The sequence below is a fragment of the Lysinibacillus phoenicis genome (assembly GCF_047238325.1).
In the GTDB taxonomy this organism is placed as follows: domain Bacteria; phylum Bacillota; class Bacilli; order Bacillales_A; family Planococcaceae; genus Lysinibacillus; species Lysinibacillus irui.
In genome coordinates this window covers 1,667,346-1,898,031 of the sequence record NZ_JBDFMP010000002.1, presented here as the reverse complement: position 1 = coordinate 1,898,031, position 230,686 = coordinate 1,667,346, and the positions used below count along the sequence as shown (strand labels likewise).

Below are 230,686 nucleotides of genomic sequence, written 5' to 3'. Positions count from 1 at the left end.
ATGGAATAATTTCTCGTTCCAAGTAAGAATGATTTAGTGAGTAGAGGAGTTTATGATAAATGAAACTGGAGTCTATCCAAGTACCTATAAAAAATCATGTGCTAGCAGATTACTGGTCGCCAAATACTGCTATTCATCAGTTTTTTGAATATGATTATAATGATCAAGCTTTTGAGGATCGAGCGAAGCATTTAGCCCAACATGCCCGTGATCAAAAAGAATTAACAGCTATCATCCGACAATTTATGGAGCCGTTTGGGCTATCCCAAAAAGCGAACGAACACTTAGAACAACTAGAGCAAGGAGCTATGGTAGTAGTTGGTGGACAACAAGCAGGTATCTTAACTGGCCCTCTTTACTCCGTTCATAAAGCTATTTCAGTGATAGCATTAGCCAAAGAGCAAAGTGTAAAGCTGCAACAGCCTGTTATCCCTGTTTTTTGGATAGCCGGAGAAGATCATGATTTAGAAGAAATTAATCACACGTATACAGTTCATGGAGAACTTCTGAAAAAGCGTGCATACAGTGAGCGATCTAGACGTAAGACGATGGCGTCTGCAACAACGTTAAACAAAGAAGCGATGACACAATTGATTAACACAATTGTTCGAGATATTGGTGAAACGGAGTTTACGGAAGCGCTAATTAAACAATTGGTGGACGCATTAAATGATAGTGAAACATTTACGGATTTCTTTGTTTGTTTAATGAATCAACTGTTCAAAGAAGAAGGCTTGTTGTTAATTGATGCTGCTGACTTCCATTTCCGCCAATTTGAAAGTAAATATTTTGCACAAATTATTCAAAACAATGAAGAAATTGCTAGAGTAGTAACCGAAAAGGAAGAAGAGCTTGAGCAAGCAGGCTACGGGAAGCCTATTTTGGCAACAGCTGAAGCAGCCAATTTATTCTATGTGGAAGATGGAGAACGTCATCTTTTAGAACGGAAAAATGAGCTGTTTGTTAATTTAGCAGCGAACATCAAGTTTTCACAAAAAGAGCTACTAGATATTGCAGAAAAGCACCCTGAACGTTTAAGTAATAACGTAGTGACTCGTCCTTTGATGCAGGAGATGGCACTGCCTGTCCTAGCATTTGTTGGAGGACCTGGTGAATTGGCCTATTGGGCTACACTGAAAAATGCATTCAAGGTATTAGATTTACAAATGCCAATTTTTGCACCACGTCTTCATATCACAATTGTTACAAGACATGTAGAACAGTTGTTACGTGAGCATCAACTAACGGTTTCAGACGTTTGGGAAGGAAAGGCATTGCAATTGAAAGAACGCTTTATTGCAGATGTTCAGGATAGTGAAGCGAAGCGTCAAATTCATGACATGCAGCAATTATTAACTGAAAAGTATGAGGAGCTAGCATCCTACTTAGAGAAACAACAATTGCATTTAGATAAGATCCTTGAGAAAAATCAAGAAAATCATGCGAAGCAATTTGATTACCTACAGCAAAAAATTGAACAAACTGTACTAAGTAAGCATGAAACGACTATTCGTAAATTCACGACATTGCAAAATGAGTTGTACCCAAATGATGGTTTCCAAGAGAGAACCTATAATCCATACCAATATTTCAATGAGTTTGGACCTATGTTAATAACTGAAATGCTAAAGCAAAATTATAGCATCGGTAAACACCACTATTTACTTTATTTATAAACGTAATATCAGGTGCTTTTTACCTAAGTGATTATTTGATATCATGTGGATATGATGAATGATGTCTGAAAAAGTAGTATTTAAAGAGCTATCCTACTATGGGTAGCTCTTTTTTTATGTCCTTTAGCATATGTCGGATAATTCCCTAAAGGTCTAATTGCATATTAAGCGATAAAATGTCAAGTTTTTTTTAAAAAAAGTGGAGGAAAGTGGGGGGATGTGGTACATTATTTAATAAAGTGGGGTGAGTAGTATGTTCATGGGAGAATATCAACACTCCGTTGATGCGAAAGGGCGATTAATCGTACCGGCAAAATTTCGTGACGCTTTAGGCGAAACGTTTGTTGTTACAAGAGGTCTCGATAACTGTCTATTTGGCTATCCTATGAATGAATGGCGAAAACTCGAAGAAAAATTAAAAGGTTTACCAATGACCAAAAAAGATACACGTGCATTTGCAAGGTTTTTCTTTTCTGGAGCAACAGAGGTAGAAATAGACAAGCAGGGGCGCATCAATATCCCAACAACACTTATGCAACATGCACATCTTGTCAAGGAGTGTGTGGTGTTAGGCGTTTCAAATCGAATTGAGATTTGGGCTAAAGATGCTTGGGAAGTTTACTTTAGTGAGTCTGAACAATCTTTTAATGAAATTGCAGAAAATATGATTGGCTTTGATTTTTAACTTTGATAGGTATTACAACGCAAATGTTGTATGAGGTTAAGGCCTGAAAGGAGCGTGTGGTATGTTCGATCATACAACCGTGTTATTAAAAGAAACTGTTGATGGGTTGAACATCGATCCTGATGGTGTATATGTGGACTGTACGCTAGGCGGTGCAGGACACAGTGAATATTTAGTACAACAATTATCAGATAAAGGCCGTTTAATTTGCTTTGACCAGGATATGACGGCTATTGAAAATGCGAAGGTTCGATTAGCGCCCTATATTGAGCGTGTGACATTTATTCATTCGAATTTCCGTTATTTAAAAGAGGAGCTATTGGCTCATGGTATCGATCAAGTTGACGGTATTTTATATGACTTAGGCGTATCTTCTCCACAATTAGATACACCTGAGCGAGGCTTTAGCTATCACCATGATGCACCACTCGATATGCGTATGGACCAAACGGCAACACTTACAGCATTTGATGTTGTCAATCAATGGGCATACGAAGATCTCGTACGGATATTTTTCCGATATGGGGAAGAAAAATTTTCGAAGCAAGTGGCTCGTAAAATTGAGGAGGCCCGTAAACTAGCACCGATTGAAACTACTGGTCAACTAGTCGAGCTGATTAAAGAGGGTATTCCAGCAGCGGCACGCCGAAAAGGTGGACATCCAGCAAAGCGCATTTTCCAAGCAATACGAATTGCTGTAAATGATGAGCTAGGCGCAGCAGAGGATTCATTAGTCGATGCGATTGATATGATTAACGTAGGGGGGCGCATTAGTGTCATTACGTTCCATTCATTGGAGGACCGCCTATGTAAGACAATCTTTAAGGAAGCGTCATCATTACCGGAATTACCACCAAATTTACCTGTAATTCCTGATGACATGAAACCTACTTTAAAGCTTATTACACGAAAGCCAATCATTCCTTCAGAAGAGGAATTGGCAGTAAATAATCGTGCGCGTTCAGCGAAGCTTAGAGTGGTGGAAAAAATTAACGACAAAGGGCGTGAGTAAATGGCAGCAGTTCGTGTAAGGCAACAGCACCAACATCAACAAGTGCAACAACCGATAACACCACCTAGTCCACAACCCACTATCATACGTCGTAAAAAAACGAACCAGAAGTTTGAAAAAACAATGCTACTAGTTTTAGTTGGCATTATCGCTGTATTAGGAGTGCTAGTATTAAATAACCAAGCAGCTATTCAAACAACAAGTATGGACATTCAAAAGATCGAATCAGAAGCAGAAGAGATTGCGAAACAGAATGTTGACTTAACGGTTCGTGTAAGTGAACTTTCTACATACGAAAATATCTGGAAAAAAGCAAAAGAACTCGGTTTAACTCAAAATGAGAAAAATGTAAAGGTAGTGCCGGGAGAATGAAAAAAAAGAGATTTCGATTCCAATGGGGAGCCTTTCTATTATTAATTTTTTATGGAGGGCTCTTTTTTGTATTATTCACAAGAATGGTAACAATTCAAGCGACAGGAGAAGTAGAAGGACAAGAGCTTGCAGCGAGAGCAGCAGCAAAGTATGGTAAGGAAAGTGTTATTACAGCAAATCGTGGGAAAATTTATGATCAAAGTGGTCAAGTAATTGCGGAAGATACGTTAAGCTATCGCTTGGTTGCTATCGTAAATGAAGCGGCAACCACAGACCCAAAGAAACCAAGACATGTTGTTGATGCTGAAAAAACAGCAAAGGTTTTAGCTAAATATATTCCAGCAATGAAAGAGGAAGAGGTTGTTAAGAAACTAAACAATCGCTATCGAAGTGATGGAAAACCTTTATATCAAGTGGAGTTTGGAAGCGCAGGCCGCGGCATTAGTCACGAGGTTATGAGTAAAATACAGAAAGAAAAACTACCAGGAATTCTATTTGTTAGTGACCTAAAACGTTATTATCCAAATGGAGTGTTTGCCTCACATTTAATAGGCTATGCACTGAAAAAGGATAATAAAGATGGCACGGTGACAACAAAGGGAGAAATGGGACTAGAATATACGTACGATAAAGAACTAACTGGCGTTAATGGCAAGGTTGAATATGAGACGGATGCGTTCCGTTACTTACTACCAAATAGCGAGAAAATGATTACGCCAGCTAAAAATGGGGATGACATCTATTTAACACTCGATAAAACGATCCAAAGCTTTTTAGAAGAGGCGATGACGAAGGTTGAACAGGAGTATAATCCTGAGTCCATGACCGCGGTAGTAGCAGATCCTAAAACTGGGAAAATTTTAGCGATGTCACAGCGTCCCACATTTAACCCAGAAACACGTGAAAGTCAAAATATGAAGTGGCTAAATGAGGTAATTGAAGAAACGATTGAGCCAGGTTCAACGATGAAAACATTCACACTCGCCTCAGCTATTGATACAAATACATGGGCACCGAATGCTCCCTACCAATCAGGTTCATATACTATACTCGACCGTACTATTCGTGACCATAATCAAGTTGGGTGGGGGACAATTTCTTATTTAGAGGGATTCCAGCGTTCATCGAATACGGCCATGGCCAATTTATTAAAATTAATTGGCGATGAAGTTTTCATTGAATATTTAGATCGCTTTGGCTTCGGTCATAAAACAGGCATTGATTTGCCAAACGAAGCAACGGGGACAATTTTATCTAAATATCCAATTCAACGCGTAACAACAACGTACGGACAAGGTTCAACAGTCACGCCAATTCAGCTTATTCAAGCAATGACGGCTATTGCGAATGATGGTAAGATGATGCAGCCGTATGTTATCGACCGTATCGTAGATTCTTCAACAGGAAAGGTTATTCAAAATCATGAACCTGTTGAAAAAGGACAACCAATTAAAGCTGATACGGCAAAACAAGTACGAGAAATTCTTGCCTCCACATTAACATCAAAATATGGGACAGCAAAGGATTTTATACTAGAGGATTACGAAGTTGCTGGGAAGACAGGGACAGCGCAAATTCCTCGAGCAGATGGCTCTTATTCATGGGGTGCTAACCAATTCCTATATTCATTTTTAGGAATGGCTCCTGTTGATGATCCACAGTTAATCATGTACGTTTCAGTGAAAAAACCTAAGTTAAACAATGAGCTTGGCTCAGTACCAGTGTCTAAAGTCTTTAATCCAGTTATGTTAAATAGCTTAAAGCACCTTAACATCAATCCAGATGATATTCAGCATGTGGATAAAGTTGGTATCCAAGATTATACTGGCCAAAGTGCTGAAGCACTTGAAGTAGAGTTAGCGAATGATGGATTACAACCAATCGTTGTGGGTGATGGTGGTAAAGTTATAGATCAATATCCAAAAGATACAAAGAAACTTGTAAAAGGTAGTTTTGTATTTTTAAAGACGGATGGTGATATAACATTGCCAGACTTCACGAATTGGTCCTTACGAAATTTACTTGTTTTTAAATCCATGACAGGGCTAGAGATGGAGATTTTCGGTGAAGGTTTTGTAGCAAGTCAAAGCGTATCAGCTGGAACTGTCATCACAGATAGTTCGCCGATCGTTGTGAAGCTTAAAACACCTGCAGAAAGCTTCGTTCAAGACGTTGAAGCTGCCTCCGAGGGTGAAGTTGAAGAAGTAGATGATGAATAACATTGAATAGAAGTCCACTTTATTTCATACGTTGTAAAAAACAAGGTGTGATGTCGAATGAAGTGGATTTCTATCCATTCTAAAAATCGTTTACGTGTTTTATATGTGTTGTTTATGTGTGTAGCAGTGGCGATTGTGATTAGGTTGTTCTTTTTGCAAGTTTTAGATCAAAAAGAACTGACAACCAAGGCAGAGGAGAATTGGGATCGAGAAATTCCATTTGCAAATGAACGAGGACACATTACAGACCGAGATGGCGAAAGTATTGTAACGAATAAGTTAGCGCCAACATTATATTTCATGCCTTCACAAAGTAAAGATATTGAAGGAGCTGCCGAAAAAATTGCGCAAGTTTTAGAAGTAGATAAAGAGAAGTTATTAGAAAAAATGCAGAAAAAAGCGTACTTAGTGAAGTTAGCGCCTGAAGGTAAAAATATACCATATGAAAAAGCGGTAGAATTACAGGGGATGCAGATAGAAGGATTGTATAGTGGTGTTGACTATTCTAGGGATTATCCTTATGGTACACTATTATCTCGATTTTTAGGCTTTACTGGCTATGATGCACAAGGCTTAGCAGGAATTGAATATGAATATGATAAGTTTTTGCAGGCAAATTCTTCTGCTATCCGTCTATTTACAGATGCAAAAGGGAATAATTTACCGAATGTTTCAAGTGCCTGGAAAGCAGGCGAGGATGGCGCAACGATTGAGTTAACAATTGATGTCGATGTCCAACAGGTCGTTGAGCGTGAATTGTCACAAGCTATGAAGCGCTATGAAGCTGACCAAGCATTAGCTATTGCTATGAATCCAAATAATGGTGAAATTTTGGCATTAGCCTCCTATCCAACTTTTCATCCAGCCGAATATCAATTAGTAGAGCCAGCCATTTATAATCGGAATTTACCTGTATGGATGACATACGAACCAGGTTCAACGTTTAAAATTATTACCCTTAGTGCTGCATTGGAAGAAAATCTAGTTGATTTAGAGAATGAAACTTTTTATGATCCAGGTTATACGATGGTGGCTGGAGCAAGGCTTCGATGCTGGAAACGTGAAGGGCATGGGCATGAAACGTTTTTAGAGGTCGTTGAAAACTCCTGTAACCCCGGCTTTATAGAATTAGGACAGCGCCTAGGTAATGAGCGGTTGTTGCAGTATATTAAAGATTTTGGCTTTGGTCAAAAGACAGGTTCTAATATTGCAGGTGAAGCATCAGGTATTTTATTTTCGAAGGAAGCCTTTGGACCTGTTGAGCAAGCCACAACCTCATTTGGCCAAGGGGTAGCCGTAACACCTATCCAACAGGTTCAAGCGGTAGCCGCGGCGATAAATGGAGGCAAGCTCTTTACGCCATATGTTGTAAAGAAGGTATTTAATCCGAATTCAGGGGAAGTTATTCAAGAGACGGAACCAGTTGTAAAAAAACAAGTAATCCGTGAGGAAACCTCTGCCAAAGTTCGAGGTGCTTTAGAATCGGTAGTCGCGAACGGCTCAGGTCGACAAGCCTTTCGAGATGGATTACGAATTGGCGGTAAAACAGGAACGGCACAAAAGGTTGAAAACGGCCGTTATAAAAGTGGAGAATATATCGTATCTTTTATTGGTTTTGCACCAGCGGACAATCCGCAAATTGTTGTCTATGTGGCTGTTGATAATCCGAAAAAGACGACACAGTTTGGTGGGGTTGTAGCAGCACCTATTGTTGGGCAAATTATTGAGGATGTTGCACCATTTGTAGGTATTGAAAAATCGAAGGAACAGCTTGAAAAAGATTATCGTTATGGTGATCCAATTACTGTGAAGGTACCGAATTTTATCGGTCAAACAAAGGATGATATTGCCAAGCAATTTTATCCATTCCGTATAGAATGGCATGGCGAAGGGACTAAAATTGGTAACCAATTACCTGAGGTGGATAGTGTTATCAAACAAGACGGTACCATCCATTTATATTTGGAGAACTAATATAACTTTACCTTTAAAAAATGGGAAAGAACCACTATTATTATGAAGGGTAGTAATAAATAAATGAAAGTTTATGCTTTTTTCTTAAAGAAGAAAGTGAAACAAGATTTAAAGGAGATTTTTCAATGAAACTCGCAACAACACTTACCATTTTAGCTCTTGCTTTTATAGTAACAGTTATCCTGGCACCAATTAGTATTCCACTTCTTCGTCGTCTCAAGTTTGGGCAAAGTATTCGTGAAGAGGGACCAAAATCACATATGAAAAAAGCTGGTACACCAACAATGGGTGGAATTATTTTCTTGCTTTCTATCCTCCTGACAACTGTTGGTGTAGGTAGCTTTTTAGATTTATTAACAACACAAACCGTAGTACTATTATTAGTCTTAGCAGGGTTTGGCTTAATAGGTTTATTGGATGATGGTTTAAAGGTTGTCTTTAAAAGAAATTTAGGGTTAACCTCTCTACAAAAGTTAATTGGTCAAATTGTCATTGCTATTCTAGCTTATTTCCTACTCCATGTAGGATCGTTTGATACTACGCTTGCCATTCCATTTACAGAGTGGACAATTGATCTTGGTGTATTCTATGTGGCCTTTTTAATATTCTGGTTAGTAGGCTTCTCCAATGCGGTGAATTTAACAGATGGATTAGACGGATTAGTGGCAGGTACTGCTTCAATTGCCTTTGCGGCGTTTGGTGTAATTGCACTATTCCAAAGCCAAGCAGATATCGCTCTCTTTACATTTGCTGTAACAGGTGCTTTATTAGGGTTTTTACTATTTAACGCGAATCCAGCAAAGGTATTTATGGGGGATACAGGGTCATTAGCATTAGGTGGGGCCTTAGCTATGGTATCTGTATTAGTAAAAGAAGAGTTCTTACTTTTGCTTGTCGGCTTAGTGTTTGTAATCGAAACATTATCCGTTATTTTACAGGTAGGTAGCTTCAAACTTCGTAAAAAGCGTATTTTTAAAATGAGTCCTATCCATCATCATTTTGAATTATCAGGTTGGTCAGAATGGAAAGTAGTGCTTGTTTTCTGGTCAACTGCCCTAGCAGTAGCATTGATTGCAGTCTTATCGGAGGCGTTCTAATGAAAAACTATACAGATTTACAACATAAAAAAGTACTTGTGTTAGGTCTAGCAAAAAGTGGTGTGGCCGCTGCTGAAATTTTACATGAGCTTGGCGCCTTTGTAACAGTCAATGATTCCAAACCCTTTGATGAAAGTCCAGATGCACAAGGATTACTACAAAAGGGAATAACAGTGATTTGTGGTCGCCATCCTGAAGATTTACTTGATGAAGGCTTTGAATTAGTAGTCAAAAATCCAGGTATTCCTTATAGCAATCGCATTGTGGCAGATGCTATAAGTCGTGACATTCCTGTTTGGACTGAGATTGAGCTTGCCTATTTAATTAGTGAGGCACCATTCATTGGTATTACAGGCTCAAATGGCAAAACAACGACGACAACTTTAATATTCGACATGTTAAATAACGGCAACAAAAACCCATTGATTGCTGGAAATATCGGGACAGTTGCTTGTGGTGTTGCTAAAGAGGCTAATGAAGATGACATTATTGTAACGGAATTGTCTTCTTTCCAATTGATGGGGACAAAAACATTTAAGCCTAAAGTTGCTATTTTAACGAATCTTTATGATGCACATTTAGATTATCATGGAACATTTGACAAATATGCAGAAGCGAAGTTTGGTGTTACACGAAATCAAGATGATAGTGATTATTTTATTTATAATGCGGATCAGCCGGTTGTCGTTGGATATGCTGCTCAATCAAATGCACAAAAAGTTCCATTCAGCTCAAAAGGACGTACGGCAGACGGCATCAGTGCAGATGAGACAACAATTTATTGGCAAGGTGAACCCTATATGGAGCGAGCAAACATCGCCTTGCCTGGTAAGCATAATTTAGAAAATATACTTGCCGCCGTTGCAGCTTGTATTCTGGTAGGCTGTGATAAAGAGAAGATGGAAGAAGTCTTAGCTACTTTTGGTGGGGTTAGACACCGGACACAATTCGTGCGTGAATGGAATGGTCGAAAGATTTACAATGACTCGAAGGCAACCAATTGTCTAGCAACAAAGAGTGCATTAGATGCTTTCCAAGCACCTATCATTTTACTTGCAGGTGGTTTAGATCGTGGACATTCCTTTGAAGAACTTCGACCTAGTATGAATCATGTAAAAGGTGTTGTTGCATTTGGAGAAACAGGCTTACGATTTGTAGAATTTGCAAAATCGTGTGGTGTTGAACATACAGTCATTGCTCAAAATGTAGAAGACGCTGTACATTATGCAGCTCCGATGTCAGCAGAAGGGGATATTATTTTATTATCTCCAGCTTGTGCAAGTTGGGATCAATATGACAGCTTTGAAATACGCGGAGATGTTTTTATTGATGCTGTAATGAAGCTGTAATGAGCCTGTAACTATTTTAGAATATACTTGACTTGGAAGGATGGCATTACTGAGAGGGAAAGAAAGCTACTTATTGCTCGTCACAACTTTGATGCTATCAATAATCGGCATTATTTTCGTCTATTCTGCAGGTACCTATTGGAGTGCTGTTCATTATAGTGGAAAAATGCCGTTTTATATGAAGCAAAGCGTATACTTTGTGGTAGCCATTGCCGTATTTTTAATCACGATTCGATTAAATATTTTGAGAGAGCAGTCCTTTTGGAAAATGGCCTATATATTTTCGTTAATTTTACTTGTTCTCGTGCTAATCCCAGGAATTGGACTAGTACGAAATGGATCGCAGAGCTGGATTGGGATAGGTCCTTTAACTATCCAACCAGCGGAACTAGCGAAAATAACTGTCATTGTGTACTTAAGCCATATACTAGCGCAACATAAAACAGGAACAATGATTGTGAATTGGCGCCACGGGTTCATCTTGCTATTACCTGTCATTCTTATCATGTTACAACCAGATTTTGGGTCTGTTTTTATTCTTGTTGTATCGGTGTTTTTATTATTTTTTGTCGCTGGGTATCCGTTAAAGCTGTACGCTATGATTATGTTAGCTGGAGTTGCTGGATTAGTAGGGCTAATCGCAACAGCACCATATCGTCTAAAGCGAATAGAAGCATTTCTTGATCCATGGGCTGATCCTTTAGTGAGTGGATTCCAAGCAGTGCAATCCTTAATGGCAATAGGGCCAGCGGGGATTTTTGGCCATGGTTTTGGACAAAGCCGTCAAAAGTTTCTGTACTTACCAGAACCTCAAAATGATTTTATTTACGCTATTATTTTAGAAGAAGTCGGATTGATTGGTGGCCTTGTTATTTTAATGCTTTTTGTACTGACAATCTATGCAGGTTATAAATTTGCTGTCCAGGCTAAAAATCGAACATCCTATTACGCCATTATTGGGCTTGTTACGATGCTAATGGTGCAAGCGTTTTTGAATATAGCTGTTGTGATTGGTTTAGTACCAGTAACGGGTGTTACTTTGCCTTTTATTAGCTACGGAGGAACATCTTTAGTAACAATGTGGTTAATAATAGGTATTATTTATCAATTAGCGAAATAAATATAAAGGAGGAGTACTTTTTGGAGAAAGTAATCGATATAGAAGATCGCATACCTACGCTAAAAAAGCGACGAAAAAAGCGTACAAATCGGAAATTTATAGTGCTAATATTACTTTTCTTTATTGTGTTAGCAGTACTCCTTTATTTTCAATCTCCATACAGTAACATCAAAAAGATAACCGTCAATGGTGCTAAGCTTGCGAATGAGGAATATTATGTGAAGGCGAGTACACTTACGCCTGGTAAATCAATGTGGGGTTTTAAAGTGGAAGATATTGAGAGGATTTTATTAAAGGATAAGTGGGTAAAAGAAGTACATGTTAAACGTAACTGGCTTCAAGGCGTAACGATTGACCTGAAGGAATGGAAAAAAGTTGCGTATTTAGCTGGGGACGGTACTTATTATCCTTTGCTAGAAAACGGCAAACGCTTTGAACAAACGGGAAATGATACGCCCATTGATGCACCAGTTTTTATCGGTATAACCGGTGAAAAAACAATTAATAAACTTGTTGAGCAACTAGCGCAATTAAAGCCAGAAGTTTTAGCTTTAATTTCCCAAGTTAACACGAATAGTAATGATGCAAATCCGAATGCAGTCAAACTTTATATGAATGATGGCTATGAAGTACGTGCTGTTATTCAAACGCTAGCGGAGAAGCTAAATTATTACCCTTCTATAGTAGCGCAAATTGCCAACTTAGAAAAAGGCGTGATTGATTTAGAGGTCGGTTCCTACTATCGTCCTTTTAACGAAGAGTACAACAAGATAGACATTGATATGGAAGCGAATGCAGATGGGGAATTGGTTAACCAGGAAGTGACGGAAGATGAACAACAAGAAGAATAGCAAAGGGAATTTTTTTACTAGAAAACAATTTGAATTACTAATTGTTTGTGTGACAACAGGATTTATTATCGGCTATTCCTACAACCAGGCAAAAGATAACCGGGAAGCAGGAGCGATTGATTCAGAGCTTTTTGAGCAAGAAGATTCCTATCGCGAGGAGTTAATAACACAACAAGAACGCAATAAAGAACTCACTGAAGAATTAAATACTTTACAAGAACAAATTAGAAAGTATGAAAAATCATTTGCTTCAAACGAAAAGGACTATAAAAAGCTTGTTGAGCAAGCAGAAGATTTACGGTTATTACTTGGCGAGTTAAAAAGTGAAGGGAAGGGAATCCGAATAACCCTTCAAGATGGTGACTATGATCCGAAATCTTTAAATCCAAATGACTATATTGTCCATGAAAGCCATGTTTTTAAGTTGATGAATGAACTGAAAATTTCAGGAGCCCAAGCTATTGCTATCAATGGACAACGTGTTATGGCTAATTCCTATATTCGCTGTAATGGTCCAGTTATAACAATTGATGGTACACAACATCCAGCTCCCTTTGTGATAGAGGCAGTAGGTGATTCAGAAACATTAATGGCCTCTTTAAATTTAAGTGGAGGCGTAGTGGATCAGTTATTAAATGACAATATTGTGGTGTCATTAGAGGAAAATCAAAAGCTTACAATGCCTAAAGTAAAAGTTGAAAGTTAGGGACAAGTCCTATATTCATGTTTAAAGTCTAATTTAGCCTCCAGGTATTTGTCGATTGTAGGTTGTATTGACAATTTAACATCGTATTCTGAGAGGCATAATACGATACGTCTAGGAGGGGCTATTTTGCAAAGAAATATGTACACCCGAATAACGTTCGTGCTATTTATTATCGGTTTGATGATAGCGGTACAATACAATACCATACAAAAACCAGCAGAGCGAGATACACGAGATATTTGGGCAATAAGAGAGGAATTAGCACTAGAAAAGCAAAGACATTCCGCATTACTGGCAGAAATTCGCTCACTTCATGAAGTAGTGGATCGCTATGAGCAATCTGAAAAAGTAAATCAGCAGGCAGCCTTAAATGAAACATTAAATCGTTTAAGGCTACAAGCTGGATTAACAGAAATTATGGGGCCCGGAGTCAGATTACGTGTAGAGCCGGCACCTGAATTAATTGAAATGGGTTATGAAATTAAAGAAATATCACCTGATTTGTTAACTCAATTATTAAATGCACTTTTTAAAAACGATGCTACTAGTGTCTCAATTGATGGCAATCGTGTTGTACAGACAACAGCCATTCGGGATATAAATGGTAAAACAACAGTGAACAGTATACCCCTGTCTTCACCGTCCTTTAAAATAGAAGTTGGGACAAGCGATTTTAAAGCAGCGCAAAAATTGTATAATTCACTACAAGCCTCAACGTTTATAGACTCGTTTTATTTAGATAATTTTAACTTAGTAATTGAAGAGCCAACTGAACAGTTACAAATTCCAGCATTTGATCAGCCGTTGACAAATGATTATTTAACAGAGGTAAAAAAAGGAGATTAATATATGTGGCTACCGTTTTTAGGTTTGATATTTGGACTTGCCCTTGGCTTGTTAACAAATATACAAATCCCCTCTATGTATGAAAATTATCTGTCAATAGCTGTTTTAGCAGCTTTAGATACATTATTTGGTGGTATCCGTGCTCAATTACAGCAAGTTTACGACGATAAAGTCTTTGTATCAGGATTCTTTTTTAATATAGTTCTAGCAGCAGGTTTAGCCTTCATAGGTGTGAATTTGGGGATAGATTTGTATTTAGCAGCCATTTTCGCTTTTGGAGTACGATTATTCCAAAATATTGCAATAATTAGGCGTATTCTACTAACTCGTATAGATGAGAAACGTCACAAACGAAAAAAAACTTCCATAGAATGAGAGAAAAATTGATCAAAATACTCGATTTGCTTAGACATTATGGGAAATTTACAATAGAATGAAAATAAGAGCATTTTTCAAGGAGGTGCAGCGAATTGAATCAGCAAGATTTATACATTTCACTTGATATTGGGTCCTCCTCTATCAAGGTATTAATAGGTGAAATGAGTGACGGACAATTACATGTAATTGGCGTCGGAAATGTAAAATCGAATGGAGTTCGAAAAGGTGCAATTGTTGACATTGACGCAACAGTACAATCTATTCGAAAAGCAGTAGAACAAGCCGAACGAATGACAGGTTATCAAATTCATGAAGTCGTTTTAGGCGTTCCAGCTAACCAGACGATGTTACAGCTAGTTAAAGGTGTTGTCGCTGTAAATAGTGAAAACAGAGAAATTACAGATGATGATTTAGACAGAGTGGTAGAATCTGCACAAGTCATGTCAATACCTCCTGAACGTGAATTAGTTAACATCATTCCAAGACAGTTTATTGTGGACAACCTTGATGAAATTAAAGATCCTCGTGGTATGATTGGCATCCGTCTAGAAATGGATGCAACAATGATAACGACATCCAAAACGCTTCTACACAATGTTCTTCGCTGTGTTGAGCGCGCTGGGTTAAGTATACGAGAAATATATTTACAACCATTAGCATCAGGCTATTTTGCATTAACTGAAGATGAAAAAAACCAAGGAACTGCCTTTATAGACTTAGGAGGCGGATCTACAACAATTGCAGTATTTGAAGAAGGTTTGTTAACCCATACAGGTGTCCTACCTGTCGGTGGTGATCATATAACGAAAGATATTTCAATCGTTTTAAAAACACCAACAGAACAAGCCGAACAAATCAAACACCAGTATGGACATGCCTTTTATGATGATGCATCTGATGACGAACTCTTTGAAGTGCCTATTGTTGGCACAGATTCTACAGATCAGTACAGTCAGCGCTATATATCGGAAATTATTGGCGCTCGTTTAGAAGAATTATTGGAGTTAGTTATTGATGAATTAGCGCGTTTAGGTGTACGAGATTTACCGGGTGGCGTTGTTATAACAGGTGGTGTTGCAAAGCTTGAGGGGATAGCCCAATTGGCACGTCAAATTCTACAAACGCGTGTAAGAATCTATACACCCGATTATATTGGCGTTAGAGAGCCTTCATTTGCGACGGCAGTTGGACTTATACGTTACGCCTATTTAGAAGATGATTTTTACGGTAAAAGTTCGAATACGCAACCTATTGAATATGCAGTTGTAGGGGCTCAGCCAACTATAAGTAAAAAGCAAGAGTATTCTGCACCTTCAGAACCAAAAGAAAGCGTAATCGGAAGAGCAAAAAAATTATTTGATAAGTTTTTTGATTAACTAGAATGCGTAATGAATGATACAGAGTCGAGTTACCGTGGGAGGAAAAAAGAGATGTTAGAATTTGATACAAGTGTTGATGAACTTGCAGTAATAAAGGTCATAGGTGTTGGTGGTGGCGGTAACAACGCTGTCAATCGAATGATAGAACATGGTGTGCAAGGTGTTGACTTTATCGCTGTTAACACGGATGCTCAAGCATTAAATTTATCTAAAGCGGAAGTAAAGCTACAAATTGGTGCTAAGTTAACACGTGGATTAGGCGCAGGTGCAAATCCAGAGGTAGGAAAAAAAGCTGCTGAAGAGAGTAGAGAACAACTAGAAGAGGTTCTACGTGGTGCAGATATGGTATTCGTCACTGCTGGTATGGGTGGTGGAACGGGTACTGGTGCAGCACCAGTCATTGCACAGATCGCACGTGAATTGGGAGCTCTTACAGTCGGGGTTGTAACACGTCCATTTACGTTTGAGGGTCGTAAACGCCAAACACAGGCAATCGGTGGTATTGGTGGTATGAAAGAATCTGTGGATACACTGATTGTCATCCCGAACGATAAGCTATTACAAATTGTCGATAAATCAACGCCGATGTTAGAAGCCTTCAGAGAAGCTGATAATGTTCTACGTCAAGGTGTACAAGGTATTTCAGATTTGATTGCCACACCTGGTCTTATTAACTTAGACTTTGCAGACGTGAAAACAATTATGTCTAACAAAGGTTCAGCATTGATGGGGATTGGTATTGCTACAGGCGAAAACAGAGCTTCTGAAGCAGCAAAGAAAGCTATTTCAAGTCCATTGCTTGAATCATCAATCGATGGTGCTAAAGGCGTCCTAATGAACATCACTGGTGGTTCAAATCTTAGCTTATTTGAAGTGCAAGAGGCAGCAGATATCGTTGCCTCTGCGTCAGATGAAGAAGTAAACATGATTTTCGGTTCAGTTATTAATGAAAACCTTAAAGATGAAATTATTGTTACAGTCATTGCTACTGGCTTCTCAGAGGAAGCTTTACAGCAACAACGTAATACAACGAAGCCGTCACTTAACATAAACAGACAATCTGCTCCACAGCAACAAGCACCAATTCGTGAACAACGACAAGAAATGCATGTTCAACAAGAGCAGCCACGTCAAAATCAGCAGCATTATGCACAGGATGACATGCTCGAAGTCCCAGCATTTTTACGTAACCGCAAAAATCGAGGCTAAAACTATGACGTCTCGGCATCATTGGTTCCAGACTTTCGAGTTGGAGAATAGAACTTTTCTTTGTCCTTTGAAAAAGTCTACCTGATGCTTCTCTTTCGGTACAATTGCTGAAAATAAGATAAAACAAATAACTTCTAAAAAGCTCGTATTTTACATATGTAGAATACGAGCTTTTTATTTTGGCTGGCATGATGTTCAAATGTGTAAGGAAACCATGTTTTTTGTCAAAACATTTTTAGGAAATGATGCGATTGTTTGACAATATTTGTGGGAGTAACATGCTAACTTTGTATATAGGAGGCGGCTGTTATGTATGGAGAATGGCTGGTGCTCATTAATACGCTTTTTAATCTAGCGATACTCACGTTTACAGCAAGAGTCACAGGAGTCTTAGTGAAAAATTCAAGATTATTAATGAGTTCAATTTGTAGTAGTTTTGTAGCTGTCATTGGCGGTCAAATGCTGTGGACGACGATTCTTAGTTTTATATTGTTAATTGGTATAGCATTTCGCTTCAAGATTCGTAGCTTTCAAAAGCAAGGACCTATTGTGTTAACAGCAACAATCGTGATTGGTGGATTGTTAACAGCACTACAACCTTTTTTGAAAAATCTTTCTGTTACTCATTTTATTATGATTTGCTTTTTATTGGCAGTTTTAAATCTTATTGCATTTTATAAGCAATGGGGATTTGTCAAGTTAGAGCGCTTAAGTGGTCAGTTTGTATTTGATACAACTTTAAAAATTTTTGGAGCAACAATCCCGCTTTCCGCTTTTGTTGATACAGGCAATCAAGCGATTGAGCCATTATCAGGAAAGCCAGTTCATTTTGTCTCTTATACAGCATTGCGACCACACTTACCTTCAGCGTTTCGAAAATCATTAATAGAATGGCAAGAAACAGACCCATACGATGTATCTATGTTTTCTGAAGATTATCAGCGTTATATACGATTTATTCATGTCAATACGGTACAACAGCAATCAGTTGTCCTTGGTTTTCGCTTTGATGAATGGCATATAAAGGGGGAGCCTTCCCAAGTGAAAACGAATGAATACATCGTTTTAACAAAAAAAGCAAAAAATTTTCCACATAGCACAGCAGCAATTTTACATTTTTCAGCGCTTTCAAATAACTCATAGAGGGGGAGAACTATTGCTTCTTAGGCTACTTGCTAGCTTGAAAAAATTATGGAGTAAGTTTCGGAGTCGTGAAACGTACTATATAGGGGGAAATGATTCATTGCCAGTGCCATTAAGTCGAGAAGAAGAAGTTACAGTCATTGCATCCTTTATGAACGGTGATTTACGAGCTAGAGACACACTAATTGAACGTAATTTACGTCTTGTTGTTTATATAGCTAGACGTTTTGATAATACGGGAACGCCAATTGAAGATTTAATTAGCATTGGTTCCATTGGTTTAATAAAGGCGATCGAGACGTTCAATACAGATAAGAATATCAAACTTGCAACATACGCATCACGCTGCATTGAAAATGAAATTTTAATGCACTTACGAAAAACGAGTCGTATGAAGGGTGAAGTTTCACTAGATGAACCACTAAACTCTGATGCTGATGGAAATGAATTATTACTGTCCGATATTTTAGGAACAGAAGAGCATATTATTCTTGATAATGTAGAGAAGAAAATAGAACGACAGCATATGTTCCATGCCATTAATTTATTGGGTGCGCGAGAGCGTTATATTATGGAGTGTCGTTTTGGTCTCAATGGAAAAGTTGAAATGACACAAAAAGAAGTTGCCGATCATTTAGGCATATCGCAATCATATATTTCCCGTTTAGAAAAGAAAATTATTCAAGATTTACGTGAAAATTTAAATCAACCAATTTCGTAGAGAGGGAAATTTAACCTACCTAAAATTGGTCGCAGCTTTTGTGCATATTCTTGTTTCTCTCGGACAAACTGATGTCACGGTTTAGTCAGAGAATAACATCCGGAGGAATCGAATATGCGAACAAAAGTAGATCTTTGCGGCTTAGATACATCGACTTTGCCAATTTTAAAGCACGAGGAAATGAAGGAACTCTTCATCCGCTTACAAGCTGGAGAAACTGAGATTAGGGAAGAGCTTGTAATGTGCAATTTAAGGTTAGTGCTAAGTATTGTCGGTAGATTTGCCTATCGGGGTGAACAGGCAGATGATTTATTTCAAGTAGGCTGTATTGGCCTCATGAAAGCCATTGATCATTTTGATTTAAAGCATAATGTACGATTTTCGACATATGCTGTACCGATGATCATTGGAGAAATTCGTCGCCATCTGCGTGATCATCATGCATTACGTGTATCTCGCTCTCTAAGAGATATAGCTTATAAGGCAATGCAGGCAAAAGAGCAGTGGATAACCGATAATTTGCGAGAACCAACGATTGAAGAAATTGCTGAGATGATTGACATGAAAAAAGAAGATGTGTTATTTGCTTTAGATGCTATTCAAGATCCTGTTTCCTTGCAAGAGCCTATTTACTCAGACGGTGGAGACGCTGTTTATATGATGGATCAATTACGTGATGATGATGTATCAGAGGATCAATGGGTTGCCTACGTGTCGGTAAAGGAAAGCTTGCAAAAGCTAGATGAACGTCAGCAAATGATCGTTGCAAAACGTTTTTATTATGGGGAGACTCAAACAGAAATTGCTAAGGAACTAGGGATTTCTCAAGCACAAATTTCGCGTCTTGAAAAAAATGCGATTGAAACAATGCAAAAGGATTACAAATAAAAAAATGCGCATCGAATTATTCGGTGCGCATTTTATCTTCATTCAATGAACAAATGATACATAAAATAAGTGACAGCAAAGTTTGATGAAGGACATGAATGGAACGTACAAAAGTAATTGATAGAGGAGGTATGTCATTGCGTTTTTCGATGTTACAGCAAAAAGAAGTCATTGAAGCAGGAAATGGACGATTTATAGGCTTTGTAATAGATGCCGAAGTATCAAAAGAAACGGGCTATGTGACAGCATTTTTAATTGCAGAGCCTCGTAAATATCTTGGTTTTTTTAAAGGGGAAGAGTCTGTTAGAAAAGTGTATATGAAAGATGTGCTTGTTGTTGGCAAGGACGTTATTTTAGTAAAAGCACTTTCCTAAGACATCTGTTTATAAAATTGAGATCATGTACGCTGACATAGGTCAGGCTATTCATTGATAAATCAAGCATTGCTTGTTACAATAAAAGAAACTATTGTTGTAAAGTTGGGAAAAACAGTGACAAAAATCTTAACAAATTTAAACAAACTACAGGATTTAATAGCAGCAGCAGAAAAAAAAGGCAATCGTCAGAGCAATCATGTTCAAATAATTGCGGTGACAAAAGAAGTTTCTGTTGAAAGAACGCAAGAAGCAATTGATGCCGGTCTCACTCATTTAGGAGAAAATAGACCCGAAGGCTTACACCGTAAAATTACCGAGATTCAAGCTGATGTGTGCTGGCATTATATCGGGTCACTTCAAACACGTAAAGTAAAACAAGTGATTAACAGCATTGATTTTTTACATTCATTAGATCGATTGAGCTTGGCGGAAGAAATTGAAAAAAGAGCAGAAAAACCTGTTAAATGCTTTGTACAAGTAAATGTTTCAGGAGAAGAATCTAAACATGGTTTAACCATCGAAGAAGTTTTACCTTTTGTAGAATCATTGAAAGAATTTACAAAGATTCAAGTTGTAGGTTTAATGACAATGGCACCAAATACGGAAGACGAAGAGCTAATTCGCTCCGTTTTCAAGCAATTAAAACAATGTCAACAGCAAATAGCCGAGCAAGGATTCGCACACGCACCTTGTACCGAGTTATCAATGGGCATGTCTAATGACTTTGAAATTGCGGTAGAGGAAGGGGCTACTTTTGTTCGAGTCGGAACGGCTCTTGTTGGAAATGAAAGAGGGGAACAGGATGAGCATGAAAAATAAAATTAAAAACTTCTTTTACCTTGAAGAAGAATTAGAAGAAGAAATCACGCAAGCTCCTATTCAGCAGCAACAACCCATACAACAACAGCAACCGATTCATTCAATAAAGCCTAAAAAAACAATTAAAGAACGGAAGGCATCTATTCATGAAATTGTGCCACAAAGTTCAGCAGCAACTCCTAACAACATTGTCAGTTTACAAGCAGCTATGAGCTCTAAGGGCGCAAAAGTAGTGTTAATAGAGCCTAGAGTTTATGCAGAAGCACAAGATATTGCAGAACATTTAAAAAATAAACGTGCAACAATCGTCAATTTACAACGTATTGAGCGGGAGCAAGGAAAACGCATTATTGATTTTTTAAGTGGAACAGTCTACGCCCTTGCTGGAGATATCCAGCGTATTGGTAAAGATATTTTCCTATGCACGCCAGATAATGTAGAAGTGACTGGTGAAATTACAAACTTTATTTTAGACGATAATTAATAGCGAGGATTGTAGTTTATATGACTTTTTTTATAATACTTGGTTATGTATCGTTAGCATTTAGGATTTATTCATTTATGCTAATTGCCTATATTTTAATGTCTTGGGTGCCTGCCGCTCAAAATTCAGCCATTGGTCGCATGCTTGAAAGAGTGTGTGAACCATATTTAGGGATATTCAGAAAGTTTATTCCGCCACTTGGAATGATAGATATTTCACCAATTGTGGCTATCTTTATGCTGAATTTTATTGAAAGAGGGCTTGTTATAGTCATTCAGAAAATATTTCTTATGTTCGTTTAGAAGTAAATCCTCACGTTTAGGTGGGGATTTTTTATTTATGGGGAATACTAGTTTTACTACGTTCATCCAACAAAGCAAATAGGAACTAGTGAAAGAGGAGACAACAAGATGGAACACTTAATCCAGCATTTTCGAAAAGATGAGCAGCCTTTTATTGAACAAGTGCTAAGCTGGCAGCGTGAGGTAGAGGATCGCTATGCACCCAAGTTGACCGATTTTCTTGACCCAAGGCAACGTTTTATTGTGTCATCGGTTATTGGACAGGACGACACTCTTAAGACAGCTTGTTCAGGGCTATTTGACGGAGCAGAGAGGCAGCGTATGCTCATTTTCCCTGCGTACTATGAAGCTACAGATGAAGACTTTCAACTGACAGCCTTTACTATCCAGTATCCGACTAAATTTATTCAACTGCGTCATCCAGATGTTTTAGGGGCATTGTTATCATTAGGCTTAAACCGTAGTAAATTCGGTGATATTCGTGTCAATGAGCAGCAGGTGCAATTCGTTGTCGCACAGGAGGTAGCGGATTATGTCCGTTTACATTTAACGGGTATTGGTAAAGTAAAGGTACATGTAGAATCCCTAAAGGAAGACGCCCCACTGCTTATCAATGAGGAAGAGTGGTTTGAGGAAGCACATACAGTTTCTTCGATGCGTTTAGATGTGATCATTGCGACGATTTTAAATGTGTCACGCCAAAAGGCACAAGCATTAATTACTGGAAAAAAAGTGCGTGTCAATTGGACGGAGCGGGATACTGTCGCTTTTGAATTACAAGAGGGTGATATTTTATCGATACGTGGAAGCGGTCGTGTCAAAATTATTATGACAGAAGGCCGTACAAAAAAGGATAAAATCCGTCTACAAATCGGTCGATTGGCCCAAAAAAGCTGAAAGTGAAGTAAATTTCATTAATTTTTACTGCTAAGTTGTCGGAACAATTGTATAATAGAAACTACGAATGTACTTGTAAAGGAGAGAAGGATTGTATGCCATTATCACCTATTGATATACATAATAAGGAGTTTACAAAAGCCTTCAGAGGTTATGCTGAAGATGAAGTAAATGAATTTTTAGATCAGATTATTAAAGACTACGAAATTTTGCTTAGGGAAAAAAAGGAAGTCGATAAGCAATTAGAAATGGCATTAGAACAAGCGAGGCATTTTAACTCCTTAGAAGAAACTTTGCAGAAATCTATTGTAGTAGCGCAAGAAGCTGCAGATGAAGTGCGAAGAAATTCACAAAAAGAGGCTAAACTCATTTTGAAAGAAGCAGAGAAAAATGCTGATCGAATTGTCAATGAAGCTTTAACGAAGGCTCGTAAGGTAACGATTGAAATTGATGAGCTAAAAAAACAATCTAAGGTTTTCCGTAATCGTTTTAAGATGCTTGTAGAGGCACAGCTTGACTTACTGAATGCAGATGACTGGGATCATTTGCTACAATACGATATTGATTTAACTGAAATTCAGGCGTCTGTTGAGGAAGCACAGGAGTCCGAAGATATGTAACTTTTCTTTTACAATTGAAACTTGACGCGATTGTATGAATTTCATATACTTTGTAATAGTAATTATTTTGAACAGATACGCATAGAGGCAGAGACGAAGACAGTATTTGTTAGGCGTAGTGAAGCGATTTGGGGACAGTGCGAGCCCAAACATGCAACTAACATTGAACATCACTTCTGAGCTAAATAGCTGAAAAAAGTAAGTTATTTCGTGTTGCACGACGTTAACGTGCTTGAAAGAGGTAGTACAATAATTTTTGTGCTACAAGTAGGGTGGTACCGCGAGTAGAAGCTTCTCGTCCCTTAGTGGGATTGAGGGCTTTTTTTATTTGTTTGCGAATCGTTTTAGCTGAATTTGCCAATAACTGTCCTATGTGAAAAATGTCTATTATGCTTGTGGAAAATAAAGGAGGAATTTTAAATGGTTGAATACAAAGATACATTATTAATGCCAAAAACAGATTTTCCAATGCGCGGAAATCTTCCAGCAAATGAGCCAAAAATGCAAGATAAATGGAATGACATGGATATTAACAAATTACAAATGGAACGTACTGAAGGTCGTCCAGAGTTTGTCCTACATGATGGTCCTCCATATGCAAATGGTGATATCCACATCGGCCATGCATTAAATAAAGTATTGAAAGATATGATTACACGTCACCGCTCCATGACTGGCTACCATGTTAATTATATTCCTGGTTGGGATACGCATGGTTTACCAATTGAGCAAGCATTGACAAACAAAGGTGTAAAGCGTAAAGAAATGTCAGTAGCAGCATTCCGCCAACTTTGTGAAGAATATGCGTATGAACAAATTGACAATCAACGTACGCAATTCCGACGTCTAGGCATTCGCGGTGATTGGGAAAATCCATATATTACATTAAAACCTGAATTTGAAGCACGTCAAATTGAAGTGTTTGGTAAAATGGCGGAAAAAGGTTACATCTATAAAGGGTTAAAACCAGTTTATTGGTCTCCATCTTCTGAATCTGCTTTGGCAGAAGCTGAAATTGAATACAAGGATATCAAATCACCATCGATTTATGTAAGCTTTGCTATTAAGGATGCGAAAGGTGTTGTTCCAGCAGATGCTAAATTTATCATTTGGACAACAACTCCTTGGACATTACCAGCAAACTTAGGGATTTCTTTGAACCCTGAATTTATCTATGTAGTAGTTGCTGTGGCAACTAAAAAATTCATTATCGCTAAAGAATTATTAGAGTCAGTAGCAACTGCTCTTGAATGGGAAAACTATGAGGTTGTTCAAGAAGTAAAAGGGGATGCACTAGATCGTATTGTAGCCCAACATCCATTCTATGATCGAGAATCTCTTGTGATGGTTGGAGATCATGTTACTGCAGATGCGGGTACAGGTTGTGTTCATACAGCGCCAGGACACGGGGAAGATGATTATCATATTAGTAAACAATATGGCTTAGGCATTCTTAGTCCTCTTGATAATAGTGGCTGCTATACAGAAGAAGCACCTGGTTTTGAAGGCGTATTTTATAATGATGCCAATAAACTAGTAACAGAAAAACTTAAAGAAGTGGATGCATTAGAAAGTCTTAGTTTCATTACACACTCTTATCCACATGACTGGCGTACAAAAAAACCAGTTATTTATCGTGCCACACCACAATGGTTTGCATCTGTTGAAGCATTCCGTGGTGAGTTACTTGAGGCTGTTAAAGCAACAACATTCACACCAGCTTGGGGAGAAACACGCCTTTATAATATGATTCGTGACCGTGGAGACTGGGTAATTTCACGTCAACGTGCTTGGGGCGTACCAATTCCAATTTTCTACGCTGAAAATGGTGAACCAATTATTACACCTGAAACAATTAGCCATATTTCTGCTTTATTCCGTGAGCATGGATCAAATATTTGGTTCCAAAAAACAGCGAAAGAATTATTGCCAGAAGGCTTTACACATCCAGGTAGTCCGAACGGCGAATTTACAAAAGAAAATGATATTATGGACGTTTGGTTCGATTCAGGTTCATCTCACCAAGGTGTACTTGTTGAACGAGGCATGAAATATCCAGCTGATTTATATTTAGAAGGCTCTGACCAACACCGTGGTTGGTTTAACTCATCACTAATTACATCTGTAGCTATCAATGGTTACGCACCATACAAAGGACTTTTAACGCATGGTTTCGTTCTTGATGGTGAAGGACGTAAAATGAGTAAATCATTAGGAAATGTCATTATTCCACAAAAAGTAATGGATCAATATGGTGCAGATATTCTACGACTTTGGGTTGCTTCTGTGGACTATACAGCTGATGTGCGTATTTCTATGGATATGTTAAAGCAAGTGTCAGAAGTGTACCGTAAAATTCGTAACACGTTCCGTTTCTTACACGGCAATATTGCTGATTTCGATCCAAAGAAAGATCGTGTAGCTTATGCAGAGCTTCGTGAAATGGATCAATACGTGTATATGCGCTTGCAAGATGTTTTAAAAGCTGTGCGTGCAGCCTATGATCGTTATGATTTCGCTGCTGTTTATCATGTAGTCAATAATTTTGTAGCTGTGGAGTTATCTTCATTCTATTTAGATATTGCGAAAGACGTAGTTTATATTGAAGGTCATGACAACAAAGACCGTCGAGCAATGCAAACAGTCATTTACGATACATTAATGACATTAGTTAAAATTATGACACCAATTATTCCTCATACAACAGACGAGATGTGGTCTTACCTCCACGCTCAAGGGGTTGTAGAGGAAGTGTCGGTTCAATTAACAGACTTCCCAGAGGTAGATGTTCAAGCGAACTTTGACACTCTTCGTGAGAAATGGGAAAAAATTATTGATGTGCGTGACGATATTTTAAAAGCATTAGAGGAAGCGCGTAATGCTAAAACAATTGGTAAATCACTTGAAGCAAAAGTGACTGTCTATGCAAAAGAAGATGTTGTCGCATTATTGAATGATGCGAACATTGATTTTGCACAACTTTCTATCGTTTCAGCATTTGAGGTAGCTGCAATTGAAGAAGCGCCTGCAGAAGCTTTAGCACTTGAGCATGTTTCCATTGTTGTTGAGAAGGCTACAGGTGAGAAATGTGAGCGCTGCTGGTCAATTTCAGAAACAGTTGGAACAAATGAGGCACAACCAACAGTTTGCGCTCGCTGTGCAGAAGTTGTAGAAAAATATTACGCTTAAGTTTTCTTTTAATAACAAGAATCTGCATACAATGTAGATATAGGCAAGTCTCCTTTTAAGGGGGCTTGCTTTTTTTCATGAAGATTTAGCAGATTCTTTTAGCTGGAACTATTTAAATAAAATCTCTTTTGTATTGCGGTAGTCTGTTGGTGAGATCCCTACATATTTTTTAAAGGTTAGACTGTAATAATTAGGTGTGTTAAAGCCACAAGTGGAGGCAATTTTTTCTATGGTATAGTCGTATTTACGTAAAAAGGGTAATGTTTTGATGATGCGAGTAAAGGCAACGTAGTCAACGAAATTTCGACCAGTCTCCTTTTTAAATAGTCTGCTAAAATGTGTGGAGCTAAAGTTTATATAGTTTGCCACATCACGAATGGTTAGTTGCTCGTCATAATGCTCTTCAATATAATGGATGGCTTTTTGAAGCTGCTCATGCTTTGTTAAATCCTCGTAATATCTTATATGAATGTTATCGATAGGTGGTTTTCTTCGTGCTTTTCGCGCTTGGCTATAGGACTCTTTCACTTGCATAGCGTCCTGAAATACACTACCAACCCCCATAAACAAATGAATGCAATAGTCCCTTTTCAGTGTTTCAATAACTTCTAAAAGACAGGCTTCTCCCTCTGACCAATGTTTGAATGAGTTGTACTCACGCGGAATTCGCATGAGAAGTAGTAAATAGCGTTCAAAATGTAAAAAGGACAAAGGTGCTTGATTTACGAAATTTTGACGGAAAATATTGGTGATGATACTGCTTGCATCTGCTTTCTTATCATCTCCATCGATATAGCCTTGAATTAAAAACACAATATTAGGTATACAGTTTGATGATAGAAAGGATGAAGATTGGATAATTTCTTGTTCATTGTCGACTTCACCCCGTATCAAACGCTTTAAAAATGCTTCTCGGAACGGTGAGGTATGATGTTGGGACACTTGTTGTGATAGCTCAAGCAGTGTGAGTGAACTAGCCTTTTTTTCCTGATAGGCTGTATACAGCTTCTTTACAATTCGTAAAAATTTTGATTTTTGTAAAGGTTTTATGAGAAGTGCAGGTAAAACTAATTCAATGGCTATACCAGTTGAGTAGGTAAGGTGTTCTGTAACAACCGGGACAATTATACTGTTAGGATAATTTCTTTTTAATCGATTAATCTTTACCCAATCAAATAACCGATTGACTTCATAGACAATAATGGCCTCATCTTCTGGCTTTGATACTTTACTTTCCTCAAAAGCGTTTGGTAAAACCTCTTGTAACCATTCACTCATTTGTTGCTTGTCAAATGAGCTTTCCATATACCATACCACCTTTAAAATGCTACCATCCCCCTGTGAATTGAAAAGATAGAAATATTTTAACTTAAAATAGCAATTTTTTGTACTAATACAGCAATATTTTATATCTATATTGTAGTTGAAATAGAATAAAATAATTGTAGTGGATAATAATTTGAAATTTCAGATAATTATTTGCTGACAAGAAAAAGGGGGAGTTGGCTTATGGCGGAAGTTGGAAGTCATGATTATGACTACGTGGAGGCAGGAACTATTGATGTGAAAGATTTGCCTCCTCTTGATGCTACAACAAACAAAATTATGAAAGATGAATTTACAACAGGTTTAGGTTTATCGGTATTTTACTTTATTTTGATTTTTAGTATCCCTGTTATGAATTGGTTTGCTCCAGAGTTCGCATTTAAGAAAATTTGGGGTGGAATGACAGTTACATGGTTTGTAACAACGATTGTGATGATGGCGATGGCATTTATTATTGCCTATGTGCATACAGCCTTGTACGAAAAGCGCCTAAAAAAATATGATTTAGCAAATAAGTAGTTGGAACAAAGGGGGAAATGTTGAATGATAGAAGCGCTATTAGAACCAAAGATGTTAATGACCATTGCTTTAATGGGAACGATTGTATACATTACGTATTTAACTAAGAGAAATGCAACAGCATCGGATTTCTTTGTAGGAGGACGAAGCTTTGGATGGTTTACAAATGGTTCTGCGATTGGTGGGGATTATTTAAGTGCAGCAACATTCCTTGGGATCGCTGGTTTAACATTTCAACTAGGCTATGATGGGGCTTATTATGCTTTTTGTTTCTCTATTGGGTTAACATTATTAGCTATTTTTGTAGCCGGTCCGTTAAGACGTTTTGGTGCATTTACAGTTGCTGATTTTTTAGGTTATCGTTTTCATAGTAGACGAGCTCGCCTAGTAGCAGTTGCGGTCGTTTTAGCTATCTCGGGCTTTTATGCAGCTCCCCAATTATTAGGTGCGGCTCAAATTTTAAGTATGTTTTTTGGTACTTCCTATGAATTCGGCATTATCTTTACTTGTATTGTGATGGTTTTTTATGTAGGGATTGGAGGAATGAAAGGAACAACCATCAATCAAGCTTTAGAGCTTTGGATTCGTCTTGGAGCCTTTATTGTCATGTTAATAGCCGCGGTTTATAGTGGCTTACATTATGATAAAATTCTCGCAGCTATTAATTCCTTTAGTGGACCTATCACTGGTACTTCACCGTATGCTTTGGATGGTAGTGATGTCAATTTTGATGGGGGTGCTTGGACAGGCACAGGCTTCTATTTCCCAACGTTTTGGCAAACTATTAGTATGACGATTGGTTTAGCGTTAGGAACGATTGGACTGCCTCATATATTATTGCGTTTTTATACAAATCCTAGTGCGAAAGCAGCACGTAAATCTGCACTGATGGCTATCGGTATTGCCAGCGTATTCTTCTTATTAGCTGTTTATCTAGGTGTTGTAGGTCGCACCATTTTCATTTCTGGGACAGCTAGTGAGGAGGTAATGCGTGATTTAGTATTAGGTGGAAATAATATGGTGATTCCTACTACGGCACTTGCATTAGGAGGAAAATGGTTACTTGGTTTAGTTATTGCAGGTGCGTTTGCAGCCATATTCTCCAACCTTTCAGGGCTGTTTATCACGAGCTCAGGTGCGCTAGCTCATGATTTATATGCCAACATTATGAAAAAGGACATTACACAAAAGCAACGTGTTGTTGCTGGAAAAGTAGCTATATTATTATTAGGCATTTTATATGGAGCACTGGGATTACTTGTGAAAGATGCATCTATTGGACATTTAGTTGCACTTGCCTTTACTGTCGCAGCAAGTACATTCACACCCATATTTATTTTAGGTATTTGGTGGAGAGGCATGACCGAGAAGGGAGCTATTGCGGGTTTACTAATTGGTCTTGCCGTATCCATGTGGATGATCTTTTTACCAGGAACATTACCAAGCTTCTTACAGTTTAAAATTCCAGGTATCGTGACAGTGCCTGTTGGTTTCTTATCAGTTATCATTGTGTCATTATTAGATCGTAAAGTTCCTGCTGATGTGAATGATTTCATGAAGCGGGTACATGCAAAAGAATCGGAAACGGTATAACATACAAAATCATAGCTATTTCTATTGCTTGAAAAAGTGATAGGAATAGCTTTTTATATTCTTGAAGCACATTGGGAATCCGCCATATTTTGATGTGATATTAGTTATTGTCATTGGTGCTGTTATGGTAGAATAGGTAAGATGTTGAGTGAACGGAGGAATGTCTGTGTATAAATATTATGGATTGGCCGCCTTTGTCGTTTTATTGGATCAATGGACAAAATGGCTAATTGTAAAAAATATGGAGTATGGTGAACGTATTGCTGTGTTGGACCCATGGTTTGGCATTTTATCTCATCGTAATAAAGGGGCAGCATGGGGGATGTTAGAAGGGCAAATGTGGTTGTTTAGCATTGTCACAGTTGCTGTTATCTGTGCCATTCTCTATTTTTATCATAAAGAAGCAAAAGGTAAGCCTGTTTTTCAAGTAGGCTTAATGCTCTTACTCGGTGGAGCGGTAGGGAATTTTATTGATCGACTATTTAGGGGTGAAGTGGTCGATTTTGTAGATGTTTTAATACCAATTATAAATTATGATTTCCCTATATTTAATGTAGCGGATGCTGCCTTAACCATAGCAGTTGTCGTACTGATGATTGGTTTGATTATGGAAGATAAAAAAGAGAAGAGACAGGTGAAACAATGACGCAAGTAACTTATACAATCGAAGAACAACAGCAGGGAGAGCGTATTGATAAGGCACTTTCAAGCTTACAAACCGAGTGGTCACGTACACAAATCGGTAATTGGATTAGTGAAGGGATCATTCAAGTGAATGGCGAAGCTGTAAAAGCAAAATATAAGGTTAAAGCTGGTGACATCATTGCTATTGATGTTCCGGAAGTTGAAGAATTGGATGTTGTCGCAGAAAACTTAGATTTGGATATTGTTTATGAGGATGCAGATGTCCTTGTAGTAAATAAACCAAAGGGTATGGTGGTACATCCAGCGCCAGGTCATATGACAGGCACTTTAGTGAATGGGTTAATGTATCATTGTAAGGATTTATCGGGTATTAATGGTGTGCTTCGACCTGGTATTGTCCATCGTATTGATAAAGATACATCAGGCTTATTAATGGTTGCTAAAAATGATACGGCACATGAATCATTAGTCAATCAGTTGGTCAATAAAACGGTTACCCGTAAATATATTGCACTTGTACATGGACATATTGCACATGATAAGGGAACAATTGACGCGCCAATTGGTCGTGATCAAAAGGACCGTCAAAAACAGGCAGTAGTCGATAATGGTAAACACGCTGTTACACACTTCCAAGTTGTGGAGCGTTTTGGTGACTATACACTGGTGGAATGTCGTTTAGAAACAGGACGTACACACCAAATCCGTGTGCATATGAATTATATCGGCTTCCCACTTGTTGGAGATCCGAAATATGGACCAAAAAAGACAATCGACTTTGGTGGACAAGTTTTACATGCAGCAACATTAGGATTCGATCATCCTTCATCAGGTGAATATTTGGAGTTTGAAGTACCACTTCCAGCTGATTATGAGCAATTATTAAAGGATTTACGAAATAGGCATTGACGGATACGAAAAGAAAGTCTATACTAACGACAGTGAATGAACAACTTAACTAAATATTCACCTTTAATAGCAGTCCAGAGAGGCTGAGAAGGTACATGTGATCAAATAGTGTTGTAGAAATTTGTGCTGCAAATTTTTCAACGCGCTTTTTCAACACGTATACAACCCTCTCAGGCTATTCGCCTCGAGAGGTTTTTTTATGGACACATGGCAACACTAAATTGGAGAGAGGAGGAAACGAATATGGCACAAAATGAATTATTAGATAGCCCATCAATGGCTCGAGCATTAACACGTATTGCCCATGAAATTATTGAACGTAACAAAGGAATCGACGAATGTATTTTAGTTGGCATTAAAACACGAGGTGCCTTTCTAGCCAGACGTTTGGCACAACGAATTGAAAAAATTGAAGGGAAACCAATTCGTACAGGGGAACTGGATATTACCCTTTACCGAGATGATTTAACAACAAAACATGAAAATGAACAAGCACATGTAGAACAAGTTGATATCGAGTATGTAGTGAAAAATCAAAAAATCATTTTAGTAGATGATGTACTTTATACAGGACGAACTGTACGTGCTGCACTGGATGCCGTTATGGATTTAGGGAGACCTGCTCAAATTCAACTAGCCGTTCTAGTGGATAGAGGACATCGTGAGTTACCAATAAGAGCAGATTATGTAGGAAAAAATGTTCCAACTTCTGGCTCTGAGCGCATCATCGTCAATTTACAAGAAGTAGATGGAGATGATTGCGTCATTATTTACAAAGAAGACGAACAATAAAGTGAGGAAACATTATGTCAAACGCAGTTTTAGATATAAAGGATAAACCGACCCCACTCCAACTAGTGACATTAAGTTTCCAACATATGTTTGCCATGTTTGGATCAACCATCTTAGTGCCACAGCTAGTAGGTCTTAGCCCAGCAATTGCGCTATTAACGAGCGGGATTGCGACATTATTCTTCTTATTAATTACGAAATTTCAGGTACCAGCCTATTTAGGATCGTCCTTCGCCTTTATTGCGCCAATTTTACTTGCAGCAGGTGGTTTAAATGAGGATGGCTCCAGTGTCAATCCAGGACATGCCATGATTGGTGCAATGGCAGTCGGGATTACTTACGGGATTGTGTCCTTGATCATATGGAAAAGTGGCTATAAGTGGATTATGAAAATTTTGCCGCCAATCGTGGTTGGACCTGTGATTATGGTTATTGGTTTAGGTCTATCGGGTACGGCCGTGAATATGGCTATGAACGTTGACGGTGAGTATAGCTTTTTACACTTCTCAGCAGCTTTAGTCACAGTATTTACAGCCATTATTTTTACGATTTTCTTTAAAGGGATTTTAAGTACAATGCCCATTTTAATGGGTTTAATCGTAGGATACATTTATTCTATGATTGTTGACATAGTAGATTATACACCGATTGCCAATGCAAAATTTTTCGCCATGCCTGATTTTTTAATCCCAGGTGTGCATTATGAATTTGAAATTACATCAAAGATTTTACTTATCATGGTACCAATTGTCATTGTAACAATCTCTGAACATATTGGTCACCAACTAGTGTTAGGAAAAGTAGTAGAGCGAGATTATATTAAAGAGCCAGGGTTACACCGTTCTTTATTAGGCGACGGACTTGGAACATTTGTCAGTGCTTTAATCGGCGGTCCTCCAAAAACAACATACGGCGAAAATATTGGTGTACTAGCCATTACTCGTGTGTACAGTATCTATGTTATTGCAGGTGCAGCTGTGGTTGCCATTTTACTATCATTCTTCGGGAAAGCAATGGCAGTAATTGCAACTATACCAACTGCAGTTCTTGGTGGAGTTTCAATTTTACTCTTCGGTATTATCGCAGCAAGTGGCTTACGCATGCTAGTAGATAATCATATTGATTTTGGTAATAGCCGTAACTTAGTAATTGCTTCAGTAATTTTAGTTATAGGTATTGGCGGTGCAAAATTCGTCATTACAGAATCTTTAAGTATAGAGGGTATGGCACTTGCAGCGATTATCGGTGTGCTGCTGAATGCTATTCTACCAGGAAAGAAAGAAGCAGAAATACCCGTACCTTACAATCAAAATAAAAATTCATAGTAGTACCTTTTAATGAATTGTCCAGAGAGGCAAAGAAAGGGAAGTTGTGGACAGGCTGAAGTAGGATAAATCTCCTGCTGTAGTTTGTCACGCCTCCTTATGCCTCGTTGATGACATCAACGGGGCTTTTTTATCTTCATTCATCCCACATTGAAAGCAGCATGAATGAAAATAAAGCCTTAGGCAGTTGTCACGGAGTTTGTAAGGAATGAATTGTGCAACCCTCATTCAAAATCCGGACGCAATGACGCCAAGGCGAAATTGACTTTAGGAACGTCATACATAGACGTTCATGACACACACCTTATGGAGGTCACATGATGAAGAACTTATTATCGATGGAACATTTAACAACAGAAGAGATTAATCAAATCCTAGATCTTGCACAAGCGTTTGAAAATGGTGAAACATCATCGTTATCTCGCCGGTACAACGTTGCCAACTTATTTTTTGAACCTAGTACACGAACAAAAACAAGCTTCGAAATGGCAGAGTACAAAATTGGCTGCAATATCATCCCTTTCGATGCAGGTTTCTCTAGTGTTACCAAAGGGGAAACAATGTACGATACAGTCAAAACATTAGAAATGATAGGTATAGATGCAGTTGTCATTCGAGCGTCAGAGGATGAATATTACAATGACCTACTAGAAGGCCTGCATGTAGCAGTGATTAATGCAGGGGACGGTGCTGGGCAGCATCCCTCACAATCATTATTAGACCTTTATACAATCAAAAAAGAGTTTGGATATTTTGAGGGATTGACTGTCACGATTGTTGGAGATATTTCACATAGCCGGGTAGCGAAATCAAATGCAACAGCATTACAAAACTTAGGGGCAAATGTTCACTTCCTATGTCCAGAAGAATGGTCTGGTGGTTTTGAAGCACACCATTCATGGGATAATTTAATCGAAATAAGCGATGTCATTATGTTATTACGGGTACAACATGAACGTCATAAGGAGAATTGTAGCTTCTCCAAAGAAAGTTACCATCAAAAGTTTGGTTTAACGATCGAGCGTGAAAGACAAATGAAAGATTCAGCAATTATTATGCATCCAGCACCAGTAAATCGGGATGTTGAAATCGCTTCTGAATTAGTAGAGTGTGAACGATCACGAATATTTGAACAAGTTCGAAACGGCGTTTACACACGAATGGCCATTATGGAAACTATTTTAAAGGGGAGAGAATAATATGACAAAGGTACTTCGAAATGTACAAATGTTAAATGAGCAAGGTGAACTGCATACAGTCAATATTGCGATGGCAGATGGGAAAATTACAGCTGTTGGACAAGATGTAACTGTAGCAGGTGCTGAAATCATTGAAGGGCATGGTTTGATTGTGGCACCGGGCTTTATCGATGTCCATACGCATTTGCGTGAACCAGGATTTGAGCATAAAGAAACGATTGCAACAGGTTCAGCTTCTGCAGCAAAGGGTGGCTTTACAACAATTTGTGCGATGCCTAATACAAAACCAGTACCAGATTCGGTTGAAAATATGCAGCTCATTAATGGACTAATTGAAGACAGTGCTGTTATTCGAGTACTCCCTTATGGATCCCTAACAAAGGATATTTCAGGTGAGGTTCGAACAAATATCGAAGAATTAAAAGCTCAGGGAGCTGTAGCGTTCTCTGATGATGGAGTAGGGATTCAACTTGCCTCTACTATGTATGAGCAAATGAAAGATGCAGCAAAGCACGATATGGTTGTTGTGGCACATTGTGAGGATAACTCCTTAATTTATGATGGAGTCATGCATGATGGAAAACGTAACAAAGAACTTGGTTTACCAGGTATTCCATCCATTTGTGAATCTGTACAAATTGCACGCGATGTTCTACTAGCAGAAGCGGCAGGTGCCCGTTACCATGTTTGTCACGTGTCAACGAAGGAATCTGTTCGTGCGGTAAGAGATGCAAAGGCAGCTGGAATTCGTGTAACCGCAGAGGTTTGTCCACATCACTTGTTACTAGAGGAAATGGATATTCCATCCGATGATGCGAACTGGAAAATGAATCCTCCATTACGTGGAGCAGATGATAAGGATTCACTGCATGCAGCACTATTAGATGGCACAATCGATTGCATCGCAACAGATCATGCACCACATACAGTAGAAGAAAAATGCTGCGGTATGGTAGGAGCACCATTCGGCATTGTAGGCTTTGAAACAGCTTTCCCACTTCTTTATACACAATTTGTGGAAACAGGAAAGTGGACGCTAAAACAATTAATTGATTGGATGACAGTGAAAGCAGCTGAAATTTTTGATTTACCATACGGCACATTAGATGTAGGTTCTTCAGCTGATATGATTCTAATTGATATTCATAAAGAACAAACAATTGATGCAGAAGGCTTTGTATCAAAAGGACGCAACACACCATTTAATGGTTGGGTGGCAAAGGGTTGGCCAGTGCTAACTATTTTTGAAGGCAATATCGTATATCAGGAGGCAGAGTAATGAAAAAACGTTTACTAGTTTTAGAAGATGGCACAGTATTTACAGGTACAGCATTTGGTAGTGAGCGCGCTTCACAAGGTGAAGTTGTATTTACAACAGGAATGACAGGTTATCAGGAAACCATTTCAGATCCTTCGTTCTATGGACAAATTGTAACATTGACTTATCCGTTAGTTGGAAATTACGGCATTAACCGTGATGACTTTGAATCGATTACACCAGCAATTCGCGGATTTGTTGTTCGTGAGCTTGCTAAAACACCTTCAAACTTCCGCTGTGATTTAACATTAGATGACTATTTAACATCAAAAGATATCCCAGGAATTGAAGGGATTGATACACGAAAATTAACACGTATTATTCGCAGTAAAGGATCAGTAAAAGCGATATTGACAGCTGCTGATGAAGAAGTGAATGTGGAAGAAATTGTAGCACAATTACAAGCGACGCCAGCCATTACTCACCATGTTCGTGAAGTATCACCAAAAGCTGCCTATCCATCTCCTGGACGTGGTAAACGAGTTGTCTTAATTGATTATGGAATGAAGCATGGTATTTTAAGAGAATTAAATAAACGTGATTGTGATGTGCTAGTAGTTCCTTACAATACGTCAGCCGAGGACATTTTAGCTTGGCATCCTGATGGCATCATGCTATCAAATGGGCCGGGGAATCCGGAAGACGTCCAAGAAGGTATTGAAACGGTACGCAACTTAATCGGAAAAGTGCCAATGTTCGGTATTTGTTTAGGCCATCAAATCTTTTCTTTAGCTAGTGGCGCAAAAGCTTTCAAATTGCCGTTTGGACACCGTGGGGGGAACCATCCAGTAAAAGATTTACGAACAGGCCGTACAGACTTAACATCGCAGAACCATGGATATGCAATCGATATCGAATCATTAAAAGATACTGATTTGGAATTAACACATATCGCATTAAATGATGGTACATGTGAAGGGGTACGACATAAGAAATATCCAATTTTCACAGTGCAATATCACCCAGAAGCATCACCGGGACCAGAGGATTCAAACCACTTATTTGATGAATTCATTGACATGATGGAAGTAGAAGCAGGGAAGGGGAAACAACATGCCTAAACGTACAGATATCGAAACTATTTTAGTAATCGGCTCAGGCCCAATTGTCATCGGCCAAGCAGCAGAATTTGACTATGCAGGAACACAAGCTTGTCTTTCATTAAAAGAAGAAGGCTACCGAGTTATTTTAATCAACTCTAACCCCGCGACAATCATGACTGATACAGAAATTGCGGACAAGGTTTATATCGAGCCAATTTCTCTTGAATTTGTATCTCGTATTTTACGCAAAGAACGCCCAGATGCTATTTTACCAACGCTTGGTGGTCAAACAGGACTGAACATGGCGATTGAACTAGACCAATCAGGCATTTTAGACGAGCTTGGTATTGAAATTCTAGGAACAAAACTAGACGCTATTCATAAGGCAGAAGACCGTGATTTATTCCGTAACTTAATGTATGAATTAGGTGCTCCAGTACCAGAATCTGATATTATCCATTCATTAGATGAAGCGAAAAACTTTGTAGCGAAAATCGGTTACCCTGTAATCGTTCGTCCAGCCTTTACGCTTGGTGGTACAGGGGGCGGTATTTGCTATAATGATCAAGATTTAGAGGAAATCGTGACATCCGGCCTAAAATATTCTCCAGTTACACAATGCTTATTAGAAAAATCAATTGCTGGCTATAAAGAGATTGAATACGAAGTAATGCGTGATGCGGCCGATAATGCCATTGTCGTATGTAATATGGAAAACGTTGACCCAGTTGGTATTCACACAGGTGACTCGATCGTAGTAGCACCAACGCAAACACTATCAGATCGTGAAAATCAAATGCTACGTAATATTTCTCTAAATATTATTCGTGCACTAAAAATCGAAGGTGGCTGTAACGTACAGCTAGCACTTGACCCATATAGCTTTAATTACTATGTAATTGAAGTAAATCCACGTGTATCTCGTTCATCTGCATTAGCATCAAAAGCAACGGGCTATCCAATTGCCAAGCTAGCAGCAAAAATCGCAGTTGGCTTAACATTAGATGAAATTAAAAATCCTGTAACAGGATCAACATATGCTTGCTTTGAGCCTGCACTTGACTATATCGTAGCTAAAATTCCACGCTGGCCGTTTGATAAATTCGAATCGGCGAAACGTAATCTTGGTACGCAAATGAAAGCCACTGGTGAGGTAATGGCACTAGGTCGCACATTTGAGGAAGCGATGCTTAAAGCGGTTCGTTCACTTGAGACTGGTCAAGTACACTTAGAGTTAAAGCATGCCGAGGACAATTCTGATTCATGGATCGAAAAACGAATCCGCAAGGCGGGAGATGAGCGCCTATTCTTCATCGGAGAAGCCTTACGCCGTGGTGTGACAATTCAACAAATTCATGAATGGTCAGCTATTGATTTATTCTTCTTGAATAAATTTAAAAATATCGTGGATATGGAACAAACACTTGCTGACAATAAAAATGACAAAGAGGTATTGCGAACAGCAAAACGTTTAGGCTTTGCAGATAAGAAAATTGCTGAGCTTTGGGAAACGTCACCAGAAGCCATTTATGCTTATCGTAAAGAGCATGGCATTATTCCAGTTTATAAAATGGTTGATACATGTGCGGCAGAATTTGAATCAGAAACACCATATTTCTATGGCACATATGAAGAAGAAAATGAATCGATTAAGTCAGAAGAACCTTCAGTTGTAGTACTAGGTTCAGGCCCAATCCGTATCGGTCAAGGGGTTGAATTCGACTATGCTACTGTGCATTCAGTATGGGCAATCCAAGAAGCTGGCTATGAAGCTATAATTATCAATTCAAACCCAGAAACAGTGTCAACAGACTTCTCAGTGTCAGATAAATTATACTTCGAGCCATTAACAATTGAGGATGTAATGCATATTATCGACTTAGAGCAACCAATTGGTGTCGTTGTTCAATTCGGTGGTCAAACTGCCATTAACCTTGCTGATAAGCTAGCTGCAAATGGCGTGAAAATCCTAGGTACTTCTTTAGAGGATATCGACCGTGCAGAAAACCGTGATAAATTCGAGCAAGCATTACGTGAATTAAACATTCCACAGCCGCAGGGTGAAACAGCTGTTTCTACAGAGGAAGCTCTTGCAATAAGTGAACGTCTAGGCTTCCCTGTCCTTGTTCGTCCTTCTTATGTACTTGGTGGACGCGCTATGGAAATTGTCTACAACAAGGAAGAATTACAACACTATATGGAGAACGCGGTGGAAGCCTCTCCTGATCATCCTGTTTTAGTAGACCGCTATCTAACAGGTCAGGAAATTGAAGTAGATGCTATCTGTGACGGCGAGAACGTTTTAATTCCAGGTATCATGGAGCATATTGAGCGTGCGGGGGTGCACTCTGGTGACTCAATCTCTGTTTATCCACCACAAAAATTAACAGAAGCTCAAAAAGAGACGTTAGTAGACTATACAACTCGCCTTGCAAAAGGTCTAGGCATCATCGGATTAATGAACATCCAATATGTTATTTCACAAGGAGAAGTATTTGTGATCGAGGTAAATCCACGTTCATCACGTACTGTCCCATTCCTAAGTAAAATTACAAATATTCCAATGGCAAATATTGCAACAAAAGCAATTCTAGGCAAATCCATTGTAGAACAAGGCTATCCAACAGGCTTAGCGGCTGAGCAAAAAGGGGTATTTGTAAAAGTGCCAGTATTCTCATTCGCAAAATTACGTCGAGTAGATATTACATTAGGACCTGAAATGAAATCCACTGGGGAAGTAATGGGTAAAGATGCAACATTAGAAAAAGCACTTTATAAAGGTCTAGTTGCAGCTGGTATGGAAATTCGCACAGAAGGTACAGTATTGTTTACTGTGTCAGATAAAGATAAAGAAGAAGCCATCGCATTAGCAAAACGCTTCTCAACTGTAGGCTATCGCATTGTAGCTACTGAAGGTACAGCAAAAGCCTTTGAAGAAGCTGGGGTACGCACTGATGTTGTTGGTAAGATTGGCGCGAAAGGTCAAACATTAATAGATTTAATTCAAAATGGTGAAGCACAGCTAGTTGTCAACACATTAACAAAAGGGAAACAACCGGCTCGTGATGGCTTCCGAATCCGTCGTGAGTCTGTAGAAAATGGTGTACCTTGCCTAACATCTTTAGATACAGCAGAAGCAATGGTCCGTGTTATTGAATCTATGACATTTACAGCAGAACAAATGCCTAAAGCGGAGGTAGTACACTAATATGATACGTCAAGAGAAAATGACGGTCGTCTCTCAAAAGCAAATTGCGACAAACATTTTCGAACTGACACTTCATGGTGAACTGGTTCAGGAGATGACTCCTGGCCAGTTTGTCCATGTAAAGGTGTCAGATTCATTGGAGCCGCTTTTACGTCGACCAATTAGTATTGCAAATATTGATCAAGACAACAATGAATTTACGATGATATATCGTGCCGAGGGTCGTGGTACGAAAGTGTTAGCGACGAATCGTGAGGGTCAACAGGTCAATGTACTTGGACCAATAGGAAATGGTTTTCCAGTAGGTGTGGTTCAAGAGGGAGGCACTGCGCTATTAGTTGGCGGTGGAATTGGTGTACCTCCACTACATGAACTTTCCAAACAATTAAATGCTCGTGGTGTGAAAACAATCCATGTTTTAGGCTTCCAAACAGAGGATGTCTGCTTTTATGAGGATGAATTCAGTGCTCTTGGTGAAACACATTATGTAACAGTGGATGGCACAAAAGGAACAAAGGGCTTTGTGACAACTGTATTAGAGTCACGTGTCCCAGAATTCGATGTCTTTTATTCTTGTGGTCCATTACCAATGTTAAAAGCATTAGAAGCTTTTTATCCTGAAAAAGAGGGTTATTTATCATTTGAAGAGCGTATGGGCTGTGGTATTGGGGCTTGCTTTGCGTGTGTATGTAAAACAACGGACCAAGTAGATAAAGACTATGTCAAAGTATGCTCTGATGGTCCAGTTTTCCCGAAAGGAACGGTGGCACTATGAGTCGGTTAACAATACAAATTCCAGGCTTAGATTTGAAAAATCCAATTATGCCAGCCTCGGGTTGCTTTGGTTTTGGTCGTGAATATGCACAGCTTTATGATTTATCGAAACTGGGTGCAATAATGATAAAGGCAACGACTGTCGAAACTCGTGCAGGCAACCCAACGCCACGAGTAGCTGAAACAGCGGCGGGAATGTTAAATGCTATTGGTTTACAAAATCCAGGCATTGAAAAAGTGATGAATGAGGAATTAAAATTTTTAGAGGGCTATGATGTACCGATTATTGCCAACGTCGCAGGTACAGAGACAGCGGACTATGTAGAGGTGGCACAACGCATTTCAACTGCACCAAATGTTAAAGCGTTGGAATTGAATATTTCTTGCCCTAACGTGAAATGTGGGGGTATTCAATTTGGCACAGATCCAGATACAGCACGAGAGCTAGTAGAGGCTGTTAAAGCCGTGTCTGAGGTGCCAGTCTATGTGAAACTATCACCAAATGTAACGAACATCGTTGATATTGCATTAGCGGTTGAAGCGGGTGGAGCTGATGGCATTACGATGATTAATACATTGGTGGGTATGCGTTTAGATGAGCGTACAGGTAAACCAGTCATAGCTAATGGTACAGGTGGACTTTCTGGTCCTGCTGTAAAACCTGTAGCAATACGAATGGTGTATGAGGTGTATAAGGCTGTCAAAATTCCCATCATTGGTATGGGCGGTGTAACAGAAGCGCAGGATGTTATTGATTTTATGTCTGCAGGTGCTTCAGCTGTAGCAGTAGGGACTGCTAATTTTGTTGACCACTTTGTCTGTCCAACTATAATAGATGAATTACCAGCAAAGCTAGACGCATTAGGTATTGAACATATAACAGAAATTATCGGAAGGAGCCATCGTTGATGAATACGAAACCTATACTAGCACTAGATTTTCCAGGAGAAGATGAAGTATTTAATTTTCTAACAAAGTTCAATGAGCCCCTTTTCGTGAAAATTGGGATGGAATTATATATGCAAGAAGGGCCAGACATCGTCCGTAAAGTGAAAGATTTAGGCCATGATATTTTCCTAGATTTAAAATTACATGATATTCCGAATACAGTTGGATCTGCTATGAAGGGTCTGGCAAAATTAGGAGTGGATTTAGTCAATGTTCATGCTGCAGGCGGACGTCCAATGATGGAGGCGGCACTGGAAGGACTAGAAGCAGGGACACCTGCTGGTAAAGAAACACCAGCATTAATCGCTGTTACCCAATTAACATCAACGACTGAACAACAAATGCAAGCAGAGCAAAGAATTGCTTTATCTTTACAAGAGTCTGTCTTGCATTATGCAAATCTTACAAAACAAGCTGGTTTACAAGGGGTCGTTTGCTCTGTTCACGAGGCTCAAGCAATAGCAGAGGTATGTGGAGATGATTTTCTACGTGTGACACCAGGTATTCGTCTAGCAGGTGGCGACGCACACGATCAAAAACGTATTGCAACGCCTGATGGTGCTAAGCGTGACGGTTCATCACTCATCGTTGTTGGTCGTGCTGTAACAGGCGCACAGGATCCAGTAGCGGCATATAAAATCGTAAGTGAATTATGGGAGGCATAAATTATGACATTACAAAATGAAATTGCACACGCTATGTTAAACGTAGGCGCTGTAGAATTAAATCCGACAGAATTATTTACATGGGCATCTGGTATTAAATCCCCTATTTACTGTGATACACGTCTAACAATTTCTGACCCAATTATTCGTAAACAATTAGCTAACGGCTTAGCAGCTGTTATTAAAGAAAACTTTGGTGCAACAGAAATCGTAGCAGGAACAGCAACAGCAGGCATCCCACATGCAGCATGGGTAAGCGATATATTAGAACTACCGATGGTGTATGTACGCTCTAAAGCGAAAGAACATGGCCGTGGTAATCAAATTGAAGGAAAATACGCAGCAGGTCAAAAAGTAGTAGTTGTGGAAGATATCGTTTCTACAGGTGGTTCTTCGATTACTGCAGTAGAAGCATTACGTGCAGCTGGCTGTGAAGTACTTGGGGTTGTTTGTGTCTACACATATAATCTGCCACGCGCTGAACAAGCATTTGACGAAGCTGGCATCCAATATGTATCGTTAACAAACTTCGATTATTTAATTGAAGCAGCAAACGAATCAGGTACTATTAAAGAGGAAGATATTCCGTTCTTAAAAGAGTGGCATAGTAAGTTAAAGGCTGGAGAGCTGTAATCAATCAGTTAACTTGTAGCGATAAAAGATAGAGTTACTGGAATATAAAAGAGTGAAAATGCATAAAAAACAACTATTGATATTTTTATTGATAGTTGTTTTTTTGTGTTTTTTCGACTTAGGAAAAAGAAAATTTAGTAGATGAATTGTTAAGAAGTATGGGGCTAAAAATAAAGAAATTGTAAAAATAAATTGTTTTTGTAATGTAATTTAATGCGCATCACTTATCTAACACTTCGACGGGCAAAATTATTTGTTAATAATAATTTAAAATATTTTAAATTATTTTATTAATGAAATAATTTAACGAAACCCTTTTATAATCATGTTTTCCAAATAAAAGTAAATTATATGGTTGTTGGAATAGATATAATTGATATGTTTTTATTATAGTAATAAAATAAAAAAATGATACTTTAGGCAAATGAAGCTAAAAATGAACAAATGTTCAGTGTGAAAAAATGAAAAAGGAATAATTTTATTTGGAATAGTTGTATGGATTATTTTGTATATAAGAGTGTAAGAATTGTAAAATTTCACTTGATTAAATGTATTATTTCCAGATAAAATAGCATTACGCCTAATTGTCAGAATATTATATACCAATCCAGTTATTTTTTTATTTGGAAAATAGGGACTGTGTTATAGTTTAGGAAATCACTAGATTAAATTTTAATGTTTTTTTAGCCGGATATGTTTTTGATATAGGTTTAACATGTTTTGTCTATATTTTTCAGAAAATTGGGTTTTGCGGGAATCTTGTGAGCAAATTTCTTTTTACATCTTTTACTTAAAGAATACATTTTGGACATATGATTCTATTACTTACATAAAGGATGTAGCGATTTTAGTAAAAAAAATAAAGGTGTGATATTAAATGAGCTTAATGTTAGAAGTGAAAAACCTTAAAACTGGTTTTGATATAGATGGAGAGATCTATCATGCAGTTGATGATGTTTCTTTCTCAGTCAAACCAGGTCAAATTCTAGGAGTAGTTGGTGAATCTGGATGTGGAAAAAGTGTTATGTCACTTTCAGTCATGCAACTTCTTCCTAAAGGCATTGGTAAAATTACTGGCGGAGAAATAAAGTTTCAAGGTAAAAACATAGAAAATTATTCTAGTGATGAAATGAATAAAATAAGAGGAAAAGATATCAGTATGATTTTCCAAGAGCCTATGACCTCTTTAAACCCTGTATTTACAATAGGTTCACAAATAGAAGAGATTATTCTAAATCATTCTACTATGTCAAAGGCTGAGGCTAAAAGGAAGTCTATAGAATTATTAAAACAAGTTGGTATACCAAGAGCTGATCAAATTATCGATGAATATCCACACCAATTATCTGGTGGTATGAGACAAAGGGTAATGATTGCGATTGCCATCGCTTGTCAACCTAAGCTATTAATTGCTGATGAGCCAACGACGGCACTTGATGTAACAGTACAGGCGCAAATATTAGAATTATTGAAAAGTATTCAAGCAAAAACTGATATGTCCATTGTTCTAATCACACATGATTTAGGTGTCGTTGCAGAAATGTGTGATGACGTAATTATTATGTATGCGGGGAAAATAGTTGAACGAACAAATGTTGATAATTTGTTCCACAATCCACAGCACCCCTATACAAAGCTTTTAATGGCTTCTATTCCAAGAATCGATGAAGAAGTTGAAAAACTCACAACAATTCAAGGAATCGTTCCGTCTTTAAAAAATATGCCTCAGCTAGGTTGCCGTTTTGTAGACCGATGTCCTTCGGCTATGTCTGAATGTAGCAAGGTAACACCGAAGCTTACCTTTATTGATGAGGGTCATGAAGTTTCATGTTTACTTTACAAGGATTGCAATACTAGAGAGGGTGTGAGCTGACGTCATGAGCGAAACAATAGTGAAACAGGAAAAAGAGAACTTATTGGAAATCATTGATTTGAAAACATATTACCCAATTAAAGGTGGATTTTTTAGACATACCGTTGGATATGTAAAAGCAGTAGATAATATTTCATTTGCTATTAAAAATGGAGAAACATTAGGTTTAGTAGGAGAATCAGGTTGTGGTAAATCTACAACTGGACGTACCATTTTAAGATTACTAGACGCAACTGATGGGAAAATTATCTTTGATGGGGAAGATATAACAAAACTGCGAGGCAAATCTTTAAGAGAGATACGAAAAGATATTCAAATGGTATTTCAGGATCCATACGCATCCTTAAACCCAATGCAAATGGTTGGTAGTATCGTAGCAGAACCAATTATGAATTTCAGTAACAAGTCATTGAAATCATTACAAGGCGAAGTTATGGAGCTATTAAAAAAAGTTGGTTTACCGGAAGATGCTTTTTATAAATATGCACATGAGTTTTCAGGAGGTCAGCGACAGCGTATTGGTATTGCTAGAGCACTCGCACTAAGACCGAAACTGATTATAGCGGATGAGCCAGTTTCAGCTTTAGATGTATCTGTACAATCACAAGTACTTAATCTCTTAAAAGAACTTCAAGATGAATTTGATTTAACATTCTTGTTTATTGCGCATGATTTAAGTGTTGTTAAACATATGAGTGATCGAATCGGTGTCATGTACTTAGGAAATATTGTTGAGATTGCAGATAAGGAACATATTTATGATGAGCCATTACATCCTTATACACAGGCCTTAATCTCAGCTATTCCGGTACCAGATCCGAGGAAAAAAAATCAACGAATTGTTTTAGAAGGGGATATACCTAGTCCAGCTAATCCGCCAAAAGGCTGTCCTTTCCATCCTAGATGCCCAAAGGCAATGGTAGAGTGTTCATTAACTAAACCAGCTTTAAAGGAGGTGAAGCAAGGGCATAGAGTAGCATGCCACCTCTATTAAAAACTAATAAAAACGGAAAAAAGTTATTGACAAAATAAAATTTACGGGGGGAAAAAAATGAAAAAATCAAGATTTTGGTCATTTATGCTTTTGCTAGTTATGGCGCTATTTTTAGCAGCATGTAATAGTGACTCATCAACGACAGAGAAGGAAAGTGAAAAGGATACGAGTGGGGATACATCGACAACAACAGAAGGTTCTTCTGCTGAGGGTGGCGTTGTAACATTTGGTACAGATACGGCACCGGAAGGCGTATATGACCCAGCTTATTCAGGTAGTATTGTAGATAGTTATATTCAAGGGTTCACAATGGAAGGTATTTATGATGTAAATGATAAATTAGAGTACGTTCCTAACTTAGCAACATGGGAAATAAGTGAAGATAAGTTAACTTATACGTTTACATTCCAAAAGGGTGTAAAATGGCATAACGGTGAAGAATTAACAGTTGATGACTGGGTATTTGCATTAGAGACTCTTGCTCACCCAGACTATGATGGACCTCGTTTCAATTATGCGGAAGGCATCAAAGGTGCAAAAGCTAAAAAAGAAGGTAAAGCAGATAAAATTGAAGGGATCGAAGTAGTTGATCCTTATACTGTAAAAATTACGTTCGAAGAAGTAAAAATCAATAACTTAGAAAATCTTTGGTCAAATCCTATGCCGAAGAAACACTATGAAGGTATTGCAGTTAAAGATTTAAGTGAATCAAAACAAGTTCGCGAAAATCCAGTTGGCTTAGGGCCATTTAAAGTGAAAAAGGTTGTAGATGGAGAGTATTCTGAATTAGAGCGTTTTGATGATTACTGGAAGGGCAAGCCACAGCTTGATGGTGTTATTGTAAAAGTAATCGACCCATCATTAGCAGCAGGTGCGTTCCAAAACGGAGAAATTGACATTATGGCTATTAAACCACAGTCAGTAAAAGAATTAGAAGCATTAGATAATGTGCGTATTGAAGAAACTAATGGTGTTAGTTATTCATACATTGGTCTTCGTTTTGGTCACCGCGATAAAGCTACACTAAAAAATGTGGCAGACTTTGATAAATTTAAATCAAAAGAATTACGTCAAGCATTATTATATGCGATTAACCGTCCAGCAATGATCGATGCTTTCTTAGAAGGAAAAGCAACAGTTGCCAACACAGTAATTCCAAGTACATTCTGGACTGCTGCAAAAGAATCGGACTTAAATAAATATGAATACGATCCTGAAAAAGCTAAAGAACTATTAGCATCAGCAGGCTATGTAGACAAAGATGGTGATGGTTTTGTAGAGGATCCGAATGGTCAACCATTTAAAATCTCATTTGGTCACTATGCAGGAAATGCAGCATTTGAAGGTCGTTCACAAGCCATTATCCAATCTTGGAATGATATTGGTGTAAAAACAGAATTAGCTACAGGTAGTTTAATTGAATTTAACTTATATAATGATATGAAAGATAACGATGATGCAGCTTTAGAGGCATTCTTCGGTTCATGGAGCATGGGTGCAGATCCAGATCCATCAGGATTATGGGGCAATGACGCAGAGTGGAACTTCGGTCGTTGGGTAGACGCGAAGAACCAAGAATTATTAAATAAAGGCTTAAGTGAAGAAGCGTTTGATAAAGACAAACGTATGGCAACATATGTTGAATGGCAAAAACACTTCAATGAAGAATTACCAGGTCTTCCATTATGGGAAAACTTAGATTTATATGGTATTAATAATCGATTACAAGGCGTTCATATCAACGCAGTTGGTTTCCAAACAGACGTTTATAAATGGAATATTAAAGAATAAAATTTAGCTTTAAAATGAAAAGGCTATAACCTACTACTAAGTCCTCTTTAGAGGACTTAGTTAGTAAATTTTTAGATAAGGAGACGTTACATGCTTCAATATACACTTCGACGATTACTTAGCATGATCCCATTGTTACTCCTTATTTCGTTGGTGGTATTCTTTTTAGCAAAAATGATGCCAGGAGATGCATTTGCTGGTGAAATTGATCCTTCTAATACGAATCCACAATACATCGAAGAAATGAGAGAAAAATTAGGCTATAACGATCCAATTATCCAACAATATGGAAGATGGGTGGTTAATTTTGTACAAGGGGATTTTGGCAAATCAACTGTTTATAAAAAACCTGCTGCAGAGATTATTGCACAGCGTATTCCTAATACCATATTTTTAGCATTTACATCATTAGTCATTACCTACATATTTGCATTTTTTATGGGCATGTATGCTGGTAGAAAACCTTATACACTTGGGGACAATTTGATTGGAACGTACAATTATTTAGCATTAGCTATTCCATCATTTGTTGCGGGGATTGTGGCTATTTACTTCTTCTCATTTAAATTGGGGTGGTTCCCTTTCAATGGCTCTGTAGGCGTAGGTTTGGAGCCAGGAACTTTAGATTATTATGTGAGTAAATTCCATCATGTTTTATTACCTGCACTTATATTAGGGTTAATGGGAACAGCTTCCTATACGCAATTTTTACGAAATGACATTATCGAAAATAGTAGAAAAGATTTTGTAAGAACTGCAAGAGCAAAGGGAACAAAAGAATCTAAAATTTACAATAAGCATATTTTACGTAATTCCATTATTCCATTAATTACGTTCCTTGGTTTTGATATTGCAACATTAATCAGTGGGGCAGTAATAACAGAAACAATCTTTACGTATCCTGGAATAGGTGCTCTCTTCCTAGAATCTGTAGGAAGAAGAGATTATGCAGTTATGATGTCGATTACTATGATACTTTCGTTTTTAACGCTTTTTGGAAATTTAATAGCGGATTTATTATACGGTATAGTAGATCCACGTATTAGATTGGATTAAGGAGGGGGAATTATGACATTGGTAACTAATCAAGAAGTTTTAACGCCAAAATCACCAAAGAAAAGCCCCTCGCCATGGGTAATAGCGAGACGAAAGTTCTTTAAAAATAAATTAGCGATGATTAGTCTTACTTTTCTACTACTAGTTATCATTTTATCGTTCCTTGCACCATATATTACGACAAAAGATATTGTACGGGTAGATTTTACAAAAATAAGTCAACCACCATCTAGTGAAAATTGGTTGGGAACCGATACGAATGGGCGAGATGTCTTTACAAGAATGCTCTATGCTGGTAGATCATCCTTAACAGTAGGGTTAAGCTGTATGTTCTTTATCGTGTTGATTGGAACGACAGTAGGTGCTATTTCAGGGTACTTTGGCGGTAAAATCGATCAAATTTTAATGAGATTTACTGATTTTGTCTTAATGTTTCCATTTATGATTTTTGTTATTGTTTTAAACACAATTCTTATTGGAAAAATATCCGGTCTTTGGACTCTAATTATTGTTATTTCGCTTCTATTGTGGGGCTCTGTTGCAAGGATTGTACGCAGTAGGGTGCTTGCTGAAAAAGAAAATGAATATATTCTAGCAGCACAATCAATTGGCTGTAAATCCTCGAAGATTATTATTAAGCATTTACTACCAAATGTTGCCTCTACAATTATTGTACAAGCAACACTGTTAATGGCTGTAACAATCGTTGCTGAATCTGGGTTAAGTTTTATTGGGTTAGGTGTACCAGCAGATACGCCAAGCTGGGGGAATATGCTGTTTGAAGCTAGAAACTCAGATGTATTAAAGGATAAGCTTTGGATGTGGGTACCACCTGCCACAGCTATTACATTAGTAATTTTATCTATTAACTTTATTGGAGAAGGCTTGAAAGATGCTTTAAATCCAAAGTCAAGAAGATAATTAGAGTAAAAAAATAGGGCACCTTTAAATGTAATCAGATTACATTTAAAGGTGCCGAATTTTATAAGGACATTCTATTTACTACATATAAATCAGCAAGCTCTAATAAGTATCGTCATTTTAATTGTGATTAAAGAGAGCATTTAGATCTACTGGTTTTGGACGTTTACAGGGTTAGAGGGAGGAGCTAGTACGACAAACGAGTGACAAGCTAACACTATTGAAAAGACCCAGTAGCAATATGTGATCTATCTTCTAGTAGGGGAATAGATAGAATTAAGTATTCATAGGTTTAGAAGACTTTAACGAGGGTATAAAATAAAAAAACTCCTATCACAGCTGTAAACTGCGACAGGAGTGTCAATTTTATCGATTTGCAACCCATGTTTTCACAAGATCGTTCGTACCGTACACGTAATGCTGGTCGCCTACTTCATGGTAGGTTGCTCTTTCGTCAACCTCTGTATGCTTGTATGGAATACGTTGGCGACGCTTCTCTGACATTGGATCAGGAAGAGGGATAGCTGATAATAAAGACTTTGTATACGGATGCACAGGATGATTGTAAATATCATCTGCTTTACCGATTTCCATGATTTTACCACGGTACATTACTGCAATACGATCACTGATGTATTTTACCATAGAAAGGTCATGGGCAATGAAAAGATATGTTAAGCCACGTTCTTTTTGTAGCTGCTTTAGTAAGTTAACAACTTGTGCTTGGATCGATACATCAAGCGCAGAAATTGGCTCATCGGCGATGATGAACTTAGGATCTAAGCTTAGTGCACGTGCAATCCCAATACGCTGACGTTGACCGCCTGAGAATTCGTGTGCGTAACGATTTGCGTGTTCTTTGTTTAGACCAACAGCTTCAAGTAACTCTTGAATTTTCGCACGGCGTTCCTTTTTATCCTTGTAAAGACCATGAATATCAAAGGCTTCACCAATGATTTCACCAGCTGTCATACGAGGATTTAATGAAGCATAAGGGTCTTGGAAAATCATTTGCATTTGGCGGTTAAATTTCTTTAACTCACTTTTTGATTTTTTCCCATGGACATTTTCACCATCGAAAACAATCTCGCCACCTGTAATATCATATAATCGAATGATTGAACGACCAGTTGTTGACTTACCACAACCTGATTCACCCACAAGCCCAAGTGTTTCACCTTCGTAAACATCGAAGCTGATACCATCTACGGCTTTGATAGGATTACTTGGTGAACCAAAATGCTGCTTTAAATTTTTGATTTCAAGAATTTTTTTCGCACCAGTTTTAGTCATTTTCTTGTGCCTCCTTTGCTAAATACCCTTCAATACGTTTAGCAACCGCATCTGGAAGAGGAATCTTCGGTGCATCAGGATGCAATAACCAAGTTTTTGCAAAATGCGTTTCGCTAACTTGGAACATTGGTGGTTCTTGTTCATAATCAATAGCCATCGCAAATTCATTACGAGCTGCAAATGCATCACCTTTAGGTGGATTCGTTAAATCTGGTGGTGAGCCTGGAATTGTACGTAAAAGCTCATCAGTATCATTATCTAAATCAGGCATCGAACCAAGTAGACCCCATGTATATGGGTGCTTTGGATTATAGAAAATATCATTCACAGTACCATATTCGACGATTTGCCCAGCATACATTACTGCTACACGGTCAGCAATATTAGCTACAACACCTAAATCGTGTGTAATGAAAATGATAGATGTTTTCGAACTTTTTTGAATTTCCTTCATTAGCTCTAAAATCTGTGCTTGAATGGTTACGTCTAGTGCTGTTGTTGGCTCATCGGCAATCAGAAGCTTAGGATCTGCTGCAAGAGCGATGGCGATGACAACACGTTGACGCATACCACCTGAAAACTCATGTGGATATTGATTATAGCGTTTTTCAGGGAAGGGGATACCTACCTGTGATAAAAGCTCAATCGCACGTTTTTTTGCATCTGCTTTTGATATCTTTTTATGCTGCAAAATTACTTCAGTTATTTGACGTCCGACCTTCATAGTTGGATTCAAACTTGTCATTGGATCTTGGAAAATCATTGCAATTTCATTTCCGCGTACTTTAGACATTTCTTTATCAGATAACGGAACTAAATCACGGCCATTGAATAAAATTTGTCCTGACTCATAAATACCAGGTGGCTGTGGAATTAATTTCATTAACGCATTACTTGTAACACTTTTACCAGAACCAGATTCACCCACTATAGCGAGTGTTTCACCTTCCTTTAAATCGAAGTTAACACCACGTACAGCATGGACAAGTCCTGCATAAGTTTTAAAGTTAATTTTTAAATCTTTTACTTCTAAAATTGTTTTACTCATCTCGGCCACCTCCTTATTTACGTAGTTTTGGATCTAGAGCATCACGTAAGCCGTCACCAACTGCATTGAATGCAAAGATTGTTAGTGAGATAAATACTGCTGGGAAAATCAAACGCCAAGGAGCATTGGCAATGGCTTTATTTCCTTCAGAGGCCATTGTACCCCATGAAGCTGTTGGAGCAGGAACCCCAAGACCAAGGTAACTTAGGAATGATTCAGTGAAAATAGCAGATGGAATTGTTAACGTCATCGTTACTAAAATTGCACCAAGAGCATTCGGAACTAAGTGTTTAATGATTAAATGGCCTGTACTAGCACCTAATGTACGAGCAGCAAGAACATATTCTTGGTTTTTAATAGATAATACTTCACCACGAACGATACGTGCCATATTAATCCATCCAGTGATAGATAGGGCAATAATCATAGGGATTAAACCAGGTTGCATAACAACTAATAGTACGATTACAACTAATAGATATGGTACTGCTGTTAAAACGTCGGCAATACGCATCATAATGTTATCGACACGACCACCTGCTAAGCCTGAAATACTTCCCCAAATAACACCGATAATTAAGTCAATAATCGCTGCGGCAATACCGATAAATAGGGAAATACGAGCCCCTTCCCAAATACGAACGAAAATGTCACGACCAAGATCATCCGTTCCAAACCAAAATTGTGCAGATGGTGGTGCATTGTAAAAACCTAGCTGATCACTTGCTTTGTATTGAGAAAAAATTGGTACAAATGTAGCCATTAAAATAACAATGATTAAAATAATTATCCCAATGATGGCCATTTTGTTATGAGAGAAACGGAGAAATACTTCTTTCCAAAAGGAGACTGATTTATCAGCTAATTTTTCCGTTGCTTCATGATTTCCACCAACAATTTTAAACTTATCTTTTTCAATTTGTTGCTGTGTCATTATTTTTTCGCTCCTTTCAGTTTAATACGCGGATCAATCACACTATAAAGAATATCAACGATTAATACCGCAAATAAAAGGATGATAGAGTAGAACACTGTCGTACCCATAATGACTGTATAGTCACGGTTTGTAATACTTTGAACGAAGTGTTTACCAAGTCCAGGAATAGCGAAAATTTGTTCAACAATGAAACTACCTGTTACAACACCAGCTGTTAATGGGCCGAGATATGTTACGACTGGTAGAAGGGCATTTCGTAAAGTATGTCGGAATACGATTGTCCATTTCCCAATACCTTTAGCGCGAGCCATTTTTACATAATCACTATTGTTTTGCTCAAGCATACTTGAACGTGTTAATTTTGCGATAAAGCCCATGTGTGAGAAAGCGATTGCAAAGGCAGGTAATATACTATAAACAAAGCCTTTCCATCCACTAATTGGGAACCAACCTAACTTATAGGCTAAGAAATACTGCATTAAACCAGCTAAGATAAATGAAGGTACTGATATAAATAGCACCGCAAAGGACGTTGCCAAATAATCCGGGAACTTATTATGATATAGCGCGGAAACTACGCCAATTAAAATACCCAATCCAACTGCAAGTAGCATAGCTTCAATCCCTAATGTTAAAGAAACAGGGAAACTTTCAGAAATCATATCATTTGTAGAACGCGCTTTATATTTCATTGACTCACCGAAATTGAAAGTGGCCGTATCGATTAAATAATCTTTATATTGTATATACCAAGGGTTATTTAATCCATACGTTTCGTTTAACTTCTCCTCGATTTGAGGTGGGAAATTACGTTCACTCGCGAAAGGACTACCAGGAGCGAGACGCATTAAGAAAAACGTAACAGTTACGATGACGAAAAGCGCGAGAAGTATATACATCAGCCTTTTCAAAATATATTTAATCACATAAAACTCCTCCTTCTATTTGTCAATTTTCAGACAAATAAATGCCTTCGTATTTTAAAAAGAGCTGACCCGCGCCGTAGTGGCTACGAGGCAGCTCTTGCTGTAGAGCTAAAAAAGCAAGATAAAATAATATAAATAATTATTTTTCTTCTACTACAACCTCTTTAAGTGGAATGTTACCAAGAACATCTGCTTGCATGTTTTTCACGTTATCGTGTACTACAGAAAGATTAGTGTAGTAGTAGATAGGTGCAACAGGTAAATCAGTCATGATAACTGACTCTGCTTGTTTTAGAAGCTCAAGACGTTTAGCAGGATCTGTTTCTAGGTTAGATTGATCTAATAACTTTTTATATTCTGGGTTTTCCCAACCAGTATCATTGTTACCATTTTCAGCAGTATCATAGATTTCTAAGAATGTATATGCATCATTATAGTCACCAGTCCAGCCTAGACGTCCAGCTTGGTAGTCTAATTGATTAAGTTTCTCTAGGTAAACTTGCCATTCAGAGTTATCAAGACCTACCTTAATACCAAGGTTTTTCGTCCAGCCCTCTTGAATAAATTGAGCGATCGCAGCATGTGCTTCACTAGTGTTGAACGAAATGTTTACAGTGATTTCAGATGGATCTTTAATACCAAGTTCTTTCATACCAGCTTCAAGTGCAGCTTTTGCACCTTCAATATCGTTATCTTTGAAGTAACCACGGTCCTCTTCAAAACCACTAACAGCGATTGGCACCATACCTAATGCTGGTTTTTGCTCACCTTTAGTAATATTGTCAATTAAACCTTGACGATCGATTGCTAAAGTTAACGCTTTACGAATGTTAGCGTTTCCAGTAAATTTATCTTTTGTATTTAGTTTATAAACATATACTGAAGCCTGGTCAGCAATATTTAATGAACCATCAGCTTTAAATCCTTCGATTGAATCAAGTGCAACAGATTGGTATGGAGCACCAAGATAATCAATTTCGCCAGCTTTAAACATTGTAGCAGCAGTTGTTTCAGATTCAACCATACCGATATTAATTGTCTCTAAAGAAACTTTATCTGCATCCCAATATTCTGGGTTTTTCTTTAATACGATTGCGTCGTTGTGTCTCCATTCACCTAAAGTGAATGGTCCGTTTGTTACATAGTCATCACCAGCATCTGTATACCACTCATCATTACCTTCAACTACTTTTTGGTTTAATGGTGCGTATGTTTTGAATGCTGTTAATTCTAAGAAGTAAGGTGTTGGGTTTTCTAATGTTACGACTAATGTTTTATCATCTTCTGCTTTAACACCTACGTCATCAGCAGAACCTTCACCGTTGTTATACGCGGCAGCACCTTTAATTGGGTAAAAAATTGAAGCATACTCAGAAAGATTATCTGGGTTTAATGCCCATTTCCATGCATATTCAAAGTCCTTTGCCGTTACTGGATCTCCATTTGACCATTTATTATCACGTATTGTGAATGTGTAAGTTTTTTGGTCCTCGCTAATCGTCCAGTCAGAAGCTGCAGCAGCAACTGGTTTAGCATTTTCATCTAATGTTGTTAAATTTTCAAATACATTTGTAAGAATAGCACTAGAAGTTGTATCAGTTGCTAATCCTGGGTGTAATGATGGTGGCTCAGAAGTTACTACTAAGTTTAATTCGCCGCCTGAAGTTGTTTCAGAAGAACCTGAATCTTTTCCATCGTCTTTTGATTTTTCAGACGAATCTCCACCGAAGCCACATGCAGCAAGTACTAAAGAAAATACTGCAAGAACTGTTAGTAATAAAAACTTTTTGTTTTTATTCATGTGAATCCCCCTTATACAATTTTTAAGCCTTTTGTGAAGCTCCTATTTAATATACCAAAAAAATCATTGTGCACAAAATAAAAAAGATTCAAATTTATATAGTATTATCTGACATTTAAGAGTTTAATAAATTTTTCCGATTTATCACACTAAAGAAACAGAGTGTTTATATAATAAAAATTTGATAATTACCTATTCTGAATATCAAAAATAAAATAAAAATAAAAAAATGATTTACTATACGGAAAATTCCTATTTTTTTGATAATATTATCAATATTTAAAAAATGAATCGAAAGTCATAGATGTATAACCTTGAGGGAATTGTATAGATTTGTAGAAAATCTAAGTAAAACTAAGTGAATTAGTTTCTTTTGCAGGTAATTTCTTGCAAAATATGATCTCGAAACATGAATATTTTTATCTATTAATGATATATAAGAAACTTGTTTTGTAATTTTCTAGTATTATCCAATTGTGGATGAAGGCAAGAAAAAATAGAGCAATTGTATGAAAAATGGTACCCAAACTAAGAAAAAAATGGATTTAGTGAGAAGAGAAAATAAGGGATTATGTTTTTTTGAAATAATTTCCGTGCTAGTTATATATACATCCATATATGCAAATGAATATTGTTTTATTCAGCAATTTATCATAAAGGGAAGTCACGGTTTTTGCCAGATGTTTACCAAAGTAATCCACTTTACTAGTTTTGTTTTTTTGAGGATGTCAATTGTCTTGCTGAAGAGGATTCAGCATGCAAATAATTACTAAAAATCTGACTTTTAATCTGCTGAAAACGTTATCAATAACCTTGAGAAATGATTTTCTTTCAAAAGCTAGGAGCTGTCATGTAAAAAAAGTACAAAAAAAGTGCATTCATATATATGAAATGCACTTTTTTTAGTTATAGTTTAAAATTATTGATTTGATTCTGTAAATCTAAGGACTTTTCGCTTAAATCAGAGGCCACCTGATTGACTTGCTGCATCGTTATGGATTGCTCCTTGCTTGCTGTAGCGATAATTTGTGTACTTTCTGAGCTAGTTGAAGCACCTTGGGCAATTTCTGCGACAGAGGCAGCTACCTGTTCTGCGCTGGCTGAAATTTCTTCTGAAGTAGCCGATATATCTTCAATTTGATTTGTCATATTATTTATTGCTTTTTCGATAGCTTCAAATGCTTGTCCTGCATGTCCAATGATTTTCACACCCTCTGTGACAGAGTGCAAACCATCTAAAACAGCTTTTTCTACATTGCTTGTATCTTCTTGAATATCCTGGGTTAATGCAACAATTTGATTAGCTGATTGCTTAGATTCCTCAGCTAATTTGCGTACCTCGTCTGCAACAACGGCAAATCCTTTGCCATGCTCTCCAGCACGTGCAGCTTCTATTGCTGCATTGAGCGCTAATAAGTTTGTTTGATCTGTAATGGCTGTAATGACAGCAGTTATTTGACCTATTTCTTCCGATTGTTTGCTCAATTTTTGGACAAGAGTATTAATTACTTGCGTAGACTCATCAATTACATTCATTTGTTGTTGGGCCTCATCTACTGTAGTGTTTCCGTTTGTTGCCAATTCAGATGCTGAAACAGCATTATGAAGCAGCTGTTGAGTTGCCTCTGCTATACGTTGGACACCTATAGCTGTTTCATCCATTGCATGTGCACTTTCGTTAGCGGCAACTGTAGCAGCTACAGCAGCATTCGCTGTTTCATTTATACGTATTGTGATCTCATCTGCTGAGGCAGTAACTTCTTCAGTTGATGCAGAAAGCTCTTCTACTGAAGCCGTTAAATGCTCTGCATTGTCTTGAATATGAGTTAAAAGATTTTTCAAGTTCCCCTTCATGGCATTAAATGCTGATGAAAGCTGGCCAATCTCATCCTTAGATTGGTAGGTAATGTCTTGATGATACAATTCACCACTAGCAACATGATTAGCTGCTTGAACAACAGCTTTTAAAGGACGAGAAGTCGTTCGTTGTATATAGATCATGAGGAAAATGCCTAGAATAACACCGATAATAATAGCGATAACTGAAATAATTTGAGAATTGAATACTGCTTGCTTAGATTCTTTTGTGACGGCTTCCAGTTGATCTTTTTGGTAACTAACGATTTTATCGGAAACATCTTGTATTCCTTTGTTAGCTTGTTGCACATCACCATTCACTTTTTGCAAAGCGCCTTCAAGATTGCCTGCTTCAAAAAGTGCTAGTGCTTCTGTTGCTGACTCATTAAAACGATCATTATATGTATTTAAGTCTTTTGCATAAGCTTCCATTTCAGCTGAAGTAGATTTTCCGGTCATTTCCTCCACATGCTTGTCTAGCATATTTGCGTATTGTGTAAAGCTTTCTTTATTTGCAGGTTTGTCTTCGATGATAATGGCACGAATGAAGAGCCCTTGCATAGCCATTTCAAATTGAATATTATCTGCTAGTTCTACTAGGGCAACGTGACCTTCCAATGCATTTTCAATCTTCTTTTCTATGTTTGAAAATAACAGAAACATTATCACCAATGAAATAATTAGTGTCAAAATAATTGTAAAGAAACCAAAGCTTAATTTTTTTCCTACAGACATATAGATACGCCCTTTCCGAAATGCTATACAAGTTTTTATACTTTAATTTAGCTTTTAAGAAAGATAGAAGTCAATAAGCATTGAAGGAAACAGTTCAGATTATTCATATGTTTATTTTAAGTCATTATAATAAGGAAGATTGTCTGTGGAAATTTATCAAAATCTGTTCCTGTTTCTCGTTTTATAGTACGGATTACGTGTGTGTATTATAAAAAAGAAACCGATACAAATTGTATCGGTTTCTATCTCTTTATGACTGTTTTTTTAATTGTAAAATGACAGCTTCGTCTGGGTCAATATACAGTGTTTTTTGTTCAAAGTAAATCACAAAACCGGGTTTGGCACCATTTGGTTTTTTAACTTGTCGGATTTCTGTGTAATCTACTGGCACTGAGGAGGATTCTCTAGCCTTAGAAAAATAGGCTGCTAGCGTAGCTGCTTCACGCAATGTTGTTTCATCAGGTTCACTGGAATGGATAACAACATGGGATCCAGGAATATCCTTTGTGTGTAGCCAAATATCTGTACGTTTTGCTATTTTAAATGTTAGCATGTCATTTTGTTTATTGTTTTTTCCAACAGAAATCGTTATACCTGTCGATGATACATAACGCTCTGGCTCAGGTTTCACTTGTTTTTTCTTTTTTTTCGCATGACGTAATTTTAAGTAACCTTGTTCTGCCAATTCTTCACGAATTTCCTCAATATCTCCAGGAGAAGCTTGCTGTACTTGCTGAGCAAGCATTTCAAAATAGGCAATTTCTTCTGTCGTTTTTTCAAGCTGCTCTTGAACCATAATCAAAGCATTTTTTGCCTTTGTATATTTCGTATAATAACTTTGAGCATTTTCAATAGGTGTTTTACGTTCACTTACTGGAATCGTAATCTCTTCGCCCGTTTCACTATAGTAATTTGTAACCGTAACTTCTTTAACACCTTTTTCAAAGGCATAAATATTGGCCATTAAAAGTTCACCATATAGTTGGAATTGATCAAGCTTTGATGCACGCTCATAGTCCTTTGTAAGCTTTTTCGTTTTTAAGGATAGTTTATCAATTTCATTTTGTAGCCAGCGCTCTAAGTCTCCTGCTTGTTGTTTGACACGATCTCGCTCAGCACGTGCAAAGAAAACGCGGTCAAGTAGTTCATGAACATTAGGATAAACGGTTACTTCACCTTGCAAATGAGTCAGATCAATAGGTGAGAAGTATGTTTTATTATTGTAGATGGCATACATTGGCTTCGTGCCACCATTCGCAAAGGAACCCATAAAATCTTTGAAGCATGTTAGTGTATCCGATGCTGTAGTCAAACGGAACAATAATTCTTCAGCGTGAAGAGGTGAAAAACCAGCGAACTGTGTTACAACCTCTTGCGTTGTCCTTGCTTCAGCAAAAAACGATGTTAGCTCATCATCTGTAACCGTTAGAGGATTCCATTTATTTTGTGTAGGCGGTGCAATATAAGGTTGACCAGGTAACACAGTACGGAAACTATTTACGGATGGAGGTAAATGTTTTAAGCTATCAATAATTTTTCCTTGCTCTTGATCGATTAACAATAGATTACTATGTCTACCCATAATTTCAGCATGTATTTCCCTTACAATCGGGTCGCCAATTTCATTTTTGCTTTCAATTTCTACTATTATAATACGATCAAAATCACGCTGTTTAATGGAAGAAATAAAACCGCCCTCTAAATGTTTACGCAAAAGCATACAAAACATAGGGGGCTCTGCTGGGTTATCAATCGTATGCTCAGTTAAATGAACACGTGCATAAGAAGAATGGATTGAAAACAATAATTTATGATTCTTTCCATTTGCACGCACATGTAATACAACCTCTTGCGCATTAGGTTGATGTATTTTCGTAATTCGACCAGTGACAAGCTGTTGTAGGTCGGCGGTCATTGAATAAGTAAATAAACCATCAAATGCCATATGAATTCCTCTTTCCAATGATATCAAGCATCTTGGTACTTTCGTATTTTTTCATCATGCATTTGCTTTTGCAGTCTTTAAGCTCCTACAAATACACTGTTTGTATGTTTATCATAGCATTTTTTAGGTGAATATTAAAATATAGCTTCAATTGTGGTAGAATTAGCTTTTACTCTATCCAATTTTTTTTGGAGAGTCGTCATAATCGACAGAGCTTATGTTATAATAATCCCAGTATGCAAAGAAAGGTGTGACGAACCTTGGTGCGTAGTATGACTGGTTTTGGCAGAGGTGTCACAACAACTAGAGACTTTCAATTAACCGTGGAAATGCGCTCGGTCAACCATCGCTTTTTAGAAATCAATGCAAAATTTCCGAAAGAATGGCTTGAAGCAGAAATTTTTGCTAAAAAACTTATTTCTCAAGCTTTGTCACGCGGCAAAATTGATGTGATGGTATATGTGAAGGACTTAGATAACGTAGAGCAATCTATTGAGATTAATTGGTCATTAATTGAAGCGTATCGTAAGGCAAAGGAGCAATTAGCTAGTAAAGTACCACTTGAAGAAAAATGGACGATGCAAGAGCTTTTATCATTGGAACAGGCACTTGTACAACAAAAGCCACAACTTACACCTGAGGATTTACTTAGTGCTGTTGAACAAGCGATTTTACAAGCGATTGAACAGCTCGTACAAATGCGTGAGCGTGAAGGGCAAGAACTGCAAGAAGTTGTTGTACAATATAAAGAACAGTTAATGGAACAGGTGAATCAGATTCGTTTATGTTCTTCACTTGCTGTTGAAAAATATCGTACACGATTAGTAGAACGAATTTCTGAAATTGCAGATGGCACATTGTTAGAAGATCGTTTACTAGCAGAAGTAGCAATTTTTGCAGAACGTGTAGATATCTCCGAAGAATTAGACAGATTAGATAGTCACTTCAACCAGCTTGAAGAAACATTACTCGAAACGATTTCAGTGGGACGAAAATTAGACTTTTTAATGCAAGAAATACATCGTGAGATCAATACGATCGGTTCAAAGAATCAATCGACAGAAGCAGCTGTTGCTGTTGTTCAGGCGAAAACAATTTTAGAAAAGATGCGTGAGCAGGTTCAAAATATCGAATAACTTGCACGTGTCTGTTATAAATTAAGGGAGATATAGAGAATAAATGATAAAAGAACGTGGATTATTAATTGTTCTGTCTGGCCCATCTGGTGTAGGTAAAGGGACAGTGCGAAAAGAATTATTTTCTCAGCCGAATACGAATTATGAGTATTCCATCTCGATGACAACACGAAATCCTCGCGAAGGTGAAGTAGATGGTGTAGACTATTTTTTCAAGACGCGTGTAGAATTTGAAGCGCTAATTGAACAAGGTGGCTTATTAGAGCACGCTGAATTTGTCGGTAACTATTATGGTACACCACTAGCGTATGTGAATGAAACGCTGGATGCAGGTCGTGATGTATTTTTAGAAATCGAAGTGCAGGGTGCAGCACAAATTCGTAAAAAAGCACCAGATGCCTTGTTTATTTTCTTAGCCCCTCCAAGTTTAACGGAATTAAAAGATCGTTTAGTTGGACGTGGGACAGAAACAGAGGATATCATTGCAAAACGCATTGCTACTGCAAGTGAAGAACTTGAAATGATGAGCTTGTATGACTATGTTGTGGAGAATGATGAAGTGACGAATGCCTGTGATCGTATTAATGCGATTATCAAAGCTGAGCATTGTCGTAGAGAACGTGTTGAAAAAAGATATTTGTCAATGTTGAGAGGAGAATAAACCAATGCTATACCCATCAGTAGATGCTTTAAAAAAAGAAATCGATTCAAAATATTCATTAGTGAGCCTTGCTTCTAAACGCGCTCGCCAAATGCAAGAAGAACAAGACACAGAACGCTTACACAAGTATGTTTCTCATAAATACGTGGGTAAAGCACTTGAAGAAGTAGCGGCAGGTGTACTTACGAAAGTATCACAGGATGAGTCTGCTGTGTACGAAGACGAAATCTAACATCCATGTAAAACACTATGTTTACGTGTATGCTAGTTTGCAGTAGATTTTGATTATACAGAATGCCGTGAGCTCCCAGGGAATCCTTCTTTGGGAGCTTATCATTTGAAAGGAAGACACCTAGCATGAATAAAAATATTTTACTATGTGTTTCAGGCGGGATCGCGGTTTATAAGGCTGTGGCGCTCGTTAGTAAGCTGTCACAGGCGGGGGCAAATGTAAAGGTCGTCATGACTGCTTCTGCTAGACAGTTTGTGAATCCGTTAAGTTTTCAAGTGATGTCCAAAAATGATGTTTATTTTGACACCTTTGATGAAAAAGATTCAAGGGTGATTGCGCATATTGATTTAGCGGATTGGGCTGATTTGATTTTAGTAGCACCAGCGACAGCAAATATAATTGGAAAATTAGCCAATGGTATCGCAGATGATATGATCACAACAACTCTTCTTGCTACTACTGCACCTGTCTGGATTGCGCCAGCAATGAATGTGCACATGTACGACCATCCAGCTGTAAAACGTAATTTGGATAGACTATCTGCTGATGGTTATCAATTTATTGAGCCTTCGGAGGGGTTTTTAGCATGTGGTTATGTCGGAAAAGGACGTCTAGAGGAACCAGAAAAAATTACTGCACTTGTGCAAGATTTCTTTTCAGGGAAAACTAAACCATTAGCAGGTCAAACAGTCCTAGTAATAGCAGGTGCCTTACAAGTGCCAGTGGATGAACAGCATATGATTAGCCCACAGGCAAACGGTCAAATCGGACATGCTTTAGCAGATGAGGCAAAAAGGCTAGGCGCCCATGTAATTGAAATAGAAAATAGCAATTTATATGATGTGATTCAACAACTGGAAGCCTATAAAATTCAATATCCACAAGCATTTTTTATTTATGCAGCGAATGTACCAACCATCGAGAAAACGCCTATAGTTTCTGTAGAAGGAATGAAAGCAGTCACTTTTGGACAGCAAGTTCAAGGCAAACCGATGTTTAACATACTTTCTGATAGCTGGATTGATTTTAGTGACCAAGCGCAGCTTAATGGCCAGTTCTTAGCTACTTCGAATCCTCAGTTTTTTGCACAGACACTTTGGTCTCATATTATAAAGGACGAGGCACAATGAGTATTTTAATCGCGGAGGTCATTGTAGATGTCTCTACCTATCATGTAGACCGTCCATTTGATTATCAAGTACCTCCAGAATGGGAAAGTGTCATTGAATTAGGATGCCGTGTTAAAGTGCCATTTGGTCCAAGGAATGTATTAGGATTTATCGTAGGTTTGAAACATGAAACCGATGTTCCATTGAATAAATTAAAGGGAATCACTCAAATTTTAGATATGGAGCCAGCGCTGACAGAAGAAATGCTTCAAATGGCGAAGTGGTTAAAAAATAACACCATTTGTTATGAAATTGATGCATTACAAGTGATGTTACCATCTGCACTGCGAGCTAAATATGAAAAAATAATTAAGTTACAAAAAAATCAAACTTTGCCAGAAGAAGTGCAGCCTATATTCGGTAAGCGCCAACAAGTTAATTTTAAAGAATTTGAGCGAGAAGGTTTACTTCCTCTATTGAAGCAACTGGTTGCAGAGAACATTGTTACAATCGAAAATGTTGTGAAGCAACAGGGGAATGTGAAAGAGATACGTATGGTTCAAATTACAGCAGACCAACAACTTGTTGAACGTGCTTTGGGACAATCCTCTAGAGCAGTTAAACAACGGTTATTACTGCAATGGATGTGTCAACACCTAGGCGAAATATTGTCGCCCCAGCAGATTTGTGACGAAGCAGGGGTTTCTTTATCAGTATTAGAGGCAGTAATTGATAAAGGAGCTGCTCAATTTATTCAAGAGGAAGTATTTCGTGATCCATTTACGAAAGAAGTTTCACGTACGCAAGCCTTACAATTAACAGATGAGCAGCAGGTTGCTCTACAAGCTATTAATACAGCTATGGAGCAGCAAACAGCTGAAACATTTTTATTACATGGTATAACAGGGAGCGGCAAAACAGAGGTTTATTTACAAGCTATACAGAAGGTATTAAATGATGGAAAAGAAGCTATTATGCTTGTACCTGAAATTTCTTTAACTCCACAAATGACTGAACGATTCCGTAGTCGCTTTGGTGAGATGGTTGCTGTTATGCATAGTGGGTTATCTGTTGGTGAGAAGTATGATGAATGGCGTAAAATTCAACAAGGCAAAGTGAAAGTTGTGGTCGGTGCTCGTTCAGCTATTTTTGCACCCTTTACCAATATAGGTCTTATTATTTTGGATGAGGAACATGAATCAACTTATAAGCAAGAAGATTCGCCTCGTTATCATGCAAGAGATGTAGCCATCTGGCGAAGCGAATTTTATAAATGTCCTATTATTTTAGGTAGTGCGACACCAGCGTTAGAGTCATTCGCCAGAGCTAAGAAGGGTGTTTATACGCTGCTTTCATTAAAACAACGAGCCCTACATCAAGCCCTGCCCACTGTTTATATTGCAGATATGCGTGAAGAGCTTCGACAAGGGAATCGTTCTATGTTTTCACAATCACTTATTGAAGCAATCCGCGTAAGACTTGAGAAAAAAGAGCAGATGGTGCTCTTTTTAAATCGTCGTGGCTATTCGTCATTTGTACTTTGTCGGGATTGTGGCACGGTTGTACAATGTCCAAATTGCGATATCTCTTTAACCTATCATCGGACAACTGAAAAATTAAAATGTCATTATTGTGGTTATGAGGAGCATGTTCCTCAAATATGTCCGCAATGTCAAAGTGATCATATTCGTTATTTTGGTACAGGTACACAAAAAGTAGAGGAAGAAATTTATAAGTTGTTCCCTGAAGCAAGAGTATTACGAATGGATGTTGATACAACAAAGCATAAAGGGGCACATGAAGAAATATTGGAGACATTTGGAGCAGGACAAGCAGATATTTTATTAGGTACTCAAATGATTGCAAAGGGCTTGGACTTTCCGAATATTACACTAGTAGGTGTACTTAGTGCCGATACATCTCTACATTTACCTGATTACCGGGCAGCAGAACGCACATTTCAGCTACTAACACAGGTAAGCGGTAGGGCTGGACGACATGATAAGCCAGGGGAGGTTATTATTCAGACGTATACACCTGAGCATTATGCCATTGAATTAGCTAAAACGCAGGATTATGAACCTTTTTATGAACGGGAGATGTTTTTAAGAAGACGTTCAAGCTATCCACCCTATTATTTTGTAGCTCTTATACAATTATCTCATGAAGATGTCATGATGGCCGCCGAATATGCAGGCCGAGTGGCAGATTGGCTACGTGAAAATTTATCGAATCAAGTAGCAATTATTGGACCAACAACGGCGAGTATTGCTCGCCTCCAAAATAGATATCGTTATCAATGTTTGATAAAATATAAAATTGAACCAAATCTAATTCCAGTGTTACAGCGCCTGCTTGCCATGTATCGAGCAGAATGGATTAAACAGGGAATATTAATGACGGTAGATTTAGATCCGTCTACTATATAGTGAAAACAGCGGCAATATCCGTTTACAAAAATACCTTTCAAGGTTTTTGTAAAGGAAGGCTTTAAAGCAGAAATGAGGAAATAAAGATGGCTATTAAAAAAGTAATTGAAAACCCAGCAAAAGTACTATCAACACCATGTGCTGAAGTGACAGAAATTAATGATGAAATTATTACATTACTGGATGATTTATATGACACAATGGTGGAATATGATGGTGTAGGTATCGCAGCACCACAAATAAATGTTGGCTTGCGAGTTGCCATTGTGGAGCTAGGTGAGGAACGTGATATTTTAGAAATGATTAATCCAACTGTCATTGAAACAGATGGAGCAGAAGTAGATATCGAAGGTTGTTTGAGTTTTCCGGGATTATATGGTGAGGTTGAACGACCTACTTATGTAAAAATTGAAGCATGTGACCGTGAAGGGCGTGTTTATGAATTAGAGGCGGGAGACTTTGATGCCCGCGCGATCTTACATGAAATCGATCATTTAGATGGGGTACTTTTCGATTCAAAAATTAAACGTATTGTAACAGCAGAAGAACTTGAAGAAATGTACGCAGAAGAGGAGGAATAAAATGACGTCTATTATTTTTATGGGGACACCTGACTTCTCTGCGCCTATTTTGCGTATGCTACATGATGAAGGGTACGATATTAAAGCAGTTGTGACACAACCAGATCGTCCAGTTGGACGTAAGCGTATATTAACACCACCACCTGTGAAAGCTGCAGCTTTGGAGCTTGGCTTACCAGTTATTCAACCAGAAAAATTACGCGGCTCTGAGGAGTTACAGCAAATTCTTGCCTTACAGCCTGATTTAGTCATAACAGCAGCATTTGGACAAATACTACCAAAGGAATTATTAGATGCTCCAGCTCTTGGCTGTATTAATGTCCATGCTTCTCTACTACCAAAGTATCGTGGAGGTGCTCCTATTCACCAAGCCATTATAGATGGTGAAAAGGAGACAGGAGTCACAATCATGTATATGGCAGAAAAACTGGATGCTGGAGATATTATTTCCCAAAAAGCTATTCCGATTGAAGAAGATGATCATACCGGTAGACTTTTTGAAAAGTTAAGTATGGTTGGCCGTGAATTATTAAAGGATACACTTCCTTCTATTATTAATGGTACAAATAGTCGTACAGTTCAAGATGAAGCACAGGTTACTTTTGCAAGCAATATTTCCAGAGAGCAGGAGCGCATTGATTGGACAAAGGATGCTGCTACTTTATACAATCAAGTACGTGGTCTTCATCCATGGCCAGTAGCGTATACAACTTTTGAGGATGGTAACTTTAAAATTTGGTGGGCGACTATTGGTAATAGTAAGCATGAGGTGAACCCAGGTTCGGTAGTTGCGATTGCAAAAGATCATTTTGAAGTTGCAGCTGGCAATGGAACAACGTTAGCCTTATATGATATCCAACCTGCTGGTAAAAAGCGCATGACGGCAGAGGAATATTTACGTGGCACAGGTTCTAAATTACAGATTGGGGACCAATTTAAATGAGTAAAAAAAGTGTAGTTATTTGGGATGGAAATGTGCGAGATGCTGCATTATCTATTCTGTTAGCAGTTGATAAAAATCAAGCCTATAGCAATTTATTGCTAAATGAAACCATTAAAAGACATAAAATAGAAGCAAAAGATCGCGCATTATTAACTGAAATTACGTATGGAACATTACAGCATAAAATGACGCTCGATTTTTATTTAGAGCCTTTTATTCGCGGTTCAGTCGATCATTGGGTTCGTTGGTTATTAAGAATATCCTTATATCAAATTCATTATTTAACGCGCATACCACCGCATGCCGCTGTAAACGAGGCAGTAGAAATTGCCAAGCGTCGAGGACATCGTGGAATTGCTTCGATGGTCAATGGTATTTTAAGATCAATATTACGAAGTGGTGTTCCTTCTACAGATAGTATTGAGGATCCGATCGAGCGTCTTGCTATTGAAACTAGTCATCCAGAATGGTTAGTGCAACGATTTGTAGCAAACTACGGTCTAGAAGTAGCAACAGCCATGTTACAGGAAAATAATGTTCCACCTGTGCAAACAGTGCGTGTAAATACTACAAAAGCATCAGTTGAACAAGCTATTGAGGAACTAGAGAATGAAGGATTAACAGCACAGCAAAGTGATATAATGCCTGAATGTTTACATGTAACAAATGGACAACCAGCACGCACAAAAGCATTCAAAGAAGGTCTTATTACTATACAGGATGAAAGTTCAATGATCCCTGCTAAAGTGTTAAATCCATCTCCAGGTATGCGTGTCTTGGATATGTGTGCAGCTCCGGGTGGAAAGACAACACATTTAGCTGAAATAATGAACAATGAAGGCTCCATTTTAGCAACAGATCTTCATCCACATAAATTAGATTTAATTGACCATAATACAGAACGTCTTGGGCTGGATATTGTAGAAACAGCTCCAATAGATGGACGTAAAGCAGCAGAATTTTTACAAGCAGCGTCTTTTGATGCCATTTTAGTTGATGCACCGTGTAGCGGACTAGGAGTTATGCGACGTAAGCCAGATATTAAATATACAAAACGAGAAGAAGATTTAGAAAATCTTCAAAAGATCCAATTGGCCTTACTTGATGCAGCAACAAAAGTATTGAAAATAGATGGGAAGCTTGTGTACAGTACTTGTACAGTAGATACTCAAGAAAATGAAGGCACAGTTAAAGCCTTTTTAACAGCACATCCAGAAATGGAAGCTATACAACTAGAATCTTTACCAACAAAATTAGCGGAAAAGCAAGCTAATGGCATGCTTCAAGTCTTTCCACAAGACTTTGGTAGTGACGGTTTCTTCGTTGCTGCCTTTCGTAAAAAAGGAGAATCCAACTAATGGTGGATCAAGAAAAATTTAATGAACGTATTAACGATTTAGTTGATGAAGCGGAAGACAAGCCCGTACGTCGAGTGAAAAAGGAAAAACCAAATTTAAAAGAGTCTATTTACTCTTTACAGCCACACCAGTTAGAAGAGTGGTTAAAGGAAAATGGCGAAAAGCCTTTCCGTGCTGCTCAAATTTTTGACTGGCTATATAATAAACGAGTGAAAACTTTTGAAGAGATGTCCAATCTTTCAAAGGGATTGCGTGAAAAGTTAACTGCCAATTTTGCTTTATCCACATTATCAACCATTATTAAGCAAGAATCTAAAGATGGTACAATTAAATTTTTATTTCAATTGCAGGATGGCTATTCAATAGAAACGGTGTTAATGCGCCATGATTATGGAAACTCTGTTTGTGTAACAACACAGGTGGGTTGTCGAATTGGCTGTACGTTTTGTGCTTCTACTTTAGGCGGCTTGAAGCGCCATTTATTAGCAGGGGAAATCGTGGAGCAAGTTGTCAAAGTCCAGCAGACTTTAGACGAAGTAGGTGAGCGAGTATCCCATATTGTTATTATGGGTATCGGCGAACCTTTCGATAACTATGATGCAATGATGAACTTCTTAAAAGTAATTAACCATGAAAAAGGATTAAATATTGGCGCACGTCATATAACCGTTTCAACATCAGGTATAGTTCCTAAAATTTATCAATTTGCGGATGAACAATTACAAATTAATTTTGCCGTATCTCTACACGCACCAAACCAAGAAGCACGTCAAAAGTTAATGCCTATTGCACGTGCATATAAATTAGATGAATTAATGGAGGCAGTTCGTTATTATACTAAAAAAACAGGTCGACGTGTGAGCTTTGAATATGGATTGATGTCTGGTGAAAATGATTCAGTAGAAATTGCAGAAGAGTTATCTGCATTAATTAAAGGAATTAAATGTCACGTTAACTTAATTCCTGTTAACTACGTGCCAGAACGTGATTATGTACGTACGTCTCGTAGTCAAATTTTTGCTTTTGAAAAAACTTTAAAGAAAAATGGTATTAACGTAACAATCCGCCGAGAGCAAGGTTCAGATATAGCAGCTGCGTGTGGGCAATTACGTGCACAAGAGAGATCTGAAGAAACGAGGTGACCAGTGTTGGAATACACAGTCGAAAGTGATATTGGTTTAAAACGATCAATTAATGAAGACCGTGCTGCATTCTTTAAACGTCCTGACGGGCTTGCATTAGCACTTGTAGCGGACGGCATGGGTGGTCATAATGCTGGTGATGTGGCAAGTGATATGGCAATTAAACAGATGGAATCCTTTTTTTTACAGGCAGACGCGCATCATTTTGTATCAACAACATCAAAAAAAGAATGGTTATTACAAACAGTTAAGCAAATAAATAAAACAATATATGACTATTCTTTATCACATGAAGACTGTAAAGGAATGGGCACGACGTTTATTGCGGTGTTAATAGAAGAGCATCATTGCTTCATTGCACATGTTGGAGATAGTCGTGTGTATTATTTCTTTGAAGATGGTGCACAACAAATAACAAGAGATCATTCATATGTAAATGTACTGGTTGAAAATGGCGAAATAAGTGAAGAAGAGGCTTTGACACATCCGAAGAAAAATTTCATTTTAAAGGCTGTTGGAACAGAAGAAACAATAGAACCAGACTTTTATGAAGTTGATTTAGCATCAGAATCGTATTTACTCATTTGTTCAGATGGATTAAGTAATAAACTTACTGTATATGAAATGGCATCTATTATTACGTATCCAGATTCCATTGGGGAGAAAGGGCGTAAGCTTGTAGAATTAGCAAATGCCAGCGGGGGAGAAGATAATATCTCCCTCGTGCTACTAACAAAAAAGGATGAGGAGGTGTAAGAATGCTTGTAGGTAAAAGAATTAGTGACCGTTATAAAATTTTAGAACTCATTGGCGGCGGTGGTATGTCGAATGTTTATTTAGCACATGACATGATATTAAACCGTGATGTAGCCATTAAAATATTACGTTACGATTTTTCCAATGAGGATGAATTACATCGACGTTTTCAACGTGAGGCACTGTCTGCTACAAGTCTTACACATCCGAATATTGTTAATATTTATGATGTAGGTGATGATGGAGATCTACATTATATTGTGATGGAATATGTTCAAGGAAAAACGTTAAAGCAGTACATACAAGAATTTGCACCTATTTCACCTGCCAGAAGCGTGCACATTATGAAGCAATTAACATCTGCAATTGCCAATGCACATGAAAATCATATCATTCACCGTGATATTAAACCGCAAAATATTTTAATGGATGCAGAGGGCAATGTTAAAATAACTGATTTTGGTATCGCCATGACGTTAAGTGCTACATCGTTTACACAAACAAATTCAGTGTTGGGTACGGTGCATTATTTATCACCAGAGCAAGCCCGTGGTGGTACGGCAACAAACAAATCCGACATTTATGCACTCGGTATTGTTTTATATGAATTATTAACAGGTGAATTACCATTTTCTGGTGAATCAGCGGTTTCAATTGCACTCAAACATTTGCAGAAAGAAACGCCTTCTGTCCGTGCTTTCGATGCAACTATTCCACAAAGTTTGGAAAATGTGGTGCTTAAGGCAACAGCGAAAGAGGCTTCTCATCGTTATAATACAGTCGAAGAAATGTATGATGATTTAGAAACAGTATTATCACCAAATCGAATAAATGAGCCAAAATTTGTCGTGCCAGTTGATAATGATGTGACAAAAGCCATTCCAATTATTAAAGAGCAGGTTCTGAAAAAGGACGAAGATTTAACCAAAACAAGAGTTATTGAACCGATTGTGGAAGTTAAAGCTCCATCTCAACCAAAACCTAAAAAAAATAGTGAAAAACCAACTCCAGTGAAGTCAAAAAAGAAAAATTGGCCAAAGTATATTGCTGGATTACTTTTAGTAGCTATTGTCATCTTCTTATTCTTTTTATTTGCAACAGATGCATTTAGCCCGAAAAAAGTGGCAGTACCTGATGTAACAAATTTAACCGTAGAGGACGCTACAAAGAAATTAGAAGCTGAGGGATTTGTCGTTGGTGATGAGCCTCAGGAGCGGAATCACGAGGAAATTGAAAAGGGTAAGGTTATCGAAACAGATCCAGCTAAAAATTCAATGCGAGCAAAAGGCTCAGAGATTGACTTAATTGTTAGCTTAGGTGTAGAGATGACGACCGTTGATAATTATGTAGGACAAAATTATAGTCAAGTCGAAGCTTTAATAAAAGGAAAGTATAAAGAGGTTATAAAAGAGGATGTTCCTTCTCGTGAACCAGAAGGCAGGATTATTGAGCAAAGTATTCCCGCAGATACAGAAGTGGTAGCAAAAGAGGAGACTATAACGTTTAAAGTAAGCCAAGGTGTTAGGATGGTAAGGGTTGAAAACGTTGTAAATTATACGAAAGCTGATATGGATGATTATGTGAATAGAGTGGGTCTTAACTGGCGTATATCTCGTGAAGAATATCATGAGTCGATCCCAGCTGGTAGTGTGATTTCACAATTAACAAATGCAGGTACTATGGTGGAGGAAGGTTCTGTTATATCGGTTGTAATGAGTAAAGGACCAGCTAAAAAGCCAGAGAAAACATTAATTATCCCTGTAAATATTGAGTATAAACCTACAGAAGAGGGAATAGAGCAAAAAATTCGTATTGAAATTCAGGATAAAAATCATACATTTTCAGAACCAGTTAAAGAATTTTCGATTGTAGAGGATACGACTTACAATATACAGCTTGTTATTGAAGAGGGCAAAGATGCAAGTTATAGAATTATTCGTGACTCAGAAATAATTTTAGAAGACAAAGTTAATTATAAAGATGTCAATTAAGGAGGAATTGGATGGCGCAAGGCCAAATAAGAAAAGCATTAAGCGGTTATTACTATGTTTATGATGGTCAGCAACTTATACAATGTCGAGGGCGTGGGGTTTTTCGAAATCGTGGAGAATCTCCGCTTGTCGGCGATATGGTAGAATATACAATGGAAACAGAAGGTTCGGATGGCACGATTCAAAAGATATTAGCGCGTCAAAATGAATTGGTTCGTCCGCCAATTGCCAATATTGATCAAGGTATTTTAGTATTTTCCGTAAAAGAGCCAAATTTCAATACCATTTTACTAGATCGCTTTTTAGTGGTGTTAGAATCATTCCATGTACATCCTATTATTTGTTTAACAAAAATGGATTTACTAAATCCTGAAGAGCGTAAGGAATTACAGCAGTATATTGAAGATTATCAAAGCATGGGCTATACAGTTTTACAAACTTATAAAGATGAAGAAGAGTTAATTGGACGTTTACAGCCTATTTTAAAGGGTAAAACGACTGTATTAGCAGGCCAATCTGGCGTTGGTAAATCAACATTGCTTAATACATTAATTCCTGATCTCAATTTAAAAACAGGCATAATCTCGCAAAGTTTAGGACGAGGAAAACATACCACTCGTCATGTTGAGCTTATTGAGGTATGTGATGGTTTACTGGCAGATACTCCTGGATTTAGTTCTTTTGATTTTGATGAAATTGAAAAAGAGGAACTAGGTGCATGTTTTCCGGAAATGGCTAAAATTGCGGATGATTGTAAATTCAGAGGTTGTTTACACTTGAAAGAGCCAAAATGTGCAGTAAAGGCAGCAGTAGAAGCGGGGGATATTCGTGACTACCGCTACAAGCATTACGAACAGTTTATGCAAGAAATTATCGACCGAAAGCCGAGGTATTAATCATGATACAAATAGCACCATCAATTTTAGCAGCGAATTTTGCAAAATTAGGAGAAGAAGTGAAGGAAGTAGAGCAAGCGGGTGCAACACTAATTCATATTGACGTAATGGATGGTCACTTTGTGCCAAATATTTCATTTGGTTCTATCGTATTAGATGCAATCCGTCCTTTAACTGAACTACCTTTAGATGTGCATTTAATGATCGAAAATCCAGATCAATATATTGAACAGTTTGCTAAAGCTGGAGCAGACTATATTACAGTACATGTGGAGGCATGCCGTCATTTACATCGTACTATACAATTAATTCGTTCTTACGGCGTAAAGGCTGGTGTTGTATTAAATCCACATACACCAATAGAATCCATTCAACACATTTTGGAAGATATTGATATGGTATTATTGATGACTGTCAATCCAGGCTTTGGTGGACAAAAATTTATTCATTCTGTTGTGCCTAAAATTGAAGCATTATCGACAATGATTAAAGAGCAAGGTCTTGATATCGCCATTGAAATTGATGGAGGTATTACTGCTGAAACGATTGTTCCATGTGCACAGGCTGGAGCGACTATTTTTGTGGCAGGATCAGCAATTTATAGTAAAGAAGATCGAACAGCTGCACTTCAAGAGATTTTAGCGGCTGGTGAGGCTGCGATTAAAGGATGACGACAGTCGTTGTTTGTGCAGGTGGACCAAAACAAGAACTTTGTTCATTCTCTTCATTTCAACAACAACAGGATGTCGTGTTTATTGGAGCGGATCGTGGAGCTTTATATTTAATTGAGCATGGGATTACCCCTCATGCCATTGTTGGTGACTTTGATTCCTTAACCGACGAGGAGTATCAATTGGTAATGGCACAAACAGATGATCAGCAGCGTTTTCAGGAAGAAAAAAATGAAACAGATACGGATCTAGCTTTGCTGAAAGCCTATACGTATGCGCCTCAAGAAATTATTTTGACGGGTGTTACGGGTGGACGTTTAGATCATTATGAGGCAGCTGTTCGTTCCATTTATAGATTACAAAAAGAGCACCCTCATGTTGAGCTGAAGATTATCAATCATTCAAATATGTTGCAATTTTTACTACCAGGTAACCATACGATTTATGCAGATAGTCGATACCGATACTTGTCCTTTTTTGCTCATGAAGAGCCTATTCAGGAAGTGACATTGCGACAAGTAAAATATGAAACAACGAATGAGGAAATTTCTTTAGGAACAACTCGATTCACAAGTAATGAAATAATAGGAACTTCAGGGTCTATATCTTTCTCACGAGGCATATGTTTAATGATAAGAAGCATAGATTAGCGTAAGGGGGAGAGAGTCCTGAAAGTATATACGTTCCAGCTGCCGAAATTTGTGAGTAGTATCACGCGTACTTGTATTAACCTATTTAAAAAAGATAAGAAAGTAAAAAAATCCGACTGATGTTAGTCGGATTTTTTACTTTACTTCTATTTATATACTAATGAAAGAAAAAAATCGATTTACGCTCAATGCGAAATCGATTTTTTAGAAGCTGCGATTAAACGCGCTCAATTTTACCTGATTTTAATGCACGAGCAGAAACCCATACACGTTTTGGTTTACCGTCAACTAAGATACGAACTTTTTGAAGGTTAGCACCCCAAGTACGTTTGTTAGCGTTCATAGCGTGGGAACGGTTGTTACCAGTACGAGTTTTACGTCCAGTGATTACACATTGTTTTGGCATGTTGTATTCCCTCCTTACTGTTGATGCTGAAAGATTATTATTTCAGTTCGGTATTTCACATACCATAATAATTTAACATACGATGGCGTTCAGTGCAACAGTTTTCACATAACCTTTCAAGAAAAAAACCTTTACAGGCAAAAAAACGTAAAAAAAGTGGTCCTCTATCATTTTCCTCGATAACCAAGTTTCATTGACACACGTTTGCCAGTATCAACTAAACGCTCAATTAATGTATTAATATGGTCTTGAGAGACATTAAAATTCACAAAGCCGATGCTTACTGCCCCAATCACTTCCCCAAAACCATCTATAACAGAAACTGCAATGGAGGACGTACCTGCAGATCGTTCCCCATGACTAATCGCATATCCTTGTTGCCGAATTTGGCAAAGCTGTTCCTCTATTTCAGCTATTTCATCTTGCATTACAAGCTGCTCTAAAATTTCTTTGGATTGTGTGTCGGGCAGAGAGGCAAGAATGGCTTTATTTGCCGCACCGATATGCATAGGTATCCGTATACCTAGCTGGTCATAAATTCGAATAGGATTTGCTGCACTGTCTATTCTTTCAATAATAATAGTATCTAAACCGGCTGGCTTACTTAAATAGACGCTTTCTTCAACCTCTCTTGCCAAGCGCTCTAACTCAGGTCTAATTTTACTAATATAGTCCATTGTGTCATACACTTGTAGTCCAAGCTCCATCCATATTGTCCCAAGACGATAGTGCTTCGATTGCTCATCTTGCTCAATCATACCTTGTTTAATCATGGCCTTTAAAATTCTATGTAAAGTACTTAAGGGTAAATCGCATTTTGTAGAAAGCTCTGAAATGGACAAGCTACTGTCATTTGCTTCAGAAGCTAAAACCTTCGCAATCGTCATAGCTCGCTCTAATAATTGCATTTGTCCCACCTCCCTTCATCCTATTTTATTTTTATTCTTCATCTACGTCTAGTTCCAAAATTTCTAAGTGGTTAATGTTTCTCAGGTCAGGTTCAAATTGATATCTTTCATGATCAGTATAGGTTTTTCTACGGGAATGTAACTACATAACAATAAAAGAAAAATAAAAAGTTTTCTAAATATATTGACAGTATAGCATAAAACGAATATATTCTTCATATAAACTTTCCTCTTAACGGAAACGTTTTCCACTACACGGAAATGAGGTGAAAGGAATGCATTATTGTTCATCAATGTATGCACCTTTGAAACGCGTTATAGTAAAACATCCTAAAGACGCTTTCCGAAACCAAGCACATCTTGCGGATGAATGGAAAACATTTAACTACTTATCAGAGCCTAACTATGAGGAAGCTCTAAGTGAATATGCGGAATTTGTTGGAATTCTTGAAAAGTATGTTGATACGATTGATTATTTGCCGGAAGCAGATGAAGTAGGATTGGATTCCCTTTATGCGCATGACCCCGTCAAATTCACGCCTAGCGGGGCCATTATACTAAAATCAGGTAAAACATTAAGACAGCCAGAAGCAGCGGTGTATAAAAATTTTTTACAAGATAGAGGTATCCCGATCATTGGAGAACTCTCTGGGGAGGCTGTTTCTGACGGAGGAGATATTGTTTGGCTTGATGATCGAACGCTTGTGGTAGGTAGAGGATATAGAACAAATGATGAAGCCATTCGTCAGCTAAAAGAAATGACAGCTGACATTGTAGATGAGTTTATTGTGGTACAGCTACCACATGATTTAGGTGAAGCTGAATGTCTACACTTAATGTCTTTCATTAGTATGGTAGATCATGATCTAGCAGTAGTGCATTCACGTTTAATGCCAGTCTTTTTCCGTCAGCTGCTAATTGAACGTGGTATTCAATTAATAGAAGTACCGAAGGAAGAGTATGACGCACTGGGCTGTAATGTCTTAGCGCTTGCACCTAGAGTTTGTGTTATTCCAGAAGGAAATCCGGCAACAAAGCAACAGCTAATTGATGCCGGTGCGACAGTTTATGAATATAAAGGCAATGAAATTACAGTTAAAGGAACAGGTGGACCAACATGTCTAACTTGTCCAGTTATAAGAGGATAAAGGAGAAGAAGAATATGTTTAAAAATGTTATTGTTAAAAATCCAGGAAATAGCTTTATCAACGGTTTAACGACTAGTGATTTAGGAAAACCCATTTTAGAAAAATTGTTTGAGCAGCATGAAAAATATGTAGAAGCTTTAAAAAAATGTGGTGTTGAGGTAACCCAATTACCAGCAAATGAAGCTTTTCCAGATTCTACATTTGTAGAAGATACTGCTGTTTTAACACCTGAATTTGCTATTATTTCAAACCCAGGAGCAGAGGCTCGAAACCGTGAAATTGAAGAAATTGAGCCTGCTGTTAAGCAATTCTATGAAAAAATTTACTATATTAAAGGCTCTGGAACACTCGATGGTGGAGATGTATTGCAAGCAGAGAAGAAGTTTTATGTAGGAATCTCCGACCGCACAAATGAAGAAGGTGCACAGCAATTTAAAGAAATAGTTGAGCAAGAGGGTTACGAAGCAACTATCATCCCATTAAAGGAATTCTTCCATTTAAAAACAGGTATTGCCTATGTAGGGGAAAATCGTATGGTGGTAGCTGGAGAATTTGTGGATCATCCTGCATTTGAATCTTACGAAAAAGTTGTCATTCCTAAAGAAGATGAATATTCAGCAAACTGTATTCAAGTAAATGATTATATCATTATCCCAGCTGGTTACCCGGAAACAAATCGAAAATTACTAGACCTAGGTTATCAAACAATTGAACTTGAGATGTCTGAATTCAGAAAACATGATGGTGGCTTGAGCTGTTTATCATTACGTTTTTAAGTAATTATCATATGGCCCAATCAATTTAAAAGGGATAAATTGATTGGGTACTTTCATTCTATAAATATCAGAATATTTAATATTTTTACATTATATGGGAAGTAGGGATGGATGTTGAATAAAGGGGATCAGCTTCATACTAATCAATTAAATCGTTCGATGAAAAGTCGTCACTTGTTGATGCTTTCACTTGGTGGAGTTATTGGAACGGGTTTATTTTTAAATGTTGGCTATACCATTAATCAAGCTGGGCCGGGTGGCGCTTTAATCGGCTATTTGTTTGGTGGTTTAATTTTGTTTATGGTTATGAATTGTCTTGGGGAATTAGCTGTTTATATGCCTGTTACGGGCTCTTTCCAAACTTATGCAACACGCTTTATTAGTCCCTCAGCAGGTTTTTCATTAGGTTGGATGTATTTTGTCGGTTCTGCTGCCACAGCGGGCGTTGAATTTACAGCAGCAGGCATTTTAATGCAGCATTGGTTTCCGACAGTGCCAATTTGGATATGGTGTGCTGTATTTATGGTTCTTTTATTTGTCTTAAATGCCTTAACAACAAAGGGCTTTGCTGAAGCGGAATTTTGGTTTGCCAGTATAAAAGTAATTGCAGTCATTGCCTTTATTATTATAGGAGGAGCGGCAATATTTGGTGTAATTCCTCTGGCAGATCGTCCAACTCCACATTTGACAAATTTAGCACCGTCTGGCTTATTCCCAGCAGGTATTTCCATTATTTTTGTCACAATGATGAATGTTATTTTCTCTTATCAGGGATCAGAGCTTGTTGGAATTGCGGCAGGTGAAACAGAAAGTCCTGAAAAAAATATCCCAAGAGCAATTCGTACAATCCTGTTTAGAATTATTGTCTTTTATATTGCCTCTATTATTGTATTATCAGCGATATTCCCAGCATCTGAGCTTGGTCTAATGGAAAGTCCATTTGTAACGTTGATGAATTTAGCTGGTGTTCCTTATGCAGCAGGTATTATGAATTTCGTTATATTAACGGCGATTTTATCTGTCGGGAATTCATGTCTGTATGCCTCTACACGTTTATTATTCTCGATGTCACAAGAGGGGATGGCGCCTAAATTATTTGGCAGACTTACTAAAAATAAAGTGCCTTTAAATGCCCTTATTTTTACTATGGTTTTCTCTCTATTATCGTTATTAACAAGTGTAATGGAAGCCGACGCAGTATTTGTTTTACTCATGTCCGTGGCAGGGATATCGGTTACAATTTCTTGGATGGGAATATGTGCTTCACAATTAATGTTCCGTCATCGTTATATAAAGTCTGGTGGAAAGTTGGATGATTTAAAATTTAAAACGCCACTATATCCGTTAATTCCCGTATTTTGCATTGTCTTTTGTTTTTTAATTTTAGTATTTTTAGCGTTTGATCCTACCCAAAGAATTGGTTTGTTGTATGGGATTGGCTTCTTTATTGCCTGTATGATTTTTTATCAATTGAAACTAAAAAAAGCAAAGACTGCAACGACAGAGAGCAAAACGGAAGAGTCAGTAGAAATTCGTTAAAGTATAAATGAACGAATTTGATTTAAAGGAGAAATTTTATGAATACTTTTATGTGGAATACACCTGAAAAACTACGTGCCCTACTTTGTGAAATTGTTGGCTGGGAAAGTCGAACACTAACAAAGGGCGAAAATGAATTTGCCTATAAATTAAAAGATAAATTGTTAACGCTTCCATATTATAAAAATCATCCTGAGTATATTGAATTACATGATGCCGGTTTAGGAAGAAATGCTGTAACAGCCTTATATAAGCATCCAGCGGCAACGGAAACAGTCGTGTTAATTAGCCACTTTGATACTGTGCATACGGAGGAATATGGAGAGCTAGAGCCATTAGCTTTTTATCCAGAGGAATTAACTAAAAAGTTAATGGAACCGAAATATAAAAAAGATTTGCCAGAGGCAGCTCGAATTGATTTGGAGTCTGGTAATTATTTATTTGGCCGCGGCACAATGGATATGAAAATGGGTCTGGCGTTACATATGCAGTTGATTGAAAAAGCTAGCTTTGAGCAATGGCCGATCAATCTATTATTGACAGCTGTGCCGGATGAGGAAGTGAACTCTGCAGGTATGCGAGCAGCGGTAGTAGAGCTTGTAAGACTACGAGAACAACATGGTTTAACGTATAAATTATTTTTAAATAGTGAACCGTCCTTCTCACAAGGACCATCAGATACGAATGAATATATTTATTCAGGGACCATAGGTAAGATCATGCCCGCTGCCCTGTTTTATGGGAAAGAAACCCATGTTGGTGAGCCATTAAAAGGCATGACTGCTAACTTTATTGCTTCCTATATGACACAGCATATGGAGTGGAATCCACTTTTCCGTGAAAGTGATTTAGGTGAAAGTACACCACTACCCGTCTCGTTACAATTAAAAGATTTAAAAATGGAATATTCTACACAAACGCCCTACCGTGCGGCAGCCCTTTACAATGTCTTTTTGCTAAAACGTACAGCTGCAGAAGTGATGGCTATTTTTGAACAGGTTGCACTAGAAGCTATGGCTGCTTGTAATGACCACTATGAGCAAATTTGCACACGAGAAAATGTACAGGGCGTAGGCAAGGTAAAGGTTTTACGTTACGAAGCTCTATTGGAACATGCCATCGAAAAATTAGGTGCTGAAGAAGTACAAGCAATTAAACAGCAAGTTCTACAGCATAGTGAATGGGATGATCGTGAAAAATCCATTCGCATCGTAGACCAGCTCATGATTCGCTGTCAGGAATTAGCACCAGCGACGGTTCTGTTATATGCACCACCATACTACCCTGCCATTAATTCATCCAATCATCCACTAGTAAAACAGTCGATTGAATTGATGAAAAAGACAGCCCAAACATTTGGTGTTGAAGTAGAACAAATTCATTATTTTAACGGGATTTGTGATTTAAGCTATGTAAACTATTCAGATGCATCCAATGAGTGGCTAGCCTTTGAACGAAATACACCTGTCTGGGGCGAAACATATAGCATTCCATTTAAAGAAATGACAGCCCTCCAAGGCCCTGTCTTAAATGTCGGTCCATTTGGCAAAGATGCACACCAAAAAACAGAACGATTACATGTAGATAGTGCTTTTAAAGAAATGCCCGTTATGATCGATACACTTATAAAAAGCCTTTTTAGATAGATAAATTTTTTCATATGAATATGAATACAATGGTAAAAGTTGATGCTGTAACAGTATCAACTTTTTTATTGTATAAAAGCTTCTGTAATTGAATGATGCATATTAATCTCGCATTTACTAAGATTCATTCCTTTTGATTAGCTCGTAGCCTCACAACAATATTAGTGTTTAGGGGTGCAAGTAAAGTACTATTCTTTAAATAAACAAAATAATTTCATTTTACTTGTATTTTTCATTATTTAGACGATACATATAGGAAAATATAAATATCTGGACACTAGGAGCGAGCATTATGGGAAATCAAGAAAAGATAGCTTTTTCTATTCGCAAAGAAATGGTTCAGTCAAATTTAAAAGGGATGAGGGCGGTAGCGTGGACTCTTATGTATGTATCATTCATTATCACCCTTATTCATTACGGAGAAATCTTTTTTGATAAAACTGAAAGAGCTATGGTCCCTATTTATATTGCCATTCATACCCTCATGTTTTATATAGATGTAGCAGTATTGCTGTTTGTCAGGGAGAAACGAATGACTATAAATTCTTTCAACATTCAAAAGTATGAACATCTAGTTGTTGTTTATATTTACACGATTATCCTATTGATTACTGTTATTTCAGTGATGGATGTTTACTTTTTCCATCACGCAGCTTTATATGAGGTGATTTTAATCATCGTTTGTACTGTTTTTGCATTACCATTACGAAAAATTATCTGGATTATCTTGCTGACAGCACCAGCAATTATAGCCAGTACGTATATGAGCGTTGGGGTATCCAGTGAAAATATTAAAATCATATTACCTATGTCACTTTTAATACCTGTTGGTATCATGATTCAATATCAGACTTATAAGGTTCGAAAGCAATTTAATACACAGCATATTTTATTGGATGAAGAAATGACTAAAACAAAACAATTATCAGAGTTGCTAGCTGCCAAAAATAATGAGTTAAAGGAGCAAGCCTTAAGAGATACCTTAACGAATCTACCAAATCGACGTGCATTTAATATTAAATTGACTAAAATAGGCCATCAGCTGCATAAAACTCAATCCTTAACAGTTATGATGATAGATATTGATTGCTTTAAAAAATTTAACGATTATTATGGGCATTTGAAGGGTGACGAAGCCATCGCCAAAGTAGCATCTATTTTAGAAGAAGTTGCAGAGAAGTATAATGCCTTTGTTGCGCGCTGGGGAGGCGAAGAGTTTGTCATGATTAGTCAGCATACGGAAAAGTTTGCTGAGCCTTTATGTGAAGAAATTTTAGAGGAAGTACGTTACTTAAAAATTCCCCACGAACAATCGGATGTTGATGAATATGTAACGGTTAGTATCGGGATGTGTCATGCTAAAATTACAACAAATGAGCATCTACAGACATGTTGTGAATTAGCTGACCAAGCTTTATATAGAGCGAAGAAAAACGGAAGAAATAACTTTTATCGGAAAAAGGCAATTTTTGATGAAAAAGCAAATGCGTCTATTTGAAGTCAGAAAACGTTGCTACCAAGCCATTCAATACCCCCTTAGGTTGCTTAAATTATAACGAAAGTGTTACAATATAGTTTAGTCAAAAAGAGCCAAGGGGGCATTTCTATGTCAATTGAATTAAACAATGAATTCGGCCAAATTGATATTTCAACAGATGTACTTGCACAAATTGCTGGTGGCGCTGCTGTAGAATGCTACGGTATTGTTGGCATGGCATCTAAACATCAAATTCGTGATGGTCTAACTGATATTTTACGTAAAGAAAACTTCGCAAAAGGTGTTGTTATTCGACAACAGGACGACGATTTACATATAGATATGTACATTATTGTTAGTTACGGGACAAAAATTTCGGAAGTGGCTTACCAAGTACAATCGAAAGTGAAATATACAGTAGATAAAACATTAGGTATGAGCGTAAAATCTGTCAATATCTTTGTACAGGGCGTTCGTGTAGCGAATTAAGAGGAGGAACTAAATCGAATGCAGTCTTTAGACGGTATAAAGTTTGCTGAAATGGTACAAATGGGTGCGCATCACCTTTACCAAAATGCAAATTATGTAGATTCATTAAATGTTTTCCCAGTACCAGATGGTGACACAGGGACAAATATGAACTTATCGATGACATCTGGCGCAAAAGAAACAGAACATGCAGCTTCAGAGCATATTGGTAAAACAGCACAGGCGCTATCAAAAGGGTTATTAATGGGTGCCCGTGGAAATTCAGGTGTTATTCTATCTCAATTATTCCGTGGATTTGGGAAATTTATTGAAAAAGAAGCAACTATAGACGCAAAGGGTTTTGCTGGAGCTTTTCAAGCAGGAGTAGACACAGCATATAAAGCTGTTATGAAACCTGTAGAAGGAACTATTTTAACTGTTGCACGTGAAGCGGCAAAAAAAGGTGTTGAAGTGGCAGAAACTGAAACCGATATCATTGCCGTAATGGAAGCTTTTACAGCAGAAGCAAAGGCATCATTAGATCGCACACCTGAATTACTACCTGTTTTAAAAGAGGTCGGTGTAGTGGATAGCGGTGGCCAAGGCTTGCTATTTGTCTATGAAGGGTTTTTAGCTTCCTTGAAGGGTGAGCCTCTTCCGGAGAAGAACGATGCAACGCTAGATGATTTAATCAACGCCGAGCATCATAGAGCTCAAGATTTCATGAACACCGAAGATATTGAATTTGGCTATTGTACAGAAATCATGGTGCGTTTAGAAGATGGGAAAGAACCTTTTAATGAAGAGCAATTCCGTAATGAATTAAATCCTTTAGGTGACTCATTACTCGTTATTTCTGATGAAGAAATTGCGAAGGTCCATATCCATTCTGAGCAACCGGGTTCAGTTCTATCAATTGGACAAAAATACGGTAGTCTTATAAAAATAAAAGTTGATAATATGCGCGAGCAGCATTCAGCTATTGTTGGTGAGGAGCATAAAGCACCAACGACTGCAAAAAAAGTAGATAAACATCCATATGCCATTGTAACGATTGCTATGGGTGAGGGTGTTGCGGATTTATTGCGCTCTATCGGTGCTTCCTATGTCATCGAAGGTGGTCAAACAATGAATCCTTCAACTGAAGATATCGTCAAAGCTGTACAAGAAATCGGTGCAGAAAAAGTATTAATCTTACCTAATAATAAAAATATAGTGATGGCAGCAGAGCAAGCAGTTGAGCTATTAGATTTAGATGCTGCAGTTGTTCCTACAAAGACAATTCCTCAAGGGATGGCGGCTATTTTAGCATTTAACCCAGAAGCGGCTGTTGATGCAAATAAAAAGACAATGACGGAAGCTTTTGCGAACGTTAAGACTGGCCAAGTAACTTATGCAGTTCGTGATACGTCTATCGATGGTGTTGAAATCCACAAAGATGATTTCATGGCATTAGCAGAAGGGAAAATTGTCCTTTCTACACCAGCATTAAAGGATGCGGCTGAAAAAGTAATCACTGATTTAGTCGATGAGGATGCTGAAATTGTCACAGTAATCTATGGTGAGGATACAACCGAAGAAGCTGCTTCTGAGCTAGTATCTTTCATCGAAGAGAACTATCCAGATGTAGAAGTTGAATTATTTGATGGAAAACAAGGATTATATCCATATATTATTTCAGTAGAATAATTACACGCTACTTTGCTAAATCGTAAAGAAAGCAGTGCACAAAACGTGTACTGCTTTTGTTTATGCTACAAAGAGAATGGAGTATAAAATTAATTAAAAACGTACTAACTATGGAGAGTTCACTGTACGCATCCACAGGATATAAAATATGGAAATGTTGGGATACCAACTGTTTGATTGATGTGTATCTATGGTGCGGACAAAAAAGTGGCCTAATAATTGGCTATAAATTATAGTAGTGGTAATTTTCTGATAGTTGATAAATTAAATGCTTTACTTTTATAGTAATTATCAAGCATGATATAAGTAAAAATAAATATTATTATATAAATAGAATAGAGGGGTGTTTGTATGAAGTTTACTTCAGTATTTGATATTATTGGACCAGTAATGATTGGGCCTTCCTCCTCTCATACGGCAGGTGCAGCTCGCATCGGGCGTGTTGCAAGAGATTTATTTGGTAGACAACCGAAATGGGCGAAAATTCATTTATATGGATCATTTGCAGAAACGTATAGAGGGCACGGTACAGATGTTGCAATAGTGGGAGGCTTGTTAAATTACGATACATTTGATGATCGTATTAAAACGGCGTTTGAAGATGCGAAAAAAGCAGGTTTAGAATATGAATTTATTCCAGAAACGGCTAATACAGAACATCCGAATACGGCACGACTTGTCATTGGAGACGATGATGGAGAAATGTCTGTTGTCGGAATTTCTATTGGTGGCGGTAAAATAGAAGTTAGTGAAGTTAATGGCTTTAAGCTTCGTTTGACAGGTGGTATGCCTGCTATTCTTGTTGTACATGATGACCGTGCTGGCTGTATCGCCAATGTAGCAAATTGTTTAGCTATGCATGAAGTCAATATTGGGCATATGGAGGTTTCACGAATAGAGCGTGGTTTAACGGCTCTAATGGTGATAGAAGTTGACCAAAACATTGAGGATAAAGTGCTACAGCAAATATCTCTAATTCCATATATTACAAAAGTATCTAAGATTAATAACTAAGGAGGTGTCCCATAATGGACGTTTTATTTCATAATGTTCGTGAGCTTGTGGAACGAGCAGAGCAAGAAGGAAAATTAATATCAGAAATTATGATTGAACAGGAAATTTTAATAACTGGTAGAACTCGAGAAGAAATCATCCAACAGATGGATCGAAATCTAACAGTTATGGAAGAAGCAATTGAACGCGGATTACAAGGTGTGCAATCAGTAACAGGTTTAACTGGTGGGGACGCCGTATTGCTGCAAAATTATATTGCGGAAGGGAAATCACTATCAGGTGATTTATTATTAGACGCAGTAAGTAAAGCGGTTGCAACAAATGAAGTGAATGCCGCAATGGGAACAATATGTGCTACACCGACTGCAGGATCTGCTGGTGTGGTGCCAGGGACACTTTTTGCAGTAAAAAATAAACTCAATCCTACTCGTGAGCAAATGATTCGTTATTTATTTACGTCTGGAGCTTTTGGTTTTGTTGTGGCGAACAATGCTTCCATTTCAGGTGCTGCTGGAGGCTGCCAAGCTGAGGTGGGTTCAGCTGCTGGTATGGCTGCTGCTGCCATTGTTGAAATGGCTGGAGGTACACCGCAACAATGTGCGGAAGCGTTTGCTATTACGTTAAAAAATATGTTGGGACTTGTTTGTGATCCAGTAGCAGGTCTAGTTGAAGTACCGTGTGTAAAACGAAATGCTATGGGTGCCTCTAATTCACTTGTAGCAGCAGATATGGCGCTTGCAGGAGTAACAAGCCGCATCCCATGTGATGAAGTAATTGGTGCTATGTATCGTATTGGACAATCGATGAGTCCAAACCTTAAAGAGACGGCACGAGGCGGTCTTGCAGCAACACCAACAGGTAAGGCGATAAGTAAAGCTATTCTTGAAAATGGTGGTTTACAAAGTATTAAAGCTCTTCAATAAACTAGAGAAACATGCTATCTAAAAAGATAGCATGTTTTTATGTTGCCTTTATTATGAATGATTTTAGTATAATTAAATAACGTAATTTGGATGTGTCATAGGGTACACATGATGTTAAATATTTTCCTACCAGCTGAATTCCTTAGTAGGGACTCTTAAGGTAATTTAAAGGAGTTTTTTTAGTGGAAATAACTAATTTACAATCTTTAACAGAGCAAGCAATTGAAGATCGACGTTATCTTCATCAAAATCCAGAGCTGTCTGGTCAGGAATTTGAAACAAGTCAATTTATACGCAAAAGATTAGAGCATCTTCAAATAGAAATAGTAGAATTTGCTCCTCCTAGTGTAGTGGCTATGATTAAAGGGACAAAAGGTACGAAGACAATTGCCTTACGAGCAGATATCGATGCATTGCCAATAGTTGAAGAGGGTGAAAAGCCATATATCTCTCAAAAGCCGGGTGTGGCACATATGTGTGGACATGATGGCCATACCGCTATTTTATTAGCAGTTGCAGAATGGATCGCCATGAATAAGGAAAAATGTGAGCCGAACATTATGCTTATTTTTCAATCGGCAGAGGAAATTACACCAAGTGGAGCAGATCAGTTAATTCAAAATGGTGTTCTTGATGGTGTCGATGCTATTTATGGTCTTCATTTATGGCAAGGCTTAGAGAAGGGGAAAATAGGACTAACACATGGACCTATGATGGCCTCGGTCGATGATTTTGAAATTGAAATTCAAGGTCGTGGTGGACATGGATCAATGCCACATGAAACGATTGATCCGATATACATTGCAAGCCATTTAATGCAATCCTTTCAAAGTATTATTAGTCGAAATTTAAATCCTGTTGAGGCAGGCGTTATTACTGTAGGTAGTATTCAAGCGGGAACAACGTATAATATTATTCCAGATACTGCGAAATTAATAGGGACGATTAGGGCATTAACACCGGAAACAGTAAATACTATTCAATTGAAGATGGCAAGTGTAACAAAAGGTATTTGCCAGGCATTTGGAGCGGAAGGACACATTAATTTTATTATAGGTACCCCACCTCTTATTAATGATCAACACCATTCTCAAATTGTAGAATCTGTCGTTCGTGAACAATTTGGTGAGGATGTATTTGAGCTAGTAGAACCTGTAATGGGTGGAGAAGATTTTTCTTATTATTTAAAACATAAGCCTGGTGCATTCGTTTTTGTAGGGATGGGTGGTGAAAAAAGCCAATATCCACATCATCATCCAAGATTCGACTTAGATGAAGATGTATTCCCTGACGCCATTAAACTTTTTATTGGTATCATTATGCAATACAAATGTTTATGAACATATCCATGCATAACCCTATCATCCTTTGGTAGGGTTTTTGCTTCTCATGTTTACGATAAGGAGTAAACAATGAAATTATGGTAAATTAGATATAGACATGTTTGGTTACATACACAAAAGGATGAAGAATCAAAGAAGGGAGTTGTGGGATAGGATGACTGAATTATCTAGTTCCGTCACAGAATTAAAAGGCATCGGGAAAGAAACGGCAGCACATCTTGAATCATTAGGCATTGATACAATTGCTGATTTATTATGGACGTTCCCACATCGACATGAGGATTTTCGTCTAAAAGATTTAGCGCAAACACCACATAACGAACGTGTTACAGTGGAATGTAAGGTAGAACGAGAGCCTACGATTCTATTTTTAGGTCGCAATAAATCAAGACTTCAGGTCACGGTTTTAGCAGGCCGTCACTTAGTGAAAGTCGTATTTTTTAATCAGGGCTATTTAAAGCAAAAACTAGTACCGGGCTCCATTATTACAGTGACTGGCAAATGGGATCGTGGTAGACAAGTAATCAATGGGACATCTGTCACATTTGGCCCTAAAACAGATCAAGTTGACTTTGAACCTGTCTATAGTCTTAAAGGTTTAATACCACAAAAAAGATTTAGAAAATATATGCGACAAGTGTTAGATGACTTTGGTGCAGAGCTACCAGATGCAATTCCGCATTATTTACAAGAATCCTATAAGCTTGTTCCAATACGCGAGGGCTTAGAAGGTATTCATTTTCCACTTGATGCTGATCATGCCAAGCAAGCAAGAAGACGCTTTGCCTATGAAGAACTATTAAACTTCCAATTGCGTATTCAAGCATTACGTAAAATACGGAAAGAAAGCGAACATGGTACAATCATTCAATTCGATGTACACAGGCTACGCGAATTTATTGCCTCTTTACCATATGAATTAACAAATGCTCAAAAACGTGTTGTCAATGAAATTTGTAAAGATTTGAAAGAACCGCATCGAATGAATCGCTTGCTGCAAGGGGACGTAGGTTCAGGAAAAACAGTTGTTGCAGCAATAGGATTGTATGCAGCCGTAACAGCAGGCTTTCAAGGAGCATTAATGGCACCAACAGAAATTTTAGCAGAACAACACTTGGAGAACCTGAAAGTATGGTTTGAACCTTTTGGGGTTCGTGTTGCCTTATTATCTGGATCGACTAAAGCAAAGGAGCGACGTAGCATTTTAGAGGATTTGGCAAATGGCAATCTTGACATTGTCATTGGTACACATGCTTTGATCCAACCGGATGTTGTTTTTCAAAAGTTAGGCTTTGTTATCACGGATGAACAGCATCGCTTTGGTGTAGAGCAACGTCGTATTTTACGCGATAAGGGGGAAAATCCAGATGTCCTTTTTATGACAGCGACACCGATACCAAGAACGCTTGCCATTACCGCATTTGGGGAAATGGATGTATCGATGATTGATGAAATGCCAGCAGGGCGAAAGCAAATTGAAACCCATTGGATGAAGAAAGAGCAATTTGGCTCTGTTATGTCAAAGCTAGAACTGGAGCTAGCGGCTGGAAGACAAGCCTATGCTATTTGTCCACTTATTGAAGAATCCGATAAACTCGATGTGCAAAATGCTGTGGAAATTTACGAGCAGCTGACGACATATTTTAAAGATCGTTTCCAGGTTGGTTTAATGCACGGACGTTTATCATCCGATGAAAAAGATGCTGTTATGCGCGCTTTTAGCGAAGGGTCTATTCAGGTTTTAGTTTCGACAACAGTTGTTGAAGTAGGGGTTAATGTACCGAATGCTACCTTTATGATTGTCTACGATGCTGAACGCTTTGGATTGGCACAGTTGCATCAGCTCCGCGGCCGTGTCGGACGAGGAGAGCATCAATCATACTGTATTTTACTGGCTGATCCAAAGTCTGATGAGGGGAAAGAGAGAATGCAATCAATGACGGAAACGAATGATGGTTTCCGATTAGCTGAAAAAGATTTAGAATTGAGAGGACCAGGAGATTTCTTTGGACGTAAGCAAAGTGGTTTACCAGATTTTAAAGTAGCGGATTTAGTACATGATTATCGTATTCTTGAGACCGCTAGAAAGGATGCAACAGAGATGCTTGACACAGAAGCGTTTTGGCATGATGACATTTATCAAAATTTACGTAAAATGTTAGAAGAATCTGGTGTTCTACAAGGTGAGCGCTTCGATTAAGTTAAAAGCTTGTTTGAGCGGGGAGAATGCAAGACTTGAATGCAAAACAAGTCTTGCATTCTTTTTTTATACTCTATATACTGATATTAGTACCAAGTGCTAATAACAACTCAAAAGGTGGCGAATGATGTTGAGACGAACGAAAAAAGAGCGACAGCGACTACTATCTGAAACGATAGCTGAAAATCCATTCGTCACAGATGAACAGCTAGCAACACAGTTTCAGGTAAGTGTCCAAACAATTCGTTTAGATCGTATGGAATTATCCATACCAGAATTACGAGAACGAATTAAAGACGTTGCTGCAAAAAACTATGAAAACGAAGTAAAATCTCTACCGATTGATGAGGTCATCGGAGAAATTGTAGATATTGAATTGGATAATCGAGCACTATCGATTTTTGATGTGCAAGAAGAGCATGTTTTTCAGCGTAATGGCATCGCGCGTGGCCATCATTTGTTTGCACAAGCAAACTCATTAGCGGTTGCAGTAATTGATGACGAACTAGCATTAACCGTACATTCCAATATTACGTTTGTGAAACCTGTACGAGCTGGAAATCGTGTTATTACAAAGGCGATTGTTATCGGTCGAGATAATCAAAATAATCGGACAAAAGTCGAGGTAACATCTACCGTTAATGGTGAAACCGTTTTTGTTGGTGAATTTGATATGTACCGCACGAAAGGTAAAGGTGAGTAACAATGAAATTAGCGCTTGATGGAATGGGTGGAGACAACGCACCAAAATCAGTTGTGGAAGGTGCACTCTTAGCTTTAGAACAAATTCCGAACTTAGAAATTCAATTGTATGGTCAACAAGATAAGCTTGAACCATTTTTAAAGCAACATGATCGCTTGACGATTGTGCATTGTGAGGAAGTAGTGGAAGGAACTGACGATCCTGCACGCGCTGTTCGTAGAAAAAAGGATTCTTCAATGGCTCGTATGATGGACGCAGTAGAAGAAGGTAGGGCAGATGCTTGCCTTTCTGCAGGGAATACAGGTGCCCTTATGGCAGGAGGCCTATTTAAAGTAGGTCGTATTGAAGGGATTGCCCGACCAGCCTTAGCTACAACACTACCAACATTGGATGGCAAAGGCTTTTTAATGCTTGACTTAGGGGCAAATGCCGATGCGCGCCCAGAGCATTTAGTGCAATATGCTATTATGGGTGATATTTATGCTAAAAAGGTTGGAGGCTTACAAAAACCACGAATTGGCTTATTAAATATCGGTACCGAGGATAAAAAAGGAAATGAGCTAACAAAAGCAGCCTTCGAATTATTGAAGGAAGCTGATTTGAATTTTATTGGTAATGTTGAAGCACGTGATTTACTTGAAGGAGTAGCAGATGTTGTTGTAACAGATGGCTTTACAGGCAATATGGTGCTGAAGTCGATTGAAGGGACAGCAGGCGCTTTATTTTCTATGTTAAAAGAAGCTTTTATGTCTTCAACAAAAACGAAAATTTCAGCAGCACTCATGAAAAATAATTTACGTGACTTGAAAAATAAAATGGACTATACAGAATATGGTGGTGCAGGATTGTTTGGTTTACAAGCGCCTGTTATCAAAGCACATGGTTCATCTAACGCAAAAGCGATTTTCAGTGCAATCCGTCAAGCTAATACGATGGTAGAGCATACTGTTATTTCGACGATTACTGAGACAGTACGTCACTTAGAAATTGATTAAATAAAGGGGATCATTCAAATGACGAAAATAGCATTTATTTTTCCAGGACAAGGTTCACAAGTAGTAGGAATGGGTCAAGAGTTTGTTGAAAACGCAGCAGAGAGTAAAGCGTTTTACGATCGTGCCGATCAAGCTCTTCAATTTGAATTATCTAAGTTAATGTTAGAAGGTCCAGCAGAAGAATTAACACTAACATATCATGCGCAGCCAGCTCTTCTTACTACAGGTGTAATGGTAGCTGAAAAATTGCGTACAGCAGGCATTCATCCTCACTACGCTGCGGGTCATTCATTAGGTGAATATGGTGCATTGGTTTTAGCAGGCGTTATGTCATTTGATGATGCCGTGTCAATCGTGCACAAACGAGGCCTGTATATGAATGAAGCGGTCCCTGCAGGGCAGGGTGCAATGGCGGCGATTCTAGGGATGGAACTAGAGGCATTAAACGCAGTAACAGAACAGGTTTCAGCTTCAGGTGATGCTGTTCAGGTTGCCAATGTGAATTGTCCAGGACAAATTGTTATTTCGGGTACAAAAGAGGGTGTCGATAAAGCGATTATTGCTGCGAAAGAAGCAGGGGCAAAAAGAGCGATACCATTAGTTGTAAGTGGTCCTTTCCATTCAGAATTAATGCGACCATCCTCAGAGAAACTAAAAGCTGCATTGGCTGAGATTACTTTATCAGCGCCTGAAATTCCTGTCATTGGCAACGTAATGGCGAAGGAATTAAAGGATGTATCAGCTATCCAACAAGAGTTGGTTGAGCAGGTCTATAGTGCTGTTCAATGGGAAGCATCTATGCGTGAGATGATTGCACAAGGAGTGGATGTCTTTATCGAATGCGGACCTGGTAAGGTGTTAAGCGGTCTCTTGAAAAAAATCGACCGCTCTGTTGCAGCATATTGTGTTTATGATGAGGCATCATTAGAAGCAGTTATTGAAGCGTCGAAGGAGTGGTCAATCAATGCGTAAATTAGAAGGAAAAGTAGCTGTTGTAACAGGAGCTTCAAGAGGAATTGGGCGTGCTATTGCTTTAAAGCTTGCTGACGAAGGAGCTAAGGTTGTTGTAAACTATAGTGGCTCACAGGCAAAAGCGGAAGAAGTCGTTGGGATAATCCAAGAAAACGGTGGAGAAGCAATTGCTGTACAAGCAAGCGTTTCAAAGACAGAAGAAGTAACAGCTTTAATGGATGCAGCAGTGAAAACTTTCGGTTCTCTCGATATCTTAGTGAATAATGCTGGTATTACAAGAGATAATTTATTAATGCGTATGAAAGAAGACGAATGGGACGATGTATTAGATACAAACCTTAAAGGTGTTTTCCTTTGTACGAAAGCTGTAACACGCCAAATGATGAAGCAACGTGCAGGTCGCATTATTAATATTTCTTCGATCGTTGGTGTAGCGGGTAATGCTGGTCAAGCGAACTATGTTGCGGCTAAAGCGGGTGTTATTGGATTAACAAAAACGACTGCTAAGGAATTAGCTTCTCGTAATATTTTAGTGAATGCCATTGCACCAGGCTTTATCGAAACAGAAATGACGGAACAACTACCAGAGGATATTAAACAAGGTATGCTGACACAGATTCCACTTGCAAAACTTGGTCAGCCAGAGGATATTGCTAAGGCAGTAGCTTTCCTTGCTTCACAGGATGCAAACTATATGACAGGCCAAACACTTCACATCGATGGTGGAATGGTCATGTAATTTCAATTAGGCATAAACGCTGATTTTTTGTATAATCATTTGAGGGGAGGTGAATCATTTGTCTACAGTATTAGAACGCGTAACAAAAGTAATCGTGGACCGTTTAGGTGTTGAAGAAAGCGAAGTAACACTTGAAGCTTCTTTCCGTGATGATTTAGGTGCTGACTCACTAGACGTAGTTGAGCTTGTAATGGAGCTTGAAGACGAATTCGATATGGAAATTTCTGATGAAGATGCTGAAAAAATCTCAACAGTAGGTTCTGCAATTTCATACATCGAAAGTAAAATTGGCTAATATTTCGTTAGTACTTTATTTAGCGGTGATGTATCCCCTCCAATGGTGTGAGGATTATCGAATGATATAAAGTAGAAATTGTTTTTCTGCTATTACTTGATAAGAAGCAGATTCAATTAACGAAGATGTATTTAAAGGGGACAAGATAGATCATTTTTCGATCTATTGATGTCCCTTTTTGCATTTAGAAAGTGAATTACGCCAAAGGTTTGTATCAATTTTCGGAAAAATTTCCAAAACATTGTGTTTCAGCCGAAATACTTTTGCATAAATGCCTTGAAAAAGGTACACTAAAACGGTAGAAACTATTAGGAAGGCAGATTTGTTCAATGGCTATGAAAAGAAAAGGAACTATGCAGAAATCTGGCGTACTTCCTGAAAAAGTACGCAACCAATTCGAGCTGTTACAGCATGAATTAAATATCACATTTATTAATAAAAATTTATTGTATCAAGCATTCACGCATTCATCTTATGTGAATGAGCATCGCCGTAAACTATTTACGGATAATGAGCGTCTTGAATTTTTAGGAGACGCAGTACTTGAACTGTCTGTTTCTAAATATCTTTTTGAGAAATACCCAAATATGAGCGAGGGTGAGTTAACAAAGTTAAGAGCATCCATTGTTTGTGAGCCATCACTAGTTATTTTTGCTAATGAGTTAGGCTTTGGACGCTTTGTTTTACTAGGAAAAGGTGAGGAATTAACAGGTGGTCGGGAACGCCCAGCGCTACTTGCAGATGTGTTTGAGTCATTTGTAGGTGCCTTATATTTAGATCAAGATTTACAAACGGTCGTATCATTTTTAGAACGTATCGTGTTCCCAAAAGTAGAAGTCGGTGCTTTTTCGCATGTGATGGATTTTAAAAGTCAATTGCAAGAAATGGTACAGCAAACCAATAATGGACTTCTTCATTATGAGATTATAGATGAAAAAGGGCCGGCACATAATCGTACCTTTGTATCAAGCGTATTATTGAACGGACAAGAGCTTGGTATTGGTCGTGGAAAATCAAAAAAAGAAGCCGAGCAGCAAGCTGCACAATGTGCAATGCGAGTGATGCGTGAAGAAGCTGCAAATGAGGAGGCTTAATAGATGTTCCTTAAACGACTAGAAGTGATTGGCTTTAAATCTTTTGCGGAACGCATTGGAATTGATTTTGTTCCCGGTGTTACAGCGGTTGTTGGACCAAATGGCAGCGGAAAAAGTAATGTCACGGATGCGATTCGTTGGGTTCTTGGGGAGCAATCTGCAAAGTCGTTACGTGGGGCAAAGATGGAAGATGTTATTTTTGCGGGAAGTGACTCTCGTAAGCCACTCAATTTTGCAGAGGTAACTCTTATATTAGATAATACTGACGAGCAACTTGCTTTTTCCTATACAGAAGTCAGTGTAACAAGACGCGTATACCGTTCAGGTGATAGTGAATATTTATTAAATAACCAACAGTGTCGCCTGAAGGATATTACGGACTTGTTTATGGATTCAGGTCTTGGAAAAGAAGCATTTTCAATCATTTCTCAAGGCCGTGTTGATGAAATTTTAAATAGCCGACCCGATGACCGACGTTCCATTTTTGAAGAGGCAGCTGGCGTATTAAAGTATAAAATAAGAAAGAAAAAAGCGGAGCATAAGCTTGTTGAGACAGATGAAAATTTGTATCGGGTATTAGATATTCTCCATGAATTAGACAACCGATTAGAGCCGTTAGAAATGCAGGCATCTAGTGCAAGAGACTATGTACAAATGTCTACTGAGCTAAAAGATTTTGATATTGCCATTCTTGTGCATGATTTTAAAAATTGTGCACAATCTTTGCATGCGCTAAAAGCTGAATTTACCGATTTGACTGCAACAGAGCAAAAACAAGCTCAAGATATTGCTACTATTGATAAACAGACAACCAATATTCGTAAGTTATTAAAAGAACTCGATGATTATTTGGATGCTTCACAGGCTGATCTTGTCAATGCCACAATGGAAGTAGAACGTTGGGATGGTCGTAAAGCACTGATGGCTGAAAAGCGACAAAATGCTTCTAATCAACTGCAGCAGCTGAATACGACATTACAAGAGGCTAAAGAAGAAGTAGAGATATTGCTTGTTCAAGAACAGGAGAAAAAAGAAGTTTTCTCCGACAAACAGCGAGCAGTCACAGTGCTGAAACAAAGCATCAAGCAGTTAGAACAATCTTTAAATCGATCAGTTACGGAAATAGAGCAAGAAATTGAAGAGCAAAAAAATAGATATATTGATTCATTGAATGAAGAAGCAACGATTAAGAACGAATTAAAAAATATCGATCAACAATTAGCTCAGCAAAAGGCAATGGCAGCAAGAATGTCCGATCAAACGGATGAATTTGGACAGGAACTTATGCAAATTGTTGCTGAAAAAAATAAGCTAGTAGCGGAACATACTGCTACAACGAATGACTTGCAAGATAAGCTTGAACAATACGAAACATTACAAATACAGTTAAAAAACGTAAACACAACCTTTACTGAAAAGCAGGACATGCTATATAAAGCTTACCAGCACCAACAGCAATTAAAGGCTAGAAAAGATACTTTAGCAGAGCTTGAAGCGGATTTTTCTGGATTCTTCCAAGGTGTTAAAGAAGTTTTACTTGCTCGAGATAAAGGTGAATTACAAGGTATTGAGGGAGCTGTAGCTGAGTTAATTCAAGTTGATGGTAAATATTCACAAGCTATAGAAACAGCTTTAGGTGCTGCTTCCCAACATATTGTTACGGTCAATGAACGCCATGCACAACAAGCTATCCACTGGCTAAAGCAAAAGAGAGCTGGACGTGCTACCTTCTTACCGAAAACTGTCATGAAATCACGCAAAATTAATCTAGCAACGATCCAACTTGCTATAGAGCACCCAGCATTTATTCAAATGGCGGATGCGCTCGTTACTTTTAGTGATGATAATCGAACAATTGTTGAAAACCTTTTAGGGAATGTTATTGTAGCGGCCAATCTTGAAGGTGCGAGTCAAATAGCTCGATTATGTGGTTTCCGCTATCGCGTTGTTACACTTGATGGAGATATTGTCAATGCAGGGGGATCATTAACGGGTGGTGCTCTAAAACAACAATCTTCATTGTTTTCAAGAAAAGCCGAGTTAGAGGACTTAATCCTCAAGTTAGAGTCTTTACAAGCTTCTATTTACAGTGCCGAACAGGCAGTTTCAGAAGAAAAAGAGAAGCTTGCCACTCTTCGCGAGCAAGTGGAACAGTTAAAGCTTGACGGAGAGCAGCTACGAAACGATGAAATGCAATTGGCTAGCCGTATTCGTGAGCTAGAGGTTGTTGAAAAAAGCTTATCGGCTAGAGTATCTTTTGCATCAACCGAGACACAGGATGTAAAAACACGAGAAGAAGCTTTATTAACTCAAAAACAAGTAGCTGTGGAGAGGTTAAATGCATTAGCTCTAGAGCTTGTTGAAATCAATGAAACTGTAGAACAATTGAGTAAAGTTAAATTACAAAGTGAGACAGAGAAAGATGTATTACGAGAGCAACTAGCAGAAAAACGCTCCGAATTAGCGGTAATGCAGGAACAAATGTCTCAAGTGCAAATTACAACTGCTGAACTCGCCCTACAATTAAACAAAGCTCAACAAAAAGTCATAAATATTTCTCAGGAAATAATGTGGCTTCAATCTGATGAATCGACAAATCATTTAAGTGATGAAGAGGTTGAAGAACAGGTTGCTACATGGAAAGCAAGAAGAGATGCCTTACAAGAGACTATTTCTCAAAAGAAAGAAGAGAAAGTAGGGCAACAACAAGAACTCTCTGCTTTAGAAGAACAACTGAAGGAAATGCAACGTATACATAAAGGATACCTTGAGGCGATACGTGCAAACGAGTTGAAACGAAATCGTTTAGAATATGAAATGGACAATTTTACAGAACAACTTGAAGAAAACTATCAGTTGACATTCGAAGAGGCAGAAGATGAAGCTCTTGCAATTGAAGATGAAGAGTTTGTGCGACGACGTGTGAAACTGTTAAAAAAATCAATAGAAGAGCTTGGACCTGTTAATATAGGTGCGATTGAGGAATATGAGCGAGTGCTTGAGCGTCATACTTTCTTAACTGAACAAAGAGAAGATTTGCTTGCTGCACAGGAAACATTGCATGAAGCTATCAAAGAAATGGATGAAGAAATGACATTGCGTTTTAGCGAAACGTTCTATGCAATCCGAGAGCAATTCAAACGTGTTTTCCGTGAATTATTTGGTGGCGGGCAAGCAGATTTAGTATTAATTGACCCACAAAATTTATTGGAAACAGGTATTGATATTGTGGCACAGCCTCCAGGTAAAAAACTTCAAAATCTAAGCTTGCTATCTGGTGGTGAACGAGCACTAACAGCAATCGCTCTATTATTCTCTATCTTGAATATACGACCTGTACCGTTTTGTATTCTCGATGAAGTAGAGGCTGCTTTAGACGAGGCAAATGTTGTGCGCTATAGCCAATATTTGAAGAAATTTAGTAACGATACGCAATTCATTGTCATTACCCATCGTAAAGGTACGATGGAGGGAGCCGATGTCCTGTATGGTATTACGATGCAAGAATCGGGTGTGTCGAAACTTGTTTCAGTAAAATTAGAAGATGAACCCGTACTTGCGGAGCAAAGGAGCGAACAAGCATGAGTTTTTTTAAACGATTAAAAGATAAATTAATGGGCAATCCAGCAGAGGAAGAAAAATTAGAAGCAGTTGACAAAGAGCAAGAATCTGTTGAATCAGAGCTAGAGGAGTCAAATGAACCTGCTGTCATTGAGACTGTTGATGTAGAAGTGCCTGAACAAGTAGAAGAGTCTCCAGCAATGGAAATGGTGAAAGAAGCAGAAGTAGAGCCCTCATTCGATATAGAGGAAGAACAGGCAGAAATACGGGAGCTAGCGGTAATTGAGGACACACCGGTAGAGGAAAAAAAGCCATCTGCTTGGTCTATTACACAAAAATTCAAGGCTGGTCTTGAAAAAACGCGTAATTCCTTTACTTCCAAAGTGAATGACCTTGTTGCTCGTTACCGTAAAGTAGATGAGGATTTCTTTGAAGAATTAGAGGATTTACTTTTACAAGCTGATGTCGGTTTTGAAACGGTTATGGAACTCATGGATAAACTACGTTTCGAAGTTCAACGTAAAAATATTAAAGATACGAATGGCATCCAGTCAGTTATTTCAGAGAAGCTTGTAGAAATTTATGAGCAAGGCGAACAAGATTTAATTGAGCTTAATTTGCAGCCAGAGGGTGAATTGACAGTTATCCTATTTGTTGGGGTAAATGGTGTGGGGAAAACGACTACGATTGGTAAACTAGCGCACCGTTTAAAATCTCAAGGGAAAACGGTTGTTTTAGCTGCAGGTGATACGTTCCGTGCTGGTGCTATTGATCAATTACAAGTGTGGGGCGATCGTGTTGGTTGTGAAGTTATTAAACAATCTGAGGGCTCTGACCCAGCGGCAGTGATGTATGACGCCATTCGTGCAGCAAAGAATAGAAAAGCCGATGTGTTAATTTGTGATACGGCAGGACGTTTGCAAAATAAAGTGAACTTAATGAATGAGCTAGAAAAGGTACATCGTGTTATTTCACGTGAAATTCCAAACGCTCCACATGAAGTATTATTAGCATTAGATGCTACAACAGGTCAAAACGCGCTTGTTCAAGCACAAACTTTTAAAGAAGCAACAAATGTAACCGGTATTGTCTTAACAAAGCTTGATGGAACTGCAAAGGGCGGTATTGTCCTTGCTATTCGTAACAAGTTACACATTCCTGTGAAATTTGTTGGCCTTGGTGAGAAAATGGATGATCTACAGCCATTCGATGCAGAACGCTATGTTTATGGTTTATTTGCAGATGGTTTAGATAAAGAATTACAAAATAGTGATGATGAATAGCGATATGGCTGAGTAATTTTTATAAAACGCTCGACTGTGTATAGGTAAGTTAACTTGTTTAAAAGAGAAATACTAGCTAAAGGCGAAGAAGCCTGAACGCGGCAATTTAGGCTTTTAGACAAGGAGATTACCTTGACACAGACGGGCGCTTTTCGTTATGATACAAATGACTAATAGCGGGAGGAGAAACATTCGATGCTACTTGAAAAAACAACACGCATGAACTTTCTCTTCGACTTTTATCAAGCATTATTAACAGATAAGCAAAGAAGTTATATGGAACTATACTATTTGGATGATAACTCTTTAGGAGAAATCGCTGAATCGTATGGTGTTTCACGCCAAGCTGTTTACGATAATATTCGTCGAACAGAAGCGATGCTTGAGGAATATGAAGAAAAATTATGTTTACTTGAAAAATTTCAACAACGTACCCAAATGCTGTCGCAATTAACAGCAGGAATAACAGAAAAAACCATGACAGTTGAAGAACAGTTAGCGCTTATAGAACAGCTGAAAGAATGGGATTAGGAGGCGAAAGCAATGGCTTTTGAAGGATTAGCGGAACGACTCCAAGGAACGATCCAAAAGATTAAAGGCAAAGGGAAAGTATCAGAGCAAGATGTCAAAGAAATGATGCGAGAAGTCCGATTTGCTTTAATTGAGGCGGATGTTAACTTAAAAGTAGTCAAAGAATTCGTAAAAAAGGTAAGTGAACGTGCTGTTGGTGTTGATGTTATGCAAAGCTTAACACCAGGTCAGCAAGTTATTAAAATTGTACAAGATGAATTAACAGAATTAATGGGTGGCGAACAAAGCCCCATTAAGTTTAATACAAAGCCACCAACTGTCATTATGATGGTCGGTCTACAAGGTGCAGGGAAAACGACAACTACAGGTAAATTGGCAAATGTATTACGTAAAAAATATAATCGTAAGCCATTGCTAGTTGCCGCTGACGTTTATCGTCCGGCAGCCGTTCAACAATTAGAGACATTAGGTAAACAGTTATCGATACCTGTTTTTGCATTAGGTACTGACATTTCTCCAGTAGAAATTGCACGTCAGGCTATTGAAAAGGCGAAAGAAGAGCATCATGATGTCGTGATCATCGATACGGCAGGTCGTTTGCATATAGATGAGGACTTAATGCAGGAATTAAAGGATATTCGTGCGTTAAAAGAGCCAGATGAAGTATTTCTTGTTGTTGATGCCATGACAGGTCAGGATGCAGTCAATGTAGCAGAAAGCTTTAATGAAGCAATCGGCATTACTGGGGTAGTTTTAACAAAGCTTGATGGTGATACACGTGGTGGTGCGGCACTATCTATCCGTTCTGTGACTCAAAAGCCAATTAAATTTGTTGGGATGGGCGAAAAGATGGATGCGCTGGAGCCATTCCACCCAGAACGTATGGCATCACGTATTTTAGGTATGGGTGATGTGCTGTCATTAATCGAGAAAGCCCAAGCAACGGTTGATGAGGCAAAGGCAAAAGAACTTGAAGAAAAGTTCAAGTCTCAAACCTTTACATTTGATGATTTTGTTGAACAATTACAGCAAGTCAAGAAAATGGGACCTCTTGATGAAATATTAAAAATGCTTCCTGGTGCAAATAAAATTAAAGGCTTAGACAATGTAAAAGTCGATGATAAGCAAATGGGACGGGTGGAGGCTATTATTTATTCCATGACGCCTGCTGAAAAGACCAACCCCGAGATTATTAATGGTAGCCGTAAAAAACGTATTGCTAAAGGCTCAGGGACGTCTATTCAAGAGGTTAATCGTCTGATCAAGCAATTTGATGAAATGAAAAAAATGATGAAGCAAATGACTGGAATGGCAAGTGGTAAAGGGAAGAAAAAAATGAAATTACCAGGCTTTGATTCATTGTTTAAATAATAATTTTTAGGTGTTAAGAAAAAACACTTTACAAACAACCTAAACATTGATAATATACTATCTTGTGTGAAACTTATTCGGAGGTGCTATTAAAATGGCAGTTAAAATTCGCTTAAAACGTATGGGAGCTAAAAAATCTCCTTTCTATCGTATCGTAGTTGCAGACGCTCGTTCACCACGTGACGGTCGTTCAATTGAAACAGTTGGTACTTACAACCCACTAACTCAACCAGCTACTGTAAACATTGATGAAGAGAAAGCTCTTAAATGGTTAGCTGACGGTGCAAAACCATCAGATACAGTACGTAACCTGTTCTCAGAACAAGGAATCATGGAAAAATTCCATAACCAAAAATTCAGTAAATAATCGGGGGCGACGTCTTTGAAGCAGCTGATTGAAGCAATCGTTTTACCGTTAGTCGATTATCCAGAAGAAGTTCGTATTGAGACGGATGAAAATGCAAATCGAATTGTTTATAAACTTTTTGTTCATCCAGAGGATTGAGGGAAAGTCATAGGCAAGCAAGGGCGAGTAGCGAAAGCGATTCGTACAATTGTTTATTCAGCGGCAGGTAGTCACCATCAAAAGAAGACCTACGTCGATATATTGGATTAATAGAAAAGATGTTTACGCTCTTGCACTAAGTACTTTTGGGTCCTGATAGATGTGGTTACATGTCGCTTAGGAGTTCGAAGTGGCCTTTTAGCATGAAGCGTAAAATCTGGACGAAGAAGGAGGGAGCTTGTAGGTTCCTTCCTTTTTTTATCTTTTTTCGCAATAGAATCGCTTTATTCCGCATGAACAAGCTGTAATGCCAACTGTATACTGAAACCAAAGTTAGGTGGTAGATGAGCTGCTGTAAATGTTTGATTAGTGAAAGCTAACAACCTGTAGCTCTAAGGACAAGCACAAAATAAAGCATAATTAAAGATTATAGCTAATGGTAATTGCTTATATTGATAATACAAGACAAATTAGTCTTAGCTAAAACTACGTTCTTCCAAAGCAATTCTGCTAACAGTGATAGAAGTGAAAATGCTACGCAAGATGCTTTGTGAAGACAAGTATGTTTTTTACGAGGTGAAAGTTGAATGGAATGGTTTAATGTAGGTCGTATAGTCAATACACATGGTATTCGTGGTGAAATACGTGTGCTATCGACAACAGACTTTGAAGAAGAACGTTTTGCAGTAGGGAATAAGCTTGCTGCCTTTAAAAAAGACGATAAAAAGCCAACATGGGTGACTATTGAATCTGTACGTCGTCATAAAAACTTTATTTTATTAACCTTTGAAGGTATGAACAATATTAATTTAGTCGAGCCATTTAAAGAAGGCATGCTAAAAGTGACAAAAGATCAAATGACTGATGATCTACTTGAAGAAAATGAATTCTTTTTCCATGAAATAATAGGTTGTACTGTTATTTCTGAAGACGGCCAAACAATTGGTATTGTGGCAGATATCCTGCAAACAGGGGCAAATGATGTGTGGGTAGTCAAAGGTTCGAAAAAAGAGCATTATATCCCATATATAGAAGATATCGTAAAAGATATAGATGTTGAAGAAAAGAAAATAGTAATTCATGTAATGGAAGGTCTATTATGATGAATATTCATGTACTAAGCCTATTCCCAGATATGTTTTCTGGCGTTTTTGGAGCGTCGATATTAAAGAAAGCACAAGAAAAAGGCGCTGTAAAACTAGAGGTAACGGATATTCGTACATTTTCGGGGAATAAGCACAATCAAGTTGATGACTATCCATATGGTGGTGGAGCAGGCATGGTATTAAAGCCTGAACCTATGTTTAGTGCAGTAGAGGCAATAACTGCAGGAAAACAGCCACGTATCATTTTAATGTGTCCACAGGGTGAAAGATTTACTCAGAAAAAGGCAGAGGAGCTAGCACAGGAAACGGAATTAGTTTTCTTATGCGGGCATTATGAGGGCTATGATGAACGTATACGTCAGCATCTTGTGACAGATGAAATCTCCATTGGTGATTTTGTGTTAACAGGTGGCGAGTTAGGAGCTATGACCGTTATTGATAGTGTAGTTAGACTGTTACCTGGTGTATTAGGGCAAGAGGATTCACATATTCAAGATTCTTTTTCAACAGGTTTATTGGAGCATCCCCATTATACACGACCTGCGGAGTTTCGTGGAATGAAGGTACCTGATGTTTTACTTTCGGGAAATCATGCTAAAATCGAGCAATGGCGAGAGGAACAATCGCTGAAAAGAACTTTTGAGCGTCGACCAGACTTACTCGAGCATTATCCATTAACAGACAAGCAAAAATTGTATCTAGAAAAACTAAAAAACAATCATCAAGATGCTTGATTACGTGCTTTATTTATGATAACATCTATTCTGTACTTCTATGTGAAGTACTGAATTACGGTGTTCCGCTGTGGCATAGATTGCGTGCAAGAGCATCTGTCTAAGGAGAGAAAAACAATGTCAAACATTATTGCAGAAATTACAAAAGCTCAGCTTCGCACTGATCTACCAGCTTTCCGTCCTGGTGATACTGTTAAGGTACACGTGAAAGTAGTAGAGGGTACTCGTGAACGTATCCAAATCTTCGAAGGTGTAGTAATTAAACGTCGTGGTGGCGGTATTAGCGAAACTTTCACAGTTCGTAAAATTTCTTACGGTGTAGGTGTTGAACGTACATTCCCTGTACACACACCAAAAATCGCTAACCTAGAAGTTGTACGTCGTGGTAAAGTACGTCGTGCTAAACTTTACTACCTACGTAACCTACGTGGTAAAGCTGCTCGTATTAAAGAAATTCGATAATTATGACTTAAAAGTGAGGGGCTTGAGTTCAAGCCCCTTTTCTTTTTGCTTGTCATCTTAATTCACTATCATCTAAAATGGTGATAGACAAGGGGGCAATTCTCGATGGAAAAACAGGTGAAAGAAAAGAATGAATTATGGGAATGGACAAAAGCACTATTAATTGCATTTGCGATTGCTGCAATTATTCGATATTTTTTATTTACACCCATAGCAGTTGATGGAGAGTCCATGATGCCAACCCTTGAAGATGGCGATCGAATGATTGTGAATAAAATTGGTTATAAAATAGGTGAACCGAAACGTTTTGATATCGTTGTATTTCATGCACCTGAACAAAAAAATTATATTAAGCGTGTAATTGGATTGCCGGGGGATACACTGGAGTATAAGGACGATCAATTGTATATCAATGGTGAGCCAATAGATGAGCCCTATTTAGATGCTTATAAAGCGCAAATCACCGGAGGAACCTTAACAGAAGACTTTACCCTAAAAGACATCGATGTTTCTTTGGACACCATTCCTGAAGGATATGTTTTTGTCATGGGGGACAATCGTCGAAATAGTAAAGATAGCCGACATATCGGGCTAGTTGAACAAAAGGAAATTATCGGTAACACCAGTTTGATTTTCTGGCCGTTTAGTGACATAAAAATTGTAAAGTAATGCAAGAAAGGGAGCGCTGAATCACTCCCTTTTTCTTTTAGTTTAGGAGGTATAGGTGTGACAATACAATGGTTTCCTGGGCATATGGCAAAAGCCCGACGTGAAGTAACTGAAAAATTAAAGCTTGTTGATATTATATTTGAATTAATAGATGCTCGTTTACCCCTATCCTCGCGTAATCCGATGATCGACGAAGTAATTAATCAAAAACCTCGTCTGTTAATTTTAAATAAAGCGGATATGGCAGATGAGCAAGAAACACGTAAATGGGTAGAATATTTTGCTCAACGTGGTCATAGAGCAGTAGCCATTAATTCACTTGAGGGCAAAGGCTTACAGCAAGTAACAAAAGCCGCACAAGAAATTTTAAAAGAAAAATTTGACCGTATGAAAGCAAAAGGAATGAAACCTAGAGCTATTCGTGCCATGATTGTTGGAATTCCGAACGTTGGAAAATCAACGCTCATCAATCGCTTAGCGAAAAAAAATATCGCTAAAACGGGCAATACACCAGGTGTGACTAAAGCACAGCAGTGGATTAAAGTCGGTAAAGAACTGGAGCTTTTGGATACGCCAGGTATTTTATGGCCGAAGTTTGAGGATCAAGAAGTAGGCTTTAAATTAGCTTTAACAGGTGCCATTAAGGATACCATTACAAATATGGAAGACTTAGCTGTCTATGGTTTGCGATTCTTATCTGTTCATTATCCAAAGCGTATGGAAGAGCGATATGGTATCGAATTTATTCATGAAGAGTTAGTGGATACATTCGACCATATTGGGAAACTACGTCGTGTATTCGGTCCTGGTGGAGAAATTGACTATGATCAAGTAGCTCAACTAATTGTTCGAGATATACGCGGATTACAATTAGGTAAACTTACCTTTGATTTTGTTGAAGAACAGCTAGAAAAAGAAGCTGAGCAATTATAAGTTTTGAAACTGTCACATGTTCTTGTGGCAGTTTTTCTTTTAGGAATGACTTTTCTTACCGATAATGACTATAGAGAGGTAAATAGTTTTCAAGTTAAAGAGACTACATAAACATGTTATAGTTTTAATGAGTAGTAGCAAGAAGGAGTACAAAATGAAAACCATTAAAGAAATTACAACTGCATTGAAAGATGCGGAGGAATGGCAAGATTGGATGATAGAAATAGAGGCGGATGAAAGAGCTGGCGTACAGAAGGCTTGGCTTACATGGCAAAAAAGACAAGATAAAAAACGTCAATTACAAAAAGCACATCAAGCAAAAGTCGCATTCGATTTAAGCTACGGGGGCATAGATACATTGATTGCTGGTGTAGATGAGGCGGGACGTGGACCGTTAGCGGGGCCAGTCGTGACTGCAGCTGTGATATTACCGACTAATTGCGAGGCGCTTGTTGGATTGAATGATTCGAAACAATTATCAAAGGAAAAAAGAAACGCCTTTGCCACTTTAATTAAAGAGCATGCCATTAGTTATTTTATCCATTTTCAATCGGCCCAGCAAATCGATGCGTTAAATATTTTTGAGGCAACCAAACAATCTATGAAAGCAAGTGTAGAATCACTAACGAAAAAGCCGGATGTTGTTCTTGTAGATGCTATGACATTGCCTATTTCAATCCCACAGGATTCGATTATTAAAGGTGATGCTAAAAGCTTAGCAATAGCGGCAGCCTCTATTTTAGCTAAAACAGCCCGAGATGATTATATGGAACAATTAGATAAGGACTTTCCGATGTATGGCTTTGGACAACATGCCGGCTATGGTACAAAGCAGCATTTAAAAGCATTAGAGGAATACGGACCAACTATTCATCATCGTAAATCATTCGAACCGATTAAATCCATGTTTCAATAACGTTCAAAAAGGAAACACAATTACACGAAGGAGTAATTGATGAAAGGAGTTTGTATATGACAGCCACATCATTTAATCCGATTCAACCGCAACAAAATGCTATCACATCAACAAATCAACCCCTTGCCTTAAAGCAAGGACAAGTATTCCATGGCACAATTAAGCAATTATATCCAGACCAGATGGCAGAAATACAAGTAGGCAATCAAAAGTTCATAGCTAAACTTGAAGTACCTTTAAAAGCCGGAGATGCCCATTTCTTTCAGGTAACAGGAACAAATCCACAAACGGAATTAAAAGTGGTGACTGGACCGATGATGCAAGCATCTACGCCCAATCAACAAATTAATCAGCTTTTAGAATCTATGAATTTACCTAAATCTACAGAGATGCAGCAATTGTTGGGACATTTTATGAAGGCGCAACTACCTATTTCGAAAGATCAACTGCTCCAAGCAGAAATATGGTTAAAGGCATTGCCAGAAGGGATGTCGAAAGTGGATGCACTGCAAACCATCCAAAAAATGATAGAGCTTAAAATGCCGATGACAAATGATGTGTTTCATGCACTCATGAATGGTCAAAAAACGTCTGGTATGACCACGCTCATGGATAACTTTGCTCAGCTTTTAGCAAAGGATGTAACTTTATCTGCCCAATTGAGGCAAAATCTAATGCAACAAGTACAAGTGATTGCCAAGCCTTTTGAAGTAGAAACGGGTGGTGTCATCCTTGCTAGAGTTCTTCAGAGTTTAACAAATAGTGCTGCAATGATGAGTGAAAAAATGCAAGCATTATCGATTCTCAAGGAATCAGGCATTCTTCCACAGCAGGCTACATTACAAAACTGGTCAAACATTAAAGAAGCAAAAGCTTTTCAACCAATGCAGCAAGCTGGACAAGTTATTCAAACCATCGTTGCTACAAAGCCTGAAAATGCCAGTCAACTTGTGGAACAGCTTAAAACATGGCTAGGAAATCAACAATTATTAACGAATGAGCAAAAACAGCAAATCAATCAGCTAATGGACCGTTTTAATCAGATACCGGTAACCAAACAAACGCTAGATGTTTTTGCTAAACAAATGCAGGATCAACTATTAAAAGCGTTTGCCCAAAATACAGCTGATCGTCTATTTACACAGGATGCCCATGCACTTTCTGTGAAGGATCATCTGCTCTCTCTTTTTAGGCAAGAATCAAATTCTCCTTTCCAGAATGAAGTTCTAATGCGCAACCTTGTGAAAAATAGCATTGATTCTACACAACCATTTATTCAGCAAACTTTAACCCAAGCAGATGCACTAGTACAAAATTCGATGGATAGCAAAGCGATGGAGCATGCCCTAAAAACAGTGTTAAAAAATTTAGGGATTAGCTATGAGGCTACCTTAGGCAATAAATCAGCGGATCTGCAAATGATTGCTCATCAGCTAAAGCCACAGCTCCATACATTATTGCAGGAAACTAATACGACACCTCAAATGAAGGAAGCGGCAGAAATGCTCATGACACGTATGAATGGCATGCAGCTATCTTCAGGAGAGAATGGTCATCAACATCAGCTTATTATGCAAGTCCCGCTTGAGTTTTTCGGCAAAAAGATGGATGCAACATTACAATGGAATGGTCGTATGAAGGATGATGGCAAAATCGATGCCAACTATGCACGTGTATTATTTTATTTACAGATGGCATCAATGCAAGAAACGGTGATTGATATGCAGGTTCAAAATAGAGTGGTCACAGTAACAGTCTTTAATGAGCATTCAGATATTCAGCCACTTGCGGAGCCACTAAAGACAGCCTTGAAAATAGGCTTGGCAGAAAAAAATTATCAACTTTCAGGAGTCTTTATTAAACAATTTGACAAGGGGCAAACGGCAAAAGTAAGTCCTGTAGTAGAACAGCAAGAGGAGCATAGTGGGGTGGATATCCGCGTATGAGCGAAGAAAAATTTACACGAAAAGAGGCAATTGCGCTTACTTATAAACTTGGACAATTTGATAGTCCAACTGTTGTAGCAAAGGGAAAAGGGAAAATTGCTGAAAATATTTTAGCTCGTGCCACTGAGCACAATGTGCCAATTTATGAGGATCCTAACCTCGTGCAATTGCTTGGTCAACTAGATTTAAATGAGTCCATTCCAGAAGAATTATATCAGGCCGTAGCTGAGGTTTTTGCATTTATATATCGTTTAGATCAGCAACATGCGCGAAAATATAGAAAAAATGAAGTATTCTGACTATTCTTGCAAGCTGTTTTAGTACACAAAATAGAAAAAAACGGCATAATAAGAGAGAAAATTCGAACTAAAGACAAAGTGTAGACTTTATCAGAATCTTTCGTTAGAATAGTCTATGTTAGTAAAACAATTCTACGCAAATGTTTGATGGGAGGATGTATTATGAATATCCATGAATATCAAGGGAAAGAGATTCTGAGAAAATATGGTGTAGCTGTACCGAACGGAAAAGTTGCTTTTTCCCCTGATGAAGCAGTGAAAGTAGCGAAGGAACTTGGCTCAAATGTAACAGTAGTCAAGGCGCAAATTCATGCAGGTGGACGCGGTAAAGCAGGTGGTGTAAAAATCGCTAAAAACCTAGACGAGGTACGTACGTACGCAAAAGAATTATTAGGGAAAATTTTAGTGACTCATCAAACAGGTCCAGAAGGTAAAGAAGTAAAACGCTTGTATATTGAAGAGGGTTCTGATATCCAAAAAGAATATTATTTAAGTCTAGTATTAGATCGTGCAACATCTCGTGTTACGATGATGGGATCTGAAGAAGGCGGTATGGATATTGAAGAGGTTGCAGAAACAAATCCAGAAAAAATCTTCAAAGAAGTAGTAGATCCTGTTGTGGGCTTAACAAGCTTCCAAGCACGTCGTATGGCGTTTAATATGAATATTCCAGCAAACCTAGTAGGGAAAGCTGTTAAATTAATGTTAGGTTTATATCAAGCATTTATCGACAAAGATGCTTCGATTGTAGAAATTAACCCACTTGTTGTAACTGGACAAGGTGAAGTTGTGGCATTAGATGCTAAGTTCAATTTTGATGCGAATGCACTATATCGACATAAAGATATTGTCGAATTACGCGATTTTGACGAAGAAGATGCAAAAGAAATCGAAGCATCCAAATATGATTTAAGCTATATTTCATTAGATGGTAACATTGGTTGTATGGTTAATGGTGCCGGTCTTGCAATGGCCACTATGGATACAATTAGTTATTATGGCGGAAGCCCTGCTAACTTCCTAGATGTAGGGGGCGGTGCAACAGCTGAAAAAGTAACAGAGGCTTTCAAAATTATCCTTTCTGATCCAAACGTAAAAGGCATTTTCGTAAACATTTTTGGCGGAATTATGAAGTGTAACATTATTGCTGAAGGTGTTGTGACAGCTGCTAAAGAAATTGGTTTAGCTGTGCCGTTAGTTGTACGTTTAGAAGGTACAAATGTAGAACTTGGAAAAGAAATTTTAAATGCATCTGGTTTAAACATCGTTGCAGCGGATTCAATGGCTGACGGTGCACAAAAAATTGTGGGACTAGTAGGCTAAGGAAGGCAGGGAGAACAATGGCTGTATTTATTAACAAAGATACGAAGGTAATTGTACAAGGGATTACGGGCGAAACAGCTCTTTTCCATACGAAGCAAATGCTAGAGTATGGTACTAAAATCGTAGCAGGTGTAACACCAGGTAAAGGTGGACTTGAAATCGAGGGAGTTCCTGTTTTCAATACAGTAGCAGAAGCTGTAGCTGCAACAGGAGCTACAACTTCAGTTATCTATGTACCTGCACCATTTGCGGCAGATGCAATTTTAGAAGCTGTTGATGCTGAATTAGAATTAACAATCTGTATCACAGAGCATATTCCTGTCCTTGATATGGTTAAAGTTAAACGTTATATGGAAGGTAAAAAGACTCGCTTAGTAGGTCCAAACTGTCCGGGTGTAATTACTGCTGACGAATGTAAGATTGGGATCATGCCTGGTTACATTCATACAAAAGGCCATGTAGGAGTTGTTTCTCGTTCTGGTACTTTAACATATGAAGCGGTGCACCAACTAACACAAGCTGGCATTGGTCAAACAACTGCTGTAGGTATCGGTGGAGACCCTGTTAACGGTACAAACTTCATTGATGTTCTAGAAGCATTTAATAATGATCCAGAAACATACGCAGTAGTTATGATTGGAGAAATCGGTGGTACAGCTGAGGAAGAGGCAGCTGCATGGATTAAGGCAAATATGACGAAACCTGTCGTAGGCTTTATCGGTGGACAAACTGCACCTCCAGGCAAACGTATGGGTCACGCTGGTGCTATCATTTCTGGTGGTAAAGGAACAGCAGCAGAAAAAATTAAAGCGATGAACGCTGCTGGTATTGAAGTAGCGGAAACACCGTCTGTTATTGGTGAAACGTTGATTAAAGTAATTAAAGAAAAAGGGCTATACGAAAAGTGTAAAACCCATTAAAATGGAAGATGTAGCACATTGCGGCTACATCTTTTTCATTATTTATACACTGTATACCATCTTCTCTTTTCCTACTTGCGGTGAAGAAAACGACAATTCTGTGGCAGATGTCATAAATAATGATGAAAAAGTTGTGTTGAAATTATCTTGCGGTCATTTAATTTCTTCTATTATAAAAGGAGGTTTGTTAAATGATCCTTGCAATGGATACCCAGAGATTACTAGCTTTACATTATGTTTACCCATTACCACTTCAGAAACTTCAGCGTTTATTGACCCCAGTGAATATTTTAAACGAGTTTGAAAATATTCAATATGATGAAATAGCAAAGGTTTTACAAATATCGGCACATAAAGCATATCAACTCTCGCACAGTTTTCGACAAATTATGACAACTTCATTTGAAGAGGTTTATGCACAAGCAAATATAGTCCCCATACCGTTTTATCATCCTTACTTCCCAGCGCAATTATTTGAAATATCCAACCCACCTACTGTATTGTATGTGAAAGGTCAGTATTCCCTGTTATCAAATAATAAACAGATAGCTATTATAGGTTCTAGGAAGGCTACAGCGTATTCAAAGAGGGCGATAGATGTCATAGTCCCACCTCTTGTTCAACGTGGGTATACGGTCGTCAGTGGGCTTGCTAGAGGTGCTGATACGATAGCACATAGGGCGACAATTGATGTGGGAGGCCACACAATTGCGGTGCTTGGACATGGTTTTAATTATCTCTATCCAGCAGAAAATCGCGTTCTTGCTAAACAATTGGCAGAACACCAACTACTAGTGACAGAATACCCCCCTTACATGAAGCCTGAAAAATGGCATTTTCCAATGCGTAATCGAATTATTAGTGGATTATCTCAGGCCTTAGTTGTCACAGAAGCTGCGTTGAAAAGTGGCACGCTTATTACAACTGAGCTTGCATTGGAGCAAGGGAAAGATGTATTTGTTGTGCCAGGACCTATCGATGCAATGCAGTCTAGGGGAACAAATCAATTACTTTTAGAAGGGGCCATTCCAGTAATAAATGGTCATCAAATTATTGAAACATTGGACCTCTTTTCTAACAAAAATTGAAAAAAAGTTGCATTATCTTAAAATCTGTTATACATTTTGCAACAGGTAACTTAAAAAATTTAGTAATAGACCTCGCTAAGGGGGAGACATAGATGGCGGATTATTTAGTGATTGTAGAATCACCGGCAAAAGCAAAAACAATTGAACGATATTTAGGTAAGAAATATAAAGTAAAAGCATCGGTTGGACATGTTAGGGATCTTCCACGTAGCCAAATGGGTGTTAGTGCTGAGAATAACTTTGAACCTAAATATATTACGATACGTGGTAAAGGACCTGTATTACAGGAATTAAAATCTGCGGCAAAAAAAGTGAAGAAAGTTTATCTAGCGGCCGATCCAGACCGCGAGGGAGAAGCAATTGCTTGGCACCTTGCGACTGCGTTAAACATTGATATTCACTCAGATTGTCGTGTTGTATTTAATGAAATCACCAAGGATGCAATTATAGAGTCCTTTAAAAATCCACGTCCAATTAACATGGATTTAGTAGATGCACAACAAACAAGACGTATATTGGATAGACTCGTAGGCTATAACATTAGCCCGATTCTGTGGAAAAAGGTGAAAAAGGGTCTATCAGCAGGTCGTGTACAATCGGTAGCTCTACGCATGATTATTGATCGTGAAAATGAAATTAAAAACTTCCAACCAGAAGAATATTGGACAATTGAAGGAACATTTGAAAAAGGTAAAAAAACCTTTGATGCTCTTTACTATGGAAATGGTAAAGACAAAATTAAATTAACAAATGAAGAACAAGTAAAGGCAATATTAAAAGATGTAAAAGGAACAAACTTTAATGTTGTCAATGTAACGAAAAAGGAACGCAAACGTAATGCTGCGCCAGCCTTTACAACATCTTCTTTACAACAAGAGGCAGCACGAAAGTTGAATTTCCGAGCTAAGAAAACCATGATGCTAGCTCAACAGTTATATGAAGGTATTGATATTGGGAAAAAAGAAGGAACAGTCGGGTTAATCACATATATGCGTACCGATTCAACACGTATTTCAGATACGGCTAAAGCGGAAGCGGTTACTTATATTGAAGGAAAGTATGGTAAAGAATATATTGCTACTGAGATAAAGCAAACGAAGAAGGCTTCGAATGCGCAGGATGCTCATGAAGCAATACGCCCAACAAGCACAATGCGTACACCAGATGAATTGAAGACTGTTCTTAGCCGTGATCAGTTACGTTTATATCGCTTAATTTGGGAGCGCTTTATCGCCAGCCAAATGGCTCCAGCAATATTAGATACGGTAGCAGTTGATCTTCAAAACGGTGATGTTTTATTCCGAGCGAATGGCTCACAAGTCAAATTTGCTGGCTTTATGAAACTGTATATCGAAGGTACTGATGATCAGACAGAAGAGACGACAAAACTTTTGCCTGAAATGGAAATTGGTGATCAAGTAAAATCGCTTGAAATCGAGCCTAAGCAACATTTTACACAGCCACCACCACGTTATTCAGAGGCGCGACTTGTTAAAACAATGGAAGAACTAGGTATTGGGCGCCCATCCACATATGCACCGACCCTCGATACAATTCAGCGCCGTGGCTATGTTGTATTAGATGCTAAACGCTTTATGCCAACAGAGCTAGGTGAAATTGTACACCAACTCGTACTAGAATTTTTCCCGGATATCATAAACATCGAATTCACAGCACAAATGGAACAAGATCTAGATGATATTGAAGAAGGTAATCGTCAATGGAAAAATGTTGTGGAAGAGTTTTATAAAGACTTTGAAGTTCATGTAAAACATGCAGATGAGGCTATGGAAAAAGTAGTGATTAAAGATGAACCTGCTGGAGAGGATTGCGAGCTTTGTGGATCCCCGATGGTTTATAAGCTTGGACGATATGGCAAATTTATGGCTTGCTCGAACTTCCCGGACTGTAGAAATACAAAAGCTATTATGAAACCTATTGGTGTGAAATGTCCTTCCTGTGAAACGGGCGAAATTGTAGAGCGAAAAAGTAAAACAAAACGACTGTTCTATGGTTGTAACCAATACCCTGAATGTGAATTTGTATCATGGGACAAGCCAATTAGTAGACCATGCCCGAAATGTAGTGCATTATTAGTAGAGAAAAAGATAAAAAAAGGTGTCCAAATTCAATGTACAAAGTGTGACTATGAAGAGACACCAACTCAATGATAGATAGGAAGATGGTAAGAAACATGGCTGAACAAGTAGTAAATGTAATTGGAGCGGGACTTGCAGGTAGTGAAGCAGCTTGGCAAATTGCTAAGCGTGGTGTAAAAGTTAAACTTTATGAGATGCGTCCAGTAAAGCAAACGCCAGCGCACCATACGGATAAGTTTGCAGAACTTGTTTGTTCTAACTCATTGCGGGCAAATGGTTTAACAAATGCCGTGGGCGTTATTAAAGAAGAAATGCGTTTGTTAGATTCTGTTATCTTAAAAGCTGCAGATCAGTGCTCAGTACCTGCTGGCGGAGCATTAGCAGTAGATCGTCATGAATTTGCGGGATATGTAACTGAGGCTGTAAAAAACCATCCACTAGTGGAGGTTATTCATGAAGAAGTTACTGAAATTCCTGAAGGTATTACAGTTATTGCAACAGGTCCATTGACTTCAAAAGCTTTAGCTGAGAAAATTCAAGGCTTAACTGGCTTAGATTATTTATACTTTTACGATGCAGCAGCACCCATTATTGAAAAAGATAGTATAGACATGGATAAAGTTTATTTGAAGTCTCGTTATGATAAAGGTGAAGCAGCATATTTAAACTGTCCTATGACAAAAGAAGAATTTGATCGTTTCCGTCAAGCATTAATAGAAGCAGAAGTTGTTCCATTGAAAGAATTTGAAAAAGAAATATATTTTGAGGGATGTATGCCGATCGAAGTTATGGCTGCGCGCGGCGAGAAAACGATGTTATTTGGTCCTATGAAACCAGTAGGTCTTGAAGATCCAAAAACAGGGAAACGTCCTTATGCTGTTGTGCAACTTCGTCAAGATGATGCAGCTGGCACCCTTTATAACATTGTTGGTTTCCAAACGCATCTTAAATGGGGGCCGCAAAAGGAAGTACTACAGCTAATCCCTGGATTAGAGAATGTGGAAATTGTACGCTATGGTGTTATGCACCGTAATACATTCATCAACTCTCCAAAAGTTTTAGAAAAGACATATCAACTTCGTGAACGCAAAAACATTTTCTTTGCAGGCCAGATGACAGGCGTAGAAGGATATGTTGAATCAGCAGGAAGTGGGTTAATTGCAGGAATTAATGCTGCTCGTTTAGCATTAGGGCAAGACCCGATTATTTTCCCATTTGAAACGGCATTAGGAAGTATGGCCCGTTATATAACAGAAGCTCAATCGAAAAACTTCCAGCCGATGAATGTTAACTTCGGTATATTCCCTGAGTTACCACCAGGACGCCGTTCTAAACCGGAACGTGCTGAAATGCATGCAACACGTGCTTTAAGCACAATTCGAAATTTTGTGAATTCACAAACAATTTGATTGCCAAAAGCCTCTAAAAGTTGATATACTCTTAGAGGCTTTTTCTTTTTGTAGACAAAATGCTTAATTAGACGTATTTTATTATTTTGTATGGACATTTTCTCAAAATATAACTATTTACACTTGCTATATTACGAAGATAGGTTTAGTGTCAATATGTATGTTTATTAATGATGAGCAAAACGATGCAAACTTGTAAGAGATGACAAAGATATATATATCCGTTATATTACAAGTGTCAGTCATTTGAGAAAATTATTAATAAATTATTGGTGGTGAATCTTTCCATGTTAGTTTCGTCCCAAGATGCACTCGAACAGTTCATGCTTTACATCCAAGTTGAAAAGAACTTCTCTGTTCATACAGTGCGAGAATATGAATCAGACCTGCTAGATTTTTTAACCTTTTTGCAAACGGAGGGAATCGATGATTTAGCGAGTGTTGAATATATACATGCACGTCTTTATGTAACAAAGTTGTATGAAGAAAAAAGGGCAAGGGCTTCTATTTCTAGAAAGATTTCCTCGATCCGTTCCTTTTTTCGCTTTCTAAATAGACAATACGGATTAGATGACGGAGCATTCCGTTCGCTCTATCACCCAAAAAAAGAATCTCGTTTACCAAATTTTTTCTACGAAGAAGAATTGAAGCAGCTATTTGATGCGAATACTGGTGATGATTTGAAATCATTGAGAAATATAGCTATATTAGAGCTGTTATATGCTACAGGTATACGTGTAAGTGAACTGACTTCTATTCAAGTAGAGGATGTTGATTTTCATTATTCAATCATACGAGTAATGGGTAAAGGTCGAAAAGAACGAATTATTCCATTTGGTCAATTTGCGAGTTTAGCAATGCAGGACTACATAGAGCAAGCTCGTCCTCGATTGATGAAAAAGACCAGTCATCAGCAGTTGTTTGTCAATATGCGCGGTGGGGAACTTACGCCTCGAGGGGTACGTCATATTTTAAACGAAATGATTGACAAGGCCTCACTCCATACGAAAATTTACCCACACATGCTTCGCCATACTTTTGCCACTCATTTATTGAATAATGGCGCTGATTTGCGAACGGTGCAGGAGTTATTAGGTCACTCTCATTTATCTTCTACACAAGTTTACACACATGTAACAAAAGAGCATCTTCGTCAAACATATATGAATGCTCATCCAAGGGCATAATAGAGCTAAGGAGGAAGGCATATGGGACAAATTCATGCGACAACGATATTTGCGGTTCATCATAACGGAGGATGTGCCATGGCTGGTGATGGCCAAGTAACATTGGGAAATGCAGTTGTGATGAAGGGTACAGCAAGGAAGGTCAGACGTCTGTTTAATGGGCAGGTCCTTGCGGGTTTTGCAGGTTCCGTTGCTGATGCTTTTACACTGTTTGAAATGTTTGAAGGCAAACTAAATGAATATAACGGTAATTTACAACGTGCTGCAGTAGAAGTGGCAAAGCAGTGGCGTGGTGATAAAATGCTTCGTCAGCTGGAAGCAATGTTATTAGTAATGGATAAAACGACATTACTACTTGTTTCAGGTACAGGAGAAGTAATTGAACCAGATGATGGTATTTTGGCAATTGGCTCTGGTGGAAACTATGCATTATCTGCGGGCAGAGCTTTGAAAAAATATGCAGGTGAAACGATGACTGCTCGTGAAATTGCAGAAGCGGCATTAGAAACAGCTGCTGAAATATGTGTATTTACGAATCATAATATTATCGTGGAGGCGCTGAACTAATGACGCAAAAAAATTTAACGCCAAGACAAATTACTGAGCATTTAGATCGCTATATTGTTGGGCAGAATGAAGCTAAGCGAGCAGTAGCCATTGCGTTGCGCAATCGCTATCGTCGTTCGTTGTTAAATGATGATATGAAGGCTGAAGTTATTCCGAAAAATATTTTAATGATTGGTCCAACTGGTGTCGGAAAAACGGAAATTGCCAGAAGAATTGCGAAGCTTACAAATGCTCCTTTTGTAAAAGTTGAAGCGACAAAGTTTACAGAGGTAGGCTATGTAGGTCGAGATGTTGAATCAATGGTTCGTGACTTAGTAGAAGCCTCACATCGTTTAGTTAAGGAAGAAATGATGGAGTCTGTTAAGGAACAAGCTGAGGAATTAGCAAATGAAGCAATCGTCAAACTTTTAGTGCCTTCTTTAAGGAAAAAACAGGCGATGCAAAATCCATTTGAAATGTTATTCGGTGGGAAAGAACAATCATCAACTGACGATTCATCAAATGATGAAGCTGAGGTACGCTCTAAGCGCGCGCAAATTGCCATTGATTTACGCAATGGTAAATTAGAAAATGAATGGGTTACTGTAGAAGTTACAGAACAAAATCCATCAATTTTTGATGCGCTTCAAGGAACTGGAATGGATATGTCTGCGAATAGCGGCATGCAGGATATGTTATCTAGTTTAATGCCGAAAAAACAGAAAAAACGCCGTGTGCAAGTGAAAGATGCACGCCGTATTTTAACTATAGAAGAAGCCAATAAACTGATAGATGCTGACGAAGTGGCACAAGAAGCTATTACTAGAGCAGAACAATCGGGTATCATTTTTATTGATGAAATCGATAAAATTGCTAGTAAAGAAGGAAACACTTCAGCAAATGTCTCACGTGAAGGTGTTCAACGAGATATTCTACCAATTGTAGAAGGATCTACTGTCACTACGAAATATGGAGCAGTGAAAACCGATTATATGCTGTTTGTAGCAGCAGGTGCATTCCATATGTCGAAGCCATCGGATTTAATTCCTGAATTACAAGGCCGTTTCCCAATTCGTGTAGAGCTAGAAAAATTAACAAAACAAGACTTTGTAAGAATTTTGCAAGAGCCAGATCAATCGCTTATTTTGCAATACAAAGCATTATTAGAAACAGAAGGCGTGGAAATTCATTTCACAACAGATGCTATTGAGCGAATTGCTGAAATAGCAACAGAGGTTAATCAGGAAACAGATAATATCGGAGCCCGTCGTTTACACACGATTTTAGAACGTTTACTTGAAGAGCTATCGTTTGAAGCATCTGAAATTGCACCAGCAAGTATCCCAATCAATGCTGCGTATGTTGATCAAAAACTTGCGGGTATAGTAAAAAACAAAGATTTATCACAATTTATACTGTAGGGTAAAGTGAATTAGTATCATTCAGTATTAAAAACCTTTAGAATATTTAGTAAATACTCTTCGGATTATTTATAGGAGGAACATATAATGAATTTATTAGAAAAAACACGTAAAATTAACTCGATGCTTCAAGCTTCTGCTGGTAAGCCGGTAAACTTTAAAGAAATGGCTGATACTTTAGGAGATATTATTGATAGTAATGTCTATATTTTAAGCCGTAAAGGTAAATTATTAGGTATTTCAATTCACCAACAAATTGAAAACGAACGTATGAAGAAAATGTTCGAAGAGCGACAATTCCCAGAAGAATACACTCATAGCTTATTTACGATTTCTGAAACATCATCGAATTTAGATATCAATAACGAACATACTGCTTTTCCTGTAGAAAATAAAGATTTATTCCAAAATGCTTTAACAACTATCGTACCAATCGTTGGTGGTGGAGAGCGTTTAGGAACACTGATTCTTGCTCGTTTATCTTCTCAATTTGAAGATGATGATTTAATTTTAGCGGAGTACGGTGCAACAGTAGTTGGTATGGAAATTTTACGTGAGAAATCTGAAGAAATTGAAGAAGAGGCTCGTAGCAAAGCTGTCGTACAAATGGCTATCAATTCCCTTTCATACAGTGAGTTAGAAGCGATTGAACATATTTTTGAAGAACTTGATGGCAATGAAGGTTTATTAGTTGCTTCAAAAATTGCTGACCGAGTGGGTATTACACGATCAGTAATTGTAAATGCATTACGTAAACTTGAATCTGCTGGTGTAATTGAATCTCGTTCTTTAGGTATGAAAGGTACTTATATTAAAGTACTAAATGATAAATTCTTAAATGCTTTAGCAGAAATTAAAATGAAATAATAATACAGATGAAAGCGTCTAGAGTAACTCTAGGCGCTTTCGAACTGTTGGTAAAAGGAATCGGGACTTCATTTTCGATTCCTTTTATCATATAATACCTTGTAGCATTAGTGGTTTATTAAAGGACCAGCCACGACCGGATGATTAGCTTCTTTAAATTTTAGAAAAATAAGCTCACTATCTTAACCATCTTATAGATATTTATCTTGTCCATGCTTTTCATCTAGCACAAAAATTCGTTCAAGCCGATTGAAAGTGTCTGGCCATTGGGTTTATCAAACTGAAAACTTTCAAACTTCTTGAGACTGTCTACTGTTCGAAGCTCTAGAGTAAATCTAGGCGCTTTTTTTATGCAAAAGTATCTTCATTTTTTGTATTTGCACTATATGCTCTTTTAGAAATTATACAAAAATATTGAAACATGATACTTTTTGTTTCTTTCTTCCTAATATTGTTCAACAATTTGTCACTACCATTAGCACATATAATTTTCTAGTATGTTACTTTAGAATATAGTGAACAAATTGTGAAATGTTCATTTGTAAAATACTTTCGTAATGAATGAACTAGTAAAAAGGGACCTTTAATTATAAGTTAATTAAAAGGCGATAAAGCTCAAAAAAAGGCGTATTTAATACTAAAAGCGTAAACACTGTCGAAATAGTGTAAAATAACTAGATGTATACTATCCTTCCGTGAAGCCTAGAGACGAAAGGGCTCCGGAAGTTTTGTCACGGTTTAGTGGGATAAAAAATAGGGCATATAGACTATCAAAAAGTGACAAAAGACAATAGACACTAGGTATCATCTTAATTACAATTGTATTATTGGATAAATTAACAAGTACATAAATTGGAATAAAATGAGGTGAACAGTTTTGAATTTATTTGGAGGAACTATTAGTAGCCTGGAAAAAGGACTTTCCTATGCAACTTTGAATCATAAAACAATCGCAAATAATATTGCGAATGTCGATACGCCTAATTATAAGGCGAAAAATGTTAGTTTTAAGGGTATGTTGGAAGAACAAAAAAGTATAGCTATCTCTGCTTATCGTACTGATAGTAGACATTATGATTTCACGATTCGACAATCTACACCTGGTGTCAATAATGTTGAGAATCTGCGATATAGGAATAACGGAAATGCTGTAGACATGGATGCTGAGCAGGCGAAATTAGCTGAGAATCAAATTTATTACAATGCTTTAATTGATCGTGTAAATGGAAAATTAAATACATTAAATACTGTAATTAAAGGAGGTAAGTAATAGATGTCTATATTTCACGGGATGAATACCACTGCCTCTGCTTTAACAGCGCAACGATTACGCATGGATGTCATTTCTTCTAATATGGCTAATATGGATACAACTCGCGCTCGTCAAGTGAATGGGGAATGGGAACCATATCGACGTAAGTCTGTTACGTTCAGTGCACAAGAAGGACAATTTTCAAAATTTTTGAATGTTGCACTTGGTAAAAACGCCAAAAGTGGTGTTGGTAATGGTGTCAAAGTTACTCGTATTTCTGAAGATCAAGAAACACCTTTTAAACTTGTTTATGACCCAACTCATCCAGATGCAAATGCAGATGGTTATGTCAATATGCCGAACGTTGATCCATTAAAAGAAATGGTTGACCTAATGTCAGCTACGCGCTCCTATGAAGCGAATATAACTGTGTTTAATGCAAATAAATCAATGCTTACTAAGGCTTTAGAGATTGGTAAATAAACTAAGTAGAAAGGAAGATACATAATGGCTATTTCGTCCGTTTCGCTAATGACACCTACTCAGGTTGTAAATGAAACAAATAAACTTAATACAACACCTTATGAAGCCCAACAAAGCTTCGCGAACTCGTTAAAAGAAGCGATTTCTAAAGTGAATGATCAGCAAATAACTTCTGATACATATACTCAAAAACTGATTAAAGGTGAAGACGTAGAGTTGCACGAAGTGATGATTGCATCACAAAAGGCAAGCATTACATTAAACGCAACAATTGAAGTTCGCAATAAGGTGATTGAAGCTTACCAAGAAATAATGCGCATGAGTGTTTAATTTTATTATTAGATAAGGAGACTCCTTTTCAAAATAGATTAATAACCACTATATAGTGGGCTCATTATGTTCGCAAATTATTGATGGCTAGGTTATTCACTATAACCGGAGGATTCATAATGAATGAACGATTGACGAAAATAAAGAACGACACTAGTCAATTTTGGACAAGTCGAAGTAAAAAGCAAAAAATAGTTATGATTGGATCCCTAGTAGGAGTAATCGCACTAGCTGCCATTGTGACATTTTTTGCTTCAAAAACTACATATGTTCCACTTTATAAAGATTTATCGACAAGGGAGATTGGACAAGTAAAAGAAGCGTTAGATTCTCAAGGTGTAACCTATCAAATTGCTCCAGGTGGAACATCTATTTTGGTGCCAGAAGAGCAAGTTGACGCCTTATTAGTTCAATTAGCTTCAGAGGGGTATCCACAGACAGGTACAATTGATTACTCATTTGCTAATAGTTCAGGATTTGGTATGACAGATAATGAATTTAACCTACTTAAAAAAGCAGCTACTGAAACAGAAATTGCAAAGCTTTTTAAAAATTTAGAAGGTGTTAAAGATGCAAAAGTAATGATTACTGTCCCAGAAGAAGGGGTATTCGTTACGGATGTTCAAGAAGAGGCAACAGCATCTATTGTATTAAATACAGACCCCGGCTATAAATTCACAGAGCAGCAAATTACTACTATGTACAATTTGGTGTCCAAAAGTATTCCAAATTTAAAAACTGATAATATTGTGATCTCTAACCAATTCTCAGAGTACTTTGATTTGAATGCCTCCACAGCAGATGGAACTTCTACAACAACTGCTGAAGGTCAATTACAAATGAAGAAATTAGTTGAACGTGATCTACAGCGTCAAGTACAAAATATGCTTGGCACATTAATGGGACAAGATAAAGTGATGGTTTCTGTCACAACAGATATTGATTTCAAAAAAGAAAATCGAGAAGAAAATCTTGTGACACCTGTTGATGAGGAAAATATGGAAGGTATTGCGATTAGTGCTCAACGAATTACAGAGCAATATTCTGGTACTGGAGCAGCAGCAGCTGGAACACCTGAAGCTGAAACAACTACTGATAACTTTACTACTTATAACGAAGGTGCTATGGGGAACGGGGATTATGAACGTACAGAAGAGACGATTAATAATGATGTAAACCGTATCCGTAAAGACATCCAAGAAGCTCCTTATAAAATTCAAGATATTGGGATTCAAGTCATTGTTGAACCACCGACAGCGGCTGACGCAGCATCGTTACCAGATGGTGTCCGTGAAGATATTGAGAAAATTTTAAGTACGATTGTTCGTACAACGATCTCCAAAGACGTTGCAGCAGAACTTACACAAGAGCAAATTGATGAAAAAGTAGCCGTATCTGTACAACCACTATACGGTAAGGCAACAGAGATTGCTGACGAAAAGCCTGTTATTCCATGGTGGGTTTGGGTTATTGGCGGTATCTTATTAGCCGTTATTTTACTACTTGCGTTCTTTATTATCCGTTCACGTAAACGTGCGAAGGAAGAAGAAGAGCTAAGTATCCTAGAAGAACAAGAAGAATTAATGATTGATGATATTAATGAAGAAATTGAAACGGAAGCTACAATGCGTCGTAAGCAGCTTGAAAAAATGGCTAAAGAAAAGCCAGATGATTTTGCGAAATTACTGCGTAGTTGGATTGCTGAAGACTAACTAGGAGGTTCGGCTGTGTCCAAGAAAGAAAAGGAATTAACCGGAAAACAAAAGGCCGCACTCTTGTTAATATCATTAGGGCCTGAGGTTTCAGCTTCTGTTTATAAACATTTAACAGAGGAAGAGATTGAACGTTTAACTTTAGAAATTTCGAGTGTTAAAAAAGTAGAAGCAAATGTTAAAGAAGAGATTATTGAAGAATTTCACAATATCGCACTAGCACAAGACTATATCACACAAGGTGGTATTGGCTATGCGAAAACTGTTTTGGAAAAAGCGCTCGGAGTTGAACAAGCACAAACGATTATTAATCGTTTAACTTCTTCTTTGCAAGTGCGTCCGTTTGATTTTGCACGAAGAGCTGATCCAGCACAAATTTTCAACTTTATCCAAAATGAACATCCACAAACAATTGCCCTGATTCTCTCCTATTTAGAGGCGGGGCAAGCGGGTGTTATTTTATCTTCATTACCACAGGAAGTACAAGCTGATATTGCTAAACGTATTGCGGTTATGGAGTCGACTTCCCCAGAAGTGATTAGTGAAATTGAATCTGTGTTAGAACGTAAATTATCGTCAACCGTGACACAGGATTACACGGAAACGGGTGGTATTGATGCAGTCGTTGAAGTTTTAAATGGTGTAGATCGACAAACAGAAAAAACAATCCTCGATGCACTCGAAATACAAGATCCAGAGCTTGCAGAGGAAATCAAGAAACGTATGTTTGTGTTCGAAGATATCGTTACACTCGACAATCGTTCTATACAGCGTGTTATTCGCGATTGTGAAAACGAAGACTTACTGCTTTCAATGAAGGTATCAAGTGAAGAAGTGAAAGATATTATTTTCCGCAATATGTCACAACGTATGGCGGAAACCTTTAAAGAAGAAATGGAGATTATGGGACCTGTACGATTACGTGATGTAGAGGAAGCACAATCTCGAATTGTTGCTGTTATTCGTCGTCTAGAGGATGCTGGAGAGATTATCATTGCTCGTGGTGGAGGAGATGACGTCATTGTCTAGAATCATCCGTTCTATTTACACACAATCCGATAGCGATAATGTTAAGGAAATACAAATCCGTGATATGTTTGAGCCGATTGAGCCTGAACAAGTTGATATGCCGCGACAGCATGAATTATCAATGGATGACATATTGGCAGAGCGAGATCAGTTACTTGCAGAAGCTAGATCTATGCTGCAAACAGAGCGTGAGAAGTTTGAACAAGAAAAGCAAATGCACTTTCAAGAGATTGAACACTTGAAACTCAGTTGGGAAGAAGAGAGACCAAATCGAGTTCAAGAAGCTTATGATGAAGGATTTGGGCAAGGTTATGAAGATGGTATGAACAAAGCTACTGAAGCGATGGCCCAGTCTCTTCAAACAGCAAATGAAATTATTATTCAAGCTAAAGAAAATGCTCAAAAATATATTGATGATCAAGAAGCAGTTATTTTAGAGCTTGGTCTAACTGCTGCTGAACGAATTATTGGCACGTCATTAGAACAGAATAGCGAACTGTTTGTGTCGATTGTACGCAGAGGATTAAAAGAAGCAAGAGAAATGAAAGAAATTAAAATTTATGTTTCTCCAGCTTATTATGCTTTAATTACAGCCAACCGTGATGAATTAGCAGAAATGTTCCCAATTGACGTACCGTTTATGATTTTTGTAAATGAAGATTTGGAGAATGAAACAGATTGCTATATTGAAACAAATCATGGTCGTATTATGGTTAGTATTGATGAGCAATTGAATGAGCTTAGGTTAAAGCTACATGAAATATTAGAAAGTAAGGAATGATCTTGATGAAAACGGCTCAATTAATCGAACATATTCCTCATATACCTACGTTTAAAAAGTTTGGTAGAGTAACTAGAGTTGTCGGCTTGATGATTGAGTCGCAAGGTCCAGATAGTTCCATTGGTGATGTTTGTAAAATTCATGTGGATACAATAAATAACGGTCACCAGATTATTTTAGCAGAGGTTGTGGGTTTTAAAGATGAAATTGTGATCTTAATGCCTTTCACCTCTTTACGTGAAATATCGATAGGCTGCCTTGTTGAAGGGACGGGAGCTCCATTAGAGGTAAAGGTGGGACCTGAATTAATTGGTAAAGTATTGGATTCTATGGGGAATCCAATCGATGGTACCTTATTACCGAAGGGGCTAATGACAGTTCCGACTGAGCAAGATCCACCAAATCCACTGACACGTCCACCAATCAATGAAAGACTCGAAGTAGGGGTTAAAGCTATTGACGGCATGTTAACAGTTGGGAATGGTCAACGTGTTGGGATATTCGCTGGTTCTGGTGTTGGGAAAAGTACGTTACTTGGTATGATTGCGAGAAATACCCAAGCTGATTTAAATGTCATTGCACTAATTGGAGAGCGTGGTCGAGAGGTCCGTGAATTTATAGAACGTGATTTAGGGTCTGAAGGTTTAAGTCGCTCTATTGTTGTAGCAGCCACTTCAGATCAACCAGCACTCATGCGAATTAAAGGGGCATTTACTGCTACAGCGATTGCCGAATATTTTAGAAATCGTGGCTTAAATGTCATGCTTATGATGGACTCCGTTACTCGTGTTGCTATGGCACAACGAGAAATAGGACTAGCCACGGGGGAACCCCCTGCACAAAAAGGTTACACGCCTTCTGTATTTGCGATATTACCAAAATTATTAGAACGTACAGGTACGAATGAAAAAGGTTCAATTACAGCATTCTATACAGTTTTAGTAGATGGTGATGATATGAATGAACCAATTGCGGATACGGTCCGAGGGATATTAGATGGACATATTGTATTGGATCGAAACCTTGCCAATAAAGGTCAATATCCAGCGATAAATGTCTTAAAAAGCGTGAGCCGTCTAATGAATCATGTTGCAGAGCCAGAACATAAAAAAGCTGCTGAGCGATTAAGAGAGCTCTATTATACATATGACAAATCAGAGGATTTGATCAATATTGGTGCTTACAAAAGAGGAACATCTAAAGAAATTGATGAAGCAATTTATTATGAACCTCTCATTACAACTTATCTTAAACAAGGTTACTTAGACAAAGTAACATTAGAAGAGAGTGTAAACGAATTAATAACATTATCGAACGGTGGTGGAAAATAGATGGTCAGTTATGTGTATCGTTTTGAAAAAGTATTAACTATTCGTGAGCAAGAAAAAAACGAAACCGAAATGGCTTATAAGGAAGCTGTCCGTTCTTTTGAAGAAATAGCAACAAAATTATATGAATTACTGAAAAAGAAAGAGGATTTAATTGCATTTCAGCAGGAGCGGTTAACGATCGGCTCATCTATTGATGAAATTCATCACTATAGTCGTTTTATTGATAGTCTTGAGAAAACAATTGCAGATGTGCAACAGAAAGTGATACAAGCTCGAGCAAAGATGAATTGGCACGAAGAAAAATTATTAGAAAAAAACTTGGAAGTACGTAAATTTGAAAAAATGAGAGAAAAGGATTTTAAGCTATTCCGACAAGAGCAAGATCGTATAGAGAGCCTTTTTTTAGACGAAATTTCATTACAAACGTATAACAAGAGAGAAATCAGGTGATTTCATGGCGAAAAAAGACAATCGATTAACAGCAGATTTAATAGAAGAGCAACCAAAGAAAAAAAAGGGGGGCTTTTTAAAGTTTTTTACTTGGATTGTACTGCCAATTATGTTTGTAGTAGCAGTTTTACTTGTTGTGGCAACGTTAATGAATACGAATGTATTTGATTTAGGAAAAAAAGCGATAGGTAGTTTACCTTTTATGCCAACAGAAGAGCAACAAGCAAAAGATGCTGTCGTTAATAACGACTCTAAAATAGTCAATTTACAGGCAGAGATACAAGAAAAAGAAGCAGAAATTACACAGCTACAAAAGAAGCTAGATACAACAACAACCGAAAAAGAGAAGCTAATGACAGAAAAAGAACAGCTTCAGTTTGAAATAGAAAAATTGAATCGAGAGCAAGATGAAGTAAAGCGCGATTTCAACGATATTTTATCGACGTTTGATAAGATGTCTCCTAAAGCAGCGGCACCTGTGTTGATCAATATGAGTGATACAGAAGCACTACGAATTTTAACGAATTTAAAGCCTGATAAATTAGCAGCTATATTAGAGAAAATGGATGCTAAAGATGCAGCAAAATATACTGAACTGATGGCTAAACAATAGGATTCGTGAAAGGGGGTGAAAGAACAATGGATGTAGCAATGATGCAAATGATGACTAAATCAGCGCCTACTAAAACAACAAAACCAACAACAGTTAGTAGTACGGAAGGCAAGATCAATGGAACATCGTCTAAAGATAATATATCAAAATTCGGGACGGTTTTTGGCCAAATGATGTCGTCTTCAACGCAAACAAACCAATCCTCGCAGACAACTGTAACAAATGTGCTAGAAGATTTACAATCTATTTTAAATGCTGGGTCAATGGAGGAAGTACTAGATTTACTAGAGATCCCCCATGATGATGGTTTATTAATGCTTCAGCTTGGTGAAGACGGAAAAGCAGTGGCGATGGATGAAATGCTTAATTTAGACAATATATTAAACGCCTTAGGTATTGATGAAGAGCAACTGCAAAAAGTAGTTCAACAGCTGCTAGGAGAGGAAAAGGAAGCTAGTGATGTTTGGGAGCTATTATCATTAGTGGATGCACAAGCCCCAATCCTACAAGCACAAATAGGTGCTGCATTACAGGGGGAAGGTCAAGTAACACCGAAAGAGGCAACACAGCTTCTTCAAGTGCTGAAGCTAGCCCAATTGGTAGGACAGAAAACGGACTTAACGTCAAACCAAGAAAACTTGTTATCTTCGGTTAAAGATATTTTAACGTCATTGCAAACGCAAGTAGGAACACAAGTATCACCAAAAACAACAATAACTTTCCCACTACAAGGTTTTCAGCAAGTCCAAGTAACGAAGCAGAGTGAGACAAGTACGAATGATATGGTGACACCACAAACCGTTCAAACAAAACCAGATACATTCCAGGTAACATTACCAACTGCCAAACCTGCTCAGTCAGAAGCTTTATTAAAAGAAATGCAAGCCATAATTAATAGAGCACAAATTTCTAATGCACAAGGGATCACTCGTTTAACGATTAAACTGTATCCGGAAAACCTAGGGACCGTTCGTATTGAACTTGTCCAAAATGATGGTGTACTGACAGCTCGTCTACTAGCTTCTACAGCTCATGGACGTGAGTTACTTGACAGTCAAGCACACCAGTTAAAGCAAGCGTTTGTTCAGCAAAACATTCAAGTGGATCGTCTGGATATCGCACAATCACTGCAGGATGCAGATCGTCAACAACGGGATCAAAGCTTCTTCAATAATTTCTTTAAGCAGCAGCAAGATGATGAGCAAGAACAAAACAATAATGATGACGATGAAGGATTATCCTTTAGTGACTATTTAATCAATGAGGAGGTGTAACAATGGCAGATGCAACTACGACGAAAGCGACCAATCAGGCTATAACAGACGACCTTTATTACTCTAATTATAGAAAACCTACGAAGCAAACAGGTAATAGTGAACTTGGCAAGGATGCCTTTCTACAATTGTTAATAACACAATTACAGCATCAGGATCCTACGAATCCGATGGATGACCGAGAATTTATTTCTCAGATGGCACAGTTTTCTTCTTTAGAGCAAATGCAAAATATGACAAAGGCCATGGAATCTTTACTAGCATCACAGCAACAAACACAAATGATGAGTTATTCGACATTTGTTGGCAAAGAAGTTAAATGGCATGAAATTACAGAAGAGAAAGATGAAAAAGGGAATCCTGTTGTTAATGAAGGAACAGGCGTTATCGAGTCCCTTAAATTTGTTGATGGAAGTGTTGTATTCGTTTTAGCTGATGGGAAAGAAATAACTCCGGGCAATATTTCAGGAATCTTAGGTGGCTCTGGAACAAATACCACTGGTGATAACACAGCTACAGAATCTCCACTCGTGCAGGCAAGTAAATTGATTGGTAAAAATGTGACGTATAAAGATGGAGAACAAGAATTACAAGGGCGAATCGTTTCTGTTTCAAATAAAGATGGCGTCATTTATTACGTTTTAGATAATGATAAAAAACTAACAGATAAAGATTTTACTGTAATTAGCGAATAAAGGTGGAGAAAAGTGATGGATAAGTTTTCAATTCATCGTGTACCCTTGCATCCATCTATTCGCACAACACAGCCTACATCACTCAATACACAGCATTCTTCGTTTAAAGCGCATTTACAAGAAGCGGCAAAGCAAGAGCTAAAGGTGAGCAAGCATGCGCATGAACGAATGATGGAGCGCAAAATCGATATCTCTGAACAAGAATGGCAGGTTGTATCGGATAAGGTATTTGAAGCACGCTCAAAAGGTGTCAAACAACCATTAGTTTTGATGGATCAAGCAGCTTTAATTATCAGTGCTAAAAACGCGACTGTCATTACAGCAATGGATCGCACGGAAGCAAAGCAACAGCTATTTACAAATATTGATGGCACGATTGTACTATAAAGGCCGGACCTTCTTACGTAAGGAAGCCTTAGTGATGCTGATTGATAGAGGCTCACACATAAAAAATGAAGGGAGAACGACAACTTATGTTACGTTCTATGTATTCAGGTATTTCAGGTCTTAAAAACTTCCAAACAAAGCTAGATGTTATTGGTAATAACATCGCGAATGTTAATACTGTGGGCTTTAAAAAAGGTCGAGTTCTTTTTAAAGATTTAATGTCTCAGACACAAGCTGGTGCATCTGCAGCAACTGCTACTCGAGGTGGGGTTAACCCGCAACAAGTTGGTTTGGGCGCTCAATTAGCAGCGATTGATACAATACATGGCGGCGGCTCATTACAAAGTACCGGACGTGGACTTGACTTAGGGATTGAAGGAGATGGCTTCTTTATGGTAGCCGATGCAAATGGAGCTCCAGACCCAGATAGTGGTTTTATTGATGATGAAGGATTTAATAATACTTTATTTACCCGCAATGGTGTCTTCTATATGGATAGTAATGGCTATATAGTAAATGCAGATGGGAAATATTTAGTGGGTGTAACTGCTGGAGAAGATATCGTTATGGAAACTGATGATGATGGTATTAATCCAGATGATGCACCAGTTGCTTCTGGAGATGAAGGTGCAAACTTATTTGATGATGAAGGTGTACTAACACCTGATGATGGAACTGTGGGACCAATACGTATCCCAACGACTGCTAAAGAGATTAGCATCGGGGCTAATGGTACGATTGAATATGTAGACCTAAACGGTGATCGTAAATGGGCAGGCCAGCTAGTTATGGCTAAATTCCCAAATGCTGGAGGTCTTTCTAAGGTTGGTGGGAACTATTATCAACAAACTGCTAACTCTGGTGCTGCTTATGCACAAGTAGCCACTGTTGCAGGGATGGGTAAAGTAGTGCCAGGGACAGTAGAAATGTCCAATGTTGACCTTTCAGAAGAATTTACAGAGATGATTGTAGCGCAACGTGGTTTCCAAGCAAATACACGTATTATTACTACTTCGGATGAAGTGTTACAAGAGCTAGTAAACTTAAAACGATAATCTTATAGTGTAGTCCTTTCAAAGTGGACTTTTAATAAAACATATTTTCATATGAGGGAGGGTCGGGCCGGCTCTCATGCTAGACCCGGCCCTATTTCAATGATAGAGCTAACACGTCTTAGTGGCAAAGCATTTACATTAAACGCTTTATACATAGAAACAGTCGAATCTTTCCCAGATACGACTATTACTTTAACAACTGGAACAAAAGTAATTGTTTTAGAGAGTGAAGATGAGGTGCGACAAAAGGTAACTGCCTTTTATAACAATATACAAATTTTATCCAACCCGCATCTACGAGGTGAAAAAGATGAAGAATAATAAAATGTTAACAATGATTATTATTTTGCTAGTGGCAGTCATACTGATTGGGGTTATTTTGTTTGTATTGCTTACACAATTTAATAAACCAACAGGAGCTGTTGAGCCATCCATTGATGAGATTGTAGAGTCCACAGTGGAGGTACCAGAAATCACAACAAATCTTGCTGATAAAAGAGTTGTGCGCTTGTCATTAAAAATTCAAACAACAAGTAAAGATGCTGCTGCAGAATTAACAAAGCGTGTTTTCCAAGTGCAAAACATTGCCATTCAAGAGCTTTCTGAAATGGAGCAAAAGGATTTAGAAGGTAAGCAAGGCAAACTAATTTTCCAAAAATCATTAAAAACAAGGTTAAATGAATTGATGCAAGAGGGAGAAGTTCAGGAAGTATATTTTACCTCCTTCATCACTCAATAAAACAGAAACTGCTTGAAATGGAGGTGGGCAAATGGCAGGAGATGTGTTATCTCAATCCGAGATAGATGCGCTGCTTTCCGCTATATCAACTGGCGAAATGTCAGCAGATGACATAAAAAAAGAGGATGAGGTTCGCAAAGTTAAAGTATATGACTTTAAACGTGCACTTAGATTCTCAAAAGATCAAATCCGAAGTTTGACCCGAATACATGAAAATTTTGCACGATTATTGACAACCTTCTTCTCTGCACAACTTAGAAGCTATGTGCAGATTACGGTTGCATCAGTAGACCAAATACCATTTGAAGAGTTTGTTCGTTCGATTCCGAATATGACACTCATTAATGTGTTTGAAGTGCCACCATTAGATGGTAATATATTGATGGAAATAAATCCGAACATTGCCTATTCCATGTTAGATCGTTTAATGGGCGGTAGTGGGGCGAGTCATAGTAATGTAGATAATCTAACTGAAATTGAAACTAAAATTATGACAAACCTTTTTGAACGTTCATTCGATAATTTACGCGAGGCATGGGAAAATGTAGCGGAAATCGATCCGATTTTAGTGGAGCTTGAAGTAAATCCACAATTTTTACAAATGATTTCACCAAATGAAACAGTTGTTGTCATTTCGTTAAATACAATCATTGGTGAGACAAGCGGCATGATTAATATTTGTATTCCTCATGTTGTATTAGAGCCAATTGTTCCAAATCTTTCTGTTCGCTATTGGATGCAAACCAATACAAAAGAAATGTCTCCAGAACAAACAAAAATGCTGGAAACGCGTGTGAAACAAGCTCAATTACCACTTTCAGTTGAATTAGGTTTAACAGACATCACAATCGAAGATTTCCTTACAATGCAAGTTGGCGATGTTATTCAGTTAGATCAAAAAATTGAAGACCCATTACTATTGAAAGTAGGAACATTGCCGAAGTTTACTGTTCAACCAGGTAAGCAAGGTAAAAAATTAGCAATCCAGATTATCGACCCTTTGAAAGGAGGAGACGAAGATGAGTGATGAAATGCTCTCCCAAGAAGAAATTGAAGCGTTATTAAGGGGCGAGACGTTGGAAGATAAAAACAGCGACACTGCAGCTTCTTCAAATGATGAAACAAATGAAATTAGAGTAGAGGATTACCTAGATTCGTTTGCACAAGATGCATTAGGTGAGGTAGGTAATATTTCTTTTGGAAGCTCTGCTACAGCTCTTTCTGCGTTATTAGGTCAAAAAGTTGATATTACTACACCAAGTATTTCAATGATTAATCGCAATAAATTAGAAGAGGAATTTCCTCATCCTTATGTGGCTGTTCAAGTGGAATACACGATTGGTTTAACGGGTATGAATTTACTTGTTATTAAACAATCGGATGCAGCCATTATTGCTGATTTAATGTTAGGTGGCGATGGATTAAATCCAAAGCCAGACTTAGGTGAAATTCAGTTAAGTGCTGTTCAAGAGGCAATGAACCAAATGATGGGTTCAGCGGCAACATCAATGTCAACAGTATTCAACAAAAAAGTGGATATCTCTCCACCGACAATAGATTTAATGAATATTTCACAAGACGAAGGTCGAGAGAATATACCAGAAGATGATTTACTCGTTAAAGTTTCATTTAGACTGCGAATTGGTAATTTAATTGATTCAAATTTAATGCAGCTCTTACCGCTTAAATTTAGTCAAAACATCGTAAAATCTCTATTAGGTGAAACAGAGTCAATTGAAGAACCAGTGGCTGCTACTATTGCTCCTGAAGCACCTCCAGTTGCACCAACGCCTGTTCAACAATCGGCGCCTGCAACACCGCCACCTGCCCAACCAATTTATGAGCAGCCGGCAGCACCAATGCAGCAACCTATATATCAGGAGCAACCACAGTTTACGCAACCATCAAGGCCTGCCCAACCTGTGAATGTGCAACAAGCACAGTTTGCTAGCTTCGATACAAATGTAATCTCTCAGTCTGAAGCTAGAAATTTAAATATGCTACTTGATATTCCATTGCAAGTTACTGTAGAGTTAGGACGTACGAAGCGTTCTGTAAAAGAGATTTTAGAACTATCAAGTGGTTCGATTATTGAACTAGATAAATTAGCCGGGGAACCGGTTGATATTTTAGTGAATAGTCGTTTAATCGCTAAGGGTGAAGTTGTTGTTATTGATGAGAACTTTGGTGTTCGTATTACAGATGTTTTAAGTCAAGCAGAACGTTTAAATAATTTAAGATAGTTTCAATTGGAGGAGTTAACCATGTCTAAAAGAATTTTGATTGTAGACGATGCTGCATTTATGCGCATGATGATCAAGGATATTTTATCAAAAAATGGATTTGAAGTTGTTGGAGAGGCAGCAGATGGTTTACAGGCTGTTGAAAAGTACAATGAATTAAAACCAGATTTAGTAACAATGGATATTACAATGCCAGAGATGGATGGTATTGCTGCTCTTAAAGCAATTAAGGGTTCTGATCCAAGTGCAACTGTAATTATGTGCTCAGCAATGGGACAACAAGCAATGGTAATCGATGCAATTCAAGCTGGTGCAAAGGACTTTATCGTTAAGCCTTTCCAAGCAGATCGAGTAATTGAAGCGATTCAAAAAGCATTAGGATGATTGCATGAAAATGTTAAAATCATTTCGTTTAACGATGATTTTCGCATTTCTTGTAACCTTCCTGTTTTTATACCCGACACCAGCTTCTGTCTATGCAGACGCTGATACGAATAGTGTCACGGATTGCATTCAAAACCCAGAAGCTTGTAATGGAGATACTACTGATCCAGCTGCTAAACAAGAGACAAATGTATCAGCAGCTGGAGATATATCTGCATGGGAATACATAAAAATGGTTTTGGCGCTTATTTTTGTTGTAGCTTTATTTTATGGATTGATGAAGTTTTTAAACAAGCGAAATTTAAACTTCCAACGTAATCAAATGGTACAAAATTTAGGCGGTTTATCGTTAGGTGCTCAAAAATCGGTTCAGCTTTTACAAGTAGGTAAGACATTGTATCTAGTTGGTGTTGGAGAAGACGTTCAACTGTTACGTGAAATTACTGATCCAGAAGAAGTTGAAGCATTGTTAGCACTATATAACGAAAGGCAAGAACTTGCAGCAACATCACCGTATATTGCAGAAGTATTATCTAAATTTAAGAAAAAAGATCAAGTAAGCGTGCGCAATGAACAAAAGCAAGACTCATTTGGCACATTATTTGAAAAAAAGATATCCGAAATAAAACAGGAGCGTAGTGACGAGATAGAGAGATGGAAGCAAAAGGAGAAGGATGATAAATGAATGATATAATCAATGTTTTTTCCAATAGCGATCCTACCAACGTCTCTACATCTGTTAAGCTCTTACTTTTACTAACTGTTTTATCACTTGCACCGAGTATATTAATTTTGATGACATCCTTTGCTCGTATTGTCATTGTCCTATCCTTTGTGCGTACGGCATTAGCTACACAGCAAATGCCACCCAATCAAGTGATTATCGGTCTGGCACTATTTTTAACGTTCTTTATTATGGCACCAACTTTTCAGGAGGTTAATAAAGAGGCATTACAGCCGTTATTTGCTGAAGAAATCGGACTAGAAGAAGCTTATGATCGTGCAAGTGTTCCATTTAAAGAGTTTATGAGTAAGCATACAAGGCAAAAAGATCTTGATTTGTTTTTATCGTATAATCAAGCAGAAAAACCAGCATCAGTCGAAGAAATACCTCTGACAATGCTCGTTCCTGCATTTGCTTTGAGTGAAATAAAAACAGCATTTCAAATTGGATTTATGATTTTTATACCATTCCTCGTAATCGATATGATTGTTGCAAGTACATTAATGTCGATGGGGATGATGATGTTACCACCAGTAATGATTTCTTTGCCATTTAAGATTTTATTATTTGTTCTCGTCGATGGCTGGTATCTCGTTATGAAATCGTTACTACAAAGTTTTTAGGGGATGATACAGTATGACAGGTGAATTGGTTATTTCCATTGCAGAGCGTGCCATTATGATTATCCTTCTAACAAGCGGTCCGCTACTTTTAGTTGCCTTAGTTACTGGATTAGCGGTCAGTGTTTTTCAAGCAACCACTTCCATTCAAGAGCAAACATTAGCATTCGTACCAAAAATCATTGCTGTCTTTGTGGCCATTGTGTTTTTTGGCCCATGGATGTTATCTCAAGTAATTAGCTATGCGAGAGACATTTTTGAGAATTTAACGCGTTATATAGGGTGAGTCCATGAATGAATTAATTCCGCATTTAACGGTTTTCTTATTAGTACTTGTGCGCGTTTCAGCATTTTTTGTTACAGTACCATTTTTTTCGTATAGGACCATCCCGCCACAAGTCAAAATTACTCTCGCATTGGTATTAGCTTGGATGATGTATTATACACTGGATGTTGAGCCATTTGCTTTTAATGATGAATACATATTATTAGTGATGAAAGAGGCACTTGTTGGACTGTTATTTGGTCTTATTGGCTATATCATCATGTCCGCAATACAAATTGCCGGAAGCTTTATAGATTTTCAAATGGGATTTGCCATCGCCAATATCATTGACCCACAAACGGGTGCACAAAGCCCATTAATTGGCCAGTTTTTTAATATGCTAGCACTTCTTTTATTGCTAGCTATTGATGGGCATCATATGATTTTAAACGGCATTTACTATAGCTATCAATTTTTACCGATGGATCAATTTCCTAGTTTTGCGAATGAAAATTTTCCGCAGTTAATCATCACAACTTTCACAGCCGTTTTCGCGATAGCATTCCAAATGGCTGCTCCTGTGGTGGCAACCTTATTTTTAGTCGATTTAGCTTTGGGTATTACTGCGAAAACAGTGCCCCAATTAAATATATTTGTTGTAGGTTTCCCTATTAAAATTGGTGTTAGTTTTTTAGTGTTGTTTACAATGATGGCTGTAATGATTCAAGTTATTCAAAAGCTCATTACAATTATGATCTATGGTATGCGTGATTTAATGGCCATTTTAGGTGGTGGATAATATGAAACTACTACTGAATTTAGATATACAGTTTTTTTCAGGGGAAAAAACAGAAAAGGCGACACCTAAAAAACGTCAGGATGCTCGAAAAAAAGGACAGGTCGTAAAGAGTCAGGATATTACTAGTGCCATTGTCATGCTTATGGTATTTATCTTTTTATTTTTTTTCGCCGGAACTTTACGGGACGAGCTACTAGCTTTTTTTAGGCAAACTTTTATTCATAACATACGCATCGAAACATTAACTATTGACAGTGTGATGCACTTATTTACAGAAACATTGATACAAATGGCTTTTATAGTTGTACCGATTATGGCAATTGCAGTGGTTGGAGCACTGGCAGGTAACTTTCTGCAGTTTGGCTTTCTCTTTACATTAGAGCCAATGAAATTTGATTTGAAAAAGATGGACCCTATTAAAGGGTTAAAAAAGATATTTTCTGTTAAAGCCATTGTTGAGTTACTGAAGTCTGTCTTAAAGATAGGCTTTATCGGAAGTGTGACAACGATCATTATTTGGACAAACTTACCGGAAGTTTTAGCACTATCTTTTAAAAGCCCGTGGATGACGCTCATAACAGTAGGGAAGCTTGTTGGCATTATGGGTATAGCGGCTTCTTTAGTTTTACTTTGTGTATCCCTCTTAGACTGGATTTATCAAAAATATGAATATGAAAAAAATCTTAAAATGTCTAAGCAAGATATTAAAGATGAATATAAAAATAGTGAGGGTGACCCTCTGATTAAATCAAAAATCAAACAACGACAACGTGAAATGGCCATGCGACGTATGATGTCAGAGGTGCCAAGTGCAGATGTTGTCATCACTAACCCTACTCACTATGCGATTGCCCTCAAATATGATGAGGATAGCATGGATGCCCCACGTATAATTGCTAAGGGGACAGACTTTATCGCTCAAAAAATTAAACTGATTGCCAAAGAACATGACGTCATTATGGTTGAAAATAGACCATTAGCACGTGCTATGTATGATCAAGTTGAAATTGGTGATCAAGTACCAGAGGAATTTTTTAAAGCAGTAGCAGAAATACTTGCTTATGTTTACCGCATTAAGCGAAAAATTTAAAGCTTTTTAGTAGGAGGGACACAAATGAAAGTTCGCGATATTGGGGTTTTAGGTGCGGTTATTTTAATCGTTGCGATGCTCATCATCCCTCTTCCTCCGTGGATGTTAAGTTTCTTAATTGTCATTAATATTACATTAGGATTAATTGTACTGCTAACAGCAATGAGCATGAAGGAAGCATTAGATTTTTCAATTTTTCCTTCAGTAATATTACTGTTAACTTTGTTCCGGTTAGGATTAAGTGTATCCACAACTCGTGCCATTCTAGCGAATGGTGATGCAGGATCTGTCGTTGAAACATTCGGTGATTTCGTAGTTGGAGGAAATATTCTTGTTGGTTTAGTTGTCTTTTTAATTCTAGTGTTAATTCAGTTTATTGTTATTACAAAAGGTGCAGAGCGGGTAGCTGAAGTTGCAGCACGTTTCACACTTGATGCAATGCCTGGTAAACAAATGAGTATTGATGCTGACTTAAATGCAGGGATTATTTCCGAAAAGGAAGCACGTGAACGTCGTGAAAAAGTATCAGGAGAAGCCGACTTCTATGGAGCGATGGACGGTGCTACAAAATTCGTAAAAGGGGATGCCATTGCCTCGATGGTAATGGTTATTATCAACCTATTATTCGGTATCATCATTGGGGTTGTCCAAATGGGGCTTCCATTTGCGGAAGCAGCAACTCATTTTTCTAAGCTAACTGTTGGTGATGGTATTGTCTCCCAAATTCCGGCCTTGCTTATTTCAACAGCCACAGGGATAGTTGTAACACGTGCATCTTCTAAAGGGAGTCTTGGCCAGGACATTACAGGACAATTATTTGCCCAAGCTAAGCTTCTTTATGTAGCTGGTGGTACAATTGTATTACTTGGTTTATTTACGCCAATTCCGGATTGGATCACACTTCCAATCGGAATTGCTCTAATAGCAGGAGCTTATATGATGGGGCGTAAGAAGCCAGAGGACGAAGAGGAATTACTTGAAATTGAGGAAGAAGTGGCAACAGATGGCATGAAGAGCCCTGAAAATGTTGTGAATTTATTAAATGTGGACCCTATCGAATTTGAATTTGGTTATGGATTAATTCCTTTAGTAGATGCTGCACAAGGTGGAGATTTATTAGATCGTGTCATCATGATTCGTCGACAGCTAGCATTAGAATTAGGAATTGTCATTCCAGTTGTTCGTATTCGTGATAATATTCAACTTCAACCAAATGAATATCGAATCAAAATAAAAGGGAACGAAATGGCACGTGGTGAGCTTTTATTAGATCATTACTTAGCGATGAGTCCAGGCGATGATGATTCTATTGAAGGTATTGATACGGTTGAGCCATCATTTGGACTACCAGCTAAATGGATTACAGAGCAAGTAAAAGAAGATGCAGAAATGTATGGTTATACTGTTGTGGATCCACCAAGTGTGGTGTCAACACACTTAACAGAAATCATACGAGCAAATGCTCATGAGTTACTAGGACGTCAAGAGACAAAGCAGCTAATCGATCATTTGCGCGAAACGCATCCAATTTTAGTAGAGGAATTGACGCCAACTCCTTTATCTACTGGAGAAATTCAAAAGGTACTTGGCAAGCTACTTCGGGAAAATGTGTCTGTCCGTAACTTACCAATTATTTTTGAAACACTTGCTGACTATGCAAAGTTAACGAGTGATACAGATATTTTAACAGAGTATGTTCGTCAAGCATTGGCTCGCCAAATTACGGCGCAGTATGTTGGAGATAGCTCAGCATTAAAGGTTATTACGGTGTCAGGTAAGGTAGAAAAAATGATTGCTGATAGTATTCAGCAAACGGATCATGGGAATTATTTAGCAATGGATCCTCAAGATTCTCAAACAGTTTTAGAGACTATTGCAGCAGAGGTAGAGCGTGTTTCCTTTATGGAGCAATCCGCTATTATTTTATGCTCTCCAGCTGTTCGTATGTACTTACGTCAACTCACGGAGCGTTATTTCCCACAAATTCCGGTTTTATCCTATAATGAGCTGGATGCTTCGGTCGAAATTCAAAGTGTTGGAGTGGTGAATGTTCAATGAAAATGAAAAAGTATTATGCATCATCCATACCAGAAGCGATGAAGCAGGTGCGGGCAGAATTAGGTGAGGACGCAGTCATTTTGAATTCAAAAGTAGTCATTAAAAAGAAATTTTTCGGTCTGATTAAACAGAAAAGTTTTGAAGTGGTTGCAGGAGTGGATGCAATGGAGCCAAATCAAGTAGCTCCAGCACCCTCACCTGCTGTATTACCTGTAGCTCCGAAAAACAATGCAAGGCTACAAGAGATTACTGATGCTATTCAAGCAAAAATTCATCAAGATCAAATACCGCAGGATGCAGCTATACTAGAGGACACTAGTATGTCTGAAGAATTGAGGAAGGAAATTGCTGATTTAAAATCTTTAATGCAATCCATGCATAAAAAGACTACCCAAGCTCAATATCCCGATGAACTCTTACCCTTCATTGAATACTTAAGACAGCAAGAGCTAAGTGAAGAGCTCATCACAACGATAGGTGATGAGCTTTTTATGCATTTTAAAGAAGCGTCAGAAATAAATTTCTCACAATGTAAAATGATTACGAAAAATTTACTACGTAAAAAGTTAGAAGTTCTTCAAGTAGGGGGATTATCCTACGAAAGAAAGTATATCAATGTTTTAGGACCAACAGGTGTTGGAAAGACAACAACCATTGCCAAAATGGCAGCTAGAGCTGTGTTAGAAAAAAAGAAAAAGGTTGGCTTTATCACGACTGACACATATCGAATTGCTGCAATAGAGCAGCTAAAAACATATGCTGGGCTTTTACAGGCACCTGTCGAAATAGCCTATAATGCCACAGATTTTGAGCAAGCCGTGCAAAAGTTATCCCATTTAGATTTAGTTTTTATTGATACAGCTGGCCGAAATTATAAAGAAGTTAAATATGTGGAAGATCTCCAGCGTCTCATAAAATTTGATGATCAAGCAGAATCTTACTTAGTCCTTGCCATGACAACGAAAGAAAAGGATATGGAAAACATTGTTGACCAATTTAAACAAGTACCGATTGAAAAATTTATTTTCACTAAGATTGATGAAACAAATTCTATTGGCACTATGATCAATTTAATGATTAAATATAATAAAGGACTTGCTTACTATACGAATGGTCAAGAAGTACCAGAAGATATTGAGGAAGCTGATTTAGAAGCAGTGCTTAATTTGTTTTTTCAAGGTGAAGAAAAATGAGAGACCAAGCTGAAGCATTACGCTTGAAAATGATGAAACAGCAAGGCGAACTAGGTAGAGCAATTGCAATTGTTAGTGGGAAAGGTGGGGTAGGTAAAAGTAACTTCACAATGAATTTTGCTATGACTTTAGTCCAAAAAGGTAAAAAAGTTGCCGTTGTTGATATGGATATTGGGATGGGGAATATCCATATTCTAATTGGAAGAAATGTTTCTAATAGTTTAAAAGATTACCTAGAAGGAAATAAGCAACTTGATGAGGTCATATTTGAAGGACCCTATGGTTTAAAATATATTTCAGGTGGATCAGGTATGACAAGCGTACTTGAGTGGTCACATAGTATGTTTGAGCGACTTATTCTTGCATTTGAACAGCTTCAAAAAAACTATGATTATATTTTATTTGATATGGGGGCTGGTGCGACAAATTGGTCGCTAGACTTACTAACATCCATTGATGAAATTATTGTTATTTCAACTGCGGAACCTACCTCTATAACAGATGCATATTCCATGATGAAATATATACATGTTCGAGATCCAGAAAAGCAGTTTTATACTCTCTGTAACCGTGCTTTTAGCAAAGAAGAAGGAATAGAAACGAATGAACGATTAAAGGTAACGATGAAACGTTTTTTAGACAAAGAGATAGAAACTCTTGGTTCTTTACCTGAGGATCCAATTGTGCGTAAGGCCGTGCGTGAGCAAGTACCATTCTCTCTTGCTTACCCAGACGCACTCATTTCAAAGACATTACAGCTCATTGTTGTACGATTTATAGAGCATCGTGTGGAGGAAATACATGCACATGATCAAGCAGCAAAAAAATTTATAACAAAACTCAGAAGTATTTTCTCGAAAGGGCGTGATTAATTGGACTTTTTACATAAAAGCAAGCTATTAGTTGTGGATGATTCTGCTTTTATGAGAAAGCTAATTAGTGACTTTTTTGTTGGCAACTCGAAGGTAGAAGTTGTTGGAACAGCACGGAATGGAAAAGATGCGATCAAAAAGATACAATCGTTGAAGCCTACAGTTGTGACAATGGATATTGAAATGCCCGAATTGAATGGGCTCGATGCTTTAAAAGAAATTATGAAACAATGTCCAGTTCCCGTAGTAATGCTCTCGAGTACCACACAGCGTGGGACAGAAAATGCGATAGCAGCAATTGAGAGTGGTGCAGTAGATTTTGTCGCAAAGCCAAGCGGAACTATTTCTCTTGATTTACATAAAATCCAAAATGAGCTCGTTCGTAAAGTGGAGCAAGCTGCTATGGTGCCAATTTCCAAATTGAAAAAACCTTCTGGTAGTAAAAGACAACAAGAACCAGTGACAAAGGCGAGTACCGTAATAAATGAATTACAACAGGGTGGACGAGCACATACTCCTGCAAATGCTACTGCTACTAAGGTAGCGGTAACAAGGCCACAGGTAGAATGGAGTAAAGTTGGGAAAAAAATTGTGCTAATTGGTACGTCCACCGGAGGACCTCGTGCACTTCAGGAGGTTGTAACTAAAATCCCTAAATCCATCCAAGCACCAATATTAATTGTTCAGCATATGCCTGCTGGATTTACTAAATCACTTGCTACTCGTCTCGATCAGCTGAGTGAAATTACTGTAAAGGAAGCTGAACAGGGAGATATATTGCAAAATGGAGTGGCCTATATTGCACCAGGTGGTTATCATATAAAACTCAGAAAAGTAGGGACGACTTTTGGTATTGTTCTAGATAACCAAGAACCACCAAGATCAGGCCATCGACCTTCTGTTGATGTGATGTTTGAAGATGTTAGTCAGTTTAACGATTTTGATAAAGTAGCAGTGATTATGACAGGTATGGGTCATGACGGTTCTAACGGATTAAAGGTATTAAAAAGTACTGGTAACGTTATTGCAATTGCAGAGTCATCAGAAACATGCATTGTATATGGTATGCCAAAAGCAGCGGTTGAAACGCAACTTGTAGATGAAGTTGCAGATGTAGATGATATTGCACAAACAATAATGAAATATTTGCCTTAAAAGGGGTGTCCTCTTATGGAAGTCAATCAATATTTAGAGATGTTTATTGAAGAAAGTAAAGAGCATTTACAAGCGTGTAGTGAACATTTATTAGAATTAGAAAAAAATCCAGAAGACTTAGCAATTGTTGGGGAAATCTTCCGTTCAGCCCATACGTTAAAAGGTATGTCTGCCACAATGGGATTTGAAGATTTAGCTGATTTAACCCATAAAATGGAAAATGTTTTAGATGCTATTCGAAATGAAAAGATTCATGTAACACCTGAAATTTTAGACGTTGTCTTTGAATCTGTTGATCATTTAGAAGAAATGGTGATGGATATTGCGAACGGCGGTGATGGAAAACGTGATGTTTCATCAACGGTTGCGCAGCTTAAACGGATTGAATTAGGTGAGGAAGCAGTAGCTGAGGTGGTAGCAACAGCCGTAGCACCAGCTGTAGAAAGTGTTTTAGAATATGATAGTTTTGAACAAACAGTTATTACTCAATCATCAGAACAAGGCTTTAATGCTTATGAAATTTCAGTTACGTTACGTGAGGATTGCCTTCTAAAGGCTGCACGTGTATTTATGGTATTTGAGATTTTAGAAAAAGATGGGGATGTCATTAAATCAAGTCCATCGGTTGAAAAACTTGAAGATGAACAGTTTGATCAACAATTTTATGTTGCATTTGTGACAAAAGAATCAGCAGAAGATATGCAGAAAAAGCTGATGAAAGTTTCAGAGGTTGAGGAAGTTGTTGTGACAACTATTGACCAAAAGAAATTTAGTGAAAAAGAATATGAAGCTCAACAAGAAATAGCTGCAACGGCCACTGCGGTAGTTGAGATGGAGGCTACACCTGTTAAAGCCGAACCAGTTGCAAAGCCAGCTAAATCAGCAGCTCCTAACAAGGCTGATAAAACACATGCACCAGTTGGGAATAAAACAATTCGTGTAAATATTGAACGACTTGATATTTTAATGAACTTATTTGAGGAGCTAGTCATTGATCGTGGTCGCCTTCAATCTATCGCTACAGAAGTGAATCATGGAGAACTCAATGAAACAGTTGAGCGAATGAGTCGTGTAATGGGTGATTTACAAACAATCATTTTAACGATGCGCATGGTTCCAGTCGAAACTGTTTTCAACCGTTTCCCAAAAATGATTCGTCAACTATCGCGTGACTTAAATAAGAAAATTAACCTTGAAATTATTGGTGCTGAAACTGAATTAGATCGTACGGTTATCGATGAAATTGGTGATCCGCTAGTCCATTTAATCCGTAATTCCGTAGACCATGGAATTGAGAATCCAACGGCTCGTCGTGCAAAAGGCAAGCCAGAGGAAGGAACGGTGGTATTACGTGCATACCATAGTGGTAACTACGTCTTTATCGAGATTGAAGATGATGGTGCAGGCATCAATCGTGAAAAAGTACTAGCGAAAGCTATTTCAAAAGGCATTGTGACACAAGAACAATCTTATTCAATGTCTGATCAACAAATCAATGAGCTTATTTTAGCTTCAGGCTTCTCGACTGCAGATGTTATTTCAGATGTGTCTGGTCGTGGGGTAGGATTAGATGTTGTGAAAACAACAATTGAATCATTAGGTGGCAATATTTCAATTGAATCTACACAAGACGTTGGTTCCATCTTTTCAATTCAATTACCACTGACATTATCTATTATTTCAGTAATGCTTGTGGAAATTGAAAAGGAAATTTATGCAATTCCGCTGTCGTCTATTATTGAAACATCTATTATCCGTTCATCAGAGATTATGAATGCACATAATCAAAAAGTAATCGACTTCCGTGGCAAGGTTGTTCCTTTGGTATTTTTAGAGGAAATCTTTGAAGTTCCACGTAAAGCACCGCAAGAGGAAGAATTCCATTCAGTAGTAATTGTCCGCAAAGGTGAAAAACTTGCTGGTTTAGTAGTGGATTCTTTCATTGGCCAACAAGAAATTGTCTTGAAGTCATTAGGAAATTACTTAACAAATATCTTTGCGATTTCCGGTGCAACTATTTTAGGTAATGGCAAGGTAGCCTTGATTGTAGATTGCAACGCATTAATTAAGTAAGGTGAATGAATAAGAGAGGTGTAAAGTATGACAAACGCAGTGGAACAAGAAAGTATAAAAGTTATTGTTTTTCAACTAGCCGATAAAGAATATGCAATTCCTGTATCCCATGTCCAAGGAATAGAAAAATTAATGCATATCACACGTGTGCCGAAAACAGCGAAATATGTCAAAGGTGTAATCAATCTACGTGGGGTTGTAACGCCGATAGTGGATTTACGAGAACGTTTTGAATTACCGATTTCTGATCATGAGGAAACAACACGCATTATTATTATTTCATTAGAGGATATGGAAGTAGGCTTTGTCGTAGACTCAGCTAACGATGTGATTGATATTCCTGCAAGTGCTATTGAACCACAACCAGAGGTTGTTGGATCACTTGAAGAGGAATTTATTTCAGGAGTAGCTAAAGTAGAAAAACGATTATTAATTTTATTGCATTTAGAAAAAGTATTAAATCCACTAAAGTAGGGATCGATAATGACATTTAATCAAAAGATTACATCACTACATTTAGATGTATTAAAGGAAATTGGAAACATTGGTGCTGCGCATGCCGCGACAGCACTTTCCAATTTACTTGGGAAAAAAATTGATATGCGGGTACCAAAGGTAGAAATGGTGTCCTTTAACGATATGATGGAGTTGGCTGGCGGATCAGAAAACGTCGTTGTTGGTATTTATCTTCGCATTGAAGGTGATGCAGAGGGCAGTATGTTCTTTATTTTACCTATCGAACAAGCTAACCGCTTTATTCGTCGTCTTATTTTCGATGACTCATTTGACTTTAAAAAACGACCTGTTTCAGATTTAGGTTTATCTGCTATGCAAGAGATGGGGAATATTTTATCTGGCTCCTATTTATCTGCTCTATCGGACTTTACTAATTTAAAAATTTACCCGACTGTGCCCGGTCTAAGCGTTGATATGTTTGGAGCTATTATAAGCATTGGTTTAATTGAATTATCACATGTGAGTGATAATGTTATTGTTATAAATACATCCATTTTTGAAGAAGGTGTGGAAGACCACGAAACAGTGAGAGGTCATTTCTTCCTACTACCAGATCCTGACTCTTTCGATGCAATTTTTAAATCATTAGGGGTTTCATGATGATGTTAAGCAGTAGTAGTGGACAAGTGATTAAAGTGGGAATTGCACAAATGGATGTAGTAAAACTTCCTAACACAATTCGAACTTCTGGTCTTGGTTCTTGTGTTGGCGTTATTTTATATGATGAGTCAAAAAAAATTGCTGGTTTAATCCATGTGATGTTACCAGATTCAAATTTAGGCAGAGCAGAGTCAATCAATGTAGCAAAATTTGCTGATACGGGTATTGCTGCAATGATTGATTTATTGAAGTTAGAAGGCGTTCAAAAATTTAAACTAAAGGCAAAAATTGCAGGGGGCGCGCAAATGTTTCAATTTACGTCTGATAAAGATACAATGCGCATTGGTCCCCGTAATGTAGAAGCTGTCAAACAGGAATTAAAGAAGCACAGCATTCCTTTAGTGGCCGAGGATACTGGTGGAAATAGTGGTAGAACGATTGAATTTAATCCTGCAACGTCAATATTACATATTCGAACAGTTAACCAAGGAGTGAGCGAAATCTAATGTTTGGTTCTATATTTTATAATCTCTGGGGAGCTTTAATTGCCTTTTCTCTTTATTTTTTTAGCACTTTTCTAAAACCGTATACTCCTCTGCGAATTATTATCGGCTCATTTATTGTAGCAATAATTGTATTTTTATTGATGTATATAGTGCGTTTTTTAATTGCTTACATCATGTTTACCCCAGAGGTAAATGAGGAAGTAGATGAAAGTGATTTAGGGGAAAATGGACTTGATTCAACGAAAGAAGCAGAAACTCCAGCAGCTAATTCAACGGTAGAATTTCAAGATGAGAATTCTGAAGAAATTGCACAAGTAGTACGAACAATGATGAATCGAGAAGAACAACAAGTGAATGCATAAAAGAGAGTCGCGAATAGCGGCTTTTTTTTATTGGTCTGTATAGGCTTTATTATATGAAAAACTTAAGTAAAACTAATTTTTTTTATATTATTCATATATGCAGTCTTCGTGTTAGCATATTGTACAAAGGATATAGATTTTAATCAGAAAACTTCAAATTATAAAAAGATTTGACGTTTATCATAGAATGAGTCCTTGTAATCACTTCTTGAAAAGGGCTATGAAAAGGACAAGGATGCCATTGTTTGTACCGTAAAAAGACGAAATGTTTTGACTAGAAATTTTTCAGGGCATCTTTTTTCATCATCATTTGGAATGAAGAGGCAGTGGAATAGTGAATTTCGCATTTCTAGGAGGGAAAGATATGAAACGGCAAGACTTTATGAAACAAGTGCTTGACTTAGCGCGGGAAAATGAAAGTACGAAACATGGTGCTCCTTTTGGCGCCATTGTAGTAAAAGATGGCCAAGTGATAGGGTCTGGCGTGAATGAAGTGACAGTTACCAATGATCTAACGAATCATGCAGAGATTCAAGCAATAAGACAAGCTTGTCATACATTGAAAACGACTAGTTTAGAAGGTTGCGAAATGTATGCGAGTACTGAACCGTGTCCTATGTGTTTAAGTGCCGTCTATTTTTCTAAAATCTCAACTGTTTATTTTTATAATGCTAGTAACCCTAGTCAAGATTATGTCTACAATCAACTATCTTTACCCCCAAAAGAGAGAGCCATTCAAATGGTTCAACTAGTTAATCTTCAATAAATTTTAGGAGGTTCAATGAATGACGCCAACAGCATATTGGTTAATAAATGTACGATTAGAAACGGCTTATCATTACAATAAGGGGACTGTTACAGGAACCAAAACAGCTCTTTTTAATGTTCTCATTGAAAATGGGGAAATAAAGCAGATAATTAGTGGAGATCAGCCGTTAGAAACGGATTTACCTAAACGAGATGCACGAAGTTATTTAATGCTTCCTGCTTTTAGAGATATGCATATTCATATTGATAAAACATATTTTGGCGGGCCGTGGAAGGCTCCTTCGATACCAACAGAAGGTCTTATCACAAGGTTAAAAGAAGAAGAGGTACTACTTCCAAGCTTATTGCCTGTTGCAGAGGAACGAGCGAAAAAGTTATTAGATTTACTTTTACACGCTGGTTCAACACATATTCGGACGCATTGTAATATCGATCCGTTTATTGGTTTGAAAAATCTAGAAGCTGTGTTACGAGCAAAAGAGGCCTTTCGAAATAAGGTAGCTTTAGAGATCGTGGCTTTCCCACAGCATGGGTTATTGCGTAGTGACTCCGTTTCTTTAGTAAGAGAAGCATTACGTAGTGGAGCGTCACTAGTAGGTGGCGTAGATCCAGCGACAATCGATGAAAACATTGAGAAATCATTACAAACGGTAATGGAGCTAGCAGTGGAAGCAAATGCAAATGTTGATTTACATATCCATGATCCAGGTCATTTAGGCATCTTTACCTTTAAACGATTAGCAGCCTTAACCGAGGAAGCAGGGTGGCAGGGAAGGGTGACAATTAGTCATGCGATGGCTCTTGCGGATGTTTCTAGGGAAGAGGCAACTGAAGTAGCAGCGTTGCTAGCGTACCATAGTATTGATATTACCTCATCAGTTCCAATAGGTCAGACAATTCCTATTCCATTATTAGATCAAAAAGGAGTACAAATCTCTTTAGGAGATGATAGTATTACGGATCACTGGTCGCCATTCGGTATGGGTGACAGCTTAGAAAAAGCAGGAACACTAGCTGAACGCTTTGGTTTAAGTGATGAACATTCACTTGCTCAAAGTCTAAAGTATATTACTGGAGGCGTGACACCTTTAAACAGTGAGGGACAACTTGTTTGGCCGAATATTGGAGATGAAGCGGATGTTGTTTTTGTTGAAGCAACTTGTTCAGCAGAAGCAATAGCAAGAAGAGCAAGACGAGTGGCAGTACTCTTTAAAGGAAATGTCGTTTCAGGAGAACTTTAATTTTTGAAAAAGAAGGGATCGTTATAGAATGAATTCTACTTTCTGGTTAACTAATGTACGTCTTGAAACGGGTTATCAAATTGAAAATGGAATGGTTTGCAAGACAAATACGGCTTGTTCTCATCTCTTAATCAAAGATGGAAAAATCGCAGAAATAGTTTCTGCTGATAGTCGATTACATGATGATTTCCCGAAAAACGATATGAAACAATTATTAGCACTACCTTCATTTATAGAAAAACATTGTCATCTGGACAAAACACTCTTAAGCGATCAATGGCGCGCAGTCACACCTGCTAACAATATTTTTGAACGATTTGAGATTGAAAAAGAGGTGCTGCCAACATTGCACACAACCACACAACAACGTGCAGAGGAGCTACTGGCTCGTTATGTGCAAGCCGGCGTGACACATGTCCGTACGCATGTGGATTTATATCCTGAGGTAGGCTTGAAAAATTTAGAGGAAGTTCAAAAAGCTTTAAATACATTTGAAGGAAAGCTGTCCTATGAAATCGTTGCCTTTCCACAACATGGGCTCTTACGAACGAAGGCAGCAAATTTAGTAAGAGAGGCCCTTCATATGGGTGTCGACCTTGTAGGAGGGGTTGATCCTGCTACAGTTGATGGTGATATTGAAGCCTCTCTACAACAAATGGTGGAACTAGCTGTTGAAGGAAATGTAGGGATTGATTTTCATTTACATGATCCAGATCAACTGGGGACATTTACAATGAAACGATTAGCCCAATTGACTAAAGAAGCTGGTTTACAAGGCAAGGTAGCGATTAGTCATGCATTTGGATTAGGAGATGTTTCTAAAGCCGAGGCAGAAGAAATGGCAGATATTTTATGTGATGCGGGCATCACGATTGTGACAAGTGTTCCTTTACGTAGAAAATTCCCACCTGTTGGTTTATTGCACAGTAAAGGAGTACCTGTTGCGATTGGTTGTGACAATATCTTTGATGTTTGGTCACCATTTGGTAATGGGGATTTATTAGAACGAGCAGGCCGTTTGGCAAAAAGTTCAGGATGGGGAAATGAGCGCTCATTAGCACAAACGCTCCATTTTATTACAGGAGGAAAAACACCGCTTAATCAAGCTGGCGAACAAGTATGGCCAAAAGTAGGAGATAGCGCGAACATGGTATTAGTTGAGGCTTCTTGCTCTGCTGAAGCAATAGCCCGCAGATCTCGCCGCATGGCCACTATTTTCAATGGTAATATTGTTTCCAATACAATTTAACATTTGATGATGGGATGGCACACCTAAATTCCAGTAAAATAGCCATCCCTTACTCATTTGTTCTTAATATTTTAATAGTTTGTAGGACAAGGTGGAAAAACATGTAGGGCTCTACATTTTGCATAAATGCTCTATTAGAAAGGGCTCTCACTATGAGAATAGCTTAGCAATCGAGACTATTACAGAAAAGGTACATATATTAATTGACAATGGCTTAATTACTTCTATTGTTCCTGTTACTACGCCATATTGTAATATTTAGAGAATATACGTTGAAACTTATCAAACTTTTAGCAAACATACCGTTTATTGGACTTCTTGTTGTCGTACCATTTGTTAATAGAGGAGAGCCATTTATTTTAGGACTGCCTTTCTAAAATTAAAGTTTAATCATTTCATCAGAATAAGAACTGTATCCAACACGTTCATCATAACGAGGATACAGTTTTTCTATGTAAATAAAAACTAAAGGAATATATTAGAGACTAAGAGAAACAAATGAAATTATAGTCGATTCTTGTTATAATATAGGAAAGATGGCAACAGCTTATTGATTTTTTTGCTTTTCGGGGTTCACGTCTAGATTAACTTTAATGTGGATTTAAAAACCGAGAAATCCTGTTGAATGAAAAATTTTAGGAGCGCATGTAGTCAGTGGCAAACGGGCGTGTAAAAGCGTTTTTTAGAGAGGTGGATTTCATGACACAACCAATTCTGAACGATGAGCAAAAACTATGGAATCGATGGATACATGAGCGTGATCCAGATGCTGGTGATTTACTTATAAAAAAATATATTTCTTTAGTGTCTTATCATGTCCAACGTATTGGTGCTGGTTTACCAAAGAGCGTTTCACGAGATGATTTAACGAGTTTAGGTATGGTAGGACTTTTTGATGCTTTAAATAAGTTTGATATCAACAGAGATTTAAAATTTGATACATATGCTTCGTTTCGAGTGAGAGGAGCAATCATAGATGGTCTACGTAAGGAAGACTGGTTACCGCGTTCTGCGCGTGAAAAGGCCAAAAAATTAGATGCTCAAATTGAGCGATTAGAACAAAAATATATGCGTCATGTAACACCTGAGGAACTTGCGGAGCATATGAATGTACCAATTGAAGATGTTTATCAGACGGTGCAGGAGCACTTTTTTTCCAATGTTCTTTCCATTAATGAACAACAAGATCAGGAAGAAGTAGAAGGTAAGTCATTTGTTATTCGGGATGATACGACAAAAACACCCGAACAAACTGTTATTAAAGCAGAGTTGCTAGAAGATTTGGCTGAAAATATTCAAAAGCTCAATGAAAAAGAACAACTTGTACTTAGTCTATTTTACACAGAGGAATTAACATTGACTGAAATTGGCGAAATGCTTGAGCTATCAACATCACGTATTTCTCAAATTCATTCAAAAGCGCTATTAAAGCTAAGAAAGCTATTATCTAGTGAAATGATTAATGCGTAAATATCCTTAGGGGAGAGATTCCAATGAGTTTAAAAGGTGTCGAATTGCAAATTGCTATTCCAAAAACATTTGAAGCTGGAAAAATCGCAGATCAGGCTCAGCAACAAGTATCAGCCCAACAAGCACATGCAAATGAAGCATTAAAAAAGGAAGTAGAACGCAAGCAGAAAATTGTCAATACATCAGAAGGTATGGACGAAATTAGTGAGGATGAAGATGCAGGTGGGGAATATTTAAAGGGTATTTATAAAAAGAAGAAAAAGAAACGGGATCAACAAGAAAAACAGGCAAAGCATCCGTTTAAAGGCAATTTCGTGGATTTCAGTGGATAGGAGTTTACAATGACAACCATACTAATAGCGGTACTATTCTTTTTACAGTTACTTTCATTTTACTTCCTTATTATTTTAAATACAAAGCTAGCAAAGTTTAAAGATTTGGAAAAGAAACAAGAACGCTTAATGCGGGAAATGGACGATACGATTAGTGTCTATTTAACTGAAATGAAAGATGAAAATGATCGTCTTATTAAAGAATTACAAAATGTTTCTCAACCAGAAGTAGCAGCGGGTACCATGCTGCAAGAAGAACATATTAGAGCACCAAAGGAAAGGGCATCTTCACCAGCAGTACAAGAGTCTCATAGTGATAGTTCTCTAAATTTAGATAAAGAATCTCGTAGCTATGTGCCTAAAAATGTTGTAGCGAATGCTTATTCCCGTCAGCAGCATACAAGTTCAAAAAGGATGCAATCAGCCTCGCCACCAAAAGTAGAGGAGCAAAAGAAACTTGAAAAAGTACTGACAGTGGAACAACAAGCTTTAGAATTAGCAAAGCAGGGTAAATCAACAGAGGAAATAGCGAAACAACTACAAAAGGGCAAAACAGAAATCGAGCTTTTACTGAAATTTCACTACTAAATTGTTGCGAATCAGTTAAAGCTATGATATAGTTGCAAATGGTGTTATTACTACACACGCATTTTGATGTAGTAAGTGGTGCTCTAAGCTTAGGGTAGCTTGTTGCAGATGATAAATGCGGAGGATAAAAACCAAACATACTAGGAGGAAATTCAAATGTCAGTAATTTCTATGAAACAATTACTTGAAGCTGGTGTACATTTCGGTCACCAAACTCGTCGTTGGAACCCAAAAATGAAGAAATATATCTTCGTTGAACGTAACGGGATCTACATCATCGACTTACAAAAAACTGTTAAAAAATTAGAGGAAGCTTATGACTTCATGCGTCAAGTTGGTCAAGACGGTGGTAAAGTTCTTTTCGTTGGTACGAAAAAACAAGCACAAGAAGCGATCAAAGACGAAGCTGAACGTTCAGGCAACTACTACATCAACCAACGCTGGTTAGGTGGTACTCTTACAAACTTCGGTACAATTCAAAAACGTGTTGCACGTATGAAAGAAATCGAAAAAATGGAAGAAGAAGGAACTTTTGAAGTTCTTCCTAAAAAAGAAGTAATCCAACTTAAAAAAGAACACGAACGTCTAATCAAATTCTTAGGCGGTATCCGTGATATGCACGATCTTCCAGACGTAATGTTCGTGGTTGACCCACGTAAAGAACGTATTGCGGTTGCTGAAGCTCGTAAATTAAACATCCCTCTAGTAGGTATTGTTGATACTAACTGTGATCCAGATGAAATCGACTACGTAATCCCTGCTAACGATGATGCTATTCGCGCTGTTAAACTTTTAACTGCAAAAATGGCTGACGCTTTAATCGAGTCAAAACAAGGTGAAGAAGAAGCTCCAGCTGTAGAAGCTGCTGCTGAGTAATTCACGTTTACAAAAAGGTGATAAGTGGCTCAAAACCCTTATCACCTTTTTTAGAACCTATCATTAATAGTTCAACCAATTTGAGGAGGAAACACTAAATGGCAAACATTACTGCACAATTAGTAAAAGAATTACGCGAAAAAACTGGCGCTGGTATGATGGATTGTAAAAAAGCGTTAGTACAAACTGATGGCGACTTAGAAGCTGCGATCGACTTCCTACGTGAAAAAGGTCTTTCTTCAGCTGCTAAGAAAGCTGACCGTATCGCTGCTGAGGGTACAACTTACATTTTAGAACAAGGTAATGAAGCAATTATCCTAGAAGTAAATGCTGAAACTGACTTTGTTGCTAAAAACGAAAAATTCCAAGTATTAGTTGCTTCTTTAGCAGAGCAATTACTTGCTGCTAAACCAGCATCAGTAGAAGCTGCATTAGAACTTGTAAATGCTGAAGGTGTAAAAATTGAAGATCAAATTTCTACAGCTGTTGCAACAATTGGTGAAAAAATTACACTTCGTCGTTTCGAAATCAAAACTAAATCTGATGCAGATGCATTCGGTTCTTACTTACACATGGGCGGCCGTATTGGTGTATTAGTAACTTTAGAAGGTTCTACTGATGCAGCAGCTGCTAAAGATGTTGCTATGCACATCGCAGCAATCAACCCAACTTATGTTTCTCGTGATGAAGTTTCAGCTGAAGAAGTTGAACGTGAGCGTAAAGTATTAACTGAACAAGCACTTAACGAAGGTAAACCAGAAAACATCGTTGCTAAAATGGTTGAAGGTCGTCTTGGTAAATATTTCGAAGATGTTTGCTTACTTGATCAAACATTCGTTAAAAACTCAGATCAAAAAGTACGTGACTTCGTAGCTTCTACTGGTGGTTCTGTAAACGGCTTCGTACGTTACGCTGTAGGTGAAGGTATCGAAAAACGTGAAGATAACTTCGCAGAAGAAGTAATGAGCCAAGTTAAAGGTAACTAATTTAGCTTGCATTTGATACTAATCAAATAATATCTAGATTTTCTAGACAAAAAATGGGGAACACAACATAGCGTGTTCCCTATTTTTCCGAAATGCAAGAAAAAAATGCATATAATTTTCTATTCTGCCTTATTCACAACTAGCAATTATTGTTAGATATACTATAATGGAAAAGAGAATAGAGAGGTTTTAAATAAAGTCTTACGGAGGTTTACAATGAGTGTGCCGCAATATAAACGAGTAGTTATTAAATTAAGTGGTGAAGCGTTAGCTGGAGAAGCGGGCTTCGGTTTATCACCAAAAATAATCAAGGCTGTTGCAGAAGAAGTAAAAGAAGTAGTAGATCTTGATGTAGAAGTTGCTGTTGTTGTTGGTGGCGGTAATATATGGCGTGGGAAAATTGGTAGTGAAATGGGAATGGATCGTGCAGCAGCCGACTATATGGGGATGTTAGCAACAGTCATGAACTCTCTTGCTCTACAAGATGCTCTTGAAAAATTAGGCATTGAAACACGTGTTCAATCTTCTATTGTGATGACACAAGTAGCAGAGCCATACATTCGTCGTAAAGCAGTTAGACATTTAGAGAAAAAACGTGTTGTAATCTTTGCAGCAGGGACAGGTAATCCGTTCTTCTCTACTGATACGACGGCCGCATTACGCGCAGCAGAAATTGATGCAGATGCGATTTTAATGGCTAAAAACAATGTCGATGGCGTTTATTCGGCAGATCCAAAAGTGGATGAGACAGCCATTAAATATGATACACTCACATACTTAGACGTTATCCAACAAGGCTTACAAGTAATGGATTCAACGGCTTCAACTTTATGTATGGATAACGATATCCCGCTAATTGTTTTCTCAATTACGGAGCCAGGTAACATTAAACGTGCTGTACAAGGTGAAAAAATCGGAACAGTTGTTAGGAGGAATGCATAATGACTAAACAAGTATTAGAACAAGCAAAAGAAAAAATGAATAAAACAATCGCAGCTTTCACACGTGAACTAGCATCTATTCGTGCAGGCCGTGCAAACGCATCTCTATTAGATCGTATTATGGTTGACTATTATGGTGCACCAACACCAATTAATCAACTTGGTGGTGTATCAATACCGGAAGCTCGTTTATTAGTAATTACACCTTACGATAAAACAATTCTAGGTGATATTGAAAAAGCAATTATGAAATCAGATATCGGTATCACACCAACAAATGATGGTTCTGTTATTCGTTTAATGATTCCAGCTCTAACGGAAGAACGTCGTAAGGAGCTAGTAAAGCAAGTGAAAAAAGAAGCGGAAGATGCAAAAATCGCTGTACGTAATGTTCGACGTGATGCAAATGATGATTTGAAAAAACTTGAAAAAGCTGGCGAAATCACAGAAGATGATCTACGAGGCTACGGTGATGATATCCAAAAGTTAACAGATGAATTCATTGTGAAAGTAGATCAAGTAGCGAAAGATAAAGAAAAAGAAATTTTAGAGGTGTAAACGACACGATTTACATGTCTTGATGGAACTTTTTGAGGAGATGAAGGCGTCCTATACATAACAGGACGTCTTTTCTCTTTATTGTTCATAGCGATGTGCTGATAAAGAAATTTAGAAAAGATCATTTATGACACAATCATCAAATTTTTAACAAACTCATTCTTTAATATGTGTATAGTTCTAAAATAAGCTAGTACATACATAGTCAATTTAGAGGGGAAAAAAAAGACAAAAAGCGCTTTTGTTTGTTATGATAGGTTAGTATACGTCCGATTAGTTGTAGTGGGGGAGTTAGCATGTTTAAAAAGCTATTAGGTAAACAAATAAATATGGATACACTATCATTGGAGGAGCGTGTGGACCTTGCTAAAAGCGAGCCGATTCCTGCCCATGTAGCGATTATTATGGACGGAAATGGACGTTGGGCGAAAAAACGAGCGATGCCACGTGTTGCTGGTCATCATGAAGGAATGAAGACAGTACGTAAGGTAACAAGATTTGCGTCAGACCTAGGTATTAAAGTCTTAACCGTATATGCATTTTCTACGGAGAATTGGAAGCGACCAAAGCCAGAGGTGGATTTTCTTATGCGACTACCAGTTGAGTTTTTAGGTTCCTTTCTACCAGAAATGATGGAGCGTAATGTACGTGTCGAAATGATTGGAGACCCATCTTTATTGCCTGCCCATACGCAAAAAGCATTGTATGAGGCAATGGAAGAAACGAAACATAATACAGGGCTTATCTTAAATTTTGCGCTAAATTATGGCAGTCGTTCTGAAATGGTCAATGCCATGAAAATGATGCTTCAAAAAGTGCAGGACGGTCATTTAACGATGCAAGACATAACAGAAGATTGCTTAACCTCTCATTTGATGACGGCTCATCTGCCTGAACCAGATCTATTAATTCGTACAAGTGGTGAAGTACGATTAAGTAACTTTATGTTATGGCAGCTCGCCTATACAGAATTTTGGTTTACAGATACATTGTGGCCAGATTTTAGCGAGGAAAACTTACTGGAAGCGGTCGAAAACTATCAGAAACGTAATCGCCGTTACGGTGGGTTGAAGGGAGAAGAAACAACTTGAAACAACGAATTATCACGGCAATAATTGCAGCAGCACTTTTCATACCATTCGTTATTTATGGTAAAGTACCGTTCACAATTCTTGTGCTTGCAATGGCTATTGTTGGTTTTTATGAAATATTAAAAATGAAAGGTATCTCCATTTTTTCTGTACCAGGTTTCTTAGGTTTAGTAACCTTAATTTTGCTTGTCATTCCGGGGAACTGGAGTGACAAGCTTGTAGAGACAATTGGCTATTCGTCTAATTTAATGGTAGTCTATGGCTTAATGATGCTACTACTTATTTACGTGGTCCTTGTAAAAAATAAAATCACTTTCGACGAAGTTGGCTTTATTTTATTAGGTGCATTTTATGTAGGGTTAGGATTCCATTACTTAATTGAAACAAGAAATGTTGGATTAGAGTATGTTGTCTATTGTTTATTAGTTGTATGGACAACAGATTCAGGTGCCTATTTTGTAGGACGAAAACTAGGTAAAAATAAGTTATGGCCAGAAATCTCACCAAAGAAAACAATTGAAGGTTTTATAGGTGGCATTGTTATTGCAGTCATATTTGCAATTGGTATGCAACTTATCTATCCATTTGCAAATGGTTATATCTCACTTGTCTTTGTCACGATTTTTGCCTCCATTATTGGTCAAATGGGCGATCTGGTAGAATCGGCTATCAAGCGTCATTTTGATGTAAAGGATTCAGGTAATATTTTACCAGGGCATGGTGGAATTTTAGATCGCTTTGATAGTCTACTATTTGTCGTGCCTCTGCTCCATTTTTTACATTTGTTCAATAATTAATCATTACGTCGAGACATCTTGTGAAATCATTTGCTTAGATAGAAAAAGGGGACAACTTGTTGTGAAAAAAATTAGTTTATTGGGTGCAACTGGTTCAATCGGTTGGCAAACCTACGATATTTTAAAAGATCAACGTGATGCCTTTCAATTAGTGGCATTTTCATCAGGAAGAAACATTGAAAAAACTAGAGAAATGATTGAAACATTAAAGCCTGAGCTAGTGTCTGTGCAGCTTGAAGAAGACGCATGTTCACTTGCAAAGGAGTATCCTCAAATCCAGTTTACATTTGGGGCAAAAGGACTTGTTGAAGTTGCGACACATCCGGAGTCCACAGTTCTAGTCAATGCAGTGCTTGGAAGTGTGGGACTAGAATCAACATTAGCAGCTATTCGTATGGGAAAAACAATTGCTATTGCTAATAAAGAAACACTTGTAACGGCTGGTCATTTAGTGATGGCAGAAGCTAAAAAACACAAAGCAACTATTTTACCTGTTGATAGTGAGCACTCTGCAATTTTCCAATCAATGAATGGAGAAAACCCTAAAAATATTGAACGTCTAATTATTACGGCTTCAGGTGGTAGCTTCCGTGATAAGACTCGAGATCAATTAAAGCATGTTACGGTTGCTGATGCACTAAATCATCCGAATTGGTCTATGGGTGCAAAGATTACCATTGATTCCGCAACAATGATGAATAAAGGGTTAGAAGTCATCGAAGCACATGTATTATTTGATATGCCGTATGATAAAATCGATGTACTTTTGCATAGAGAAAGTATTATTCACTCTCTAGTTGAGTATCATGATACTAGTGTCATTGCTCAGTTAGGCACACCAGATATGCGAGTACCAATCCAATATGCTTTAAGCTACCCAGATCGTATACCGTTACATAATGGTCAGCGGCTAAATTTAGCACAAATTGGTCAGCTCCATTTTCAAGAGATGGACTTTGAGCGTTACCCAGCTTTGCGTTTAGCGTATGAGGCTGGACGTATGGGTGGTACTATTTTAACAGCAATGAATGCAGCAAACGAAGCAGCAGTTGCAGCCTTTTTACAAGGAAAAATCACATTCCTTGAAATTGATGAGACGATTGAACGTGTGATGCAAGCGCATCAAAACATTGCAGTACCAGATCTACAAACAATTTTACATGTGGATAGTGAGACAAGAAAAATAGTGTTAGACATGGTAAAATAACGAGAGCAATGCATCGTTAACTAATCGCTATTAAAGGTGGGGTATTATGCAAACAGCCATTGCATTTATATTAATATTTGGTATGCTCGTCTTCTTCCATGAACTTGGACATTTCTTATTCGCTAAACGTGCAGGTATCTTAGTACGTGAATTTGCCATCGGAATGGGTCCCAAAATTTATGGGAAAACGCATGGAGAAACAATGTATACTATTCGTTTATTGCCTATCGGAGGATACGTACGTATGGCCGGCGAGGATATGGATGGTACTGAATTACAGCCAGGCTACCGAATAGGACTCATTGTAAATGAGGATAATATTGTTAAAAAAATTATTTTCAATCAAAATAATAAGCAGCTACCAGATTTATTATTTTTAGAAGTTGAGCGTGCTGATTTAGAGAAGGACTTGTTTGTAGAGGGCTATGATGAAGAAGAGCGCCTAGTTCGCTATCAAGTAGCAAGAGATTGTGTTCTCGTGGAAAATGGTCGTGAACTGGTCATTGCACCGCATGATCGTCAGTTTAATGCAAAAACAGTTGGTCAACGAGCGATGACAATCTTTGCTGGTCCATTGTTTAACTTTATTTTGGCATTTGTTATTTACTTAGTGATTGGATTAATCCATGGTGTCCCAACATACGAGCCTATCATCACTGAAGTAGTTGAAAATGATCCTGCTGCACAGGCAGGAATGCTTGCAGGGGATAAAGTAACGGCCATTAATGGACAAGTTGTTGAAAAATGGCAGGATTTAGCTGCCATCGTTCAAGACCATCCGAACGAAGATATTAAGGTGACTGTTGATCGAAATGGACAATCTGTTAACTTGAATATGACAGTAAAAGAAGTCCAACAACAAGATGGCGAAAAATATGGACAAATTGGTGTTCGTTATGAAAGCCCAAGAGAATTTAATCCATTAAAAGCTGTTGTATATGGAGCTCAAGAAACTTATAATATGACCGTTAAAATTTTTGAACTGCTAGGTATGCTGATTACAGGTAAGTTTACCATTGATGCACTTTCAGGTCCGGTAGGTATTTATAAAGCAACTGAGCAAGTAGCCCAGTATGGTATTATGAACTTAATGAATTGGGCAGCCATGCTAAGTATTAACTTAGGGATTATGAACCTACTCCCATTACCTGCACTTGACGGTGGTCGTTTATTATTCTTTGGCTTTGAAGCTTTGCGTGGAAAACCAATTGACCGTCAAAAAGAGGGAATTGTTCATTTTGTAGGAATCGTGCTACTAATGATCTTAATGGTGGTCGTTACATGGAACGATATACAAAGATTCTTCTTTTAATATGATTAGATTTTCTGATAATTTACAGTTAAATGAAGTTTGATTTTCTAGCTTTGAGCGCATTTTCTATGAAACATTGCGCTCAAAGCTAAATTTGTTTATGCTATTGAGAGTATAAACTTATCTATTGAAAAAGGTGGAACACTGAATGAAGCAAAGTAAAACATTTATCCCAACGTTACGTGAAGTACCTGCTGATGCTGAGGTAAAGTCACATAAGCAATTACTACGTGCAGGGTTTATTCGTCAAAATACAAGTGGGGTATACTCGTATTTACCGCTTGCAAAACGTGTCTTAACAAAAATTGAAACAATTATTCGTGAAGAAATGGAAGCGATCAATTCAATTGAGCTTTTAATGCCATCACTACAATCTGCAGAGCTTTGGCAGGAGTCAGGTCGCTGGGAAAAGTACGGTCCAGAATTAATGCGCTTAAAAGATCGTCATGATCGTGATTTCGCCTTAGGACCTACACATGAAGAAGTGATTACCACTTTAGTGCGTGATGAAATTAAATCCTATAAAAAATTACCGTTAACATTGTATCAAATTCAAACAAAATTCCGTGATGAAAAACGTCCTCGCTTTGGCTTACTACGAGGAAGAGAGTTTATTATGAAAGATGCTTATTCTTTCCATGCATCACGAGAAAGCTTAGATGAAACGTATGAAGATATGTATCGTGCATATTCTAATATTTTCTCTCGTTTAGGCTTAAATTACCGAGCTGTTATTGCAGATGCGGGATCTATTGGTGGGAAAGGCACACATGAATTTATGGTGCTTTCTGAAATTGGAGAAGATACGATTGCCTATTCAGATTCATCTGATTATGCGGCTAATATCGAAATGGCTGAAGTAATTGTCAACTATCAACCTTCTGATGAGGCTTTAAAAGAAGTTGAAAAAGTAGCTACCCCAGATCAAAAAACAATTGAAGAAGTATCAGCATTCTTAAAAGTAGAGCCTGCCAATGTCATTAAATCTTTAGTTTTTGACGTGGATGGAGAGCTTGTTGTGGTCCTAGCGCGTGGGGATCATGAAATCAATGATATTAAATTGAAAAATGCACTTGAAGCAGGCTCTGTGGAACTAGCAAGTGAAGCAGCAATTCGTGACTTATTAGGCTGTGGCGTGGGTTCAATTGGACCTGTGAAATTACCTGTCGATGTAAAAGTAGTTGCAGATCATGCGATTAAATCAATTCGTAATGGTATTGCAGGTGCAAATGAGGATGGATTCCATTTAGTAAATGTCAACCCAGAGCGCGATTTTGCTGTGAATGATTATTTAGATATTCGTTTTATTCAAGAGGGAGACCCTTCTCCAGATGGACAAGGTATTATCAAATTTGCGGAAGGTATTGAAGTTGGTCATATTTTCAAATTAGGTACTACATACTCTGCTAAAATGAATGGTACTTTCTTAGACGAGCAAGGGAAGGCCCAACCATTTATTATGGGTTGCTATGGTATTGGTGTTTCTCGTATTTTAGCTGCTGTAGCTGAGCACTTCCAAGATGAAAATGGCTTTACATGGCCAGCACAATTAGCACCATACGATATTCATGTTGTTCCTGTTAATACGAAAGATGAGGCACAGGTTGCTTTAGCAGATGAGCTATACGGCTTATTAAAATCATATCGTTATGATGTTCTTTTAGATGATCGTGCTGAGCGTGCGGGTGTAAAATTTGCTGATGCTGATTTAATTGGTTTACCTGTTCGTGTAACAGTTGGTAAAAAAGCAACTGAAGGTATTGTAGAAGTGAAATTCCGTCAAACAGGTGAAACGTTTGAATGGAAAAAAGAAGAAGTAATTGATCACTTAAACGAATTTTTCCGTAAAAATTAATGGTTTATTACTGGGCGGTTATAATTGGAAGTCAATGCTTTTGATAGAGGCTTTCGTATAATTTTGATAAGATAGATATAAATAAATTCGCGACACTTCTGCGGGACAGTGAGCCAAGCAAAATAGAACAGATGGTACAAACTCTGTTAAGCTTGAAGAGCGCCCGCAGTGAGGGAGCGAATTTTTTTCTTGAATTCTCGTCATGTGTTAAGGCGAAATAGAAGATGAGGCTTTATGGACTGCCTCTTTCTGAAAGTAGGTGTCGATAGATTGGAACAGCAACAAGAGGCAAGAATGAGATTTCGAATGCTCTTGCAGCAACTTGAGTTAACAGATGATGTATACATGTCATTTTTTGAAGAAGGTGAATTATCACGTCTTACTGTCCATAAAAAGGACAGACTGTGGCATTTTACTATTAGATTAAGAGATATTCTTCCGTTTCCACTTTACCAGCTTTTCCGCACTCATTTAACAGAGAAATTTGCAGCAATAGCGCAAATATATACAACGTTTGAGACGCTAGAAAAAAGTGTAACAGAGGAACTTGTGCAGGCTTACTGGTTAAGTGTTGTTGAGCAAATTGATGAGATGGCGCCAACACTAAAAAGCTGTCTTATTTCCCAAATGCCAATGTGGAATGGTCAAAAAATAACGTTATCCTGTATGCAGGAAATGGAATATATGATGTTAAAAACAAAGTATGCAGACAAACTGGCAGAAAGCTATAGTCAGTTTGGTTTCCCGCATATGGCAATAGATTTTGTACTACAGGAAGAAACCGAGGAAATGATTGCTGCTCAGGAAGCATTTATGGAGCAGAAGCGTATAGAGGAAGCGGCATTGGCTCAGCAAGCAATGCAAGATTTCCAAAAACGAGAGCAGGAGAAAAAGGACAATCCAGCAGCAGCGAGCCTAGGAGATCGTCCATTCCAACTTGGGATGCATATTAAAGATGATGAAACGATGGAAATTAAACGAATTGTCGAAGAAGAGCGTCGTGTCATTATAGAAGGTTTTGTCTTTGATACCGAAATTAGAGAACTGAAAAGTGGGCGTTCCTTATTACAAATTAAAATTACCGACTATACAGATTCTATCGTAGTCAAAATGTTCTCTCGAGATAATGATGATGCAGAATTGATGCAGCATTTGAAAAAGGGTATGTGGGTAAAAGTTCGAGGCTCCGTACAAACAGATACGTTCATCCGTGATTTAATTGTCATGGCCAACGACATTAATGAAATCAAAAAAGAAACACGACAGGATCTCGCACCTGAGGGTGAAAAACGTGTTGAATTGCATTTGCATACACCAATGAGTCAAATGGACGCTGTTACGCCTGTTGATCGACTAGTAGCACAGGCTGCAAAGTGGGGTCACCCAGCTATAGCTATTACAGATCATGCGGTTGTACAATCTTTCCCAGAAGCATATGCAGCAGGGAAAAAACATGGGATTAAAATAATTTATGGTCTAGAGGCTAATTTAGTTGATGACGGGGTTCCGATTGCCTATGCTCCAGAGCATCGTTTATTAGCAGATGCAACGTATGTTGTCTTTGACGTGGAAACGACAGGATTATCTACAGCTTACGATACAATTATTGAACTTGCCGCAGTAAAAATTAAAGATGGCCAAGTCATCGATAAATACGAAAGCTTTGCGAACCCTCATCATCCACTTTCAGCTACTACAATTGAATTAACAGGGATTACAGATGATATGGTTCGAAACGCACCAGAAGTAGAGCAGGTTATTAAGGAGTTTCATGCATTTATTGGTGATGCGATTGTCGTCGCTCATAACGCATCATTTGATATTGGTTTCTTGTATACTGGCTATAAAAAATTTGGTCTTGAAGAAACGGTACATCCAGTAATTGATACGTTAGAGCTTGCCAGATTACTTTATCCTACGATGAAAAACCATCGCTTAAATACATTGTGTAAAAAATTCAATATTGAATTAACACAACATCACCGAGCGATTTATGATACTGAGGCGACTGGATATCTACTGCTACAACTTTTAAAAGATGCAGATGAATTAGCCATCAAATACCATGATGACTTTAATAAGCACATAGGTGGGGGTGACGCCTATAAAAAGGGGCGACCAATGCATTGTACAATTTTAGCAGTCGACAATGCAGGTTTAAAAAATTTATTTAAACTGGTCTCACACTCCCATACCAAAACATTCTATCGTGTTCCTCGTGTGACACGAGCTGTCCTCGAGCAATATAGAGAAGGTTTGTTGGTCGGTTCAGGATGTAATAACGGCGAATTATTCGAAACAATGATGAATAAATCACCTGAGGAAGCAGAGCAAGTCGCTCGTTTCTATGACTATATTGAGGTACAACCGAAGGCGGTCTATGCTCCTTTAATTGAACGCAATGTCGTGCGTGATGAATGGACATTAGAGGATATTATCCGTAAGCTTGTAAAATTAGGGAAGAAGCTAGATAAACCTGTTGTGGCCACTGGTAACGTCCATTATTTAGATCCGACAGATGCTATGTTTAGACAAATACTTATAGGGTCTCAAGGTGGGGCGAATATTTTAAATCGTTCCAAGCTACCAGAAGTTCATTTTAGAACAACAGATGAAATGCTGAAGGAATTTGACTTTTTAGGACCTGACCTTGCAAAAGAAGTCGTGGTGACAAATGCTCAAAAAATTGCTGCAAGCATTGGGGATGTTAAACCGATTAAAGATGACCTTTATACACCAAAAATTGAAGGCTCAGATGATGAAGTAACGAATTTAACCTATGAAATGGCTCATCGTATTTATGGTGAAGAGTTACCTGAAATTGTAAAGGCTCGAATTGAAAAGGAATTAAAATCAATTTTAGGTCACGGGTTTGGCGTAATTTACTTAATTTCGGCCAAGCTAGTGAAAAAATCATTAGCTGATGGCTATTTAGTAGGTTCACGTGGTTCGGTTGGTTCCTCATTAGTTGCAACCTTTATGGAAATAACAGAGGTAAACCCACTACCTCCTCATTATGTTTGTCCCAATTGTAAGCATTCCGAGTTTTTTGATGATGGTTCGGTTAGCTCTGGCTTCGACTTGCCAAATAAGGACTGTACAGAATGTGGCACGCCATATAAAAAAGATGGCCAAGATATTCCATTTGAAACCTTCCTTGGCTTTAAAGGGGATAAGGTACCAGATATCGATTTGAACTTTTCAGGTGAATATCAGCCACAAGCTCATAACTATACAAAGGTGCTATTTGGAGAGGATTACGTGTACCGTGCTGGAACTATTGGTACCGTTGCGGAAAAAACTGCATATGGCTATGTAAAAGGTTATGCGAGTGATCATAATCTACATTTCCGAGGAGCAGAAGTAGATCGTTTAGTTCAAGGCTGTACAGGTGTAAAACGTACAACGGGACAACACCCTGGAGGGATAATTGTTGTACCTGATTATATGGATATATATGATTTCTCTCCTGTACAGTACCCAGCGGATGCACAGGATTCGGAATGGCGGACAACTCATTTTGATTTCCACTCTATCCATGACAATATTTTAAAGCTGGATATACTAGGACACGATGATCCGACTGTTATTAGGATGCTCCAGGATTTATCAGGAATTGATCCAAAAACAATTCCAACCGATGATCCTGTCGTAATGAAAATTTTTAGTTCTCCAGAAACTTTAGGGGTAACAGAAAAACAAATTGGCTGTAAAACCGGAACTTTAGGTATTCCAGAGTTTGGTACCCGCTTCGTGCGTCAAATGCTAGAGGATACAAAGCCCTCAACATTCTCGGAGCTTGTGCAAATTTCTGGACTATCCCATGGAACAGACGTATGGCTCGGCAATGCACAGGAACTAATTCAAAATGGCACATGTGTGCTAAAGGAAGTAATTGGTTGTCGTGACGATATTATGGTGTATTTAATTTACCAAGGTTTAGAGCCATCGCTAGCATTTAAAATCATGGAGTCTGTACGTAAAGGGAAAGGTTTATCGGAGGAATTTGAAGCCGAGATGCTTGCTAATAAAGTACCTGGCTGGTATATCGAATCATGTAAAAAGATCAAATACATGTTCCCGAAAGCCCATGCGGCAGCTTACGTTTTAATGGCTGTACGTATAGCATGGTTTAAGGTACATTTCCCAATCCTGTATTATGCAGCGTATTTCACTGTCCGTGCAGATGACTTTGATTTAATTGCAATGGTTCAGGGTTCACAAATGATTCGTGCACGTATCGATGAAATCAATATGAAGGGCTTAGATGCATCAACAAAAGAGAAAAACTTATTAACGGTGCTGGAGCTTGCACTAGAAATGTGCGAACGAGGCATGAGCTTCCAAAAAGTTGACTTATACCGTTCACAGGCAAGTGAATTTGTCATAGATGGGAATTCGCTTATTCCGCCATTTGATGCAATTCCAGGGCTTGGAACCAACGTTGCCAAAACGATTGTAGCTGCCCGTGAAGAGGGAGAGTTTTTATCGAAGGAAGATTTACAGCAACGTGGTCGTGTATCGAAAACACTTATTGAATACATGGATCAACTTGGTTGTCTAGAAGGCATGCCTGATGCCAATCAGTTATCACTATTTTAGTATGGAATTTAATTTGTCAGGTTACGTTACAGAGAATTTCAAATTCCTGACACAATATGGTTATCTTCAATGAAGGAAATTTGCATTGTGTCGAGAACTGTGCTATCCTTATGGTAATAATTTGTTGATATTTTTCCAGCAAAAGAGTGGGTCCTTCCCGCTCTTTTCTGTTGTTATACCGTAGCAAAACAAATTTTGACTAACAGCAGGTAAGACCGTAAAATTTCACCAAAGCAACTGGTGGAATTTCTGTTTTATTTAGGTTCATTACTGAATCAATGGCAGTGATGAACAGTTCATACGCTAGAATTTGATAGATACAGGAGGAAACAATGAGCAAAGTACCATCTTTAATTGAAGAGCTCGCTAAACCAATTGTGGATGAGTTAAATCTTGAGCTAGTGGATATTGAGTTCGTCAAAGAAGGACGTAACTGGTTTTTACGTGTCTACGTTGATACGCCTGAGGGTGGAATTGACATTGACCAATGTGCTCAAGTTAGTGAACGACTAAGTTTGCTATTGGATGAAAAAGATCCAATTACACAAAACTATTATTTAGAAGTTTCTTCACCTGGAGCAGAGCGTCCATTAAAAAAAGATACTGATTTTCAAAAAGCAATTGGCAAATTTATTTATGTAAAAACCTATGAGCCCATCAAGGACATGAAGGAATTCCAAGGCTACTTAACGTCATACGATGAACATACATTAGTGATGGAAGTGCGTATTAAAACGCGTAAAATAACAGTAACAATTGAACAAGAAAAAATCGCATTGGCACGACTTGCCATCGATTTTTCAGCATAATGCATATTTAGGAGTGAAAATAAAATGAGTAGTGATTTGTTAGATGCGCTGAATGCGCTAGAAGAACAAAAAGGAATTTCAAGAGATGTGTTAATTGAAGCCATTGAAGCGGCATTAGTTACAGCTTACAAACGCAACTTTAACCAAGCACAAAATGTTCGTGTGGACTTAAATTTAGATAAGGGCTCTATTCGCGTATTTTCACGTAAAGATGTTGTGGAAGAGGTAGAGGATGATCGTTTGCAAATTGCTTTAGAAGATGCAAAAGCCATTAATCCAGCTTACCAGCTAGAGGATATCGTGGAGCAGGAAGTAACGCCACGTAATTTTGGACGCATTGCTGCTCAGACGGCTAAACAAGTGGTGACACAACGTGTACGTGAGGCGGAACGCGGTTTAATTTATGAACAATATGTGGACCGTGAAGATGATATCGTAACAGGTGTTGTTGAACGTTTAGATGCTCGAAATATCTATGTAGGTTTAGGTAAAGTAGAAGCAGCTCTGCCAATTAACGAACAAATCCAAGGTGAATCTTACCATCCTCATGATCGTATTAAAGTGTATATCACAAAAGTTGAACGTACAACACGTGGTCCACAAGTGATTGTGTCACGTACACATCCAGGTTTATTACGCCGATTATTTGAGATGGAAGTACCTGAAATTTATGAAGGCATTGTTGAGATTAAATCAATCGCTCGAGAAGCGGGAGATCGCTCTAAAATTTCTGTCTATGCCCATAATGAAGAAGTTGACCCAGTAGGTTCATGTGTTGGGGCAAAAGGCGCTCGTGTACAAACAATTGTCAATGAACTAAATGGTGAAAAAATTGATATCGTAGAATGGTCTGAAGATCCAGTAGTATTCGTTGCGAATGCTTTAAGCCCATCAAAGGTATTAGACGTTCAAGTGAATGAGGAAGAAAAATCGACAACAGTTGTTGTTCCAGACTATCAATTATCACTTGCGATTGGTAAACGTGGGCAAAATGCACGTTTAGCTGCGAAGCTTACTGGTTGGAAAATTGATATTAAGAGTGAGACAGATGCTCGTGAGCTAGGTATTTATCCTTCTGCTACAAGCACTTTCATCCCTGCTGACGATGAAGAAAGTGATTTTGATGATGTGGCAGTAGACTTATATCAAGACGACGAAGAATAAGTAAGAAAGCCCGTGTGACAAGTCAGCTGACAGTATTCAGTGGGCCCCCTACGCCGACTGAATACTGTCAGAGCGTCAAGTAGAGCATGACTTGTCCACCTCTTACGACAAGCTTCAGAGAGGAATGGTGATTCTTATGGCTGTAAACAAAAAAGTACCTCTTCGTAAATGTGTAGCAACTGGAGAAATGCTACCGAAGAAAGAGATGATACGTGTTGTTCGCTCCAAAGAGGGCGAAGTAAGTGTAGATGTCTCTGGAAAAAAACCAGGACGTGGTGCCTATGTCTCGAAATCAGAGAAGGCAGTTGACATCGCACGTAAGAAAAATGTATTAGGGCACCAACTTGATGTGAAAATTCCTGAAGAAATATACGAAGAACTGATTTTGCTGATTCGTAGGGAGTCAATTTTATGATGAATCAAGCAATATTTAATTTGCTTGGGATTGCGGCAAGAGCACGTAAAGTGATTTCAGGAGAAGAGTTAGTAGTAAAGGAAGTCCGCAATGGCAATGCTAAGTTAGTACTGCTTGCAAACGATGCTTCTAAAAACTCTAGCAAGAAAATTCAAGATAAGTGCACGTACTACAACGTTGAGTATCATGTAATTGGAGATCGTTATGATCTAGGACATGCTACAGGTAAGGAGGCCCGAGTGGCTTTAGCTATTACCGATAAAGGTTTTGCAAGTAAATTGTCTAGTCTACTCAACGAAAACTAATCGGGGGTGAGCAGATGACCAAAATCAGAGTTCATGAATATGCAAAGCAAGTGAATAAAACGAGTAAAGAGGTTATTGAAGCACTAAGTAAATTAAATGTGAGTGTAACAAACCACATGTCTATGTTGGAGAAAGATATTGTGGCTAAGTTAAACCAATCATTTAAAGCAACACCTGAGAAAAATGTAGCAAAACAATCAACTCAAAACATGGCACAAAGACCTCAATCGAATGGCCAGCAAAAACCACAGCATTCGGTGAAGAAGCAAGAGGGACAAAGGCAGCAATCTGCTACTTCTAAACCTAAAGCAAACAATCAGCAACACGCACAGCAAAACTCAAATTCGTCTAACGAAAAATCTAAGAATACAAAAGGTAATCAAAATAGAAATATGACACAAAATAATAATAATAACAATAATAATCGTAGAGGTGGCGGTGGTTATAACCAACGTCCAAAACCAGGGATTCATGGAGGCAAACGTCGCCATCCAAAAACGCATCAACCATCAATACCAGTAAAACAAAAGGAACTTCCAGAAAAAATTACTTTTGTTGAATCATTATCAGTTGCAGAATTAGCAAAAAAATTACACCGTGAGCCATCGGAAATCATTAAAAAACTATTTATGCTTGGTGTAATGGCAACAATTAACCAAGAATTAGATAAGGATGCAATTGAATTAATTTGCGCAGACTATGGTGTAGAAGTTGAAGAAGAAATCCGTGTAGATATTACGGATTTAGAAACTCACTTCGAGCAAACTGAAGAAGTAAACGAGGCAGATCTATCAGAACGTCCGCCAGTAGTAACAATTATGGGACACGTTGACCATGGTAAAACAACATTATTAGATTCTATCCGCCACACGAAAGTGACAGCTGGAGAAGCTGGTGGTATTACACAACATATTGGTGCATACCAAGTGACAGAAGGCGACAAGAAAATTACATTCCTTGATACACCAGGGCATGCTGCTTTCACTACAATGCGAGCACGTGGAGCGAAAGTTACAGATTTAACAATTTTAGTAGTTGCTGCTGACGATGGTGTTATGCCACAAACAGTAGAAGCGATTAATCATGCTAAAGCAGCTGAAGTACCAATTATCGTTGCTGTGAATAAAATGGATAAACCATCAGCAAATCCAGATCGTGTAATGCAAGAATTAACAGAGCACGGCCTAGTTCCTGAAGCATGGGGTGGCGACACAATTTTCGTACCAATTTCAGCATTAAAAGGTGAAGGCATTGATACATTACTAGAAATGATTTTACTTGTTGCGGAAGTTGGCGAACTTAAAGCAAATCCAGATCGTTTAGCGCTTGGTACGGTTATTGAGGCGCAGCTTGATAAAGGACGCGGTTCTGTTGCTACACTTTTAGTACAAGATGGAACGTTAAAAGTAGGTGACCCAATCGTTGTTGGTCATACGTATGGCCGAGTTCGTGCGATGGTGAATGACAAAGGTCGTCGTGTAAAAGAAGCTGGACCATCAACACCAGTGGAAATTACAGGTTTAAATGATGTACCTCAAGCAGGTGACCGCTTCGTTGTTTTTGAAGATGAAAAAACAGCACGCCAAGTTGGGGAAACTCGTGCGATGTCAGCAATCCAAGCGCAACGTTCAGAAAAACAACGTGTAACACTTGATAACTTATTTGAACAAATGAGTCAGGGTGAAATGAAAGAGCTTAACCTAATTGTGAAGGCTGATGTTCAAGGTACTGTTGAAGCAATGGCTGCCTCATTAATGAAAATTGATGTGGAAGGCGTAAATGTGAAAATCATTCACACAGGTGCTGGTGCTATTACGGAATCAGATATTTCTTTGGCAGCGGCTTCAAATGCAATTGTTATTGGATTCAACGTACGTCCAGATGCAAACGCAAAGCGTGCAGCTGAAGAAGAAGGCGTAGATATCCGTTTACACCGTATTATTTATAAAGTAATTGAAGAGATTGAACAAGCAATGAAAGGTATGCTTGATCCTGAGTTCGAAGAGAAAATTATTGGTCAAGCAGAAGTTCGTCAAACAATTAAAGTATCTAAAGTTGGTACGATTGCTGGTTCATACGTAACTGAAGGAAAAGTAACACGTGATTCAGGTGTTCGTGTAATTCGTGATAACGTAGTTATTTTTGAAGGTGAGCTAGATACACTTAAACGCTTCAAGGATGAAGTAAAAGAAGTTGCAAAAGGATACGAATGTGGTATTACCATTACAAACTTCAACGATATTAAAGAAGGCGATATTATTGAAGCCTATATTATGGAAGAAGTTAAACGCGTCTAATGATCGTGTATGCAGAAGTTGAATTCATTATTCAAACTGCCCATTCGTTAAAGGAAAAACGTGCTGTCCTACAGCGTATGATTACCCGCACCAAGCAGAAATTTAATGTATCTATTGCGGAAATTGACCATCAAAATGTATGGCAGCGTACGAAATTAGCACTTGTTGCTGTTTCTTCGTCTAAAGAAGCAGCTGAACGCGAAATTAATCACGCGCTCCACTATTTAGAGTCAAATCCGTCATGGGAACAGCTTAATGTGTGGCGAGATTATTTATAAGTAGTAATAGGTAGTTGTCCAAGCTTACGAAAGCATGGTACACACAACTATCTGTACATCGAAATAGAGGTGACAAATATGTCTCTACGTTCAAACCGTGTTGCTGAGCAAATGAAAAAGGAGCTCGGTGATATTCTTGGTCGTAAAATAAAAGATCCGCGTGTTGGTTTTGTTACGGTTACAGGTGTTGAAGTAACAGGTGATTTACAGCAAGCGACAATTTATATTACATCTTTAGGCAATGAACGTGAACGAGAGGACACGCTTAAAGCGTTAGTAAAAGCTTCGGGCTTTATTCGCTCTGAAATCGGGTCACGCATTCGTTTACGACGTACACCAGAATTAATCTTCGAATTTGATTCATCGATTGAATATGGTAACCGTATTGATACATTGCTAAGAGATTTACACAAAGAATAAGTTGAAAAAGTCTGCCACATGCATGTTTATGCAGGCAGACTTTTTATCTTCATACTGTAAAAAATGATAGCAGTGAGGATGCACTGCGAAATGAATGAAGGCAATTGGGAGGAGCTATATGAACGGTATTTTACCGCTTTGGAAAGAAAGAGGCATGACAAGCCATGATTGTGTCTTTAAATTACGCAAAATTTTGCGGACAAAAAAAGTTGGACATACAGGTACACTGGATCCAGGTGTTGAAGGTGTGCTACCAATTTGTATTGGTCAAGCAACTCGAATTGCAGAATATTTAACTGATGCAGGGAAGACCTATGAAGCTATCATTTCGATAGGTCGTACAACGACAACGGAAGATGCAGAAGGCGAAACGGTTGAACAAGATCAGACAGTGAAAACATTTTCTCGTAAGCAATTACTAGAGGTTCTAGCTTCATTAACAGGTGTTATTGAACAAACACCACCCATGTTTTCAGCAGTAAAAGTAAATGGGAAGCGCCTCTATGAATATGCTCGAAAAGGCGAAACGGTTGAAAGACCAACTCGTCAAGTAACCATCTATGATTTAGAGCTTCTTGACGAGGTAGAACTATATGAGGGACAAGAAATAACATTTCCTGTCCGAATCGCGTGTAGTAAAGGGACTTATATTCGTACATTAGCTGTGCAAATTGGTGAAGCGCTAGGCTATCCAGCACATATGAAGGAGCTTGTAAGAACGGCCTCTGGTACCTTTACACGTGACAACTGTTTTACATTAGCACAAGTTGCAGAGCTAATGGATGCAGAGCAAGTAACTACCTGTATTTTACCTGTCGAGTATGCATTAGCAGACTATCCATATATTGAGATTACTGCCGCCAATGAAAAAGAAATTTTCAATGGACAAGTGCTTCCAGCAGATGCATTATTAAAGAGTCATGATAAAATTGTGTTTGGAATCAATGGAAAGGCAGTTGCGGTTTATCAGGCTCACCCTACGAAGGATGGTTTGATGAAGCCACACAAGATGTTTCCGACGATAGAGTAGGAGGATTTTTCAATGGAGGTCATTCATTTAAAATACCCACATCAATTACAGCAACGAGAAAGCATGCAGGCATATTCACTAGCGCTTGGTTTTTTCGATGGTGTACATAGAGGGCATCAAGCAGTGATCAAGGCAGCTAAGGAAGAGGGGGACAAACGTCAAATTCCAACTGCAGTGATGACATTCGATCCACATCCTTCATTAGTCCTTGGTGGACGGAACGAAAAAGTGTTTTATATTACACTCTTACAACAGAAATTACAACTGTTTGAGGAACAGGGTGTGGATAAAGTGTTTGTTGTCCATTTCACATCAGATTTTGCCAAGCTTTCACCAGCAGCGTTTATTGATACATTTATTCGAGGATTAAATATTCAACATGTGACAGCTGGCTTTGATTATTCGTTTGGAGCATTTGGTAAAGGAACAATGGACGATATGCGTGCACTAAGTAATGGTGAGTATGGTGTAACAGTTGTTGAGAAGAAAACAGACGATATTGAGAAAATTAGCTCTACCCGTATTCGTAAGCTATTACAAGAGGGCGATATGGAAGAGGCAACAAAGCTTTTAGGGAGACCATTTGAAATCAATGGGATAGTTGTACATGGTGATAAACGAGGTCGTACAATCGGATTCCCTACAGCGAATGTCCAAGCATTAGAAGGAACCTTTATTCCAGCAAGTGGTGTCTATGCTGTCCGTTTACTAGTGCAAAATAACTGGTATGATGGGGTCTGCAATGTGGGCTACAAACCAACTTTCAAAGATCCGAATGATAAGCAATTATCAATTGAAGTTCATATTTTAAACTTTGATAAAAATATCTATGGTGAGGAAGTACATGTAGCTTGGTATAAACGGATTCGAAGCGAACGAAAATTTGATGGTATTGAGGCGTTGAAGACACAAATCGAAAAAGATAAACAAGAAGCAATTCGCTACTTTAACGACTTGGAAGGCTAACTTCATCATTGTCTTCACATCCTTCAGGTCTACGTTTTGCTTGCTTGACTAACTGATTTATGGTAACATTCATAAGTGCATAAATGCTTAACCTTAGCTCGGTATTTCGATGACTCCAACGTTTACTGTGCTAATGGGGATTAATTATAATTTAGGAGGTCCATACAAATGGCTATTACAAAAGAACGCAAAAACGAAATTATCGCTGAGTACCGTACTCACGAAAGTGACACTGGTTCACCAGAAGTACAAGTTGCAGTATTAACAGAGGAAATCAACGCTCTAAATGCTCACTTACGTACACACAAAAAAGATTTCCACTCTGAGCGTGGTCTTCTTAAAATGGTAGGTCGTCGTCGTCACTTATTAAAATATCTTCGTGAAACTGACGTACAACGTTACCGTGAACTAATCAACCGTTTAGGCTTACGTCGCTAATTAAAGGCGGAAGTATTCCTGTATTAAACTGTAGACAAACCTATGTTTGTCTACAGTTTTTTTATGTTTCTAAGCAGGGGTTATCCTAGGCTTTGTTCATTAGAGAGCCATAACTTTTTATTACACAACAATGACTGATCAATATAAAAATACTATTCTCAATTATAAGAGAGACTATTAGTCAGACATGCCCAGTAAAAGATAGTTTTTCGGGGCTTGCATTTCCATTGTTCACTCAAGTCATTGCTTAAACTTTACTACATACGGAACTTTCTTTATACTAGTAAGATGTTGTATGTTAAGCACCATGTTATAATAAAGCTATTGTTAAAACTTGCACTAGAAAAAATAATGTTTGATAACAGTTACTTCCATTTACATACATTACTTTTCGTCAAGAAGGAATCAATATAAAAAAATCCATATACCAAAATGCTTTTTCAATTAAATATAGAAATAAATCTTAAATAAATTGGCAATAACTGAATTTAAATGTATGATTATTTCATGAAATATTATTTAGCATAGAACAAGCATTTTTGGTACACTTACTATTAGTACATACAGACGAAGTAAGTGTTTTTATAATAGAGAGGGGTTCATTGAATGAACGAAAAGAAAGTCTATTCCTACGAATGGGCTGGCCGTCCACTTGTAATTGAAGTCGGACAGTTAGCAAAACAAGCAAACGGAGCCGTACTAGTACGCTATGGCGATACTTCTGTACTTGCTACAGCAACAATGTCTAAATCACCTAAACCACTTGATTTCTTCCCACTAACAGTTAACTATGAAGAGCGTCTATATGCTGCAGGTAAAATTCCTGGCGGCTTTATTAAACGTGAAGGACGTCCATCTGAAAAAGCGATTTTAGCAAGCCGTTTAATCGACCGTCCAATTCGTCCGATGTTCCCAGATGGTTTCCGTAACGAGGTACAAGTCATTTCTATGGTTATGTCAAACGATCCTGATTGTACTTCAGAGATGGCAGCAATGGTTGGTTCATCATTAGCTTTAGCTATTTCAGATATTCCATTTGATGGGCCAATAGCTGGTGTACAAGTAGGTTATATTGACGGAGAATTCATCGTAAACCCGACAGTAGAACAATCGAATCATTCGACAATTCATTTATCTGTTGCAGGGAACAAAGATGCCATCAACATGGTTGAGGCAGGGGCACTTGAAGTTCCAGAAGAAATTATGTTAGAAGCAATTATGTTCGGTCATGAAGAAATCAAAAAAATCATTGCTTTCCAAGAGCAAATTGTGGCGGAAGTAGGTAAAGAAAAATTACCTGTGACACTATTTGAAATTGATGAGGCGATTCAAGCCGACATAAAAGCAGCTTGTGAGACGGATATGCATGATGCTATTCAAACTGCGGAGAAACATGCACGTGATGAGGCGATTCAAGCTGTAAAAGATCGTATTATCGCTTCTTATGAAGAACAAGAAGCCGATGATGAAACAATGAAACAAGTTTATACAATTTTAGATAAAATGGTTAAAGATGAAGTTCGTCGTCAAATTACGGAAGATAAGATTCGTCCAGATGGTCGTAAGCTAGATGAAATTCGACCACTTTCTTCTGAAACAGGCTTATTACAACGTACACATGGTTCTGGTCTGTTTACACGTGGACAAACACAAGCACTATCTATTTGTACACTAGGCGCACTAGGTGATGTACAAATTATTGACGGTTTAGGTGTTGAAGAATCGAAACGCTTTATGCACCATTATAACTTCCCACAATTTTCTGTAGGGGAAACTGGCCCAATCCGTGGACCAGGCCGTCGTGAAATTGGTCATGGTGCGTTAGGTGAACGTGCATTAGAGGCAGTTATTCCAGATGAATCAGAATTCCCATATACAATTCGTTGTGTATCAGAAGTACTTGAATCGAACGGATCTACTTCTCAAGCATCTATCTGTGCATCAACATTAGCGATGATGGATGCAGGTGTTCCATTAAAAGCACCAGTGGCAGGTATTGCTATGGGTCTTATTAAAAAAGGTGAACACTATTCAATTTTAACGGATATTCAAGGAATGGAAGACCATCTAGGAGATATGGACTTTAAAGTTGCTGGTACAGCTAAAGGTGTAACAGCTTTACAAATGGACATTAAAATCGATGGTTTATCTCGCAATATTTTAGAAGAAGCACTGACACAAGCTAAGGTTGGTCGTATGCATATTCTAGAATCAATGCTAGCAACACTTTCAGAACCACGTGAAAAGTTATCTGAATTTGCACCAAAAATTGTTATTGTGAAAATTAATCCAGATAAAATTCGCGATGTAATTGGACCTGGTGGTAAACAAATTAACAAAATTATTGAAGAGACAGGCGTTAAGATTGATACGGAACAAGATGGTACAATCTATATTTCTTCCGCTGATGAAGAAATGAATGCTCGTGCAAAACAAATTATTGAAGATATCGTACGTGAAGCAAAAGTAGGGGAATACTACTTAGCAACAGTGAAGCGTATTGAAAAATTCGGTGCATTCTGTGAAATTTTCCCAGGAAAAGATGGTTTACTTCACATTTCCGAAATTCAAGAGGAACGTACGAAGCAAGTAGAGGATGTCTTAAAACTTGGTGATCAATTACTTGTTAAAGTGATTGAAATCGACAAGCAAGGTCGTGTGAATTTATCTCGTAAAGTTGTGATTCAAGAGGAAAAAGAACGCGCTGAACAAGAAAAATAAAAATGATCAAAGGGCTGCGTATGATTGCGCAGCCTTTTTAGATAGTAACAAAAAGAATGTTAGGAATTATACAATAGAGAAATTAAGAATTGGGGGAGATTTTTTGGTTCAAGTACATACATGTCAAAATGGTGTTCGTATTGTATCTGAGCAGATTGATCATGTTCGATCAGTTGCATTAGGTATTTTTGTGAATGCAGGTTCCCGCTATGAACTACCTGAAGAGAATGGTATTACACATTTTATTGAGCATATGTTGTTTAAAGGAACAGCTACTCGCTCAGCTCGTCAAATTGCGGAAGAATTTGATCGAATTGGAGGAGAGCTAAATGCCTTCACGTCTAAAGAAAATACATGTTACTATGCAAAAGTTTTAGATCATCATGCAGAGCTCGCTGTCACAATACTTGCTGATATGTTTTTTAATTCTACGTTTGCAGAGGAAGAATTAGAAAAAGAACGACAAGTGGTGTTAGAAGAAATATTAATGAGCGAAGATGCTCCTGATGATGATGTACATGAAAAGCTATGGAGTGTCATGTATCCGAATGACGCACTTGGTCGTCCAATACTTGGTACTGCAGCTACGTTAAAGACATTTACAGCAGAAACAATTCGACAATATATGGCCAAACATTATGGTCCAGAGTCTGTTGTAATTTCTATTGCAGGAAATATTTCTCCGCAGCTTTTACAAAAGATTGAAGATTTATTTGGACAATATCAGCCTTCACCACATGCTGTAGCGCCTGTGCTAACAAATCCTCCATTTTATCCGGGAGAGATTACAAAAATACGCGATACAGAGCAAGCCCATCTAGCCATTTCTTATCCAGCAATCGGTGTAAAAGATCCAGATATGTATAGCTTTATTGCTCTGAACAATATTATTGGAGGCAATATGAGTTCTCGTCTGTTTCAGGAGGTACGTGAAGAACGCGGGTTAGCTTATTCTATTTTTTCTTATCAATCCTGTTATGCAGATGTTGGTGCTTTTACGATTTATGGTAGTACAAGCCGTCAACAATTAGCACAGCTCCAACATACGATTGATGCCACGTTACTGGATATTGTTGCAGGCGGTGTTACGGAGGAGGAGCTTGATAATGCGAAAGAGCAACTGAAAGGGAGCTTCGTTCTTGGATTAGAGGGGACGGGTGCTCGTATGAATCGCAATGGAACGAGTGAACTTGTCCATCGGAAGCATCGAACTGTAGACGATGTTCTTGCCTCGATAGATGCTGTATCGATGGAGTCGATAGATCGTCTAATTGCTAAAATATTAAAAGCAGAACCAGCTATTTCGATTATCGGTCCTAGTGAATAAAGTCAACAAAATTAAATAATTGTAAGAGGAGAACTTTGATTATTTTCGAAGTTCTCCTTTTTCGTGTTTTCCTCTTTATCAATTAGGTGTTGTAATTCTCAATTAGCTTTGATAGTATAAATGATATTGAAAATCATTTTCAATTAAAAAGTTGATTGGAGGATATATAGGTGAAAAAATGGCTTATCGCTAGTACCTTTGTGATTTCATTAACACTAGTTGGCTGTGTAGAGCAGGAAGATAAAAATATCGACATAGAGGTGAAGAAAGAAGAAACACAGCAACAAGAAACAGCTAATACAGCTAAAGTACAAAAAGCCAAGATTCAGGATGGGGTAGATGAAGAAGCCTTTCAAAAAGCATTAGCAAGCTTCCCAACGACCATACCAGAAAACATAGTAACCACTTCGGTTCCATTAACAGAAATGTTACATCTCCTAGGAATTACACCTGTAGGGGTACCAACATCGACCAATCCTATACCAACAGATTTTGATTCGATTACAAAAATAGGCTCACCTATGTCACCTGACTTAGAGGTCATCTCGAGCTTACAATCGGATTTAATAATTGGAGCTTCCTCCCTACAAAGCTCGCTCGATCAGGCACTTCAAGGGATGAATTTGCCGACAGCTTATTTACCGACAGATTCGTATGAGGACTTAAAATTGAGCTTTAAAGTGCTAGGTACGTACTTTGCTAAAGAAGAAAAAATGAATGACGTTTTACAAAGAATCGTAGCAAAGGAAAAAGAGTTAGAAGCTCAAGCACAAGGCAAAGAATTACCTTCCGTAATGCTTGTAATCGGTACATCGGATTCCTTTATGGTAATGAACGACAAATCTTATTTAGGAAGCTTAGTGGAACGATTAGGGGCAGACAATATTGCGAAATCTGTGTTAAAAGCAGATTCAACTTATTCACCTATGAATCTTGAAGATATTATTGTGGCTGACCCAGACATTGTTTTTGTGTTAGCATCGGGTGACCACGGGGCAAATGAAGATAAATTTAAACAAGAAATTGAAAAAAATAGCGCTTGGCAACAATTATCAGCCTATAAAAATAATAAAATCTATGTACTTGATTACAGCACATTCGGTGTAACATCTATTACGAATGTAGAAACAGCACTGACAACAATTGCAGATTATTTCTATAAATAAGTTCGTGAGGTAAAGGTATGATTCATACAACAAGAAGTCGCATGATTATAATTACAACCTTTGTGGTTACGATAGTAGTGGCAATCATTGCGGTCGGGTTAGGTAGTGTTCATATTTCCGTTCCTAATATTTTAACCACCCTTCTCAATGGACATGATCAGGAAGGTGTATATACAACAATAATTTGGGATATCCGATTACCTCGAGTGTTATTGGCTTTAATTATTGGTGCAAGTATTGCCATTTCGGGTGCCTTATTGCAGGCAGTTATGGGCAATCCGTTAGCAGATCCTGGATTAACAGGGGTAACAAGCGGGGCAGCAGCCTTTGTATTACTCATCCTTTTAGCAAATCCAGAGTTGACACACTTCATTCCTTTAGCTGCATTTGTGGGCGGATTGATTGCGGCTGCAATTGTTTATGCTCTCGCTTGGAGACGGACAGGCATTACACCCATCACTATTATTTTATCGGGGGTAGCCGTGAACGCTTTATGCGGCGGAGTCATTGGATTTTTATCGATTCTTTATAGTGATCGTTTGCCATCAGCTGTGCAATGGATGAATGGTAGTCTCGCTGCAAAAGGGAATGCATCACTACATATGATTTATTTGTATGCCATCATAGGTTGGGTACTATCCATTTTTGCGATTCGCAAAGCCAATATCATTCGTTTAGGTGATCAGGTGGCGACCAATTTAGGAGAAAGTGTAACGCGTATTCGTATTATGTTATCTATTTTAGCTGTTTTTCTAGCAGCTATTTCAGTCGCTGCAGTTGGTATGATTAGTTTTGTTGGATTAATCGTACCGCATATGGCTAGATTACTCGTTGGCTCAGATTATAAGTATATGTTGCCGATGAGTATGGCCTTGGGTGCGATTGTCTTATTGATTGCCGATACTGGCGGGCGGACATTATTTGCACCTCTTGATATTCCAGCAGGTATTTTAATGGCCGTCATTGGTGGACCTTACTTCTTATACTTAATGAGAAAGAAGGCGTTTTAATGTTAAAGATTGAACAGTTATCTATCAGCTATGAACAAAAGGAAGTTGTCCATGACTTTTCTTTTGATGTGAAAAAAGGCGAAATCCTATCCATCATTGGACCGAATGGCTCTGGCAAATCAACGATATTAAAGGCCCTTGCAAGGATGCAGCCGTACCAGACAGGAACTATTTTGTTTGATGGGGAAAATATGCGTCGATTATCCTCAAAACAAATTGCTCGAAAAATGTGTATGCTTAGTCAACAAAATCAAGCCCCAACTGATATATCTGTCAAAAATTTAGTGGCCTATGGTCGTTATCCACATAAAAAGTGGTTTGAGCGTCTCAATGCAGAGGATGAGAACATTATTGATTGGGCATTAGAAAAAACTGGTCTTTCACATTATAAAGAAAAGCCCATTGCTGCCTTGTCTGGGGGAGAAGCACAGCGCGCATGGATTGCCATGGCTTTAGCGCAACGGCCCGAAGTTTTATTATTAGATGAGCCCACGACATTCTTAGATATTGCGCATCAGCATGAAGTGCTAGAATTAGTGCGAGAGCTGAATCGTGACATGGGCATGACCGTTGTGATGGTACTCCATGATTTAAACCAAGCCTCTAGCTACAGTGATCAAATAGTGGTGGTAAAGGATGGAAAAAGAGCTCATATGGGTACACCAGATGAAGTCATGACAGAGCGGATGATTCAACAAATCTATCGGATGGAAGCGGAAATTCAATATGTTTCATGGGATGGTGCTCCAAGAATTCAATTAAAAAATACGGTCAAAGCTTAGGAGGAAAATACATGCCAAAAGCAATCGATTTGGAACAAGTTAAACAGGATTATGAGGCATTTATTCAAAATAAAAAAAATTGTGTGTTAAGCTTCGTGGATGGAGAAGGCAGGCCTTTTAGTAGTACAGCCCCTTTTGTACGACTAAATGGAAAATTTTATATTTATATTAGTCGGATTGCAGAGCATTACCAGCTAATGGAGAAGTCAGAAGTAGTCGATTTAATTTGTGTAGCGGATGAAGCAGTAACAGCTAATCCTTTTGCCACAGAGCGAGCACGCTGGCAATGTCAGCCTAAAAATTTGGGCAATGAAGGGCATGAGAAAGTATTTGCAGCCTTTGATCAACTATTTAATGCAAAAATGATGGCAATGTTACGTTCACTTGATTTCTCATTATTTGAGTTAACGCCAGTAGCTGGGCGGTATGTCGTAGGATTTGGCAAAGCCTTTACGATTGATATTGCCAATGACAAATTGATACATGTTGTCATTGATAAAAAATAGGTTGCCAATAAAGGCAGCCTATTTTTCAATGAATAGTTAGCAAATTTCTCTTGTCGTATATATAAATGAAGACATTTATGGAACGTAAGAACGCTAATGAGGATGCTAACAATTGTTGGGAGCACTAAGGTGAATAAGTTTCCAGCTACTAATGATAAATAGTAATGAACAACAAAGTTTAGCAGAATAATCAGCAAGGTAGTTGTAAGCATTCTGATAGTTCGCATTCCCTCCTTTTCTTGAAGCTGCTGAATATAAAATTGACTACAGATGAGAAAATAAGCACTGCTTATATAAGCGAAATACATAGCAAAATGCTCCAAAAAATCTGTAGAAGCTTCAGGTTGAGAGAAATAGATTGGTGCAATGAAAAGAAAGAGCAGAGTAATAAGGCCATAGCAATAAAGGAAATCAGACTGCAATTGCGCCTTTTTTGACAGAGGTAGGCTATTGACAAACACTTCCCAGTTTACTTGTCGATCTCCTCTGTATAAATTTTCAACAAGTGTGGCCGAAATGACGACGATCACCAAACCAATGGAAGGGCTATCCACGAAGGAGAAGTGAACAAAATTAAGGAGTAGACATAAGGCCATTGCAAAAATGAGAGACCATTTTTGTACGACAAATCTTTGTAACAATAATGCCCGCATAGAACCCCTCCCTAAAACTCTTTCCTTTTATAAATGGCTGTAGAAATTAACGAGGATAGCCAAAGTATTAATAATCCGGCAAATGGTGTTACAAACATAAACTGTTTAACATTTAAAAAAGTGAAGGGTATATTGGGTAGATTCTCTTTAAACATCCCTAACAAGAAGCCTGGGATAAAACAAAGCGCAATCAAAACCATTTTTCCTTTAATGGAGCCAAATTTAATATAAATAGGTAATAATACAGCTAACAGACAGAGAGCCAATGTCACAATCATATTAAATGTTAGGAAAAAATCTGTGGTGATACCTTGATCGGTAAAATAATTGATAAGAAATATAATGGGCAGTGCAATAATAAGACCAATGATCATAAGCAATACACTCAGTATATATTTACTAAGAACAATATCCCCTTTAGAAATCGGTAGGGTATTGGCATACTTATCCCAGCTACTTTGCTCATCGTAGGTAAGAGCAGTTATAGCTTGAATCGTTACAATAAAGACAATAACAGCCAGCAGCATTGAGCTTTGCTGCATAAAGATCGCCATCACAAGAAGAAATAGAACAACGTATGCCTGGGATCTCAATTGACGTTGAATAGTCATTAAATCTTTTACTATAAGACCTATCATATTTAAACACTACCTTTCACAAAAAATAGCATGATATCCTCTATAGAAGGTTTTTCGAGTCGGAAAGCCTCGTTTACTTCATGTTTCAGAACGAGGGCTTCAATTCCGAATGCTCCATTTCGTTTTTTTATAATGGCATGCTCTGGCAATACGCTTACTTCCTCACTACTCCCTTTGAAAATGCCGTAATCATATAATAGAGCGTCTTTACTTTCACTCAATAAAATTTCACCATTATGGATGAGCGTAATATAGTCAGCAATTTTTTCTAAATCACTTGTAATATGAGAAGAAAATAAAATGCTATGTGTTTCATCCTGCATAAATGCTAAAAATAAATCTAAAATTTCATCCCTAATAATAGGATCTAGTCCACTTGTTGGTTCGTCTAAAATCAATAATTTTGGATGATGTGACAAGGCTAATGCAATCGACAGCTTCATCCTCATTCCTCGTGATAGTTCCTTGATCTTCTTCCTCTTTGGTACGTTAAATTGAGTCAATCGTTCAAAGTAATAGCTAGAATCCCACGTTTGAAATACCTTTTTCATAATCTTGTCGAGCTGCGTCGCATTTAGCGTCTCAGGTACATGTAAATCGTCAAACACTACACCGATGTCATTTTTTATCGATAGCTCATGTTCGACATGATCCTGACCAAAAAGCAATATTTCGCCATATTCTTTTTTTAATAAATTCAGCATGCATTTAATGGTAGTTGATTTTCCTGCCCCATTTTCACCGACAAAGCCCATTACCGTTCCTTGAGGGACTGAAAAGCTTACATCTTTAAGGGAAAAGCCTTCAAAAATCTTATGTAGACCATGAATTTCAATGGCATTCATTTAAATTTCCTCCTCTAACAGTAAAGATATTAATTCTTGCATTTCTTCTTTAGAAAGACCAGCTGTTTTCGCTGCTCTTACCGCCCTCTGCAAATGTTCCTCCACCTGACGTAGTAACTCCTCGCGTAAAAAATCTTGATTACGTTCGGTGACAAAGCTTCCTTTTCCAGCGACTGTTTCAATAAAGCCATCTCGCTCTAAATCGGCATATGCTCGTTTGGTCGTCATCACACTTATTTTTAAATCCTTTGCTAGGGCACGAATAGATGGTAGTGCATCACCTGCTTGAAATTTATTCGCTAGAATGGCCTCTTTGAGTTGTGTGGTGATTTGCTCATAAATAGGCTTATCACTAGCATTACTTAAATGAATATGCACAAATCCTCACCTCTTATAACTGTATATATACACTATATACAGTAGGCGGTAAAAATGCAACATATTCCTACTTTTGGTAGGGGGCACGATTTGCAAAAACTCGGCATATATTGAGGTAACGGCTCAAGGAGGGAGATGAGGCATGCTACTATCTGAGATGGTGGATAAAGAATTAATTCAAATTGAGGGTGGCGTACATTTTGGCATTTTAGCACATACAGAATGCCTATTGGATGTGCAAACAGGAAAAATACATGGATTTGAGATTGTGAAAGATAAATTACCATTCCAAAAAAAGAAGATGAAAGTTAGTGAAATGATACCTTGGCATGAAATTATATTAATTGGAGAAGATCGGATTTTATTTAATAAGACATCTACAGTACAATCAGAATATTTACAGTGAGGTGAGCTTTTGGAAAACGAAAAATGGCTTGTTATCGGTGAGGACTCGAGATTAAAGGAATTAGCGACAATGCTAAGAAGTCCATCGAGAACAGTGTTTTATAAAAGAACGACAGTTTGGAACGAAGAGTTAAATAAACTTGTTTTAGAATTCCAACCAAATAAAATTATCCTACCTATTCTTCCGTTGAAAATAGAAGTTGAGCAACTATATGGCATATCACAAGTTAAATTTTATACAGGTCGATTAACGATGCATTGGAAGCAATTGCTGGAGAAAAATGAATCCATTTGTTATTTACAACAAGAATCGTTTATTTGGCAAAATGCTCGGTTAACAGCGGAGGGATTTATCGCCACGTTCTACGGACTCGAGCAAAAATGTATTTACGGACAAAATTTTACGATCGCAGGCTTCGGTCGTATCGCCAAAATGCTCGCCTCTTTACTTGTTAAAATGGGTGCGAATGTTCATATTGTGGCACGTTCAGTTGTACAAGTGAGTGAAGCAAAAGCATATGGTTATAAAGCTACAAATTTAGATGACCGTCAATGGTCTATTACGGATAGCATTTTTATAAATACAATTCCAGCAAAATGGATTACAGAGTCATTTATTGAGCATGTTCCAGCAGTTTTATATGATTTAGCCTCAGAGCCAGGCTGTTTAGATATAGATGCTGATCAATTACAAACGTATGTACTATTGCCATCATTGCCTGGGAAATACTTTGCACATGACGCAGCTACAATATTGTGCAAGGCAATAGAGGAGGAAGAAAATTGTTAACGGGGAAACGAATTGGCCTAGGTATTACTGCTTCGCATTGTACTTATGAAGATGTAGTGCCTAAAATTCAAAATTTTATTGATGTTGGGGCTACAGTTATTCCTATCATTACCCACTCCGTTTTACATGCGGCTACCCGCTTTGGGACAGGGGAAGAGTGGATTGCAAAAATAGAAGCATTAACGGGTGAAAAGGTTATTTCTTCTATAAAAGAGGCGGAGCCATTTGGACCATCCAATCCTTTAGATGCAATGGTCATTGCGCCAATGACAGGCAATAGCATTAGTAAATTTGCTAATGCAGCAACAGATAGTCCTGTATTAATGGCAGCGAAGGCAACTTTACGTAATGGGTCTCCTGTAGTATTAGGTATTTCAACAAACGATGCACTTGGCTTAAATGGTATTAATATTATGAAGTTGTTAAATGCTAAAAACATCTATTTTATTCCATTTGGTCAAGATTCCCCTCATTCCAAACCGAATTCTTTAATTGCTGATTTTGATCAAATGGTGGATACTGTTCATGCAGCAATTACGCAGAAAAAGCAATTACAACCGCTGTTGATACAATATTTCAAATAAATCATATATTACACACAATTTTCAGTATTTTTGTGATACAATAGCACACATTATGAAACATGTATTCAAGGAGAGATGACAGATGACAAAGCAGTTAACGGTTGCAGTTGTTGGGGCAACAGGGGCAGTTGGTTCGAAAATGATGGAGCAGTTAATTAAACGTAAATTCCCAATTGGGAACATTAAATTTCTTGCTTCTGCTCGTTCAGCAGGAAAATCAATCGAATTTAATGGTCAAACATATACAATTGAAGAAGCGACACCTGAAGCTTTTGAAGGCGTCAATGTCGCTTTATTCTCAGCTGGTGGGTCAGTATCAGCTGTGCTTGCACCTGAAGCTGCTAAGCGTGGTGCAGTAGTAATTGATAATACGAGCCATTTCCGTATGGATCCAGAGGTACCGCTTGTCGTTCCTGAAGTGAATCGTGGCGACTTAGCGAAGCATAAAGGGATTATTGCGAATCCAAACTGCTCAACAATTCAAATGGTAGCTGCACTTGAACCAATTCGTAATGCATTTGGTTTAACGAAAGTAATTGTTTCAACTTATCAAGCAGTATCAGGTGCAGGTATTTCTGCTATTGAAGAATTAAAGGCACAAAGCGCAAACTGGGAAGCAGGTAAAGATGTAGAAGCAACTATTTTACCGTCTGGTAGTGATAAACGTCATTACCCAATCGCTCGTAATGTCATTCCACAAATTGATAAATTTACAGATAATGGATTTACATACGAAGAAATGAAGATGATTAATGAGACCAAAAAAATTATGCATGCACCAGAGCTAAAAGTAGCTGCTACTTGTGTTCGTGTGCCAGTTGTTTCAGGTCACTCTGAATCAGTTTATATTGAGGTAGAGAAAGAAGCGTCAATTCAAGAAATTTTCGACGTATTACGCAATGCACCAGGTGTGATATTACAAGATGATATTGCAACACAAACTTACCCAATGCCTATTTATGCAGAAGGGGAAGACGCTACTTTTGTAGGACGTATCCGTCAAGATTTAGACAATAGCAAAGGATTCCATCTATGGATCGTTTCTGACAATTTATTAAAAGGCGCCGCATTAAACTCTATCCAAATTGCAGAAGCAATGCTTGAGGATAACTTACTATAAGAGGGGTGTAAGGATGAATTTAGGTCGAATTGGAACGGCAATGATTACGCCGTTCAAAGATGATGGCACGATTAATTATCCAGAACTAGAACGTATTATTAATCATTTGATAGATAACGGTACAGATTGTATAGTTGCTTGTGGTACGACTTCTGAAAACCCAACGATGTCAACGGAGGAGAAAATTGAAGTTGTGCGCTTTACAGTAGAGAAAGTAGCTGGTCGTGTACCCGTTATTGCCGGCACAGGGGATAATGAAACGGCATACTCTATCGCAATGACTCATAAAGCAGAAGAAAATGGAGCCGATGGCATCATGCTAGTAGCTCCATACTATAATAAGCCAAATCAACGTGGGATTTTTGCTCACTTTGAAACAATTGCTAAACAAACGAGTCTACCTGTTATGCTTTATAATGTCCCAGGGCGTACTGGTGTCAATGTTGCCTATGAAACTTCTGTTGCGTTAAGCAAGATTCCAAACATAGCTTGGATTAAAGAAGCGAGTGGTAATTTAGATCAAATGGGTGATATTATCGAGAATGTTGACCCAGAAGATGATTTCTTAGTTTATAGTGGAGATGATGGCTTAACATTACCTCTAATGGCAATTGGCGGGGCAGGCGTTATTTCCGTAGCAGCTCACGTTGTAGGCAATGATATGCAATTAATGATTAAAGCGTTTGAAGAAGGAAATCATAAGCTAGCAGCCAAAATTCACCGAGCATTATTACCTTTAGTACGTGCGCTGTTCGCTCAACCAAATCCTTCGCCTATTAAATATGCGATGACAAAATTAGGTTTTGATACACTCAATGTACGTCTACCAATGATGGAAATGACAGATCAAGAGAAAGCTAACTTCGACAGAATTTGGGATACGTATCAAGAAAAAGCGAAAAGTTTTAGATAAAAAGCACCGAGGCTGAGATTCTTTCAGCCTCGTTTTTGTATGCTAGAAAAAAGATGAAAGACCCCTCAATCCATTACTTCTCATCCTCAAAAATACTAATATGACTATCATGATACAAGTTATCCAATATCTGCTGATCCCTCTCCTAATAATAAGCAAATAAAAGAAAATCTATTTCCAACGTGAAACATGTATTTTTAATTTGTGCAAAAGCTTTGCAAACCGTATAATAAATGTTAAGTGGTTGCTGTTCGGGATATTTTTTAGGAGGAAATAAATTGACAAAAAAGAAAAATGAATTAATTCGTATCATCCCTCTTGGGGGGGTAGGCGAAATTGGGAAAGCAATGTACGTAGTAGAAATTGATGAAGAGCTATTTGTAGTGGATAGCGGCTTAATGTTCCCAGAAGATGAGATGCTAGGCATAGATATCGTGATTCCTGACATTACGTACTTAGAAGAAAATAAAGAGCGTGTGAAAGGTATTTTCTTAACACATGGTCATGAAGATGCGATCGGTTCTATTGCCTATGTTTTACAAAAAATAAAGGCACCTGTGTACGGATCAAAATTAACAATTGCATTAGCAAAGGAACATTTAAAAGAATTACCTGCACCACATCAGGTGAAATTTTTTGAAGTAACAAATCGAAGTCGTATGAATTTCAATTCAACGTATGTAACATTCTTCCACACAACACATAGTATTCCCGATTCGTTAGGGGTGGTGTTCCATACATCTGAAGGCGCGATTGTTCATACAGGAGAGTTTAAATTCGATCAGTCAGCAACAGGTAAATTCAAACCTGATTTAGCAAAAATGGCACAATTAGGAGAAGACGGTGTGTTTATTCTCTTATCTGAATCGTGCGAAGCTGAACGACCAGGATATACGACATCGGAGATTGTGATTGAAGAACAATTATCAAAAACATTCCACTCAGCACCAGGTCGTATTTTAGTAGCTGTTTATGCATCGAATTTTATTCGTATTCAACAAGTTTTTGCCCAAGCCCAAAAATCATTCCGTAAAGTTGTGATTGTTGGTAAACCATTGGAAAAGGCTGTTGATTTAGGCGTACAGCTAGGTTATTTAACAGTTGAAGAAGATACAATTATTCCGATTTCAGAAATGCAAAAATATCAAGATGATGAAATTATCATTATTGCAACAGGTAATAGAGGAGAGCCTCTAGATGCATTAGAGAAAATCGTCCGCAAGCACCATCGTGATATTAAAATTAAGCAAGGGGATACAGTGCTAATCACATTTACTCCTTCTCCTGGCATGGAAGTACAAATGGCTAATACGATGAACTCTATGTCCAAAGCAGGCGCTGAAATTTTGACTTCTAGCAAAAATGTTCATGTATCAGGACATGGTAGTCAGGAAGATTTAAAGCTTATGCTGAATTTGATGCAGCCAAAGTATTTTGTCCCTGTACAAGGCGAGTACCGCATGCTAATTGCTCACTCGAAGTTAGCGCAACAGCTTGGTATGCAAAAATCACAAATTTTTATCGCTGATAAAGGGGATATTGTAGAGTATAAAAATAATAAAATGCGCATGAGTGGTCGTGTACAAGCTGGTAACGTCTTAATTGATGGTATTGGTGTAGGCGATGTAGGGAATATTGTTCTTCGTGATCGTAAATTATTATCACAAGATGGTATTTTCATTGTGGTTGTGACATTAAACCGCGCACAAAAGAAAATTGCCTCTGGCCCAGAGATTTTATCGCGAGGCTTTGTATATGTACGAGAATCAGAGGAATTAATGATTGAGGCATCTGACATTGCGAAAAACGTCATTGAAAAATATGTTGGTAAAGATACATTTGAATGGACGAATATTAAACAAGAAATTCGAGATACACTAAATACGTATTTATTCCAAAAAACAAAACGTCGCCCAATGATTATTCCAATTATTATGGAGTACTAATTGAACAAGCTTATCGTCAATGCTTTGAGGAAAAAGTAAAAGAAAAAGGATTTTCTCCCAATTGCGGTGGAAAATCCTTTTTTTGAAATAGTCAAGTTCTACTTGTGATGATTCGCTACATATATAAAATGGATTGCAAAAGAAGGTGAAAATAGATGGCAGTTAGTAAAAGAAAGAAAGGAACTAAAAGTAAAGCGACAACTGAAAAAAAAGACATGCATCCGCTTATGTATGAAATTTTAGGACTGCTTTTAATTGCCTTAGCAGTCATTATGATTTTTGAATTCGGTATGATTGGGCGGATTTTACAAACAATCGCCATGTTTCTTTTAGGTAATTTACATTTTGCTGTTCCATTTATGCTTATATTTGTTGCGTTGTTAATGATGATTGGTCGTAAAAAAATTGGTTTGAAGGATCGATTAATACTGGGCATGGTACTCATTATTATGAGTTTAACCATTTTTAGCCATGGCATATTATTTGAGCAATTATCGAAATCAGGTGGTCTATTATCTGATTCTGTTCTTCGTGAATCGTGGCGCATATTGATCAATACAGAAGGTATTATTCATCGTAGCAATGCTCTAGGTGGTGGGATGATTGGTGCTCTATTATTTAGCGGCCTCCACGTGTTATTTGAAGCATCAGGGGCAAAAGTCGTTGCTTGGGTTATTTTCTTTATAGGGTTAATTTTAGTCACAGGTAAGGCATTGGTGCCTTATTTAGCTGAAAAAATGCCAGGTCTATTTGGCAAATGGAAAAAGAAACACCGTGATAAGAAAAAAAATACACCGAAAAAGCCTAGCAATCGTCGCTCTAGAGTAGAAAGTGGAGATGAGGTAGCAGCAGTTAATCAAATGACAGATGTGCCAGAACAAGAGGAGGAAATACCTCATGAGCCGATTATCTCTGCTTTTACGCAAAATGTCTCACAGGAAAGAGCTGTATTTGATACGCCAACGATGGTGGAAAATGAACTAGAAGAAGCAACGGATGATGTCCATATTCAAGGCACTGATACTGTAGAAAATGCAGATTATCAGCTCCCATCCTATAATCTATTACAATTACCACCTCAGCATGACCAAAGCGGTGAATATTCGGTGATTCAAGCTAATGCTAAAAAGCTAGAACAAACATTACAAAGCTTTGGTGTAAAAGCAAAGGTGACACAAGTCCATTTGGGACCAGCTGTCACGAAATATGAAATTTTACCAGATATAGGTGTGAAAGTAAGCAAAATTGTCAATCTGCAAGATGATCTTGCGCTAGCACTTGCCGCTAAAGATATTCGTATGGAAGCTCCTATCCCTGGGAAATCAGCGATTGGTATTGAAGTGCCAAATAGTGAGGTAGCCATTGTGACACTTCGTGAGGTATTAGAATCTAAGGATGGTGCTAAGCCTGATGCATTGTTACAAGTAGCGTTTGGTCGTGACATTACAGGACAAGCGGTTCTAGCAGAGCTCAATAAAATGCCACATTTACTTGTAGCTGGTTCAACAGGTAGCGGGAAAAGTGTCTGCATAAATGGCATAGTTGTATCCATACTAATGCGTACAAAACCACATGAAGTGAAGCTCATGATGATTGACCCAAAAATGGTGGAGTTAAATGTTTATAATGGTATTCCTCATTTATTGGCGCCTGTCGTGACAGATGCACGAAAAGCCTCGCAAGCACTAAAAAAAGTGGTATCTGAAATGGAACGCCGTTATGACTTGTTTTCTCATACAGGTACACGAAATATTGAGGGCTATAATGCTCATGTACAAAAGGTTAATGAGCAAACAGAAGAAAAGCATCCAAAGCTACCGTATATCGTTGTCATTGTGGATGAGTTAGCGGATTTGATGATGGTTGCATCAAGTGATGTAGAGGATTCAATTACACGTTTAGCGCAAATGGCACGCGCTGCAGGGATTCATTTAATAATTGCAACACAAAGACCGAGTGTAGATGTCTTAACAGGCGTCATAAAGGCAAATATACCTTCAAGAATTGCATTTGCAGTTTCTTCAGCAATTGATTCAAGAACCATTTTAGACATGGGTGGGGCTGAACGCCTACTTGGTCGTGGTGATATGCTATTTTTACCTGCCGGGGCTTCGAAACCAAAAAGGGTGCAGGGTGCTTTTTTATCAGATCAAGAGGTTGAAGCTGTTGTGAATTTTGTTATAGAACAGCAAAAGGCACAGTATCAGGAGGAGATGATTCCTACTGAAGAAGAAACCATTTTAGAGGAAACAGATGAATTATATGAGGAAGCTGTCCAATTAGTTGTCAGCATGCAAACAGCATCAGTATCTATGCTTCAACGTCGCTTCCGAATTGGCTATTCAAGGGCTGCACGTATTGTCGATCAAATGGAACAACGCGGGATTGTAGGGCCTCCAGAGGGAAGTAAACCGCGTCAAGTACTTGTTCACCAGTATGATAACTAACCAAAAAATTGGACAAAAATAACTGTGTTTCACTGTATTTTTGTCCAAATATTTGCAATAAAAATGAAGAAAGAATGAATTCTATAACAGATTTTCTTTAAAACTGTTTATTTCATTCTGCAAAAATGTTATATTTATGAACGATTAGTAGGAATGTTGTACATCAGATGTCTGATCTCTGATTTTGGTGGTGATATATGTGACTATTAAAGCAGATCATCGTCATCTCTATCTTCAAGTAATCGATCGTTTAAAATCTGACATTGAGGCTGGTATTTTTAAAGAAAATGAAAAGCTTCCGTCAGAATTTGAATTATCGAAATCACTAGGAGTCAGTCGAGCAACACTTAGAGAAGCACTTCGACTGTTGGAAGAGGAAAATGTGATTGTGCGCCGACATGGGGTTGGGACTTTTGTCAATCCTAAGCCGTTGTTTACATCAGGCATCGAGCATTTATCGAGCATTTCTTCTATGATCGAGGCAGCGGGTATGGAGCCAGGTTCGCGGTTTTTAAAAGCGACTGAGCACGTACCTTCTGAGGAAGATTTAAAACGCTTCCAATGTGATGGCGAAGATAAAATACTCACGATTGAACGTGTCAGAACAGCGGATGGCGAACCAGTAGTATACTGCATAGACAGGCTACCTGCAAGCTTCCTGCCTACTGACTTTGTCGAAAAAAAAGAAGTTTCACTGTTCTCTGCTCTTGAGCAATCTGGCAAAATTCATGTAGCCTACGCTGTTACATATATTGATCCAGTAGGATATCATGAACAAGCCTCACCGATCTTAAATTGTGGACGTGAAACAGCTCTTTTAGTGTTAAAGCAGTTGCATTACGATGAGCATGATCAAGTAGTGCTCTATTCAAAAAATTATTTCCGAGCTGATAAATTCAGCTTCCATGTAGTTCGTAAACGGGTGTAGAACATTTCTAAATTTTTTCCTGCTAATTACAATACCTTTGGGGGGTTAATTAAATGAAAAAACGTAAATTTGGTTTAGTATTAACATCAGTATTAGCGGCAAGTGCTATTTTAGGTGCTTGTGGTGCGAAAGACGACGAAAAACCTGCAAAAGACAATGACAATGCTTCAGGCGGTGACAAAACTGAAGAAGCTTTCTCAGTAGCAATGGTTACTGACGTAGGTGGCGTTGATGACAAATCATTCAACCAATCTGCATGGGAAGGTGTTCAAGCTTACGGAAAAGAACATGGTCTTAAAAAAGGCGATGGTGGTTTTGACTACCTACAATCAAAATCAGATGCAGACTATGATGCAAACTTAAATGCATTATTACGTCGTGACTTCAATTTAATTTTCGGTATTGGTTATATGATGGAGGATTCAATGGCTGCAATTTCTGAGGAAAATCCAGATGGTCAATTTGCGATCATTGATGCTGAAGTTAAAGCAGACAACGTAGTATCAGTACTGTTCAAAGAGCAAGAAGGTGCTTTCTTGGCGGGTGTAGCAGCTGCAAAAATGTCTAAATCCGGTAAAATCGGCTTCGTAGGTGGCGTAGATATTCCAGTTATTAATCGCTTTGAAGCAGGATTCATTGAAGGGGCAAAAGCTGTAAACCCAGATATCGTCATCGAAGATAAATACACAGGAGCATTTGATAAGGCGGATGTTGGTAAAATTACAGCAAACGGTATGTACTCTTCAGGTGTTGATGTAATCTTCCATGCTGCAGGTGCAACTGGTAACGGTGTATTCTCTGAAGCAAAAGAACGTAAGAAAAAAGATCCTAATGCAAATATTTGGGTAATTGGTGTTGATGCTGACCAATACGAAGAAGGTAAAGTAGACGATAAAACAAACGTAACATTAACTTCTATGTTAAAAGGTGTTAATACAGCAGTAGTAGATATTTCAAACAGAGCAAAAAATGGTGATTTCCCAGGTGGAGAAACACTTGTTTACGGTTTAGCTGAAGATGGCGTTAAACTTGCTGATTCTCGTGGTGCAATTCCAGAAGATGTACAAAAAGTAATTGAAGAATATAAAGAGAAAATTGCTAAGGGTGAAATCAAAGTTCCAGAAAAAGTGGAAAAATAATTCATCTTTTGATCATCATAAGGGACTTTTTAGAAGGACCTTATGATGATTTTTCAATCTATCGTTATATTTAGATTATTCGCAATACTCTATTTAACTAGATTTATATGAACCTTATTGAGGTAGTTATAATGATTCACTAATGTAGGTTCCAAGTTAATAGAAGAAAGGTTTCTAACGATGACCTTTCCTGTATTAATTTAGCAAAACATCTGCCTCGATAGGGGATATAAACAAAAGCCTCTGGTAGAAATATGAATATTGGACGTATGGCTTATCTGTACCATCAATCATGTAGCAGCAGATACTATACGCTAAAATAAAAGACTTAATAATAGTGCCTATTAAGGGAGTGACAATTTTGGAATATGTGATTGAAATGCTAGGAATCCGTAAAGAATTCGGTAATTTCGTGGCGAATAATAACATCACCCTCCAACTGAAACAAGGCGAAATCCATGCATTGCTAGGTGAAAATGGTGCAGGTAAATCGACTTTGATGAACGTCCTTTTTGGTTTGTATCAACCAGAGGGTGGCGAAATTCGCGTTCGTGGGAAGGCTGTAAAAATTACAAACCCGAATATTGCCAATGATTTAGGAATTGGTATGGTGCATCAGCACTTTATGTTAGTAGAAAATTTTACGGTAACAGAAAACATCATTTTAGGTACTGAGCCTACTAAAATGGGGGTTGTTAACATAAAAGATGCGGCTAAGAAAGTACAAGCACTTTCTGAAAAATATGGATTGGATGTTGATCCATATGCCAAAATCGAAGACATTACAGTTGGTATGCAACAACGTGTAGAAATTTTGAAAACACTGTATCGTGGTGCTGAAATTTTAATTTTTGATGAGCCAACTGCTTCATTAACACCTCAAGAGATTACAGAATTGATTCAAATTATGCGTCGACTAATTGCAGAAGGTAAATCGATTATTTTAATTACCCATAAGCTAAAAGAAATTATGGAAGTTTCAGATCGTGTAACAATTATCCGTAAAGGTGAAGGTATTGGTACAGTTGTAACCGCTGCCACAAATCCTGATCAATTAGCAGAAATGATGGTAGGCCGTCAAGTTGAATTTAAAACAGAAAAAATCGATGCCAATCCAACTGAAGAAGTGCTATCTATTGAGAACTTGATAGTAACGGATTACCGAAACATCGACAAAGTCAAAGGTTTAAACTTAAATGTTCGCAAAGGTGAAATCGTCGGTATTGCTGGTATTGATGGTAACGGTCAATCTGAATTAATTGAGGCCATTACGGGTCTTCGTAAAATCAAAAGTGGGACAGTTAAGTTAAATGGCAAAGAAATTACCAACATGAAGCCTCGTAAAATTACAGAGGAAGGTGTTGGACATATCCCACAAGACCGTCATAAGCATGGCTTAGTGTTAGATTTCCCTATTGGTCATAATATTGCTCTACAAACATATTACCAATCTCCAATAGCGAAGGGCTTTGTTATGGACTATAAAAAAGTGTCTGAGAAAGCTCGCCAAATCATTAAAGAGTATGATGTACGTACTGGTAATGGTGAAATGACACCAGCTCGTGCTTTATCTGGTGGTAACCAACAAAAAGCTATTATTGGTCGTGAAATTGACCGTAATCCAGATTTATTGATTGCCGCTCTACCAACGCGTGGACTCGATGTTGGGGCTATTGAATTCATTCACTCTCGTCTTATTGAGCAACGTGATAAAGGAAAAGCGGTTCTATTAATCTCATTTGAATTAGATGAGGTTATGAATGTCTCGGATCGTATTGCCGTTATTTATGATGGACAAATTGTGGATGAGCTAAATCCTAAAGAAACTACAGAGCAAGAGCTAGGTTTATTAATGGCTGGACAAAGTAAAAAAAATAATAAGCATGATGCGAAGGAGGGGAACGACTAATGTCAAATCGTGTCATTAATTTACTCGTTCCTATCATCTCTATCATTATCGGTTTAATTGTAGGGGCTATCGTCATGGTAGTCAGTGGTTATGACCCAGTTGAAGGTTATATCGCTCTTTGGACAGGTATTTTTGGAGATTCATATTCGATTGGGAACACAATTCGACAAATCACACCATATATTTTGGCAGGTCTTGCAGTAGCGTTTGCTTTCCGCACAGGGTTGTTCAATATTGGTGTTGAAGGTCAGCTTATTTTAGGTTGGCTGGCAGCTGCTTGGGTAGGTTATGCATTTGAACTACCTAAAGTCATTCATTTACCATTGGCATTGCTTGCTGCAGCTGCAGCTGGTGCATTTTGGGCCTTTATTGCAGGTTTCTTAAAAGCGAAATTTAAAGTTCATGAAGTTATTGCGACAATTATGCTGAACTATACAGCGCTTTATATTGCCAACGCAGCGATCAAAAAATTGTCCGATGGTAGCTTTAAAACAGAACGTGTTCATGAGTCAGCATCATTACGTTCTCCGTTTTTAAGAGAGCTAACAGACAATTCAAGTCTTCACTATGGGATCATTGTTGCACTTTTAATGGTAGTTGTGATGTGGTTCATCTTGGAAAAAACTACACGTGGCTATGAACTAAAAGCAGTAGGCTTTAACAAAAATGCTGCTGATTATGCAGGTATGAGCGTCAATAAAAATATTATTCTAGCGATGACGATTTCAGGTATGTTTGCAGGTCTGGGTGGTGCGATGGAAGCTTTGGGAACGTTCCAAAATGCATCTATTAAACCGGGCTTTACTGGGATCGGTTTTGACGGTATCGCCGTTGCCCTACTTGGGGCGAATACACCACTTGGGGTAGTGTTTGGGGCTTCACTTTTCGGTTCATTGAAATATGGTGCACTAAATATGCCAAATGCTGCGGGTATTCCAGAAGAAATCGTATCCATTATCATTGCATTGATTATTTTCTTCGTTGCATCAGGCTATATTATTCGAGTAGGCTTACAAAAGCTGAGCAAGAAAAAGGAGGGACAATAACATGAGCTTTTTAGAAATGTTATATTTCATCATCCCTTCAGCGATTCTTTATGCAACACCTTTGATTTTTACAGCCATCGGTGGGGTATTCTCTGAACGCTCTGGTGTTGTCAACATCGGGCTAGAAGGCTTAATGATTGTTGGTGCTTTTGTTGGTATTTTTGTCAATTTAGAATTCGCTTCATCATTAGGTGCGGCAACAATTTGGGTAGCAATGCTAGCAGCTATGATTATCGGTGGGATTTTCTCTCTTTTCCATGCTGTTGCTTCTATTTCCTTCCGTGCCGATCAAACGGTATCAGGGGTAGCAATCAACTTACTTGGCTTAGCCGCAACAGTATTCTTAGTAAAAATGATTTATGATAAAGGTCAAACGGATATGATTACTCGTCCAATCGACCGTTTCGGTATTCCTTATTTAGAGGATATTCCATTCTTTGGGCCATTATTGTTCCATGATGTATACAGTACATCTATATTAGCGTTTGCTGTAGCAATTAGTGCATGGTTTATCATCTATAAAACGCCATTTGGATTGCGTTTACGAGCTGTTGGTGAACATCCAATGGCAGCAGATACTATGGGGATTAATGTTAATAAAATGCGTTATATTGCTGTTGTTATTTCTGGGGCATTAGGTGGTCTTGGCGGTGCAGTTTATGCACAAACAATTACACATGACTTCTCACATGCGACAATTGCTGGTCAAGGTTTCATGGCTATTGCCGCTATGATTTTTGGGAAATGGCATCCAATGGGTGCGCTAGGTGCAGCATTATTCTTCGGTTTAGCGCAAACATTAAGTATTGCAGGAAGTCAAATTCCATTTATCGAGAATGTGCCAGCCGTTTATCTGCAAATTTTACCATATGTCCTAACAATCCTTGCTTTAGCAGGCTTTATTGGTAAAGCAAATGCACCAAAGGCAAGTGGCCAACCTTATATTAAAGGTAAACGCTAAGAAAAATGAATTATCAGAGACTGAGCGATCGTTGCTCAGTCTTTTTTTATATGCAATTGGTGTAATTATTAATTTTTCCCATACATACTTTGGATTCCTTTTGCAATTATAGACAATAGACATGTATAGTATGTGTAGTACATCGTTATATTAAGAAGGATAGGAGGGTTTTTATATGTTTAAAACAATACCTTTTGCAAAAGGTGTCAATTTGCATATCCGACAAACAACCCAATTTAAAACTGTAAATTTTTCGATAAAATGGAGAAGAGCATTAACGGCTAAAAGTGCATCAGAACGTACAGTGTTAACCAATGTACTGCAGCACAGTAATGCTAAATATAAGACAACTGCTGCATTTCGTAGCTTTTTAGATGACTTGTACGGCACTGTTTTATATTTTGATACATCGAAGCGAGGGAATGAGCATACGGTGCTACTAAATGTAGAGACTGTAAATGACCATTATCTTGCGAATACAAGTGTGTTAAACGACGTACTTGGTTTATTGCACACGGCTATTTTTGAGCCTAATTTAGAAAATGCTGCCTTTAAGGAATCAATTGTTGAACGTGAAAAGAAAACAGTTATTCAGCGTATTGAATCTATATTTGACGATAAATCCCGCTTTGCTCAGTTCCGTTTACAACAAATTTTAAGACCAAATGAGCCTGCATCGATTTCAGCAAATGGTAGTGTAGAGGAAATTCAAAAAATTACACCGGCTTCCTTATATGAGGCGTATCAATCCATGCTAGCTAACGATAAAATTGATATTTATGTTGCTGGTGATATTAATGAAGAGGAAGTCGTCGCAAAATTAAAAAAGGCGCTACCATTTAAAGATCGCACACCTGAAGAAGTTCCGGCGGTACTTCCCCAAAAACACCCTGACAATGATTATGTTAGAGAACAGCATGAAATGAAGCAAGGTAAGCTCCATATTGGCTTTAGCACACCAGTAAGATTTGGTGATGCGGACTTTGCTAAAATGCAAATTTTTAATGGCATTTTTGGTGGCTATCCACATGCTAAATTGTTTATGAATGTTCGTGAAAAAGAGAGCCTTGCTTATTATGCATCAAGTTCATACGCATCGCATTACGGTCTCGTTTTTGTTGTCTCTGGTATCGAGCCTAAAAATGAAGAAAAAGCTCTAACGCTAATTAAAGAGCAACTTGCTGTCATGCAGGCTGGAGATATTACTGATTTAGAGCTGGAGCAAACAAAAGCTATGCTGACGAATCAGCTTAAAGAGTCGCTAGATTCTGCTCGTGGACAAATCGAAATTTTTGATCAATATAAAGACTTACCTGAGGAATTCTCTGTTGAAACTTGGGCAAATAAGTGGAAAGCTGTAACAAAGGAAGATGTTGTTGCAATGGCAAAGCAAGTGCAGCTTGAAGCAGTTTATTTCTTATGTGGAAAGGAGCAAGCGGCACAATGAAAACAATTGAATTTAAACAATTAGATGAAACACTTTATTATGAAAAGCTAGACAATGGCTTAGATGTTTATATTTTGCCAAAAAAAGGCTTTTCCAAAACATTTGTTACATTTACAACAAAATACGGCTCTGTTGATCGTACGTTTGTGCCCATTGGTGAAACGGAAAGTATCACTGTGCCAGATGGCATTGCTCACTTTTTAGAGCATAAAATGTTTGAAAAAGAAGATGGGGATGTTTTCCAAAAGTTTAGTGAGTACGGCGCTTCGGCTAATGCCTTTACATCGTTCACACGTACGGCTTATTTATTTTCTTCTACTGACAATATTTATAAAAGTACAGAAACTTTATTAAATTTTGTACAAGAGCCATATTTCACTGAAGCTACTGTCAACAAAGAAAAAGGAATTATTGGGCAAGAAATTACCATGTATGATGATCAGCCCGATTGGCGTTTATACTTTGGTACGATTGAAAATATGTATCATCATCATCCAGTGAAAATAGATATTGCAGGTACAATTGAATCGATTGATGGTATTACAGCTGAGCATCTATATACATGTTACAACACATTTTATCATCCATCTAATATGCTGTTATTTGTTATTGGCGCTGTGGATCCAGAGCAAATGATGACTTTTATTCGTGACAATCAAGGTAAAAAAGAGTTTCCGGAGCCTACGCCGATTCAACGTTTCTTCGATAAAGAACCAACAGAGGTTGCAATTAAAGAACGTACATTAAATATGGATGTTCAAAAGCCAAAAGTATATGTCGGTTTGAAAGCAAAAGAAACTAATTTATCAGGTCAGGAAATGTTAAAACATGAGCTATCTGTGCAAATTGCGCTTGAGCTTATTTTCGGACGCACATCAAGTTTTTATGAACGTGTCTATGAAGAAGGATTAATCGATGAAACCTATGCATTTGATTTTACTTTAGAAAATGGTTTTGGCTTTGCCATGATTGGTTCTGATTCAACAGAGCCAGATGGGTTATCAAAGGCAATTAAGGAAGAACTAGCAAAGTATGATGGAAATGCACACTTTGAAAGTGCTGATTTGGACCGTATCAAACGTAAAAAAATTGGATTCTTCTTACGTGCGCTTAATTCAATTGAATTTATTGCAAACCAATTTACACGCTATTCCTTTAATGACATGAATTTATTTGATGTTGTACCAGTACTAGAGACATTAACAGTTGAGGATTTAAAGAAAGCATTTGCTTCTATTCAAGGTGAATCTCAACAAACTGTTTTTAAAATTTTACCAAGCAAGCAGGGAGCACAGTGAAAAAATTTGCCCTTGTTTTAGGTGCATCAGGTGAGATTGGTCGTGCTATTTGTCAAAGCTTAGCTGAAGACGGTTGGTCCATCTATGTGCATTATTCACAAAATAAGAATGCGGCACAGAGTTTATGTGATTCGCTTACTACATCTTTCCCTGCACAAGAGTTTATGCTTGTTCAGGGGGATTTTTCAACCATAAAAGGAGCAGAAATGGTCGCAGCACAAATTTTTAATGTGCAGGCCATTGTCTTTGCTAATGGACAAGCCCATTATTCATTGCTTGAAGATACATCAGTGGAGGATATGGAAGCCTTATGGCGTGTTCATGTTCAAAATCCAATGCGTTTGACTGCTTTACTTTCTAAAAAGCTGCGACAACATGATGTAAGCTATGTACTATTTATTGGTTCAATTTGGGGAGAGGCTGGCTCAGCGGGTGAAGCACTTTATGCTACGGTTAAAGGTGCCCAGCATGCTTTTGTTAAATCCTATGCGAAAGAGGCAGCACTATCTCAAATTCGTGTAAATGCCATCGCTCCTGGTTTTATCAATACGTCAATGAACAGCCATTTAAGTCAAGTGGAGCTAGACTATATTTTAGAGGATATTCCTTTAGGCACCATCGGACAAACTACGGATGTAGCTGAAATGGTTCGTTTTTATTTGTCTGGTAAAGCTGATTATGTCACAGGACAAATCATAAGATTAAATGGTGGTTGGTACATATAATATTCTCTTCTGCACATACTACAAATGTAAAGGAGGAGGAACATATGACCATTTTAGAAAACTGGCAAAAATGGACATCGTTTTTAGGGCAAAACGTTATGCAAGCTGAATCAAGCGGCATGCCAAAGAAAATGATTCAAACGGCTGCTGTCCAAATTGGTGAGTATTTGGCGACAAATGTCGACCCTAAGAACGAACAAGAGCGAGTGCTGTCGGATTTATGGGGCGTTGCCTCTGAAGATGAGAAGCATGCATTAGCGAATTGTGTCATTAAACTTGTACAAAATAAGCATGTGCAGTAAATAAAAGAGGAGAGCCTATCTCCTCTTTTTTCTATATAAAAAAGCTATTTATCGTTGAAAATGAGAACGTATGTAAGCCTAATCTGCGAACACCAAAAAAAATTAGTAAATAACGTCGTAATTCCATGTATTCTAACTTTCCATTACATAAAAAATCAGCTATGATGGAACTTATAAAGGATTTTTTACGTTAACTAATAGGAAGGGAACGAGTGTGTTGAGCGATTGGTACTTTGAATATGAAATTCAGGTGAATCGCCCTGGATTATTAGGAGATATTGCTTCACTTTTAGGGATGCTTCGTGTCAATATTATTTCAATAAATGGTGTCGACGAGGATCGACGTGGTATGTTAGTGCATACAGACAATGATGAGGCGATTGAACGATTTCGTACAATCGTTTCGACAATGGAACATATTAACGTAACCAAATTTCGACAACCAAAACTTCGTGATCGTCTAGCCATTAGGCATGGTCGCTATATTCCTCGAGATGCAGACGAAAAAAACACTTTCCACTTCGTAAGAGACGAACTTGGTATTTTAGTCGATTTTATGGCGGAACTCTTTAAAAAAGAAGGACATAAGCTAATTGGTATACGTGGCATGCCACGTGTTGGGAAAACCGAATCCATTGTAGCTGCAAGTGTCTGTGCCAATAAAAAGTGGATTTTTTTATCGTCTACAATGATTAAACAAACAGTTCGAAATAAGCTTGTGGGTGATGAATTTAGTCGTAACAATATTTTTATTCTAGATGGTATTGTGACTCGACGTTCAACTGATGAGCGACATCTGCAATTAGTGCGTGAAATGATGAATATGCCATGTATTAAAGTTGTAGAGCATCCAGATATGTTCGTTCAGCATTCTGAATATAAAATAGAGGATTTTGATTATATTATTGAACTGCGTCATCACACAGATGAAGAAATTACCTATGAGATAATGGAAAAAAATCACATGTCCGAATCCGATTCATTTGGAGGATTTAATTTTTAATTTGATGTTAAAGTAGGTGTTATTAGTGGCAGAATTAGGTACTCGACTAAAAGAGGCGAGACTGTCTAAAGGCTACAGCTTAGACGATTTACAAGAAATAACGAAAATTCAAAAGCGTTATTTAGTAGGAATTGAAGAAGGCAATTATTCTATTATGCCTGGTTCGTTTTATGTACGAGCTTTTATTAAACAATATGCAGAAGCGGTTGGTTTGGACGCTGAAGAAATTTTAGAGACATATAAAAATGAACTGCCAAGCACTCCAAATGATCAATTAAGTCAATCTATGTCGAATAGTCCTAGCAGAAGAAAGGTATCGAAAGGCCCTTCCAACAAAATGATGGAGGCAATGCCCAAAATCATTGTTGCTTTATTTATTGTTGTTATCATTGTAGCTATATGGATACTATGGCAATCAAAAAACAGTTCAGGGACAAGCGAAGAAGTAAATCCAACTCCTGAGATGGAATATGATACAAATGTTAAGCCAATTGATAGTGAAAAAGATAAAAAAGACAAAGAAAATAAAGATGCACAAAAAAATGATAAAGAAGATACAAACTCTACAGATGAAACACCAATTGATGAAGATCAAACAGATCAAACTGAAGAGATGAAACAAACAATTTCTGCGGGTACTATTGAGACAGATGGAGCGACAACTTCTTATACGTTAACAGGTACAAAGACTATGAAAATTAAAGTCGAAGTATCAGGTCCTACTTTTGTTGGTATTCGTGACCAACAACAACAAGAATTATTAACAGATACACGTGTCTATAATGCTGGTGAAGTAATTGAATATGACGCTACAGCGCAAAATTATGTACGTATCCGTCTTGGTAATTCAACACAGGCTAAAATCTATATTAATGACGAACCTCTAACGTATGCACAACAAATTGTAACGCAAAATATCGTCATCAATTTCAATAAAGAACAGTAGTCATCATCTGATGGCTACTTTCTTTCATCATGAAAGGTGTTAGAAAAATGAATATTCCAAATAAAATTACCATCTCTCGAATCTTGCTTATTCCATTCTTTGTCATTGTTATGATGTTTGATTTCGGCTGGGGAACATTGACACTATTTGGTGCAGAGATGCCAATCCATCATTTTATAGGTGCACTTATTTTTATCTTTGCTTCAACAACTGATTGGGTGGATGGTTATTATGCACGTAAGTATAATCTTGTGACAACGTTTGGGAAATTTTTAGATCCCTTAGCTGACAAATTACTTGTCTCAGCAGCCTTTATTTTAATGGTAGAACTTGATATGGCGCCTGCCTGGATCATTATCATTATTATTAGCCGTGAATTTGCAGTAACTGGCTTACGTCTAATTTTGGCAGGTGGAGGAGAAGTTGTAGCTGCTAATCAGCTCGGTAAAATAAAAACTTGGGCACAAATTGTAGCGATTGCTGCTGCTCTTTTACACAATACAATCTTTACACTAATTGGTATTCCATTTGATATGATCATGCTTTATATTGCATTGTTCTTTACGCTTTGGTCTGGGTGGGATTATTTCTATCTAAACAGACGTGTTTTACTTGAGTCTAAATAAGAAAGGTCTTGTGAATCATGAATGCTGAAATTCTTGCTGTTGGCTCTGAGTTATTATTAGGTCAAATTACGAATACAAATGCGAGATTTATCTCAAGTCAGTTATCAGAGCTTGGTATAAACGTTTTTTATCACACAGTAGTTGGAGATAATGCGCAACGGTTAGAACAAGCTATTGAAGTGGCGGAGTCTCGTGCTGATCTCATTATTTTTTCGGGAGGGCTTGGACCTACGAAGGATGATTTAACGAAGGAAACGATTGCACGTCACCTCGGTGTTTCTCTTGAATTTGACGAAGTGGCATTAACGTATATTGAGCAATTTTTTGCCAAACGAGGACGTCCAATGACGGAGAATAATCGTAAACAGGCATTAATTTTAGCTGGTAGTGAAGTGCTAGCCAATCACCATGGCATGGCTCCTGGTATGATTTTAACAAAGAATGATCGTACCTATATTTTACTTCCAGGACCTCCAAAAGAGCTAGAACCAATGTTTCAATTTGAGGCCAAACCTAAGCTAGCAGCGATGCTGAATGATGGAGGGATCATTGCATCTCATGTCATGCGTTTTTATGGCATTGGTGAGGCCGAGCTCGAAGTACGTGTTCAAAGTATATTAGATGCACAAACAAATCCAACGGTTGCTCCACTTGCTTCTGATGGAGAGGTAACATTGCGCGTGACAGCTAAAGCAGCAACAGAGCAACAAGCTCAACAGTTAATTGCTGCAAAAGTTGCAGAGATACAGGCACTAGTTGGAGAGTATCAATATGGTGTAGATGATGATTCACTTGCATCTAAAACAGTTGAAATGTTACTTGATAATAAGCTAACAATTGCAGCTGCAGAAAGTTTAACCGCTGGGTTATTTCAATCTGAACTTGCTGAAATTCCCGGAGTAGGCAATGCACTTATCGGAGGCATTGTTACGTATGCAGCAGATGCGAAAGTAAAACAGCTTGGTATTTCACAAGAATTAATTGATACACATGGTGTTGTCAGCAGCGAGTGTGCAGCGGCAATGGCCAGTGCTGTACGTGAAAAGTTTTCAACGAATATTGGCATTGGTCTTACGGGCGAAGCAGGCCCTACTGCGCATGATCACCAACCTGTAGGTACGGTTTGGATAGGTATTGCCATTGAGGATGAGGAGCCACTTACATATTTACTTCATTTATCTGGCATGCGCAATACGAATCGACTTCGTGCAGTGAAATTTACATGCCATTATTTAATGCAGTTATTAGAAGAGCGTGGATATACAAAACGATATAGATAGAGTAAAAAATAGGAATTTGGGTAGAGGAAAACTATCCAAATTTTTATTTTGAAGAAAAGTCGAATAAATGTTCGCTTTTTTCTTGCGTGTTTTCTCAAAAACAAGTATAGTAGAGATAGACAAAAACAGTGAACAGTTTTCGAAGGAGGAAAATGAATGAGTGATCGTAAAGCAGCCTTAGAACAGGCTCTAAAGCAAATTGAAAAGAATTTTGGTAAAGGTTCTATCATGAAACTCGGCGAAAAAACCGATTTAGAAATTGCGACATCTTCAAGTGGTTCGTTAGCACTTGATGCAGCATTAGGAGTAGGCGGATATCCACGTGGACGTATTATTGAAGTATACGGCCCAGAATCATCTGGTAAAACAACGGTTGCGCTTCATGCCATTGCGGAAGTTCAAGCAAAAGGTGGACAAGCTGCATTTATCGATGCAGAGCATGCATTAGATCCAGTTTATGCGCAAAAATTAGGCGTCGATATTGACGAGCTATTACTTTCACAGCCAGATACAGGGGAGCAAGCACTTGAAATTGCAGAAGCATTAGTGCGTAGTGGTGCTATTGATATTATCGTTATTGACTCCGTTGCTGCTTTAGTACCAAAAGCTGAAATTGAAGGGGATATGGGTGATTCTCATGTCGGCCTACAAGCACGTTTAATGTCTCAGGCATTACGTAAACTTTCAGGTGCGATTAATAAATCAAAAACGATTGCTATTTTCATTAACCAAGTTCGTGAAAAAATTGGTGTCATGTTCGGAAACCCTGAAACAACACCAGGTGGACGAGCTCTTAAATTCTATAGCTCTGTCCGTTTAGAAGTGCGTCGAGCAGAAGCTATTAAACAAGGTAATGATATTGTTGGTAACCGTACAAAAATTAAAATTGTTAAAAATAAAGTAGCGCCGCCTTTCCGTACTGCTGAAGTGGATATTATGTATGGTGAAGGTATTTCTAAAGAAGGCGAAACAGTTGATTTAGGTGTAGAATTAGATATTGTCCAAAAAAGTGGTTCTTGGTATGCATATGGTGATGAACGTCTAGGTCAAGGTCGAGAAAATGCTAAACAATATTTAAAAGAAAATGTTGCTGTTATGGAAGACATCGCAAATAAAATTCGAGCTTCTTATGGTATTGCAGCTTCTTCTTACACAATTGCTGCTCATGATGAAGAAGAGATGGATGAAGAATTGATGTTACTTCTTGAAGAAGAATAATAAACGATTGCATTGTTCCCATTTTTTGAGGGAACAATGCTTTTTTTTGTCTATATTCTTAAACTTTTACCCATAATAAGAGTAATGCCGTCTATCTCAAGGTGTTATTTCTTATGTACTGTTTTTATATTAATTGTATTTAAGATGAAATTTTTTCTAGTGTAAAAGTAATAGGGTGAAAAATAACCGAATGGATAGGACTTACTTTTTTTGGCTGAAGGGCGAACAGACGACCGACTATCCTTGACAGAGCTTAAGGCTAGCTATACAATTAAATATGTATAATTTCTGAATTATGACTTTAAATAGGCAGTACATTTTATCTTCATTTACCTAGTGTTTTCTAGTGAAATGGACATCACACATTTAGAATATTGTTGAGATTTTCCCTTTCATATAGATGTCTAAACACCTACTAAATGAAGCTAGAGCCTTTGGCTAATAGAACGGATTTTGTGTAAATTCAATCAAAATCTGGCGCAATTTCGCCAAGGCGCGATAGATGTATGCGCCGACTGAAACAGTAATACCCAAATAGCAAGAGGAGGTGTTCATATGGATGGAATTACTATCATCTCCGCTTTGCTTGGACTCATCGTTGGTGCCGCTGTTAGCTATATCTACATGAAAAAAGTGAATGACTCAAAAATCACTGGTGCTAAACATGTTGCTGAAACAATCGTTGAAGAAGGAAAACGAGAAGCGGAGGCAATGAAGAAAGAAGCACTACTTGAAGCCAAAGATGAAACTCACAAATTTCGTACTGAAGCCGAAAATGACATTCGTGAACGTCGTTTAGAACTTCAAAAACAAGAGAACCGTTTATTGCAAAGAGAAGAAAATCTTGATCGCAAGGATGATGCTCTAAATAAGAGAGAAGCAGGCTTAGAGCGTAAAGAACAAGCTCTAGCTGAAAGACAACAGCATATTGAACAGATGGAGAGCAAAGTGGACGAGCTCGTAGCACTACAAAAAACAGAGCTAGAACGTATTTCTGCTTTAACTAGAGATGAAGCTAAAACAGTTATCCTAAATGAAGTAGAAAAAGAGTTAGCGACTGATATTGCTGTGATGACGAAGGAAGCTGAAACACGTGCGAAAGAAGACTCAGATAAGAAAGCACGTGAAATTTTATCATTAGCATTACAACGCTTTGCGGCAGATCATGTAGCAGAAACAACTGTATCTGTTGTGAACTTGCCAAATGATGAAATGAAAGGTCGTATTATTGGTCGTGAAGGCCGTAATATCCGCACATTGGAAACATTAACAGGGATTGATTTAATTATTGATGATACTCCTGAAGCGGTTATATTATCAGGCTTTGATCCAATTCGTCGTGAAACGGCTCGACTTGCACTTGAAAAACTTGTACAGGATGGTCGCATCCACCCAGCTCGCATTGAGGAAATGGTGGAGAAAGCTCGACGTGAAGTGGATGAACAAATCCGCGAAACAGGTGAGCAAACTACATTTGAAATTGGCATTCATAATTTACATCCAGATTTAATGAAAATTTTAGGCCGTATGAAATATCGTACAAGCTATGGACAAAACGTCCTAAAACATTCAATTGAAGTCGCACATTTAGCAGGATTACTTGCTGCTGAACTTGGTGAAGATGTAGCGTTAGCTCGTCGTGCAGGCTTATTACATGATATTGGGAAAGCAATTGACCATGAAGTTGAAGGTAGCCACGTTGAAATCGGTGTGGAACTAGCAACGAAATATAAGGAACATCCGGTTGTTATCAACAGTATTGCTTCGCATCATGGTGATACTGAAGCAACATCTGTTATTGCGGTATTAGTTGCAGCGGCTGATGCATTATCAGCAGCTCGCCCAGGTGCACGTAGTGAAACACTTGAAAACTATATCCGCAGACTTGAAAAGTTAGAGGAAATTTCAGAAAGCTATGATGGTGTAGAAAAATCTTTTGCTATTCAAGCTGGACGTGAAATTCGTATTATTGTACAACCTGAAAAAATTGATGATTTAGCATCTCATCGTCTTGCACGAGATATCCGTAAACGTATTGAGGAAGAGTTAGATTATCCAGGTCATATTAAAGTAACAGTCATTCGCGAAACACGTGCTGTGGAGTATGCGAAATAATATTGAATGTTAGAGGTTTCTTTAGATTATTATCTAGAGAGCCTCTTTTTTAGTAGAGGTAGAGTCATGTTTGAGGAGCATCCATCATAAAAAAGAACAAGGCTAGATTTTGATTAACGATGAAAGATGTGATAATCATGATCGATATCCATGCACATATCTTATATGATGTGGATGATGGACCAAAAAATGAGATGGATTCCTTGGAAATGCTAAGGCAAGCTGCTAAAGAAGGGATTACAGAGATTATTTGTACATCCCATGCTAGACACCCACAATATCATGTCACTTATAGAAAAGTGGTAGAGCAAGTAAATGATTTACAACAATTATTACATCATCATCAAATTCCAATTACACTCCATACAGGCCACGAAATTCGCTTACATGATAATCTCCCAACATTACTACAACAACAGCAACTTCATCCATTAGCACAGTCAAAATATATCTTATTAGAACTTCCTTCGAGCACTATTCCGGCTTATACGATAGAGATGATAAGGAGCTTAAAAACATTTGGCTATATACCAATCTTAGCTCATCCAGAACGAAATTTTGCCATTAAAGAAAACCCAAAGAAACTAGAGGCCCTTATTCAACAGGGAGTATTGACACAATTGACAACAGGTAGTTTAACAGGATTATATGGAAAGGACATACAACGTTTATCCCTTGCTTTAGTGAGAGCAAATTACATTCATACGATTGGCTCAGACGTACATGATTTACAAAAAAGAAGTTTCTTCTTTCAATCAGCACTGCACTATCTGGAGAAAAAGAAAGAAATAGATACAATCACTCGCCTCTTAGATAATAATGCAAGAGTTTTAGCGAACAAGCCTATTTTGCCACTTGAGTTAGATGATATGGCTATAAAGAAACGATGGCTTATATTTTAAACGTCTTTGTTAGAATTGAGCGTGAAAAAAGATGCAATTGCTCTATACATTACTGTTTAGCTTACTTGTTTTTATGAGCCTGATGCAGCCTGTCGCTGGTATTTTCCATAAGTTATCCTTATTAATCAGCCTGTTAATCATACTCGTCTCTTTTTTCATCCATAAAAAAATATTCATTCACAATGTACAAGCTAGTGTTTTTTTTAGTATGTATACTTTTTTTTGTGTGATATCAGCAGGGGTGAATCAGGATATGGTTCTCCTGAAAAACAGTCTACAATTAATGTGCATGTTCATAGCAGTTTCAATTTTTTTTAATGATCTTGTCAAAGAACAGGTAATAGAAATTGTTTTGAATAGTGTTTTAATGGCCTATATACCATTTTTAGCTTTATGTTTTCAGCAAGCAAATTATATGTTTTCAGCTTTTTCAGGTGTATTTGAGAACCCAAATACGATGGGGTTTTCAATGATTGGTTTAATGATCGTTGTACTCATGAGATTGTATAAGGTGGCAATGCAGATGCTACATGGACAACAACAGGTAAACTACATATGGTCTTTTATTCTTTATATGACCGTTTATATATTTACTTTGTATGTCATCTTGCTATCAAATGCCCGCACTTCCTTGTTAACGGTTTCTATTGCCACAGTTGTTGTATTTTTTTGTATTGTCAAAAGCATGAACAAAACCTTTTTAGCACTCTTAAAATTGATTTTACTCTTTGTAGGTGCAGGTTTAGTGTTGGTGATAGTGATGATCAAATTGGACATAATGCAAGAGGCTGTACAAAGTATTTTATCGAAAATGGAAAAAAAGTCGACGAACATAACAGATGGTCGTCTTGAAATTTGGCATTATGTTATAGAGCATTTTCGTTTCTGGGGACACGGTGTTGAATCACTGTGGTCGATAGGTGTTGCTCATGCCCATAATACATTTATAAATATTGTACAAGAAACAGGATTGCTGGCATTGATTAGCTATTGTTTGTTTTTATTGGCAATCGTCAAAGGGTATCGTCATATGAATGAACAAGCAATCGTGTTTACGGGCTTAGTAATGGTAGCCGCTCTAGGGGTTTCTACATTTGAAATACTATATTTTAATATGCTTCATATTCTTGTATTTGTTGTGAGTGGCACTATTTATAATAAAGGCAAAATCACAATTACATCTGAATAACCAATAGGCTTGTTTAATATACTTTATTAGCATTGCGCACATTTGCCAATTAGGAGGGGATCCATTTTGAATGAAGAAATGACAATACAAAGTCTAGTAAAAGTAATACTAAAACGTTGGCTCCTTATCCTAATGCTCACTATTCTATCAATAGGCGTTGCTTTATTGATAAGTTACTTTATTCAAACACCCATTTATGAAGCGGAAACCCAAATATTGGTCAATCAAAAAAGCTATGAAAATCAGCAACTAGTAGGGGCACAGAATGTAGATACGGATCTTCGGTTAATTAATACGTACAATGTCATTATCAAAAGCCCTGTTATTTTAGCGAAGGTTATTGAAGTGCTAGTACTTGATACGACGCCAGAGAAATTAATGAGGCAAATTGAAGTTTCTAGCGCCAATAATTCCCAAGTGGTGAACATTCGAGTACAAGATGAAAATAGTGAGAGGGCAGTAAAAATAGCTAATACGATAGCAGAAATATTTAAAGAGGAAATCCCTGTATTAATGCATGTAGACAATATTAATATTCTTTTTGTTGCACAAAATAGTGAGCATCCAGTACCTGTTAAGCCAAATAAACTGTTAAATCTTATCATAGCAGCCATCACTGGTTTCAGTTTGGCGATGGTGCTTGCTTATTTTTTAGAAACAATTGATAGGACTATTAAAACAGAACAAGATATTGAGGTTTTATCATTACCAGTGATTGGGGTTGTCAGTAATATAGAAATGCCTACTAGAAAAAAATCTAGAAACAGGGGGTCGTCGTAATATTTTCCAAAAGAAAAACAAAAAAATCAACAATGGCTCGTAAGCTGATTACCGTTTCTGATATGACATCCATTCCTTCCGAGCAATATCGTACGATCCGGGCAAATATTAAATTCTCGCAACCTAATCGAGATGTGAGAACTATTTTAGTAACCTCCTCTATCGCTGGTGAAGGAAAATCTACAAATGCAGCAAATATCGGTGTCGTATTTGCGCAAGAGGGTAAAAATGTCCTCATTGTAGATGCAGATATGCGTAAACCAACTTTGCATCATACATTCTATCTTGACAATATTTCGGGACTTTCCTCTGTGTTATCACGCCAATCTACACTACAGGAAGTTATTCAAGAAACCTTTGTTGAAGGAGTGGATATCATTTCGAGTGGGGCCATTCCGCCCAATCCTACAGAGTTGCTAGCTTCTGAAACGATGACCTCGTTTTTAGCTGAAGTGAAAGATCTATACGATATCATTATATTGGATGCACCACCATTACTCTTTTTATCGGATGCACAAATTTTATCAAATAAATGTGATGGCACCCTGTTAATCGTCAACACAGGGGTGGTTGGGAAAGCCGCTGTTATAAAATCAAAATCCATATTAACGGTTTCCAAAGCCAATATTTTAGGGGTCATCTTGAATAATTATAAGATAAAAGGTAGTACGTACGAGTATTATTACGGAAAAGAATAAGGGTGAGAATATAGCTGTGAAAAAAATCCTGCATATTATTCCAACAACAGATTATGGTGGTATTACCACGATGATTGTAGACATCTTAATGAATACAAACAAATCATTATATCATTTTGATTTTGTGTCGTTTAATAAAGGGCCATACCATGATATTTTATTACAACAAGATGCAAAGATATTTTATGAGGAATATATTACGCAACAGGGTCCTCTCTCGTATATTAAAAATATTTATCGAATAATTAAACAACATCAATATGATGCCGTTCATGATCATACAGGCTATCGAGCAGTCTTTACATTACTAGCAGCTCGTTTAGCAGGTGTTCAGTGCCGTGTACTACACAGTCATACGAATGTTGCAGAAGAGTGGAATCATCCAGTCATGTTAACCATGTTGAAGAAACTAAGTGTTTTCAATGCGACTCAATTGGTAGCCTGTAGTAAAAAAGCAGGAGAATTTTGTTTTCATAAAAAACCTTTTGAAATAATAGCGAATCCGATTGATAGCACCAAAATTGAACGCATATCAAATGAAGAGAAGCGGAGTTTGAGGAAGAAATTAAAAATCCAAGATGGCGAGTTAGTATTAGGACATATTGGGCGTTTTGTTCAAGTTAAGAACCATTCTTTTTTAATTGAACTTGCTAGCAATTTAAAACAACAAGGTGTTCCTTTTAAATTATTTTTGATAGGGGATGGCCCCTTAGAACAGGAAGTTCGCGATCTCGTAAAAGCAAAAAACGTAGAGGACTGTGTTCTGTTTTTAGGACAGCGTGCTGATATCATTAAACTACTACAACTTTTCGATAAATTTATTTTACCATCTCATTTTGAAGGGTTTGGAATTGTTCTGTTGGAAGCTCAAGTTTGTGGTACACCATCCATTGTTTCTTCGACTTTACCAAGGGAAGTAGACCTTGATATTGATTTACTACATTATCTAGATCTACAGGGCGATATAGATAGTTGGCTACAACAAATTGCTAAGAAGAATGTCAAATTGGATGAACATATTATCCAAAACAGTATAATCAATAAAGGACTGGATGTAGAAAATGTTACGCGCCAATTATGCGCTCTCTACAAGTAACAAATTTAAGTCAAAGGATGAGACTATCCAAAAGAAAATTAAAATTACTCATATCATTACCACTATTGGACTTGGGGGAGCTGAAGCAATGCTTTATCGTCTTTTGCAAAATATGGATCGGAATGTGTATGAGGTAGAAGTCATCTGTTTAACAGAGATGGGGACATATGGTAAGTTAATTGAGCAGCAATTACATATTAAGGTATCTATATGTGATATGCGCAGTAATAGTATAAGGGCTGTTCTAGACTGTTATCGATTATGTCGAGGTAGCGACATTATTCAAACTTGGATGTATCATGCGAATTTACTAGGGTATATTCTATCCATTTTCCTCAAAAAGAAATTAATTTGGGGTATTCACCACAGTAATTTAAACAAAAAGGAGAATAAACGCAGGACAATTTTTATTGCCAAGCTTTGTGCAAGATTGTCGAAACGTGTGGATGCCATTATTTCGTGTGGGCCAAAGGTAAAGGAAATACACGAAGCGATTGGCTACAAAGGGAAGCAACATCACGTTATTGTTAATGGAATTAACACAGACGAATATATGCCGAGTAAAAAAAGATACTATTATATGGAACAATTCGGTATAAAAAACCAACCAATCTTGTTGCATGTCGGGAGATGGGATCCCTTAAAAGATTATGAAAATTTGATTGCTAGTTTAAAATGGTTACGTCAGCTTCGACAAGACTTTTATTTATTTTTAGTTGGCTATGAGATCGATACCTTTAATAAGGAATTAATGCTAATGATTGAGGAAGCACAGTTGCAACAGGTAACATTCTTATTAGGTAGTAGAGAGGATGTCCCACAATTAATGGCTGCGGCTGATTTATTTGTTTTATCATCAGTGGGAGAGGGGCTACCTAATGTGCTAGTGGAGGCACTGGCTAGTGGAACCTGCTGCGTGACAACGAATGTTGGCGATTGTGAATATTTGGTGGGGGATTATGGAGAAGTAGTGTCAGCTAAGGATCCAAAGGCTTTAGCAATGGCAATAAATAAGGCATTAAACTACAGTTCACAGCAATATGCAGAAAGAGCGAGCCACGGTCGTGACCATGCTTTAGCAAATTATCAAATTAAACAAGTCGTTGCGCAATACCATGCATTATATCCTGCGATACTTGATGAAAAGTCATCCTAACTAGTAGAAAGGTGTGCTCATGAAAGAAATTAAGATTGGAGCCATTCTTTCGTATTTGACAATAGGTTGTACAATGATTTCTTCTCTTATTTTCACACCTATTTTGATCGCGCTCCTTGGTCAGAAAGAATACGGTTTATATTCCTTAATGATAGTAATTGTAGGGTATTTATCTATTTTAGATTTAGGGTTAGGCAATGCCATTATACGCTATATTGCTAGAAATAGAGCCGCAGCGGATAAAACGTTAGAAGCATCTTTAAATGGATTTTTTCTAAGATTATTTATTGGTATTGGCTGTCTTTCATTATTGATAGGATTTTTTCTATTTTCACACGTGGATCATATTTTTGGTCAAAGTTTATCAAAGGAACAATTAGAAAAGGCCAAGATCATGGGCTATATAATGACCATTAGTTTGGCGATGCAGTTTCCCTTAGGCGTCTTTACTTCCATTCTACAAGCATATGAAAAATTTATTTTTATTAAATTGACAACATTATTACAGGTGATTATACAGCCTCTGACAATGTTGTTTTTTTTGTTACAGGGGACAAATTCGGTGACATTAATAGCTATTATCGCTATTTATAACATTCTTTTTTTAGCGTTAGATGCTATTTATTGTACGAAGGTGCTTTCCATCCAATTTACTTTTACCATAAAAAATACAGCACTAATAAAAGAAATTTTCGTCTATTCATTTTTTATTTTTATAACAGTCATTGTGGATAAAATTTATTGGCAAACTGATCAAGTTCTATTAGGAATATTGAAGGGAACTGCGGATGTTGCCATTTATGCAGTGGCGGTTCAAATTGTTTTGATATTTATGTCACTTGCTTTAGCCATTAGTGGATTATTTTTACCTCGTATTTCGATGCTTGTGACAAAGGAAAATGGATTAGAAGAGATTAATCAACTCTTCATTAAAGTTGGAGCGATACAATGTTTAGTCGTTGGTTATATATTGGGTGGCTTTTTTCTTTTTGGTCAAGAATTTTTATTACTGTGGTTAGGGAAAGATTTTATCGACATATATGCGATCGTTCTCATTATTATGGTGCCTTTTAGTATTGATCTCATTCAAAACTTGGGGCTTAATGTATTAAAAGCCAAAAACCTTTTTAAATTTAGAACTGTTTTACTAATTAGCGTTGCAGTCGCCAATGTTGTTATATCAATACCAGCTATCTATTTTTATGGAAAAATCGGTACAGCAATGATTACGGCTTGTTCATTATTCATAGGGAATGTAGTAATCATGAACATCTATTACCATAAAAAAATTGGATTAGATATATTCGGATTTTGGAGAAAGGTTGGTAGACTAGTTATCGCTTTTAGCTTGGCCATTTGTATAGGTAAGTTATTATGGGAATTAACAAAACCTCCAATTAGTTGGCTTTCTATTTTGCTTTATATTTTCTATTATACAGTTCTGGTAGCAGGCAGTCTTTTTTGGGTTGCTTTAAAGAAGGAACAAAGAAAAGAGTGGATAGAGTTTTTCCGTAAAGGAGGCGCGAAGTTATGGCGTCCAAAATCTTAGTGAGTGTCATTGTGCCTGTCTACAATGCTGAGAAATACTTGGAGAAATGTCTAACGAGCATATGCCATCAAACATTAAGAGATATTGAAATTATTATGATTAATGATGGCAGTCAGGACCAATCATTATCTATTTTGCAAAATTTCGCTGATCTTGATAAGCGTATTACCGTTTTGGATTTGGAAAATAGTGGTGTAAGTAAGGCGAGAAATGTAGGGATTGACCATGCGAAAGGACAATTTATCACCTTTGTGGATGCAGATGATTGGCTAGAGGTAACCATGCTGGAGGAATTGTATCAAGCATGTAGGCTAACAGGCTCCAACATTGCAAAATGCGATTTATACTGGCAGGAAGCGGAAGGAAGTAGGCAATTACACTATACATCCAACACCTATTGTACTTTTAGTGCAATAGAGTGTTTAAATAAATTATTTACAGAAATAGGGGAAAGCCATTTTGGTTTTGCAAGCTGCAAATTGTATGAAAAATCTTTTTTAGATATGCATAGGCTTCGTTTTGATGAAGCGATGAGTTTCGCTGAAGATACTGTTTTTTTAACGAGAGCCGTCCTAAAAAACCAGTCTATCTGCTATGTACCAAGACAACTTTATTATTATAATGTGAACAACGAAAGCTCTTTAACTAAGAAAGCAATGGTTAATTTACGGAATAATTATGATGTCTTGTATAAAAAGCTCTTAATGGAATTACTGCGTGCAGAGGTTTATGCGGAAGTGAAAAATAGCTTTTTGAATTACCAGTTTGAGGGGTTACTAGTTATTCTTCATCAAAGCGCAACGAAACAACAAATGAAGTATGAGATGCAATCCTTTTTAAAGGCTTATCCAGACATACTAAAAGTTAAGTTAATTAATCGCAATATGAAACAGTTTGTTTTTTTAAAACTAATGAAAATGAATTGGTTTAGCCTATCTTCAACACTGATCTATTTGAATGTAAAAAAGCCTAAAGTTATATAGCATTGTAAGATCCGATATTTTATTTTGCGTAATCATTGTCCTCGCGTTACAATGAATGATGGTATGATAGGTGCGAATGAATGTCTCTAAAATCCTATAGAGACGGAATGAAAGAAAGAGTGGTTAAAAAATGAAAGTTTTATTTATTGGCGATATTGTTGGATCAATTGGGCGAGATGCGGTGGAGAAATATTTACCTCGCTTAAAAAAGAAATATAATCCAGATGTTGTAATCGCAAATGGTGAAAATGCTGCGGCAGGACGTGGGATTACGCGTAATATTTATAATAGCCTATTACAGATAGGTGTAGATGTCATTACAATGGGCAATCATACATGGGATAATAAAGATATATTTGATTTTATTGATGATGCAGACTATTTAATTCGACCAGCCAATTTTTCAAATGAGGCACCTGGTAAAGGAATGGTGCAAATTTCGAAAAATGGCGTGACATTATCTGTCATTAATTTACATGGTCGTGTATTTTTGCCTCCTCATGAAGACCCATTTGCAATGGCGGAACAATTGATTGAGGAAGCACGTCAAACATCACCACTTGTTTTTGTAGATTTTCATGCGGAGGCGACGAGTGAAAAGATCGCCCTTGGCTGGCACTTAGATGGAAAGGCTTCAGCGGTTGTTGGGACACATACTCATGTACAGACAGCAGATGCAAGAATTTACCCGAACGGTACAGCCTATATTACGGATGTTGGTATGACAGGTCCTTATGATGAAATTTTAGGCATGACAAAGGAGAGCGTCATCTATAAATTCCAAACTAATATGCCTTCACGTTTTGAAGTGCCAAAGAAAGGGCGAGAGGTATTAAGTGGATTCTTTGTAGATATTGATGATCGAACAGGGAAAGCTACTGCATGTGAACGTATTTATATAAATGAAGATTATCCGTTTCAAGGATAAAATAAGTCGAAGTTTGTTGGTTTACAACTCTTTTAGTGGGATACAGGATTCTTAGTCTATTTCCTTCTTGCGGAGCATAAAATGTGCTACGGACAATAACTTGAGGTCCAAAAAAGGGGGACATGAGTTGTTGAGCGTAAACACTATTCGCGAAACGGGGAGGAATAATTGTGGATTCATTAAAAGTATCATCACGCTCTAATCCAAATTCAGTTGCAGGTGCATTAGTCGCGGTAATCAGAGAAAAAGGGCAAGCAGAAATGCAAGCAGTTGGGGCAGGTGCACTTAACCAAGCCGTGAAAGCAGTGGCCATTGCACGCGGATTTGTAGCGCCAAGTGGCACAGATTTGATTTGCGCGCCGGCGTTTGCCGATATTTTAATTGCTGGTGAAGAACGTACAGCCTTGAAGCTGCTAGTGGAAAAACGTATTCGATAAAATTGTAATGAAGTAAAATGCCTTGTCACATAATAATGTGGCGAGGCATTTTTTCATGTTCTACATATGATACATGTCACTTGAAAAAGAGGCTTGATTTTGCTTAGATTTGAAAATTACAACTTTATGAACAGGATTTTCAGTCAAAGGTCTGATTTTCGCCTAAATCGTTGAGAAACAATAGTGCAGACGGTTTCTTCGTGTTAAACTTATGAAGGAAAAATAATAGTACACATTGGATTTAAGGAGTTGTTGACATGTTACATCAGCTTTCATGGAAAGTCGGTGGGCAACAGGGTGAAGGGATTGAGAGTACAGGTGAGATTTTCTCAATGGCAATGAATCGTCTAGGTTATTTCCTATACGGTTATCGTCACTTCTCTTCTCGAATTAAAGGTGGCCATACGAATAATAAAATTACAGTTCGTCCAACAGAAGTACGTGCAATTGCGGATGATTTAGATATTTTAGTGGCATTCGATCAAGAAACAATCGATGTCAATTATAAAGAGCTTACAGAGAACGGTGTTATTTTAGCAGATGCGAAATTTGATCCTGTTAAACCAGAAGATTCAAAGGCACCTTTATTTGCTGTACCATTCACTGAAATCGCAGCAGAACTTGGTACTTCGTTAATGAAAAATATGGTGGCAATAGGATCTACCGCGTCATTACTAAATTTAGAGGATGCCGTGTTCCAAAATGTTGTTGATGATATTTTTGGTAAGAAGGGCGAAGAGGTCGTTCAAAAAAATATGGAAGCCATTACACGTGGTCGCCAAATTATGAATGAGCTTTTAGGTGATCGTGTAGGTGAATGGGAGCTTGCACCTGCAGATGGTAAACGTCGTATGTTTATGATTGGGAACGACGCTGTGGCGCTTGGTGCATTAGCTGCTGGGACACGCTTTATGGCTGCATATCCAATTACGCCAGCTTCTGAAATTATGGAATACTTGATTAAAAAATTACCGAAATTCGGCGGGACAGTCATCCAAACGGAAGATGAGATTGCTGCAGCTACGATGGCTATTGGTGCTAACTTTGGTGGTGTACGTTCCTTTACTGCTTCTGCAGGTCCTGGTCTTTCATTAATGATGGAAGCAATAGGTCTTTCAGGTATGACAGAGCAACCATTAGTAGTAGTCGATACACAACGTGGAGGTCCTTCAACGGGATTACCAACTAAGCAAGAGCAATCAGACCTAATGGCTATGCTTTACGGAACACATGGTGAAATTCCTAAAGTAGTCATCGCACCTTCTACTATGGAGGAAGCATTCTTTGATACAATCCAAGCATTTAATATTGCAGAGGAACTACAATTACCAGTCATCTTAATGACTGATTTACAATTGTCACTAGGGAAACAATCTGTAGAACCGTTCGATTACAATAAAATCGAAATTCGTCGAGGGAAAATAGTTACAGACGAATTGGAAGAAGCGGCAGACAAAGCCTACTTCAAACGCTATGAAGATACAGAAGATGGCATTTCACCTCGTGTATTACCAGGTAAATTACATGGTATTCACCACGTTACGGGTGTTGAACATGATGAAACAGGTAAGCCATCTGAAGCAACGGGTAATCGCCAAACGCAAATGGATAAACGTTTCCGTAAGTTAGCTAAATTAAAATTTGATAACCCAGTATATGTCAATGCGCCACATGAGGAAGCTGAGATTTTATTAGTAGGCTTTAACTCAACAAGGGGTGCTATTGAAGAAGTGCAAGAACGATTAAATGCGCAAGGAATGAAGGTAAATCATGCACATATTCGCTTAATTCACCCATTCCCATCTGCGGAAATGGCTCCTCTTGTAGCAAAAGCGAAAAAAGTGATTGTTGTCGAAAATAACTATACTGGTCAATTAGCTAATATTATGAAGATGAATATTGGTGGTCATGAGAAGATTGCAACAATTACTAAATACAATGGTACACCATTCTTGCCAGGTGAATTAGAAAATCGTGTGAAGGAGTTGACTCGCTAATGGCAACATTTAAGGATTTTCGTAATACAGTGAAGCCAAATTGGTGCCCAGGTTGTGGAGACTTCTCCGTACAAGCAGCTATTCAACGTGCTGCTGCAAATGTCGGCATTGAACCAAATGAACTGGCTGTCATTTCTGGAATTGGTTGTTCAGGTCGTATCTCAGGCTATATTAATTCTTATGGATTCCATGGTATCCATGGCCGTGCACTTCCAATTGCACAAGGATTAAAAATGGCCAATCGTGATTTACATGTCATCGCTTCAGGTGGTGATGGTGATGGATTTGCTATCGGTATGGGGCATACAATTCATGCGATCCGCCGTAATATCGATATTACTTATATTGTAATGGATAACCAAATCTATGGCTTAACAAAAGGTCAAACATCTCCACGTTCTGCTGCCGGATTTATTACGAAATCTACACCAGGTGGAGCGATTGAGCCATCATTAAAACCGTTAGAGGTAGCATTAACAAGTGGTGCTACATTTGTGGCACAAGGTTTCTCTACAGATATTAAAGAATTAACAGCTTTAATTGAAGCTGGTATTAACCATAAAGGCTTCTCATTTATCAATGTCTTCTCACCTTGTGTAACGTACAACAAAGTGAACACATATGATTGGTTTAAAGAAAACTTAACAAAACTAGCAGATGTGGAAGGCTATGATCACTCAGATCGTGGAATGGCGATGCGTACAGTAATGGAACATGAGGGCTTAGTAACAGGTATTATTTATCATGATACAGAAACAACATCGTATCAGCAAAAAGTACCTGGCTACTCTGAGTTACCATTAACAGATATCGATATCAAAATGAGTGAAAATGATTTTAATGAATTAGTAAAAGAGTTTATGTAAAATAAACAGGCAAAGCATTTGGAATGATGTCATTTCCAAATGCTTTTTTGTTTCGCTATTTATAAAACTGAATTTGGAATCCTTATAAAATCCTTATATTTATTTTTTATACTAAGGTCATCGAAAGGATGATGACTACTTATGAAAGAATTGATTTTGAAAACGGAAAATCTTTATAAAGCTTTTAAAGGTCAAACAATTGTGGACAATTTATCTTTAGAAATCCAACGAAATACCGTTTATGGTTTGCTCGGACCTAACGGAGCAGGGAAGTCAACAACATTAAAGATGATTACTGGCATGCTACAGCCTAATGCAGGGGAAATCATTTTTAATGGGCGTCCATGGACACGAAATGATTTACAAGACATCGGTGTCTTAATTGAAACCCCCCCTCTATATGAAAATTTAACAGCAAAAGAAAATTTAAAAGTTCGAACGGTAGCGTTAGGTCTACCGCAAAGTCGTATTGAAGAAGTATTAGAAATTGTAGATTTAACAAATACGGGAAAGAAACGGGCTGGCCAGTTTTCCTTAGGTATGAAACAAAGATTGGGAATAGCCATTGCGCTGTTAAACAAACCAAAGCTATTAATTTTAGATGAACCGACGAATGGGCTAGATCCAATTGGAATTCAAGATCTACGGAAGCTTATTCGCTCATTTCCTGCCCAGGGCATCACAGTTATATTATCTAGTCATATACTGTCTGAGGTGGAACAAGTCGTTGATGACATTGGCATTATTGCTGATGGCAAATTGGGCTATCAGGGAATGGCACCACAGGGACAGGAATTAGAATCTTTATTTATGCAGGTTGTGTCTGCTAATAGAAAGGCAGGCCATTAACATGATAGCAATTATAAAAGCAGAACAATTAAAATGGAAGCGATCTTTTATCCCAAAATTACTTTGGCTTACGCCCATTATGACATTACTTTTAAGTGCTGTACTTATGGGTGGGACTTTCTTTCAAACAGGTGCTTATAACTGGTGGTACTCCATGCTTTTGCCAGGAGCTTTGACGATCTGCTGTGCTTTAGTGGTGGAAAAAGATAAAAAAATGAAATATCATAGTTTACTTGCATTACCACTTAACCTGAAAAAAATCTGGCTTGGAAAAATACTTGCAACAAGTTTATGGTTACTACTAATTACGATTATTTTCTTTATAGGAATCACAGCAGGAGGTTTGCTTTTCAATCATAGTTTACCTCTAACAAGTAGTTTACTGAGTGCTCTCATCATTTTTCTTACGTTTTTGTGGCAAATTCCCTTATGTCTTTTCTTAGCAGCTAAATTAGGCACCTATTTAGCTATTTTGATAAATTTAGTAGCTAATATCATTGGGATTGTTGCTTTTGCAGACGGGGATTTGTGGTATTCTTATCCATTTGCAATTGGAGCACGTTTATTATGTTCAACACTTGGCATATTACCAAATGGTTTGCCAGTTCCAGAAGGAAGCCCATTATTCAATAATAGTGTTATACTTCCAGGCTTACTAATTGCATTAGCTTTATTTATAATGATTAGCTTCCTGACTGCAAAGTGGTTTCAAAATAGGGAGGCGAAATAGCTGATGGTCATGTTACGATTATTAAGAGCAGAATGTCTTAAAACAAAAAGAACACCTTTTTTACTCACACATCTACTGGTCCCCCTCATTATTTCAGGGATCTTTTTAGCCTACTACACTTATTCACCATGGGATTTTCAAGGAAAGGTAACAGCATATTTTCAGGGATTAGCGTGTGGTTTACCTATTATTATAGGATTGGTGTGTGCTATGGCATCTGAACAGGAGGCAAACGCAGGTCATTTTCAGGTAATGCTGGCTACAACGAACAGAAAAATCATGACATACATGGCTAAACTGTTACTGTTATTGCTCTTTAGCCTTGGAGCTATTTTTCTTTCTATAGCAATTTTTAGTATAGGCTTTATAGAACTATTACATGAAGTACATTTTGATTTTTCATTTTATAGTATGGCTGCATGTATTCTGTTCGGCAGTCATGTCATTTTATATATATTACATTTATTTGTTAGTCTCCAATTTGGAAAAGGAGCTTCAATTGGACTTGGTATAGTAGAAGCTCTTTTGGTTGCTTTACTGCTTACAGGCTTAGGAGATAGTATTTGGCCATTTTTACCTTATGGATGGAGCGGGCACTTCATTTCCTTATGGATCATAAAGTCTGTAGGAATGGATATAGCATTGCTCGAGGCTAGCTTGCGTCATGGTATCATAGCTTGTATAGGAGGCATATTAGTGACCTTTATACTGTCGTGTCTATGGTTTTGGAAATGGGAAGGCAGAGCATCAGAACATTAGGAATGGATTTGAGGGTTAGTTATGGCGAATATATTAGTAGTTGATGATGAGGAAGATATTTTAATGTTGATTAAAAATTCACTTCGAACAGATGATCATTTAGTAACAATTGTATCCGAACCAACAGAAGTTGCTAAGCTAGATCTAGGTATCTTCGATTTAATTTTGCTCGATGTGATGATGCCTGCTATTGATGGCTTTACACTATGCGGACAAATTCGCCATGCAGTGGATTGTCCGATTCTTTTTCTTACTGCTAAATCGTTAGAGGAAGATGTTATGTATGGTCTTGGATTAGGTGCAGATGATTATTTAACCAAACCCTTTGGCATTGGGGAGCTACGTGCAAGGGTCAATGCCCATATTCGACGTGAAAGAAGAGAGAAACGGAGCATTCTTTATATCGATAATGTGCATTTTAATCTTTCAGGTAAAGAGCTTTTTGTTCATAATGAGCGAGTCATGCTAACTAAAAGTGAGTATGAGATATGTGAATTTTTAGCACGTAATCGGGGACAAGTTTTTTCAAAAGAACAAATATACGAAACGATTTTTGGATTTGATGGCAAAAGTGATAGTACGGCGATAACAGAACATATTAAAAATATCCGCTCAAAGCTACATACTTTTGACATAGATGTCATTAACACGGTTTGGGGGATTGGATATAAATGGAGTCAATAAAACCGAGGAAAGGAACACGTCTTCATACATTTTTCCTTAGGTATTTATTATTTCTTTGCATAGGGATTATTTTATTAGTTGCACTGCTAATGGGTCTATTTATGTTTGCCTTTTCGGCTAATATCATTTTGCCAGCAAATTATGCAGAAACTCAGATTACTAAGGTGAAAGATCATATTGCTTCAAGCAGTTTAGTTACAGACAATATGATTCCTGATCTTGTAGACTACGCTGTTATATCCAATCAAGGGAAATATCTTTCTGGCAATTTAACAGAAAAAGAGGCTCTCCATGCTTTTCATTTGCAGCAAAAGGGGGAGAGGCAGAGTAGCTCTAGGTTTTATACATTTATTGAACGAGAACAGGAAGTGTGTATTCTACGCTATAGTTTAGTTCCCGAGTATCGCTCCACTATTATAAGAAAGTACTTACCCAACCCTCAACTAACAGTGTTACTGTTATTTATTTTAGGAGTAATTTTGCAGGCAACAGTGCTTGCAGTTCATTTCGGCAGAAGGCTTAAACGGAAAATGTCGGGCTTACAAGTGGCCATTGAAAAAATCCAAAATCAAAATTTGGATTTTCATTTAAAACCTTCTGGTATTAGAGAAATAGATGATATTGCACTCTCTTTTGAGCAAATGAAGGAAGCATTAAATCGTTCATTAACACAACAATGGGAGGCAGAGAGGTCGCGAAGAGAACAAATTTCTGCACTTGCCCATGATTTGAAAACACCTCTTACCATTATTCGGGGAAATGCGGAGCTTTTACAAGATACTGTTCAAGATGATATACAAAAAGAATATAATCGTTATATATTAAAAAATACCATTGAAATAGAAAAATTCACAAAGCAATTAATGGACATATCGAAGATGGAACAACATGTTGTGAATGCAAAAACAAATGTAGAATTAGATTCCTTTGTTCATAAGATAGAACAACAAATGAAGGCTCTTGCTTTGGAAAAAAGACTCGAAGTAGATGTAGTGAAAGATAAATTGCCTGCTGTTTTGATGATAGAGGAGGAACTCTTTTATCGGGCTCTTTTAAATGTGATTGTTAATGCTGTTGAACATACACCCAATAATAGCAAAGTCACTTTATCGGTTGCTGGAGAATTAAACTTTGTTCATTTTACTGTGACAGATAGTGGTCCAGGTTTTTCATCGAAAGATTTAAAAGAAGCAACCAAGCAATTTTATCGAGGGGATCCAAGTAGGAATTCTGCAAAACATCATGGGATGGGGCTTTACATTGTAGAATCGATTATTCAAAAACATGGTGGAACATTGACGCTAGCTAATAGTTCGATAACGGGTGGAGGAAAAGTGACAATCACAATTCCAACGTCAGGGTTGTAAATCATACTTGTCCGCAAAGACCAGGCTTCCGCGTGTATTCCATCTAAGCCTTTGTTAAATCATTAAGAGCTCCCCAAAAAAAGCAGAGGCCAGTACAGGCAATGTTTGTCTAAACAATGCTACAATAAAAGAAAAAAAAGAGGCGATGACCGTGAATAACGTCATTGATTTTATTGCAAAGAAAAAGGAACGTGAAGAAAGAAAGCGTGCACAGGATTTAGAACTTTATGTAGCCACACAGTGCAATTTTCAGCAGCCTGAAAAAATAGATGCTCTTGTAAATGATAAATTGATTGAAGTAAAGGATCATACATTATTTCTGGGCTTTTTATCCATTCTAAAGGATGAGCAAATCGAGCCACTCGCTATTTTTCAGGATGTTTTTACGTTAGAGCCTTCTCAATTTGAGCTGTCCTACAATATGAGATGGTGGTCAGTTGTGCAGCTAGCATTTACATTTTTAACAATTCTAAAGGAACATGAGCCGCATACATATGCAGATTTCTTAGGTCTCTCCAACTAATCAACACAATAAATATTTCATCTCTGTCGTTACATTCGAGTAAGGAATTATTTCGGCTACCTGACATAGTCTGAAATTGTATGTGATTTTACTTTTCAATACGCCCAATTTTGTGTAAGCTTGGTAATTTTTCAGTTTTTTCATCGTACTGTTCTTATTAAATTAGAAAAGAATGGTGGGTTCCATGAAAAAATTAGGTATACTTAGAATATTGGCATTTATAGTTATAGTGCTAATACTTTTTTCAAATGGGGTACAAGCCCATGATTTTCTTATTTTATTGTTTGCTGTTTTCTTTGTAGGTGTTCCATGGTACCAATTTTTTAAAAGGTAAAATGAATTAGAGGGTAAATAATAATTCAATAACTATTCCTTAACACATATAGTCGACTTAAAAATTTCTATATTCATTTCTATTCTGTTCAATGCTTAATATTTTGATTGCTGTCGAAACCATAAATTTATCTAAAAAACTCACACATTTTGATTATTTTCCTCAAAATGTGTGGGTTTTATTTATTATAAGGAAATTAAAGCAGGAGAACTGGTTTTATAAATGGATTTTGCTATTTTAAATTTAAAGATTTTTATAATTTCTCAATAATTTTTACTAAATATTTTAATGCACTCCATACTTGCTTAATGTTTGTTTTATACCATAACGTTTGTAAGCAAATAAAAATAAACAAAAACAAATGGAGGTCCAACACATGGCAATTCAAAAGTGGTGGAAAAAAGGTCTAATTGGTGCATTAACAATTTCCATGTTAGCAGCTTGTTCTGACAGTTCATCTAGTGCAAATGAAGTAAGCAAAGATTTATCGCTTGAGGAAATTAGGGAGAAAGCGAAGGAAGAGGGTACTGTTAATTCCGTTGGTATGCCAGATACATGGGCGAATTGGGTGGAAACTTGGGAAGAGCTTGGAGCCGAATATAGCATAAAGCACAATGATACGGATATGTCGAGTGCTGAAGAGTTAGCGAAATTTGAAGCAGAGAAGGATGATGCTACAGCAGATATTGGCGATGTTGGCATCGCTTTTGGTCCAATCGCTAAGGACAAGGGCTTAACCTTACCATATAAAACTTCGTACTGGGATGAAATACCTGATTGGGCTAAGGACGATGAAGGACACTGGATTGTCGGTTATACGGGGACCATTTCATTTTTAACAGATAAAAATAATGTGAAGAATCCTCCAACTTCCTGGGAGGATCTGAAAAATGGAGATTACACAGTTAGTATTGGGGATGCCTTAACGGCAAATCAAGCTCAGTTTGCTATTTTAGCTGCGTCAATGGCATTTGGGGGAGATGAATCGAATATCCAACCTGGCATTGATTTTTTTGCTGAGTTAGCAAAACAAGGTCGATTACAAGGAGATCCATCCGTAGCAAATTTAGAAAAAGGAGAAATTGATGTCGCCATCTTATGGGATTTTAATGCCTTAGGGTATCGTCATCAAATTGATGAAGAACGTTTCGATGTAGTGATCCCATCTGAAGGATCTGTTACTTCTGGCTATGCAACGATTATTAATAAGTATGCAAAAAATCCACATGCTGCCATGCTTGCTCGCGAATACATTTTATCCGATGCTGGTCAAGAGAATTTAGCAAAGGGCTATGCACGCCCAATTCGAGAAAAGGTAGAGTTACCACAGGATGTAAGGGATCTACTATTACCAGCAGATATGTATACGAATGCTCAACCAGTAAAAGATCAAAAGAAATGGGAAGAAACAACAAAGCAAATTCCTCAATACTATCAAGAGCAGGTGTTAATCCATGCAAAATAACAAAGTGGTACTCATTGTGATCGATGCGCTACGTTTTGATACGGCCTGTACACATATGGGATTCTTGCACCATCTAGTCGAACGTAAGGTGGCCGCTCGCTATAAAATTTGCTCAGAGGTGCCATCCTTATCAAGACCTTTATATGAGACGATCTTAACAGGGACACCCCCCATTGTTCAT

217 protein-coding genes, 2 pseudogenes and 1 other annotated feature (1 of these 220 running past the window's edge) are annotated in these 230,686 nt (G+C 37.8%); of the genes and pseudogenes, 205 read left to right on the top strand and 14 right to left on the bottom strand.

The features are described 5' to 3' along the window. Window positions 1–59 precede the first annotated feature (59 nt). The 25 genes from bshC (at window position 60) to ileS (ending at window position 26,313) form a co-directional block, all read left to right on the top strand. Window positions 60–1,676, top strand: a complete 1,617-nt coding sequence (gene bshC, locus ABC382_RS11115) for a bacillithiol biosynthesis cysteine-adding enzyme BshC (protein WP_322604669.1) — start codon at window positions 60–62, stop codon at window positions 1,674–1,676. 253 nt (window positions 1,677–1,929) lie between these two features. Continuing rightward, complete coding sequence (mraZ, locus tag ABC382_RS11110) at window positions 1,930–2,361, top strand: division/cell wall cluster transcriptional repressor MraZ (RefSeq protein ID WP_312506807.1); 432 nt, start codon at window positions 1,930–1,932, stop codon at window positions 2,359–2,361. Window positions 2,362–2,422: 61 nt separating this feature from the next. Then, a complete protein-coding gene (gene rsmH / locus ABC382_RS11105; protein WP_274795859.1) occupies window positions 2,423–3,373 on the top strand; it encodes a 16S rRNA (cytosine(1402)-N(4))-methyltransferase RsmH in 951 nt (316 codons plus the stop codon). Next, a complete protein-coding gene (ftsL, locus tag ABC382_RS11100) occupies window positions 3,374–3,745 on the top strand; it encodes a cell division protein FtsL (protein WP_274795860.1) in 372 nt (123 codons plus the stop codon). Beyond that, window positions 3,742–5,964 (top strand): penicillin-binding protein, encoded by a 2,223-nt coding sequence (locus ABC382_RS11095; RefSeq protein WP_274795861.1) that lies wholly within the window; start codon window positions 3,742–3,744, stop codon window positions 5,962–5,964. The genes ftsL and ABC382_RS11095 overlap by 4 nt, the downstream gene beginning before the upstream one ends. Window positions 5,965–6,021: 57 nt before the next feature. Further along, a complete protein-coding gene (locus ABC382_RS11090) occupies window positions 6,022–7,938 on the top strand; it encodes a stage V sporulation protein D (RefSeq protein WP_322611385.1) in 1,917 nt (638 codons plus the stop codon). Between the two features lie 125 nt (window positions 7,939–8,063). Continuing rightward, a complete protein-coding gene (gene mraY, locus ABC382_RS11085; RefSeq protein WP_274795863.1) occupies window positions 8,064–9,035 on the top strand; it encodes a phospho-N-acetylmuramoyl-pentapeptide-transferase in 972 nt (323 codons plus the stop codon). Further along, window positions 9,035–10,384: a UDP-N-acetylmuramoyl-L-alanine--D-glutamate ligase gene (gene murD / locus ABC382_RS11080; RefSeq protein ID WP_312506805.1), complete on the top strand. Its 1,350-nt coding sequence runs from the start codon at window positions 9,035–9,037 to the stop codon at window positions 10,382–10,384. Before mraY ends, murD begins: the two co-directional genes overlap by 1 nt. Window positions 10,385–10,424: 40 nt before the next feature. After that, window positions 10,425–11,504 (top strand): putative lipid II flippase FtsW, encoded by a 1,080-nt coding sequence (gene ftsW / locus ABC382_RS11075; protein WP_274795865.1) that lies wholly within the window; start codon window positions 10,425–10,427, stop codon window positions 11,502–11,504. A 20-nt stretch (window positions 11,505–11,524) separates the two neighbouring features. Beyond that, entirely contained in the window at window positions 11,525–12,355 is an 831-nt protein-coding gene (locus ABC382_RS11070; RefSeq protein ID WP_274795866.1) for a cell division protein FtsQ/DivIB, read from the top strand. Then, window positions 12,336–13,061, top strand: a complete 726-nt coding sequence (locus ABC382_RS11065) for a DUF881 domain-containing protein (RefSeq protein ID WP_274795867.1) — start codon at window positions 12,336–12,338, stop codon at window positions 13,059–13,061. The genes ABC382_RS11070 and ABC382_RS11065 overlap by 20 nt, the downstream gene beginning before the upstream one ends. A 126-nt stretch (window positions 13,062–13,187) precedes the next feature. Continuing rightward, window positions 13,188–13,907 (top strand): DUF881 domain-containing protein, encoded by a 720-nt coding sequence (locus tag ABC382_RS11060; RefSeq protein WP_322611386.1) that lies wholly within the window; start codon window positions 13,188–13,190, stop codon window positions 13,905–13,907. Window positions 13,908–13,910: 3 nt separating this feature from the next. Next, on the top strand, window positions 13,911–14,282 hold the full coding sequence (locus ABC382_RS11055; RefSeq protein WP_274795869.1) for a small basic family protein: 372 nt from the start codon (window positions 13,911–13,913) through the stop codon (window positions 14,280–14,282). 95 nt (window positions 14,283–14,377) lie between these two features. Continuing rightward, on the top strand, window positions 14,378–15,661 hold the full coding sequence (gene ftsA / locus ABC382_RS11050; RefSeq protein ID WP_274795870.1) for a cell division protein FtsA: 1,284 nt from the start codon (window positions 14,378–14,380) through the stop codon (window positions 15,659–15,661). Between the two features lie 54 nt (window positions 15,662–15,715). Further along, window positions 15,716–16,873, top strand: a complete 1,158-nt coding sequence (ftsZ, locus tag ABC382_RS11045; protein WP_274795871.1) for a cell division protein FtsZ — start codon at window positions 15,716–15,718, stop codon at window positions 16,871–16,873. A 309-nt stretch (window positions 16,874–17,182) separates the two neighbouring features. Then, on the top strand, window positions 17,183–18,016 hold the full coding sequence (locus tag ABC382_RS11040; protein WP_274795872.1) for a sigma-E processing peptidase SpoIIGA: 834 nt from the start codon (window positions 17,183–17,185) through the stop codon (window positions 18,014–18,016). 13 nt (window positions 18,017–18,029) lie between these two features. Continuing rightward, complete coding sequence (sigE, locus tag ABC382_RS11035) at window positions 18,030–18,737, top strand: RNA polymerase sporulation sigma factor SigE (RefSeq protein ID WP_009373518.1); 708 nt, start codon at window positions 18,030–18,032, stop codon at window positions 18,735–18,737. Window positions 18,738–18,851: 114 nt separating this feature from the next. Further along, window positions 18,852–19,625 (top strand): RNA polymerase sporulation sigma factor SigG, encoded by a 774-nt coding sequence (gene sigG / locus ABC382_RS11030; protein ID WP_004227313.1) that lies wholly within the window; start codon window positions 18,852–18,854, stop codon window positions 19,623–19,625. 98 nt (window positions 19,626–19,723) lie between these two features. Continuing rightward, window positions 19,724–19,999, top strand: coding sequence for a PRC-barrel domain-containing protein (locus ABC382_RS11025; RefSeq protein ID WP_312506803.1), 276 nt, complete (start codon window positions 19,724–19,726; stop codon window positions 19,997–19,999). A gap of 117 nt (window positions 20,000–20,116) precedes the next feature. Next, the gene (locus tag ABC382_RS11020) at window positions 20,117–20,821 is read left to right on the top strand and encodes a YggS family pyridoxal phosphate-dependent enzyme (RefSeq protein WP_322611387.1); all 705 of its coding nucleotides are present in this window, start codon (window positions 20,117–20,119) and stop codon (window positions 20,819–20,821) included. Beyond that, window positions 20,805–21,305 carry a cell division protein SepF gene (locus ABC382_RS11015; RefSeq protein ID WP_274795875.1) on the top strand — a complete coding sequence of 167 codons (501 nt, stop codon included), beginning with the start codon at window positions 20,805–20,807 and terminating at the stop codon, window positions 21,303–21,305. Before ABC382_RS11020 ends, ABC382_RS11015 begins: the two co-directional genes overlap by 17 nt. Window positions 21,306–21,325: 20 nt before the next feature. Next, window positions 21,326–21,607 carry a YggT family protein gene (locus tag ABC382_RS11010; protein WP_274795876.1) on the top strand — a complete coding sequence of 94 codons (282 nt, stop codon included), beginning with the start codon at window positions 21,326–21,328 and terminating at the stop codon, window positions 21,605–21,607. Between the two features lie 108 nt (window positions 21,608–21,715). Continuing rightward, window positions 21,716–22,504 (top strand): YlmH family RNA-binding protein, encoded by a 789-nt coding sequence (locus ABC382_RS11005; RefSeq protein ID WP_274795877.1) that lies wholly within the window; start codon window positions 21,716–21,718, stop codon window positions 22,502–22,504. A 95-nt stretch (window positions 22,505–22,599) separates the two neighbouring features. Then, the gene (locus ABC382_RS11000) at window positions 22,600–23,124 is read left to right on the top strand and encodes a DivIVA domain-containing protein (protein ID WP_322604663.1); all 525 of its coding nucleotides are present in this window, start codon (window positions 22,600–22,602) and stop codon (window positions 23,122–23,124) included. 81 nt (window positions 23,125–23,205) lie between these two features. Beyond that, window positions 23,206–23,430, top strand: a binding site (T-box leader). Between the two features lie 114 nt (window positions 23,431–23,544). Continuing rightward, entirely contained in the window at window positions 23,545–26,313 is a 2,769-nt protein-coding gene (gene ileS, locus ABC382_RS10995) for an isoleucine--tRNA ligase (RefSeq protein ID WP_312506800.1), read from the top strand. A 108-nt stretch (window positions 26,314–26,421) separates the two neighbouring features. Here ileS and ABC382_RS10990 read toward each other — a convergent pair whose 3' ends face one another. Continuing rightward, window positions 26,422–27,618 carry an AraC family transcriptional regulator gene (locus ABC382_RS10990; RefSeq protein ID WP_322611388.1) on the bottom strand — a complete coding sequence of 399 codons (1,197 nt, stop codon included), beginning with the start codon at window positions 27,616–27,618 and terminating at the stop codon, window positions 26,422–26,424. Window positions 27,619–27,822: 204 nt separating this feature from the next. Here ABC382_RS10990 and ABC382_RS10985 point away from each other — a divergent pair, with 204 nt between their 5' ends. The 19 genes from ABC382_RS10985 to opp4C all read left to right on the top strand — a co-directional run bounded on the left by ABC382_RS10985 (window position 27,823) and on the right by opp4C (window position 49,845). Beyond that, window positions 27,823–28,158 (top strand): DUF485 domain-containing protein, encoded by a 336-nt coding sequence (locus tag ABC382_RS10985; protein ID WP_274795881.1) that lies wholly within the window; start codon window positions 27,823–27,825, stop codon window positions 28,156–28,158. 24 nt (window positions 28,159–28,182) lie between these two features. Continuing rightward, window positions 28,183–29,751, top strand: coding sequence for a sodium/solute symporter (locus ABC382_RS10980; protein WP_322611389.1), 1,569 nt, complete (start codon window positions 28,183–28,185; stop codon window positions 29,749–29,751). A gap of 166 nt (window positions 29,752–29,917) precedes the next feature. After that, window positions 29,918–30,397: a signal peptidase II gene (gene lspA, locus ABC382_RS10975; RefSeq protein ID WP_274795883.1), complete on the top strand. Its 480-nt coding sequence runs from the start codon at window positions 29,918–29,920 to the stop codon at window positions 30,395–30,397. Then, entirely contained in the window at window positions 30,394–31,305 is a 912-nt protein-coding gene (locus ABC382_RS10970) for an RluA family pseudouridine synthase (protein WP_312506798.1), read from the top strand. The genes lspA and ABC382_RS10970 overlap by 4 nt, the downstream gene beginning before the upstream one ends. Before the next feature lie 207 nt (window positions 31,306–31,512). Beyond that, window positions 31,513–32,097 (top strand): bifunctional pyr operon transcriptional regulator/uracil phosphoribosyltransferase PyrR, encoded by a 585-nt coding sequence (gene pyrR, locus ABC382_RS10965; protein WP_274795885.1) that lies wholly within the window; start codon window positions 31,513–31,515, stop codon window positions 32,095–32,097. A gap of 14 nt (window positions 32,098–32,111) precedes the next feature. After that, window positions 32,112–33,422, top strand: a complete 1,311-nt coding sequence (locus ABC382_RS10960) for a uracil-xanthine permease family protein (RefSeq protein ID WP_274795886.1) — start codon at window positions 32,112–32,114, stop codon at window positions 33,420–33,422. Window positions 33,423–33,742: 320 nt separating this feature from the next. After that, a complete protein-coding gene (locus ABC382_RS10955) occupies window positions 33,743–34,621 on the top strand; it encodes an aspartate carbamoyltransferase catalytic subunit (protein ID WP_322611390.1) in 879 nt (292 codons plus the stop codon). Between the two features lies 1 nt (window position 34,622). Next, a complete protein-coding gene (locus ABC382_RS10950) occupies window positions 34,623–35,900 on the top strand; it encodes a dihydroorotase (protein ID WP_274795887.1) in 1,278 nt (425 codons plus the stop codon). Next, entirely contained in the window at window positions 35,900–37,000 is a 1,101-nt protein-coding gene (carA, locus tag ABC382_RS10945) for a glutamine-hydrolyzing carbamoyl-phosphate synthase small subunit (RefSeq protein WP_322604658.1), read from the top strand. Before ABC382_RS10950 ends, carA begins: the two co-directional genes overlap by 1 nt. Then, on the top strand, window positions 36,993–40,190 hold the full coding sequence (carB, locus tag ABC382_RS10940) for a carbamoyl-phosphate synthase large subunit (protein ID WP_322611391.1): 3,198 nt from the start codon (window positions 36,993–36,995) through the stop codon (window positions 40,188–40,190). The genes carA and carB overlap by 8 nt, the downstream gene beginning before the upstream one ends. A gap of 1 nt (window position 40,191) precedes the next feature. Beyond that, window positions 40,192–40,965, top strand: coding sequence for a dihydroorotate dehydrogenase electron transfer subunit (locus tag ABC382_RS10935; protein ID WP_322611392.1), 774 nt, complete (start codon window positions 40,192–40,194; stop codon window positions 40,963–40,965). Next, window positions 40,962–41,873 (top strand): dihydroorotate dehydrogenase, encoded by a 912-nt coding sequence (locus ABC382_RS10930; RefSeq protein ID WP_274795892.1) that lies wholly within the window; start codon window positions 40,962–40,964, stop codon window positions 41,871–41,873. Before ABC382_RS10935 ends, ABC382_RS10930 begins: the two co-directional genes overlap by 4 nt. Beyond that, entirely contained in the window at window positions 41,873–42,577 is a 705-nt protein-coding gene (pyrF, locus tag ABC382_RS10925) for an orotidine-5'-phosphate decarboxylase (RefSeq protein ID WP_322611393.1), read from the top strand. The genes ABC382_RS10930 and pyrF overlap by 1 nt, the downstream gene beginning before the upstream one ends. Window positions 42,578–42,580: 3 nt before the next feature. Beyond that, the gene (pyrE, locus tag ABC382_RS10920; RefSeq protein ID WP_322611394.1) at window positions 42,581–43,210 is read left to right on the top strand and encodes an orotate phosphoribosyltransferase; all 630 of its coding nucleotides are present in this window, start codon (window positions 42,581–42,583) and stop codon (window positions 43,208–43,210) included. Between the two features lie 877 nt (window positions 43,211–44,087). Next, the gene (locus ABC382_RS10915) at window positions 44,088–45,083 is read left to right on the top strand and encodes an ABC transporter ATP-binding protein (RefSeq protein ID WP_274795895.1); all 996 of its coding nucleotides are present in this window, start codon (window positions 44,088–44,090) and stop codon (window positions 45,081–45,083) included. A 4-nt stretch (window positions 45,084–45,087) separates the two neighbouring features. Continuing rightward, on the top strand, window positions 45,088–46,077 hold the full coding sequence (locus ABC382_RS10910) for an ABC transporter ATP-binding protein (RefSeq protein ID WP_274795896.1): 990 nt from the start codon (window positions 45,088–45,090) through the stop codon (window positions 46,075–46,077). Window positions 46,078–46,134: 57 nt separating this feature from the next. Then, window positions 46,135–47,868 (top strand): oligopeptide ABC transporter substrate-binding protein, encoded by a 1,734-nt coding sequence (gene opp4A / locus ABC382_RS10905; RefSeq protein ID WP_322611395.1) that lies wholly within the window; start codon window positions 46,135–46,137, stop codon window positions 47,866–47,868. Window positions 47,869–47,958: 90 nt separating this feature from the next. After that, the gene (opp4B, locus tag ABC382_RS10900) at window positions 47,959–48,924 is read left to right on the top strand and encodes an oligopeptide ABC transporter permease (protein WP_274795898.1); all 966 of its coding nucleotides are present in this window, start codon (window positions 47,959–47,961) and stop codon (window positions 48,922–48,924) included. A 12-nt stretch (window positions 48,925–48,936) separates the two neighbouring features. Further along, window positions 48,937–49,845 carry an oligopeptide ABC transporter permease gene (gene opp4C, locus ABC382_RS10895; protein ID WP_274795899.1) on the top strand — a complete coding sequence of 303 codons (909 nt, stop codon included), beginning with the start codon at window positions 48,937–48,939 and terminating at the stop codon, window positions 49,843–49,845. Between the two features lie 366 nt (window positions 49,846–50,211). Here opp4C and ABC382_RS10890 read toward each other — a convergent pair whose 3' ends face one another. The 7 genes from ABC382_RS10890 to ABC382_RS10860 form a co-directional block, all read right to left on the bottom strand. Further along, window positions 50,212–51,138: an ABC transporter ATP-binding protein gene (locus ABC382_RS10890; protein ID WP_412926811.1), complete on the bottom strand. Its 927-nt coding sequence runs from the start codon at window positions 51,136–51,138 to the stop codon at window positions 50,212–50,214. Further along, entirely contained in the window at window positions 51,131–52,186 is a 1,056-nt protein-coding gene (locus ABC382_RS10885; RefSeq protein WP_274795902.1) for an ABC transporter ATP-binding protein, read from the bottom strand. Before ABC382_RS10885 ends, ABC382_RS10890 begins: the two co-directional genes overlap by 8 nt. 13 nt (window positions 52,187–52,199) lie before the next feature. After that, window positions 52,200–53,120 (bottom strand): ABC transporter permease, encoded by a 921-nt coding sequence (locus ABC382_RS10880; RefSeq protein WP_274795903.1) that lies wholly within the window; start codon window positions 53,118–53,120, stop codon window positions 52,200–52,202. Further along, window positions 53,120–54,049 (bottom strand): ABC transporter permease, encoded by a 930-nt coding sequence (locus ABC382_RS10875; RefSeq protein WP_016994279.1) that lies wholly within the window; start codon window positions 54,047–54,049, stop codon window positions 53,120–53,122. Before ABC382_RS10875 ends, ABC382_RS10880 begins: the two co-directional genes overlap by 1 nt. Before the next feature lie 139 nt (window positions 54,050–54,188). After that, window positions 54,189–55,850 (bottom strand): peptide ABC transporter substrate-binding protein, encoded by a 1,662-nt coding sequence (locus ABC382_RS10870; RefSeq protein ID WP_322604653.1) that lies wholly within the window; start codon window positions 55,848–55,850, stop codon window positions 54,189–54,191. Window positions 55,851–56,756: 906 nt separating this feature from the next. Further along, a complete protein-coding gene (locus ABC382_RS10865) occupies window positions 56,757–58,442 on the bottom strand; it encodes a methyl-accepting chemotaxis protein (protein WP_412926810.1) in 1,686 nt (561 codons plus the stop codon). 250 nt (window positions 58,443–58,692) lie between these two features. Further along, window positions 58,693–60,387, bottom strand: a complete 1,695-nt coding sequence (locus tag ABC382_RS10860; RefSeq protein WP_274795906.1) for an Rqc2 family fibronectin-binding protein — start codon at window positions 60,385–60,387, stop codon at window positions 58,693–58,695. Between the two features lie 260 nt (window positions 60,388–60,647). Here ABC382_RS10860 and ABC382_RS10855 point away from each other — a divergent pair, with 260 nt between their 5' ends. The 15 genes from ABC382_RS10855 (at window position 60,648) to spoVM (ending at window position 75,062) form a co-directional block, all read left to right on the top strand. Beyond that, entirely contained in the window at window positions 60,648–61,523 is an 876-nt protein-coding gene (locus ABC382_RS10855; RefSeq protein ID WP_274795907.1) for a YicC/YloC family endoribonuclease, read from the top strand. Between the two features lie 43 nt (window positions 61,524–61,566). Next, the gene (gmk, locus tag ABC382_RS10850; protein ID WP_274795908.1) at window positions 61,567–62,184 is read left to right on the top strand and encodes a guanylate kinase; all 618 of its coding nucleotides are present in this window, start codon (window positions 61,567–61,569) and stop codon (window positions 62,182–62,184) included. A gap of 4 nt (window positions 62,185–62,188) precedes the next feature. After that, on the top strand, window positions 62,189–62,416 hold the full coding sequence (gene rpoZ / locus ABC382_RS10845) for a DNA-directed RNA polymerase subunit omega (RefSeq protein ID WP_274795909.1): 228 nt from the start codon (window positions 62,189–62,191) through the stop codon (window positions 62,414–62,416). Between the two features lie 125 nt (window positions 62,417–62,541). Further along, window positions 62,542–63,546, top strand: a complete 1,005-nt coding sequence (gene coaBC / locus ABC382_RS10840) for a bifunctional phosphopantothenoylcysteine decarboxylase/phosphopantothenate--cysteine ligase CoaBC (protein WP_274795911.1) — start codon at window positions 62,542–62,544, stop codon at window positions 63,544–63,546. Beyond that, on the top strand, window positions 63,543–65,954 hold the full coding sequence (priA, locus tag ABC382_RS10835; RefSeq protein WP_274795912.1) for a primosomal protein N': 2,412 nt from the start codon (window positions 63,543–63,545) through the stop codon (window positions 65,952–65,954). Before coaBC ends, priA begins: the two co-directional genes overlap by 4 nt. An 86-nt stretch (window positions 65,955–66,040) precedes the next feature. Further along, on the top strand, window positions 66,041–66,535 hold the full coding sequence (gene def / locus ABC382_RS10830; RefSeq protein WP_274795913.1) for a peptide deformylase: 495 nt from the start codon (window positions 66,041–66,043) through the stop codon (window positions 66,533–66,535). Between the two features lies 1 nt (window position 66,536). After that, window positions 66,537–67,478, top strand: coding sequence for a methionyl-tRNA formyltransferase (fmt, locus tag ABC382_RS10825; RefSeq protein WP_274795914.1), 942 nt, complete (start codon window positions 66,537–66,539; stop codon window positions 67,476–67,478). Beyond that, window positions 67,475–68,836, top strand: a complete 1,362-nt coding sequence (gene rsmB / locus ABC382_RS10820; protein WP_312506791.1) for a 16S rRNA (cytosine(967)-C(5))-methyltransferase RsmB — start codon at window positions 67,475–67,477, stop codon at window positions 68,834–68,836. Before fmt ends, rsmB begins: the two co-directional genes overlap by 4 nt. Further along, window positions 68,836–69,978 carry a dual-specificity RNA methyltransferase RlmN gene (gene rlmN, locus ABC382_RS10815; RefSeq protein WP_274795916.1) on the top strand — a complete coding sequence of 381 codons (1,143 nt, stop codon included), beginning with the start codon at window positions 68,836–68,838 and terminating at the stop codon, window positions 69,976–69,978. The genes rsmB and rlmN overlap by 1 nt, the downstream gene beginning before the upstream one ends. A gap of 6 nt (window positions 69,979–69,984) precedes the next feature. Beyond that, on the top strand, window positions 69,985–70,734 hold the full coding sequence (locus ABC382_RS10810) for a Stp1/IreP family PP2C-type Ser/Thr phosphatase (RefSeq protein WP_274797276.1): 750 nt from the start codon (window positions 69,985–69,987) through the stop codon (window positions 70,732–70,734). A gap of 2 nt (window positions 70,735–70,736) precedes the next feature. Further along, complete coding sequence (pknB, locus tag ABC382_RS10805) at window positions 70,737–72,725, top strand: Stk1 family PASTA domain-containing Ser/Thr kinase (protein ID WP_412926809.1); 1,989 nt, start codon at window positions 70,737–70,739, stop codon at window positions 72,723–72,725. Window positions 72,726–72,736: 11 nt separating this feature from the next. Continuing rightward, window positions 72,737–73,621: a ribosome small subunit-dependent GTPase A gene (gene rsgA, locus ABC382_RS10800; protein ID WP_274795919.1), complete on the top strand. Its 885-nt coding sequence runs from the start codon at window positions 72,737–72,739 to the stop codon at window positions 73,619–73,621. Between the two features lie 2 nt (window positions 73,622–73,623). Continuing rightward, window positions 73,624–74,292, top strand: a complete 669-nt coding sequence (rpe, locus tag ABC382_RS10795; RefSeq protein WP_412926808.1) for a ribulose-phosphate 3-epimerase — start codon at window positions 73,624–73,626, stop codon at window positions 74,290–74,292. Beyond that, window positions 74,289–74,942 carry a thiamine diphosphokinase gene (locus ABC382_RS10790; RefSeq protein WP_312506788.1) on the top strand — a complete coding sequence of 218 codons (654 nt, stop codon included), beginning with the start codon at window positions 74,289–74,291 and terminating at the stop codon, window positions 74,940–74,942. The genes rpe and ABC382_RS10790 overlap by 4 nt, the downstream gene beginning before the upstream one ends. Before the next feature lie 18 nt (window positions 74,943–74,960). Continuing rightward, window positions 74,961–75,062, top strand: coding sequence for a stage V sporulation protein SpoVM (gene spoVM, locus ABC382_RS10785; protein WP_099805045.1), 102 nt, complete (start codon window positions 74,961–74,963; stop codon window positions 75,060–75,062). A gap of 97 nt (window positions 75,063–75,159) precedes the next feature. Here spoVM and rpmB read toward each other — a convergent pair whose 3' ends face one another. Both rpmB and ABC382_RS10775 read right to left on the bottom strand, forming a co-directional pair. Continuing rightward, entirely contained in the window at window positions 75,160–75,348 is a 189-nt protein-coding gene (rpmB, locus tag ABC382_RS10780) for a 50S ribosomal protein L28 (protein WP_274795922.1), read from the bottom strand. A gap of 167 nt (window positions 75,349–75,515) precedes the next feature. Then, entirely contained in the window at window positions 75,516–76,256 is a 741-nt protein-coding gene (locus tag ABC382_RS10775) for an IclR family transcriptional regulator (RefSeq protein WP_412926807.1), read from the bottom strand. Between the two features lie 275 nt (window positions 76,257–76,531). Here ABC382_RS10775 and ABC382_RS10770 point away from each other — a divergent pair, with 275 nt between their 5' ends. From ABC382_RS10770 to ABC382_RS10255, 104 genes and pseudogenes are all read left to right on the top strand, one after another. Then, entirely contained in the window at window positions 76,532–77,404 is an 873-nt protein-coding gene (locus tag ABC382_RS10770) for a dimethylarginine dimethylaminohydrolase family protein (protein WP_412926806.1), read from the top strand. Between the two features lie 14 nt (window positions 77,405–77,418). Beyond that, window positions 77,419–78,180 carry a dimethylarginine dimethylaminohydrolase family protein gene (locus tag ABC382_RS10765; RefSeq protein ID WP_274795925.1) on the top strand — a complete coding sequence of 254 codons (762 nt, stop codon included), beginning with the start codon at window positions 77,419–77,421 and terminating at the stop codon, window positions 78,178–78,180. Window positions 78,181–78,291: 111 nt separating this feature from the next. Continuing rightward, on the top strand, window positions 78,292–79,719 hold the full coding sequence (locus ABC382_RS10760) for an amino acid permease (RefSeq protein WP_274795926.1): 1,428 nt from the start codon (window positions 78,292–78,294) through the stop codon (window positions 79,717–79,719). A gap of 38 nt (window positions 79,720–79,757) precedes the next feature. Then, a complete protein-coding gene (locus ABC382_RS10755; protein WP_412926805.1) occupies window positions 79,758–81,365 on the top strand; it encodes a M20/M25/M40 family metallo-hydrolase in 1,608 nt (535 codons plus the stop codon). 292 nt (window positions 81,366–81,657) lie between these two features. After that, window positions 81,658–82,863 (top strand): GGDEF domain-containing protein, encoded by a 1,206-nt coding sequence (locus ABC382_RS10750; RefSeq protein WP_322605981.1) that lies wholly within the window; start codon window positions 81,658–81,660, stop codon window positions 82,861–82,863. Window positions 82,864–82,971: 108 nt separating this feature from the next. After that, window positions 82,972–83,331, top strand: coding sequence for an Asp23/Gls24 family envelope stress response protein (locus ABC382_RS10745; protein WP_004269431.1), 360 nt, complete (start codon window positions 82,972–82,974; stop codon window positions 83,329–83,331). A gap of 18 nt (window positions 83,332–83,349) precedes the next feature. Then, on the top strand, window positions 83,350–84,999 hold the full coding sequence (locus tag ABC382_RS10740; RefSeq protein ID WP_341385706.1) for a DAK2 domain-containing protein: 1,650 nt from the start codon (window positions 83,350–83,352) through the stop codon (window positions 84,997–84,999). A 351-nt stretch (window positions 85,000–85,350) separates the two neighbouring features. Further along, window positions 85,351–86,013 carry an L-serine ammonia-lyase, iron-sulfur-dependent subunit beta gene (gene sdaAB, locus ABC382_RS10735; RefSeq protein ID WP_312505149.1) on the top strand — a complete coding sequence of 221 codons (663 nt, stop codon included), beginning with the start codon at window positions 85,351–85,353 and terminating at the stop codon, window positions 86,011–86,013. A 14-nt stretch (window positions 86,014–86,027) separates the two neighbouring features. After that, window positions 86,028–86,936 (top strand): L-serine ammonia-lyase, iron-sulfur-dependent, subunit alpha, encoded by a 909-nt coding sequence (gene sdaAA / locus ABC382_RS10730; protein ID WP_274795931.1) that lies wholly within the window; start codon window positions 86,028–86,030, stop codon window positions 86,934–86,936. Window positions 86,937–87,118: 182 nt separating this feature from the next. Further along, window positions 87,119–88,276: a M20 metallopeptidase family protein gene (locus ABC382_RS10725; RefSeq protein ID WP_274795932.1), complete on the top strand. Its 1,158-nt coding sequence runs from the start codon at window positions 87,119–87,121 to the stop codon at window positions 88,274–88,276. A gap of 124 nt (window positions 88,277–88,400) precedes the next feature. After that, window positions 88,401–90,479, top strand: a complete 2,079-nt coding sequence (recG, locus tag ABC382_RS10720; protein WP_412926804.1) for an ATP-dependent DNA helicase RecG — start codon at window positions 88,401–88,403, stop codon at window positions 90,477–90,479. Between the two features lie 130 nt (window positions 90,480–90,609). Next, on the top strand, window positions 90,610–91,182 hold the full coding sequence (gene fapR, locus ABC382_RS10715) for a transcription factor FapR (RefSeq protein ID WP_274797277.1): 573 nt from the start codon (window positions 90,610–90,612) through the stop codon (window positions 91,180–91,182). 2 nt (window positions 91,183–91,184) lie between these two features. After that, window positions 91,185–92,177: a phosphate acyltransferase PlsX gene (gene plsX / locus ABC382_RS10710; RefSeq protein ID WP_274795934.1), complete on the top strand. Its 993-nt coding sequence runs from the start codon at window positions 91,185–91,187 to the stop codon at window positions 92,175–92,177. 18 nt (window positions 92,178–92,195) lie between these two features. Then, window positions 92,196–93,149 (top strand): ACP S-malonyltransferase, encoded by a 954-nt coding sequence (gene fabD, locus ABC382_RS10705; RefSeq protein WP_274795935.1) that lies wholly within the window; start codon window positions 92,196–92,198, stop codon window positions 93,147–93,149. After that, entirely contained in the window at window positions 93,142–93,888 is a 747-nt protein-coding gene (fabG, locus tag ABC382_RS10700; RefSeq protein WP_412926803.1) for a 3-oxoacyl-[acyl-carrier-protein] reductase, read from the top strand. The genes fabD and fabG overlap by 8 nt, the downstream gene beginning before the upstream one ends. 58 nt (window positions 93,889–93,946) lie before the next feature. After that, window positions 93,947–94,183 carry an acyl carrier protein gene (acpP, locus tag ABC382_RS10695; RefSeq protein ID WP_274795937.1) on the top strand — a complete coding sequence of 79 codons (237 nt, stop codon included), beginning with the start codon at window positions 93,947–93,949 and terminating at the stop codon, window positions 94,181–94,183. Between the two features lie 329 nt (window positions 94,184–94,512). Further along, window positions 94,513–95,277, top strand: coding sequence for a ribonuclease III (rnc, locus tag ABC382_RS10690; protein WP_274795938.1), 765 nt, complete (start codon window positions 94,513–94,515; stop codon window positions 95,275–95,277). 3 nt (window positions 95,278–95,280) lie between these two features. Further along, window positions 95,281–98,862, top strand: a complete 3,582-nt coding sequence (gene smc, locus ABC382_RS10685) for a chromosome segregation protein SMC (RefSeq protein ID WP_312505159.1) — start codon at window positions 95,281–95,283, stop codon at window positions 98,860–98,862. Then, entirely contained in the window at window positions 98,859–100,121 is a 1,263-nt protein-coding gene (ftsY, locus tag ABC382_RS10680; protein WP_322611408.1) for a signal recognition particle-docking protein FtsY, read from the top strand. The genes smc and ftsY overlap by 4 nt, the downstream gene beginning before the upstream one ends. Window positions 100,122–100,316: 195 nt before the next feature. Next, on the top strand, window positions 100,317–100,652 hold the full coding sequence (locus ABC382_RS10675) for a putative DNA-binding protein (protein ID WP_274795941.1): 336 nt from the start codon (window positions 100,317–100,319) through the stop codon (window positions 100,650–100,652). A 12-nt stretch (window positions 100,653–100,664) separates the two neighbouring features. Further along, window positions 100,665–102,023: a signal recognition particle protein gene (gene ffh, locus ABC382_RS10670; RefSeq protein ID WP_274795942.1), complete on the top strand. Its 1,359-nt coding sequence runs from the start codon at window positions 100,665–100,667 to the stop codon at window positions 102,021–102,023. Between the two features lie 94 nt (window positions 102,024–102,117). Then, window positions 102,118–102,390: a 30S ribosomal protein S16 gene (gene rpsP / locus ABC382_RS10665; RefSeq protein ID WP_024362057.1), complete on the top strand. Its 273-nt coding sequence runs from the start codon at window positions 102,118–102,120 to the stop codon at window positions 102,388–102,390. A gap of 15 nt (window positions 102,391–102,405) precedes the next feature. Then, a pseudogene (locus ABC382_RS10660) lies at window positions 102,406–102,639 on the top strand (KH domain-containing protein). 476 nt (window positions 102,640–103,115) lie between these two features. After that, window positions 103,116–103,631: a ribosome maturation factor RimM gene (gene rimM / locus ABC382_RS10655; RefSeq protein ID WP_274795943.1), complete on the top strand. Its 516-nt coding sequence runs from the start codon at window positions 103,116–103,118 to the stop codon at window positions 103,629–103,631. Further along, on the top strand, window positions 103,631–104,368 hold the full coding sequence (trmD, locus tag ABC382_RS10650) for a tRNA (guanosine(37)-N1)-methyltransferase TrmD (RefSeq protein ID WP_312505489.1): 738 nt from the start codon (window positions 103,631–103,633) through the stop codon (window positions 104,366–104,368). Before rimM ends, trmD begins: the two co-directional genes overlap by 1 nt. A gap of 117 nt (window positions 104,369–104,485) precedes the next feature. Beyond that, complete coding sequence (gene rplS / locus ABC382_RS10645; RefSeq protein WP_274795944.1) at window positions 104,486–104,830, top strand: 50S ribosomal protein L19; 345 nt, start codon at window positions 104,486–104,488, stop codon at window positions 104,828–104,830. A 105-nt stretch (window positions 104,831–104,935) separates the two neighbouring features. Continuing rightward, window positions 104,936–105,499 (top strand): signal peptidase I, encoded by a 564-nt coding sequence (lepB, locus tag ABC382_RS10640; RefSeq protein ID WP_274795945.1) that lies wholly within the window; start codon window positions 104,936–104,938, stop codon window positions 105,497–105,499. Window positions 105,500–105,556: 57 nt separating this feature from the next. Then, window positions 105,557–106,432 carry a ribosome biogenesis GTPase YlqF gene (ylqF, locus tag ABC382_RS10635; protein WP_274795946.1) on the top strand — a complete coding sequence of 292 codons (876 nt, stop codon included), beginning with the start codon at window positions 105,557–105,559 and terminating at the stop codon, window positions 106,430–106,432. Between the two features lie 154 nt (window positions 106,433–106,586). Then, a complete protein-coding gene (locus ABC382_RS10630) occupies window positions 106,587–107,348 on the top strand; it encodes a ribonuclease HII (RefSeq protein WP_274795947.1) in 762 nt (253 codons plus the stop codon). A 56-nt stretch (window positions 107,349–107,404) separates the two neighbouring features. Continuing rightward, window positions 107,405–109,294, top strand: coding sequence for a hypothetical protein (locus tag ABC382_RS10625; RefSeq protein WP_322611409.1), 1,890 nt, complete (start codon window positions 107,405–107,407; stop codon window positions 109,292–109,294). Next, on the top strand, window positions 109,291–109,593 hold the full coding sequence (locus tag ABC382_RS10620) for an EscU/YscU/HrcU family type III secretion system export apparatus switch protein (protein WP_274795949.1): 303 nt from the start codon (window positions 109,291–109,293) through the stop codon (window positions 109,591–109,593). Before ABC382_RS10625 ends, ABC382_RS10620 begins: the two co-directional genes overlap by 4 nt. A 162-nt stretch (window positions 109,594–109,755) precedes the next feature. Then, the gene (gene sucC / locus ABC382_RS10615) at window positions 109,756–110,916 is read left to right on the top strand and encodes an ADP-forming succinate--CoA ligase subunit beta (RefSeq protein WP_274795950.1); all 1,161 of its coding nucleotides are present in this window, start codon (window positions 109,756–109,758) and stop codon (window positions 110,914–110,916) included. Between the two features lie 17 nt (window positions 110,917–110,933). Further along, window positions 110,934–111,836, top strand: a complete 903-nt coding sequence (gene sucD, locus ABC382_RS10610; protein WP_274795951.1) for a succinate--CoA ligase subunit alpha — start codon at window positions 110,934–110,936, stop codon at window positions 111,834–111,836. A 191-nt stretch (window positions 111,837–112,027) separates the two neighbouring features. After that, window positions 112,028–112,924 (top strand): DNA-processing protein DprA, encoded by an 897-nt coding sequence (gene dprA, locus ABC382_RS10605; RefSeq protein ID WP_322611410.1) that lies wholly within the window; start codon window positions 112,028–112,030, stop codon window positions 112,922–112,924. 92 nt (window positions 112,925–113,016) lie between these two features. Beyond that, window positions 113,017–115,095, top strand: a complete 2,079-nt coding sequence (topA, locus tag ABC382_RS10600; protein WP_274795953.1) for a type I DNA topoisomerase — start codon at window positions 113,017–113,019, stop codon at window positions 115,093–115,095. A 23-nt stretch (window positions 115,096–115,118) separates the two neighbouring features. Next, window positions 115,119–116,432 (top strand): FADH(2)-oxidizing methylenetetrahydrofolate--tRNA-(uracil(54)-C(5))-methyltransferase TrmFO, encoded by a 1,314-nt coding sequence (gene trmFO, locus ABC382_RS10595; RefSeq protein WP_312505168.1) that lies wholly within the window; start codon window positions 115,119–115,121, stop codon window positions 116,430–116,432. Window positions 116,433–116,719: 287 nt separating this feature from the next. Then, entirely contained in the window at window positions 116,720–117,619 is a 900-nt protein-coding gene (gene xerC / locus ABC382_RS10590; protein WP_322605975.1) for a tyrosine recombinase XerC, read from the top strand. 21 nt (window positions 117,620–117,640) lie between these two features. After that, window positions 117,641–118,186, top strand: coding sequence for an ATP-dependent protease subunit HslV (gene hslV / locus ABC382_RS10585; RefSeq protein ID WP_004229270.1), 546 nt, complete (start codon window positions 117,641–117,643; stop codon window positions 118,184–118,186). Beyond that, window positions 118,186–119,586, top strand: coding sequence for an ATP-dependent protease ATPase subunit HslU (gene hslU, locus ABC382_RS10580; RefSeq protein ID WP_322605973.1), 1,401 nt, complete (start codon window positions 118,186–118,188; stop codon window positions 119,584–119,586). Before hslV ends, hslU begins: the two co-directional genes overlap by 1 nt. A gap of 87 nt (window positions 119,587–119,673) precedes the next feature. Continuing rightward, window positions 119,674–120,453 carry a GTP-sensing pleiotropic transcriptional regulator CodY gene (gene codY / locus ABC382_RS10575; RefSeq protein WP_004229266.1) on the top strand — a complete coding sequence of 260 codons (780 nt, stop codon included), beginning with the start codon at window positions 119,674–119,676 and terminating at the stop codon, window positions 120,451–120,453. Window positions 120,454–121,330: 877 nt separating this feature from the next. Beyond that, a complete protein-coding gene (gene flgB, locus ABC382_RS10570; protein ID WP_274795957.1) occupies window positions 121,331–121,723 on the top strand; it encodes a flagellar basal body rod protein FlgB in 393 nt (130 codons plus the stop codon). Window positions 121,724–121,726: 3 nt separating this feature from the next. Beyond that, window positions 121,727–122,188 carry a flagellar basal body rod protein FlgC gene (gene flgC / locus ABC382_RS10565; protein WP_274795958.1) on the top strand — a complete coding sequence of 154 codons (462 nt, stop codon included), beginning with the start codon at window positions 121,727–121,729 and terminating at the stop codon, window positions 122,186–122,188. A gap of 24 nt (window positions 122,189–122,212) precedes the next feature. After that, a complete protein-coding gene (gene fliE, locus ABC382_RS10560; protein ID WP_274795959.1) occupies window positions 122,213–122,518 on the top strand; it encodes a flagellar hook-basal body complex protein FliE in 306 nt (101 codons plus the stop codon). Between the two features lie 119 nt (window positions 122,519–122,637). Beyond that, the gene (fliF, locus tag ABC382_RS10555) at window positions 122,638–124,230 is read left to right on the top strand and encodes a flagellar basal-body MS-ring/collar protein FliF (RefSeq protein ID WP_322611411.1); all 1,593 of its coding nucleotides are present in this window, start codon (window positions 122,638–122,640) and stop codon (window positions 124,228–124,230) included. 15 nt (window positions 124,231–124,245) lie between these two features. Next, the gene (gene fliG / locus ABC382_RS10550) at window positions 124,246–125,259 is read left to right on the top strand and encodes a flagellar motor switch protein FliG (RefSeq protein ID WP_248718157.1); all 1,014 of its coding nucleotides are present in this window, start codon (window positions 124,246–124,248) and stop codon (window positions 125,257–125,259) included. After that, window positions 125,252–126,040, top strand: coding sequence for a flagellar assembly protein FliH (gene fliH / locus ABC382_RS10545; RefSeq protein ID WP_322611412.1), 789 nt, complete (start codon window positions 125,252–125,254; stop codon window positions 126,038–126,040). Before fliG ends, fliH begins: the two co-directional genes overlap by 8 nt. 5 nt (window positions 126,041–126,045) lie before the next feature. Then, window positions 126,046–127,371: a flagellar protein export ATPase FliI gene (fliI, locus tag ABC382_RS10540; RefSeq protein WP_274795962.1), complete on the top strand. Its 1,326-nt coding sequence runs from the start codon at window positions 126,046–126,048 to the stop codon at window positions 127,369–127,371. Further along, entirely contained in the window at window positions 127,372–127,821 is a 450-nt protein-coding gene (gene fliJ / locus ABC382_RS10535; protein ID WP_274795963.1) for a flagellar export protein FliJ, read from the top strand. A gap of 4 nt (window positions 127,822–127,825) precedes the next feature. Continuing rightward, window positions 127,826–128,434, top strand: a complete 609-nt coding sequence (locus tag ABC382_RS10530) for a MotE family protein (protein ID WP_274795964.1) — start codon at window positions 127,826–127,828, stop codon at window positions 128,432–128,434. 26 nt (window positions 128,435–128,460) lie between these two features. Continuing rightward, window positions 128,461–129,708 (top strand): flagellar hook-length control protein FliK, encoded by a 1,248-nt coding sequence (locus ABC382_RS10525; RefSeq protein ID WP_322611413.1) that lies wholly within the window; start codon window positions 128,461–128,463, stop codon window positions 129,706–129,708. 2 nt (window positions 129,709–129,710) lie between these two features. Further along, window positions 129,711–130,403 carry a flagellar hook assembly protein FlgD gene (gene flgD / locus ABC382_RS10520; protein ID WP_274795966.1) on the top strand — a complete coding sequence of 231 codons (693 nt, stop codon included), beginning with the start codon at window positions 129,711–129,713 and terminating at the stop codon, window positions 130,401–130,403. Between the two features lie 15 nt (window positions 130,404–130,418). Next, window positions 130,419–130,790, top strand: a complete 372-nt coding sequence (locus tag ABC382_RS10515) for a TIGR02530 family flagellar biosynthesis protein (RefSeq protein WP_322605967.1) — start codon at window positions 130,419–130,421, stop codon at window positions 130,788–130,790. An 86-nt stretch (window positions 130,791–130,876) separates the two neighbouring features. Further along, window positions 130,877–131,845: a flagellar hook-basal body complex protein gene (locus ABC382_RS10510; RefSeq protein ID WP_274795968.1), complete on the top strand. Its 969-nt coding sequence runs from the start codon at window positions 130,877–130,879 to the stop codon at window positions 131,843–131,845. A gap of 99 nt (window positions 131,846–131,944) precedes the next feature. Continuing rightward, the gene (locus ABC382_RS10505) at window positions 131,945–132,166 is read left to right on the top strand and encodes a flagellar FlbD family protein (protein WP_274795969.1); all 222 of its coding nucleotides are present in this window, start codon (window positions 131,945–131,947) and stop codon (window positions 132,164–132,166) included. Next, window positions 132,156–132,584, top strand: a complete 429-nt coding sequence (gene fliL / locus ABC382_RS10500) for a flagellar basal body-associated protein FliL (protein WP_322611414.1) — start codon at window positions 132,156–132,158, stop codon at window positions 132,582–132,584. The genes ABC382_RS10505 and fliL overlap by 11 nt, the downstream gene beginning before the upstream one ends. A 31-nt stretch (window positions 132,585–132,615) precedes the next feature. After that, complete coding sequence (gene fliM / locus ABC382_RS10495; protein WP_274795973.1) at window positions 132,616–133,611, top strand: flagellar motor switch protein FliM; 996 nt, start codon at window positions 132,616–132,618, stop codon at window positions 133,609–133,611. Then, window positions 133,604–134,827 (top strand): flagellar motor switch phosphatase FliY, encoded by a 1,224-nt coding sequence (fliY, locus tag ABC382_RS10490; protein WP_312505180.1) that lies wholly within the window; start codon window positions 133,604–133,606, stop codon window positions 134,825–134,827. The genes fliM and fliY overlap by 8 nt, the downstream gene beginning before the upstream one ends. A 21-nt stretch (window positions 134,828–134,848) precedes the next feature. After that, on the top strand, window positions 134,849–135,211 hold the full coding sequence (locus ABC382_RS10485) for a response regulator (RefSeq protein ID WP_008180756.1): 363 nt from the start codon (window positions 134,849–134,851) through the stop codon (window positions 135,209–135,211). 4 nt (window positions 135,212–135,215) lie between these two features. Beyond that, window positions 135,216–135,896: a flagellar biosynthetic protein FliO gene (locus tag ABC382_RS10480; protein ID WP_274795975.1), complete on the top strand. Its 681-nt coding sequence runs from the start codon at window positions 135,216–135,218 to the stop codon at window positions 135,894–135,896. Continuing rightward, the gene (gene fliP, locus ABC382_RS10475) at window positions 135,893–136,558 is read left to right on the top strand and encodes a flagellar type III secretion system pore protein FliP (protein ID WP_322611415.1); all 666 of its coding nucleotides are present in this window, start codon (window positions 135,893–135,895) and stop codon (window positions 136,556–136,558) included. Before ABC382_RS10480 ends, fliP begins: the two co-directional genes overlap by 4 nt. Window positions 136,559–136,571: 13 nt before the next feature. Next, window positions 136,572–136,841, top strand: a complete 270-nt coding sequence (gene fliQ, locus ABC382_RS10470) for a flagellar biosynthesis protein FliQ (RefSeq protein WP_274795976.1) — start codon at window positions 136,572–136,574, stop codon at window positions 136,839–136,841. 4 nt (window positions 136,842–136,845) lie between these two features. Further along, window positions 136,846–137,619, top strand: a complete 774-nt coding sequence (gene fliR, locus ABC382_RS10465) for a flagellar biosynthetic protein FliR (RefSeq protein WP_312505184.1) — start codon at window positions 136,846–136,848, stop codon at window positions 137,617–137,619. A 1-nt stretch (window position 137,620) separates the two neighbouring features. After that, window positions 137,621–138,709 carry a flagellar biosynthesis protein FlhB gene (gene flhB / locus ABC382_RS10460; RefSeq protein ID WP_274795978.1) on the top strand — a complete coding sequence of 363 codons (1,089 nt, stop codon included), beginning with the start codon at window positions 137,621–137,623 and terminating at the stop codon, window positions 138,707–138,709. A gap of 24 nt (window positions 138,710–138,733) precedes the next feature. Next, window positions 138,734–140,767: a flagellar biosynthesis protein FlhA gene (gene flhA / locus ABC382_RS10455; protein ID WP_274795979.1), complete on the top strand. Its 2,034-nt coding sequence runs from the start codon at window positions 138,734–138,736 to the stop codon at window positions 140,765–140,767. Then, a complete protein-coding gene (gene flhF, locus ABC382_RS10450) occupies window positions 140,764–141,960 on the top strand; it encodes a flagellar biosynthesis GTPase FlhF (protein ID WP_322611416.1) in 1,197 nt (398 codons plus the stop codon). Before flhA ends, flhF begins: the two co-directional genes overlap by 4 nt. Then, window positions 141,957–142,832, top strand: a complete 876-nt coding sequence (locus ABC382_RS10445) for a MinD/ParA family protein (protein WP_274795981.1) — start codon at window positions 141,957–141,959, stop codon at window positions 142,830–142,832. Before flhF ends, ABC382_RS10445 begins: the two co-directional genes overlap by 4 nt. After that, on the top strand, window positions 142,833–143,987 hold the full coding sequence (locus tag ABC382_RS10440) for a protein-glutamate methylesterase/protein-glutamine glutaminase (protein WP_322611417.1): 1,155 nt from the start codon (window positions 142,833–142,835) through the stop codon (window positions 143,985–143,987). A 15-nt stretch (window positions 143,988–144,002) separates the two neighbouring features. Further along, window positions 144,003–146,060, top strand: a complete 2,058-nt coding sequence (locus ABC382_RS10435; protein WP_322611418.1) for a chemotaxis protein CheA — start codon at window positions 144,003–144,005, stop codon at window positions 146,058–146,060. Between the two features lie 27 nt (window positions 146,061–146,087). Next, complete coding sequence (locus ABC382_RS10430; RefSeq protein WP_274795984.1) at window positions 146,088–146,534, top strand: chemotaxis protein CheW; 447 nt, start codon at window positions 146,088–146,090, stop codon at window positions 146,532–146,534. 9 nt (window positions 146,535–146,543) lie between these two features. Continuing rightward, window positions 146,544–147,176 (top strand): chemotaxis protein CheC, encoded by a 633-nt coding sequence (locus ABC382_RS10425; protein WP_274795985.1) that lies wholly within the window; start codon window positions 146,544–146,546, stop codon window positions 147,174–147,176. Next, the gene (locus ABC382_RS10420) at window positions 147,176–147,682 is read left to right on the top strand and encodes a chemotaxis protein CheD (protein WP_396631730.1); all 507 of its coding nucleotides are present in this window, start codon (window positions 147,176–147,178) and stop codon (window positions 147,680–147,682) included. Before ABC382_RS10425 ends, ABC382_RS10420 begins: the two co-directional genes overlap by 1 nt. After that, window positions 147,682–148,044, top strand: coding sequence for a hypothetical protein (locus ABC382_RS10415; RefSeq protein ID WP_313470072.1), 363 nt, complete (start codon window positions 147,682–147,684; stop codon window positions 148,042–148,044). Before ABC382_RS10420 ends, ABC382_RS10415 begins: the two co-directional genes overlap by 1 nt. A gap of 364 nt (window positions 148,045–148,408) precedes the next feature. Beyond that, a complete protein-coding gene (locus ABC382_RS10410; protein WP_274795987.1) occupies window positions 148,409–148,810 on the top strand; it encodes a nucleoside deaminase in 402 nt (133 codons plus the stop codon). 19 nt (window positions 148,811–148,829) lie between these two features. Further along, a complete protein-coding gene (locus ABC382_RS10405; protein WP_313470069.1) occupies window positions 148,830–150,053 on the top strand; it encodes an amidohydrolase in 1,224 nt (407 codons plus the stop codon). A gap of 28 nt (window positions 150,054–150,081) precedes the next feature. Beyond that, entirely contained in the window at window positions 150,082–151,302 is a 1,221-nt protein-coding gene (locus ABC382_RS10400; protein ID WP_322611419.1) for an amidohydrolase, read from the top strand. A 699-nt stretch (window positions 151,303–152,001) separates the two neighbouring features. Beyond that, window positions 152,002–152,772 (top strand): FliA/WhiG family RNA polymerase sigma factor, encoded by a 771-nt coding sequence (locus ABC382_RS10395; protein WP_274795990.1) that lies wholly within the window; start codon window positions 152,002–152,004, stop codon window positions 152,770–152,772. 23 nt (window positions 152,773–152,795) lie between these two features. Further along, window positions 152,796–153,104: an RNA polymerase subunit sigma gene (locus ABC382_RS10390; protein WP_274795991.1), complete on the top strand. Its 309-nt coding sequence runs from the start codon at window positions 152,796–152,798 to the stop codon at window positions 153,102–153,104. A 9-nt stretch (window positions 153,105–153,113) separates the two neighbouring features. After that, the gene (locus ABC382_RS10385) at window positions 153,114–153,692 is read left to right on the top strand and encodes a hypothetical protein (RefSeq protein WP_313470061.1); all 579 of its coding nucleotides are present in this window, start codon (window positions 153,114–153,116) and stop codon (window positions 153,690–153,692) included. Window positions 153,693–153,848: 156 nt separating this feature from the next. Beyond that, complete coding sequence (gene rpsB, locus ABC382_RS10380; protein ID WP_274795993.1) at window positions 153,849–154,568, top strand: 30S ribosomal protein S2; 720 nt, start codon at window positions 153,849–153,851, stop codon at window positions 154,566–154,568. A 98-nt stretch (window positions 154,569–154,666) separates the two neighbouring features. Further along, window positions 154,667–155,554 carry a translation elongation factor Ts gene (gene tsf / locus ABC382_RS10375; RefSeq protein ID WP_274795994.1) on the top strand — a complete coding sequence of 296 codons (888 nt, stop codon included), beginning with the start codon at window positions 154,667–154,669 and terminating at the stop codon, window positions 155,552–155,554. A 216-nt stretch (window positions 155,555–155,770) separates the two neighbouring features. After that, window positions 155,771–156,496 carry a UMP kinase gene (gene pyrH, locus ABC382_RS10370; RefSeq protein WP_274795995.1) on the top strand — a complete coding sequence of 242 codons (726 nt, stop codon included), beginning with the start codon at window positions 155,771–155,773 and terminating at the stop codon, window positions 156,494–156,496. Further along, window positions 156,496–157,053, top strand: coding sequence for a ribosome recycling factor (gene frr, locus ABC382_RS10365; protein WP_274795996.1), 558 nt, complete (start codon window positions 156,496–156,498; stop codon window positions 157,051–157,053). Before pyrH ends, frr begins: the two co-directional genes overlap by 1 nt. A 296-nt stretch (window positions 157,054–157,349) precedes the next feature. Beyond that, a complete protein-coding gene (gene uppS / locus ABC382_RS10360; RefSeq protein ID WP_274795997.1) occupies window positions 157,350–158,144 on the top strand; it encodes an undecaprenyl pyrophosphate synthase in 795 nt (264 codons plus the stop codon). Next, window positions 158,141–158,941 carry a phosphatidate cytidylyltransferase gene (locus ABC382_RS10355; RefSeq protein WP_274795998.1) on the top strand — a complete coding sequence of 267 codons (801 nt, stop codon included), beginning with the start codon at window positions 158,141–158,143 and terminating at the stop codon, window positions 158,939–158,941. The genes uppS and ABC382_RS10355 overlap by 4 nt, the downstream gene beginning before the upstream one ends. A 61-nt stretch (window positions 158,942–159,002) precedes the next feature. Beyond that, on the top strand, window positions 159,003–160,148 hold the full coding sequence (dxr, locus tag ABC382_RS10350; RefSeq protein WP_274795999.1) for a 1-deoxy-D-xylulose-5-phosphate reductoisomerase: 1,146 nt from the start codon (window positions 159,003–159,005) through the stop codon (window positions 160,146–160,148). Window positions 160,149–160,194: 46 nt separating this feature from the next. Continuing rightward, window positions 160,195–161,460, top strand: coding sequence for an RIP metalloprotease RseP (gene rseP / locus ABC382_RS10345; RefSeq protein WP_274796001.1), 1,266 nt, complete (start codon window positions 160,195–160,197; stop codon window positions 161,458–161,460). Between the two features lie 148 nt (window positions 161,461–161,608). Then, the gene (locus tag ABC382_RS10340) at window positions 161,609–163,315 is read left to right on the top strand and encodes a proline--tRNA ligase (RefSeq protein WP_274796003.1); all 1,707 of its coding nucleotides are present in this window, start codon (window positions 161,609–161,611) and stop codon (window positions 163,313–163,315) included. Window positions 163,316–163,585: 270 nt separating this feature from the next. Beyond that, complete coding sequence (locus ABC382_RS10335; protein WP_274796004.1) at window positions 163,586–167,917, top strand: PolC-type DNA polymerase III; 4,332 nt, start codon at window positions 163,586–163,588, stop codon at window positions 167,915–167,917. A 332-nt stretch (window positions 167,918–168,249) separates the two neighbouring features. Continuing rightward, window positions 168,250–168,726 (top strand): ribosome maturation factor RimP, encoded by a 477-nt coding sequence (gene rimP / locus ABC382_RS10330; protein ID WP_274796005.1) that lies wholly within the window; start codon window positions 168,250–168,252, stop codon window positions 168,724–168,726. Between the two features lie 24 nt (window positions 168,727–168,750). Continuing rightward, window positions 168,751–169,890 carry a transcription termination factor NusA gene (gene nusA / locus ABC382_RS10325; protein WP_274796006.1) on the top strand — a complete coding sequence of 380 codons (1,140 nt, stop codon included), beginning with the start codon at window positions 168,751–168,753 and terminating at the stop codon, window positions 169,888–169,890. A 136-nt stretch (window positions 169,891–170,026) separates the two neighbouring features. Continuing rightward, complete coding sequence (rnpM, locus tag ABC382_RS10320) at window positions 170,027–170,305, top strand: RNase P modulator RnpM (protein WP_274796007.1); 279 nt, start codon at window positions 170,027–170,029, stop codon at window positions 170,303–170,305. Next, a complete protein-coding gene (locus ABC382_RS10315; RefSeq protein ID WP_016994544.1) occupies window positions 170,302–170,610 on the top strand; it encodes a YlxQ family RNA-binding protein in 309 nt (102 codons plus the stop codon). Before rnpM ends, ABC382_RS10315 begins: the two co-directional genes overlap by 4 nt. Window positions 170,611–170,624: 14 nt before the next feature. Continuing rightward, window positions 170,625–172,907, top strand: a complete 2,283-nt coding sequence (infB, locus tag ABC382_RS10310; RefSeq protein WP_322611421.1) for a translation initiation factor IF-2 — start codon at window positions 170,625–170,627, stop codon at window positions 172,905–172,907. Continuing rightward, window positions 172,907–173,185, top strand: coding sequence for a DUF503 domain-containing protein (locus ABC382_RS10305; protein WP_008178987.1), 279 nt, complete (start codon window positions 172,907–172,909; stop codon window positions 173,183–173,185). The genes infB and ABC382_RS10305 overlap by 1 nt, the downstream gene beginning before the upstream one ends. Window positions 173,186–173,263: 78 nt before the next feature. Then, window positions 173,264–173,605 (top strand): 30S ribosome-binding factor RbfA, encoded by a 342-nt coding sequence (gene rbfA, locus ABC382_RS10300; RefSeq protein WP_274796009.1) that lies wholly within the window; start codon window positions 173,264–173,266, stop codon window positions 173,603–173,605. 118 nt (window positions 173,606–173,723) lie between these two features. Further along, entirely contained in the window at window positions 173,724–174,635 is a 912-nt protein-coding gene (truB, locus tag ABC382_RS10295) for a tRNA pseudouridine(55) synthase TruB (protein WP_322611422.1), read from the top strand. 12 nt (window positions 174,636–174,647) lie between these two features. Beyond that, a complete protein-coding gene (gene ribF / locus ABC382_RS10290; RefSeq protein ID WP_322605959.1) occupies window positions 174,648–175,601 on the top strand; it encodes a riboflavin biosynthesis protein RibF in 954 nt (317 codons plus the stop codon). Between the two features lie 168 nt (window positions 175,602–175,769). Then, a complete protein-coding gene (gene rpsO / locus ABC382_RS10285) occupies window positions 175,770–176,039 on the top strand; it encodes a 30S ribosomal protein S15 (protein ID WP_036121378.1) in 270 nt (89 codons plus the stop codon). A 606-nt stretch (window positions 176,040–176,645) separates the two neighbouring features. After that, window positions 176,646–178,760, top strand: coding sequence for a polyribonucleotide nucleotidyltransferase (gene pnp, locus ABC382_RS10280; protein ID WP_274796015.1), 2,115 nt, complete (start codon window positions 176,646–176,648; stop codon window positions 178,758–178,760). A 103-nt stretch (window positions 178,761–178,863) separates the two neighbouring features. Beyond that, window positions 178,864–180,087: a M16 family metallopeptidase gene (locus tag ABC382_RS10275; protein ID WP_312505206.1), complete on the top strand. Its 1,224-nt coding sequence runs from the start codon at window positions 178,864–178,866 to the stop codon at window positions 180,085–180,087. A 170-nt stretch (window positions 180,088–180,257) separates the two neighbouring features. Continuing rightward, window positions 180,258–181,253 carry an ABC transporter substrate-binding protein gene (locus ABC382_RS10270; protein WP_274796017.1) on the top strand — a complete coding sequence of 332 codons (996 nt, stop codon included), beginning with the start codon at window positions 180,258–180,260 and terminating at the stop codon, window positions 181,251–181,253. A 17-nt stretch (window positions 181,254–181,270) separates the two neighbouring features. Further along, a complete protein-coding gene (locus ABC382_RS10265) occupies window positions 181,271–182,263 on the top strand; it encodes a FecCD family ABC transporter permease (RefSeq protein WP_313470726.1) in 993 nt (330 codons plus the stop codon). Then, window positions 182,263–183,045 (top strand): ABC transporter ATP-binding protein, encoded by a 783-nt coding sequence (locus tag ABC382_RS10260; protein ID WP_312505212.1) that lies wholly within the window; start codon window positions 182,263–182,265, stop codon window positions 183,043–183,045. Before ABC382_RS10265 ends, ABC382_RS10260 begins: the two co-directional genes overlap by 1 nt. A gap of 11 nt (window positions 183,046–183,056) precedes the next feature. Continuing rightward, window positions 183,057–183,551 (top strand): pyridoxamine 5'-phosphate oxidase family protein, encoded by a 495-nt coding sequence (locus tag ABC382_RS10255; RefSeq protein ID WP_412926801.1) that lies wholly within the window; start codon window positions 183,057–183,059, stop codon window positions 183,549–183,551. Between the two features lie 101 nt (window positions 183,552–183,652). Here ABC382_RS10255 and ABC382_RS10250 read toward each other — a convergent pair. The 4 genes and pseudogenes from ABC382_RS10250 to ABC382_RS10235 all read right to left on the bottom strand — a co-directional run. Further along, a pseudogene (locus tag ABC382_RS10250) lies at window positions 183,653–184,204 on the bottom strand (ABC-2 transporter permease); the annotation flags it as partial. An 11-nt stretch (window positions 184,205–184,215) separates the two neighbouring features. Continuing rightward, window positions 184,216–184,842 carry an ABC-2 transporter permease gene (locus ABC382_RS10245; protein WP_341385733.1) on the bottom strand — a complete coding sequence of 209 codons (627 nt, stop codon included), beginning with the start codon at window positions 184,840–184,842 and terminating at the stop codon, window positions 184,216–184,218. Between the two features lie 2 nt (window positions 184,843–184,844). After that, window positions 184,845–185,687, bottom strand: a complete 843-nt coding sequence (locus ABC382_RS10240; protein ID WP_322605956.1) for an ABC transporter ATP-binding protein — start codon at window positions 185,685–185,687, stop codon at window positions 184,845–184,847. Further along, complete coding sequence (locus ABC382_RS10235; protein ID WP_274796025.1) at window positions 185,688–186,065, bottom strand: GntR family transcriptional regulator; 378 nt, start codon at window positions 186,063–186,065, stop codon at window positions 185,688–185,690. It lies immediately after the preceding gene. Between the two features lie 142 nt (window positions 186,066–186,207). Between ABC382_RS10235 and ABC382_RS10230 the strand changes: the two genes are divergently transcribed. The 42 genes from ABC382_RS10230 to ABC382_RS10025 all read left to right on the top strand — a co-directional run. Further along, on the top strand, window positions 186,208–186,471 hold the full coding sequence (locus ABC382_RS10230) for a YlmC/YmxH family sporulation protein (RefSeq protein WP_004224966.1): 264 nt from the start codon (window positions 186,208–186,210) through the stop codon (window positions 186,469–186,471). Window positions 186,472–186,480: 9 nt separating this feature from the next. Continuing rightward, on the top strand, window positions 186,481–187,260 hold the full coding sequence (locus ABC382_RS10225; RefSeq protein ID WP_274796026.1) for an NAD(P)-dependent oxidoreductase: 780 nt from the start codon (window positions 186,481–186,483) through the stop codon (window positions 187,258–187,260). Continuing rightward, window positions 187,254–187,844 carry a dipicolinate synthase subunit B gene (locus ABC382_RS10220; RefSeq protein ID WP_274796027.1) on the top strand — a complete coding sequence of 197 codons (591 nt, stop codon included), beginning with the start codon at window positions 187,254–187,256 and terminating at the stop codon, window positions 187,842–187,844. The genes ABC382_RS10225 and ABC382_RS10220 overlap by 7 nt, the downstream gene beginning before the upstream one ends. 82 nt (window positions 187,845–187,926) lie before the next feature. Next, window positions 187,927–188,964 (top strand): aspartate-semialdehyde dehydrogenase, encoded by a 1,038-nt coding sequence (locus tag ABC382_RS10215; protein WP_274796028.1) that lies wholly within the window; start codon window positions 187,927–187,929, stop codon window positions 188,962–188,964. A 13-nt stretch (window positions 188,965–188,977) separates the two neighbouring features. Next, entirely contained in the window at window positions 188,978–189,877 is a 900-nt protein-coding gene (dapA, locus tag ABC382_RS10210) for a 4-hydroxy-tetrahydrodipicolinate synthase (protein WP_274796029.1), read from the top strand. Window positions 189,878–190,155: 278 nt separating this feature from the next. Beyond that, window positions 190,156–191,823, top strand: coding sequence for a ribonuclease J (locus ABC382_RS10205; RefSeq protein ID WP_274796030.1), 1,668 nt, complete (start codon window positions 190,156–190,158; stop codon window positions 191,821–191,823). Window positions 191,824–191,978: 155 nt separating this feature from the next. Further along, window positions 191,979–194,270 (top strand): FtsK/SpoIIIE family DNA translocase, encoded by a 2,292-nt coding sequence (locus tag ABC382_RS10200; RefSeq protein WP_412926800.1) that lies wholly within the window; start codon window positions 191,979–191,981, stop codon window positions 194,268–194,270. A 199-nt stretch (window positions 194,271–194,469) separates the two neighbouring features. Beyond that, the gene (locus ABC382_RS10195; RefSeq protein WP_274796032.1) at window positions 194,470–195,198 is read left to right on the top strand and encodes a GntR family transcriptional regulator; all 729 of its coding nucleotides are present in this window, start codon (window positions 194,470–194,472) and stop codon (window positions 195,196–195,198) included. 53 nt (window positions 195,199–195,251) lie between these two features. Further along, on the top strand, window positions 195,252–196,337 hold the full coding sequence (locus tag ABC382_RS10190; RefSeq protein ID WP_407133077.1) for a BMP family lipoprotein: 1,086 nt from the start codon (window positions 195,252–195,254) through the stop codon (window positions 196,335–196,337). Window positions 196,338–196,698: 361 nt separating this feature from the next. Continuing rightward, the gene (locus tag ABC382_RS10185; protein ID WP_407133844.1) at window positions 196,699–198,246 is read left to right on the top strand and encodes an ABC transporter ATP-binding protein; all 1,548 of its coding nucleotides are present in this window, start codon (window positions 196,699–196,701) and stop codon (window positions 198,244–198,246) included. Beyond that, the gene (locus tag ABC382_RS10180) at window positions 198,246–199,292 is read left to right on the top strand and encodes an ABC transporter permease (protein ID WP_407133079.1); all 1,047 of its coding nucleotides are present in this window, start codon (window positions 198,246–198,248) and stop codon (window positions 199,290–199,292) included. Before ABC382_RS10185 ends, ABC382_RS10180 begins: the two co-directional genes overlap by 1 nt. A 1-nt stretch (window position 199,293) precedes the next feature. Continuing rightward, window positions 199,294–200,253, top strand: a complete 960-nt coding sequence (locus ABC382_RS10175; protein WP_407133080.1) for an ABC transporter permease — start codon at window positions 199,294–199,296, stop codon at window positions 200,251–200,253. 175 nt (window positions 200,254–200,428) lie between these two features. After that, window positions 200,429–201,700: an EF-P 5-aminopentanol modification-associated protein YfmF gene (gene yfmF / locus ABC382_RS10170; protein ID WP_407133082.1), complete on the top strand. Its 1,272-nt coding sequence runs from the start codon at window positions 200,429–200,431 to the stop codon at window positions 201,698–201,700. Further along, window positions 201,697–202,998 (top strand): EF-P 5-aminopentanol modification-associated protein YfmH, encoded by a 1,302-nt coding sequence (gene yfmH / locus ABC382_RS10165; protein ID WP_274796038.1) that lies wholly within the window; start codon window positions 201,697–201,699, stop codon window positions 202,996–202,998. Before yfmF ends, yfmH begins: the two co-directional genes overlap by 4 nt. After that, window positions 202,995–203,723 carry an elongation factor P 5-aminopentanone reductase gene (gene ymfI / locus ABC382_RS10160; protein ID WP_274796039.1) on the top strand — a complete coding sequence of 243 codons (729 nt, stop codon included), beginning with the start codon at window positions 202,995–202,997 and terminating at the stop codon, window positions 203,721–203,723. The genes yfmH and ymfI overlap by 4 nt, the downstream gene beginning before the upstream one ends. Window positions 203,724–203,767: 44 nt before the next feature. Beyond that, a complete protein-coding gene (locus tag ABC382_RS10155) occupies window positions 203,768–204,025 on the top strand; it encodes a DUF3243 domain-containing protein (RefSeq protein ID WP_004224939.1) in 258 nt (85 codons plus the stop codon). A gap of 217 nt (window positions 204,026–204,242) precedes the next feature. Beyond that, window positions 204,243–205,028 carry a DUF3388 domain-containing protein gene (locus ABC382_RS10150; RefSeq protein WP_274797280.1) on the top strand — a complete coding sequence of 262 codons (786 nt, stop codon included), beginning with the start codon at window positions 204,243–204,245 and terminating at the stop codon, window positions 205,026–205,028. Window positions 205,029–205,044: 16 nt separating this feature from the next. Next, window positions 205,045–205,974, top strand: coding sequence for a helix-turn-helix domain-containing protein (locus ABC382_RS10145; protein ID WP_274796040.1), 930 nt, complete (start codon window positions 205,045–205,047; stop codon window positions 205,972–205,974). A 47-nt stretch (window positions 205,975–206,021) separates the two neighbouring features. Continuing rightward, window positions 206,022–206,600 carry a CDP-diacylglycerol--glycerol-3-phosphate 3-phosphatidyltransferase gene (pgsA, locus tag ABC382_RS10140; RefSeq protein WP_274796041.1) on the top strand — a complete coding sequence of 193 codons (579 nt, stop codon included), beginning with the start codon at window positions 206,022–206,024 and terminating at the stop codon, window positions 206,598–206,600. 17 nt (window positions 206,601–206,617) lie between these two features. Beyond that, window positions 206,618–207,880 carry a competence/damage-inducible protein A gene (locus tag ABC382_RS10135; RefSeq protein WP_274796042.1) on the top strand — a complete coding sequence of 421 codons (1,263 nt, stop codon included), beginning with the start codon at window positions 206,618–206,620 and terminating at the stop codon, window positions 207,878–207,880. Between the two features lie 156 nt (window positions 207,881–208,036). Next, the gene (gene recA, locus ABC382_RS10130; RefSeq protein WP_274796044.1) at window positions 208,037–209,098 is read left to right on the top strand and encodes a recombinase RecA; all 1,062 of its coding nucleotides are present in this window, start codon (window positions 208,037–208,039) and stop codon (window positions 209,096–209,098) included. A 555-nt stretch (window positions 209,099–209,653) separates the two neighbouring features. Next, entirely contained in the window at window positions 209,654–211,213 is a 1,560-nt protein-coding gene (gene rny, locus ABC382_RS10125) for a ribonuclease Y (RefSeq protein WP_274796045.1), read from the top strand. A gap of 137 nt (window positions 211,214–211,350) precedes the next feature. Further along, on the top strand, window positions 211,351–212,115 hold the full coding sequence (locus ABC382_RS10120) for a tyrosine-protein phosphatase (protein WP_412926799.1): 765 nt from the start codon (window positions 211,351–211,353) through the stop codon (window positions 212,113–212,115). A gap of 253 nt (window positions 212,116–212,368) precedes the next feature. Then, window positions 212,369–213,304, top strand: a complete 936-nt coding sequence (locus ABC382_RS10115) for an O-antigen ligase family protein (RefSeq protein ID WP_412926798.1) — start codon at window positions 212,369–212,371, stop codon at window positions 213,302–213,304. A gap of 66 nt (window positions 213,305–213,370) precedes the next feature. After that, complete coding sequence (locus tag ABC382_RS10110) at window positions 213,371–214,084, top strand: YveK family protein (protein WP_412926797.1); 714 nt, start codon at window positions 213,371–213,373, stop codon at window positions 214,082–214,084. Next, window positions 214,084–214,782, top strand: coding sequence for a CpsD/CapB family tyrosine-protein kinase (locus tag ABC382_RS10105; protein ID WP_274797281.1), 699 nt, complete (start codon window positions 214,084–214,086; stop codon window positions 214,780–214,782). Before ABC382_RS10110 ends, ABC382_RS10105 begins: the two co-directional genes overlap by 1 nt. 16 nt (window positions 214,783–214,798) lie before the next feature. Further along, window positions 214,799–215,878 carry a glycosyltransferase gene (locus ABC382_RS10100; RefSeq protein ID WP_412926796.1) on the top strand — a complete coding sequence of 360 codons (1,080 nt, stop codon included), beginning with the start codon at window positions 214,799–214,801 and terminating at the stop codon, window positions 215,876–215,878. Beyond that, the gene (locus ABC382_RS10095; protein ID WP_412926795.1) at window positions 215,844–217,034 is read left to right on the top strand and encodes a glycosyltransferase; all 1,191 of its coding nucleotides are present in this window, start codon (window positions 215,844–215,846) and stop codon (window positions 217,032–217,034) included. Before ABC382_RS10100 ends, ABC382_RS10095 begins: the two co-directional genes overlap by 35 nt. Before the next feature lie 19 nt (window positions 217,035–217,053). Then, window positions 217,054–218,583: an oligosaccharide flippase family protein gene (locus ABC382_RS10090; protein ID WP_412926794.1), complete on the top strand. Its 1,530-nt coding sequence runs from the start codon at window positions 217,054–217,056 to the stop codon at window positions 218,581–218,583. Continuing rightward, complete coding sequence (locus ABC382_RS10085) at window positions 218,565–219,566, top strand: glycosyltransferase family 2 protein (RefSeq protein WP_412926793.1); 1,002 nt, start codon at window positions 218,565–218,567, stop codon at window positions 219,564–219,566. The genes ABC382_RS10090 and ABC382_RS10085 overlap by 19 nt, the downstream gene beginning before the upstream one ends. 130 nt (window positions 219,567–219,696) lie before the next feature. Continuing rightward, window positions 219,697–220,494 (top strand): TIGR00282 family metallophosphoesterase, encoded by a 798-nt coding sequence (locus ABC382_RS10080; RefSeq protein ID WP_322605944.1) that lies wholly within the window; start codon window positions 219,697–219,699, stop codon window positions 220,492–220,494. A 170-nt stretch (window positions 220,495–220,664) separates the two neighbouring features. Next, on the top strand, window positions 220,665–220,931 hold the full coding sequence (locus tag ABC382_RS10075; protein ID WP_004224903.1) for a stage V sporulation protein S: 267 nt from the start codon (window positions 220,665–220,667) through the stop codon (window positions 220,929–220,931). A 257-nt stretch (window positions 220,932–221,188) separates the two neighbouring features. Beyond that, entirely contained in the window at window positions 221,189–222,928 is a 1,740-nt protein-coding gene (locus ABC382_RS10070) for a 2-oxoacid:acceptor oxidoreductase subunit alpha (protein ID WP_274796054.1), read from the top strand. Further along, window positions 222,928–223,794, top strand: a complete 867-nt coding sequence (locus ABC382_RS10065; protein WP_274796055.1) for a 2-oxoacid:ferredoxin oxidoreductase subunit beta — start codon at window positions 222,928–222,930, stop codon at window positions 223,792–223,794. The genes ABC382_RS10070 and ABC382_RS10065 overlap by 1 nt, the downstream gene beginning before the upstream one ends. Window positions 223,795–223,935: 141 nt before the next feature. Beyond that, the gene (locus ABC382_RS10060) at window positions 223,936–224,643 is read left to right on the top strand and encodes a lantibiotic protection ABC transporter ATP-binding protein (RefSeq protein WP_312505250.1); all 708 of its coding nucleotides are present in this window, start codon (window positions 223,936–223,938) and stop codon (window positions 224,641–224,643) included. A 1-nt stretch (window position 224,644) separates the two neighbouring features. After that, window positions 224,645–225,373: a lantibiotic immunity ABC transporter MutE/EpiE family permease subunit gene (locus ABC382_RS10055; protein WP_412926792.1), complete on the top strand. Its 729-nt coding sequence runs from the start codon at window positions 224,645–224,647 to the stop codon at window positions 225,371–225,373. A 3-nt stretch (window positions 225,374–225,376) separates the two neighbouring features. After that, window positions 225,377–226,132 (top strand): lantibiotic immunity ABC transporter MutG family permease subunit, encoded by a 756-nt coding sequence (locus ABC382_RS10050; RefSeq protein WP_412926791.1) that lies wholly within the window; start codon window positions 225,377–225,379, stop codon window positions 226,130–226,132. Between the two features lie 21 nt (window positions 226,133–226,153). Then, complete coding sequence (locus ABC382_RS10045) at window positions 226,154–226,816, top strand: response regulator transcription factor (protein ID WP_274796059.1); 663 nt, start codon at window positions 226,154–226,156, stop codon at window positions 226,814–226,816. After that, on the top strand, window positions 226,804–228,183 hold the full coding sequence (locus ABC382_RS10040; RefSeq protein WP_412926790.1) for a sensor histidine kinase: 1,380 nt from the start codon (window positions 226,804–226,806) through the stop codon (window positions 228,181–228,183). Before ABC382_RS10045 ends, ABC382_RS10040 begins: the two co-directional genes overlap by 13 nt. Before the next feature lie 145 nt (window positions 228,184–228,328). After that, window positions 228,329–228,706 carry a 2-oxoglutarate ferredoxin oxidoreductase subunit beta gene (locus ABC382_RS10035; RefSeq protein WP_412926789.1) on the top strand — a complete coding sequence of 126 codons (378 nt, stop codon included), beginning with the start codon at window positions 228,329–228,331 and terminating at the stop codon, window positions 228,704–228,706. Between the two features lie 710 nt (window positions 228,707–229,416). Then, complete coding sequence (locus ABC382_RS10030) at window positions 229,417–230,505, top strand: ABC transporter substrate-binding protein (RefSeq protein ID WP_412926788.1); 1,089 nt, start codon at window positions 229,417–229,419, stop codon at window positions 230,503–230,505. Further along, a protein-coding gene (locus ABC382_RS10025; protein ID WP_312505259.1) for an alkaline phosphatase family protein crosses the window boundary here: on the top strand, window positions 230,495–230,686 show its beginning. The gene runs 645 nt beyond the window's last position; 192 of the gene's 837 nt are visible here — the first part of the coding sequence; the start codon lies at window positions 230,495–230,497; its stop codon lies off the right edge, out of view. The genes ABC382_RS10030 and ABC382_RS10025 overlap by 11 nt, the downstream gene beginning before the upstream one ends.

Excerpts from the sequence above, each read along its gene's own strand:
- bshC (WP_322604669.1), top strand. The coding sequence starts at position 60 with ATGAAACTGGAGTCTATCCAAGTACCTATAAAAAATCATGTGCTAGCA.
- mraZ (WP_312506807.1), top strand. The coding sequence starts at position 1,930 with ATGTTCATGGGAGAATATCAACACTCCGTTGATGCGAAAGGGCGATTA.
- rsmH (WP_274795859.1), top strand. The coding sequence starts at position 2,423 with ATGTTCGATCATACAACCGTGTTATTAAAAGAAACTGTTGATGGGTTG.
- ftsL (WP_274795860.1), top strand. The coding sequence starts at position 3,374 with ATGGCAGCAGTTCGTGTAAGGCAACAGCACCAACATCAACAAGTGCAA.
- ABC382_RS11095 (WP_274795861.1), top strand. The coding sequence starts at position 3,742 with ATGAAAAAAAAGAGATTTCGATTCCAATGGGGAGCCTTTCTATTATTA.
- ABC382_RS11090 (WP_322611385.1), top strand. The coding sequence starts at position 6,022 with ATGAAGTGGATTTCTATCCATTCTAAAAATCGTTTACGTGTTTTATAT.
- mraY (WP_274795863.1), top strand. The coding sequence starts at position 8,064 with ATGAAACTCGCAACAACACTTACCATTTTAGCTCTTGCTTTTATAGTA.
- murD (WP_312506805.1), top strand. The coding sequence starts at position 9,035 with ATGAAAAACTATACAGATTTACAACATAAAAAAGTACTTGTGTTAGGT.
- ftsW (WP_274795865.1), top strand. The coding sequence starts at position 10,425 with ATGGCATTACTGAGAGGGAAAGAAAGCTACTTATTGCTCGTCACAACT.
- ABC382_RS11065 (WP_274795867.1), top strand. The coding sequence starts at position 12,336 with ATGAACAACAAGAAGAATAGCAAAGGGAATTTTTTTACTAGAAAACAA.
- ABC382_RS11055 (WP_274795869.1), top strand. The coding sequence starts at position 13,911 with ATGTGGCTACCGTTTTTAGGTTTGATATTTGGACTTGCCCTTGGCTTG.
- ftsZ (WP_274795871.1), top strand. The coding sequence starts at position 15,716 with ATGTTAGAATTTGATACAAGTGTTGATGAACTTGCAGTAATAAAGGTC.
- ABC382_RS11040 (WP_274795872.1), top strand. The coding sequence starts at position 17,183 with ATGTATGGAGAATGGCTGGTGCTCATTAATACGCTTTTTAATCTAGCG.
- sigG (WP_004227313.1), top strand. The coding sequence starts at position 18,852 with ATGCGAACAAAAGTAGATCTTTGCGGCTTAGATACATCGACTTTGCCA.
- ABC382_RS11025 (WP_312506803.1), top strand. The coding sequence starts at position 19,724 with ATGGAACGTACAAAAGTAATTGATAGAGGAGGTATGTCATTGCGTTTT.
- ABC382_RS11015 (WP_274795875.1), top strand. The coding sequence starts at position 20,805 with ATGAGCATGAAAAATAAAATTAAAAACTTCTTTTACCTTGAAGAAGAA.
- ABC382_RS11010 (WP_274795876.1), top strand. The coding sequence starts at position 21,326 with ATGACTTTTTTTATAATACTTGGTTATGTATCGTTAGCATTTAGGATT.
- ABC382_RS11005 (WP_274795877.1), top strand. The coding sequence starts at position 21,716 with ATGGAACACTTAATCCAGCATTTTCGAAAAGATGAGCAGCCTTTTATT.
- ABC382_RS11000 (WP_322604663.1), top strand. The coding sequence starts at position 22,600 with ATGCCATTATCACCTATTGATATACATAATAAGGAGTTTACAAAAGCC.
- ileS (WP_312506800.1), top strand. The coding sequence starts at position 23,545 with ATGGTTGAATACAAAGATACATTATTAATGCCAAAAACAGATTTTCCA.
- ABC382_RS10990 (WP_322611388.1), bottom strand. The coding sequence starts at position 27,618 with ATGGAAAGCTCATTTGACAAGCAACAAATGAGTGAATGGTTACAAGAG.
- ABC382_RS10985 (WP_274795881.1), top strand. The coding sequence starts at position 27,823 with ATGGCGGAAGTTGGAAGTCATGATTATGACTACGTGGAGGCAGGAACT.
- ABC382_RS10980 (WP_322611389.1), top strand. The coding sequence starts at position 28,183 with ATGATAGAAGCGCTATTAGAACCAAAGATGTTAATGACCATTGCTTTA.
- ABC382_RS10970 (WP_312506798.1), top strand. The coding sequence starts at position 30,394 with ATGACGCAAGTAACTTATACAATCGAAGAACAACAGCAGGGAGAGCGT.
- pyrR (WP_274795885.1), top strand. The coding sequence starts at position 31,513 with ATGGCAACACTAAATTGGAGAGAGGAGGAAACGAATATGGCACAAAAT.
- ABC382_RS10960 (WP_274795886.1), top strand. The coding sequence starts at position 32,112 with ATGTCAAACGCAGTTTTAGATATAAAGGATAAACCGACCCCACTCCAA.
- ABC382_RS10955 (WP_322611390.1), top strand. The coding sequence starts at position 33,743 with ATGAAGAACTTATTATCGATGGAACATTTAACAACAGAAGAGATTAAT.
- ABC382_RS10950 (WP_274795887.1), top strand. The coding sequence starts at position 34,623 with ATGACAAAGGTACTTCGAAATGTACAAATGTTAAATGAGCAAGGTGAA.
- carA (WP_322604658.1), top strand. The coding sequence starts at position 35,900 with ATGAAAAAACGTTTACTAGTTTTAGAAGATGGCACAGTATTTACAGGT.
- carB (WP_322611391.1), top strand. The coding sequence starts at position 36,993 with ATGCCTAAACGTACAGATATCGAAACTATTTTAGTAATCGGCTCAGGC.
- ABC382_RS10935 (WP_322611392.1), top strand. The coding sequence starts at position 40,192 with ATGATACGTCAAGAGAAAATGACGGTCGTCTCTCAAAAGCAAATTGCG.
- ABC382_RS10930 (WP_274795892.1), top strand. The coding sequence starts at position 40,962 with ATGAGTCGGTTAACAATACAAATTCCAGGCTTAGATTTGAAAAATCCA.
- pyrF (WP_322611393.1), top strand. The coding sequence starts at position 41,873 with ATGAATACGAAACCTATACTAGCACTAGATTTTCCAGGAGAAGATGAA.
- pyrE (WP_322611394.1), top strand. The coding sequence starts at position 42,581 with ATGACATTACAAAATGAAATTGCACACGCTATGTTAAACGTAGGCGCT.
- ABC382_RS10915 (WP_274795895.1), top strand. The coding sequence starts at position 44,088 with ATGAGCTTAATGTTAGAAGTGAAAAACCTTAAAACTGGTTTTGATATA.
- ABC382_RS10910 (WP_274795896.1), top strand. The coding sequence starts at position 45,088 with ATGAGCGAAACAATAGTGAAACAGGAAAAAGAGAACTTATTGGAAATC.
- opp4A (WP_322611395.1), top strand. The coding sequence starts at position 46,135 with ATGAAAAAATCAAGATTTTGGTCATTTATGCTTTTGCTAGTTATGGCG.
- opp4B (WP_274795898.1), top strand. The coding sequence starts at position 47,959 with ATGCTTCAATATACACTTCGACGATTACTTAGCATGATCCCATTGTTA.
- opp4C (WP_274795899.1), top strand. The coding sequence starts at position 48,937 with ATGACATTGGTAACTAATCAAGAAGTTTTAACGCCAAAATCACCAAAG.
- ABC382_RS10890 (WP_412926811.1), bottom strand. The coding sequence starts at position 51,138 with ATGACTAAAACTGGTGCGAAAAAAATTCTTGAAATCAAAAATTTAAAG.
- ABC382_RS10885 (WP_274795902.1), bottom strand. The coding sequence starts at position 52,186 with ATGAGTAAAACAATTTTAGAAGTAAAAGATTTAAAAATTAACTTTAAA.
- ABC382_RS10880 (WP_274795903.1), bottom strand. The coding sequence starts at position 53,120 with ATGACACAGCAACAAATTGAAAAAGATAAGTTTAAAATTGTTGGTGGA.
- ABC382_RS10870 (WP_322604653.1), bottom strand. The coding sequence starts at position 55,850 with ATGAATAAAAACAAAAAGTTTTTATTACTAACAGTTCTTGCAGTATTT.
- ABC382_RS10865 (WP_412926810.1), bottom strand. The coding sequence starts at position 58,442 with ATGTCTGTAGGAAAAAAATTAAGCTTTGGTTTCTTTACAATTATTTTG.
- ABC382_RS10860 (WP_274795906.1), bottom strand. The coding sequence starts at position 60,387 with ATGGCATTTGATGGTTTATTTACTTATTCAATGACCGCCGACCTACAA.
- gmk (WP_274795908.1), top strand. The coding sequence starts at position 61,567 with ATGATAAAAGAACGTGGATTATTAATTGTTCTGTCTGGCCCATCTGGT.
- rpoZ (WP_274795909.1), top strand. The coding sequence starts at position 62,189 with ATGCTATACCCATCAGTAGATGCTTTAAAAAAAGAAATCGATTCAAAA.
- coaBC (WP_274795911.1), top strand. The coding sequence starts at position 62,542 with ATGAATAAAAATATTTTACTATGTGTTTCAGGCGGGATCGCGGTTTAT.
- priA (WP_274795912.1), top strand. The coding sequence starts at position 63,543 with ATGAGTATTTTAATCGCGGAGGTCATTGTAGATGTCTCTACCTATCAT.
- def (WP_274795913.1), top strand. The coding sequence starts at position 66,041 with ATGGCTATTAAAAAAGTAATTGAAAACCCAGCAAAAGTACTATCAACA.
- fmt (WP_274795914.1), top strand. The coding sequence starts at position 66,537 with ATGACGTCTATTATTTTTATGGGGACACCTGACTTCTCTGCGCCTATT.
- rsmB (WP_312506791.1), top strand. The coding sequence starts at position 67,475 with ATGAGTAAAAAAAGTGTAGTTATTTGGGATGGAAATGTGCGAGATGCT.
- rlmN (WP_274795916.1), top strand. The coding sequence starts at position 68,836 with ATGGTGGATCAAGAAAAATTTAATGAACGTATTAACGATTTAGTTGAT.
- pknB (WP_412926809.1), top strand. The coding sequence starts at position 70,737 with ATGCTTGTAGGTAAAAGAATTAGTGACCGTTATAAAATTTTAGAACTC.
- rsgA (WP_274795919.1), top strand. The coding sequence starts at position 72,737 with ATGGCGCAAGGCCAAATAAGAAAAGCATTAAGCGGTTATTACTATGTT.
- rpe (WP_412926808.1), top strand. The coding sequence starts at position 73,624 with ATGATACAAATAGCACCATCAATTTTAGCAGCGAATTTTGCAAAATTA.
- ABC382_RS10790 (WP_312506788.1), top strand. The coding sequence starts at position 74,289 with ATGACGACAGTCGTTGTTTGTGCAGGTGGACCAAAACAAGAACTTTGT.
- rpmB (WP_274795922.1), bottom strand. The coding sequence starts at position 75,348 with ATGCCAAAACAATGTGTAATCACTGGACGTAAAACTCGTACTGGTAAC.
- ABC382_RS10775 (WP_412926807.1), bottom strand. The coding sequence starts at position 76,256 with ATGCAATTATTAGAGCGAGCTATGACGATTGCGAAGGTTTTAGCTTCT.
- ABC382_RS10770 (WP_412926806.1), top strand. The coding sequence starts at position 76,532 with ATGCATTATTGTTCATCAATGTATGCACCTTTGAAACGCGTTATAGTA.
- ABC382_RS10765 (WP_274795925.1), top strand. The coding sequence starts at position 77,419 with ATGTTTAAAAATGTTATTGTTAAAAATCCAGGAAATAGCTTTATCAAC.
- ABC382_RS10760 (WP_274795926.1), top strand. The coding sequence starts at position 78,292 with ATGTTGAATAAAGGGGATCAGCTTCATACTAATCAATTAAATCGTTCG.
- ABC382_RS10755 (WP_412926805.1), top strand. The coding sequence starts at position 79,758 with ATGAATACTTTTATGTGGAATACACCTGAAAAACTACGTGCCCTACTT.
- ABC382_RS10750 (WP_322605981.1), top strand. The coding sequence starts at position 81,658 with ATGGGAAATCAAGAAAAGATAGCTTTTTCTATTCGCAAAGAAATGGTT.
- ABC382_RS10745 (WP_004269431.1), top strand. The coding sequence starts at position 82,972 with ATGTCAATTGAATTAAACAATGAATTCGGCCAAATTGATATTTCAACA.
- ABC382_RS10740 (WP_341385706.1), top strand. The coding sequence starts at position 83,350 with ATGCAGTCTTTAGACGGTATAAAGTTTGCTGAAATGGTACAAATGGGT.
- sdaAB (WP_312505149.1), top strand. The coding sequence starts at position 85,351 with ATGAAGTTTACTTCAGTATTTGATATTATTGGACCAGTAATGATTGGG.
- sdaAA (WP_274795931.1), top strand. The coding sequence starts at position 86,028 with ATGGACGTTTTATTTCATAATGTTCGTGAGCTTGTGGAACGAGCAGAG.
- recG (WP_412926804.1), top strand. The coding sequence starts at position 88,401 with ATGAAGAATCAAAGAAGGGAGTTGTGGGATAGGATGACTGAATTATCT.
- plsX (WP_274795934.1), top strand. The coding sequence starts at position 91,185 with ATGAAATTAGCGCTTGATGGAATGGGTGGAGACAACGCACCAAAATCA.
- fabD (WP_274795935.1), top strand. The coding sequence starts at position 92,196 with ATGACGAAAATAGCATTTATTTTTCCAGGACAAGGTTCACAAGTAGTA.
- fabG (WP_412926803.1), top strand. The coding sequence starts at position 93,142 with ATGCGTAAATTAGAAGGAAAAGTAGCTGTTGTAACAGGAGCTTCAAGA.
- rnc (WP_274795938.1), top strand. The coding sequence starts at position 94,513 with ATGGCTATGAAAAGAAAAGGAACTATGCAGAAATCTGGCGTACTTCCT.
- smc (WP_312505159.1), top strand. The coding sequence starts at position 95,281 with ATGTTCCTTAAACGACTAGAAGTGATTGGCTTTAAATCTTTTGCGGAA.
- ftsY (WP_322611408.1), top strand. The coding sequence starts at position 98,859 with ATGAGTTTTTTTAAACGATTAAAAGATAAATTAATGGGCAATCCAGCA.
- ABC382_RS10675 (WP_274795941.1), top strand. The coding sequence starts at position 100,317 with ATGCTACTTGAAAAAACAACACGCATGAACTTTCTCTTCGACTTTTAT.
- ffh (WP_274795942.1), top strand. The coding sequence starts at position 100,665 with ATGGCTTTTGAAGGATTAGCGGAACGACTCCAAGGAACGATCCAAAAG.
- rpsP (WP_024362057.1), top strand. The coding sequence starts at position 102,118 with ATGGCAGTTAAAATTCGCTTAAAACGTATGGGAGCTAAAAAATCTCCT.
- rimM (WP_274795943.1), top strand. The coding sequence starts at position 103,116 with ATGGAATGGTTTAATGTAGGTCGTATAGTCAATACACATGGTATTCGT.
- trmD (WP_312505489.1), top strand. The coding sequence starts at position 103,631 with ATGAATATTCATGTACTAAGCCTATTCCCAGATATGTTTTCTGGCGTT.
- rplS (WP_274795944.1), top strand. The coding sequence starts at position 104,486 with ATGTCAAACATTATTGCAGAAATTACAAAAGCTCAGCTTCGCACTGAT.
- lepB (WP_274795945.1), top strand. The coding sequence starts at position 104,936 with ATGGAAAAACAGGTGAAAGAAAAGAATGAATTATGGGAATGGACAAAA.
- ABC382_RS10630 (WP_274795947.1), top strand. The coding sequence starts at position 106,587 with ATGAAAACCATTAAAGAAATTACAACTGCATTGAAAGATGCGGAGGAA.
- ABC382_RS10625 (WP_322611409.1), top strand. The coding sequence starts at position 107,405 with ATGACAGCCACATCATTTAATCCGATTCAACCGCAACAAAATGCTATC.
- ABC382_RS10620 (WP_274795949.1), top strand. The coding sequence starts at position 109,291 with ATGAGCGAAGAAAAATTTACACGAAAAGAGGCAATTGCGCTTACTTAT.
- sucC (WP_274795950.1), top strand. The coding sequence starts at position 109,756 with ATGAATATCCATGAATATCAAGGGAAAGAGATTCTGAGAAAATATGGT.
- sucD (WP_274795951.1), top strand. The coding sequence starts at position 110,934 with ATGGCTGTATTTATTAACAAAGATACGAAGGTAATTGTACAAGGGATT.
- dprA (WP_322611410.1), top strand. The coding sequence starts at position 112,028 with ATGATCCTTGCAATGGATACCCAGAGATTACTAGCTTTACATTATGTT.
- topA (WP_274795953.1), top strand. The coding sequence starts at position 113,017 with ATGGCGGATTATTTAGTGATTGTAGAATCACCGGCAAAAGCAAAAACA.
- trmFO (WP_312505168.1), top strand. The coding sequence starts at position 115,119 with ATGGCTGAACAAGTAGTAAATGTAATTGGAGCGGGACTTGCAGGTAGT.
- xerC (WP_322605975.1), top strand. The coding sequence starts at position 116,720 with ATGTTAGTTTCGTCCCAAGATGCACTCGAACAGTTCATGCTTTACATC.
- hslV (WP_004229270.1), top strand. The coding sequence starts at position 117,641 with ATGGGACAAATTCATGCGACAACGATATTTGCGGTTCATCATAACGGA.
- hslU (WP_322605973.1), top strand. The coding sequence starts at position 118,186 with ATGACGCAAAAAAATTTAACGCCAAGACAAATTACTGAGCATTTAGAT.
- codY (WP_004229266.1), top strand. The coding sequence starts at position 119,674 with ATGAATTTATTAGAAAAAACACGTAAAATTAACTCGATGCTTCAAGCT.
- flgC (WP_274795958.1), top strand. The coding sequence starts at position 121,727 with ATGTCTATATTTCACGGGATGAATACCACTGCCTCTGCTTTAACAGCG.
- fliE (WP_274795959.1), top strand. The coding sequence starts at position 122,213 with ATGGCTATTTCGTCCGTTTCGCTAATGACACCTACTCAGGTTGTAAAT.
- fliF (WP_322611411.1), top strand. The coding sequence starts at position 122,638 with ATGAATGAACGATTGACGAAAATAAAGAACGACACTAGTCAATTTTGG.
- fliI (WP_274795962.1), top strand. The coding sequence starts at position 126,046 with ATGAAAACGGCTCAATTAATCGAACATATTCCTCATATACCTACGTTT.
- fliJ (WP_274795963.1), top strand. The coding sequence starts at position 127,372 with ATGGTCAGTTATGTGTATCGTTTTGAAAAAGTATTAACTATTCGTGAG.
- ABC382_RS10530 (WP_274795964.1), top strand. The coding sequence starts at position 127,826 with ATGGCGAAAAAAGACAATCGATTAACAGCAGATTTAATAGAAGAGCAA.
- ABC382_RS10525 (WP_322611413.1), top strand. The coding sequence starts at position 128,461 with ATGGATGTAGCAATGATGCAAATGATGACTAAATCAGCGCCTACTAAA.
- flgD (WP_274795966.1), top strand. The coding sequence starts at position 129,711 with ATGGCAGATGCAACTACGACGAAAGCGACCAATCAGGCTATAACAGAC.
- ABC382_RS10515 (WP_322605967.1), top strand. The coding sequence starts at position 130,419 with ATGGATAAGTTTTCAATTCATCGTGTACCCTTGCATCCATCTATTCGC.
- ABC382_RS10510 (WP_274795968.1), top strand. The coding sequence starts at position 130,877 with ATGTTACGTTCTATGTATTCAGGTATTTCAGGTCTTAAAAACTTCCAA.
- ABC382_RS10505 (WP_274795969.1), top strand. The coding sequence starts at position 131,945 with ATGATAGAGCTAACACGTCTTAGTGGCAAAGCATTTACATTAAACGCT.
- fliL (WP_322611414.1), top strand. The coding sequence starts at position 132,156 with ATGAAGAATAATAAAATGTTAACAATGATTATTATTTTGCTAGTGGCA.
- fliM (WP_274795973.1), top strand. The coding sequence starts at position 132,616 with ATGGCAGGAGATGTGTTATCTCAATCCGAGATAGATGCGCTGCTTTCC.
- fliY (WP_312505180.1), top strand. The coding sequence starts at position 133,604 with ATGAGTGATGAAATGCTCTCCCAAGAAGAAATTGAAGCGTTATTAAGG.
- ABC382_RS10485 (WP_008180756.1), top strand. The coding sequence starts at position 134,849 with ATGTCTAAAAGAATTTTGATTGTAGACGATGCTGCATTTATGCGCATG.
- ABC382_RS10480 (WP_274795975.1), top strand. The coding sequence starts at position 135,216 with ATGAAAATGTTAAAATCATTTCGTTTAACGATGATTTTCGCATTTCTT.
- fliP (WP_322611415.1), top strand. The coding sequence starts at position 135,893 with ATGAATGATATAATCAATGTTTTTTCCAATAGCGATCCTACCAACGTC.
- fliQ (WP_274795976.1), top strand. The coding sequence starts at position 136,572 with ATGACAGGTGAATTGGTTATTTCCATTGCAGAGCGTGCCATTATGATT.
- fliR (WP_312505184.1), top strand. The coding sequence starts at position 136,846 with ATGAATGAATTAATTCCGCATTTAACGGTTTTCTTATTAGTACTTGTG.
- flhB (WP_274795978.1), top strand. The coding sequence starts at position 137,621 with ATGAAACTACTACTGAATTTAGATATACAGTTTTTTTCAGGGGAAAAA.
- flhA (WP_274795979.1), top strand. The coding sequence starts at position 138,734 with ATGAAAGTTCGCGATATTGGGGTTTTAGGTGCGGTTATTTTAATCGTT.
- flhF (WP_322611416.1), top strand. The coding sequence starts at position 140,764 with ATGAAAATGAAAAAGTATTATGCATCATCCATACCAGAAGCGATGAAG.
- ABC382_RS10445 (WP_274795981.1), top strand. The coding sequence starts at position 141,957 with ATGAGAGACCAAGCTGAAGCATTACGCTTGAAAATGATGAAACAGCAA.
- ABC382_RS10435 (WP_322611418.1), top strand. The coding sequence starts at position 144,003 with ATGGAAGTCAATCAATATTTAGAGATGTTTATTGAAGAAAGTAAAGAG.
- ABC382_RS10430 (WP_274795984.1), top strand. The coding sequence starts at position 146,088 with ATGACAAACGCAGTGGAACAAGAAAGTATAAAAGTTATTGTTTTTCAA.
- ABC382_RS10425 (WP_274795985.1), top strand. The coding sequence starts at position 146,544 with ATGACATTTAATCAAAAGATTACATCACTACATTTAGATGTATTAAAG.
- ABC382_RS10420 (WP_396631730.1), top strand. The coding sequence starts at position 147,176 with ATGATGTTAAGCAGTAGTAGTGGACAAGTGATTAAAGTGGGAATTGCA.
- ABC382_RS10415 (WP_313470072.1), top strand. The coding sequence starts at position 147,682 with ATGTTTGGTTCTATATTTTATAATCTCTGGGGAGCTTTAATTGCCTTT.
- ABC382_RS10410 (WP_274795987.1), top strand. The coding sequence starts at position 148,409 with ATGAAACGGCAAGACTTTATGAAACAAGTGCTTGACTTAGCGCGGGAA.
- ABC382_RS10405 (WP_313470069.1), top strand. The coding sequence starts at position 148,830 with ATGACGCCAACAGCATATTGGTTAATAAATGTACGATTAGAAACGGCT.
- ABC382_RS10400 (WP_322611419.1), top strand. The coding sequence starts at position 150,082 with ATGAATTCTACTTTCTGGTTAACTAATGTACGTCTTGAAACGGGTTAT.
- ABC382_RS10395 (WP_274795990.1), top strand. The coding sequence starts at position 152,002 with ATGACACAACCAATTCTGAACGATGAGCAAAAACTATGGAATCGATGG.
- ABC382_RS10390 (WP_274795991.1), top strand. The coding sequence starts at position 152,796 with ATGAGTTTAAAAGGTGTCGAATTGCAAATTGCTATTCCAAAAACATTT.
- ABC382_RS10385 (WP_313470061.1), top strand. The coding sequence starts at position 153,114 with ATGACAACCATACTAATAGCGGTACTATTCTTTTTACAGTTACTTTCA.
- rpsB (WP_274795993.1), top strand. The coding sequence starts at position 153,849 with ATGTCAGTAATTTCTATGAAACAATTACTTGAAGCTGGTGTACATTTC.
- tsf (WP_274795994.1), top strand. The coding sequence starts at position 154,667 with ATGGCAAACATTACTGCACAATTAGTAAAAGAATTACGCGAAAAAACT.
- pyrH (WP_274795995.1), top strand. The coding sequence starts at position 155,771 with ATGAGTGTGCCGCAATATAAACGAGTAGTTATTAAATTAAGTGGTGAA.
- frr (WP_274795996.1), top strand. The coding sequence starts at position 156,496 with ATGACTAAACAAGTATTAGAACAAGCAAAAGAAAAAATGAATAAAACA.
- uppS (WP_274795997.1), top strand. The coding sequence starts at position 157,350 with ATGTTTAAAAAGCTATTAGGTAAACAAATAAATATGGATACACTATCA.
- rseP (WP_274796001.1), top strand. The coding sequence starts at position 160,195 with ATGCAAACAGCCATTGCATTTATATTAATATTTGGTATGCTCGTCTTC.
- ABC382_RS10340 (WP_274796003.1), top strand. The coding sequence starts at position 161,609 with ATGAAGCAAAGTAAAACATTTATCCCAACGTTACGTGAAGTACCTGCT.
- rimP (WP_274796005.1), top strand. The coding sequence starts at position 168,250 with ATGAGCAAAGTACCATCTTTAATTGAAGAGCTCGCTAAACCAATTGTG.
- nusA (WP_274796006.1), top strand. The coding sequence starts at position 168,751 with ATGAGTAGTGATTTGTTAGATGCGCTGAATGCGCTAGAAGAACAAAAA.
- rnpM (WP_274796007.1), top strand. The coding sequence starts at position 170,027 with ATGGCTGTAAACAAAAAAGTACCTCTTCGTAAATGTGTAGCAACTGGA.
- ABC382_RS10315 (WP_016994544.1), top strand. The coding sequence starts at position 170,302 with ATGATGAATCAAGCAATATTTAATTTGCTTGGGATTGCGGCAAGAGCA.
- infB (WP_322611421.1), top strand. The coding sequence starts at position 170,625 with ATGACCAAAATCAGAGTTCATGAATATGCAAAGCAAGTGAATAAAACG.
- ABC382_RS10305 (WP_008178987.1), top strand. The coding sequence starts at position 172,907 with ATGATCGTGTATGCAGAAGTTGAATTCATTATTCAAACTGCCCATTCG.
- rbfA (WP_274796009.1), top strand. The coding sequence starts at position 173,264 with ATGTCTCTACGTTCAAACCGTGTTGCTGAGCAAATGAAAAAGGAGCTC.
- truB (WP_322611422.1), top strand. The coding sequence starts at position 173,724 with ATGAACGGTATTTTACCGCTTTGGAAAGAAAGAGGCATGACAAGCCAT.
- ribF (WP_322605959.1), top strand. The coding sequence starts at position 174,648 with ATGGAGGTCATTCATTTAAAATACCCACATCAATTACAGCAACGAGAA.
- rpsO (WP_036121378.1), top strand. The coding sequence starts at position 175,770 with ATGGCTATTACAAAAGAACGCAAAAACGAAATTATCGCTGAGTACCGT.
- pnp (WP_274796015.1), top strand. The coding sequence starts at position 176,646 with ATGAACGAAAAGAAAGTCTATTCCTACGAATGGGCTGGCCGTCCACTT.
- ABC382_RS10265 (WP_313470726.1), top strand. The coding sequence starts at position 181,271 with ATGATTCATACAACAAGAAGTCGCATGATTATAATTACAACCTTTGTG.
- ABC382_RS10260 (WP_312505212.1), top strand. The coding sequence starts at position 182,263 with ATGTTAAAGATTGAACAGTTATCTATCAGCTATGAACAAAAGGAAGTT.
- ABC382_RS10255 (WP_412926801.1), top strand. The coding sequence starts at position 183,057 with ATGCCAAAAGCAATCGATTTGGAACAAGTTAAACAGGATTATGAGGCA.
- ABC382_RS10245 (WP_341385733.1), bottom strand. The coding sequence starts at position 184,842 with ATGATAGGTCTTATAGTAAAAGATTTAATGACTATTCAACGTCAATTG.
- ABC382_RS10240 (WP_322605956.1), bottom strand. The coding sequence starts at position 185,687 with ATGAATGCCATTGAAATTCATGGTCTACATAAGATTTTTGAAGGCTTT.
- ABC382_RS10230 (WP_004224966.1), top strand. The coding sequence starts at position 186,208 with ATGCTACTATCTGAGATGGTGGATAAAGAATTAATTCAAATTGAGGGT.
- ABC382_RS10215 (WP_274796028.1), top strand. The coding sequence starts at position 187,927 with ATGACAAAGCAGTTAACGGTTGCAGTTGTTGGGGCAACAGGGGCAGTT.
- dapA (WP_274796029.1), top strand. The coding sequence starts at position 188,978 with ATGAATTTAGGTCGAATTGGAACGGCAATGATTACGCCGTTCAAAGAT.
- ABC382_RS10200 (WP_412926800.1), top strand. The coding sequence starts at position 191,979 with ATGGCAGTTAGTAAAAGAAAGAAAGGAACTAAAAGTAAAGCGACAACT.
- ABC382_RS10190 (WP_407133077.1), top strand. The coding sequence starts at position 195,252 with ATGAAAAAACGTAAATTTGGTTTAGTATTAACATCAGTATTAGCGGCA.
- ABC382_RS10180 (WP_407133079.1), top strand. The coding sequence starts at position 198,246 with ATGTCAAATCGTGTCATTAATTTACTCGTTCCTATCATCTCTATCATT.
- ABC382_RS10175 (WP_407133080.1), top strand. The coding sequence starts at position 199,294 with ATGAGCTTTTTAGAAATGTTATATTTCATCATCCCTTCAGCGATTCTT.
- yfmF (WP_407133082.1), top strand. The coding sequence starts at position 200,429 with ATGTTTAAAACAATACCTTTTGCAAAAGGTGTCAATTTGCATATCCGA.
- yfmH (WP_274796038.1), top strand. The coding sequence starts at position 201,697 with ATGAAAACAATTGAATTTAAACAATTAGATGAAACACTTTATTATGAA.
- ABC382_RS10155 (WP_004224939.1), top strand. The coding sequence starts at position 203,768 with ATGACCATTTTAGAAAACTGGCAAAAATGGACATCGTTTTTAGGGCAA.
- pgsA (WP_274796041.1), top strand. The coding sequence starts at position 206,022 with ATGAATATTCCAAATAAAATTACCATCTCTCGAATCTTGCTTATTCCA.
- ABC382_RS10135 (WP_274796042.1), top strand. The coding sequence starts at position 206,618 with ATGAATGCTGAAATTCTTGCTGTTGGCTCTGAGTTATTATTAGGTCAA.
- recA (WP_274796044.1), top strand. The coding sequence starts at position 208,037 with ATGAGTGATCGTAAAGCAGCCTTAGAACAGGCTCTAAAGCAAATTGAA.
- rny (WP_274796045.1), top strand. The coding sequence starts at position 209,654 with ATGGATGGAATTACTATCATCTCCGCTTTGCTTGGACTCATCGTTGGT.
- ABC382_RS10120 (WP_412926799.1), top strand. The coding sequence starts at position 211,351 with ATGATCGATATCCATGCACATATCTTATATGATGTGGATGATGGACCA.
- ABC382_RS10115 (WP_412926798.1), top strand. The coding sequence starts at position 212,369 with ATGGTTCTCCTGAAAAACAGTCTACAATTAATGTGCATGTTCATAGCA.
- ABC382_RS10095 (WP_412926795.1), top strand. The coding sequence starts at position 215,844 with ATGTTACGCGCCAATTATGCGCTCTCTACAAGTAACAAATTTAAGTCA.
- ABC382_RS10090 (WP_412926794.1), top strand. The coding sequence starts at position 217,054 with ATGAAAGAAATTAAGATTGGAGCCATTCTTTCGTATTTGACAATAGGT.
- ABC382_RS10085 (WP_412926793.1), top strand. The coding sequence starts at position 218,565 with ATGGCGTCCAAAATCTTAGTGAGTGTCATTGTGCCTGTCTACAATGCT.
- ABC382_RS10080 (WP_322605944.1), top strand. The coding sequence starts at position 219,697 with ATGAAAGTTTTATTTATTGGCGATATTGTTGGATCAATTGGGCGAGAT.
- ABC382_RS10070 (WP_274796054.1), top strand. The coding sequence starts at position 221,189 with ATGTTACATCAGCTTTCATGGAAAGTCGGTGGGCAACAGGGTGAAGGG.
- ABC382_RS10065 (WP_274796055.1), top strand. The coding sequence starts at position 222,928 with ATGGCAACATTTAAGGATTTTCGTAATACAGTGAAGCCAAATTGGTGC.
- ABC382_RS10060 (WP_312505250.1), top strand. The coding sequence starts at position 223,936 with ATGAAAGAATTGATTTTGAAAACGGAAAATCTTTATAAAGCTTTTAAA.
- ABC382_RS10055 (WP_412926792.1), top strand. The coding sequence starts at position 224,645 with ATGATAGCAATTATAAAAGCAGAACAATTAAAATGGAAGCGATCTTTT.
- ABC382_RS10050 (WP_412926791.1), top strand. The coding sequence starts at position 225,377 with ATGGTCATGTTACGATTATTAAGAGCAGAATGTCTTAAAACAAAAAGA.
- ABC382_RS10045 (WP_274796059.1), top strand. The coding sequence starts at position 226,154 with ATGGCGAATATATTAGTAGTTGATGATGAGGAAGATATTTTAATGTTG.
- ABC382_RS10040 (WP_412926790.1), top strand. The coding sequence starts at position 226,804 with ATGGAGTCAATAAAACCGAGGAAAGGAACACGTCTTCATACATTTTTC.
- ABC382_RS10035 (WP_412926789.1), top strand. The coding sequence starts at position 228,329 with ATGACCGTGAATAACGTCATTGATTTTATTGCAAAGAAAAAGGAACGT.
- ABC382_RS10030 (WP_412926788.1), top strand. The coding sequence starts at position 229,417 with ATGGCAATTCAAAAGTGGTGGAAAAAAGGTCTAATTGGTGCATTAACA.